190 protein-coding genes, 3 tRNA genes, 1 other RNA gene and 2 riboswitches (2 of these 196 cut by a window edge) are annotated in these 230,686 nt (G+C 62.0%); of the genes, 104 read left to right on the forward strand and 90 right to left on the reverse strand.

Annotated elements, in window-relative coordinates; genetic code table 11:
- Positions 1 to 565: the 5' portion of a DUF885 domain-containing protein gene (locus OIS53_RS05995; RefSeq protein ID WP_264681494.1), read on the reverse strand. The gene continues 1,214 nt to the left of window position 1, outside the view; 565 of the gene's 1,779 nt are visible here — the first part of the coding sequence; the start codon lies at positions 563 to 565; its stop codon lies beyond the left edge, outside the window.
- Between the two features lie 140 nt (positions 566 to 705).
- Here OIS53_RS05995 and OIS53_RS06000 point away from each other — a divergent pair, with 140 nt between their 5' ends.
- The 10 genes from OIS53_RS06000 (at position 706) to OIS53_RS06045 (ending at position 7,897) form a co-directional block, all read left to right on the forward strand.
- Complete coding sequence (locus OIS53_RS06000) at positions 706 to 1,851, forward strand: TNT domain-containing protein (RefSeq protein ID WP_264681495.1); 1,146 nt, start codon at positions 706 to 708, stop codon at positions 1,849 to 1,851.
- 5 nt (positions 1,852 to 1,856) lie between these two features.
- Positions 1,857 to 2,396 (forward strand): hypothetical protein, encoded by a 540-nt coding sequence (locus OIS53_RS06005; protein ID WP_264681496.1) that lies wholly within the window; start codon positions 1,857 to 1,859, stop codon positions 2,394 to 2,396.
- A gap of 92 nt (positions 2,397 to 2,488) precedes the next feature.
- Positions 2,489 to 3,301, forward strand: a complete 813-nt coding sequence (locus OIS53_RS06010) for a hypothetical protein (protein ID WP_264681497.1) — start codon at positions 2,489 to 2,491, stop codon at positions 3,299 to 3,301.
- A 736-nt stretch (positions 3,302 to 4,037) separates the two neighbouring features.
- The gene (locus OIS53_RS06015) at positions 4,038 to 4,601 is read left to right on the forward strand and encodes a type III secretion system effector protein (RefSeq protein ID WP_264681498.1); all 564 of its coding nucleotides are present in this window, start codon (positions 4,038 to 4,040) and stop codon (positions 4,599 to 4,601) included.
- Positions 4,602 to 4,619: 18 nt separating this feature from the next.
- Positions 4,620 to 5,234, forward strand: coding sequence for a hypothetical protein (locus tag OIS53_RS06020; protein WP_264681499.1), 615 nt, complete (start codon positions 4,620 to 4,622; stop codon positions 5,232 to 5,234).
- A 187-nt stretch (positions 5,235 to 5,421) separates the two neighbouring features.
- Entirely contained in the window at positions 5,422 to 6,027 is a 606-nt protein-coding gene (locus tag OIS53_RS06025) for a hypothetical protein (RefSeq protein WP_264681500.1), read from the forward strand.
- A 3-nt stretch (positions 6,028 to 6,030) separates the two neighbouring features.
- Complete coding sequence (locus OIS53_RS06030) at positions 6,031 to 6,354, forward strand: hypothetical protein (protein ID WP_264681501.1); 324 nt, start codon at positions 6,031 to 6,033, stop codon at positions 6,352 to 6,354.
- 277 nt (positions 6,355 to 6,631) lie between these two features.
- On the forward strand, positions 6,632 to 6,928 hold the full coding sequence (locus OIS53_RS06035; RefSeq protein ID WP_264681502.1) for a hypothetical protein: 297 nt from the start codon (positions 6,632 to 6,634) through the stop codon (positions 6,926 to 6,928).
- A 34-nt stretch (positions 6,929 to 6,962) separates the two neighbouring features.
- A complete protein-coding gene (locus OIS53_RS06040; protein WP_264681503.1) occupies positions 6,963 to 7,178 on the forward strand; it encodes a hypothetical protein in 216 nt (71 codons plus the stop codon).
- A gap of 173 nt (positions 7,179 to 7,351) precedes the next feature.
- Positions 7,352 to 7,897: a hypothetical protein gene (locus OIS53_RS06045; RefSeq protein ID WP_264681504.1), complete on the forward strand. Its 546-nt coding sequence runs from the start codon at positions 7,352 to 7,354 to the stop codon at positions 7,895 to 7,897.
- A gap of 347 nt (positions 7,898 to 8,244) precedes the next feature.
- Here OIS53_RS06045 and OIS53_RS06050 read toward each other — a convergent pair whose 3' ends face one another.
- Complete coding sequence (locus OIS53_RS06050; RefSeq protein WP_264681505.1) at positions 8,245 to 8,724, reverse strand: YciE/YciF ferroxidase family protein; 480 nt, start codon at positions 8,722 to 8,724, stop codon at positions 8,245 to 8,247.
- A gap of 596 nt (positions 8,725 to 9,320) precedes the next feature.
- Positions 9,321 to 9,791, reverse strand: coding sequence for a hypothetical protein (locus OIS53_RS06055; RefSeq protein WP_264681506.1), 471 nt, complete (start codon positions 9,789 to 9,791; stop codon positions 9,321 to 9,323).
- Between the two features lie 257 nt (positions 9,792 to 10,048).
- On the opposite strand from OIS53_RS06055, the gene OIS53_RS06060 reads away from it, so the two are divergent.
- Both OIS53_RS06060 and OIS53_RS06065 read left to right on the forward strand, forming a co-directional pair.
- Positions 10,049 to 11,491 carry a DNA/RNA non-specific endonuclease gene (locus tag OIS53_RS06060; RefSeq protein ID WP_264681507.1) on the forward strand — a complete coding sequence of 481 codons (1,443 nt, stop codon included), beginning with the start codon at positions 10,049 to 10,051 and terminating at the stop codon, positions 11,489 to 11,491.
- Between the two features lie 613 nt (positions 11,492 to 12,104).
- Positions 12,105 to 13,265 carry an MFS transporter gene (locus tag OIS53_RS06065; protein ID WP_264681508.1) on the forward strand — a complete coding sequence of 387 codons (1,161 nt, stop codon included), beginning with the start codon at positions 12,105 to 12,107 and terminating at the stop codon, positions 13,263 to 13,265.
- 112 nt (positions 13,266 to 13,377) lie between these two features.
- Here OIS53_RS06065 and OIS53_RS06070 read toward each other — a convergent pair whose 3' ends face one another.
- The 6 genes from OIS53_RS06070 to rsmA form a co-directional block, all read right to left on the reverse strand.
- Positions 13,378 to 15,027, reverse strand: a complete 1,650-nt coding sequence (locus OIS53_RS06070) for a M28 family peptidase (RefSeq protein ID WP_264681509.1) — start codon at positions 15,025 to 15,027, stop codon at positions 13,378 to 13,380.
- A gap of 145 nt (positions 15,028 to 15,172) precedes the next feature.
- Positions 15,173 to 15,706 carry an endonuclease V gene (locus OIS53_RS06075; RefSeq protein ID WP_264681510.1) on the reverse strand — a complete coding sequence of 178 codons (534 nt, stop codon included), beginning with the start codon at positions 15,704 to 15,706 and terminating at the stop codon, positions 15,173 to 15,175.
- A 48-nt stretch (positions 15,707 to 15,754) separates the two neighbouring features.
- Positions 15,755 to 16,576 (reverse strand): nuclease A inhibitor family protein, encoded by an 822-nt coding sequence (locus OIS53_RS20370; protein ID WP_319805480.1) that lies wholly within the window; start codon positions 16,574 to 16,576, stop codon positions 15,755 to 15,757.
- Positions 16,577 to 16,781: 205 nt separating this feature from the next.
- On the reverse strand, positions 16,782 to 17,255 hold the full coding sequence (greA, locus tag OIS53_RS06090; RefSeq protein WP_264681511.1) for a transcription elongation factor GreA: 474 nt from the start codon (positions 17,253 to 17,255) through the stop codon (positions 16,782 to 16,784).
- Between the two features lie 557 nt (positions 17,256 to 17,812).
- Positions 17,813 to 18,766 (reverse strand): NAD(P)-dependent oxidoreductase, encoded by a 954-nt coding sequence (locus OIS53_RS06095; RefSeq protein ID WP_264681512.1) that lies wholly within the window; start codon positions 18,764 to 18,766, stop codon positions 17,813 to 17,815.
- An 81-nt stretch (positions 18,767 to 18,847) separates the two neighbouring features.
- Entirely contained in the window at positions 18,848 to 19,636 is a 789-nt protein-coding gene (rsmA, locus tag OIS53_RS06100; protein ID WP_264681513.1) for a 16S rRNA (adenine(1518)-N(6)/adenine(1519)-N(6))-dimethyltransferase RsmA, read from the reverse strand.
- Positions 19,637 to 19,890: 254 nt separating this feature from the next.
- On the opposite strand from rsmA, the gene OIS53_RS06105 reads away from it, so the two are divergent.
- From OIS53_RS06105 to OIS53_RS06155, 11 genes are all read left to right on the forward strand, one after another.
- Complete coding sequence (locus OIS53_RS06105; RefSeq protein WP_264681514.1) at positions 19,891 to 21,342, forward strand: leucyl aminopeptidase family protein; 1,452 nt, start codon at positions 19,891 to 19,893, stop codon at positions 21,340 to 21,342.
- Between the two features lie 248 nt (positions 21,343 to 21,590).
- Complete coding sequence (gene pdxA, locus OIS53_RS06110) at positions 21,591 to 22,643, forward strand: 4-hydroxythreonine-4-phosphate dehydrogenase PdxA (protein WP_264681515.1); 1,053 nt, start codon at positions 21,591 to 21,593, stop codon at positions 22,641 to 22,643.
- A gap of 458 nt (positions 22,644 to 23,101) precedes the next feature.
- Positions 23,102 to 23,470, forward strand: a complete 369-nt coding sequence (locus OIS53_RS06115) for a helix-turn-helix domain-containing protein (RefSeq protein ID WP_264681516.1) — start codon at positions 23,102 to 23,104, stop codon at positions 23,468 to 23,470.
- A gap of 77 nt (positions 23,471 to 23,547) precedes the next feature.
- The gene (locus OIS53_RS06120) at positions 23,548 to 24,081 is read left to right on the forward strand and encodes a YceD family protein (RefSeq protein WP_264681517.1); all 534 of its coding nucleotides are present in this window, start codon (positions 23,548 to 23,550) and stop codon (positions 24,079 to 24,081) included.
- Between the two features lie 56 nt (positions 24,082 to 24,137).
- Positions 24,138 to 24,362, forward strand: a complete 225-nt coding sequence (rpmF, locus tag OIS53_RS06125; protein WP_264681518.1) for a 50S ribosomal protein L32 — start codon at positions 24,138 to 24,140, stop codon at positions 24,360 to 24,362.
- 140 nt (positions 24,363 to 24,502) lie between these two features.
- On the forward strand, positions 24,503 to 25,444 hold the full coding sequence (plsX, locus tag OIS53_RS06130; protein ID WP_264681519.1) for a phosphate acyltransferase PlsX: 942 nt from the start codon (positions 24,503 to 24,505) through the stop codon (positions 25,442 to 25,444).
- A gap of 63 nt (positions 25,445 to 25,507) precedes the next feature.
- Entirely contained in the window at positions 25,508 to 26,521 is a 1,014-nt protein-coding gene (locus OIS53_RS06135) for a beta-ketoacyl-ACP synthase III (RefSeq protein WP_264681520.1), read from the forward strand.
- 195 nt (positions 26,522 to 26,716) lie between these two features.
- Positions 26,717 to 27,280, forward strand: a complete 564-nt coding sequence (efp, locus tag OIS53_RS06140) for an elongation factor P (protein WP_264681521.1) — start codon at positions 26,717 to 26,719, stop codon at positions 27,278 to 27,280.
- A 28-nt stretch (positions 27,281 to 27,308) separates the two neighbouring features.
- Positions 27,309 to 27,815: an acetyl-CoA carboxylase biotin carboxyl carrier protein gene (gene accB, locus OIS53_RS06145; RefSeq protein ID WP_264681522.1), complete on the forward strand. Its 507-nt coding sequence runs from the start codon at positions 27,309 to 27,311 to the stop codon at positions 27,813 to 27,815.
- A gap of 119 nt (positions 27,816 to 27,934) precedes the next feature.
- Positions 27,935 to 29,281, forward strand: coding sequence for an acetyl-CoA carboxylase biotin carboxylase subunit (gene accC / locus OIS53_RS06150; RefSeq protein ID WP_264681523.1), 1,347 nt, complete (start codon positions 27,935 to 27,937; stop codon positions 29,279 to 29,281).
- A gap of 462 nt (positions 29,282 to 29,743) precedes the next feature.
- On the forward strand, positions 29,744 to 30,379 hold the full coding sequence (locus OIS53_RS06155; RefSeq protein WP_264681524.1) for a Uma2 family endonuclease: 636 nt from the start codon (positions 29,744 to 29,746) through the stop codon (positions 30,377 to 30,379).
- Here OIS53_RS06155 and OIS53_RS06160 read toward each other — a convergent pair.
- Positions 30,376 to 30,948, reverse strand: a complete 573-nt coding sequence (locus OIS53_RS06160) for a DUF3109 family protein (RefSeq protein ID WP_264681525.1) — start codon at positions 30,946 to 30,948, stop codon at positions 30,376 to 30,378. The two genes, OIS53_RS06155 and OIS53_RS06160, sit on opposite strands and share 4 nt — an antisense overlap.
- A 105-nt stretch (positions 30,949 to 31,053) precedes the next feature.
- Complete coding sequence (locus tag OIS53_RS06165; protein WP_264681526.1) at positions 31,054 to 32,229, reverse strand: glycosyltransferase family 4 protein; 1,176 nt, start codon at positions 32,227 to 32,229, stop codon at positions 31,054 to 31,056.
- Between the two features lie 122 nt (positions 32,230 to 32,351).
- On the opposite strand from OIS53_RS06165, the gene OIS53_RS06170 reads away from it, so the two are divergent.
- The 4 genes from OIS53_RS06170 (at position 32,352) to OIS53_RS06185 (ending at position 37,821) form a co-directional block, all read left to right on the forward strand.
- Positions 32,352 to 34,595, forward strand: a complete 2,244-nt coding sequence (locus tag OIS53_RS06170; RefSeq protein WP_264682309.1) for an ATP-dependent helicase — start codon at positions 32,352 to 32,354, stop codon at positions 34,593 to 34,595.
- Positions 34,596 to 34,709: 114 nt separating this feature from the next.
- A complete protein-coding gene (locus tag OIS53_RS06175) occupies positions 34,710 to 35,414 on the forward strand; it encodes a DUF4290 domain-containing protein (protein ID WP_264681527.1) in 705 nt (234 codons plus the stop codon).
- A 109-nt stretch (positions 35,415 to 35,523) separates the two neighbouring features.
- Positions 35,524 to 36,828 (forward strand): UDP-N-acetylglucosamine 1-carboxyvinyltransferase, encoded by a 1,305-nt coding sequence (gene murA, locus OIS53_RS06180; protein WP_264681528.1) that lies wholly within the window; start codon positions 35,524 to 35,526, stop codon positions 36,826 to 36,828.
- Positions 36,829 to 37,053: 225 nt separating this feature from the next.
- A complete protein-coding gene (locus OIS53_RS06185; protein ID WP_264681529.1) occupies positions 37,054 to 37,821 on the forward strand; it encodes a DUF4349 domain-containing protein in 768 nt (255 codons plus the stop codon).
- Positions 37,822 to 37,823: 2 nt separating this feature from the next.
- Here the strand turns inward: OIS53_RS06185 and OIS53_RS06190 are convergent, their stop codons facing one another.
- From OIS53_RS06190 to OIS53_RS06230, 9 genes are all read right to left on the reverse strand, one after another.
- Positions 37,824 to 38,357, reverse strand: coding sequence for a GAF domain-containing protein (locus tag OIS53_RS06190; protein ID WP_264681530.1), 534 nt, complete (start codon positions 38,355 to 38,357; stop codon positions 37,824 to 37,826).
- A 151-nt stretch (positions 38,358 to 38,508) separates the two neighbouring features.
- Positions 38,509 to 38,844 carry a phage holin family protein gene (locus OIS53_RS06195; protein WP_264681531.1) on the reverse strand — a complete coding sequence of 112 codons (336 nt, stop codon included), beginning with the start codon at positions 38,842 to 38,844 and terminating at the stop codon, positions 38,509 to 38,511.
- Between the two features lie 99 nt (positions 38,845 to 38,943).
- The gene (locus OIS53_RS06200) at positions 38,944 to 40,026 is read right to left on the reverse strand and encodes an agmatinase family protein (protein ID WP_264681532.1); all 1,083 of its coding nucleotides are present in this window, start codon (positions 40,024 to 40,026) and stop codon (positions 38,944 to 38,946) included.
- Between the two features lie 179 nt (positions 40,027 to 40,205).
- Positions 40,206 to 40,844, reverse strand: coding sequence for a chemotaxis protein CheC (locus OIS53_RS06205; RefSeq protein WP_264681533.1), 639 nt, complete (start codon positions 40,842 to 40,844; stop codon positions 40,206 to 40,208).
- A 61-nt stretch (positions 40,845 to 40,905) separates the two neighbouring features.
- Positions 40,906 to 42,540 (reverse strand): chemotaxis protein CheA, encoded by a 1,635-nt coding sequence (locus OIS53_RS06210; protein WP_264681534.1) that lies wholly within the window; start codon positions 42,538 to 42,540, stop codon positions 40,906 to 40,908.
- Positions 42,537 to 43,577, reverse strand: coding sequence for a CheB methylesterase domain-containing protein (locus OIS53_RS06215; protein ID WP_264681536.1), 1,041 nt, complete (start codon positions 43,575 to 43,577; stop codon positions 42,537 to 42,539). The genes OIS53_RS06210 and OIS53_RS06215 overlap by 4 nt, the downstream gene beginning before the upstream one ends.
- Positions 43,578 to 43,674: 97 nt before the next feature.
- Positions 43,675 to 44,064, reverse strand: a complete 390-nt coding sequence (locus tag OIS53_RS06220) for a response regulator (RefSeq protein WP_264681537.1) — start codon at positions 44,062 to 44,064, stop codon at positions 43,675 to 43,677.
- A 51-nt stretch (positions 44,065 to 44,115) separates the two neighbouring features.
- On the reverse strand, positions 44,116 to 44,658 hold the full coding sequence (locus tag OIS53_RS06225) for a chemotaxis protein CheW (protein ID WP_264681538.1): 543 nt from the start codon (positions 44,656 to 44,658) through the stop codon (positions 44,116 to 44,118).
- A 71-nt stretch (positions 44,659 to 44,729) separates the two neighbouring features.
- On the reverse strand, positions 44,730 to 49,091 hold the full coding sequence (locus OIS53_RS06230; protein ID WP_264681539.1) for a methyl-accepting chemotaxis protein: 4,362 nt from the start codon (positions 49,089 to 49,091) through the stop codon (positions 44,730 to 44,732).
- Positions 49,092 to 49,440: 349 nt separating this feature from the next.
- Here OIS53_RS06230 and topA point away from each other — a divergent pair, with 349 nt between their 5' ends.
- The 12 genes from topA (at position 49,441) to OIS53_RS06290 (ending at position 66,065) form a co-directional block, all read left to right on the forward strand.
- Positions 49,441 to 51,906 (forward strand): type I DNA topoisomerase, encoded by a 2,466-nt coding sequence (gene topA / locus OIS53_RS06235; RefSeq protein WP_264681540.1) that lies wholly within the window; start codon positions 49,441 to 49,443, stop codon positions 51,904 to 51,906.
- 340 nt (positions 51,907 to 52,246) lie between these two features.
- The gene (locus tag OIS53_RS06240) at positions 52,247 to 53,134 is read left to right on the forward strand and encodes a CPBP family intramembrane glutamic endopeptidase (RefSeq protein WP_264681541.1); all 888 of its coding nucleotides are present in this window, start codon (positions 52,247 to 52,249) and stop codon (positions 53,132 to 53,134) included.
- A gap of 265 nt (positions 53,135 to 53,399) precedes the next feature.
- Positions 53,400 to 54,302, forward strand: a complete 903-nt coding sequence (locus OIS53_RS06245) for a DUF4846 domain-containing protein (RefSeq protein ID WP_264681542.1) — start codon at positions 53,400 to 53,402, stop codon at positions 54,300 to 54,302.
- Between the two features lie 189 nt (positions 54,303 to 54,491).
- Positions 54,492 to 55,199, forward strand: a complete 708-nt coding sequence (locus tag OIS53_RS06250; RefSeq protein ID WP_264681543.1) for an SIR2 family NAD-dependent protein deacylase — start codon at positions 54,492 to 54,494, stop codon at positions 55,197 to 55,199.
- A gap of 102 nt (positions 55,200 to 55,301) precedes the next feature.
- On the forward strand, positions 55,302 to 55,856 hold the full coding sequence (locus tag OIS53_RS06255; RefSeq protein ID WP_264681544.1) for a metal-dependent hydrolase: 555 nt from the start codon (positions 55,302 to 55,304) through the stop codon (positions 55,854 to 55,856).
- A gap of 300 nt (positions 55,857 to 56,156) precedes the next feature.
- On the forward strand, positions 56,157 to 58,202 hold the full coding sequence (locus OIS53_RS06260) for a right-handed parallel beta-helix repeat-containing protein (RefSeq protein ID WP_264681545.1): 2,046 nt from the start codon (positions 56,157 to 56,159) through the stop codon (positions 58,200 to 58,202).
- A gap of 210 nt (positions 58,203 to 58,412) precedes the next feature.
- Positions 58,413 to 59,654 carry a serine hydrolase domain-containing protein gene (locus OIS53_RS06265; protein ID WP_264681546.1) on the forward strand — a complete coding sequence of 414 codons (1,242 nt, stop codon included), beginning with the start codon at positions 58,413 to 58,415 and terminating at the stop codon, positions 59,652 to 59,654.
- Between the two features lie 224 nt (positions 59,655 to 59,878).
- Positions 59,879 to 62,287, forward strand: a complete 2,409-nt coding sequence (locus OIS53_RS06270) for a TonB-dependent receptor (protein WP_264681547.1) — start codon at positions 59,879 to 59,881, stop codon at positions 62,285 to 62,287.
- Positions 62,288 to 62,501: 214 nt separating this feature from the next.
- A complete protein-coding gene (locus tag OIS53_RS06275) occupies positions 62,502 to 62,771 on the forward strand; it encodes an acyl carrier protein (protein ID WP_264681548.1) in 270 nt (89 codons plus the stop codon).
- A 125-nt stretch (positions 62,772 to 62,896) separates the two neighbouring features.
- Positions 62,897 to 63,904 carry a sensor histidine kinase gene (locus tag OIS53_RS06280; RefSeq protein ID WP_264681549.1) on the forward strand — a complete coding sequence of 336 codons (1,008 nt, stop codon included), beginning with the start codon at positions 62,897 to 62,899 and terminating at the stop codon, positions 63,902 to 63,904.
- A 267-nt stretch (positions 63,905 to 64,171) separates the two neighbouring features.
- On the forward strand, positions 64,172 to 64,975 hold the full coding sequence (locus tag OIS53_RS06285) for a LytR/AlgR family response regulator transcription factor (protein WP_264681550.1): 804 nt from the start codon (positions 64,172 to 64,174) through the stop codon (positions 64,973 to 64,975).
- A gap of 94 nt (positions 64,976 to 65,069) precedes the next feature.
- Positions 65,070 to 66,065: a Ppx/GppA phosphatase family protein gene (locus OIS53_RS06290; RefSeq protein WP_264681551.1), complete on the forward strand. Its 996-nt coding sequence runs from the start codon at positions 65,070 to 65,072 to the stop codon at positions 66,063 to 66,065.
- Between the two features lie 188 nt (positions 66,066 to 66,253).
- Here OIS53_RS06290 and ppk1 read toward each other — a convergent pair whose 3' ends face one another.
- A complete protein-coding gene (gene ppk1 / locus OIS53_RS06295) occupies positions 66,254 to 68,527 on the reverse strand; it encodes a polyphosphate kinase 1 (protein WP_264681552.1) in 2,274 nt (757 codons plus the stop codon).
- A gap of 56 nt (positions 68,528 to 68,583) precedes the next feature.
- On the reverse strand, positions 68,584 to 68,967 hold the full coding sequence (locus OIS53_RS06300; RefSeq protein WP_264681553.1) for a RidA family protein: 384 nt from the start codon (positions 68,965 to 68,967) through the stop codon (positions 68,584 to 68,586).
- Between the two features lie 16 nt (positions 68,968 to 68,983).
- Here OIS53_RS06300 and OIS53_RS06305 point away from each other — a divergent pair, with 16 nt between their 5' ends.
- The gene (locus tag OIS53_RS06305; RefSeq protein WP_264681554.1) at positions 68,984 to 69,496 is read left to right on the forward strand and encodes a helix-turn-helix transcriptional regulator; all 513 of its coding nucleotides are present in this window, start codon (positions 68,984 to 68,986) and stop codon (positions 69,494 to 69,496) included.
- 60 nt (positions 69,497 to 69,556) lie between these two features.
- On the opposite strand, the gene OIS53_RS06310 is transcribed toward OIS53_RS06305, so the two are convergent.
- The 8 genes from OIS53_RS06310 to OIS53_RS06345 form a co-directional block, all read right to left on the reverse strand.
- Positions 69,557 to 69,823, reverse strand: coding sequence for a hypothetical protein (locus OIS53_RS06310; protein ID WP_264681555.1), 267 nt, complete (start codon positions 69,821 to 69,823; stop codon positions 69,557 to 69,559).
- Positions 69,824 to 69,959: 136 nt separating this feature from the next.
- Positions 69,960 to 71,948: a DNA topoisomerase (ATP-hydrolyzing) subunit B gene (gyrB, locus tag OIS53_RS06315; RefSeq protein ID WP_264681556.1), complete on the reverse strand. Its 1,989-nt coding sequence runs from the start codon at positions 71,946 to 71,948 to the stop codon at positions 69,960 to 69,962.
- A gap of 444 nt (positions 71,949 to 72,392) precedes the next feature.
- Complete coding sequence (locus OIS53_RS06320) at positions 72,393 to 73,232, reverse strand: DNA/RNA non-specific endonuclease (protein WP_264681557.1); 840 nt, start codon at positions 73,230 to 73,232, stop codon at positions 72,393 to 72,395.
- Between the two features lie 118 nt (positions 73,233 to 73,350).
- The gene (locus OIS53_RS06325; RefSeq protein WP_264681558.1) at positions 73,351 to 75,588 is read right to left on the reverse strand and encodes a xanthine dehydrogenase family protein molybdopterin-binding subunit; all 2,238 of its coding nucleotides are present in this window, start codon (positions 75,586 to 75,588) and stop codon (positions 73,351 to 73,353) included.
- Positions 75,589 to 75,604: 16 nt separating this feature from the next.
- Positions 75,605 to 76,585, reverse strand: a complete 981-nt coding sequence (locus OIS53_RS06330; protein ID WP_264681559.1) for an FAD binding domain-containing protein — start codon at positions 76,583 to 76,585, stop codon at positions 75,605 to 75,607.
- On the reverse strand, positions 76,582 to 77,208 hold the full coding sequence (locus OIS53_RS06335; protein ID WP_264681560.1) for a (2Fe-2S)-binding protein: 627 nt from the start codon (positions 77,206 to 77,208) through the stop codon (positions 76,582 to 76,584). Before OIS53_RS06335 ends, OIS53_RS06330 begins: the two co-directional genes overlap by 4 nt.
- Positions 77,209 to 77,703: 495 nt before the next feature.
- Positions 77,704 to 78,102, reverse strand: coding sequence for a cyclophilin-like fold protein (locus OIS53_RS06340; RefSeq protein ID WP_264681561.1), 399 nt, complete (start codon positions 78,100 to 78,102; stop codon positions 77,704 to 77,706).
- A gap of 567 nt (positions 78,103 to 78,669) precedes the next feature.
- Positions 78,670 to 81,621 carry a PAS domain-containing sensor histidine kinase gene (locus tag OIS53_RS06345; RefSeq protein WP_264681562.1) on the reverse strand — a complete coding sequence of 984 codons (2,952 nt, stop codon included), beginning with the start codon at positions 81,619 to 81,621 and terminating at the stop codon, positions 78,670 to 78,672.
- A gap of 280 nt (positions 81,622 to 81,901) precedes the next feature.
- Between OIS53_RS06345 and OIS53_RS06350 the strand changes: the two genes are divergently transcribed.
- Positions 81,902 to 82,627 carry a GAF domain-containing protein gene (locus OIS53_RS06350; protein WP_264681563.1) on the forward strand — a complete coding sequence of 242 codons (726 nt, stop codon included), beginning with the start codon at positions 81,902 to 81,904 and terminating at the stop codon, positions 82,625 to 82,627.
- A gap of 360 nt (positions 82,628 to 82,987) precedes the next feature.
- Here OIS53_RS06350 and OIS53_RS06355 read toward each other — a convergent pair.
- The 3 genes from OIS53_RS06355 to OIS53_RS06365 form a co-directional block, all read right to left on the reverse strand.
- Positions 82,988 to 83,061 (reverse strand) — tRNA-Arg (locus tag OIS53_RS06355).
- Positions 83,062 to 83,111: 50 nt separating this feature from the next.
- Positions 83,112 to 83,188, reverse strand: a tRNA-Pro gene (locus OIS53_RS06360).
- Between the two features lie 92 nt (positions 83,189 to 83,280).
- Positions 83,281 to 83,368 (reverse strand) — tRNA-Ser (locus tag OIS53_RS06365).
- 192 nt (positions 83,369 to 83,560) lie between these two features.
- On the opposite strand from OIS53_RS06365, the gene OIS53_RS06370 reads away from it, so the two are divergent.
- From OIS53_RS06370 to OIS53_RS06395, 6 genes are all read left to right on the forward strand, one after another.
- On the forward strand, positions 83,561 to 84,529 hold the full coding sequence (locus OIS53_RS06370; protein ID WP_264681564.1) for a VWA domain-containing protein: 969 nt from the start codon (positions 83,561 to 83,563) through the stop codon (positions 84,527 to 84,529).
- Positions 84,526 to 85,491, forward strand: a complete 966-nt coding sequence (locus tag OIS53_RS06375) for a tetratricopeptide repeat protein (protein ID WP_264681565.1) — start codon at positions 84,526 to 84,528, stop codon at positions 85,489 to 85,491. Before OIS53_RS06370 ends, OIS53_RS06375 begins: the two co-directional genes overlap by 4 nt.
- Before the next feature lie 304 nt (positions 85,492 to 85,795).
- Entirely contained in the window at positions 85,796 to 86,521 is a 726-nt protein-coding gene (locus tag OIS53_RS06380; RefSeq protein WP_264681566.1) for a VOC family protein, read from the forward strand.
- A gap of 49 nt (positions 86,522 to 86,570) precedes the next feature.
- Positions 86,571 to 87,752, forward strand: coding sequence for an acetyl-CoA C-acyltransferase (locus OIS53_RS06385; RefSeq protein WP_264681567.1), 1,182 nt, complete (start codon positions 86,571 to 86,573; stop codon positions 87,750 to 87,752).
- A gap of 150 nt (positions 87,753 to 87,902) precedes the next feature.
- The gene (locus OIS53_RS06390; RefSeq protein ID WP_264681568.1) at positions 87,903 to 90,296 is read left to right on the forward strand and encodes a glycoside hydrolase family 3 C-terminal domain-containing protein; all 2,394 of its coding nucleotides are present in this window, start codon (positions 87,903 to 87,905) and stop codon (positions 90,294 to 90,296) included.
- A 145-nt stretch (positions 90,297 to 90,441) separates the two neighbouring features.
- Positions 90,442 to 91,884 (forward strand): toxin-antitoxin system YwqK family antitoxin, encoded by a 1,443-nt coding sequence (locus OIS53_RS06395; protein ID WP_264681569.1) that lies wholly within the window; start codon positions 90,442 to 90,444, stop codon positions 91,882 to 91,884.
- A gap of 242 nt (positions 91,885 to 92,126) precedes the next feature.
- Here the strand turns inward: OIS53_RS06395 and OIS53_RS06400 are convergent, their stop codons facing one another.
- The 15 genes from OIS53_RS06400 to OIS53_RS06470 all read right to left on the reverse strand — a co-directional run bounded on the left by OIS53_RS06400 (position 92,127) and on the right by OIS53_RS06470 (position 112,733).
- Positions 92,127 to 93,428, reverse strand: a complete 1,302-nt coding sequence (locus OIS53_RS06400) for a sensor histidine kinase (RefSeq protein WP_264681570.1) — start codon at positions 93,426 to 93,428, stop codon at positions 92,127 to 92,129.
- Positions 93,429 to 93,810: 382 nt separating this feature from the next.
- The gene (locus OIS53_RS06405; RefSeq protein ID WP_264681571.1) at positions 93,811 to 95,187 is read right to left on the reverse strand and encodes a sigma-54-dependent transcriptional regulator; all 1,377 of its coding nucleotides are present in this window, start codon (positions 95,185 to 95,187) and stop codon (positions 93,811 to 93,813) included.
- Positions 95,188 to 95,555: 368 nt separating this feature from the next.
- The gene (locus OIS53_RS06410) at positions 95,556 to 96,743 is read right to left on the reverse strand and encodes an FtsX-like permease family protein (protein ID WP_264681572.1); all 1,188 of its coding nucleotides are present in this window, start codon (positions 96,741 to 96,743) and stop codon (positions 95,556 to 95,558) included.
- Positions 96,740 to 97,999 carry an ABC transporter permease gene (locus OIS53_RS06415; protein ID WP_264681573.1) on the reverse strand — a complete coding sequence of 420 codons (1,260 nt, stop codon included), beginning with the start codon at positions 97,997 to 97,999 and terminating at the stop codon, positions 96,740 to 96,742. Before OIS53_RS06415 ends, OIS53_RS06410 begins: the two co-directional genes overlap by 4 nt.
- A 156-nt stretch (positions 98,000 to 98,155) precedes the next feature.
- Entirely contained in the window at positions 98,156 to 98,902 is a 747-nt protein-coding gene (locus OIS53_RS06420; protein ID WP_264681574.1) for an ABC transporter ATP-binding protein, read from the reverse strand.
- 211 nt (positions 98,903 to 99,113) lie between these two features.
- On the reverse strand, positions 99,114 to 100,550 hold the full coding sequence (locus tag OIS53_RS06425) for a TolC family protein (protein ID WP_264681575.1): 1,437 nt from the start codon (positions 100,548 to 100,550) through the stop codon (positions 99,114 to 99,116).
- A 128-nt stretch (positions 100,551 to 100,678) separates the two neighbouring features.
- Complete coding sequence (locus OIS53_RS06430) at positions 100,679 to 101,926, reverse strand: efflux RND transporter periplasmic adaptor subunit (RefSeq protein ID WP_264681576.1); 1,248 nt, start codon at positions 101,924 to 101,926, stop codon at positions 100,679 to 100,681.
- Between the two features lie 293 nt (positions 101,927 to 102,219).
- Positions 102,220 to 103,152: an NADP-dependent oxidoreductase gene (locus tag OIS53_RS06435; protein ID WP_264681577.1), complete on the reverse strand. Its 933-nt coding sequence runs from the start codon at positions 103,150 to 103,152 to the stop codon at positions 102,220 to 102,222.
- Positions 103,153 to 103,215: 63 nt separating this feature from the next.
- Positions 103,216 to 103,881 (reverse strand): peptidoglycan DD-metalloendopeptidase family protein, encoded by a 666-nt coding sequence (locus OIS53_RS06440; protein ID WP_264681578.1) that lies wholly within the window; start codon positions 103,879 to 103,881, stop codon positions 103,216 to 103,218.
- A gap of 143 nt (positions 103,882 to 104,024) precedes the next feature.
- A complete protein-coding gene (locus OIS53_RS06445) occupies positions 104,025 to 104,906 on the reverse strand; it encodes a nuclear transport factor 2 family protein (RefSeq protein ID WP_264681579.1) in 882 nt (293 codons plus the stop codon).
- Between the two features lie 46 nt (positions 104,907 to 104,952).
- Positions 104,953 to 105,837: an MBL fold metallo-hydrolase gene (locus tag OIS53_RS06450; RefSeq protein ID WP_264681580.1), complete on the reverse strand. Its 885-nt coding sequence runs from the start codon at positions 105,835 to 105,837 to the stop codon at positions 104,953 to 104,955.
- Positions 105,838 to 106,063: 226 nt separating this feature from the next.
- On the reverse strand, positions 106,064 to 107,068 hold the full coding sequence (locus tag OIS53_RS06455; protein WP_264681581.1) for a hypothetical protein: 1,005 nt from the start codon (positions 107,066 to 107,068) through the stop codon (positions 106,064 to 106,066).
- Between the two features lie 172 nt (positions 107,069 to 107,240).
- A complete protein-coding gene (locus tag OIS53_RS06460) occupies positions 107,241 to 109,277 on the reverse strand; it encodes an Ig-like domain-containing protein (RefSeq protein ID WP_264681582.1) in 2,037 nt (678 codons plus the stop codon).
- A 520-nt stretch (positions 109,278 to 109,797) separates the two neighbouring features.
- On the reverse strand, positions 109,798 to 110,706 hold the full coding sequence (locus OIS53_RS06465) for a helix-turn-helix domain-containing protein (protein ID WP_264681583.1): 909 nt from the start codon (positions 110,704 to 110,706) through the stop codon (positions 109,798 to 109,800).
- 410 nt (positions 110,707 to 111,116) lie between these two features.
- Entirely contained in the window at positions 111,117 to 112,733 is a 1,617-nt protein-coding gene (locus OIS53_RS06470; RefSeq protein WP_264681584.1) for a family 43 glycosylhydrolase, read from the reverse strand.
- A 1,174-nt stretch (positions 112,734 to 113,907) separates the two neighbouring features.
- Between OIS53_RS06470 and OIS53_RS06475 the strand changes: the two genes are divergently transcribed.
- From OIS53_RS06475 to OIS53_RS06515, 9 genes are all read left to right on the forward strand, one after another.
- Complete coding sequence (locus OIS53_RS06475; protein ID WP_264681585.1) at positions 113,908 to 116,403, forward strand: outer membrane beta-barrel protein; 2,496 nt, start codon at positions 113,908 to 113,910, stop codon at positions 116,401 to 116,403.
- Positions 116,404 to 117,082: 679 nt separating this feature from the next.
- Positions 117,083 to 119,434: an RICIN domain-containing protein gene (locus OIS53_RS06480; protein ID WP_264681586.1), complete on the forward strand. Its 2,352-nt coding sequence runs from the start codon at positions 117,083 to 117,085 to the stop codon at positions 119,432 to 119,434.
- Between the two features lie 179 nt (positions 119,435 to 119,613).
- On the forward strand, positions 119,614 to 120,264 hold the full coding sequence (locus tag OIS53_RS06485) for a TIGR02117 family protein (RefSeq protein ID WP_264681587.1): 651 nt from the start codon (positions 119,614 to 119,616) through the stop codon (positions 120,262 to 120,264).
- A 145-nt stretch (positions 120,265 to 120,409) separates the two neighbouring features.
- Positions 120,410 to 120,790: an STAS domain-containing protein gene (locus OIS53_RS06490; RefSeq protein ID WP_264681588.1), complete on the forward strand. Its 381-nt coding sequence runs from the start codon at positions 120,410 to 120,412 to the stop codon at positions 120,788 to 120,790.
- A 77-nt stretch (positions 120,791 to 120,867) separates the two neighbouring features.
- Entirely contained in the window at positions 120,868 to 122,265 is a 1,398-nt protein-coding gene (hisS, locus tag OIS53_RS06495; protein ID WP_264681589.1) for a histidine--tRNA ligase, read from the forward strand.
- Between the two features lie 403 nt (positions 122,266 to 122,668).
- The gene (gene hutH / locus OIS53_RS06500; RefSeq protein ID WP_264681590.1) at positions 122,669 to 124,174 is read left to right on the forward strand and encodes a histidine ammonia-lyase; all 1,506 of its coding nucleotides are present in this window, start codon (positions 122,669 to 122,671) and stop codon (positions 124,172 to 124,174) included.
- Positions 124,175 to 124,257: 83 nt separating this feature from the next.
- Positions 124,258 to 126,186, forward strand: coding sequence for a gliding motility-associated C-terminal domain-containing protein (locus OIS53_RS06505; RefSeq protein ID WP_264681591.1), 1,929 nt, complete (start codon positions 124,258 to 124,260; stop codon positions 126,184 to 126,186).
- 93 nt (positions 126,187 to 126,279) lie between these two features.
- Entirely contained in the window at positions 126,280 to 126,615 is a 336-nt protein-coding gene (locus OIS53_RS06510; protein WP_264681592.1) for a YbaB/EbfC family nucleoid-associated protein, read from the forward strand.
- The gene (locus OIS53_RS06515) at positions 126,605 to 127,687 is read left to right on the forward strand and encodes a glycosyltransferase family 2 protein (protein WP_264681593.1); all 1,083 of its coding nucleotides are present in this window, start codon (positions 126,605 to 126,607) and stop codon (positions 127,685 to 127,687) included. Before OIS53_RS06510 ends, OIS53_RS06515 begins: the two co-directional genes overlap by 11 nt.
- 142 nt (positions 127,688 to 127,829) lie before the next feature.
- On the opposite strand, the gene OIS53_RS06520 is transcribed toward OIS53_RS06515, so the two are convergent.
- On the reverse strand, positions 127,830 to 128,048 hold the full coding sequence (locus OIS53_RS06520; protein WP_264681594.1) for a PspC domain-containing protein: 219 nt from the start codon (positions 128,046 to 128,048) through the stop codon (positions 127,830 to 127,832).
- A gap of 168 nt (positions 128,049 to 128,216) precedes the next feature.
- On the opposite strand from OIS53_RS06520, the gene OIS53_RS06525 reads away from it, so the two are divergent.
- The 5 genes from OIS53_RS06525 to OIS53_RS06545 all read left to right on the forward strand — a co-directional run bounded on the left by OIS53_RS06525 (position 128,217) and on the right by OIS53_RS06545 (position 132,658).
- The gene (locus tag OIS53_RS06525) at positions 128,217 to 130,019 is read left to right on the forward strand and encodes a tetratricopeptide repeat protein (protein ID WP_264681595.1); all 1,803 of its coding nucleotides are present in this window, start codon (positions 128,217 to 128,219) and stop codon (positions 130,017 to 130,019) included.
- Entirely contained in the window at positions 130,019 to 130,396 is a 378-nt protein-coding gene (locus OIS53_RS06530) for a hypothetical protein (protein ID WP_264681596.1), read from the forward strand. The genes OIS53_RS06525 and OIS53_RS06530 overlap by 1 nt, the downstream gene beginning before the upstream one ends.
- Before the next feature lie 3 nt (positions 130,397 to 130,399).
- Positions 130,400 to 130,828: a hypothetical protein gene (locus OIS53_RS06535; protein WP_264681597.1), complete on the forward strand. Its 429-nt coding sequence runs from the start codon at positions 130,400 to 130,402 to the stop codon at positions 130,826 to 130,828.
- 91 nt (positions 130,829 to 130,919) lie between these two features.
- The gene (locus OIS53_RS06540) at positions 130,920 to 131,903 is read left to right on the forward strand and encodes a pyruvate dehydrogenase complex E1 component subunit beta (protein ID WP_264681598.1); all 984 of its coding nucleotides are present in this window, start codon (positions 130,920 to 130,922) and stop codon (positions 131,901 to 131,903) included.
- A 197-nt stretch (positions 131,904 to 132,100) separates the two neighbouring features.
- Positions 132,101 to 132,658, forward strand: a complete 558-nt coding sequence (locus OIS53_RS06545) for a DinB family protein (RefSeq protein WP_264681599.1) — start codon at positions 132,101 to 132,103, stop codon at positions 132,656 to 132,658.
- 133 nt (positions 132,659 to 132,791) lie between these two features.
- On the opposite strand, the gene OIS53_RS06550 is transcribed toward OIS53_RS06545, so the two are convergent.
- A complete protein-coding gene (locus OIS53_RS06550) occupies positions 132,792 to 133,232 on the reverse strand; it encodes an acyl-CoA thioesterase (RefSeq protein ID WP_264681600.1) in 441 nt (146 codons plus the stop codon).
- 90 nt (positions 133,233 to 133,322) lie between these two features.
- Complete coding sequence (locus tag OIS53_RS06555; RefSeq protein WP_264681601.1) at positions 133,323 to 134,057, reverse strand: class I SAM-dependent methyltransferase; 735 nt, start codon at positions 134,055 to 134,057, stop codon at positions 133,323 to 133,325.
- A gap of 129 nt (positions 134,058 to 134,186) precedes the next feature.
- On the opposite strand from OIS53_RS06555, the gene OIS53_RS06560 reads away from it, so the two are divergent.
- From OIS53_RS06560 to OIS53_RS06575, 4 genes are all read left to right on the forward strand, one after another.
- Positions 134,187 to 134,363 (forward strand): DUF2256 domain-containing protein, encoded by a 177-nt coding sequence (locus OIS53_RS06560; protein ID WP_264681602.1) that lies wholly within the window; start codon positions 134,187 to 134,189, stop codon positions 134,361 to 134,363.
- A gap of 66 nt (positions 134,364 to 134,429) precedes the next feature.
- The gene (locus tag OIS53_RS06565) at positions 134,430 to 134,834 is read left to right on the forward strand and encodes a hypothetical protein (RefSeq protein WP_264681603.1); all 405 of its coding nucleotides are present in this window, start codon (positions 134,430 to 134,432) and stop codon (positions 134,832 to 134,834) included.
- 635 nt (positions 134,835 to 135,469) lie between these two features.
- Positions 135,470 to 135,946: a nucleoside deaminase gene (locus tag OIS53_RS06570; RefSeq protein ID WP_264681604.1), complete on the forward strand. Its 477-nt coding sequence runs from the start codon at positions 135,470 to 135,472 to the stop codon at positions 135,944 to 135,946.
- A gap of 1,083 nt (positions 135,947 to 137,029) precedes the next feature.
- On the forward strand, positions 137,030 to 140,524 hold the full coding sequence (locus OIS53_RS06575) for a T9SS type A sorting domain-containing protein (RefSeq protein ID WP_264681605.1): 3,495 nt from the start codon (positions 137,030 to 137,032) through the stop codon (positions 140,522 to 140,524).
- Between the two features lie 205 nt (positions 140,525 to 140,729).
- On the opposite strand, the gene ffh is transcribed toward OIS53_RS06575, so the two are convergent.
- A complete protein-coding gene (gene ffh, locus OIS53_RS06580; protein WP_264681606.1) occupies positions 140,730 to 142,079 on the reverse strand; it encodes a signal recognition particle protein in 1,350 nt (449 codons plus the stop codon).
- 55 nt (positions 142,080 to 142,134) lie between these two features.
- A complete protein-coding gene (locus tag OIS53_RS06585) occupies positions 142,135 to 142,497 on the reverse strand; it encodes a hypothetical protein (RefSeq protein WP_264681607.1) in 363 nt (120 codons plus the stop codon).
- A 109-nt stretch (positions 142,498 to 142,606) separates the two neighbouring features.
- Between OIS53_RS06585 and OIS53_RS06590 the strand changes: the two genes are divergently transcribed.
- Positions 142,607 to 143,953 (forward strand): glycosyltransferase family 4 protein, encoded by a 1,347-nt coding sequence (locus OIS53_RS06590; RefSeq protein WP_264681608.1) that lies wholly within the window; start codon positions 142,607 to 142,609, stop codon positions 143,951 to 143,953.
- 211 nt (positions 143,954 to 144,164) lie between these two features.
- Here the strand turns inward: OIS53_RS06590 and OIS53_RS06595 are convergent, their stop codons facing one another.
- Entirely contained in the window at positions 144,165 to 145,985 is a 1,821-nt protein-coding gene (locus OIS53_RS06595; protein WP_264681609.1) for a hypothetical protein, read from the reverse strand.
- A 217-nt stretch (positions 145,986 to 146,202) separates the two neighbouring features.
- Here OIS53_RS06595 and pseB point away from each other — a divergent pair, with 217 nt between their 5' ends.
- Complete coding sequence (pseB, locus tag OIS53_RS06600) at positions 146,203 to 147,222, forward strand: UDP-N-acetylglucosamine 4,6-dehydratase (inverting) (RefSeq protein ID WP_264681610.1); 1,020 nt, start codon at positions 146,203 to 146,205, stop codon at positions 147,220 to 147,222.
- A gap of 113 nt (positions 147,223 to 147,335) precedes the next feature.
- Here the strand turns inward: pseB and OIS53_RS06605 are convergent, their stop codons facing one another.
- Positions 147,336 to 149,165, reverse strand: coding sequence for a T9SS type B sorting domain-containing protein (locus tag OIS53_RS06605; RefSeq protein ID WP_264681611.1), 1,830 nt, complete (start codon positions 149,163 to 149,165; stop codon positions 147,336 to 147,338).
- 500 nt (positions 149,166 to 149,665) lie between these two features.
- On the opposite strand from OIS53_RS06605, the gene pseC reads away from it, so the two are divergent.
- The 19 genes from pseC (at position 149,666) to OIS53_RS06705 (ending at position 176,026) form a co-directional block, all read left to right on the forward strand.
- Positions 149,666 to 150,823, forward strand: a complete 1,158-nt coding sequence (gene pseC, locus OIS53_RS06610) for a UDP-4-amino-4,6-dideoxy-N-acetyl-beta-L-altrosamine transaminase (RefSeq protein ID WP_264681612.1) — start codon at positions 149,666 to 149,668, stop codon at positions 150,821 to 150,823.
- Positions 150,824 to 150,875: 52 nt separating this feature from the next.
- Positions 150,876 to 151,601 (forward strand): glycosyltransferase family protein, encoded by a 726-nt coding sequence (locus OIS53_RS06615; protein ID WP_264681613.1) that lies wholly within the window; start codon positions 150,876 to 150,878, stop codon positions 151,599 to 151,601.
- Position 151,602: 1 nt separating this feature from the next.
- Complete coding sequence (gene pseG / locus OIS53_RS06620; RefSeq protein ID WP_264681614.1) at positions 151,603 to 153,072, forward strand: UDP-2,4-diacetamido-2,4,6-trideoxy-beta-L-altropyranose hydrolase; 1,470 nt, start codon at positions 151,603 to 151,605, stop codon at positions 153,070 to 153,072.
- 17 nt (positions 153,073 to 153,089) lie between these two features.
- Positions 153,090 to 154,139: a pseudaminic acid synthase gene (gene pseI, locus OIS53_RS06625; RefSeq protein WP_264681615.1), complete on the forward strand. Its 1,050-nt coding sequence runs from the start codon at positions 153,090 to 153,092 to the stop codon at positions 154,137 to 154,139.
- A gap of 38 nt (positions 154,140 to 154,177) precedes the next feature.
- Positions 154,178 to 155,125 carry an acyltransferase gene (locus OIS53_RS06630; RefSeq protein ID WP_264681616.1) on the forward strand — a complete coding sequence of 316 codons (948 nt, stop codon included), beginning with the start codon at positions 154,178 to 154,180 and terminating at the stop codon, positions 155,123 to 155,125.
- Complete coding sequence (locus OIS53_RS06635; RefSeq protein ID WP_264681617.1) at positions 155,112 to 155,816, forward strand: PIG-L deacetylase family protein; 705 nt, start codon at positions 155,112 to 155,114, stop codon at positions 155,814 to 155,816. The genes OIS53_RS06630 and OIS53_RS06635 overlap by 14 nt, the downstream gene beginning before the upstream one ends.
- A gap of 122 nt (positions 155,817 to 155,938) precedes the next feature.
- The gene (locus tag OIS53_RS06640) at positions 155,939 to 157,228 is read left to right on the forward strand and encodes a glycosyltransferase family protein (RefSeq protein WP_264681618.1); all 1,290 of its coding nucleotides are present in this window, start codon (positions 155,939 to 155,941) and stop codon (positions 157,226 to 157,228) included.
- Between the two features lie 114 nt (positions 157,229 to 157,342).
- The gene (locus OIS53_RS06645; protein WP_264681619.1) at positions 157,343 to 158,707 is read left to right on the forward strand and encodes a DUF7033 domain-containing protein; all 1,365 of its coding nucleotides are present in this window, start codon (positions 157,343 to 157,345) and stop codon (positions 158,705 to 158,707) included.
- A gap of 123 nt (positions 158,708 to 158,830) precedes the next feature.
- Positions 158,831 to 160,309 carry a lipopolysaccharide biosynthesis protein gene (locus tag OIS53_RS06650; protein ID WP_264681620.1) on the forward strand — a complete coding sequence of 493 codons (1,479 nt, stop codon included), beginning with the start codon at positions 158,831 to 158,833 and terminating at the stop codon, positions 160,307 to 160,309.
- Between the two features lie 209 nt (positions 160,310 to 160,518).
- Positions 160,519 to 160,610, forward strand: a riboswitch (SAM riboswitch).
- 324 nt (positions 160,611 to 160,934) lie between these two features.
- Positions 160,935 to 161,711 carry a phosphoadenylyl-sulfate reductase gene (locus tag OIS53_RS06655; protein ID WP_264681621.1) on the forward strand — a complete coding sequence of 259 codons (777 nt, stop codon included), beginning with the start codon at positions 160,935 to 160,937 and terminating at the stop codon, positions 161,709 to 161,711.
- A 215-nt stretch (positions 161,712 to 161,926) separates the two neighbouring features.
- Entirely contained in the window at positions 161,927 to 162,832 is a 906-nt protein-coding gene (cysD, locus tag OIS53_RS06660) for a sulfate adenylyltransferase subunit CysD (RefSeq protein WP_264681622.1), read from the forward strand.
- 133 nt (positions 162,833 to 162,965) lie between these two features.
- The gene (locus tag OIS53_RS06665) at positions 162,966 to 164,258 is read left to right on the forward strand and encodes a sulfate adenylyltransferase subunit 1 (protein WP_264681623.1); all 1,293 of its coding nucleotides are present in this window, start codon (positions 162,966 to 162,968) and stop codon (positions 164,256 to 164,258) included.
- A 206-nt stretch (positions 164,259 to 164,464) separates the two neighbouring features.
- A complete protein-coding gene (cobA, locus tag OIS53_RS06670; RefSeq protein WP_264681624.1) occupies positions 164,465 to 165,232 on the forward strand; it encodes a uroporphyrinogen-III C-methyltransferase in 768 nt (255 codons plus the stop codon).
- A 93-nt stretch (positions 165,233 to 165,325) separates the two neighbouring features.
- Entirely contained in the window at positions 165,326 to 167,143 is a 1,818-nt protein-coding gene (locus OIS53_RS06675) for an assimilatory sulfite reductase (NADPH) flavoprotein subunit (RefSeq protein ID WP_264681625.1), read from the forward strand.
- 304 nt (positions 167,144 to 167,447) lie between these two features.
- A complete protein-coding gene (locus OIS53_RS06680) occupies positions 167,448 to 170,348 on the forward strand; it encodes a TonB-dependent receptor (protein WP_264681626.1) in 2,901 nt (966 codons plus the stop codon).
- A gap of 146 nt (positions 170,349 to 170,494) precedes the next feature.
- Positions 170,495 to 171,262, forward strand: a complete 768-nt coding sequence (locus OIS53_RS06685; RefSeq protein WP_264681627.1) for a DUF2490 domain-containing protein — start codon at positions 170,495 to 170,497, stop codon at positions 171,260 to 171,262.
- Positions 171,263 to 171,266: 4 nt separating this feature from the next.
- On the forward strand, positions 171,267 to 172,982 hold the full coding sequence (locus OIS53_RS06690; RefSeq protein WP_264681628.1) for an NADPH-dependent assimilatory sulfite reductase hemoprotein subunit: 1,716 nt from the start codon (positions 171,267 to 171,269) through the stop codon (positions 172,980 to 172,982).
- 134 nt (positions 172,983 to 173,116) lie between these two features.
- On the forward strand, positions 173,117 to 174,625 hold the full coding sequence (locus OIS53_RS20375) for a TSUP family transporter (protein WP_319805481.1): 1,509 nt from the start codon (positions 173,117 to 173,119) through the stop codon (positions 174,623 to 174,625).
- A 387-nt stretch (positions 174,626 to 175,012) separates the two neighbouring features.
- Positions 175,013 to 176,026, forward strand: coding sequence for an LLM class flavin-dependent oxidoreductase (locus tag OIS53_RS06705; protein ID WP_264682312.1), 1,014 nt, complete (start codon positions 175,013 to 175,015; stop codon positions 176,024 to 176,026).
- Between the two features lie 155 nt (positions 176,027 to 176,181).
- Here the strand turns inward: OIS53_RS06705 and OIS53_RS06710 are convergent, their stop codons facing one another.
- The 3 genes from OIS53_RS06710 to OIS53_RS06720 all read right to left on the reverse strand — a co-directional run bounded on the left by OIS53_RS06710 (position 176,182) and on the right by OIS53_RS06720 (position 179,305).
- Positions 176,182 to 176,802, reverse strand: a complete 621-nt coding sequence (locus tag OIS53_RS06710; protein ID WP_264681629.1) for a hypothetical protein — start codon at positions 176,800 to 176,802, stop codon at positions 176,182 to 176,184.
- A gap of 53 nt (positions 176,803 to 176,855) precedes the next feature.
- Positions 176,856 to 177,698 carry a CPBP family intramembrane glutamic endopeptidase gene (locus tag OIS53_RS06715; RefSeq protein WP_264681630.1) on the reverse strand — a complete coding sequence of 281 codons (843 nt, stop codon included), beginning with the start codon at positions 177,696 to 177,698 and terminating at the stop codon, positions 176,856 to 176,858.
- A 152-nt stretch (positions 177,699 to 177,850) separates the two neighbouring features.
- The gene (locus OIS53_RS06720; protein ID WP_264681631.1) at positions 177,851 to 179,305 is read right to left on the reverse strand and encodes an amino acid permease; all 1,455 of its coding nucleotides are present in this window, start codon (positions 179,303 to 179,305) and stop codon (positions 177,851 to 177,853) included.
- 311 nt (positions 179,306 to 179,616) lie between these two features.
- Positions 179,617 to 179,730: riboswitch (SAM riboswitch) on the reverse strand.
- 280 nt (positions 179,731 to 180,010) lie between these two features.
- Here OIS53_RS06720 and OIS53_RS06725 point away from each other — a divergent pair.
- The gene (locus OIS53_RS06725) at positions 180,011 to 180,397 is read left to right on the forward strand and encodes a hypothetical protein (RefSeq protein WP_264681632.1); all 387 of its coding nucleotides are present in this window, start codon (positions 180,011 to 180,013) and stop codon (positions 180,395 to 180,397) included.
- A 62-nt stretch (positions 180,398 to 180,459) separates the two neighbouring features.
- Here OIS53_RS06725 and OIS53_RS06730 read toward each other — a convergent pair whose 3' ends face one another.
- Positions 180,460 to 181,215, reverse strand: coding sequence for an EcsC family protein (locus OIS53_RS06730; RefSeq protein ID WP_264681633.1), 756 nt, complete (start codon positions 181,213 to 181,215; stop codon positions 180,460 to 180,462).
- A 3-nt stretch (positions 181,216 to 181,218) separates the two neighbouring features.
- Complete coding sequence (locus OIS53_RS06735; RefSeq protein WP_264681634.1) at positions 181,219 to 181,407, reverse strand: HepT-like ribonuclease domain-containing protein; 189 nt, start codon at positions 181,405 to 181,407, stop codon at positions 181,219 to 181,221.
- A 569-nt stretch (positions 181,408 to 181,976) separates the two neighbouring features.
- Between OIS53_RS06735 and OIS53_RS06740 the strand changes: the two genes are divergently transcribed.
- Entirely contained in the window at positions 181,977 to 182,288 is a 312-nt protein-coding gene (locus OIS53_RS06740; protein ID WP_264678688.1) for an IS1/IS1595 family N-terminal zinc-binding domain-containing protein, read from the forward strand.
- Complete coding sequence (locus OIS53_RS06745) at positions 182,272 to 182,709, forward strand: IS1 family transposase (protein WP_264678687.1); 438 nt, start codon at positions 182,272 to 182,274, stop codon at positions 182,707 to 182,709. The genes OIS53_RS06740 and OIS53_RS06745 overlap by 17 nt, the downstream gene beginning before the upstream one ends.
- Before the next feature lie 21 nt (positions 182,710 to 182,730).
- Here the strand turns inward: OIS53_RS06745 and OIS53_RS06750 are convergent, their stop codons facing one another.
- Together OIS53_RS06750 and OIS53_RS06755 are read right to left on the reverse strand one after the other, a co-directional pair.
- Positions 182,731 to 183,753: a Gfo/Idh/MocA family protein gene (locus tag OIS53_RS06750; protein ID WP_264681635.1), complete on the reverse strand. Its 1,023-nt coding sequence runs from the start codon at positions 183,751 to 183,753 to the stop codon at positions 182,731 to 182,733.
- A gap of 186 nt (positions 183,754 to 183,939) precedes the next feature.
- Positions 183,940 to 185,094 (reverse strand): DegT/DnrJ/EryC1/StrS family aminotransferase, encoded by a 1,155-nt coding sequence (locus OIS53_RS06755; protein WP_264681636.1) that lies wholly within the window; start codon positions 185,092 to 185,094, stop codon positions 183,940 to 183,942.
- Positions 185,095 to 185,285: 191 nt separating this feature from the next.
- On the opposite strand from OIS53_RS06755, the gene OIS53_RS06760 reads away from it, so the two are divergent.
- Positions 185,286 to 186,221, forward strand: a complete 936-nt coding sequence (locus OIS53_RS06760; protein WP_264681637.1) for a hypothetical protein — start codon at positions 185,286 to 185,288, stop codon at positions 186,219 to 186,221.
- Positions 186,222 to 186,380: 159 nt separating this feature from the next.
- Here OIS53_RS06760 and OIS53_RS06765 read toward each other — a convergent pair whose 3' ends face one another.
- The 6 genes from OIS53_RS06765 to OIS53_RS06790 form a co-directional block, all read right to left on the reverse strand.
- Complete coding sequence (locus tag OIS53_RS06765; protein WP_264681638.1) at positions 186,381 to 187,283, reverse strand: glycosyltransferase family 2 protein; 903 nt, start codon at positions 187,281 to 187,283, stop codon at positions 186,381 to 186,383.
- 163 nt (positions 187,284 to 187,446) lie between these two features.
- A complete protein-coding gene (locus OIS53_RS06770; protein ID WP_264681639.1) occupies positions 187,447 to 188,145 on the reverse strand; it encodes a cell division ATP-binding protein FtsE in 699 nt (232 codons plus the stop codon).
- Positions 188,146 to 188,390: 245 nt separating this feature from the next.
- Positions 188,391 to 188,597 (reverse strand): fructose-6-phosphate aldolase, encoded by a 207-nt coding sequence (locus tag OIS53_RS06775; RefSeq protein ID WP_264681640.1) that lies wholly within the window; start codon positions 188,595 to 188,597, stop codon positions 188,391 to 188,393.
- A gap of 115 nt (positions 188,598 to 188,712) precedes the next feature.
- Positions 188,713 to 189,369, reverse strand: coding sequence for a fructose-6-phosphate aldolase (fsa, locus tag OIS53_RS06780; protein WP_264681641.1), 657 nt, complete (start codon positions 189,367 to 189,369; stop codon positions 188,713 to 188,715).
- Positions 189,370 to 189,583: 214 nt separating this feature from the next.
- An RNA gene (gene ffs, locus OIS53_RS06785) (signal recognition particle sRNA small type) lies at positions 189,584 to 189,681 on the reverse strand.
- 129 nt (positions 189,682 to 189,810) lie between these two features.
- Positions 189,811 to 190,257, reverse strand: a complete 447-nt coding sequence (locus tag OIS53_RS06790; RefSeq protein WP_264681642.1) for a carboxypeptidase-like regulatory domain-containing protein — start codon at positions 190,255 to 190,257, stop codon at positions 189,811 to 189,813.
- 272 nt (positions 190,258 to 190,529) lie between these two features.
- On the opposite strand from OIS53_RS06790, the gene guaA reads away from it, so the two are divergent.
- Complete coding sequence (gene guaA / locus OIS53_RS06795; protein ID WP_264681643.1) at positions 190,530 to 192,062, forward strand: glutamine-hydrolyzing GMP synthase; 1,533 nt, start codon at positions 190,530 to 190,532, stop codon at positions 192,060 to 192,062.
- A 179-nt stretch (positions 192,063 to 192,241) separates the two neighbouring features.
- Here the strand turns inward: guaA and OIS53_RS06800 are convergent, their stop codons facing one another.
- Both OIS53_RS06800 and OIS53_RS06805 read right to left on the reverse strand, forming a co-directional pair.
- Positions 192,242 to 194,185, reverse strand: a complete 1,944-nt coding sequence (locus OIS53_RS06800; RefSeq protein ID WP_264681644.1) for a DUF4153 domain-containing protein — start codon at positions 194,183 to 194,185, stop codon at positions 192,242 to 192,244.
- Positions 194,186 to 194,255: 70 nt separating this feature from the next.
- Positions 194,256 to 194,576 carry a DUF6686 family protein gene (locus OIS53_RS06805; RefSeq protein ID WP_264681645.1) on the reverse strand — a complete coding sequence of 107 codons (321 nt, stop codon included), beginning with the start codon at positions 194,574 to 194,576 and terminating at the stop codon, positions 194,256 to 194,258.
- Between the two features lie 425 nt (positions 194,577 to 195,001).
- Between OIS53_RS06805 and OIS53_RS06810 the strand changes: the two genes are divergently transcribed.
- Positions 195,002 to 198,190: an AsmA family protein gene (locus OIS53_RS06810; protein WP_264681646.1), complete on the forward strand. Its 3,189-nt coding sequence runs from the start codon at positions 195,002 to 195,004 to the stop codon at positions 198,188 to 198,190.
- A gap of 211 nt (positions 198,191 to 198,401) precedes the next feature.
- Here the strand turns inward: OIS53_RS06810 and dgt are convergent, their stop codons facing one another.
- Positions 198,402 to 199,823 (reverse strand): dGTP triphosphohydrolase, encoded by a 1,422-nt coding sequence (gene dgt, locus OIS53_RS06815; RefSeq protein ID WP_264681647.1) that lies wholly within the window; start codon positions 199,821 to 199,823, stop codon positions 198,402 to 198,404.
- Between the two features lie 148 nt (positions 199,824 to 199,971).
- Between dgt and OIS53_RS06820 the strand changes: the two genes are divergently transcribed.
- Both OIS53_RS06820 and OIS53_RS06825 read left to right on the forward strand, forming a co-directional pair.
- Entirely contained in the window at positions 199,972 to 200,619 is a 648-nt protein-coding gene (locus OIS53_RS06820; protein ID WP_264681648.1) for a class I SAM-dependent methyltransferase, read from the forward strand.
- Between the two features lie 48 nt (positions 200,620 to 200,667).
- Positions 200,668 to 200,973: a DUF3817 domain-containing protein gene (locus OIS53_RS06825; protein ID WP_264681649.1), complete on the forward strand. Its 306-nt coding sequence runs from the start codon at positions 200,668 to 200,670 to the stop codon at positions 200,971 to 200,973.
- Between the two features lie 43 nt (positions 200,974 to 201,016).
- Here OIS53_RS06825 and OIS53_RS06830 read toward each other — a convergent pair whose 3' ends face one another.
- The 9 genes from OIS53_RS06830 to OIS53_RS06870 all read right to left on the reverse strand — a co-directional run bounded on the left by OIS53_RS06830 (position 201,017) and on the right by OIS53_RS06870 (position 211,785).
- The gene (locus OIS53_RS06830) at positions 201,017 to 201,781 is read right to left on the reverse strand and encodes a fatty acid desaturase (RefSeq protein ID WP_264681650.1); all 765 of its coding nucleotides are present in this window, start codon (positions 201,779 to 201,781) and stop codon (positions 201,017 to 201,019) included.
- A 25-nt stretch (positions 201,782 to 201,806) separates the two neighbouring features.
- Complete coding sequence (locus OIS53_RS06835) at positions 201,807 to 202,487, reverse strand: DUF4166 domain-containing protein (RefSeq protein WP_264681651.1); 681 nt, start codon at positions 202,485 to 202,487, stop codon at positions 201,807 to 201,809.
- Positions 202,488 to 202,516: 29 nt separating this feature from the next.
- A complete protein-coding gene (locus OIS53_RS06840; protein ID WP_264681652.1) occupies positions 202,517 to 203,503 on the reverse strand; it encodes a DoxX-like family protein in 987 nt (328 codons plus the stop codon).
- Positions 203,504 to 203,620: 117 nt separating this feature from the next.
- On the reverse strand, positions 203,621 to 204,313 hold the full coding sequence (locus OIS53_RS06845; RefSeq protein WP_264681653.1) for a DUF1361 domain-containing protein: 693 nt from the start codon (positions 204,311 to 204,313) through the stop codon (positions 203,621 to 203,623).
- Positions 204,314 to 204,437: 124 nt separating this feature from the next.
- Entirely contained in the window at positions 204,438 to 206,012 is a 1,575-nt protein-coding gene (locus OIS53_RS06850) for a TolC family protein (RefSeq protein ID WP_264681654.1), read from the reverse strand.
- A complete protein-coding gene (locus OIS53_RS06855) occupies positions 206,009 to 207,415 on the reverse strand; it encodes an HlyD family secretion protein (protein ID WP_264681655.1) in 1,407 nt (468 codons plus the stop codon). Before OIS53_RS06855 ends, OIS53_RS06850 begins: the two co-directional genes overlap by 4 nt.
- Positions 207,416 to 207,549: 134 nt before the next feature.
- Positions 207,550 to 209,280, reverse strand: a complete 1,731-nt coding sequence (locus tag OIS53_RS06860) for a peptidase domain-containing ABC transporter (RefSeq protein ID WP_264681656.1) — start codon at positions 209,278 to 209,280, stop codon at positions 207,550 to 207,552.
- 115 nt (positions 209,281 to 209,395) lie between these two features.
- A complete protein-coding gene (locus OIS53_RS06865) occupies positions 209,396 to 210,070 on the reverse strand; it encodes a TetR/AcrR family transcriptional regulator (protein ID WP_264681657.1) in 675 nt (224 codons plus the stop codon).
- Between the two features lie 236 nt (positions 210,071 to 210,306).
- Complete coding sequence (locus tag OIS53_RS06870) at positions 210,307 to 211,785, reverse strand: NADP-dependent isocitrate dehydrogenase (RefSeq protein WP_264681658.1); 1,479 nt, start codon at positions 211,783 to 211,785, stop codon at positions 210,307 to 210,309.
- Positions 211,786 to 212,019: 234 nt separating this feature from the next.
- Between OIS53_RS06870 and OIS53_RS06875 the strand changes: the two genes are divergently transcribed.
- The 5 genes from OIS53_RS06875 to OIS53_RS06895 all read left to right on the forward strand — a co-directional run bounded on the left by OIS53_RS06875 (position 212,020) and on the right by OIS53_RS06895 (position 217,942).
- Positions 212,020 to 214,011 carry an ABC transporter substrate-binding protein gene (locus OIS53_RS06875; protein ID WP_264681659.1) on the forward strand — a complete coding sequence of 664 codons (1,992 nt, stop codon included), beginning with the start codon at positions 212,020 to 212,022 and terminating at the stop codon, positions 214,009 to 214,011.
- 157 nt (positions 214,012 to 214,168) lie between these two features.
- Positions 214,169 to 215,497: a glutamate-1-semialdehyde 2,1-aminomutase gene (hemL, locus tag OIS53_RS06880; RefSeq protein ID WP_264681660.1), complete on the forward strand. Its 1,329-nt coding sequence runs from the start codon at positions 214,169 to 214,171 to the stop codon at positions 215,495 to 215,497.
- A gap of 163 nt (positions 215,498 to 215,660) precedes the next feature.
- Positions 215,661 to 216,512 (forward strand): hypothetical protein, encoded by an 852-nt coding sequence (locus OIS53_RS06885; RefSeq protein WP_264681661.1) that lies wholly within the window; start codon positions 215,661 to 215,663, stop codon positions 216,510 to 216,512.
- 121 nt (positions 216,513 to 216,633) lie between these two features.
- Complete coding sequence (dcd, locus tag OIS53_RS06890) at positions 216,634 to 217,170, forward strand: dCTP deaminase (protein ID WP_264681662.1); 537 nt, start codon at positions 216,634 to 216,636, stop codon at positions 217,168 to 217,170.
- Positions 217,171 to 217,426: 256 nt separating this feature from the next.
- A complete protein-coding gene (locus OIS53_RS06895) occupies positions 217,427 to 217,942 on the forward strand; it encodes a hypothetical protein (protein ID WP_264681663.1) in 516 nt (171 codons plus the stop codon).
- 77 nt (positions 217,943 to 218,019) lie between these two features.
- Here OIS53_RS06895 and gldC read toward each other — a convergent pair whose 3' ends face one another.
- Positions 218,020 to 218,358 carry a gliding motility protein GldC gene (gldC, locus tag OIS53_RS06900; protein ID WP_264681664.1) on the reverse strand — a complete coding sequence of 113 codons (339 nt, stop codon included), beginning with the start codon at positions 218,356 to 218,358 and terminating at the stop codon, positions 218,020 to 218,022.
- 100 nt (positions 218,359 to 218,458) lie between these two features.
- Positions 218,459 to 219,583 (reverse strand): DNA polymerase III subunit beta, encoded by a 1,125-nt coding sequence (gene dnaN / locus OIS53_RS06905; RefSeq protein ID WP_264681665.1) that lies wholly within the window; start codon positions 219,581 to 219,583, stop codon positions 218,459 to 218,461.
- Positions 219,584 to 219,939: 356 nt separating this feature from the next.
- Here dnaN and OIS53_RS06910 point away from each other — a divergent pair, with 356 nt between their 5' ends.
- Together OIS53_RS06910 and OIS53_RS06915 are read left to right on the forward strand one after the other, a co-directional pair.
- Positions 219,940 to 220,119, forward strand: coding sequence for a hypothetical protein (locus OIS53_RS06910; RefSeq protein ID WP_264681666.1), 180 nt, complete (start codon positions 219,940 to 219,942; stop codon positions 220,117 to 220,119).
- A 50-nt stretch (positions 220,120 to 220,169) separates the two neighbouring features.
- Complete coding sequence (locus tag OIS53_RS06915; protein ID WP_264681667.1) at positions 220,170 to 220,400, forward strand: type II toxin-antitoxin system RelE/ParE family toxin; 231 nt, start codon at positions 220,170 to 220,172, stop codon at positions 220,398 to 220,400.
- Between the two features lie 14 nt (positions 220,401 to 220,414).
- Here OIS53_RS06915 and gldG read toward each other — a convergent pair whose 3' ends face one another.
- The 4 genes from gldG to OIS53_RS06935 form a co-directional block, all read right to left on the reverse strand.
- Positions 220,415 to 222,127, reverse strand: coding sequence for a gliding motility-associated ABC transporter substrate-binding protein GldG (gene gldG / locus OIS53_RS06920; RefSeq protein ID WP_264681668.1), 1,713 nt, complete (start codon positions 222,125 to 222,127; stop codon positions 220,415 to 220,417).
- 140 nt (positions 222,128 to 222,267) lie between these two features.
- The gene (gene gldF, locus OIS53_RS06925; RefSeq protein WP_264681669.1) at positions 222,268 to 222,993 is read right to left on the reverse strand and encodes a gliding motility-associated ABC transporter permease subunit GldF; all 726 of its coding nucleotides are present in this window, start codon (positions 222,991 to 222,993) and stop codon (positions 222,268 to 222,270) included.
- A gap of 114 nt (positions 222,994 to 223,107) precedes the next feature.
- Positions 223,108 to 224,016 carry a gliding motility-associated ABC transporter ATP-binding subunit GldA gene (gene gldA, locus OIS53_RS06930; protein WP_264681670.1) on the reverse strand — a complete coding sequence of 303 codons (909 nt, stop codon included), beginning with the start codon at positions 224,014 to 224,016 and terminating at the stop codon, positions 223,108 to 223,110.
- An 84-nt stretch (positions 224,017 to 224,100) separates the two neighbouring features.
- A complete protein-coding gene (locus tag OIS53_RS06935) occupies positions 224,101 to 224,796 on the reverse strand; it encodes an SDR family oxidoreductase (RefSeq protein ID WP_264681671.1) in 696 nt (231 codons plus the stop codon).
- A gap of 26 nt (positions 224,797 to 224,822) precedes the next feature.
- Between OIS53_RS06935 and OIS53_RS06940 the strand changes: the two genes are divergently transcribed.
- Positions 224,823 to 225,599 (forward strand): DUF2807 domain-containing protein, encoded by a 777-nt coding sequence (locus OIS53_RS06940; RefSeq protein ID WP_264681672.1) that lies wholly within the window; start codon positions 224,823 to 224,825, stop codon positions 225,597 to 225,599.
- Positions 225,600 to 225,829: 230 nt separating this feature from the next.
- Here OIS53_RS06940 and OIS53_RS06945 read toward each other — a convergent pair whose 3' ends face one another.
- Positions 225,830 to 226,543: an SDR family oxidoreductase gene (locus OIS53_RS06945; protein ID WP_264681673.1), complete on the reverse strand. Its 714-nt coding sequence runs from the start codon at positions 226,541 to 226,543 to the stop codon at positions 225,830 to 225,832.
- Between the two features lie 155 nt (positions 226,544 to 226,698).
- Between OIS53_RS06945 and OIS53_RS06950 the strand changes: the two genes are divergently transcribed.
- Positions 226,699 to 227,388 carry an MlaE family ABC transporter permease gene (locus tag OIS53_RS06950; protein ID WP_413775180.1) on the forward strand — a complete coding sequence of 230 codons (690 nt, stop codon included), beginning with the start codon at positions 226,699 to 226,701 and terminating at the stop codon, positions 227,386 to 227,388.
- 129 nt (positions 227,389 to 227,517) lie between these two features.
- On the forward strand, positions 227,518 to 228,327 hold the full coding sequence (locus tag OIS53_RS06955; protein WP_264681675.1) for an ABC transporter ATP-binding protein: 810 nt from the start codon (positions 227,518 to 227,520) through the stop codon (positions 228,325 to 228,327).
- Between the two features lie 235 nt (positions 228,328 to 228,562).
- On the opposite strand, the gene OIS53_RS06960 is transcribed toward OIS53_RS06955, so the two are convergent.
- The 3 genes from OIS53_RS06960 to OIS53_RS06970 form a co-directional block, all read right to left on the reverse strand.
- Positions 228,563 to 229,117, reverse strand: a complete 555-nt coding sequence (locus tag OIS53_RS06960) for a YfiT family bacillithiol transferase (protein WP_264681676.1) — start codon at positions 229,115 to 229,117, stop codon at positions 228,563 to 228,565.
- 104 nt (positions 229,118 to 229,221) lie between these two features.
- Entirely contained in the window at positions 229,222 to 229,842 is a 621-nt protein-coding gene (locus OIS53_RS06965) for a bifunctional nuclease family protein (RefSeq protein WP_264681677.1), read from the reverse strand.
- A 116-nt stretch (positions 229,843 to 229,958) separates the two neighbouring features.
- Positions 229,959 to 230,686: the 3' portion of an electron transfer flavoprotein subunit alpha/FixB family protein gene (locus OIS53_RS06970; protein WP_264681678.1), read on the reverse strand. The gene runs 250 nt beyond the window's last position; only the last 728 of its 978 coding nucleotides appear in the window; its start codon lies off the right edge, out of view — the gene reads right to left on this strand; it ends in the stop codon at positions 229,959 to 229,961.

Raw genomic sequence — 230,686 nt, forward strand, 5'->3', positions numbered from 1 at the left:
TGGCTAGGCTGGTATGCTCCCGCGTGGGCTGCTGGATGTTGCTTTCGGCAGCATCGTAGTATTCGGCGGCCCGACTGATTTTCAGGCTGATGGCCCGCAGGCGCCGGTCCAGCGGGTGGTAGCGGCCGTTGAGGAGTTCGGCCACTGAGGCGCCCAGGTTGTAGGCGGCCGGGTTCCACTGCCAGTCGCGCAGGGTGTCGGCGTAGAAGCGGGCCGTAGCCAGGTAGTTTTGCAGCAGGCGGTAGTCGGTCTGGTTGTTCACCGACAGCTCGGCGGGCTTGAACGCCGCCAGCTCCTGCCGGCGCCGGGCCAGGGCTGCCGCCTCGGTTTGCCGGCGCCCGGCGGTGGGTATCACCAGCAGCGAGTCGTAGCGGTGGTAGCCCTGGGAAGAGGCCCACTCCGGGTTATAGTACCAGAGCGAGTCAATGAAACGGGCCTTGTACTGGTCGAAGGCCGCATCGGCCGTGGTGGCGGGGCCGGCGCCGGGCTGGGTCGGGGAGGTACAGGCTGTAACAGCCGCGGCGCCCAGGGCCGCCGCCAGCACGAGCGTAGAAGATTTGGTCATAGAGGGGGCATTGGCGCCGTAAGGTAACGCCCAAGGACGCAGGTTGGGCCGCAGGGTTGCCGAGGCCGGGCCGGAGTAGCGTTCTGTACCGCATCTTCTTATCTTGCCCGCCTTATTGTCGCTCGGTATTTTCTCCTGTTATGCAAACATCCTCGATTGAAGCTATTTTATCCCTGGGCAGCATTGCCGGTATTCCGCTGGACGCCAGCCGCTGCGCCTGGCAGCAGCCGATTGACAGCCGGGGCCGCCCCCGCGGCAAGGTACGCTGGGGCCGCTGGCAGCTGGTCACCAGCCGCCTCACGCTGGCCCAGTACGAGGAACTGCAAGCCCTGGCCGCTTCTTCTACGGCCGTCGTCGATGCCCACGTCACCTTCCTGCGCGCGGACGGGCAAGGCACGCTGAGCACGCTATGGGGCCGCAACTGCTGCGTGCGCACCACCGTGGAACGCTTCGACAGCCGCGGCCAGGACGGGGAGCCCAGCTGGTGGGTCTACATCGAGCTGGCCCCCGAGGAAATGGGCAAACAAGCCGGTGGAGCGCCGGGGCCGTTCGTTATGCCGCCCCCGCGCAGCTATGCGTATACGCCGCCTATGGCCGTATTAGGACCGACAACGGCACCTAAGCCGGAGTATACTTCTGATGAATTCAAGGCAACTATTGGAGGCGCTGACCAAGTATCTCCAAAAATCATTGAGCAGCTCTTTTCGCATTTCAATGCCGCCAAGTCCGATCCTAATCCTGGGCCTCATTGGGCAGCGATGGAAGAATTGATCCGCACTACACAATATACAGATCCGAAATCAGGTTCCACTCAAACTTTAAATGGAGGATGGCCTCCAGCTAACGGAGGATTCAATCGGCGGACTGTGCGCCCTACTCCTCCAGATAAGTTTGACCGTTACCAAAAGTATGTTAAGCTCGGTGCTGATGGGTTGCCCGAACTCAGCGGCACATTTACGTCCCCTATTCCAAAGGGAGGCGCCTTTGATTATGAGGCTCGTGCGCTAGAGGGAGTTGAAACTGACTACGATTTAATGTACGAAATTGAAATTCTCAAGCCTCTACCTTTTACTGGTGAAGAAGCGGAGATAATTCCCTGGCATGGACATGAAGGCAATGGCGTTCAAACCAAAATGCTGTTTCCAGGTTGGGACCCCGTAATAAATGGTTATCCTTGGAGTTGGAAAAAACTTGAAGAGGAAGAATACATCCGTATTACATACAAAAGCTCCCCTAGTGGTAAATTTGAAATATTGCCTAATAATCAAGTGAGTCTTAAAAAATAACTCATATGCAGTCCATCCATAAAATCAGCGAAGTGGATCAACTTACGGTTACTGCCTCACCTAGCCGGAAGGATACTTTTTCTGCGCCCTTGGTACAAACAGAACCTCTTCCTCATACTTTTCTTGCGGGCGAAGAACCTGTGCTGAAGTATGATTGCCTCAACTGCGGTCAGCCAATTATTCATTCTGTGGGTTATGGTGCTTTTCTTCTAGCCAGAACTTGGTCGTTAAAAAAAGTTAACCACCAACGTGAGTTACTGAACGAAGTGGGACAACTACTGCTGCTACAGCTTCGGAGCGTAATTGAACAGGAACAAGAAGTGACACGTTACTACAATGCCGTGCTTGATATTGCAACAGTCGGTTACTTACGCTGCCCGCACTGCCAAGCGCAATACTTAATGGGGTTCTCTCAAAGACTTACCGACAACGAAGGTCGGGGCAAACCAGAACCTGATACTATCCATGTTCAATCTATTGCGTTTGTGAATCTTAATGAACATGAGTTTATATCTGCTCTTGAATCAACTATTAAATCATCATAATAGATAACTTATAGACTACCTGCAAAATTTGCTTTGGGCTGGCACCAGAGGAAATAGGTAAAGTAGCTGGTGGGGCGCCGGGGCCGTTCGTTATGCCGCCCCCGCGTAACTATGCGTATACGCCGCCGGCTGAGACCGGGCTAAGAGCATCAGCTGATGCTTGGCTAGATGACTTAGAGAAGCTCGCGGGCATTGAAGTGCGAGACAATATAAAGCTCTGGGTAGCAAAGGGGCTCGATGAAAACAAGCTCAAGTCCGCTATCCTCAGTTCAGAAAATAAACAGCTTGTATATGAGCGTTTAAAAGAAGCTGATCTACAAAAAGGCATTTATCAGCAACGTGTAGTTATTGATGACTACGCCAATATTCCTGGGGTCGAGAAAAAGGCTTATATAAATAACGGATTGCCTCAGGCTGCTATACCAGCTAGCAGTTTTGGCGTTGATGACCCAGCCTTTGACTTACCAGATCGAAATGCAATTACTTTTACGGGCAGTACTACGCTGGTAGAGATACCACCGGGTGAAAAACTCTACCGCGTCACCAGCGACCCTGACAACGACAAGTACGCCCGCACTGGTGGTTATTGGACGCGCACACCGCCCACTGCTCTATCAGACGTAATTGGAGGCACGGCAGTAATGCCGGAATGGAATAATTTCCAACGCGTCTATGAATTCACAGCTCCACCCTACGTCGACCCGGTTAGAAAGGAGCCCAAGTTTTACGTTTGGGAAGGACCTACTGCTGCCCAGCCAGTATCAGGCAAGTACGATGATAAAACTGACAACGGGTATCATCTTCCTGGAGGCGATTCGCAAATTTTCGTGCCTAACAAGCTTTCACGCGACCCTGATTTTGGCAACCACATTCAAGACGTTACTCACCTCCACAAGTCATGGTAAATTACACTGAAGCATACAGAACTCTTGTTCGAAGAGCGGCCAACGTATTTGAGACCCTAGTAGAATTATACTCGACTGATATACAAGCTCCTCGAGACTGGGCAGACATAAGTATGGTGGACGCCAGAAGCCAACGTAATGGATTACTGGAGCGCTTAGCTAGTTCACGAGAGTTAACCTCCGCTCGAACAGGCACGCTTGTTTCTTCTATTGGACACCATTTAGATAGCCATTGGGCCGATTATATTGAATTCCCTGTAAATAATCCGGAAAAACGGCGACGGATAGAGCAGTTGCACGCTGAACTAGAGAGCATCTTGAAAGAGGTAGCTCCAATTAATAATGCTTTGCAATAACATTGCTGGTGACACGACTATTGACAAGCTATACTCTCTGCATCATCTATAAGTGGTTGCCATCCCGTCTGATGCTAGCCAATGCAAATGAGGGCAACCAATAACAACTAGACTCGCAACTGCTGCGCCAGCACCACGGTGGAGCGCTTCGACAGCCGCGGCCAGGACGGGGAGCCCAGTTGGTGGGTCTACATCGAGCTGGCCCCCGAGGAAATGGGCAAACAGGCCGGTGGGGCGCCGGGCCGTTCGTTATGCCGCCCCCGCGCAGCTATGCGTATGTCGCTCAATCGTTGAACGAGGCAGAGACGCCTTCCTCTAAATCGGATAAATCGAACCTCTCAGCGACATTAGGATCTACTATGCATCCCGAGCTAGCTGCTATGCTGGGGCATTCTATTGTGCTAGAACGAGCGAGCGGTGAAGAAGGACTTGATTTGTTTGAAGAGGCAGTAAAAGCAGATTTGCAAAAAATTTACGCTACTCCAACCGGCCGTGCATTACTACAATCTTTACATGCATCTGGTAAACAAACCACTATTTCCTATGCTTTTGATGGATTAAATCGGGCAATCATTCCTAAAGCTCACGCCGAGCAATGTTACTATAAAGCGGACGGCATCACTCCAGAAAAAGGCTTGGGCTTAACAATAGCATACAATCCGGCTCGGGAGGTAATTGGCGAAGAAGCATGGGCGAAACGTCCTCCCGCTATTGGGCTGGCGCACGAGCTTATTCATGCTGAGCAAGCGGCCTACGGTAGAATGCGAGAAGGTATGGGTACTAACCCAGGCCGCATAAACCGTCTTGATCCAACCAAACCAGCCCAAGCCCCTGTTTTAGAACTCGAAACCGTAGGTGTGCCGCCACACGATGATTACCACGTCACTGAGAACAAAATACGCCAAGAGTGGACTCCCACGCAGCCTCTGAGAACCCAGTATTAATCTTTTACCTTACACTCAATGAATACCGCCACTCAAATAATGTCTACAGTCGAAACGCTGACAGTCGCAAATGTAGACTGTACACTTAATGTAACAGTTATGCAGTTGACGCCAGAAGTGCTGGAGTTACGTTACCAAATCAAGAACACGGCTGCCTACCCTATCTATCTATGCAACCGCTTATATAAAAACATCGAGTTTGACGCCAATACTCAGCGAAATATTTACATGGTTGAGCCCAATCTTGCCAACATTGTGCTAGATGGTACCAGCGTCACGGTGGGTAAAGCAGTAGTGGATGTACCCCGGTGGGTGCTGGTAGAGGCCCTACAAATTCCCTGTTTAAGCCGCATACTGCCTCAAGAAACTTACACCGAAGTCTTCCAAGTGCGTGAGCCACTCATGCCGTATACAGTATATGAACCTGGTCCGCACCGGGGAAACATTATTACTTGTACGCTTTATTTCAAATTAGGATATTTTCTTGCCGGACCTTCCATCGAAAGTTCAATAGATATAGTCAACACACCAGTAGGGCCTGTTCACCACACCGCCCCCTTCCCGGCAAGCGAACAAACTACAATTACAGTTGGTCCTTTTGCGAAGCAGGTACAAGTAGTCAGCGAGGAGTAATCCAATGTAGATTAGTAGTCCGTAGAAGAATCAGGTTCTGCCACACCTCTTAAAGCCTCTGCTTCAGTTAAAGCAGGGGCTTTTCCACATTCCTGAGCATCTATTACCCTTATAGTTCTCCTCGCAACTGTGGTACCCCGGCTAACAGCCTAGACGGTAGGTCTACATCGAGCTGGCCCCCGAGGAAATGGGCAAACAGGCCGGTGGGGCGCCGGGGCCGTTTGTTATGCCGCCCCCGCGCAGCTATGCGTATACGCCGCCTGTGGCCGAGCCGGGGCCGGTGGCACCGACACCAGTTATCACTTCTCCTCCTGAGGAAGTTGCTCCTAACTACAGTACTGTTTCAATGGACCCCGATTACGAAGGTGAAGAAACAGGCGCTGTATGGGGAACCAAGGTGCAATATCTATCCGAAGAACAACGGAAAGCATTTGAACTCAGCGTTGATTCGGATGGGAAACTACGCAATGCAAGTGGCGAATTGTTCGACACACAGGGTGCAGGAACCGTTACAGGAAAGGGTAAGGCCATTTTTGTTATGTCTCCTGATGGAAAGATATATGCCTCATTACATCAACAAGCTGGAATTTTTCATCATTCCAGCTTCTTATCTGGTGCACCAGTTGCTGCAGCAGGGGAAGTAGAAGTGCATAATGGTGTAGTTAAGATGGTTTCTAACCGTAGCGGACATTATATGCCTGATCAATCATTCACCTACCAGTTTATAGAGCAACTTTGGCGTAGAGGTGTTAAAGGGACTGAAAACATACATGTTGTAGACTTTGATCATTAATCCATGAAAGACTTAGGCCCACGCAACATTCTACGTGTTCCACTGCAACTGCTGTGGGAGCTTCCTGACATTCGTCAAAGAATTGAGGAAAATACTTCGGAGATGAAACAGGATCTTTCTAAGTGGTTTGCGCAATACGAACCCGAAGTACAACACAAACTCTATCAGCAGCTTTCTTTAGCTACTGCTGATGTGAGCTTCGATTATACTTCTGTATTAAAGAATGTAAAAACTAATAATTCAGATATTATTTTCTTTTTCAATTTTCTTCAAGATGTTATTGAATTGTATTTTCAAGATATTGTGACTAACAAAACAAATTCTTAAAGTTAATGTGAGCAACATTGTGAATATTGAAAAGCTGGCTTCAATAAATACTATGGAAATGATAGTGGAGGCCGGCTCAAAAGAGTTATTTCTCGGCACATTACTTTAGTCAGCTGAATTACACTCCATCTTTTACTATGGTAAGCGGCGTACATTGAGGCATATTTGCTTACAGTGTGGGCAACAAACAGAAACTGAATTCGCCTTTGGTAGAATCATTGGTTTAGGGCCTTTATCCCGACAGGGATTTAAAGAGAACAGAGCTCAACTTGATGTTGTGGGTCGTCTTTTCAATCAATATCTCCATCATAAAGTAGATGGTAGTGGCTTTGAGTCCTATCTGTATTTAAGTAATGATAACCCCGAAAAAGGTGCATTGCTAAACGTTTTCTATTACCGGTGCGCACATTGTCAAGCGCAGTATCTAGTATTGTATCAAACACAACTCAAGGATGACCGCCCTCTTTTTGAGCCCAACGAAATTTTAATCAAAAGCATCTATCAGGTCGCGTTTGATCATGATAAGCTAACAGAAATATTAGAACTCCCTTCCGCTACACAGGCGGCTAACTAATCGACTATATTACCGGGGCCGCCCCCGCGGCAAGGTGTGCTGGGGCCGCTGGCAGCTGGTCACCAGCCGCCTCACGCTGGCCCAGTACGAGGAACTGCAAGCCCTGGCCGCCTCCTCCACGGCCGTCGTCGACGCCCACGTCACCTTCCTGCGCTCGGACGGCCAAGGCACGCTGAGCACGCTATGGGGCCGCAACTGCTGCGTGAGTACCATGCTACAACGCTTCGACAGCCGCAGCTCAGTTGAATAAAAGTCCAGCTAGGCCGTGTGCTTCTCGCTGACCGCGGAGGAGATGAGTGAACAGGACAACACTGCACCGGGGCCATTTATCATACCTTACCGAGGATAACTGATTGATAAAAGAACTGTATATAAAATAAACCGCATTTTTTTAATTCAAACTATCCTAACTTCAAAAATATTATGTCCCAGCAAGAAGAGCTAAGCTTAGCAAGTATTTTAAATGAGTATGACAATATGTTAAATAACACATCAAAATCAGTAGGTATCGAATTACAGATCAAACAAGAATCATCATTAGTGAAACGTGTTTATGAGGAAATACAATGGCGCGGCCTACCCGACGAATCCAAGCAAGAGAAAAGAAGGGCTGCGTTATCTATTCTTGAAAAGTGGTCTTTTGAAGACGGCAAACAAGATTCGCTAGTGTATGAGAGAAGCATCGTAAGCTTATATGATTCTATAGAAAAAGTGCTGTCACAGCAACTACCAACAGCAACGCTCTTTCTTAGAATCAAAGCCATTTTGTTAATAGAGCGAATTTTCATCAATGAAAAGAGAGACTTAAACTCTATCAGGCATATGGATTATTATATCTGGGAAAATGTATTTAAGGAAGCTCAGTGTGAGCATAACAATATCTTTGAGGAAATAGGACTTGACGCTGTAAACAAGCACTTTACAGCCATGTATAGGGCTTGGCCAAAAAGACCCTATAAGGATTTATAAGCCAGCTTTTTTAGCATCGGCTCATATACTTTTCTCTTCCGCTCACACCCCTACCTCCACCCCAACGGCCAAAACCTACCCTTTAGGGCCGCAATGCCTGCGTCTGCCACCTCTTCAGCTACGACAACAAGCAGCGGCTACACTATACCAAAAGCGGGGAGCAATCCGGTGCGCTACCAGGTTGCTCCCCGCTTTCGTGTTCTGCTAAACCTGACGTAGAGCAGCAGTTGTCAAATCACCGTCCCACGTAGGTCGTCTGGCTCCCCTCTCTCCTATTCCACGCATCAAGCGGCGTAGAGGGCCGGCCCCGGAGGAGGCACGTGAGGCCCTGGCAACACGAATCCGGCTTAGGCCGACCCCATGATGTGCTCGGCAATCCGGGTGTGCTGCTCGTCGGCTTGCTTGGCTTCGTCGAGGCAGGCTTGCAGGTCCTGCTCGGTCTGGCCCAGGCCGGCCTGGGCGGCGTAGGTGCGTAGCGTGCCGAAGGAGGCAATCCAGTAGTGCAGGGCCAGCTGGCCGGCGGCAATGATACCCAGGTCGCGCGTCGTGTCGTCGGGGGCCTGCTGCCGGATTTTTTGGCTGACTTCGTAGTGGGCTTCCAGGATAGGGTTGCGCTGCTCTCCGCTTCCGCCGGCTTCCTGGTGGGCCCGCTCGATGCGGGCGGCCCACTGCTTGGCCGTTTCGTTGCCTTGTTCCAGTGCCTGCTTGAGCTGGGGGTTGCGCACGTCGTTCTGGATTTCGGCCGTAGCGCCGGCTGCCACCTGGCTGCCGGCTTTCAGGGCGGCCAGGCCCTGCTGAATGAGCGTTTTCAGTTGTTCGTTTGCCATAGCGTGGTGATGGTTGGAGTGGTGAATGTGCGTAGAGTGGTACGGACCAGAGAGCACCAAGGCCGCCGCAAAGCGGGATTTTTTACCCCCGGCAGGCTGCACCAATAGCCTCTGTCCGGCAAAGTACCACACCTGAAACTAGACACGCTGGAACCTGAAAACCACCCCACTACGCTACTGAAACGTTGGCTGTAGAGGCAAGTATGCGACACTACGTCGCTTCTGAGGCGCTGCACCAGCAAAGTAGCTCAACCAGACGGAATCTAATTTGAAACTTCTAGTCTCCAATCAAAGAAAGTAGGCTTGGATAGCTTGGGCTGGCCTAATATGCCCATCAAAGGCAGGTTATTCCCAGCACTTAAACAAAATTCCGGACTACCCAATACCTGCTCTACCAGCTTTAAGCGGTTGCTTTGAGGTATTTTATTTGAGATTTGAAATAAAATACCTCAAAGCAGCTGCTCATTACCATATGATGCCCTATTCGCGCGACATGCTTGGGCTGCACTCAGCAGACCGGCCTTGTTCGGTGCTGGCTGTCCACACGGCCTGGTGAAGCCTCAACCCACTGCGCTCGGTAGCTACTAAGAGCTAGGCTATTGAGCGGCTGAGGTGGCGTATTGTACCGGCCCGCCTAGCTCTCGGGCAATGGCTTCCAGCTCCCGCCAGTCCCAGCTGTTGCCACCGCCGCGGTTGGAGCGGCGGGTTGGATACCCAATATGCTCGACCTCTCCACCCAAATACAAGCGCAGCACTACCGTGCGGCCTATTACCATGCCTGTTACGCGGAAGGGATGACCAGGTAGCTCCAACACATGGGTGGAGACAGTGAGCAGGTCTTTGTCGCTGTGCGCAATGCTGTAGCCCCGCCCTACGAGCACCTGCGCTAGCCGCCGCCACCCCGCTTCAGGCGTGTCGGTCAGCTCTACCAGAATGGTATCGTCGGTGCGGGTAGGGGTGGCGTGGGCGCCTGGCACCAGGTTTATGGGCTGTACCCGGACCACCGTCTGAGCCTGGGCTAGCTGAAAGAATACGGCAGTTATGATGAGGCAGCATAGTTTTTTCATGCCGAAAGATATTCTCCTTTCCTGTCTCTCGGCTCTTACATAGACGCTGCCGATGACGCCTGCCCGGAGTATAGACGCAGTATCTTGCACCTCGGCATCCGCACGGTCAGAACAACCTGCACCGGCTCGATTGGCTGTAGAGACGCGACCCTTGGCTGCCCTTTCCCATCTGCTACACGCCGCTCCGTCGACGCGGATACCGCAGCATCTCGCGCCACCCATGCCCTATGGAGGGGGTGAACCGTGTATCTTGCCCCATGCTTCGCCCTGCCTCCCTCCTGCTGCTGGGTATTACCCTGGCCTGCTCCCAGCCCGACACTGCTTCCTCTGCCGCGGCCCCGCCCGCCGAAGCGCCGGCTAACCAGGCCGCCCCGCGCCTCACCGAAACCTTTGAAACCGGCAGCAAGAGTGCCTACACCCCCGCCGAGGAAGCCCTCGGCACTGGCCGCTGGCTGCTCGACGATGCCCTGCTGGGCTCCTCCGACCAAGACCACAAGCGGGGCCGGCAGGCCGCCCGCCTCCGCGGCCGGGGCCGCCTGCGCATGGCCTTCGACGCCCCGGCCGGCGTGCGGCTGATTCGCATCAGCTCGGCCGCCTACGGCCAGGACCCGGCCAGCACCTGGGAGCTGTGGGCCAGCCAGGACGGGGGCCGCAGCTACCGCCGCCTCGGCCAGCCCGTGCGCACCCAGGGCCCGCGCCTGGTGGTCAGCGCCTTCCTGGCGCCCACGCCGGCCCCCCTGCGCCTGGAAATCCGCAAAACCGACGGCAGCCCCGCCCGCCTCAACCTCGACGACATCGAGCTGGCCACCACCCCCGACCCGGCCGCCGGAGCCCCGGCGGCCCCGGCCGCGGCTTCGCCAACCGGCTCCGGCTCCCCGCCCTCCGCTGCCCCGTCATCCGGTCAGGCCACCAGGACCCTGAGCCCCCAGGACTTGAAATCCCTGTCCGACCACCTGTTGCTAGGCAACCCCAGCGGGGCCACGGCCAGCCTCAGCTCCCCCACCAACTACCTGCTCAGCAAGCCCCAGTACGCCGTGGGCTACAACGCCCAGCGCGGCACGCCCACCTGGGTAAGCTGGCACCTGAGCCCGGCCTGGATGGGCTCGGCTCCTCGCCAGGACGACTTCCGCCCCGACCCCGCCCTGCCCCGGCAGTTCTACGCCGTTACGCCCCGCTCTTACAGCGGCTCAGGCTTCGACAAGGGCCACAGCTGCCCCAGCGGCGACCGGACCTTCGACCTGGACGATAACTCCAACACCTTCCTGATGACCAACATGATACCGCAGGCCGGCAACAACAACCAGCGCACCTGGAGCGCCCTGGAGGAGTGGACCCGCCAGCAGGTGCGCCAGGGCCAGGAAGCCTACATCATCATGGGCTGCTACGGCAAGGGCGGCACCGGCGCCAACGGCTACGCCACCACCCTCGACCAGGGCCGCGTCACCGTGCCCGCCCGCATCTGGAAAGTGGTGGTGCTGCTGCCCGAAGGCCCCGACGACCTGCGCCGCATTGCCGCCGGCCAGGCCCGCATCCTCGCCGTTGACACCCCCAACGACCAGTCCGTCAGCCCCGACTGGAGCCGCTACCGCGTGTCGGTTGCTATTATCGAGCAAGCCACCGGCCTCGACCTGCTCAGCCAGCTGCCTCCAGAGGTGCAGACCCGCTTGCAGAAGAAGGTGGATACCGGGCCGGTACGGTAGAAGCCTCACGCCCCGGCTCTGCAGCTGCCTGATGCGCAGTATCCCGTGGAGAGGGGGAGCCTGACGACATTATTCTACGCCGCCCCTCCGGCTGGCGCCTCCAGCACGGCTATCAGTTAGCACTAGCCTAGTAGTTGGCTTACAAGCAGATTTAGTGAGAAGCCGCGTAGCGGCCGAAAGGTTTGTAGAATAAAAAGCATATTGGAACGAAGCGCCGCATAGCAGTACAAGATACATCCGGATGGTCCAGGCGTCTCTTGCACCGCTACGCGGCGCGGAAACTGATCTTGTGCATTGGGCTACAAACCTTGGGGCCGCTATGCGGCCGGCCGCCACCCATTGCGGCCTTTTGATTGCTGCTTGCCAAATTAGCCAGTAGCCGTTCCGCAGGGGCGGCGTCGAACGACTTGGCGTTTGGCTCCCCACTCCACGGGATACTGCGCATCAAGCGGCGCGGGCCCAACCATAACCTCACCCGCCAACTCCCGTATCAACTCCCGATATTCGCTCCGCGTCCCACCGCGCTATCCTTCTGACTTCCACCCATTCCGCCTTACCGTGGGCGCAATGGGTATTTTTTTGACTAGCCGGCTGCTGGGCAGCTTTCATACGAATGTCTATTCACACCCTTTCCGTGGCCTCTTCCCGCCGCACCACACACCGCGTGGCCGTGAGCGTGGCGTTCTTGTTTCAGGGCCTGTGCTTTTCGACCTGGGCCTCCCGCATTCCCAGCGTGCAGCAACGCCTGGGCCTCTCCGACGCCGAGCTGGGCGGGGTGCTGCTGGCCGTGCCCGTAGGCCTGCTGATTTCCCTGCCGATTTCGGGGTGGCTGGTGGCCCGCTATGGCAGCCGTACCCTGGCCGTACTGGGGGTGCTGCTCTATGCCGCCACTCTGCCTCTGCTGGGCCTGGCCCCCACCACGCCCTGGCTGGTGGCGGCCCTGGTGCTCAACGGCCTGGTCAGCAACCTGGCCAACATCAGCGTCAACACCCAGGCCGTAGGCGTGGAGGCCCTCTACGACAAGTCCATTATGGCTTCCTTCCACGGCATCTGGAGCCTGGCGGGCTTCGGCGGGGCGGCCCTAGGCTCTTTGATGATAAGCCAGCACGTGGCCCCATTGCCGCACTTTACGGGCATGGCGGCGCTGGTAGCGGCCGGGGTGCTGCTGCTCCGTCCCTACCTGCTCCCCACCGACGCCCCCCGCCCCCAGGGCCAGCCCATCTTCGTGCTGCCCGATCGGCCCATGCTGCTGCTAGGGCTGCTGGCGTTCTGCTCCCTGCTCTGCGAAGGCACCATGTTCGACTGGAGCGGGGTATATTTCCGCAAGGTGGTGCGCGTGGAGGAGGCTCTCACTGGCGTGGGCTTCACCGCCTTCATGAGCACCATGGCCGCCGGCCGCTTTATTGCCGACTGGTTTACGGACCGGTTTGGGCGGGCCCGCACCTTGCAGGTTAGCGGCCTGCTCACGGCGGGCGGGCTGCTGCTGGCCGTGGCTCTGCCCCAGCTGGTGCCCGCCACAGTGGGCTTCCTGCTGGTGGGGCTGGGCGTGTCGTCGGTGGTGCCGCTGGTGTACGGGGCGGCGGGCCGCAGCCGCACCATGGCGGCCGGCGTGGCCCTGGCCGCCGTGTCCACGGTGGGCTTCGCCGGGTTTCTGCTGGGCCCGCCGGTTATCGGCCTGGTAGCCGGCCTGAGCAGCCTGCGGGTGTCGTTTTCGATTATTGCCCTGATTGGCCTGAGCATCGCCCTGCTAGCCCGGCAGGTGGAGGAAGAGTAGCTATGTAGTGCTGCAGCGCGAACTGTGCAGTTCGCGTATCGGCCGGGTCGTTACAACGATTGTCGTTCTACCAGTCCGGCCGATACGCTAACTGCACAGTTCGCGCTACAGCTTACAGCCTGCTTTCCCCGAAGAAATTGCCCTCGTTCCACGTGGGGCGCTTCGCGTCGTTGGCTACCAGATAGCCCAGCAGAAAGTTGAGGCGGGTGTAGAGCTGGCCGGCTTGCCAGTCGAACTGGCCGTTGAGGTCGTCCTGGGGTTTGTGGTAGGTGCGGGCCCGCCACGCTTGTACCAGCTGGCTCAGGTTGTTTTGCCCGTCGGCGGTGCGGTTGCCGTACTTGATGTGCACGGCCGGCACGCCCTGAGCTACGAAGGAGTACTGGTCGGAGCGGATGAAGCGGTTTTGCGCGGGCTCGGGGTCGGCCTCCACGGTCAGGCCCAGCAGGCGGGCGGCTTCGGCCACGGGCGCGGCCAGGGAAGAGTTTTCGGCACCCAGCGGCACAACGGACAGCAACGGGGCAATGATGGTGGGCATGTCGGTGTTGATATTAGCCACCAGTTGGCGCGGAGGCGCGGGCGGGTGCTGAGCCAGGTAGGCCGAGCCCAGCAGGCCCAACTCCTCCCCCGTCACCAGGGCCAGCAGCACCGAGCGGCGCGGCGGGGTGCGCAGACGGCGGTAGGCCCCGGCAATTTCCAGCACGCTGGCCACGCCGGTGGCGTTGTCGTGGGCCCCGTTGTAGATGGAGTCGCCCTGCACGGCCGGGCCCACGCCCAGGTGGTCGAGGTGGGCGGTGTGCACCACGTACTCTTCGCGCAAAGCCGGGTCGGAGCCACTGATTTTACCTACTACGTTATAGCTCTCGAAATCCTGGTGGCGGCTGCGCTGGCTGGCCGCTACTTGCCCAACCAGCCCCACCGAAGCCGGCCGCCCGGCCCGCAGCGAAGCCAGGGCGCGGGCCGTGTCGGTGGCCGCGCCCATGAACAGCTGGTGCAAGGTGGCTGCACTCACCGAGCCCACCACCCGCAGCTGGGGCCCGGCGTAGGTCCGGGACACGGCCACGCGGCCATCAGTGCCCAGCACGCTCACCTGCCCGCGGGACGCTTCGGGCAGGCGGGCGGCGGGCTTCACGGAGGCCAGCAGCACGCCCACGGCTCCGTGGCGGACGGCGGTTTGCAGCACCGTGAGCAGGTCGGTGTTGTAGAGGCGCACGGCGTCCGGAAACTGCCGGGGCTCGATGCCGCGCGTCACCACCACCATTTTGCCCTGGGCGTCGAGGCCGGCGTAGTCGTCGTAGCCCAGCTCCGGCGCCGAAATGCCCAGGCCGGCAAACACCACCGGGGCTTCTACCTGGGTGCTTGTCTCGCCGGGGTTGGGGTAGCAGGTGAAGTCGGTGCCGTAGGTGAGCGGCAGGTTGAGTGTGGAGCCGGCGGCTTGCAGGCGCAGCGTAGCGCCTGGCTCCGTGAAGGCCCGCCGCAGCCGCACGGTTTGCAGGTAGGTGCCGTTGTCGCCAGCCGGCTCCACCCCGTATTTCCTGAGCTGGTCGGCGGCGTAGTTGGCCGCCTGGCGGTAGCCCGGCGTACCCGGCTGCCGCCCCTGCAGCCGGTCATCGGCCAGGTAGCGCACGTGGGCTTCAAATGCCTTGGCCTGGATGCCGGCCAGGGGTTTGCGGATGGGCTTGGGCATCTTGGGCGCAGCCGTTTGGCCCGCGGCCGGTAGGGAGCTAACCAGGCATAGCCCGGCAAGCCACAGGAGGTGTTGCATGGAAAAGTGAATCGCGGAGTACACGGATTTCTGAATTGTGCGGATTTCGGTGACGAAGCAGCCGGCTTACCATGACATAACTAAAAAACGACGTCACCACAATCCGCGCAATCCAGAAATCTGCAATTCAGATTGAAATGACAGCTTACGCAAGAGGCGGCAGCGGGGCGGGCCACTGGCGGGTGAGCTGGTCGAGCTGACGGAGCAGGGTGGGCACGCGGTGCGGACCGGCCATGTGGCGCACGTAGTCGGCTGCTACGTCAGCGGGCAGCCCGCAGCTGGTCACAAACAGCAGGTTGCCGCTGGTGCCGCGCAGCACCTCCCGTACCTGCCGGCTGAGGGGCGAAAATCGGGTTTTGGCCACGCCTACCACCGGCACTTGCCGCCCCAGCGCCTCATACACGTGGTAGCCCAGCCCCGGCCGGTCATCCTCGCCCAGCCACACGTAGCCGTCGACTATTAGGGCTTGCGCGCTGCTGAGCGGCACAGGCGGCATGTCCAGCAGCGCCAGTATGCAGGGCAGCTCCCGCCGGTAAAAGGCGCCGGGCTCATACTCGGCCAGATTCTCCAGTACCACCGACGTGCTGCTGTGCAGCAGCTCACTTTCCCAGTGTTCAAACGCCACGCACACGGCGTTGGCGCGGCCGGCCTGGTAGTGCACATCAATGGCGAGGAGCATGAAGGCGCAAAGATATACAACGGCCCGAAGGCCGACCGTACAGCTTATCTAGGTTTCGGTCAGCACGGTTTTGAACCCGGCCAGCTGCCCATCGGCGGTTTTGCCGAGCACGTACACCGGCACCTGGGGGCCCTGGCCGAAGCGGTACACCTGCACGCCCTCCAGCTCCTGCTTCAGGTACATTTGCAGAGCTTTGAAGCGGTTGGCTAGCTCGGGGTTGCCGAGCACGCCGTTGTCGGCGGTGTGGTTGCGGAGGAAATACGTCAGCTCCTGCTTTTCAACCGGCGTGCCGACGGGCTGCCCGGCCAGCTGGGCCACGGCCGCGTCGGTGAGCGGACCCGCCGGAGCCGGCAGACTTACCGCCTCCAGCGGCGCCTCCGACTCACTTACGTAGTACAGCCCCTGGGTTAGCTCAGCCAGCGGGCCGGCCCCGGCGGGGGCGTCAGCTGCATCCGCTGCGTGAGCTTCACCCACCTGGGCCACGGCCGCGCCGATGGCGGCGGCCAGCTCCTGCATGCGCTCCGCTGCCACCTTGATTTTGGGGTTGGCAAAGTTCATATCTGATACCTTGCTCATGGGTATCAGGTGAATGTGGGCGTGGGGTACTTCCAGCCCGATGACGGCCACCCCGATGCGGCGGCAGGGCACGGCCTGCTGCACGCCCAGGGCCACGCGCTGGGCAAATTGGTGCAAGGCCGCCAGCTCCTCAGCCGGCAAATCGAAGATGTAGTCTACCTCCCGCTTGGGAATAACCAGCGTGTGGCCTTCTACCAGGGGCGTAATGTCCAGAAAAGCCAAGTGGTGTTCGTCCTCGGCTACTTTGAAGGCGGGCAGCTCGCCCTGCACGATGCGGGTGAAGATGGAAGGCATTTTTTAGATGCGAGAAGTGAGAGGCGAGAAGTGAGAAATGGCAGAGACGCGAATTAGCTTCTTGTTGTACGCGCCGTCCACCGTGGTTGTCCACGACGAGACGCAAATATGCGTCTCTACGGTCAAGCGGACGAAGTTGCCCGCAAAAAGAAAGAGGCAAGACCCAACCAGTCTCACCTCTCACTTCTACCCTCTCACTTCTCTATCAACGGCTGATTTCCAGCACTTCAAACTGCAGCTTACCGGCCGGCACGGTAATTTCGGCCGTATCACCAACGGACTTGCCCAGCAGGCCCTTGCCGATGGGCGACTTCACGGAGATTTTGCCGGCGGCCAGGTTGGCTTCTTCTTCGGCCACCAGGGTGTAGTCGAGCACCATGTTGTTTTTCAGGTTGCGGAGCTTCACCTTGCTCATGATGAGCACTTTGCTGGCATCCAGGTTCGACTCGTCGAGCAAGCGGGCGTTGCCCACAATTTCTTCCAGCTTGGCAATTTTCAGCTCCAGCAGGCCCTGGGCTTCTTTGGCCGCGTCATACTCCGCGTTTTCACTCAGGTCGCCTTTGTCGCGGGCTTCGCGCAGCTGCTCGGCTGCTTCGGCCCGGCCGCGGATTTTCAGGTCTTGGAGTTCTTCCTTGAGTTTCTGAAGACCTTCGGGAGTATAATAGTTGATGGTAGCCATGATGGGGTGATGTAAGCTCAAAAAAACAAGGAGAACGGCCAGCTGCGCTGGCCGTTCTCCCCGAAACAGGTTTAGGCAAATATACGAAAGGTTGGGAAAAGTAGGTAGGGACTTGGGGTCTTAGGGGCTTAGATGATGTGCCGTACCTCATCCTGGTGGCGCTGGCGGCAGACTTGCCAGCAGAGGTGGTGCGTCCGCCCGCCGGGAGATGGGGCCAGTCTTCCAACTAGCGGCTAGCTCACCTCTGCGCCATGTGGGCTCTGGCGCAGCTAGAAGACTGTAACGCGAAGTTGTACTTCGCAACGTGTCAGAACGAAATCGTGCGGCAACGCTCTAACGCGTCGCGAAGTACAACTTCGCGTTACAGTCTTCTAGCGTAGGAGGTTGACCCACACGGCGCAGACGCGAGCTGGCCGCCTGCTGCGGCCGCCAGTCGAGAGACTGGCTCCATCCACCGGCGGGCAGACGCCTCGCCAAAGGCGAGAAGTCTGCCGCCAGCGCCACCAGGATAACTCTGTTTCGTTGAACGTCATCTAAGCTCCTAAGACCCCAAGACCCTAAGCCCCTAAAGTCAAAAACTCCCCGATTTTGCGGGCCAGCACCTGGTTGATACGCTCGTAGCTCTGGAAGCTCCAGCCGCCGATGTGGGGCGAGAGGATGACGTTGGGGGCGGTGCGCAGGTAGTCGAAGCGGGCTTGCTGCTCGGGGGTCAACGTGGCAAGCCGCTCGTTTTCGAGCACGTCGAGGGCGGCGCCGCGCAGCTGGCCGGTTTGCAGGCGCTGCACCACGGCGGCATGGTCCAGCACTTCGCCGCGGGCCGTGTTCAGCAGCCACAGCGGGTTGCGGAAGCCGGCCAGCAGGTCCTCATTTACGAAATGGTGGTTGGCCTCAGAGTAGGGAAAGTGCAGGCTGAGCACCTCGGCGCGGGCTTGTAGCTCCGGCAGGCTTACCAGCGTGGCATGGTGGTCGGGGATGCAGCGCGCATCATGGTCGTGGGCCAGCACCGTGCAGCCAAAGGCCGACAGGCGGCGGGCAAACGCCCGGCCCATGTGCCCGTAGCCGAGCAGCCCAATGGTCTTCCCTCCTATTTCCTCGCCCCGGTTGGCCTCGCGCCGCCACTGCCCGGTGCGCACCTCCTGGTCGGCACGTACGATGTTGCGCAGCAGGGCCAGCAGCAACCCCACAGCGTACTCACCCACAGCGTCCCGGTTGCCTTCAGGGGCGTTGAGCAGGGTCACGCCGGCCGCAGCCAGGGCCTCTTCATCAATATTGTCTACCCCAGCTCCGGCCCGCGCCACGAAGCGCAGCTGTGGCCCGTGGGCCAGCAGCTCCCGCGTCACGCGCACTTTAGAGCGCACGATGAGCCCCTCGTACGGGTGCGCCGCCAGGGCCGCCGACACTTCGGCTGCCGTGAGGTCGGGGCGGTAATGAAGCTGCACGCCGATGTCCTGCATGTAGTCGGGCAGGCTGGGGTGCATGTCGTCGACGACGAGGCAGAGGGTGGGTTTCAATTAAAATTTGAGAATTAGAATTGCTTTGTTATCACACTACCAACCTTTGCGCTTTACCTCTGCGAACCTCAGCGAGAAACCTCATCCGGCTTTGTGCAGGTCAATGTGCTTGGTCAGCTCCACAAACTCCGCCACGCCCAACTGCTCCGCCCGCTTGTCAAACACGGCATCCGTGGTAGCCTCGGCCGGCAAGCCAAACGGTTTCAGCGCGTTGCGCAGCGTCTTGCGGCGGGTCTGGAAGGCCTGCTTCACTACCTGGAAGAACAGCTTTTCGTCGCAGTCCAGCCGCTCGGTGGCGTTGCGGGTGAGGCGTATCACGGCCGACTGCACCTTGGGCGGGGGGCTGAACACGTGCGGAGGCACCGTAAACAAGTAGTCGATGTCGTAGAAGGCCTGGAGCAGCACGCTCAGGATGCCGTAGGTTTTCGAGCCGGGACCTTCGGCGAGGCGGTCGGCCACTTCCTTCTGAATCATGCCCACGCACTCGCGCACCTGGTGGCGGTGGGCCAGCACCTGAAAGTAAATCTGGGAGCTGATGTTGTAGGGAAAGTTGCCAATGATGCTCAGGGGCTGCCCGTCGTAGAGCTGGCCCAGGTCCATCTTCAGGAAATCCTGGGAGAAGATGCGCCCTTGGAGCGCCGGAAAGTGCTGCCCCAGGTAGGCCACCGATTCCCGGTCGATTTCCACCACCGAGGTGCGGTACTCCAGGTGCTGGAGCAGCGTCTGGGTGAGCACGCCCATGCCGGGCCCGATTTCCAGTACCTCCCGCACCCCGCCCGGCAGGCGCAGGGCCTCCACGATATTGCGGGCAATGTTGAGGTCGGTGAGAAAGTGCTGCCCGAGGTGCTTTTTGGCTTTAACCGAATCCAAGGATGAGGAAGTTAGAAAGTTGGGGAGGTAAAAAGCTAGAAAGTTGAACGGCTTGGAAGCTGCGAGCGAGAAACGAGGTAGAGATGCGTCGCGGCTTACCAATGAGGCGGCCACCAGCACCGCGCGGCAGTGCAGCACTTTCTAACTTCCCAACTTCTAAACTCCTAAACTTTCAAACTCCCTACCTTCACGGGCCCAAAGATACGCCGGCCGCTCCCGTTTCCTTGCGGCGGCTGGCTTTACCGAATTGCCTTATGCCCCTGCGTCTTTCTCACGCCCCCACCGCGCCGGCCGCGGCCGATACTGTTTTCATCTTGCCAGCCGGCACCACGGAGCTGCCCGCTAGCGCCGCCGCCGACCTGCCCGAAGCCGCCCGCCTGTATGTAACCCGCCAGCTGGCCGCTGATCAAAAGCTCATTTCCCTCAACCACTACTCCCACCAGCACTATTTTATGGTGGCCGAGGCCAAGAAAACGCCTGAGCTAGCCGCCGAAGCCCTGCGCCGGGCCGGCCACCAGCTGCACGGCCACCTCAAAACCGCCAAAGTACCGCACCTCTACGTGCACGACCTGACCGGCACCGGCGCCCTGCCCCTGGCCGAGGGCCTGGCCCTCACGGCCTACCAGTTCGAGGGCTACAAAACCGACGAGAAGTCGCGCCGGCCCGCCGACTTGCAGGAGCTGACCCTGATAGGCGACGCCGTGACGGCCGAGCAGGTGCGGGAGCTGGACGGCGTGCTGCGCGGGGTATTCCTGGCCCGCGACCTGGTGAACATGCCCTACAGCCACCTCAACGCCACCCAGCTGGCCCAGCAGTTCGGGCAAGCGGGTCAGGAGGTTGGCTTCCACGTGGAGGTGCTGGATTTGGTGCGCATCGAGGCCCTGCGCATGGGGGGGCTGCTGGCCGTGAACCAGGGTAGCCCCGAGCCGCCCACGTTCACCATCATGGAATACAAGCCCGAAGGCGCCACCAATGCCAGGCCCATTGTGCTGGTGGGCAAGGGTGTGGTGTTTGACACGGGCGGCCTCAGCCTCAAGCCCACGCCGGGCAGCATGGACCTGATGAAGTGCGACATGGCCGGCGCGGCCGTGGTGGTGGGCGTGCTGGCGGCCCTGGCCCGCAACCGGGTGCCCCTGCACGTCATTGGGTTGGTGCCAGCCACCGACAACCGCCCCGGCGGCCCCGCCGTGGCCCCCGGCGACGTCATCACCATGTTCAGCGGCCTCACGGTGGAAGTGATGAACACCGACGCCGAAGGCCGCCTCATCCTGGCTGATGCCCTGGCCTTTGCCAAAAAGTACGACCCCGAACTGGTGCTCGACTTTGCCACGCTCACCGGCTCGGCGGCCCGCGCCATTGGCATCGAAGGCATTGTGTGCATGGGCACGGCCGAGGAGGAAGTACTGACTAAGCTCAAGCAGGCCGGCCACCGCACCCACGAGCGGCTGGTGGAGTTTCCGCTCTGGGACGAGTACGCCGACCACATCAAGAGCAGCATTGCCGACATCAACAACATCGGCAAGGCCGAAGCCGGCGCCATTTCGGCCGGTAAGTTCCTGGAGCGTTTCACCGAGGGCTACCCCTGGGTGCACTTCGACATTGCCGGCCCCGCCTTCCTCACCGCCCCCGACTCCTACCGCGGCAAAGGCGGCACCGGCACCGCCGTACGCCTCACGGTTGAGTTTTTGAAAGGGCGAGCCAAGTAAGAACGTCATGCAGAGCACAGCGAAGCATCTCGCGTGCTGATGTTAGAAAGTATTGTCCTGCTCTATCTGGCGTCCGCTTGCCGAAGCATCTCTACCGCGGGTAACTCTCATCATGTGCAGACGAAGCGGAAGAGATGCTTCGACTGCGGCTGCGCACCCTGGCTTGATGCGCCACATGCTCAGCATGACCGTTTACCTGTCACCTGTTACTTGTCACCTGTCACCACATCACCACATTACCCCCACAAATGCTTCCACGCATTGGTATTTCCGTCGGCGACCTGGCCGGCATTGGTCCAGAAATCATCTATAAAACCTTCCAGGACCAGCGCCTGCTGAAGCTATGTACGCCGGTGGTCTACGGCACGGCCGCCGTGCTGTTCGACGACTTCCCAGCCAGCCCCGACCATGAGCCGCTGACCTTCCGGCAGGTGCGCGAGGCCGCCGATATTGCCCCCGGCAAGCACAACGCCGTAACCTGCTGGGACGAAGACTTCACGCTCACGCCCGGCCAGCCCAGCCAGGCCAGCGGCACGGCCGCCCGCCAAAGCCTGCTGGCCGCCGCCCGCGACCTGAAAGCCGGCCTGCTCGATGCCTTGGTCACGGCCCCTATCAGCAAGGAAAATACCCAGGCCGACGACTTCCGCTACCCCGGCCACACCGAGTTTCTGACCAGCTTCTTCGGAGCCAAGGAAAGCCTGATGCTGCTCGCGGCCGACGAGTTGCGCGTGGCCACGGTCACGGGCCACATTGCTTTGAAAGACGTACCCGGCCGCCTCACCCCGGAGCTGCTCACGGCCAAGCTGCGCATCCTGCTGCATTCTTTGAAGCAGGACTTCGGCATTGATAAGCCCCGCGTGGCGGTGCTGGGCCTGAACCCCCACGCCGGCGAAAACGGCCTGCTCGGCACCGAGGAAGCCGCCGTGGTGACGCCCGTGCTTCAGCAGTTTCAGCAGGACGGCCACCTCGTCTACGGCCCCATTCCCGCCGATGGCTACTTCGGCACTAGGCAGTTCCGGCAGTTCGACGCTACGCTGTCTTTGTACCACGACCAGGGCCTGATTCCGTTCAAAACCCTGGCCTTCGAGCGGGGCGTCAACTTCACGGCCGGCCTGCCCGTCATCCGCACCTCTCCCGACCACGGCACCGCCTACGGCCTGGCTGGCAAGTACCAAGCCGACGAAACCTCCTTTCGCGAAGCCCTCTACCTGGCTTGCAACCTCGTGCGCCAGCGGCAGCGCCTGGCCGAAATTAAGCCCCTAGTGCCCGGCCCCGCCCCCCGCGGCGGCCGCCACGAGTAGATTCGGTTGCAACTCATGCGACAAAGCCCGTTGTGGTGGCTCCAGCCAGTACAGCGGGCTTTGCAGTGATAATAGAGCGAGCAGAACGACCAGCCCCAGCGGGGCGACACCACCAAGCGTAGGTGTCGCTCCGCTGGGGCTTTGTCGTTCTGTTGCTTTCGTGTTTCTACCGACATGCCGCCCCATTGGGACTGGTCGTTCTTTATTACGTCAGGCTCCCCCTCTCCTTTTCGGAGAGGAGGCTGGGGGTGAGATGCCACGGCTGCAAACGCCAGCACGCCAGATGCTTCGACTGTGCCATTGCATGAAGTCCTACATTTCCCACCTCTGCATCTATCTTCTCACTTCTACACATCTTCTTTCCAAAATCGAAATTTTATTTGTCGTTTTAGAATTACGCCGTACTTTTGCGGCCACCTAATTCAACCCCACCGTGGGTTAACCACTTTCTCCTCCGTATGACGCTTCACACCCCCGCTGACTACCGGACCGCCCTGCGCCGCCTGGATGCGTTGGTAGCTGCCGGTGTGGAAGGCAACGCCGCTCTGGAAGCTGAGCTACGGGAGCTGATTGCGGCCCTGGATACGTACGAAGGCAAGCTCGGCCTGCTACCCATTCCCAATTTGCCGACCTCCCTGGCCGAAATGATTGAGCTGAAGCGCCAGCAAATGCGGCTCAAGCAAAAGGAGCTGGCTCAGCTGCTGGAAGTGCCCGCCGGGCGCCTCTCGCAGATATTGAGCGGCAAGCGCCGGGTGACGCTCGACCTGGCCAAGCGCCTGTACGAGCGGCTCGGCATTCCGCCCGAGTTTATTCTCAAAAACGCCTAGCCTGCTCCTGCTGCCCGTTCGTTGGTATTCGATACCAGGGAAATCTTTCTACTTTTGCCCCCTGCTACAAGCGCCCCGTGAAGAAGGACTCGCAATACGACATCAACATTGCCAAGCTGGCCGATAAAACGCACCACTTTGCGTTTGAGCTGGACCGCGCCTTTTTTGAGCAGTTTGAGCAGCAGCTCATCCCCGACGGCCGTGTGCACGCCGATGTCACGCTCACCAAAACCGACCGGCTCATCACCGTCGATTTTGACCTGCAAGGCACCGTGCGCCAGGTGTGCGACCGAAGCCTGGACGAGTACGACCAGGAGGTAGAAGCCCACGAGCAGCTGCTGGTGCGCTTCGGCGACCAGAACCTGGAGCTGGACGACAACGTGCTGCAAATTACGCCCGACACCCAGGCCCTGCCCCTGGCCCAGCACCTGTTCGACTACATCGGGCTGGCCCTGCCCATGAAGAAGCTGCACCCGCGCTTCCAAAACGAGCCCGACGACAACCCCGACGCCGATGCCAAGCTCATCTTCAGCACTCGCCCCGAAGGCGGCGAGGATGACGACAACGACGACATCGACCCGCGCTGGAACGCGCTGAAAAACCTGAATTAGCTGCCGCTGCGCCTAATTCCTACTTTTTAATTCCTAATTCTTAATTCCCTTCAAAAATGGCCCATCCTAAGCGCCGGACCTCCTCCGCTACCCGTGACAAGCGTCGTAGCCACTACAAGCTGACTCCCAAGCCTGTTACAACCTGCCCCACCACCGGCGAAACCCACCTGCGCCACAAGGCCTACGTCGTGGACGGTGACCTGTACCTGAACGGCAAAGTGGCCATCAAGAACTATGCCCCCGTGGCGAGTGCCGCTGCTACCGACACCGACGAAGAATAGCGTCGCGCCAGCCGCTCACTGCTTTCTTGCTGCCTGGCCCGCCCTAGCACCTGGCTCCCGTTGGCTTCTGCTGCCCAACGCGGAGCCGGGGGGCGCCGGCAGCCGCAGGTTTCTCTCCCGGACCCTTTGATACCTCGTTCATGAAGATAGCCCTGGACGCTATGGGGGGCGACTTTGCCCCGCAGGCTGCCGTCGATGGGGCAGTGCTGGCCGCTGCGAAGCTGGCCGGCAAAGCCCAGATAGTGTTGATTGGCCAGGAAGACGCCGTGCGTCCGCTGCTGGCCCAGCACGGCGACGCGGCCGCCACCCTTGTGCTGCAACCCGCCTCCCAGATCATCGACATGGGAGAGCACCCTGCCAAAGCTTACCAGCAAAAGCAGGATTCCAGCATTGCCGTGGGCTACCGCATGCTGCACGCCGGCGAAGTAGAGGCCTTCTGCTCGGCCGGTAACACCGGCGCCATGCTCGTGGGGGCCATGTTCAGCGTCAAGCCCGTGCCCGGCGTCATGCGCCCGGCCATTGCCAACTTCGTTCCGAAGCTGAGCGGCGGCCTGGGCATCATGCTCGACGTGGGGGCCAACGCCGAGTGCAAGCCCGAAATGCTGGAGCAGTTCGGCGAGCTGGGCTCCCTCTACGCCCAGTACGTGCTGGGCATCGAGCGGCCCAACGTGGGGCTGATGAACCTGGGCGAGGAAGAGGGCAAGGGCACGGCCATCACCCAGGCTGCGCACCAGCTACTCAAGGTGAACCCCCACGTGCACTTTATCGGCAACATCGAAGGGCGCGACCTGTTCAATGGCAAAGCCGACGTGATTGTGTGCGACGGCTACACCGGCAATGTGCTGCTGAAGATGGCCGAGTCCATCTACGACATCATGGCCGAACGCAACCTGCACGACCCGTTCTTCGACAAATTTAACTACGAAGCCGTGGGCGGGTCGCCCATCCTGGGCATCAACGACAACGCCATTATCGGGCACGGCGTGAGCACCCCGCTGGCCATCAGCAACATGCTGCTGCAAGGCTACCAAATGGCCAGCTCCGGCATCGCCGACCAGATAAAAAATACCTTCAAGTCCTAGTCTCAGCGACAAAGTCCGGCCGCGAGCCGGACTTTTCATTGCCGCGTTTTCCGCCTTCTTGTAATGAAGATTACCGCTGCCATCACCGGAGTGGGCGCCTACGTGCCCGATTACGTGCTTACCAACCAGGAGCTTGAAACTATGGTTGAGACGACGGATGAGTGGATTATGAGCCGAACCGGGATTCAGGAGCGGCACATTCTAAAAGGCGAAGACCAGGGCACGTCGGTGATGGGCATCAAGGCCGTGGAGCAGCTGCTGGCCAAAACCGGCACGGCGGCCGAAGACATCGACCTCGTCATCTGCGCCACCACTACCCCTGACCTGGTGTTTCCGGCCACGGCCAACATCATTTCGGCGGCTGTGGGTGCCACCAAGGCGTTCAGCTTCGATATGCAGGCGGCCTGCTCGGGCTTTATGTACGCCCTGGCCACCGGCGCCCAGTTTATTGCCACCGGCACCTACAAAAAAGTGGTAGTAGTGGGCGCCGACAAGATGTCGAGCATCATCGACTACACCGACCGCGCCACCTGCATCATCTTCGGCGACGGGGCCGGGGCCGTGCTGCTGGAACCCAACACCGAAGGCCTGGGCCTGCTCGACCAGGAGCTCCACTCCGACGGCACCGGTGAACAGTACCTGCACCAGAAAGCCGGTGGCTCGCGCCGCCCGCCCTCGGCCGAAACCGTAGCGAACCGGGAGCATTTCGTGTACCAGGAAGGCGCCGCCGTGTTCAAATTTGCGGTGAAAAACATGGCCGACGTAGCCGCGCAGGTGGCTGAGCGCAACGGCCTTTCGGCTGATACCATTAATTGGCTAGTGCCCCACCAGGCCAACAAGCGCATCATCGACGCCACGGCCCAGCGCGTGGGCATCGGGCCGGAAAAGGTGATGCTTAACATTCACCGCTACGGCAACACCACCAACGGCACCATCCCGCTGTGCCTGGCCGACTACGAGCAGCAGCTGCGCAAGGGCGACAACCTGATTGTGGCGGCCTTTGGTGGCGGCTTCACCTGGGGCTCATTGTACCTGAAATGGGCTTACGACCCCAAACCCGACCCTGCGGTGGCCTAACTTCAGGCGGCGCGCAACCGGAAAACCTCTATACTTGCACTCCCGACGTGCCGCCCCGCCACTCACCGGGACGGCACTTCTTTTTGAATTAGGAATTAATAACTAGGAATGAAGAATTGCCGCTAGCCGGCCGCCGTTTCTGGCTTCTTCATTCTCCATTACTAATTCCTACTTCCTAATTCTTAATTCCTCTTCATGGCAACCACTGCAGATTTTCGCAACGGCCTGGTGCTGAACTACAACGGCGAATTGCACGTCATCACCGAGTTTCAGCACGTGAAGCCCGGCAAAGGCCCGGCCTTCGTGCGCACCAAGCTCCGCAACATCAAAACCGGCCGCGTTATCGACAATACCTTCAACGCCGGCGTGAAGGTGGAAACGGCCCGCGTCGAGCAGCGCCCGCACCAGTACCTGTTCAAGGACGATTACGGCTTCACGTTCATGGACAATGCTACCTTTGAGCAAGTGGTGCTGCCCGAAGCCATGGTGCCCTTCGCCGACTTGATGAAGGAAGGCCAGGAAGTCAGCATCCTCTTCCACGCCGAAAGCGAGCAGCCGCTCACCGCCGAACTGCCCACCACCGTAGAGCTACTGGTAACCTACACCGAGCCCGGCCTGCGCGGCGACACGGCCACCAACACCCTGAAGCCGGCCATTGTAGAAACCGGCGCCCGGATTCAGGTGCCGCTGTTCATCGACCAAGACACGAAAATCCGCGTGGACACCCGCGACTACTCCTATGTCGAAAGAGTCAAATAAACAGCCGAAACAGCCCAGCGCCGCCGCCATGAAAGCCAGAGAACTACAGGAATTGCTTGACTTTATTGCCAAGTCAGGTCTGAATAAAGTCAACATTGAAACCGAGGAGTTCAAGATTTCGGTGCAGCGTGAGCCCAGCTACAAGCCCGTGGTGAGCATGAGCGCCCCGGCGCCCGCCAGCGTACCGGTAGCGCCCCCCGTTCAGGCTGCACCGGCGGCTGCGGCCCCTACCACTGCCCCAGCACCGGCCGCGGTGCCAGCGGCTGCCCCCGCCACAGAAGCTACTGGCGGCAACTATGTGCCGCTGAAGGCCCCGATGATTGGCACCTTCTACCGCAGCAACAGCCCCGATGCCCCGGCCTTCGTGCAGGTGGGCGACACGGTGGAGAAAGGCCAGGTTATCTGCATTATCGAGGCCATGAAGCTGTTCAACGAAATCGAAGCCGAGCAGTCCGGCCGCGTGGTGAAGGCCTTGGTCGAAAACGCCTCCCCCGTGGAGTACGACCAGCCCCTGTTCCTGATTGAGCCAATGTAATTTTTAAGACATGAGACCGTGAGAAGTGAGATATGAGACGATGTTCTGTTAGCCCTTGGTTGTAACAGAACATCGTCTCATATCTCACTTCTCACGGTCTCACCTCTAACACCAGAGCTGTGTTCAAGAAAATACTGATTGCCAACCGGGGCGAAATTGCGCTGCGCGTGATTCGGACCTGCAAGGAGATGGGCATCAAGACGGTGGCGGTGTACTCCACAGCCGACAAGGAGAGCCTGCACGTGCGCTTTGCCGATGAGGCCGTGTGCATCGGGCCGCCGCCGTCGTCGCAGAGCTACCTGAGCATCCCGACGCTGATTGCCGCCGCTGAAATCACCAACGCCGACGCCATCCATCCAGGCTACGGGTTCCTGTCAGAAAACGCGGAGTTTTCGCGCGTGTGCCAGGAAAACGGCATCAAGTTCATCGGCGCCTCGCCCGACATGATCAACCAGATGGGCGACAAAGCCTCGGCCAAGGACACCATGAAGCGGGCCGGCGTGCCCTGCATTCCCGGCTCCGATGGCCTGCTCGACTCCCTGGAAGAAGGCAAGCGCGTGGCCGCCGACATCAAGTACCCGGTCATTCTGAAGGCTACGGCCGGCGGCGGCGGGCGCGGCATGCGCATCATCAACGCCGAAGACGAGTTTGAGAAGGCCTGGAACGACGCCCGCACCGAGGCTAAAGCCGCCTTCGGCAACGACGGCGTGTACCTGGAAAAGTTTGTGGAGGAACCCCGCCACATCGAAATCCAGGTGTGCGGCGACCAGTACGGCCACGTGTGCCACCTCTCGGAGCGCGACTGTAGCATTCAGCGTCGCCACCAGAAGCTGGTGGAGGAAGCTCCCTCGCCCTTCATGACCGAGGAGCTACGCGAGCGGATGGGCCAGGCCGCCATTGCCGGTGCCGCCGCCATCGGCTACGAGGGCGTGGGCACGATTGAGTTTCTGGTCGACAAGAACCGCGACTTCTACTTCATGGAGATGAACACCCGCATTCAGGTGGAGCACCCCGTGACCGAGGAAGTCATCAACTACGACCTCATTAAGGAGCAAATCAAGGTGGCAGCGGGCGTGCCGATTTCGGGCAACAACTACGGCCCCAGCATGCACGCCATGGAGTGCCGCATCAACGCCGAGGACCCCGCTCAGGGCTTCCGACCCTCGCCTGGCCGCATCACGGTGCTGCACATCCCCGGCGGCCACGGTGTGCGCGTAGACACGCACGTGTACGCGGGCTACCAGATTCCGCCCAACTACGACTCCATGATTGCCAAACTCATCACCGTGGCCCAAACCCGCGAGGAGTGCATCGTGAAGATGAAGCGGGCCCTGTCGGAGTTTGTGGTGGAAGGCGTGAAAACCACCATCCCCTTCCACCTGGCCCTGATGGACAACGAGGAGTTCAAGGCTGGCAATTTCACCACTAAGTTTATCGAGACGTCGTTTGACTTCTCGGTGCTGTAGATTATAAACGGTAGTAAAATAAAACGTCTGGCTTTACAAAGTCAGACGTTTTTAATAGCACTAAATGTTTAGATATGGTACTAAAGACAATGAAGATGCTACTTGTCGTGTCAACAACCATCATTTTGGGGTTGGGGCTATACATGACACTAACTAATCAAGCATCGACTGAAACTGTACGGCCACGAGGAGGCAGCGAGAGACCTCTCGTTTACAGCGGTCCGGTTTACATTATTATTGGGTTACTCGTTTTGCTAGGAGGGTTACTTGGTATTCGTGAGAAACAGGCACAGCAGCGTCAGCAGGATGATCAGGAGGAGCAGCTGCAAAATTGAGCCGTCGTTTGGCTTCTCGGTGCTGTAAGGAGCCACTGTAGAAGACTTACCGAAAAAGCCAGCGTAAATACGCTGGCTTTTTTATTGAAGGTTGTCCGTACTTTACGCCTATTAATCTGCCGCTACCATGCCTGCCCAGCCCGACTACACCCGCCGCTACACCGTGGAGGAATACTTCGCCCTTGAAGAAGCTTCTGACATCCGGCATGAGTATTACCACGGCGAGATTTTCCCATTGGATGGGCCCGATGGCCCTGAGGCTAAAGCAGGTGGCACAAAGCGACATAACCGCCTGGTGCAAAACTGCGTGGTAGCGTTACGTCTGGCACTGCGCGGAAAGGGCTGTGATATTTTCTCGGAGAATGTTCGGCTGGCCATCAACGAAGCCGACCACTACAACTACCCTGATGTAGTGGTAACCTGCTCACCCGCTGACCGACAGGACCCGCGCATCGTCCGGTACCCCAGCGTCATTGTGGAAGTGCTGTCGGCTTCAACCGAAGCACACGACCGGGGTTGGAAATTTCAGCAATACCAAGCCTTGCCCAGCTTGCAACATTATGTATTGGTGTCGCAACGGCGCCGACTTATCGAGTGGTATTCACGTAGCGACAGTGGCACTTGGATTTTGGCTTCCGTGCGCGAACTGGACGAAGCCGTAACTCTCTCGGCATTAGACATCAGCCTTCCCGTAGCGGATCTATACGAGAACGTAGAAACCGGCCCCGAGGAGGGGCCCGTTTTGTTGCGTTTGCCCGACTAAATGTTATTTGACCCTTCAATCTCCGTCACCAGCTCCTCGTACCACTCCGCCCCGTACTTGCGAATCAGAGGCTCTTTTAAGAACTGGTACACCCGCACACCCAGGTTGCCCCCGAAGGAGCAGGCGGGGTTGCAGATGCTCCACCGGTCATAGTTCAGGGCCTCGAAGCCGTCGTATTTGGCGACGCGAATGGGGTACAGGTGGCAGCTGATGGGCTTTTTGAAGGTGGTGGCCCCGGCCCGGTAGGCTTCTTCGATGCCGCACTTCAGGATGCCCCGCTCGTCGTAGAGGGCGTAGGCACACTCCCGGTCGTTGATGGTGGTGGTGCTATAGTCACCTTCCCAATCCTTGATGTAAAGGCCCTGCTGCTCGATGGCTTGGCGGCCGGCTTCGGTCAGGAAGGGCTTGATAGCTTCGTAGTCTCGTTCCAGAATGGACAGCTCGTCCTCTTCCAGCGGGGCGCCCAGGTCGCCTTCCACGCAGCAGGCGCCTTTACAGGCCTCCAGATTGCAGACGAAAAAGTTGTCCCGAACGTCGTCGGAAATGACGGTATGTTGAATGATGATCATGACGTCGGTGCCCGCAGAGGGCGCAGAGGGTTTCGCGGAGGACGCTGAACGTTCTGCGAAACCCTCTGCGCCCTCTGCGGGAAATAATAGCCGCAAAGATACCGCTTACAACCCCAGTCCCCGCAGAATCTGTTCCGTCAGCTCACATTGGCGGTGGTGAGAGTATGCAACCAGGGCCTCCGCCTGGGCCTGCTGGCCTAGCCGCAAGGCCAGCTCTGGCGCCGTCAGCAGCCGCTCCACGCAGCGTCCAAACGCCGCTGCATTGTGGGGCGGAAACAGCAAGCCCGTACGGCCATCGTCCACCAGCTCCATAGTGCCCCCGGCCGCCGACGCCACTACGGGTAGGCGGCTGGCCATGGCCTCGATGGTTACCATGCCGTAGGTTTCATTAGTAGAGGCGGTGATGGACACGTCAAGGGCGCGGTAGGCCACTTCGGGGTGGGGCGTGAAGTCGCGCACGTGCACGGCGCCGGTGAGGCCCAGCTCCTGCACGCGGTGCAGCACGTTTTCGCGGTAGGCGCTGCCCACATTGCGGGTCGGCTCACCTACCAGCAGCAGGTGCAGCTGCGGGTGCCGTAGGCGCAGTTTGGCCAGGGATTCTACCACAAACAGCTGCCCTTTAGCTTCATCAAACCGACCGATCAGACCCAGCAAAACCGCCCCGTTGGGCAGCTTCAAGCCTAGCTGCTGCCGGGCTTCGGCCTGCGTGGGCGCGGAGCTGGCAAACTTCTCCAGCTCGATACCTAGCGGAACCACATGCAGTCGGTCGGCGGGCAGGCGGGTTTTTTGGAGCACTTCGCGGGCCAGGCCGGGCAAGGGGCTAAGCCAAGCGGCCAAGGCACGGTAGCGTAGCGTGTGCACGAAGCTGCGCTTGGCTAGGCCCAATTGCATGTGCTGCTGATACACCACGTGCAAGGCCGGCAGGCGCAGGGCGCGGCAGAGCACGGCCAGGGCCAGGTCAGCGTTGCGGGTGACGATGAGGACGCGGGTGCCGAAGGCCCGCAGCAGGGCGGCCAGGCGGGCGGCGGCTGGTACGTCCACGGCTTTGAGCGGGTTGGTCAGAAAAGCTACCGGCAGTTCTTGTTCTTCGGCCCGCACAGCCATGGGCGAGCCTTTTAGCGTGATGAGCTGCACGGGCCAGCCCCGCTCCCGCATCCAGCCGGCAAAGCGCACTGTGTTTAGCTCCAGCCCGCCCCAGCTGGCCGACAAGCACAGCAACGACAACGGAAACACGATTGGCGGCGCAGGGGGAGCTATTTGGGAAGCAGGGGCGTTGTTCATCACGCGGCAAAGATATAGGCGGCCCGCCGGCTGGTTTAGGCTTCGCTGCCCGCCCCGAAAGCCCTACCTTTGCTAACAAGCCAATACGCTTAGCTTCCGACGACGACCACACTGGAATGGGACTGGATTATCTTTCCTTATTGAATCCTTCGCAGGCCGCGGCCGTGCTGCACACCGAAGGGCCCTGCATGATTATCGCCGGCGCGGGTTCCGGCAAAACCCGGGTACTCACTTACCGCATTGCCCACCTGCTCGAAAAAGGTGTGGACCCATTCCACATCCTAGCCCTGACCTTCACCAACAAGGCCGCCAAGGAAATGCGGGCCCGCATTGAAAAGGTGGTGGGCCCGGAGGCTAAAAACCTCTGGATGGGTACTTTCCACAGCATCTTCGCCCGCATCCTGCGCTCCGAAGCCGACAAAATCGGCTTTCCCCGCTCCTTTACCATCTACGACACCCAGGACTCGAAAACGCTGATTGGGCAGATCTTGAAGGAGCTGGAGCTGGACGACAAGCTCTACAAGCCGGGCATGGTGCTGGGGCGGATTTCGGCGGCCAAGAACAAGCTGATTTCGGTGCAGCAGTACCTCAACGACCCCGTAATCCGGCAGGACGATGAGGCGGCCTTGCGCCCGAAAATCGGGGTGATTTACCAGCAGTATCAGAGCCGCTGCTTCAAGGCCGGGGCCATGGATTTCGACGACCTGCTCTACCAGACCAACGTCTTGTTCAAGGACCACCCCGACGTGCTGAACAAGTACCAGCACATTTTCAAGTACGTGATGGTGGACGAGTACCAGGACACCAACTACTCCCAGTACCTGATTACGCGCAAGCTGGCGGCCAAGGACCGCAACATCTGCGTGGTGGGCGACGACGCGCAGAGCATCTACGCCTTCCGGGGTGCTGATATTCAGAACATTCTGAACTTCGAGAAGGACTACCCGGAGTTGCAGGTGTTTAAGCTGGAGCAGAACTACCGCTCCACCAAAAACATTGTGCGGGCGGCCAACTCGGTTATCAAAAACAACCAGGCCCAGCTGCGCAAGGACGTGTACTCGGAAAACGAGGAGGGCCCGCTGATTGAGGTTATCAAAGCCGCCTCCGACAACGAGGAGGGCAAGCTGGTGGCCAACTCCATCTACGAGGACAAGATGAACCACCACTTGTCCTACGACGATTTTGCCATCCTCTACCGCACCAACGCCCAGAGCCGGGCCATGGAAGAGGCCCTGCGCAAGCTCAACATCAAGTACAAAATCGTTGGGGGCCTGAGCTTCTACCAGCGCAAGGAAATCAAGGACCTGGTGGCCTACCTGCGCCTGACGGTGAACCCCAACGATGAGCAGGCCCTGCGCCGCGTCATCAACTACCCCAAGCGCGGCATCGGCGACACCACCATTGCCAAGCTCATCAACGCCGCCGAAGAATCAAACCACACGATTTGGGAAGTGGTAGCCAACGCCGACCAGTTCCTGCCCACCCGCGCGGCCAACCCCATTGTGGACTTCGCCGAAAAAATCAAGGCCTACACCGTCGTGGCGGCCAAGGAAGATGCGTTTGAAGCGGCCAAGTTCATTGCCAAGAACTCGGGCATGATTGAGGAGCTGTACGCCGACAAGAGCATCGAGGGCTTGTCGCGCTACGAGAACATCCAGGAGCTGCTGAACGGTATCAAAGAGTACGTGGACGATCCGGAGCGGGAAGACAAGAGCCTGTCGGCTTTCCTGCAAGACATTGCCCTGGTGACGGACGCCGACACCAAGGACGCGCAGAGCGAGGGCGAGCAAGTGACCCTGATGACCATTCACTCGGCCAAGGGCCTGGAGTTCCGCAACGTCTACATTGTGGGCATGGAGGAGAACCTGTTCCCGAGCCAGATGATGATAACCTCGCGCGCCGACCTGGAGGAGGAGCGCCGCCTGTTCTACGTGGCCATTACGCGGGCCGAGAAGAAGCTGACCCTGAGCTACGCCACCTCCCGCTACCAGTGGGGCAACCTGCGCAGCTGCGAGAAAAGCCGCTTCCTCGACGAAATCGACCCGCAGTACGTGGACTTCAAGTTTGCCGGCCCCGGACCGGGCGCGGGCGAGTCGCCGTTTCAGCACGTGTTTGAGCGCCGCTCCAACCTTGTGCCCCCACCGCCGCGCAAAACCGTAGCCGCCAAGTACACGCCCCCGGCCGACTTCCAGCCCTCCGACACCAGCAACCTGCAAGCCGGTCAGCGCGTGGAGCACCCCAAGTTCGGCTTCGGCACCGTGAGCAAGCTCGAAACCGTGCAGGGCTCCACCAAAGCCATCATTCAGTTCGAGGAAGTAGGCGAAAAAACTCTGTTGCTGAGCTTCGCCAAGCTGCGGGTGCATTGAGTTGAGAGCTACAAGCTGTACGCCGCAAGCCACAAGCTTATGTTCTGAAAGCTTGCAGCTTGCGGCGTACAGCTTGTAGCTCTCCCGTATATTTGCCTTTTCGACAACGACACTATGCCTTTACCCTCTTTACATAAGCACGAACTCCTCCAGCGCGAGTACGGCCAGAGCACCTTTCAGCTGGTGCAGCAGCTGCGCGACATCGAGGACCGGGCCGAGCGGACCCGCCGCGCCCAGCAAATCGTGCAGATGATTTTCTGGTTGCAGCCCACGCTGCGCGACCAGCCCGACGCCCAGCAAAAGGTGTGGAACCACCTATTTGAAATGGCCGACGGGGAACTGGACGTGGACGCGCCGTTTCCGCTGGCGGCCCAAAGCAGCCTGGCGGCGCCCCAGCGGGTGGTGTACCCCAGCCGGGGACCCAAGCTGCGCGCCTACGGCCGGGCCGTGGAGCAGCTGATTGAGCAAGCCCTGACGCTGGCCGACCCGGCCGAGCGGGAACAGGCCACCATCATCATCGGCCGCACGATGAAGTTTCTGTACCGCTCCCACAACAAGGAAAACGCCAAGGACGTCACGATTCTGAAGCACCTGCGGGAGCTGTCGGGCGGGCAGCTTACGTTGGACCCGGCCCAGGTAGATGCCCAGAACTTGTTCGAGTTTACGCCCAACGGCCGGCCCGCGCCCTTCATCGTGCCCCAGCCCCGCCAGCAGGAGCGTGGCGAGGTGCGCCGCGGCGGCGGTGGCAACAACCGGCGCGATAAGCAGCGCCGCGGCGGCAAGAAAGGCCGCCAGGAGCCCCAGCAGCCCCCACAGTAATTTTTTGAGCTGCAAGCCGTAAGCTACAAGCTGCAAGCTTGCTTCTACTTTTACTCACCATTCCTATCAGCTTGCAGCTTGTAGCTTACGGCTTGCAGCTCAACAACTCATGGCCTCTTTTGAAGTAATCGGCGGTAAGCCGCTGAAAGGTGAAATCGTGCCGCAGGGCGCCAAAAACGAAGCTCTCCAGATTCTGTGCGCCGTGCTGCTCACCGATGAGCCGGTCACGATTTCTAACATCCCCGACATCCGCGACGTCAACAAGCTGATTGAGCTGCTACGCGACATGGGCGTGAAGGTGGACAAGCTAGCCCCCGACACCTACCGATTCCAGGCCGATGCCGTCAACCTCGACTACCTCGACACGCCGGAGTTTGTGGCCCAGGGTCGGGCCTTGCGCGGGTCGGTGATGATACTAGGGCCCATGCTGGCCCGCTTCGGGCAGTGCCAGCTGCCCAAGCCCGGCGGCGACAAAATCGGCCGGCGGCCCATGGACACGCACTTCCTGGGCTTGGAGAAGCTCGGCGGCAAGCTCACCCTGGACGGCCACGACTTCTACCGCATCAAAGCCGAAAACGGCCTGCGCGGAGCCCACATGCTGCTGGATGAGGCCTCGGTGACGGGTACGGCCAACATCCTGATGGGCGCGGTGCTGGCCGAGGGTACCACTACCATCTACAACGCCGCCTGCGAGCCGTATTTGCAGCAGCTGTGCCGGATGCTGGTGCGCATGGGCGCCCGAATCAACGGTATCGGCTCCAACCTGCTCACCATCGAGGGCGTGGAGCGCCTGGGCGGCACCGAGCACCGCATGCTGCCCGACATGATTGAAATCGGTTCCTTTATTGGCCTGGCCGCCATGACGGGCTCGGAAATCACCATCAAGGACTGCCAGATTCCGGAACTGGGCCTGATTCCGGACACCTTCCGCAAGCTGGGCATTCAGCTGGAGTTCCGCGGCGACGACATCCACATTCCGGCCCAGGACCACTACGAAATTGCCACCTACCTCGACGGCTCCATCCTGACCGTTTCGGACCACACCTGGCCGGGCTTCACCCCCGACCTGCTCAGCATTGTGCTGGTGGTAGCCACCCAGGCCAAGGGCACGGTGCTCATTCACCAGAAGATGTTCGAGTCGCGCCTATTCTTCGTGGACAAGCTCATCGACATGGGCGCCCAGGTAATTCTCTGCGACCCGCACCGCGCCACCGTCATCGGCCTGGACCAGCGCCAGAAGCTGCGCGGCATCACCATGACCTCGCCCGACATCCGCGCCGGTGTGGCTTTACTCATTGCCGCCCTTTCCGCCGAAGGCCGCAGCGTCATCGAAAACGTGGAGCAGATTGACCGCGGCTACCAGTACATCGACCAACGCCTCACCGCCCTCGGCGCCCAGATTCGCCGGCTGTGATACAGAAGTGAGCAGGAAGAAGTGAGAAGTAGACTCACCGCACCGCATTGCCGCCCGATCTTGCGTAAAGGTCGGGCGGTTTGTTTTGTGAGGTGTCAACGAACATGTTCTTACAGACCTGTGGTAATCGAAGTAAGCTGGTGAACGGGTTACGTTCCTGGACGGGGCAGTATAAACCGCCAGAAGCTGCGCAGCTTTTTTCATCTTCTTTTCCCTTCTATCCTGATGAAAAAGTACGTGCGTCTGCTCCCGCTGGCGGGGCTGATGTTGCTTGGCTGTGCCCAAGCAACGCAAAAAGAAATGGCCGCTGCCGAAGCTTCCCAACCCGCTCCCTCCACCGACTTAGCGGCTGAGATACCCTTGGCCCGCCTATGGCGCGTCGCCGGGCACCCGGTTATCTACCAAGGCTCGATGGAGCTGGAGGTGGCCGACTTTGCAGCCGCCTCGGCCCGGCTCGACACCTTGCTTGGCCGGCGCGGGGCCTACCTTACTGAAGCGCACGAAACCACGGGCCTCGACCGTCACCAGCAGGCGCTGACAATTCGGGTGCCATCCGCCAGCTTCCTGGCTCTCACTGCCGACTTAACTCGCCTGGGCATCGTGCACAGCAAGGACCTGACCTCGCGCGATATTGCCGCCGAGCTAGCCCAGGCTAAGGCAGCTGCTTCTCCTGCCAGTGCCGCCGATACTGCGGTGGCGGCTGCAGCCCGTGCCACTGCCCAGCTGCTCACCGAGCAAGCCACCCTGGCTACGCTGCACCTCACGTATTTTCAACCTCGACCGGCCGCAGAAGCTAACCCCGTGCCGGCCCTCGCCCCCGAACTACACGCGGGCCTACGATTTGGGTGGCGCCTGGTGACCTGGCTGCTCATTGGGGCAGCTTACCTGTGGCCATTGCTGCTGGGGCTTATTGCGTGGGGCATCTTGCGTAAGCTCGCCACCCGTTCTGCCACCACAGAGCCATCAACACCCGAAGGCTTCAGTCAGCTTTGAAATTAGCTGACATCCACTCCCCGCATGTACGCCTGCACCACCGGTAGCAGCAGTGGCAAAACCGCTTCTACCGCTTCTTTCTCCGCATCTGTCCAGTAGCGAGGTTGGCCGAACAGGCAGGGCTGCAGAATGCCCCAGAGTTGCTGCCGCTCGTCGGTGATGTGAGCGTGGATGAGGGCCCGGTGGCCGAAGGTGCGGTGCTCGAAGTCCCGGTTCAGCACCTCAGGGCCGGCAGTTTCTACGTCGTCTACAAACACGGAGGGCCGGGCTGCCAGCGCCGCCCGAAACAGCGGGTCCTCCTTTGGTAAGTCGCCGGTATCGTTCTGCCAGTCGTGGATGGGGTTGGGTACGGAGTCGTCTTTGCGCCAGCAGAGAGCAATGCGGCCCCGGCCCGCGGCGGGGTTGCGTACGTACAGGAAGCACCGGTCGGCGTGCAGGTACTCGCCGGTTAGGCGCAGGGCTTCGGTTAGCTTTTCTTCCGGAGCTTGCGAAGAAGCCAATGCAGTACGCATGGCTTCGGGTAAGGGCTGGGGCATGATTGCTAGATGAGTGCTTAACGTAGCTGCTACGCGGAACACGCAGCGTGCGTTTAGCAGCCTATAGAGACATTACGCGTCTCTACAGGCTGGTCAAAACAAAAGCGCCTGCTGATACAGCAGGCGCTTTTGTAGTTGGATGGCAATGACGTTAATCCACAATCAGGTCAATAATCGAAGTAACTAAGGACAGCACGACGCTGAAAATCAGCGCCGCCACAAAGCCATCCACCTCAAATCCATCCAGCATGTAGCTGGCCAGCATCACGATAAGCGCGTTGATAACTAGCAGGAACAAGCCCAGGGTGAGAATGGTAATCGGCAGGCCGATAATTTTGAGAATAGGCTTGACTACGGCGTTGAGAACGGCTAGCACGATAACCAAGATGATGGCGTCGCCGAAGCCGCCGATGTGGGCGCCGGGTAGGAACCGGGCCAGCACGTAGGTGATGATGGCCGAGAGCAGAAATTTAAGAATGAAGCCCATGAGCAGTGTAGGGTTGAAGTGAGGGAGAGAATGCGGCCCAAACTGGACCTGGGCAACGATACGCAAAACTGCCGGGCGCGTTGGCCTCTCTCCCACTCTCTACTCCGCGTCGCGAGCCGCCAAGCGGCCCTGCGACACGCCCATCCAGTTGGCCATGTGGTAGAGCAGGCGGGCGCCCACAATGGCATTCCACTCGGTGTCGCCGGGGGCCACTTCGTTCAGGTCGCAGCCGATGATAGTGCGGCCCGAGCGCACTACCAGGCGCAACAGGTACAGGGCCTGCTCAAACTCCAGGCCGCCGGGCACGGGCGTGCCGGTGCCGGGGCATAGCTTGGGGTCGAGCCCATCAATGTCAAAGCTCAGATACACCTTCTGGGGCAGCTGGGCAATGATTTTCTTGCACTCCTTTTTCCAGGACTTGCCACCCAGCATCTCGGCCTGCAGAAACCGGTCGGCAAACAAGGCCACGCGGCCGTTGCTCTGCTCAATCAGCTCGGCTTCCTGCTGGCAGTAGTCCCGGATGCCCACCTGCACCAGCTTCTTCACCTGGGGCAGCTTGAGGGCATTGTACATGATGGAGGCGTGCGAAAACTCGAAGCCCTCGTAGGCGGGGCGCAGGTCGCAATGGGCGTCAATCTGCAGGATGCCGAACTCCTCGTGGCGCTCGGCCAGGGCGTGCAGGTAGCCCAGCGGCGTGCTATGGTCGCCGCCCAGCACCACTACACCCTTGCCGGCATCGAGCAGGGCGCCGGTTTTGGCTTTCAGCCACTCCAGCAGGGCCTGGCCGCGCTGGTTGATACGGGTCGGCACCTGGGTGTGTGCGCCAGCGGCCTCGGCCGGGGAGCCATCCACCAGCCAGCCAATATACTGCTCGGCCTGGGGGCGCAGCTCGCGGCTTTCGGCGGCAATGGTTTCGTCGATATCCTCCATGGCCAGGCCCATGCGCCAGGCATCGGGCAAGTCGGCGTCGTAGAGGTCTACTTGCAGGGAAGCTTCCCGAATGATTTCGGGAGCTTCGGCCGTGCCCGAGCGGTAGGATACGGTAACTTCCCAGGGCACGGGCACCACCACCACCTGCGCTTCGGCGGGCGTGAAAGGCAGGCCGTACAGGCCGCCGGAAGTGTCGCCGAGGGCATTAGGGTCAAACTGAGCCAGCTTTTGGTCGAGGGAAAGCGAAGCCATTGGGTAGAAGTGAGAGGTTAGAAGTGAGAAGCTGACGCCAGCAAAAGGCGGGCGCAGGCTGAGCATGAAGGGGCAAAAGCCCGGAATGGCAGCGGCCCCCGCTGGCCGAAGCAAAGCGGCTGGCTTTGCGCCCGACAACGGAGGCCGCTTTCTGGCCCCGGCCCTTTCGGAGCTGCATGTTACACCCCGGCCTGCTGGCCACCCATTACGTCGTAGGTTCGGATAATATCCAGAATCTTTCCGAAGGTATCCCGGTCGAAAAACAGCATCAGGGGAAGCTCCACCGAATTGTCTTTGTCGGAAAACTGGGTAATGACGGAGAAGATAAGCGGCTGCACCATGGGCCGGTGCAGCATCAGATTTTGCAGGGCACCCGCCATGTCGCCGTGCGGGTGCGTGGGCGGGGCGCCGTAGATGCTGGCTTTGAGAATATTGGCTAGCTGCGTGACCAGTGCGCCGGTGATGATATTGCTGATTTCCAGCAGCAGCGACTCCTGCATGGAATCAATGTCGAGGGAGTCGGAGGTATTCATGCGCAGACACACGCGCGAGAGGCGCTGCACGTGCTGGCCGGAGAAGAACATGAGGGTGGTACCGTTGAACTCGCCTTTGATATCAGACTGGATGATGACGTGCTGGTCTTGCAGCTTGCGTACCCGCGCCAGAATATTGTCTCCCGATACCAGGTCCAGATTAGGCACTTCCAGCATTACCTTCTCCTGGGCGATAACCGCGAATGAGTCGGCTGCGCGCGCCAAGCCGATATTCAAAATTTCACGGATAATATCCCGCTCCAGTTCCGTCATGTGCAAATCCATAGGAGTCAGTTAAAAAAGGCAACGGGCCGGGGCCAGCCACCGGAAACTTGCATTACGTGAATTACGGTCGTTTGGCTAGAAACAGACGAGTTAGGGCCGGCACATCCAGCACCAGGCACACCTGGCCACTGCCCAGCAGCGTGACCCCACCAAATAAATCGATGACGTCCAGGGGCTTGCTCATGGGCTTGACCACAATGTCCTGCTGGCGCAGAAACCGGTCAACGATAAGACCCAGCTTACGGTTGTTGTAGTTGACGATGATAATATCCTGGCGGCCTACCAGGTCGGCTTTGGTAGCGGCGGGCAGGGAGCCGTCGTCGTTGTGCAGCAGCTGCCGCAACGACACCACCGGCACGTTTTCCTCCTGTACGCGGGTCATGAGCAGGCCTCCTACCACGTTGAACCGCTCCGGCTTCAGCGACACCACCGAGTCGGTGTGCATGAGGGGCAAGGCATAGTTGCGCTGGTCGAGCTGAAACAGCAGGGCGCCCTTGACGGCAATGGACGTGGGCAACACGAGCGTAAACGTGGTACCCTGGCCCAGCACCGACTCCACGCGCAGCTGCCCGCCCAGCGAGTCGATGGCCAGCTTCACTACGTCGAGCCCCACGCCGCGGCCCGAAATTTCGGTGACTTCCTGAGCCATCGAAAAGCCTGGCTCAAACAGGAAAGCCCGTACCGCATCGTCGTCGAGGCCGGTGGCTACCTGGGCTGGCACCAGGCCCCGCTCCACGGCTTTGCGCCGCACGCTCTCCACGTTGATGCCGCGCCCGTCGTCGCGCACCTGAATCAGCACGTCGTCGCGCTCGGCCTGGGCCGACAACGTGAGCTGGCCCTGGGCGGGCTTGCCGGCAGCCTGGCGCTCGGCGGGTGTTTCGAGGCCGTGCCCGATGGCGTTGCGCACCAAGTGCAGCAGCGAATCGGCAATAATTTGCAGGATGTTGCGGTCAATCTGGATGTCTTCCCCGACGATGGTCAGGTTGACTTCCTTTTTTTCGGCCGCCGCCACGTCGCGCACCACCCGCGGAAACTTATTGAACAAGGACCCCACGCCTACCAGGCGGGCATCCATCACGCTGTACTGCAGCTCGTCGGCGATGCGCGAGAGGTGGGACGCGGCAGCCTGCAAGGCCGGCACGCCCAGCTCCTGGCTGAGTGTGAGCACCCGGTCCCGGTCGATAATCAACTCCCCCACCAGATTAAGCAGGTGGTCGAGCTTCTTGATCTGGATGTACACCAGGTCCGACAGCTCCAGGCGGCGGCTGTTGTCTTCCTCGTCGTCCGCTTGCTCGTCTTCCAGTACCGGCTCCTCGCCACGCACCAGCCGGTCGAGGTTGTCCAGGAGCCCGGCCACGTCGGGCAGGTCGGCGGCTTCGCCCACGGCCCGGATCATCTCTCCAATCGTGTCGATGCCCTTAAACAGCACCGGTACAATGGAGCCCGTAAACGACCTTTCCTTACTGCGAATCAGCCCGAAAATGGTTTCCATGTGGTGGGCTACTTCGCCAATGGCGTTGTAGCCCATGGCCCGGGCGTTGGATTTCAGGTTGTGCATGAGCCGGAACAGCTCGTTCAGGGCCGCCTCGTCGGCGGGGTTGCGTTCCAGCTCACTGATGTGGCGGCTCATGGCGTCGTAGTACTCGAGCGCCTCGGCCATGAATATTTCGCGGTATTCCTGCTCCCGGGACTTCATCGTGTAGCAGCCGGTTGAAACGAGGAAGTACGCGCCGCGCGGCTTGGGGCCAACGACCGGGTGTGCTGCACGACGTAGCCGGCAATGGCCGGCAACGGCAGCACCACGCTGGCGTGTCCGGCCTGAATAACGGCCTTGGGCATGCCAAACACCTGGCTGGTAGCCTCATCCTGCGCTACCACGGTGCCGCCCTGCTGCCGGATGGCTTGCGCGCCCTGGGTGCCATCGGTACCCAGGCCAGTGAGCACCACGCCCAACACCTGCCGACCGGCCGCGCGAGCTGCTGAGGCCATTAGCATGTCCACCGACGGCACGTCCAGGCTGGTTTCGCCCAACACCTCCGTCTGCCAGCCCGGCCAGGGACTGTTGCGCGTGGGCTGCACTACCAGGTTACAGCCGCCGGGAGCTACGAGCACGCGGCCAGCTTGCAGGCGGGTGCCGCTGGCTGCTGCCTCTACCGTTAAGCTAGTGGCCCGGCGCAGGCGCTCCACTAGGGTGGCGGTGAATTGAGCCGGTAGGTGCACGGCTACCAAAATGGCCCAGGGAAAATCGAGGGGCAGCTGGCGCAGCACGACTTCTACGGCCGGGGCACCCCCGGTAGAGCCGCCAACTACTACCAGGCCCGGCGGCGACAGGGGCACGGCCGGGTGGCGTAAAGCGGCGGCATCTGGCCGACTGGCCGGGCGGGCGGCCTGCACTTTGCGCTTTACGTCCCGGTGCCACTCGGCCAGGGCTGCCGGGGCTGCGGGCCGCGGGGGCAGGTAATCGGACACGCCCAGGCCGAAAGCCTCCCACGGCACGCCAGCCGGAATCGGGCTGCTGCGGTACACCAGCACGGGCACCGGGCACCGGCGGCGCAGCTCGGGCAGCAGCAACAGCTGGCTTTCAGGCACAATCACCATTCCGGGCCGGAGCCGCTGCGCCAGCGCGGGCAGCTCGTCGGGCGTAGCGGCGGCGCCTACCACCCACAACGTGGGCTCCGAGTTGAGCAGGCGCGTCAGTTCCTGCCGCAGGGGGGCGGGAAAACTGCCAAGCAAGACCGGAAAGGGAACGGGAGGAAAAGACACGGAAAGTAAAAACGCGGAGAAAACCAGCCGCTTCGGAGTCGAAGACCAGTGAAGCCAGGGAGAAAGGTTAGGCCTGGGCGGCGTCGGAGGCGCCTTCTTGCAGGGCACTGCCCACTATTTCCAGTACTTTTTCTTCCGAGAAAGGCTTCACGATGTAAGCCGAGGCCCCGCTTTCCAAGGCTTCATTTACAATAACTTCTTGCCCTACTGCCGAGCACATTACCACTTTCACGTCGGGCTGCTCTTTGCGGATTTCCTTAAGCACGTCCAGGCCGGTGTTGTCGGGCAGAATTACATCCAGCGTAATCAGGTCGGGGGTAGTCTGAACTGCCATTTCCACGGCCTGCTGACCGTTAGCGGCTTCCCCCACTACCTCATACCCCGCATCGGTGAGCATGTTTTTGAGCATGGTGCGCATGTAAAAAGAGTCATCGACGATAAGAATGCGGTTTTTCATGGGAGCAGGATGAAACTACGGGAAAACTGAAAGCTCAGCAGTGGCGCTGAGCTACGCTTTTGTACGGCCAGGTGCAGCAGAAGATTCTGATTTGGACTGTAGCTGCATGATTTCGGACGGTGTGAGCAGCTTGAGCATGTCGAGCACCACGATGATGCGGCCGTCTACCTTGGCAATGCCTTCAATGTACTTATCGTGAATGTTGATGTCCTGAATAAACTCGGGCGCATTCTCGATGACGGACAGCGGAATAGACAAGGGCTGCGGTACTTCCCGCACCATAATGCCAATGGTGTAGTCCTTGGCTTCAATGGCCAGTGTGTAGGTGGTGGCCGGCAGCTCCTGGCCGGCGGGCCGCAAGCTAAACCGCTCCTCCAAATCAATAATGGCAATAATGTCGCCGCGCAGGTTGGCAATGCCCTTCACGAAACGCGGTGTTTTGGGCATGCGGGCAATTTCCGGGGTAATGGTTACCTCCTTGACCTGCTCAATCCGGATGCCGTATTCCTCTTCGCCCAGCCGAAACACAATCAGCTGAATGATGGGGTCTTGCTTGGTGGTTTTTTTGTCGGCGGTTGCTTCTGGTTCGGCCATGCCCAATGGGTGAGTTTACCCAGGCCGTTTGCTGGTGGCAAACAACCCAGGTACTCGTTCATACATTCTGGTTACTTCGTGGCTTTGCTTTTGCCCGCGGCGCGCCGGCTCTTGGCAGGCTTAGCTTCCGCCTGGCCGTCCGAGGCCACCGCTTCTGATTCGGGCGCGGAAGCCGTGGCCGCGGCGCGGCGGGGACGGGCCTTGCGGGGCTCGGATGCCGCAGCGGGCGGCGGAGTAGCTGCTACTGCCGCCGGGCGCCGCCGGGCGGGCCGCTCGGGAGTGGCCGGGGCCGCTGGGGCCAGCTCGGTGGCCCGGCTGGCGCGGGCGGCCACTCGGGCGGGCTCAGCGGCCGTGCCGTTGGAGCGGGTGCGGTGCGCCAGCTGCCGCAGTCCCCGGCGCACCGGCGGCTCGGGCTCGGGCTCCGGCTCCAGGTCTTCCATCAGCTGGAAGGCCGAGAGGCCCAGCTGGAGGTCGTCGGCAATGTCGGTCAGCTTCTGGCTGCTGGTGGTCAGCTCCTGCATACTCGTGGAGAGCTGCTTGGCCGTGCTGGCTACCTGCTGGGTGCCCGAGGCCGTCTGCTCGGCAATGGCTACCACTTCTTCCACGTACTTCACCACGTCGCCAATCGACGTTTTCTGCACTTCAGTGGCCGTGAGAATGTCGCGGGAGGTGCGCAGGGTTTCGCCCGAGGAAGTGGCAATGTTTTTAAAGGCCGAGCTGGCCTCGAAGGTGGCATTCTTTCCTTTCAATACGCGGCCTTCCATGGTGCTGATAGCCGTAGCGGCCGACGTGGTGTCCTTCCGCACGTCTTCTACCAGCGTGGCAATTTCGTTGGCCGACTTGCGGGAGCCCTCGGCCAGCTTGCGGATTTCCTCAGCTACCACCGCGAAGCCGCGGCCCGCTTCCCCGGCCCGGGCCGCCTCGATGGCGGCGTTCAGGGCCAGCAGGTTGGTTTGCGAGGCAATGTCGGTGATAACGCCCAGCGACTTGCTGATTTCGCCCGACCGGGTACTCAGTACTTCGATGGTTTTGGAGGTTTGGGCGGCGGCGCTGCTGATTTCCTCCATGTTTTTCACCACCTCGGCCACTGTCTTCAGGCCCAGCTGCGAGGTTTGCTCACCCAGGATGGCCGCCTTGTTCACCACGTCGGCCTTGCCGGCGGTTTCTTTGGTGGCCTGCATAATTTCCTCGATCAGCTTAAAGGCCTGGTCGGTTTTGAGAGCCTGGTTCTGCGCGCCTTCGGCCATTTGCTGCATGGCCAGGGCCACGTCTACCGTCACGCGGCTCATCTCCTGCCCTTTCGCCGCCATGTCTTCCGACGACTCCCCTACGATCTGCGACGACTCGTTGATTTCGCCGAGCAGCTCGTTGAGGTTGTCCACGGCCAAGTTCAAGGCGTTAGACATGGCCAGAATGTCGCCCGTGGTCTGAATTTCGACTTGCTGAGTCAGGTCGCCTTCGGAAATGGCGCGCACCACGCGCGACACTTCCAGCACCGGCGAGGCAATGGATTCAATCAGGTCGTTGAGCGTGTCTACCAGCTCTTTCCAAGAGCCCGACACGCCGCCCACGGTGGCTCGTTCGGTCAGCTTGCCTTCCACCCCGGCCACTTTGGCTACGCGGCTTACTTCCACGGCCAGGCGGTTCAGGTCGTCCACCATGCGGTTGATGGTTTCGGCCAGGTCGGCTACTTCGCCTTTGGCTTCCAGGGTCAGCTTCTGGGTCAGGTCGCCCTGCGACACGGCGGTTACTACCTTTACCAGGCCCCGCACCTGGGTGGTTAGATTGGCCGCCATCGTGTTTACGTTGTCGGTCAGGTCTTTCCACACGCCGCTCACGTTGGGCACGTTGGCCTGGCCGCCGAGGCGGCCTTCGGTACCTACTTCTTGCGCCACGCGGGTTACCTCGCCGGCGAAGATGTTCAAGGAGTCCACCATGCGGTTGATATTGTCCTTGAGGTCAAGCAGTTCGCCCCGCACATCCACCGATACTTTCTGGCTCAGGTCGCCGCGGGCTACGGCGGTGGTTACGTTGGCAATGTCACGCACCTGGCTGGTGAGCGAGGCGGCCATCGTGTTTACGTTGTCGGTGAGGTCCTTCCAGGTGCCGCGCACATTGGGCACTACGGCCTGACCGCCCAGTTTGCCTTCGGTGCCCACTTCGCGGGCCACGCGGGTTACCTCGTCGCCGAACGTGTTCAGCGAGTCCACCATCTGGTTGAGGTTTTCCTTGAGCTGGAGCAGCTCCCCGCGCACGTTCACGGTTACTTTTTGGCTCAAGTCGCCGCGGGCTACGGCGGTAGCCACGTTGGCAATGTCCCGCACCTGAGAGGTCAGGTTCGAGGCCATCGTGTTTACGTTGTCGGTGAGGTCTTTCCAGGTGCCGGATACGCTTGGCACGTTGGCCTGGCCGCCCAGAATCCCTTCCGTACCCACTTCGCGGGCCACGCGGGTTACCTCGCCGGCAAAGATGTTAAGCGAGTCCACCATCTGGTTGAGGATGTTTTTCAGGTCGAGAATCTCGCCTTTCACATCCACGGTCATCTTCTGGGTCAGGTCGCCTTTGGCTACGGCCGTGGCTACGTTGGCAATGTCGCGTACCTGCAAAGTCAGGTTCGAGGCCATCGTGTTTACGTTATCGGTCAGCTCCTTCCAGGTACCGCCCACGCGGGGCACGTTGGCCTGGCCGCCGAGCTTGCCCTCGGTGCCTACTTCGCGGGCCACGCGGGTTACTTCGTCGCCGAAGATGTTGAGCGAGTCCACCATCTGGTTGAGGATGTTCTTCAGCTCCAGGATTTCTCCTTTCACATCCACGGTCATCTTCTGGCTTAGGTCGCCGCGGGCTACGGCGGTAGCTACGTTGGCAATGTCGCGCACCTGACTGGTCAGGTTCGAGGCCATGTAGTTTACGTTGTCGGTGAGGTCTTTCCACACCCCCGCCACGTTCGGCACGGAGGCCTGACCACCCAGTTTTCCTTCAGTACCTACTTCCAGGGCCACGCGGGTTACCTCGCCGGCAAACAGGTTGAGCGAATCCACCATCTGGTTCAGGTTCTGCTTCAACTGCAGCAGCTCGCCTTTTACATCGACGGTGATTTTCTGCGACAAGTCCCCCTTGGCAACCGCCGTGGCTACGTTGGCAATGTCCCGTACCTGCGAAGTCAGGTTTGAGGCCATGTAGTTTACGTTGTCCGTCAGGTCTTTCCACACTCCCGCCACGTTCGGCACGGAGGCCTGACCGCCCAGCTTACCCTCGGTGCCTACCTCCTGCGCTACACGGGTTACCTCGCCAGCAAACAGGTTGAGCGAATCCACCATCTGGTTCAGGTTCTGCTTCAGCTGCAGCAGCTCGCCCTTCACGTCTACCGTAATCTTCTGGGTCAAGTCGCCTTTGGCTACGGCCGTGGCTACGTTGGCAATGTCGCGCACCTGCAAGGTCAGGTTCGAGGCCATCGTGTTTACGTTGTCGGTCAGCTGTTTCCACACGCCGCCCACATTCGGTACACTAGCCTGACCGCCCAGCTTACCCTCAGTGCCTACCTCCTGGGCCACGCGGGTTACCTCACCGGCGAAGGTGTTCAGCGAGTCCACCATCTGGTTCAGGTTCTGCTTGAGTTGCAGCAGCTCGCCTTTTACATCGACGGTGATTTTCTGCGTCAGGTCGCCGCGAGCTACGGCCGTGGCTACGTTGGCAATGTCCCGTACCTGCGAGGTCAGGTTCGAGGCCATGTAGTTCACGTTGTCGGTGAGGTCTTTCCAGATGCCGCCCACGTTGGGTACACTAGCTTGGCCGCCCAGCTTGCCTTCGGTGCCTACTTCCTGCGCCACGCGGGTTACCTCGCCGGCAAACAGGTTCAGGTTGTCGATGGTCTTGTTGATGGTTTCGGCCATCACCTTGAAGTCGCCCGACACCGGAATCTGGAAGGTCTCGTCCAGATTGCCCCGGCTGATGTTCTTGAGCACCTTGCCCACCTCCAACACCGGCACGGCAATGGAGTCTACCAGGCCGTTGATGTTGTTGATCATGTCGCGCCAGAAGCCGGCGGCATTGTCGGCCGAAGCGCGGGCTTTCAGGTTGCCTTCCACGCCCGCCACCTTGGAAATGCGCGACACCTCGCCGCCCACGCCCCCAATCATCTCCACCATGGAGTTGTAGGCCTCAGCTATTTCGGCGAAGATGTCGTCGTTCTGCTTGGTCAGGCGCACCGACACGTCGCCTTTCTTAAAAGCATCCAAGGCGTATAGCACCCGGTTCAGCTGCTCATTTACGTAGTCGGAGTCGGTGGTTGCATCCTGCTGCCGCAGGCTGCCACGCTTGCGCGTGGAATCGATATGCACGCCCGTTCCGTTGCTATTGTCAGCGGATGGCTCAAGCGTGTCGGTGGCCGTATCGGCAGCCGGGCGAGTGGTTTTGGGCGTCTTGGGTGAGGCCATACAACTAAAATGGTGGCGAAACCTGCCGAAGCAGGCGGTGCACAAACGGTACCCGGAGCGGGCGGGTTCCGGGACTTGCAAAGGTAGAAAACGCCCTGGGCAGCGGCAAGGGCCTCAGGAAAGATAACCGAAAAAGATAAGTCGCACGCTGTCAAATAATTGCAGCCTACCCAGTGGGTAGCTCAGCCGATTCGTTCGCACCAGCCGTATAGCGGGCCGGGCATTATTCTACTTCCCGCCGCGGCGGCGCCGGATTATTCCAGCATCTTTGCCGCCAAATTTAACTTTTAGCCTCGGCTGGTCGTTCTGCCCGAGTAAAAGTACCCGTACCTGCGCCTCCTCTTACCCTATGGTCAAAAATCTAGTCATCGTCGAGTCCCCTGCCAAGGCCAAAACCATTGAGGGGTATCTAGGAAAAGACTTTATTGTCAAATCCAGCTTTGGCCATGTGCGCGACCTGCCGAAAGACAACAACGCCATCGACATTGCCAATGGCTTTAAGCCTACTTATGTCGTGTCGGCTGATAAGCGGGAAGTAATCAGCCAGCTGAAGAAGCTGGCCAAGGAAGCCGAAACCGTGTGGCTGGCCAGCGACGATGACCGGGAGGGCGAGGCCATCAGCTGGCACCTGGCCGAAACCCTGAACCTGAACGACCAGAAAACGCGGCGCATTGTGTTCCGCGAGATTACCAAGAACGCCATTCTCAACGCCATTGCCTCGCCCCGCGAAATTGACCTGAATCTGGTGAATGCCCAGCAGGCCCGCCGCGTGCTCGACCGGCTGGTGGGCTTCGAGCTGAGCCCGGTGCTGTGGAAGAAAGTGAAGGCGGGCCTCTCGGCGGGGCGCGTGCAGAGCGTGGCCGTGCGCCTGGTGGTGGAGCGGGAGCGGGAAATCAATCAGTTCAAAACTACCTCGGCCTACCGCGTGGTAGCCCGCTTCGATGCGGGCCGCGGGGCCGTGCTGGAGGCCGAACTGCCCACTCGCTTCAAGACCCGCGAAGAGGCCGAGCAGTTTCTGGCCCGCTGCATCGGGGCCACGTACCGCATTGAGAACCTGGAGAAGAAGCCCGGCAAGCGCAGCCCCGCGCCGCCCTTCACCACGTCCACGCTCCAGCAGGAAGCCTCGCGCAAGCTGGGCTTCTCGGTGGCCCAAACCATGAGTGTGGCCCAAAAGCTGTACGAGGCCGGCAAAATCTCCTACATGCGTACTGACTCGGTGAACCTGTCGCAGGACGCGCTGGCGGCGGCCCGGGATGCCATCAGCCAAGCCTACGGGCCGGAGTACGCCCACACCCGCCAGTTCAAAACCAAGTCGGCCTCGGCGCAAGAGGCCCACGAAGCCATCCGGCCCACCGACTTTGCCCTGACTAAAGCTGGCGCCGATTCCCAGGAGCAGCGCCTGTATGACCTGATTCGCAAGCGGGCTTTGGCTTCGCAGATGGCCGACGCCGTAGTGGAGCGCACCGTGGCTACCATCAGCATCAGCACCCAGCCTGGCACCACGCTCACGGCTACCGGCGAGGTCATCACCTTCGAGGGCTTCCTGAAAGCCTACGCCGAAAGCAAGGACGAGGACGAGCAAGACGAAGCCGCCGAGTCGTCGTTTTCGCGGGGGCTGCCGCCGCTGACGGTGGGCCAGGCGCTGCCCTTGCAGCAGCTGCGCGCCACCGAACGGTATGCCCAGCCGCCGGCTCGCTATACCGAAGCGTCCTTGGTAAAGAAGCTGGAAGAAATGGGCATCGGCCGGCCTTCGACGTACGCGCCCACCATCAGCACCATTCAGAAACGGGGCTACGTGGAGAAAGATTCGCGGGAAGGCAAGGAGCGGAAGTTTCACGTGCTGACGCTGGACGGCAACCAGGTGAAAACCGAGGTAAAAACCGAAACCTTCGGGGCCGACAAAGCCAAGCTGTTTCCCACGGACACGGCCATGGTGGTCAACGACTTCCTGGTGGAGCACTTCCCGGTGATTGTGGACTATCAGTTCACAGCCAAGGTGGAAGATGAGTTTGACCGGATTGCTGATGGCCTGGAAGAGTGGACCGATATGCTGGCCGGCTTCTACGGCACCTTCCACGAAACCGTGGAGCGCGGCCAGGATATTGAGCGCAGCACCCTGGGCTCGACCCGCGTAATTGGGGAGCACCCCGAAACTGCCCAGAAGATTACCGCCCGCCTGGGCCGCTTCGGGCCGTACGTGCAGATTGAGCCGCGGGAGGGCTCCGACGAAAAGGCCGTGTACGCCAGCCTGCGCAAGGGGCAGTTTATCGAAAATATAACTCTCGACGAAGCCCTGGACCTGTTTAAGCTGCCGCGCATCGTGGGCCAGTATGAGGACCAGGACATGACGGCCGCCCTGGGCCGGTTCGGCCCCTACATCCGCCACGACGGCAAGTTCTACTCCCTAACCAAGGAGCAAGACCCGCACACCATCACCGCCCAGGAGGCTATTGACCTGATTGAAGCCAAGCGCAAAGCCGATGCCGAGCGCCTCATCAAGGAGTTCCCGGAGCGTCCCGACGTGCAAGTGCTTAACGGGCGGTTCGGGCCCTACATCGTGGTGGGCAAGAAGAACGTGAAGATTCCGAAGGGCGAGGAGCCGGCCGGCCTCACCCTGGAACGCTGCCTGGAGCTGGCCGAAGCCACGCCCGACAAGCCAGCCAAAGGGGGCCGCTTTGTTAAGAAAGCCGCTCCCGCAGCTGAGGAGAAGGCCGACACGCCCGCCAAGAAGCCTGCGGCGGCCAAAGCCAAAAAGCCCGCCGCGAAAAAAGCCGCCGGCACTACGGCCAAGAAAGCCAGTAGCAAAGCCAAGTAACCATTAACCGGCCCGCTGAATGATTCGGCGGGCCGGTTCGTTTATCTCGCTGTCATAGAAACGATTAAGACTTAATTATTGGTCGTTGTGAAGCACGTGTCGATTCACCGGACCGCCTGACCTTTATGGCCGCCAATCTGCTGGGCATCTCATTCTCCTGGCCGGTCGCTTCACTGCTCCTGTTTTCTGTTAACCAGAAGACGTACTTACCCAGCAATTAACTAGCTTTAGTTTTTAAGCTCACATTCAGCAACTTGCACGTAGCAGCACCCATGGCCAGGCTGCCCTGCCAGAACGCCCGGTTCAGGCGCAGTAGTTGCCAAGCTTGTAGCTGCCGGGCATGCGCAAGTCTGCACCCTGGGCGCTACTGAGCGTGGCGCGGTGCCCAGCCCGGCCGATTAAGGGGTTGTCTCGTCCCCTGTACTACGAGCGGAATAGCGTATTCACTTACCTGACCTCTTCCGCTATGCTTCCTTATCGGCCGCTGGGTTTTGCGCAATCTGTGCTGTATTTTGGGGTGTCGGCCTTGCTGTTTCGGTTGTCGGTTTACCTGCTCCTCCCCTTTTTGCTGGCGTCGGGTGTTGCCGCATTTACCTCGTTTCTGATCAGCTACAGCGTACCGCTTTCAGCGTTCATCCTCGCCACTGTGGGGCTGGTAGCCCAGGAAAAGAACCTCCCGCACTGGCGGGCCAGGCTCCGCTTCTCCCCGCTCACGGGCCGTCAGGTGCTGCTGTGTCTGGGTCTGTTTGTGCTTAGCTTCCTGCTGACCGGCCTGCTGCTGCCCACGGCCAGGTATCTGGCTGCCATTCCTCAGCTGGCGCCGCCCGATTTTCTGCCTGATCTGCTGAACCCCAATGCCGCCGCACCGGGCGGGGCCCCGACAACTTTTATGGGCGTGACGCTAAAGGGAGCGTACTGGGTAATTCCCGTTTACTTCATCTTCCTGACTTTCTTTAATATTCTGGGGGAAGAAATCTGGTTTCGCGGCTACCTGCTGCCGCGTCAGGAGCTGGTGTGGGGCGGGCGCACCTGGCTGTACCACGGCATTTTCTGGTGCCTGTTTCACACCCCTATCTATCCCTGGACCATTGTGTACCTGCTACCTACTACGCTGGCCGTCAGCTATGCCGCGCAACGTTTCAGGAACACCTGGGCCGGATTTCTGATTCATTACGCCGGTAACGGTGTTCTGGCGCTTATTCCGATTATTCTGGGTGTGCTGCGGTGATAAGTCAGCCGTCTACTGTCTTTAGCTTCTCTGTACACTTTACTTCATTCTAGCCGGCCTACCGGCCTTGATGTCAGCAGCCTCATGCTACAGCTTATAGAGCCTAGTTTCCTGAGTTACCGGCTGGGTTTGCCCGATGTCCTGCTGACCACTACTGCGCGGCACACCACCTGCCGCTGCACATGCTAAACGGCAAAGCACTTCTGCTATATTTCGGACTTACACCTATACGGGCCTGTGTAGCACGGGCTTTTCCAGGTCACGTATGCTAGTCCGTATTTTGGCTATAGCCATGCTAGGTAGCTGCCCGCTACTGGATAAGCCACGCAGGCCAACTGCCGCGTTCTTCCCTGCTCTGGCCGATTCGCTACAGACACCGGCAGCCGCGCCCACTCAATATGCGTGGCTGGCGCCTGGCCGCTACGCGGCCCGCAACAGTCTGGCCGCCCGGTTTCCGGCGCCGGCCGGCTACCAGCGGACCGCGGTGGCGCCGGGCTCCTTTGGGCACTGGCTACGCCACCTGCCGCTGCTGCCGCCAGGTACACCGGTGCGCCTCTACAATGGCCAGCTGAAAAGCCGCCAGGATGTGCACGCCGCCGTGCTCGACCTCGATGTAGGCCAGCAGGACTTGCAGCAGTGTGCCGATGCCGTGATTCGGCTGCGGGCCGAGTATCTGTTCAGCCAGGACCCCGCCCGCATCCACTTCCAGCTCACCAGCGGCCACGACATTGCCTTCCCGCAGTGGTGCGCCGGCACGGGTTTCCGGGTGGTGGGCGCCGATGATGTGCAACCAGCTTCCAAAGTCGCCGAAGCCCCCACGCACGCAGCGCTGCGCCGCTACCTGGTCCAGATTTTCAGCTACGCCGGCACCCGCTCCCTGGCCCGTGAGCTACAACCGGTGCCCCTGGCCCAGGTGCAGCCCGGCGACGTACTCATTCAGGCTGGTTCGCCGGGGCACGCCGTGCTGGTGCTCGACGTGGCCGTGCAGCCCACTACCGGCCAGCGCGTGGCCTTGCTGGCCCAGAGCTACATGCCGGCTCAGCAAGTGCACGTGCTCAAGGCTGGTCCCCAGCCAGGCGCCGGAGCGTGGTTTGCCCTGGACCCCGCCCGGCTCCAGGTACACACGCCGGAGTGGACGTTTGCGCGGGAAGAATTGGGCCGGTTTTGACAATGTGGCGTAAGCTTTAGCTTTGCTACGGTTGCGCCATCGGCCACTTCGCCGGAACTTTCCGGAGGCGCGCATCAGCAGCAAACAGGCAAGCTGCGGCTCTGGCTGTAGCAGCGGCACTTGATTCGCATCCTTCCTAATTCACAGCACAACTGAAAGAAAGCGCAGCTAAGCTGAAGCGTGTGCCACATGCCTATGAAAAAGAAACTGGTGGCCCTGACCGGGGCCGGTATTTCGGCGGAAAGCGGGCTGGCCACGTTCCGGGGCTCGGATGGGCTCTGGGAAGGGCACCGCATCGAGGACGTGGCCTCGCCCGAGGGCTGGGCCCGCAACCCGGCCCTGGTGCTCGACTTCTACAACCAGCGCCGGGCCGCCGCCCGCGCCGCCCTGCCCAACGCCGGCCACGTGGCGCTGGTAGAGTTGGAAAAGGACTTCGACGTGGTAGTGGTGACGCAAAACGTGGATGACTTGCACGAGCGGGCCGGCTCCTCACGCGTCATGCACGTGCACGGCAAGCTGCTGGAGGCCCGCAGCTCCTACTTCGACCAGCTGGTGTACCCCATGACCTCGGACCGAATTGAGCTGGGCGACTTGTGCGAGCGGGGTACCCAGCTGCGCCCCAACATCGTGTGGTTTGGCGAGGCCGTGCCCCTGATGGAGCGCGCCATCGAGGAAGCCGCCACCGCCGACGTGTTTTTGGTGGTGGGCACCTCGTTGCAGGTATATCCGGCGGCGGGCCTGGTCAACTACGTGCGCCGCGACGTGCCGATTTACATTATTGACCCCAGTCGCCCGCCGGTGGTGTCACGCCCCAACCTGCACTTCATCACCGAACCCGCCTCCACGGGTGTACCGCGGGTGGCGGCGGAGCTGCGCGGGCAGGTATCCCAGGGCTAAAACTCTGGGCCAGGTAGGACTCAACAACTCCCGCTGACACCTAAAAGCTGGGCCTGACTAGAAAGCTAATCCCTCGATTTCACCATTTCACCACCTCACCACGTGGCTTCCATCATCGGGCACTGCGCCTTGGGCGCTACGCTGGGCAAGCTGCTCTTGCCGGAGCGGCGGCACTGGCCTTATTGGCTGCTGGCCGCCGCCTGCGCCTTCCTGCCCGATGCCGACGTGGTGGGCTTCAAGCTGCACGTGGCCTACGGCAGTCTGTGGGGGCACCGCAGGCTGAGCCATTCGCTGCTAGCTGCGGCGGTAGTGGCCACGGCTCTGGTGGGGCTGTTGGCCTGGCGCCCACCGGCTGCCCCTCCCCCGCCGCCCCGATTGTGGCTGCTCCTGTTTCTGGCCACGGCCTCGCACGGCGTGCTCGACGCCATGACGACGGGCGGCCTGGGAGTGGCGTTTTTTAGCCCTTTTGCCCCTGAGCGGTACTTTTTCGGCTTTCGGCCCATTGCGGTGTCGCCGATTGGGGTGCGCAATTTTGTGGGCGAGTGGGCGACGCGGGTGCTCCGCAGTGAGCTGCAATGGGTGCTGCTGCCGTGTCTGCTGCTGCTGTTGAGTCAGGCGGGGTGGCGGCGGCTGGGTAGGCGGGCGGCGCGCGAGTAGCGCGGTTGAGGTGGTTGAGGAGGCGGTTCCGGGACGCGGAACTGCCCTACTTTGTTTGCCCTTTGTCAGGTGCTGATTACAGACCGCGGCATGTTTGCTCTCTGGCTTTTAGGCTCAAGAACAGCCAGGCTTCGGCAGGGACACAACAGGTCTTGAAGTAGCCGCGACGCAAGGATTTTGAGGATGTTCTGGCAGTATAGCGCGAAACCTCAACCCCAAATCTTGCACTTCACTTCAGCTTGCGCCCGGCTGCGTCGGAGGTATCTTTAGATAAGATCCTCAACCTCACACCCAAACGCTATGAAAACTTTTTACTTGCTGCTCGGCGCCTTGTGCGCCGGAGGGCTCGGCCTTGCCCTTCCCTGCGCCGCCCAGCAACCAGGGCCTCCGGTGCAAGCCGCTGCTCCGCTCCGGACGCGCCCCATCAGCCACGGCCCCAAGCAGCTGCCAGCCCCGGCAGCTCAGCGCCGCGCCGCCCACGCCGCGGCGGCCCACGCCGGCCCGGCTGGCACTACGTACTTCGTCAGCCCCGGCGGCAACGACGCCAGCGCCGGCACCTCACCCGCTCAGGCCTGGCGGAGTATCGGGAAAGTAAACGCCGTGGACTTCCGGCCCGGCGACCGAATCTTGCTGGAAGGCGGGCAAACATTTGCCGGCAATCTGTACTTCGATGCGGCCGACTCCAGCACCGCCGCCCGACCCATTGTGCTGGGCTCCTACGGCCGCGGCCGGGCCATCGTGGATGCGGGTACCGGCACGGGCGTGTTTGTGTACAACCGGGCCGGCTTTGAGGTGGCGAACCTGAACGTGCGCGGGTCGGGCGGCGCCACCAACCGGGGCGACGGCATCCTGTTCTACGCCGATTTGCCCGGCGGCGCGAAGCTCGACTACCTGCGCGTGCGCCTCGTGGACGTGAGCGGCTTCCGCTACGGAGGCATTGTGGTGGGCGCCTACCCCGCCGACGCCACCAAAACCGGCTACCGCGACGTGCGCATCACCTTGTCGAGCGCCCACGATAATTTCGACGCCGGCATTGTGTCGTACGGCTACTACAGCAACGGCACCATTCCCGGCTACGCCCACCAGAATTTCTACGTGGGCTATTGCCGGGCCTACAACAACACCGGCATTGCCGACAAAGGCAATAACTCCGGCAACGGCATCGTGCTCAGCGACATCGACGGCGGCGTGATTGAGCGGTGCGTGGCCCACGACAACGGCATCAACAACGGCAACCCCGGCGGCGGGCCCGTAGGCATCTGGTCCTGGGAAAGCAACCGCATGACCATCCAATACAACGAATCCTACCGCAACCGCACCAGCACCATCGACGGCGGAGGCTTCGACCTGGACGGGGGCGTGACCAACTCGGTGATGCAGTACAACTACTCCCACGACAACGACGGGGCCGGCTACCTGCTCTACCAGTTTACCGGCGCCCGGCCCTTCTACTCGAACACCGTGCGCTACAACATCAGCCAGAACGACGGCCGGCGCGGGGGCTACGGGGGCGTGTACACCGGCGGAGGCATCCGCAACGTGGACGTGTACCAGAATACCATCTTCGTGAGCCCCGCCGCCGGCGCCGACCCGCGGCCGGTACGCGTGGAAGAAGGCTCGGACAGCATCCGGTTTCGCAACAACATCTTCCAAACCACCGGCGGCGTGCCGCTGCTGCGCGTGGTGGCCAGCGCCACGGGCATCATCTTCCAGGGCAATGCCTACTGGAGCAGCGGCGAGGCCTTCCGCATTGAGTGGGCTGGCACTACTTACGCTAGCCTAGCGGCCTGGCGGGCCGCCACCGGCCAGGAACGCCTGAATGGCACCAATACCGGCCTCAGCGCCGACCCGCAGCTGCTGGCGCCGGGCGCGGGCCGCACCCTGGACAATGCGCTGCTGCTGCCCACCCTCACGGCCTACCTGCTCCGTCCCACTTCGCCCCTGATTGATGCCGGCGTCGACCTGCGGGCGGTGGGCCTCAACCCCGGCCCGCGCGACTTCTACGGCACGCCCGTACCTCGGGGCCGCACCTTCGACATTGGGGCCCACGAGGCCTACTTTGGCCGATTCACCTTGCCGAACCTGCTAACAGTGGTGAGCAGCCAGCCCAACCCGTTCACCGAATCCACCACCATCACCTACTCCCTGGCGGCTCCGGCCCGCGTGCAGCTGGAAGTGTTTGATGGCTACGGGCGCCGCGTAGCCGTGCTCGTGGATGCGCACCAGGCGGCTGGCCGCCAGCAGGCCCTGTTTGCCGCGCCGGCCTCCTTGCCTGGTGGTCTCTACCACTACCGCCTCACGGCGGGCGGCAGCACCCACACCGGGCACTTGCAGCTAGAGCGGTAGCCGCCCGCAGAATCAAGCAACCAAGTGCCACTTGCCCGCTGGTACCTATCAGCGGGCAAGTGGCGCTTGGTTGCTGGTGATTTTGGGTCTATTTAGACTATATTTTTCTCGTTTTGCACAAAATGCAGCACTACTTATTTCTCTCCCGCTTACTTTGGGTTAGCACCTTATCTCTTCCCTTTATAGAACTGCTCTGACACCTTACTTTCAATGCCGCGCCTACTGCTAGCCCTCGCCGGATTTGTGTTGCTGTTCGTGTTGTCTGCCTGCCACGTGGGCCGCTTTTTCATCTACAACTTTGCCGACATCCGCGACTGGCAGAAGTTTCCGGTTCGGCCGGTTGAACGGGGTGCCGGGCCTGTTTTCCGCTTCTTTGAACCGGCGCCAGGCAGCCCCTCGGCCATTCGCCTGCCCCAAAGCCTGACCTTGCACAAGGGGGAGCGCCGGGAGCGGACGGTAGCCTTCGATGACGTGTTGCGCGAAAGCGGCACCGTGGCGTTTCTCGTCATCCGCCACGACTCGTTGCTGGTGGAAAAGTACCTGGCCGGCTACGACGCGGCCTCGGTGGTTCCTTCGTTCTCAGTGGCTAAAAGCTACGTTTCGGCGCTGGTCGGTATCGCCATCGGCGAAGGGTACATTAAGAGTGTAGAGGAACCGATAACGAAGTACCTGCCGGAATTGCGGGGCGAGAAATTTCAGCGCATTACCATCGCCCACGTGCTTAACATGCGTTCGGGGGTTCTTTTTAATGAGAGCTACATCAACCCCTTCGGCGACGCGGCCAAGTACTATTATGGCACCAACCTGAAAAAATACGTGAGCCGCTTACAAGTCAGAGAAGCACCCGACCAGCACTTTGACTACATCAGCGGCAATACGCAGTTGCTGGGGCTCATTGTGGCGCGCGCCACCGGGCGGCCTCTGGCGCAGTACTTACAGGAGAAAATATGGCAGCCGCTGGGCTCGGAATACGATGCTTCGTGGAGCCTCGACAGCCGCCGCGGCAACACCGAAAAAGCTTTTTGCTGCCTCAACGCCCGCGCCCGTGACTTCGCCAAGCTCGGGCGCCTGTACTTGCGCCGGGGCGAGTGGCAAGGCCGGCAGCTTGTGCCGCGGGACTGGGTGGAACGGTCGGTGTACGATGTCAGCACCACCGCTGCCAACGACTACCTCTACGGCTACCAGTGGTGGCACACGCGCCGCTTTGAGCGCCAAACGGATACCACCCGGCGGGGAATGTTCCGGCCAGTAAACTTCGGGCAGCCAAAGAAGCCCGGTGCAGCACCCATGCAAGTAGTAGTACGGCCGGGACCCGACTTTTACGCGGAAGGCATTTTGGGGCAATTTATTTACGTCTTTCCCAAGAAAGACATCCTAGTAGTGCGCCTGGGCAAACGCACCGGCCCGGTAAACTGGGCCAACATTGCCCGCGACCTGGCCGGGGCGAATTAAGGAAGTGTGGGGTAGCCGGCACAGCGCCGGAAGAGTGATGCTACGAAGGTAGGTGCCACCCGCAAGAGCATCCTGCCGATGGCCGCTGCCGCCCCAACTCCACTCAACGACTCGGGCGAGGCTACCGACGATTCGGGGCGGCCGGACGACGGTTCACCCAGGTTTCGATTTCGCCGGCTTCGCGCAGCGGCCACCTTTGGCTTATCAACCAAGCGCCAAAGGCTATGCGACACCTGTTCTTCTTTCTACAAATAGTATTGGCCGCCGTGGCTCTGGTGCCGGCGGCCTGGGCTCAATCATCAGCTCTCACCCAACCGCAGGAAGGCGCAAGCCAAACCGTGCGCGGCACCGTGCTCGACGCGGCGGCCAAAGCTCCCGTTATTGGGGCTACCGTGGTGGTGCTGGGCGTGGACCCGCCGCTGGGTGGCACCACCGACGCCGACGGCCGCTTCCGGCTGCCGGGCGTGCCCGTGGGCCGCGTGAAGCTGCGTATTACGAGCATCGGCTACGAAGACCTGCAACTCAACGAAGTAACCGTGACGGCTGGCAAGGAAGTGGTGCTCAACCTGAGCCTGACCGAGCGCCTGACCAAGCTCGACGAGGTGCAGGTGGTGTACCGCCGCAGCGAGGACCGCACCGTGCCCAACAACGAAATGGCCACCGTCTCGGCCCGGCCCTTTTCGCCTCTGGAAGCCAACCGCTACGCCGGGGCCCTGGGCGACCCAGCCCGCATGGCCCAGAACTTTGCCGGCATCAGCAGCGCCAACGACACCCGCAACGACATTGTGGTGCGCGGCAACTCCCCGGCTTCCCTGCTCTGGCGCCTGGAAGGCGTCAATATTCCCAACCCCAACCACTTCGGCTCCCAGGGCACCACGGGCGGGCCAGTGAGCCTGCTCAACAACAACCTGCTGGCCAAGTCCGACTTCCTCACGGGGGCCTTCCCGGCCGAGTACGCCAACGCCCTAGGCTCGGTATTCGACCTGCGCCTGCGCAAAGGCAACGACGAGAAGCGCGAGTTTCTGGGGCAGCTTGGCTTCAATGGCATTGAGGTGGGCGCCGAAGGGCCGTACAGCAAGAACTCCAAGGCCTCCTACCTGGTCAACTACCGCTACTCCATCTTCTCCCTGCTCAAGGCGGTGGGCTACAGTATTGCTGGCACGCCGGAGTACCAGGACTTCACCTTCAAAACCGACGTGCCGGTAGGCCAGCGCGGCACTTTCAGCGCCTGGACCCTGGCCGGGCGCAGCAACATCACCTTCCTGGGTAAAGACGTGGACTCGACCCAGGCCGACGTGTACGGAGACGAGAGCCTGAACTCGCGGCCCACGTTTTCGACCGGCATTGCGGCGGCCTCCTACGAGCACCGCCTCACCGACCGCACCGTGGGCCGCTTCACCCTGTCGGCCTCGCGCACCAGCCAGCAGTTCGATTCGGACACGATTCTCTACCGCAGCGGCCGCACCGTGGAAGCCGAAATTCCGGCCGAGCGCAACAAGTTTGTGCAGGAGAAGCTGTCGGCTAACCTGATGGTGAGCCATAAGTTCAGTGCCCGCGACGCCGTGACGGCCGGCGCCATCGTGGACCTGCTCCGCTACGACTACCGCGGCGAGCAGCTCTACCCCGTGGCGGTGGTGGAGCGCAACGCCGACGGCACCACGGCCCTGGCGCAGCTGTACGCCCAGTGGAAGCACCGCTTCACCGACCGGCTCACGCTCAACGCGGGCCTCAGCACCTCCCGCTTCGAGCTGAACGGCAGCACCGTGGTGGAGCCGCGCGCGGGCCTGCAATACCAGCTCACGCCCAGCAGCACGCTGAGCGCGGCGTATGGCCTGCACAGCGCCCTGTCGCCCCTGCTCACCTACTTCTACCAGAGCCGCCAGCCCGACGGCTCCTACGCCCTTACCAACCGTGACTTGGGCTTTACGCGCAGCCACCACTTCGTGCTGGCCTACGACCGGCAGCTTACCGACAACCTGCGCCTGCGCGCCGAAGGCTACTACCAGCGCCTATTCGATGCCCCCGTGGAGCGCACGCCCAGCTACTTCTCCGGCCTGACCGAAGGCGCTGACTTTGCCCCCACCAACAAGGGCAACCTCGTGAACGACGGCACCGGCCGCAACTACGGCGTGGAACTAACCCTGGAGCGGGCCTTCGCCCAGGGCTACTATTTCCTGCTCACCACGTCGGTGTTCGACTCCAAGTACAAGGGCAGCGACGGAGTGGAGCGCAACACTCCCTTCAATACCAAGTTCGTGGCTAACGCCTTGGTGGGGCGCGAGTTCCGGGTGGGTCGCCGGGACAACACGTTCACTGTTAGCCTGCGGGCGGCCACCACGGGCGGGCGGTACGTCACACCCATCAACTACGAAGCCTCCAGCCAGGCCCGCACCGCCGTGTTCCGCTACAACCAAGCTTTCAGCCAGCAGCAGGACGCGTATTTCCGGGCCGATGTGAAGCTGGGCTACAAAATCAACCGCGCCCGCCTCACGCACGAAATAGCCGTGGACCTGCAAAACGTGTCGAACCGGGAGAATGTGTTCCAGCAGGCCTACAACCCGCGCACCAACCGCATCGGCACGGCTTACCAGCAAGGCTTCCTGCCAGTGCCCTTCTACCGGGTCACTTTTTGAAGAAAGAGGAACAGCCCGTTCGTGGTGAGCACATCTAGACGGTCATGCTGAGCTTGTCGAAGCATCTCTATTGCTTCGTTGCGAATGGTTACTTCACCTCCACGATTAAGATTAGCCAGCGGTAGAGATGCTTCGACTTCGCCTCCGGCTGCGCTCAGCATGACCGTTCTTCTTGTCACCCCATCACTTCTCACCACCTCACCATTTCACCACTATGACTACTGCTTCGCTCGTTGCGCCCCGGTCCATTCGGCAGCAGGTGCTGCGCGTAATCGGCCGGCGCAAGCGCCTCCAGCCCCACCGCCTACGCCTGCACTTCCACCTGAGCCGCGAACTGTGCTTTGATCTGCTTGATGTCGTGGACATCATTCTGGAGCTGGAAAGCCGCTTCCACATTACCATTCCCGACGAGGTGCCGCTTGTCACCGTCGGCGACGTGGTGGATTATGTGGCAGCGGCTACGCTGGGCTTCATTCGCCGCTGAAGCTGCCGGATGCCAACGGGCCGCCCAGCCGTTATGCCGGGCGCAGGATTTCTTTCTGATTCAGTAGCTTAGCTGCCCGCTTGCGGCACTGGCCAGTACACTTTCACCTGTCATCTTTCTTCGCCATGAACGACAAATGGTTACGCCTCCTGGGCATTCCGGTAGTTGCAGTCATTATGCACGTGGTGTTCGACGGGTGGCCGCGGCAGTACGATACGGCAGTGCTGACGCACTTTCTGTTCGGCGTCTTTATCACGGTGCTGCTGTGGGAAGGCAACCGCGCCCTGTTCCTGCTCATGCGCCGCCTGTTTCCGCACTACGACCAAACCACGCGCCGGCTGGTGGTGCAAACGCTGAGCAGCACGGCCTTCACGTTTGCGGCCACCTTGTTTCTGAACGAGTTTCACCGGCTGCTGTTTGGCGTGCCGCTCTGCGAAAAAGGCGAGCTGTTTAGCAGCTTCCTGCTGAAGATGGTGCCCACGCTCATGGTTACTTCCGTCTACGAAAGCATCTACTTTTTCGGGGAGTGGAAGAAGAACCTGCAACGCTCCGAAGCCCTGGCCCGAGCCGGTATCCAATCGGAGCTGGAAGCCCTGCGCAGCCAGCTCGACCCGCACTTTCTGTTTAACTCCCTCAACACCCTGGCCGCCCTCATCGAGGACGACAACGAGCCGGCCCACACCTACCTGGAGCAGCTGGCCGACGTGTACCGTTACGTGCTGGTGAGCCGCGACAAAACCACCGTGCCCCTGCGCGAGGAAATAGCCTTCGTAGAAGCCTACCTCTACCTCAACAAAACCCGCTTCCGCGACGACCTGCAAGTGGAGCAGCGCATTGCCCCGGCCGCCTACGCCACCAACGTAGCCCCGCTGAGCCTGCAAATGCTGGTTGAAAACGCCATCAAGCACAACGTTATTTCGCCGGAAAACCCGCTGCGCGTCACCCTGGCCACCGAACCCGACTCCGGCTACGTGCGCGTGCAAAACAACGTGCAGCCCAAAACCGGCCTCGAACAATCCACCAAAGTAGGCCTGCGCAACATCATTAACCGTTACCGCCTCCTCTCCGAGCACCCCGTGGAAGTGCTGCGCGAAAACGGCCTGTTCACCGTGCGCCTGCCCCTGCTTTCTTGAAAACGAGGGAATGAGTGAGTAAATGAGTGAAGGGGTGTCATTGCGAGGAGGCACGACGAAGCAATCCGTCCTTCTCAGGGTGATAATCTCTGACCTATTCAAAAGCCATTTTTCACCTGCACAGCTACCTATAAAGTTTCTCAAACTGAGTGTAAAAGTCAGGGCTTGTCATATCCGGACGCTTGCAGAGACAAAAGGACGGATTGCTTCGTCGTGCCTCCTCGCAATGACACCCCCTTCACTCACTCGCTCATTCCCTCATTCCCCATGAAGCTCCTGCTCATTGAAGACGAGTACCCGGCTGCCGAGCGGCTGCAACGGCTGCTGCGCCAGGCCGATCCGGCGGCTGAGGTGCTGGGCGTGGTGCGGAGCGTGGCCGCGGGCCGGCAGTGGTTTCAGGACAATCCGCCACCCGACCTCATTCTGAGCGACATTCAGCTGGCCGATGGGCTGAGCTTCGAGATTTTCGACCACGTGGGCCTGACCAGCCCCATCATCTTCACCACCAGCTACGACGAGTACGCCATCAAAGCTTTCCGGGTGCGTAGCGTGGATTACCTGCTCAAGCCCATCAAGCTCACGGAGTTGCGCGCCGCCCTGGCCAAGTACCACGACCTGCGCGCGGCCTTTTCGCCGGTGGCGGGCAGCCAGCGCCTGGAGCGCCTGCTCGACAGCCTGCCCCTGACCGGCCGGCCCTACAAAACCCGCTTTCTGGTAGCCAGCGGCGAGCAGCTACTGCCCATCGACGTGGAGCAGATTGCCTACTTCCAGACCCGCAACGAGCTGGTGTACCTGGTGACGCGCGACGGCCGCCGCTTCGTCATCGACTACCCCCTGGAGCAGCTGGAGCGCCTGCTCGACCCGCAGCAGTTTTTCCGGGCCAGCCGCCAGCTGCTCACCCACCTGAGCGCCGTGCACCGCCTCCACCCCTACTTCAACGGCAAGCTCAAGCTCGACTTGCACCCCGAGTCTGCGGAGGAGGCCCTCATCAGCCGTGACAAGGCCGGGGCGTTTAAAGCCTGGCTGGAAGGTGAGCTGCCCGTGGCAAAAGCGGTGCGCTCGGGGCTGTAGCCGGCATCGGCGGGCAAGAGTATGGGGAAAAGCGGTGGGCCTGCTTTCGGCCGAGCGGCTATCTTTGGCCCTCCACCACCAAACTCCGCGCTCTTTGGAATATCCGCTCTCCAAACTGGCTGCCATCGACATCGGCTCCAACGCCGTACGGTGCCAGATTTCAGCCGTGCTGCACTACGGCGACCGATACCGGCTCAAACGGGTTGAATACGTGCGCTACCCGCTGCGCCTGGGCGAAGATGTGTTTGCCAGCGGCACCATCTCCGAGAAAAAGCAAGAGAAGTTTATCAAGTTTCTGCACGCCCTGAAGCTGCTCATGGAGGTGCACGACGTGGCCCCGAACCACTATCTGGTGTGCGCCACCTCGGCTATGCGCACGGCTCAGAATGGGCAAGAAGTGGCGGCCCGCATTCAGCGGGAGCTGGGCATGACCGTGCAGATTATCGACGGGCAGGCCGAAGCCGCCTACATTAACCGCGTCATCGTCAACCTGCTCGAAGACAACAAGCACTACCTGCACATCGACGTGGGCGGGGGCAGCACCGAGTTCAACATCTACTACAACCGCCGCAAAGTGGCGTCGCAGTCGTTTGAGGTGGGCTCCATCCGGCGCATGCAGCAGGAAGAAAGCGGGCAGCAGGCCACCGAAGCCCAAAACGGGCTGTGGCAGCGCATGGAGGAGTGGGTCCGGGAAAATGCTCGCCGCTACCACGTGTCGCGGGCCATTGGCACGGGCGGCAACATCAACAAGCTCTACAGCCTAGCCCAGCCCCAGCTCGACAAGCCCGTAACGCGCCGCCGCATTGCCACCGTGCTGGACCACCTCACCAGCATGAGCATGGACGAGCGCGTAAACGTGGCCCTCCTGAACCCTGACCGCGCCGACGTCATCGTGCCCGCCGGCCACATCTACCTCTCCGCCATGGAGTGGGCCAACGTCCACCAAATGATAGTGCCGGACATTGGCCTGAAAGACGGAATGCTCCAAACCCTGTTCGAGGAGCACTTCGATGAGTTGCGCCTCCCCGCCGACACGTCGCGCACCGTGCCCGTGCCCGCCGTGCAAAGCCGGCCGACGGAGGTGGAATAAACCACGGATTCCGGCGGATTTTTCGGATGGGTCGGATTTCGTGAACGATTATTCTTGCTGCAATCTGCCAGGAATCCGGTCCGCTTTCCATCCGAAGGCAAAAGAGCCTCGCTGATGCGAGGCTCCTTCGGTAAAATGGGTCGTCCACGAAATCCGACCCATCCGAAAAATCCGCCCGAATCCGTGGTTTATTCCAACGCCGCCTGTTCCTCGGCTTCCTGGCTGAGGTCTACCAGCGACATTTGCTCTTCGTCGGTTTCCGGGGCGTTGGGGAAGTCGTCGGCGGGCACGGCTTCGGGCTGGTCCTCGGCGGCTACGGGCATGTCGGCGCGGGTCAGGTACTCGTCGTAGAGCGCCGTTTCGGGCATGCTGGCGTAGGTGCGGTGGTAGAACTCGCGGTGCACGTTAAACACGGGCTCGTCGGTGGCGGGCTGGCGGCGGATGTAGGCGCCGTCTTCGCGCATGAGGTAGGTGTTCTGGTTGTCCTTCAGGTTGAAGTACAGGATGTTGATGGCCTCGCGCTTGAGCTGGGGGTTCACAATCAGAAACAAGGCCTCAATACGCCGATCAAAGGAGCGCACCATGAGGTCGGCGGAGCCGGCGTATACTTTGGGCTGCCCGGCTTGGTGGAAGTAGAACAGCCGGGAGTGTTCCAGGAAGTCGCCCACGATGCTGCGCACCTCGATGTTCTCACTAAGCCCCGCCCGGCCCGGCCGCAGGCAGCAGATGCCGCGCACGATAAACCGGATGGGCACGCCCGCCTTGCTGGCCTTGTAAAACTCGTCTATCATCTCCTTGTCTTCCAAGGAGTTCATCTTCATCACGATGCCACTGGGCAGGCCTTTCTTGGCGTTGCGCACCTCTTCGCGCACCAGCGAAATCAGCTGCTGGCGCATGTCCTTGGGGGCCGTAATCAGGTACTCGTACTCGTCGGGCTGGGAATGGCCGGTGATGACGTTGAAGAATTCCGACACGTCGTGGCCGTACACGTCGTTGGTGGTCAGCAGGCTCACGTCGGTGTAGATGCGCGAGGTCTGCTCGTTGTAGTTGCCCGACCCGATGTGCACGTAGCGAGTCACCTTCTCCCCTTCCTTGCGGATAATCATCATCATCTTGGTGTGGGTCTTGTACTTGCTCACCCCGTAGATAACAAAGCAGCCGGCCTTTTCCAGCTTGGCACCTTCCCGGATGTTGCGCTCCTCGTCAAAGCGCGCCTTCACCTCAAACAGCACCGACACGTGCTTGCCGTTTTCGGCGGCCTTGAGCAGGGCGGCCGTCACGCGGGAGTCGTCGGCGAGGCGGTAGATGGTTTGCTTGATGCCCAGCACGTGCGGGTCTTCGGCGGCCTGCTCCAGCAGCCGCACCACCGGCTCGATGGAGTTGTAGGGGTGGTGGAGCAGCACGTCGTGGTGCTTGAGGTAGTCGAAGAGGTTTTCCTCGGTGCCTTCCGGCAGGCTCAGTGGGGGCACGGGCGCGGGCGTGCGGGAGCCGCGGCCCCGGAAGTTGGGGTGGCGCAGAATCTGCAAGAGCCCTTTCAGGTCGATGAGCGAGGAAATGACGAACACGTTGCCGTTGTCAATCTTCCACCGTTCCCGGAGCACGGCCATGAGCAGACTGGAGGCATTGGGCTCCACCTCCAGGCGCACCACGCGGCCTTTCTTGCGGGTTTTCAGGCCCAGCTGAATTTCCTTGATGAAGTCCACGTCGATGTCGTCGGACTCTTCCAGGGTGAAGTCGCCGTTGCGGGTGATGCGGAACAGGTTGGCTGACACAATTTCCACGTTGCGGAACAGCTTGGGCAGGTTGGCCCGCACGATTTCCTCAATCGGAACGAAGATTACCCGGTCCTTGCGCGTCAGTTCGAAGAAGCGCGACAGGTTCTGCGGAATCTGCACGAAGGTCAGCCGCTCCTGCCCTTTCTCGGTGTCGGCTTCGAGGCCGCCGGCCCGCGTCACCACCCCGAAGATGAGCATCTGGTTCATCATCAGCGGGAAGCCGTGGTAGGAGTCGTACACCATGGGCGTGAGCAGCGGGAAGATGGTGTTCTTGAAGTAGCCATCGGCCTTCTTCAGCTCCAGCTCCGTCAGCTCATCCATGCGCAGGATGTTGAAGCCGTTCTTCTCGAACTGCGGCTTTAGCTCGTTGAGGTAGGTCAGGCTCTGGTCGTTGACGAAGCGGTGGGCAAAGTCTAGCAGCTTCCTGCGAAACGGCAGCTCCCGCAGCCCCGAGTAGTCCACCCGCTCCTTGCCGTAGTCGATGTAGTTGTATAGGGAGCCCACCCGAATCATGAAAAACTCATCCAGGTTGGAGGAGGTAATGGCCATGAACCGCAGCCGGTCGAACAGGGTGCGGCCGGGGTCCTTGGCCTGGTCCAGCACCCGGTAGTTAAACCGCAGCCAGCTCAGGTCGCGGCTGATGTATTTGCTTTTGCGGATAAGGTCGGCGGACTTGAACAGTTTCATAAGCGGGAATGCGAAAGGCCGGACAAAATACGAGCAATCCGGCCTAGAATGTACGCTTAGCCCGGAATAATAGCCGTGGCTTCTATCTCCACCAGCAGCCGCGCATCCAGCAGGGCCGTAACCGCCAGCATAGTCGAGGCCGGCCGGATGCTGCCAAACACCTCTTCGTGGGCCCGCCCCACGGCTTGCCAGTCAGCTACATTGGTGAGGTAGATGCGGGTGCGCGTCACGTGTTCCAGCGCGGCGCCGGCTTCCTGTAACGCCGCTGCTATTTTCTCCAGTATCCGCCGGGCCTGGCTGTAGGCATCGGTGCCCGTGATGGCGTCGCCGTCCTGGGCCGTGGTGCCGGCCACTTCCACCACATTACCCACCCGCACGGCGCGGGAGTAGCCGACGATAGATTCCCAGGGAGCCCCGGAGGCAATGAGTTGTCGAGTCATAAGGCAGGCGGTTGAAGTGGGCAGCGGAAACAAAGCACGAGAAAAAACCAAGTCTTTTCTGAAAACGACACGGCGCACCATCGGGCCGCTGCTGCTGCGGGAGTTTCGGGGGCGGTGGTACGTGCTGGGCCAGATGCAGGGCAGCGGCCGGCTCGCCTGCTTCGGTCTCGACCGGATTCAAGCCCTGGCCCCTACTGGCCGCACCTTCACCCCGCCCACCGATTTCGACGCAGCTACATATTTCGCGCACTGCTTTGGTATTACCCGCCCCGCCGATGGCCACGAGCCCCAGCAGGTTCTGCTGCGCTTCGAGCCGGTGCAGGGCCGCTACGCGCTGAGCTATCCGCTGCACAGTTCCCAGCAGGTGGTGCTACACACCGAAGATGAACTCCGCCTCCGCCTGACCGTGTATGACACGCACGAGCTACGCATGGAGCTACTTAGCTACGGCCCGGAAGTGGAGGTGCTGGCTCCAGCGGAGCTGCGCGAATGGCTCCGGCAAAGTCACAGTTTGGCAATGTCCATCTGAATTGAAAAAGGCCCGCCGTAAGTATGGCGGGCCTTTTATGCTTTCATCAACTTCGCAGCTCTACGACGCCCGCCGTAGCTGCTGCTCAATGGCATCCACACGGTGCTCCAAGCCATTCAGCCGTTCTACTGCCTCCGCCAAGCGCATTACCGACAGCCGAAGCTCGCCGATGGCCAGGTTGGTTTGGGCTTGTTGCTGCTCCAGTCGATCCAGCCGCTGATTGGTTTGCTGTTGCTGAATTTTCAGCTCACGCACTTCCTCAATCAGCGTATCCTGCCTGCCAAGCTGCTCCGTTAGTAATTCAATTATCCGGTCCTCGCCTTTCATAAGTTTTTAAACGTGCTACGACTAACAAGGTAAGCACTCCCCCAACAAAAACCGCCACCCCAAACGGAGCAGCGGCTTTGTTACTACAGAGTTTACTTCATCCGCGAAATCTGCTTAATTCGCGTACGTCCGTGATTTAGACGTCCAGCTTGGCGTACTTGGCGTTCTTCTCGATGAAGTCGCGGCGGGGAGCCACTTCGTCGCCCATGAGCATGGAGAACAGGTGGTCGGCTTCGGCAGCCGAGTCTACGGTTACCTGCTTCAGGGAGCGGGTGTCGGGCTGCATGGTGGTTTCCCAGAGTTGCTCGGCGTTCATCTCGCCCAAGCCCTTGTAGCGCTGCACGTTTACCGTTTCGGGGCGGCCTTTGCCCATTTCTTCTTGGGCCTGTGCACGCTCCTCCTCGGTCCAGCAGTAGCGCTCCTCCTTGCCCCGCTTCACCAGGTACAGGGGCGGCAGCGCAATGTAGATATAGCCGCGGTCCACCAGCTCACGCATGTAGCGGAAGAAGAAGGTCAGAATCAGCGTCCGGATGTGCGAGCCGTCAATATCCGCATCGGTCATGATGATGACCTTATGGTAGCGCAGCTTGGCCGTGTTCAAGGCTTTGGCGTCGGCCTCAATGCCCTTTTCAGGGTCGGCGGGCACGCCGAAGGTCACGCCGAGGGCCGTAATCATGTTGCGGATTTCCTCGTTCTCGAGGATGCGGTGCTCCTGGGCCTTCTCCACGTTCAGAATCTTACCCCGCAGCGGCAGGATGGCTTGGAAGGCGCGGTTGCGGCCCTGCTTGGCCGTACCGCCGGCCGAGTCACCTTCTACGAGGTAGATTTCGCAGATTTCGGGGTCCGACTCGGAGCAGTCGGCCAGCTTGCCGGGCAGGGAGGTGGAGCCGAGCACGGTTTTGCGCTGCACCATCTCGCGGGCCTTGCGGGCGGCAATACGGGCCTTGGCGGCCAAAATCACCTTTTCCACGATGATGCCGGCTTCCTTGGGATTCTCCTCCAGGTACTGCGCCAGAATCTCGCCCACCACGGTGTTCACGGCTCCGCTTACCTCACTGTTGCCCAGCTTGGTTTTAGTCTGTCCCTCAAACTGCGGCTCCTGCACCTTCACCGAAATTACGGCCGTCAGGCCTTCGCGGAAGTCTTCACCGGAAATCTCCACCTTGGCTTTCTCCAGCTTGCCCGACTTGTCGGCGTAGGCCTTGAGCGTGCGGGTTAGGGCGGCCCGGAAGCCGGCCACGTGGGTGCCGCCTTCGTGGGTGTTGATGTTGTTGACGTAGGAGAAGATGTTCTCCTGGTAGGAGTCGTTGTACTGCAAGGCCACTTCCACCGGCACGTTGCCTTTCTCGCTCTCCACGTGAATGGGGGCGGGCATCAGGGCGTGGCGCTCCGAGCCGTCGAGGTACTGCACGAACTCGGCCAGGCCGCCTTCCGAGTAGAAGGTTTCGGTGAGGAACTCCTCGCCGTTTTCGCCCGGCTCGCGGCGGTCGGTGAGGGTGATGCGGATGCCTTTGTTGAGGTAGGACAGCTCCCGCAGGCGCGAGGCAATGGTGGCGTACTTATATACCGACTCGGTGAAGATGGTATCGTCAGGCAGGAAGTCGACCTGGGTGCCGTGCTCGTCGGTTTCGCCGATTTCCCGCACCGGGTACTGGGGCGCCCCGATTTTGTACTCCTGCTCGTAGATTTTGCCGTTGCGGCGCACGGTTACTTTCAGGTCCTGGCTCAGGGCATTCACGCAGCTCACGCCCACGCCGTGCAGGCCCCCGGATACTTTGTAGGTGTCCTTGTCGAACTTACCGCCGGCGTGCAGCACGGTCATTACCACTTCCAGGGCCGAGCGTCCTTCCTTCTGGTGAAAATCCACCGGGATGCCGCGGCCATTGTCGCGGACGGTAATCGAGTTGTTTTCGTTGATGGTGACGTGAATCGTGTCACAGTAGCCGGCTAGGGCTTCGTCAATTGAGTTATCTACCACTTCCCACACCAAGTGGTGCAGGCCTTTCACTCCAATATCACCGATGTACATGGCCGGGCGCTTACGCACGGCCTCCAGCCCTTCGAGTACCTGAATGCTATTGGCGGAATACTCGGCCGGGGCTTTTTTCTCTTTGGTTTCGCTCATCTTGCAGTAGGTTCAGCGCTAAGTGCGTAAGTAGGCAAAGCTACCGAAAATATTCGGTTTTTGCCGCGGTTTACGCGGTTTTGGACATTCATATTCTAACACCAAAATATGACTATGAGTGCCCCCGCCCATACTATTTTCGCCAGGCCGACAGCTCAGCCGTAGCGAAGCTAAGGCCTTGATACTGTTGGGTCCACTATCAGACCAGAAAGCCCGCCTGCACTGCGCTACAGCTGAGCAGCAGGTACGCAGGCTGTATAAGGCGCCGCCCGGCCCGGAGTAACCGTCCGTGGCCCTGGTAAGGATGTGATGAGGCGGCGTGTTGTGCTTCCTCAGCCGCCTCGCTGTGTGCCCCTGCCAGCTTCCCCGAGCCCTCACGCGCCGTTGAATAGCGGGGCCCGCTGAAAGCAGAAACAACCTGCATAAAGTAGGCAGCTAGCTCAATCAGTTTGTCGGGCCGTTGTCGACGCGTGCTTCAATGGTTTGCTGCACGTCGGCCGGCACGGCCGAGAGCAGGTCGAGCCCCGTAGTGGCTTCGATGGCGTCGACGCTGACGCGGTAGCTTCCCCAGTTCAGGCCGACGGTGTTGTCGTTGGGCAGGTTGACGGCAATAACGCGGGTGGAGCCGCCGACGCGGGCCGCGTCATCCTTGCCCACGGGCAACACCACCACCACTTTCCAGCAGCGGTCCGGCACCGTCACGCGGCCCTGGTCGAGGGTGGTGGCGGGGCCATTGGCGCCGGTGCCGCCGCGGCCGTAGCTGCCGCAGACGATGTACAGCTCCTGGCCCTGGCTGGCAAGGGTGCGGCAATATTCCTCCAGGCTGGCCCAGGTTTGCTGGTTGAGGCGGGAAGCCTGGGGCACCATATTGGTCATCAGGAAGGTGGCCGAGTTATCGGCGACGGTGCGGGTACGGTCGGCGGAGGGACACATGTGGCCCCGGTCGAAGCCCGAGCCGCTGTAGCTACCGCCGCCCACGTGGTACCAGCCGGCCGGCAGGTCTTCATCGGGCCGGAAATCGTCCTGGCGGGCCGCTGCGCCGCGCCAGCTGGCATCCAGGTGCCAGCTAACCCAGTTCGGAATGCCCCGGTCGCGGTGGTAGCTCAGCGCGTACTGGGGCCGGCTGAGCAAGTAGTTGGCGGGCTGCTTGGCGTCGGTGGTGGCGCCGCTGGGGTTGCCCAGCGTCAGGTGTTCCGGCAGGGCCGGGCTGGGGTCGTCGGAGCCAGAGCAAGCGCCGGCTATTAGAGCCAGGATGCCCCAGGCGGGCCAATGTAGTGTGCGCATGGAGTACACGGGATACGGTGGGTATATCCTCGCCACAAAGCTAGCTGCTGACGCCACTATCCAAAACCCTCGCGCCGCCCCACCGGAAGCGCGGCGGACCGAGCCCCTGGCCGGCTGCCTACACCAGCTTGTCGGGCGTAATCGGCAGCTCACGCACGCGCTTGCCCGTTGCGTTGAACACGGCATTGGCAATGGCTGGGGCCACCCCGATGATGGCAATTTCCCCAATGCCTTTGGTGCCCAGGGCATTCACGTGCGGGTCGGACTGATTGACGAACAGCACTTCCACGGCCGGGGCGTCGGCGTGCACGGGCACGTGGTAGTCGGCCAGGTCTTTGGTGACGTAGCGGCCGAACCGGTCGTCGATAACGGCCGCTTCCATGAGCGCCATACCAATGCCGCCCACGGCTCCGCCCTTCATCTGGTTGCCGGCGGTTTTTTTGTTGACGATGGTGCCCGCATCGGCGCAGGAAACCAGCTTGCTCACCCGCACCTCGCCCGTGAGCGGATGCACCCGCACCTCAGCAAAGTGCACGGAGAAGGAGTACATGGAATACTGCCGGTGGTTCTCGCCGTCGGGTTTCGACTCCACGGTAACTACTCCCCCATCGGCCTGCCGCAGCAGGTCGGCGTAGCTGGCGCGGGCGGCGGGGTTGCCATTCAAGGTCAGGTAGCCATCGGCCAGCACTACATCCTCTTTCCTTGCCGAAGCAAAAGCCGCGTTGCTGGCGGCCGCCAGGGTGCGCAGCTTCTCTTTCAAGGCCAGGCAGGCTTCCTGCACGGCGGGGCCTACTGTATTCACAATGGCCGACCCGCCTTGCGTGGGGGCGGGGGCAAACTGTGAATTCCCCCACTCAAACCTGATTCTATCGGGCGACAGGCCCAGCGTGTCGGCGGCAATCTGGGTCATGGCCGTGCCCGTGCCGGGGCCGATATCGGTGACGGCGCTTTGCAGCACCACCGTGCCGTTGGGCAGCAGCCGGGCGTTGGCCTTCGAGGAGCCGCGGTGCGCCCCGAAGGTGCCCACGCCCATGCCGTAGCCCACCAGCCACTCGCCGTCGCGCAAGCTGCCGGGCTTGAGTTGGCGCTTGCTCCAGCCGATACGCTCGGCGCCCATCTGGTAGCATTCCTTCAGAAACTTGCTCGACCAGGGCCGGCCGTTTTCAGGGTCCCGGTCGGTGTAGTTGCGCAAGCGGAACTCCAGCGGGTCCAGGTTCAGCAGGTGGGCCATTTCGTCCATGGCCGACTCCAGGGCAAAGGCTCCGGTGGCCTCCCCAGGGCCCCGCATCCAGATGGGCGTGCTCACGTCGAGGGCGGCAATGCGGTAGCGGGTATTCACGTTGGGCGACTGGTACATCATGCGCGTCTGCTGCACCGTCGACTCGGTGAACTCCTCGTAGCTCGACGTCTGCCCAATGGCTTCGTGGGTGATGGCCGTAATCCGGCCGTCGGGCGTGGCGCTCATCCCGATTTTCTGCCAGGCATAGGGGCGGTAGCCCACCATGGTGGTCATCTGCTCGCGGGTGAGCATGAGCTTCACCGGCCGGTTGACTTTGCGGGCCGCAATGACGGCAGCCGACTCGTGCGGCCAGCTGTGCAGGGCGTTGCCAAAGGCCCCGCCCACGAAGGTGGCAATGACCTTGACGTTTTCTTCGGGCAGATTCCACTCCTTGGCGAAGTCGCGCCGCGTGGCCAGGGTGCCTTGCGTCTTGTCGTAGAGGGTCAGGCGGTCGGGTGCTTCCCAGTGGGCGATGATGGACTGTAGCTCTATCGGGTGGTGCACTTCGGTCGGAATAACGTATTCCGCTTCGAGCTTCACCGCACCGGTCTGGTAGGCATCGGCTGTGCCGCGCACGTAGTCGGCTACTCCCGACTTAGGGTTTTTCTTGGCTTGGGTGGGCACAAAGGCCTGCTTCACGCCCACGGCCATGTCGGTTTCGTGTTTTTCCGGCTCGTACTGCGCCTGCACCAGCCGCGCCGCGAAGCGGGCCCGCTCCAGGGTATCGGCCACTACTACGGCAATGGGCTGGTCGTTGAAGCGCACCTTGTCGTCATGGAATACCTTCAGCCGGCCGCCCACGGTCTGGGGCTGCGAGGGGTCCTTGCCCGTGGGGGTGAAGCCCGGCACCTTGGGCGAGTTCAGGTGGGTGATGACGGCCAGCACGCCGGGTGCCCGCTCGGCGGCACGGGTGTCAATACTCTTGATGCGCCCCTTGGCTATGGTGCTGCCCACCAGCACGGCGTAGCTCATGTTGGGCAGCTCATATTCCGCCGAGTACGTGGCCGCGCCCGTCACTTTCAGGCGGGCGTCCACCCGGTTCATGCCGGCTCCGATGTGCTTCTCTACTGGCTTCATGATGCAGGTAAATGGATTAGGCGGCAGCCGCGGTGTTGAGGGCCTGCACCAGGGTATTGGGCGCCAGCCGGAGCTTGTATTCGTTGTGCTTGAAGGCGCGGGCGCCCTGCATGGCCACCGTGGCGGCCTGGCGGAAGGTTTCTTCGGTGGCGGGCTTGCCCACCAGCGCCTGCTCGGCAGCCAACAGGCGCCAGGGCTTGTGGGCCACGCCGCCCAGAGCCAGCCGCGCGGCCCGGATAGTAGTGCCATCGAGGTCCAGCGCCGCGGCAGCCGATACCAGGGCAAAGGCGTAGGAGGCCCGCTCCCGCACTTTGTAGTAGCTCACGTGCTTGGTAAAAGGCCCATCGGGCACGTGCACGGCCGTAATAAGCTCGCCGGGCTCCAGCGTCGTGTCCTTTTCGGGCGTGTCGCCGGGCAGGCGGTGCAGGTCGGCGAAGGGAATGCTGCGGTTGCCTTTCGGGCCGCTGACCTGCACCGTGGCATCTAGCGCCACCAGGGCCACGCTCATGTCGGAGGGGTGCACGGCAATGCACTTGTCGGAGAAGCCGAAAATGGCGTGCATCCGGTTGATGCCTTCCAGCGCCCCGCAGCCCGAGCCCGGCTCCCGCTTGTTGCAGGGCAGGGCCAGGTCGTAGAAATAGGGGCAGCGGGTGCGCTGCAGCAGGTTGCCACCGGTGGTGGCCATGTTGCGCAGCTGGGCCGAGGCCCCGGCGTTGATGGCCTGCACCAGCAGCGGCTGCCGCTCGCGCACCTGCCGGTCGTCGGCCACGGTGGCGTTTAGCGCCAGCGCCCCAATGCGCAGGCCGTTGTTGTCGTGCTCAATCTTGGTTAGCGGCAGGCGGTTGATGTCCACCAGCTTCTGCGGGGTCATCACGCCGCGCTTCATCAGGTCGACAAGGTTGGTGCCGCCGGCAATGAACGTGGCCGTGGGGTCGTTGGCCACGGCGTCGATGGCCGCCTGCGGCTTGGTGGGGCGGATGTACCGGAACGGGTTCATACTTTCTGTCCTCCGTTTTTCACTTCCTGAATAGCCGCCACAATGTTGGTGTAGGCTCCGCAGCGGCAGATGTTGCCGCTCATAAACTCCCGGATTTCCGCCTCCGAGCCCGCGTGACCTTCGCGCACGCAGGCCACGGCCGACATAATCTGGCCCGGCGTGCAGTAGCCGCACTGGAAGCCGTCGTGCTTGGCAAAGGCCTCCTGCATGGGGTGTAGCTTGTCGCCGTCGGCCAGGCCTTCGATGGTGGTAATTTCCCGCCCCTCGTGCATCACGGCAAAGCTCAGGCAACTGTTGACGCGCTGCCCGTCCACGTGCACGGTGCAGGCCCCGCACTGGCCGTAGTCGCAGCCTTTCTTGGTGCCAGTCAGGTGCAATTGTTCGCGCAGCAGGTCGAGCAGCGTCGTGCGGGGCTCCACCTTTAGCTTGTGTTTTACGCCGTTGACTTTCAAGCTCAGCGGAATTTTCTCGAAGGCCTCCGCCACCCGTTCGTCGAGCTGGGCAGCGGCGGCTTCCACGACGGGACCGGGCACGAGGGCCAGGGCCGTGAGCAGCGACGACTGTTTGAGAAAGGTGCGCCGGTTTTCGTCGTGGTTGGCCGGCAGTTCAGGCTCAGGATTCATAGCCATGAGGAAAAAAAGAAGTAAACAGAAGCTTGAACACGCCGGCCGCCAGGCCGTGGCCGCCAGCAAGACGGCCCCAATACGTAAGGCCGCTTTTCAGCCCGCGGTTGCAGTCAGGTTTGAGGCTTCCAACGAAGCCGGACCCTCCCCCACCGGAATGCTGGACCAGCGAGGGCGTGGTCGCCACCTTGTGTATAAGGTAGCCAGATCAATCACAACTCGGTGGCGCACATCTCCTTTGACCATGCGCTTATACGCAGGGCTACTATCTTGGATGTCAATCATCTCGATGTCCAAAACAATGGCACGCTCGGCGGCACGGGCCAGTGTTACGCTGTTGCGGCCCTGCCGCCGATGGTACAAGCGAAGTTCTTGCGGCGACGGGGCGAAAAACGACGCTATGCCTCGCGTCCGCACCTGGGCAGCGGCCTCCGGCAAGTAGACCGTGCTCCAACGCACGACGGCGCTGGTCAGCGGGTTCCGGCGTTTGCTTCGCTACTGTAGCTCAAAAGTCACCGTTACGTTCTTTGCTCCCAGGGCAGCCGCCAGTCCCGCCGGGTTATCAATTCGGCCCAGCCGGGTGTAGTGGTACCTTGTAGCAAAGGGCTGGTAGAACAGCACCAGCGTGGTTGAGCCGTAGAGCATCAAGTCGCCGGTCTGGATTGTGCCGGGGCTGGTGGCGTTGGTGGGCAGGCTTGCCGGGAGGTCGTAGTACTTCTCATTGCCGTTCAACTCGGTCATCGAAACGGTTAGCGGTAGCCGGGCCTTGAAGGCGGCTGCGGTAGGATTGTCGAGCAGAGTGGCGGTAAATGCTGTCGAACCAATCCGGATGCGGAGCCGATTACTTATCGTGCTGGCAGCGCCGGGTGCCGTGTTGGAGGTATTCTGAGCCATGGTATCATCCGTTTTACAAGTCCCATTATCGGCAAAAAGTAGCAGCAGGGCCAACAGAAGCAGCGGTGAGTGTTTCATACCCTTTGCCCGATAGTGTGAGAGTGTCAGGTGGAGTGGGCCCCGGCTCGAACTCGCCCCTCTACGCCGTTAACTAGCGGGTTGTCTTGCGGCGGCGAGTACACCTACACGGTGCCCGTGAGGCGCTGAGTTGGAGCTAGGTTTTCTTTCGGGAACATGACCTTTTGTACCGGGGCAGCGGTGGCCGATGCTTCTGGGCCAGGCTGCGCGTTTGGTGCGGCGGTTCGTTCGGGCCGGGCGGTGAGGTCCATATAGCGTCTCGGGGGCAGGTACTCAGCACACAGCATTCGGTGCATTCAGGGAGGTTTACGTACATTTTTCTGCGCGGGATGAGCCTGCTTCCGCCAGCCGAAGCGTAGCGGGGTGCGCCGGAACGAAGCCGCGCCGCTAGCCAGGCTCTGCCCCCTCGGCTATGCTCCCCTACCGCCACCTGAACCTGCCCGACGCATACAACTTCTCCGCTAGAATAGCCCCGGCCGCCCCCGGAGCCTACGGGACGGGGGAAGGCTGGCGGGGAAAGTACACGGCAAAGGTGGAGCCCTGGCCCAGCTGGCTCTGCACCGTGATGTGGCCCCCGGCGTTTTCAACCATGCGCTTAACCATGTAAAGGCCGATGCCAGTGCCCTCGACGTGAGTGTGCAGGCGCTGGAACAGCTGAAACAGTTGCTCCTGCCCGTGCGCCAGGTCCAGGCCCAGGCCGTTGTCCTGTACCTGCAGCACCTGGTAGCCCGCCTCGGCGCGGCAGCGGATGTGCACCCGCGGCACGCGGTCGGGGTGGCGGTACTTGAGGGCGTTGCTGAGCAGGTTGTACACGACCGAGCGCAGGTTCTTCTCCGAGAAGATCAGCCGGCAGTCGGCCGGCACGTCGACCTCGAGACGGGCCTGGGTGGCGAGCAGCAGGGGCGTCAGGTCGAGGCGGACTTCCTCGATGACGGCGGCCAGCGCCACCTGCGCCAGGGGCGGGTTGTACTCTTTCTGCAAACGCGAGACGTCAGTGAGGTGGGCAATGGTGCGCTTGAAGCGCTCCACCGCCTCCTGCATCAGCTGCAGCATCTGGGGCACGTCGCCCACGCGGCTGGCGGCGGGCAGCTCGTGCTGCAGGGCCAGCAGCAGGCCCTCGATGTTGGTGATGGGCGCCTTCAGATCGTGCGAGGCCGTGTAGATGAAGTTGTCCAGGTCCACGTTCGTGCGCTGCAGCTGGCGGTTCGCCTCCTGCAGCTCCTCATTGGTAGCGGTAAGCTCCTCGTTGATGGCCGCAAGCTCTTCGTTGAGGTCCTGCACCTGCCGGCGGGCGCGCACCTGCTCGGTTACCTCAAACACAAAGTTGACAATGGCGTTGACCTGGCCGTGCTCGTCGCGCCGGGCCTGGTAGACGAAGGTGAAGTAGCGGTCCTCCAGCTCGCCCTCGCCCTCGGCGCGGGCCACGGGAATGAGCAAGTCCTGCACCTGGTGGGTTTCCCCCGTCGCGTAGGCGTGGCGCAGCAGCGCTTCCACGTCCGTGCCGACCAGCTCGGGCAGGGCCTCGAACAGGGGCCGGCCCAGCAGCGCGCGGCCGGGCAGCAGACGCTGGTAGCTGGGGTTGATGAACTCATACACCAGGTTGGGGCCGGCGTGGATGCAAATGCCGGCCGGGGCCTGCTCGAACAGGGCGTAGAGCCTGCGCTGCTGGACCTCGCGCTCCTGCCGCGCCCGTACCTGCTCGGTCACGTCGTAGGCGAAGGTGGAGATGCCCACCGTCTGGCCGTTTTCCCGCAGGGCCTGGTAGGTGAAGCTAAAGTAGGTGGTGCGCTCGGGCGTGTCCGCCGCAGCCCCGAACACCAGCGGCACTTCCGTGCCGAAATACGTTACACCGGTTTCGTACACCTGGTCGAGTAAGGTTGCAAAGCCTTGCGCGGCCACTTCGGGCAGGGCCTCGGTCAGCGGGAGGCCCACCAGCGGGCGGTTGGCAAACAGCGTCCGGTAGGCGGCGTTGGCGTATTCGTAGCGGTGCGCGGGCCCGCGCTGAATGCAGATGGCGGCCGGAGTTTGCTCGAATACCTGGTAGAGCGTCTCGCGCTCCTGCACCCGGCGCTCGGCGGCGGCCGCCACTTCGGCTTGCAGGGCCTCAGCCTGCCGGCGGGCGTGCACCTGCTCGGTAACGTCGGCCACCACGGCAATTACGCCCGTCACCTGGCCTTGGGGATTGCGCCAGGGCTGGTACATAACGTTGGCATACACGGGTGCCCGCTGGCCGTGGCGCGTCAGGCGCGCCGATACTTCCTGAAGCCGCAGCGGCTCACCGGTCCGCAACACACGCGCCAGCAGTTCTTCAAAGCCACTGTCCCTGGTTTCGGGCACGGCCTCAAAAATGGGCTGGTTCAGTACCTGCGGGGCGGTTTTGTTCCAGAGGTCCAGCAGGCCTTGGTTGGCCAGCCGGACGACGTGGTCGGGGCCTTCTAGAATGGCAATGGCCACTGGTGCCTGCTCGAAGATGGTGCTCAACTCCGCCCATTGGCGCTCGGCGTCGCGCAGGGCCGCTTCGAGTTGCCGGGTGCGCTCCTGCACGCGGGCTTCCAGCTCCTGGTTAAGCTGCTCAAGCTGCTGGCGGGCCAGCACCTGCTCGGTTACGTCGTAGGCGAAGTTGAGCAGTCCGTCGATGCGGCCCTGGGCGTCGCGCAGGGCCTGGTAAAACACGTCGAAGTAGCGCACCTCCAGCTGCCCCGAGGAGGTGTAGTCCACCCGAGCCGGCATTTCACGGCCGTAAAACGGCTCTCCGGTTTGGTAAACGTGGTCGAACAGCTCAAAGAACTGCTGGCCCTCCAGCTCCGGCAGGGCTTCCCGCGCGGAGCGGCCGTGCAGCAGGCGCCCGGCAACCAGCTGCTCGAAACGGGGATTGATTAGCTCAAAAACGTGGTCGGGCCCGCGGTTGGTAGTAACCTGGGCGGGCAGCTGCATCAGCACCTGGTGCAGGCGCTGGCGCTCGGCTTCGGCCTCGGCGCGGGCTTGCTTTTCGCGGGCCTGGCTTTCGCGCAGGGCCTCTTCTACGGCCGTGCGGGGCTGGTCGCTGGTGTCGGTGAAGCTGACCAGCAGCAGCTCCCCGCTGCGCCGGGCCGCCAGGCGGAAGTAGTTGTCGAGGCCGTCGGCCTGGTAGTTCACCTCGTAGAGGCCAGTGGCGCCGCTCTGAAAGGTGCGGCGGTAGAAGTCGATTACGCCGCTGGCCGTCATTTCGGGGAAGCGGGTAAGGGCCGTGGTGCCGGGCTGCTCGGGCAGGCCGGCCATGCGCTGGGCGGCCGGGTTCAGGTAGTCGAGGTGAAAGTCCACAATCTCTCCGCCGTTGGCTCCGCCGTAGACGGGCCGCAACAGGTTAACCGCAGTAAGCGAAACCTCCAGCAGGTCGGGCAGCAGGCCGTCGGGGAAGGAATACGGGGGCGAAGCGGCGGGCGCGGGTGAAGCAGGAATCATGAGCAGGTAAGAAGAAACCGAGGCGCAGCAGGTATGGCCTGATGGCGCTTAGCTAAAGATGCAAGTAAAAGCGGACTTCGCTACCCCGTACTTGCCTGCTGGCGGGTGGTACTTTTCCGAGTGGCCACTTCAACCGGGCGGGTACTCCGGCCCGCCCCCCGGCTTGTATTTCGTTATGAGCGAACATCTACCCCGGCCAAGTGCCGCGGCCAGCCGAAAGTCGTAGACAGCAACCAGGCCGCATTGTGAATCGTTTGGATTGCTTTGTACTTTAGACTCCATGACGTTATCCGAGGCGCTGATTCCGCCCAATGACCCGCAACGCTTGCAAGCCCTGGCCCCCTATCTGGTGCTGGGGAGTGCCCCGGATGCTGTATTCGACGAAGTTGTGCGCCTGACGGCAAAGCTTTTCCAGGTGCCCATTGCCCTGGTGTCTTTGGTGGAGGAAGGCAGCGTGTGGTTTAAAGCCAATTTTGGCCTGGCCGGTGAGGAGCGGGTGCCCCGCAGCCAGAGCCTGTGTTCCGTGGCCATTCTGCGGGAGGAAACCACCGTGTTTGAGGACTTGCTGCGCGAACCTTGCCAGCTCACCGAGCCGGGCGCCGTCGAAGCGTTGCGCCTGCGCTTTTACGCGGCCCACCCATTGCGCACCGCGGCCGGGCAGGCCATTGGCTCGTTGTGCGTGATGGACCGCCAGCCGCGCACGCTCTCGGCAGCGGAGCAGGCCCGGTTGCAGGCCCTGGCCGCCGTGGTCATGAAGCTGCTCGACCTGCGCCTGTTGCTCCGCCACCAGGCCGTGCCCAGCAGCGCCCTCTGGCTGCAACTGTACCACCACCTGGACCAGTCGCTGACCCGCCTCGATACGCTGGCCGAACTCGCCCGGTGGGAAGACTCCCCCACGACGCCCGCGGCCCGGCAGTACCAACAGTCGCTGGACGAAGAGGCGGAACTCGTCACCCAGTCTCTGCACCGGCAAATCGACGCCGCCCTGACCACGTTGGCGCAGTAGCTTGCCGGCTTGGGCCCGGTAAGCGCCAGACGGGGCGCCTGCCTGTCAGCCCCGTTGTTTTCTGTTCTGCCTCTGATGATGCCCCACTTCACCGAGAAAGAGCACAAGCCGCCCATGGAGCAGCCGTAGCCGGTGATACCGCTACATACCAGCAGGACTAGCCAGCCGGGTAAGGCGCCCGGTTAGCTGGCCGCGCTGCTGTCAGCTGCGGGGGTGCGGTGGCGGGCTGCGCAGGCTCTGAAGCGGAATGCCGGGGCTCGGCATTGAGAGCTGAAAGCTAAACCAAAGGTATAGGTTGGAAGTCAGCCCCGCCAACAAAAAAGCCACTCAGCGAATAGGCTAAGTGGCTGATTTTCACCGTGGCCCCGATTGGATTCGAACCAATGACCGGCTGCTTAGAAGGCAGCTGCTCTATCCAGCTGAGCTACGGGGTCAGAAAAACAAAAGCCGCCCACCCAACGGCGGGCAAACGGCTTTTACAAGATGGTCGGGGTGGCAGGATTCGAACCTGCGGCCTCCTGCTCCCAAAGCAGGCGCGATACCGGGCTACGCTACACCCCGAAAATACTTGGGCGAGGTAAAAGTTGAGGAGTTAAAGAGCGGATAGCATCACTCTCTAACTCCTCAACTTTCAACCTTCAGAACGAAAAGTGCGGAGAGGGGGGGATTCGAACCCCCGGTAAACTTTAGGTCTACGGCAGTTTAGCAAACTACTGGTTTAAGCCACTCACCCACCTCTCCAAGTGGGATGCTCTTCCGGCTGAAGAGTGCGCAAATATACGACTAGAACGGAGAAACAAACTTTCTTAGAAAAAAATATCTGCCATCTTGCCGAACCGCCGTTCCCAGCCGGCCGGAGCGGAGGCCGTATCTTTGGCCCCCGCTCCGGCGTTGTCCTTTTGTTTTTGCCGTGAAAAATAAGCTGTTACCTGCGTGCTAAACTGGGCCTACTTGCCGGGCTGGCCCGAGGGGCTGGCGGCGGCGCTTTTTTTCCTGCTGTACCTGGGCTACGCCCTGCGCACGCGCCGACTGGCGGCGCCCCTGAGCCAGCGCGGCTGGCGCTTGGGCTGGAAACTCGGGTTGCGGCTCATCTACTTCAGCCTGCTGGTAGTGGCCCTGTTGGGCCCAGCCTATGGCCTTACCCAGCGCCCGGTGCGCACGGCCGGCAAAGACGTGTGGCTGCTCGTGGACCTTTCGCGCTCCATGAACGCGGCCGATGTGCTGCCCTCCCGCCTGCAAAAAGTAAAAGCCGAACTGGCCGGACTGGTCGAGCGGTTTCAGGCCGACCGGCTAGGGTTGATTGTGTTTGCGGGCGAGGCCTTCGTGCAGTGCCCCCTGACCTACGACCAAGCGGCGCTGCACCTGTTTCTGCGGACCCTGGCTACCTCGCTGGTGCCGCCGGGCTCTACGGACCTGGTGCCACCGCTGGAGTTGGTGCTGTCTCGCCTGAGCGCGGCGCCAGCCGCTTCGCGGGCTACGGCCGTAGTGCTGGTGACCGACGGCGAAGATTTCGGCGACAACCTGGAGCCCACGGTGCGCATTCTGGCCCGCTCCGGGGCGCGGGTGTTTACCATGGGCGTGGGCACGATGGAGGGGGCCCGGATTCCGCAAACCGGCGGGCGCGGCTACCTGCGCGACGCCCGGGGGCGGGAGGCCGTGAGCCGGCTGGTACCAGGGCCGCTGCGCCGATTGGCGGAACAAACCGGCGGCCAATATTTTGAACTCACCGACCAGCGCAACGAGTTTCCGCTGCTCGTAAACGCCCTGAACCGCTTGGAAGGCCAAGCCGAACAAGTGCGCACCGTGTCGGTGGCCGACAACCGCTACCGTTACCCGCTGGCGCTGGCGCTGGCCTTGCTGGCCTTGGATGTGTTGCTCACCATCAACGTTATCAGGCCGTGAAGAGTACGCTGCTAGCCGGAGTGCTGTTGCTGAGCCTGTGGGGCGGGCTGACCCGTATCCAGAGCCGCAACAGTGCCGTGCAGCGCGGCGCCGAGGCCTATGCGCGTCAGGACTTCGCGGCAGCAGCCCAGGCCTACCGCGAAGCGGCGGTGGACTTGCAGGACCCGGACGAGTCGGTGTGGCTGAACCTGGCCCACGCCACGCTGCGGGCGGGCCGCCCCGCCGAGGCGCGCACCTATTACGGCCGCCTGGTAAGCAGCCGCAACCGGCCGCTGCGCAGCGTAGCCCTGCAACAGCTCGGGCTGCTGGCCGCCGACAAAGGCGACTACGCCCAAGCCATCAGCCAGCTCCGGCAGGCGCTGCTGGCCAACCCGGCCAACGCCGACGCCCGCTACAACTACGAGGTGCTGCGTGAGTTTCTGGCGCGCCGGGCCGCCGACCCGCAGGTTCCGCCCCCCGGCACCGACGGCGGCCCCTCCCCTACCGACCCGTCGCAACGGCAGCCGCAGGAGCGGGCCGGCACCGACCGGTCGGGCCAGCTCGACGACCCCAGCCGCTCCCAGCGCCAAGAGGAGGCACAAGCTCAGGCCTCCCCCAACGGGCAGCGCAACCCCAACCAGCCCGGTGCTGGCACTGGCGACGGGCCCGGCGGGTTCCGGCCCGGCCAAGGGGCGCAGCGCAACGTGGCCCAGGGCAGCACGCCCGGCTCGGTGCGGGGCCTGAGCACCCAGGCCGAAGGCCCCGAGGCACCCAGCGGCACCAGCCGCCGCGGCGGCACCGACCTAGCCGCCCCCAACGAAGCCAATCTGCAAACCCAGCGGGCCCGCCTCCAGCAAATGAACCTCAGCCCCGGCCAGGCCCGCCAGATTCTGGAGTCGCTCAATGCCGCCGAGCAGCAATACCTGCAACAACTCCCCCGCCAAGGCTCCCGCAAGTCCGAGGCAGGTAAGCCCGGCTGGTGAGGCAGGCGTAGGCGTGTCATTCCGAGCAGAGCGAGGAATCTGACTGTTGTAGGCAGAAGTCACTCCTCTTGTTTCAGGTAGTGGGTGCCTGTCGAACCACTGGAAGGCCTAGCCAAGTGCTGAGGTTGCAACAGTAATGTCCTGCTCCATCTGGCGTCCGCTTGCCGAAGCATCTTTACCGCTTCATCAGGACTGTTCAACGAAGCGGTAGAGATGCTTCGGCTGCGCGGACGCCAGATGGAACAGGACGGGCAAACGCTATGTGTGACAAGAATATGTGTGACAAGAAGATACTACAGCGCCTTTGCTTTCACTTCGTCTTTTCACGCTCAAGCTGATGCGCATTCTGGAAGTTGACTTGCTTACGCCCGACTTAGCAGCCACGGCCCGGTTCTACAGTGAGGTGCTGGCCCTGCCAGTAGCGGCAAATGAGGGGTCGGTAGCGGTGATGGTGGGCTACTCCCGGCTGCGGTTTCGAGCGGCGGCTCCGGGAGCGGCTCCTTTCTACCACGTGGCTTTTGCGTTGGATTTCAACCACCTGCTGGCGGCGCACGAGTGGCTGGCGGCCCGGGTGCCGCTGCTGCCGGGGCCGGCGGGCGGTACGCTGGTTGATTTTCCGAACTGGAATGCCCAATCCTTCTACTTCCACGATGCCACCGGCAACATTCTGGAGTGCATTGCCCGCCGCGGCAGCTTGCCTTCTTCGGCCGGCTCTGGCTTGGCTGGTATGCTGCGGGGTGTGAGCGAGGTGGGCGCGGCCGTGCCCGACGTGCCGGCGGCGGCCGAGCTGCTGCACCGCACCGGCGGCGTGCCCTACTACCCGCCCGGTCCGCGCCTGCCCCACTTCACCCCGCTCGGCGACGACCACGGACTGTTCATTTTGTCGGCGGTAGGGCGGGGCTGGATGCCCACCGGGCGGCCCGCTGAACAACACGTCCTGCGCGCGGTAGTAGAGCAAAGCGGGCAGCAGTTGGCGGTGCAATTTTCGGGGCAGGGTAGCCTGCCTACGGTAACGGCCCTCCCTGCCTAATTTCTTACCTTTACTTCGCAAATCTCACTCAACCCACCCACTTGTTTTTATGCAAATCAAAGAAGTTGTCATTGTAGCGGCGGTGCGCACGCCCATCGGTTCGTTTGGCGGGGCGCTGGCGTCGTTGTCGGCTACGGAGCTGGGCGCCATTGCGCTAAAGGGTGCCCTGGATAAAGCCGGCGTGGCGGGCGAGGAAGTGGATCAGGTGATTATGGGCAACGTTATTTCGGCCAACCTGGGCCAGGCCCCGGCCCGCCAGGCCGCCAAGAAAGCCGGCCTGCCCGATACCGTGGAGTGCACCACCGTCAATAAAGTGTGTGCTTCGGGCACCAAGGCCATCATGTTCGGCGCCCAGGCCATCATGCTGGGGCAGTCGGAAGTGGTGCTGGCCGGGGGCATGGAGAGCATGAGCAACGTGCCCTACTACCTCGACAAAGCCCGCTTCGGCGCCAAATACGGCCACGGCCAGATGATAGATGGCCTGATGAAGGACGGCCTCTGGGACCCTTACCACGACTTCGCCATGGGCGTAGCCGCCGACCGCACCGCCACGCACTACGGCATCACCCGCGAGGAGCAGGACGCCTTTGCCCAGCAGAGCTACGAGCGGAGCGCCGCCGCCGCCAAAGCCGGCAAAAAGAAAGACGAAATCGTACCCGTAACCATTTCGGTGCGCGGCAAGGAAGTGGTAGTGGAGGACGATGAGGAGTACACCAAGGCCGACTTCGCCAAGTTTGCCAGCCTGAAGCCGGCCTTCAGCAAGGATGGGACCGTGACGGCTGCCAACGCCTCTACCCTCAACGACGGCGCCGCGGCCGTGCTGCTCATGAGCCGCGAGAAAGCCGAGGAGCTGGGCGTGCAGCCCCTGGCCCGCATCCGCGGCTTCGCTGATGCCGAGCAGGCGCCGGAGTGGTTTACCACCTCCCCCGCCCTGGCCATTCCGAAGGCCCTGAAGCACGCCGGCGTGCACGAGTCGGAAGTGGATTTCTACGAAATCAACGAAGCATTTTCGGTGGTGTCGTTGGCCAACAACAAGCTGCTGAACCTGGAAGGCACCAAGGTAAACCCCTACGGCGGGGCCGTGAGCCTGGGCCACCCGCTGGGCGCTTCTGGGGCGCGCATCATTACCACGCTGGTGAATGTGCTGCACAATGAAGGCGGCAAAATCGGGGTGGCTGGCATCTGCAACGGCGGGGGCGGCGCCAGCTCCATCGTGGTGGAGAAGCTGTAGGCCGCTGCTTGGCCTGAGCTGCCGCTACGTGAGCCGTAGGTTGTAGAACGTTCTGCTTTATTCAACGTTCTACAACCTACGGCTCACTTTCGTTTAGGGAGAAGCTGCTCGTACGCTGGTTGGTTTTGTGCTGTCTTATACGTGCTGCTCATGTCTACTCCGGTTTCAACTCCCCTGCCGCTGCGTTGCACGGCTATTTTGGTAACCCTGCTGAGCGGCAGCCTCCTGGCCCAGGCCCAAACCGCCACCGTCCCCCAACTGGGCAAAGCCAGCATCAAGGAGGTGCTGGCGGCCCTCACGCCCGAAGAGAAAGTGAAGCTGGTGGTGGGCATGGGCTTCTATCCTTCGGGCTTCCCGGCCGGTATGCTGCCCCCAGGTGACCCCGGCGACGATAAAGTGCCCGAAAAAGTACCGGGCGCGGCCGGGCGCACCCACGCCATTCCGCGGCTGGGCATTCCTTCCCTAACCCTAGCCGATGGCCCGGCCGGTGTGCGCATCGACCCCATTCGCAACGGCGACAGCACCAAAACCTACTATGCCACGGCTTTTCCGGTGGCCACGCTGCTGGCCTCCAGCTGGGATACGGCGCTGGTGCGCACCGTGGGGCAAGCGTTTGGCCGGGAGGTGCGCGCCTACGGCATTGACGTGCTGCTGGCTCCCGGCATGAACATTCACCGCAACCCGCTGGGGGGCCGCAACTTCGAGTATTACTCCGAAGACCCCGTAGTGACGGGCAACCTGGTGGCAGCCTTCGTCAACGGCGTCGAATCGAACGGCGTGGGGACTTCTATCAAGCACTTTGCGGTTAATAATCAGGAGTTTAACCGTATGAAGCTAAACTCGCAGGTAAGTGAGCGGGCCCTGCGGGAAATCTACCTGAAAGGCTTCGAGCTGGCCGTGAAGAAGGCCCAGCCCTGGACGGTGATGTCGTCCTATAACAAAGTCAACGGCACGTACACCTCCGAAAGCCCCGACTTGCTCACAACCCTGCTGCGGCAGGAATGGGGATTTGCGGGACTAGTGATGACCGATTGGTACGGCGGCCTGAACGCCGCTGCTCAACTGAAAGCCGGCAACGACCTGCTGATGCCGGGCACTGCCGCCCAAACCCAAGCCTTGCTGGCCGCCCTGCGCAACGGCCAGCTCACCACGGCTCAGCTCGACGCCAACGTGACGCGCGTGCTGGAGCTGGTGTTGAAGTCGCCGACCTTCAGAAACCTAACGGCCTCCAGCTCACCCCCGCTGCAAGCCAATGCAGCAGTGGCGCGGCGCGGCGCCGCGGAAAGCATGGTGCTGCTGCGCAACCAAGCCCAAACGCTGCCTCTGAAAGCGGGTCGTACGGTGGCCTTGTTCGGCAATACCTCTTATAATCTCATTGCCGGCGGCACGGGCAGCGGCGACGTAAACCGGGCCTACACCGTCTCGCCGGCCCAGGGCTTGGCGGCGGCTGGGTTCACGGTACACGCGCCGCTAAGCCAGGCGTACAGCCAGTATCTACGGGCCGAAAAAGCCAAGCTGCCCAAAACGAAAGGTCTGCTAGACCCGGCCCCGGTTATTGCTGAAATGCCCCTGGAAGCGGCCCAAGTGCCGCTCTACGCCCAGGCGGCCGATGTGGCCGTGGTGACGCTGGGCCGGAGCGCGGGTGAGGGCGGCGACCGGCAAGTGGCCAACGACTTCACACTCACGGCCGCCGAGCAGACTTTGCTGAAGCAGGTAGCCACGGCTTTTCACGCCCAGGGCAAGAAGGTGGTCGTGGTGCTCAACGTGGGCGGCGTGATGGAAGTGGCTAGCTGGCGCGACCAAGCCGATGCTATTCTGCTGGCCTGGCAGCCCGGCCAGGAGGGCGGCCATGCGTTGGCCGATGTGCTCAGCGGCCAGGTAAACCCCTCGGGCAAGCTGGCTACCACCTTTCCCGTAGCCTATACCGATGTGCCCTACAGCGCCGATTTTCCGGGGCGGGTAAAGTCAGGAGCGGCTCCACCGGCCAGCTCTTTCCAGGGCCAAGATGCCGAAAACACGTATCAGGAGGGGGTATACGTCGGCTACCGATATTTCACCACTTTTCAGGTGCGGCCCGCCTACGAGTTTGGACACGGCCTGAGCTACACTTCCTTTACCTATAGCCCTTTACAACTCAGCAAGCCTACTGCCAGTGGCCAGCTTACCGCCACGCTCACCGTAACCAACACGGGCCGGGTAGCAGGTCGGGAGGTAGTGCAGTTGTACGTCGGTGCACCAGCCGAGCGGCTGACCAAGCCCGTGCGTGAGTTGAAAGCATTTGCCAAAACGGGCGTGCTGGCTCCCGGCAAGTCCCAAACGCTGACGTTCCGGCTCACGGCCGCCGACTTGGCTTCGTATCATACGGGCCCGGCGGCTTGGGTAGCGGAGGCCGGCACCTATACGGTGCAGGCCGGGGCTTCTTCGCTCGACATCAAACAGCGGGCTTCCTTTCAGCTTCCTAAGGAAATAGTTAGCGAAAAAAGCCGGCCGCTTTTGGTGCCACAAAGTGCCATTGCTGAGCTGCCAGCGCCCCGCGCTAAGTAATATTTCTCGCCGTGTTTCGCAGAGGATACCGCAGAGGTTCGCAGTGTTCAATCGTCAGCACACTGCGAACCTCTGCGGTATCCTCTGCGAAACACGGCGAGAAACTACCTCTGCACTATCACGCCAGAAGTTGCGTTCTTGCGGCATGAAACGAGTGCTTTTTGTCCTATTTCTTTTGGCGTCGATGGCGGCTCAGGGCCAGCAGGTGCGGCGCTTCACCACCTATTACGATTCCACAAACACCCAGAAGCGGGAAATCTACTCGGCCGTAGTAGGAGCCGATACCGTGATGGAAGGCCCGTACAAGCGGTTTTACCGCTCGGGCAAGCTGGAAGCCCAGACCCGCTACGCCGCCGGCCAGCGCGACTCCAGCTACGTGGAGTTTCACCCCAGCGGACAGCGGCGGCTGGAAGTCACCTACCAGCAGGGCGAGCGGCAGGGACCGTTCAAGACCTACTACGAAACCGGCAAAGTAGCCCAGGAAGGCACCTTTGAAAACGACCAGCCCACGGGCCTGCTGCGCTACTACCACCCCAGCGGGGAAATTAAGCTCGAAACGACCCTGAACAATGGGCAGCCCGCCGGTGCCATCCGGGAGCTGTATCCGTCGGGCAAGACCAAGGCCGAAGTCACCTACCAGAACGGCCAGCCCAACGGCCCGGCCAAAACCTACTTCGAGAACGGCAAGCTCCAGAGCGAAGCCACCTACAGCCGCGGCCTGCTGGCCGGTCCCTACAAAACCTACTACGACAACGGCCAGGTGGAAACCGACGTGCAGGCCGACCGCACCGGCCGGGGCTCCTACCGCAGCTACTACCGCTCAGGCAAGCTGCGCACCGAAGGCACTTATGCGCCGGCCACGCTGGTGGGCCGGGCCATCAAGAACCCCCTGGCCGACGACCTGACCGCCCAGGCCAAAAACCTGGCCGGCGGCACTACCAGCCTCGACGGACCGGCCAAATCGTACTACGAAAGCGGAGCCGTGAAAACCTTGCAAACCTACCGCCAGGGCGTGCTGGTGGGCACGCAGCAGGATTTCTACGAGTCGGGCAAGGTGCAGCAGAAGATTGATTACAGCAACCAGGGCCGCGACCGGCGCATCACCACCTTCTTCGAGGACGGCTTTCCGCACCAGGAGCAGCAATACAAAAACAACCTGCCGGCCGGCACCTGGCGCACCTTCCATCCCGGCGGCAAGCAGGTGCAGCAGCAGGAAACCTACGTGAACGGCAAGCTGGCCGGCGAGCAAGTCAGCTACTACCCCACCGGCACCGTGCAAAGCAAGCTGCCCTACGAAAACGGCAAGCCCAACGGCCTGGGCCAGGAATTCTACGCCTCGGGCAAGCTGAAAGCCGAAACCACCTACGTGAAAGGCCTGAAGCTGGGCCCCTACCGCCAGCTGCGCGAAGACGGCACCGCGGAAGTAACTGGTGCCTTCCGCAACGGCAAGGAAACCGGCGTCTGGACCTATTTCGGCCCCGATGGCACCACAGTGCAGGAAAAAAAGACCTTCCGCAACGGGCAGGTGGTAACCGGCCCCGCCCCCACCGGCAAGCCGGCCCCAAAGGCCCCCGTGAAGCGCAAGTAGCGCGAATTCTAGCTACTGGAAGTTGCGCATTAGAGCTAGGAGCTAGTTCCCCTCCTTGGAAAGGCTAGGGGTGGTTAATCCGCTTGGACGGTTTCTAGAACTAGTTTGCCTCACCCCCACCCCTCTCCGGGGGAGAGGGGCTCTAGCTCTACTTTTTAGCTAACGTTCATGCCAAATCAACCACCCCTAGCCTTTCCAAGGAGGGGAACTAGCTCCTAGCTCTAGTGCGCAACTTGCGTTAACTACTGGAAGTGGATTGTAAACGCCGTGCGGCCAGTATCCTGCGTTTGCAGGCTGAAGGAAAAGCCGTGCTGGAGCAGGATGTCGCGGGTGAGGGTGAGGCCGATGCCTTGGCCGTCGCGCTTGGTGCTGAAGAAGGGTGTGAACAGCCGGCGCTGCACTTCGGGCGGAATACCGGGGCCATCGTTTTCGATGACGATGTGGGGCGGCTGCTGACGGCTGCTTATCCAGATGTTGCCGCCTTCGCCGATGGCTTCGAGGGCGTTTTTGCAGATGTTGAGCAGGGCCTGCTCCAGCTGCTGAGCATCAAGGTAAACCAGCAATGGACCGGAGGCTAGCTGCCAGTGCCACTGCACGCGCCGCCGCTCGGCCTGCACGTGCAAGAGGCGCTCCATGGTTCGCAGCAGCTCGTGCACGTCGGTGAGGGCAGGCTGTGGGGGCGGCAGGCGCACGAGGTTGGCAAAGCCGGCCGTGAAGTTGGCCAGGTGGGTATTGCGGTTGATGGCTATATCCAGGGCCTCGCGGAAGTCGGGCTGGTCGGTGGGCTGGAGTTGGGGCGCGTAGTAATGGAAGCTGTGCAGCAAGGAGTTAATGGCCCCAATGGAGTTGTTGATTTCGTGGGCCATCATCCGAATCAGCTTCTCGTAGGCTTGCTTTTCCTGCCGAATCAGGTCCTGGGTCAGCTCCTCCACCAAGATAAAGTACCGAGTGAAGCCCCGGTCCACGAAGTGCGAGCAGTGGGTGCGGTAGGTCTGCATACCCGATAGCTGCACCACCTGCGGCTGCCGCTCCGTTAGCTGGGCCAGCGCCGGGCCCCAGTCGCCGGGCAGGTGGGCGGGCGTCTGCCCCAGCAAGGCCGCCGAAGGCAAATTCAGCATTCGCTCCGCAGCGGGGTTTACGCCTTCGATGCGGCCATCGAACCCCAGTAGCAGCACCCCGGCCGGCGAGGCCTGAATCAGGCTTTCCAGCAAATAGCTTTTTTCGTGCTGGGTCACGCGCTCCTTGCGCAGCTCGTCAATCATGTGATTGTAGACCTCGATGAGCTGGTCCATTTCGCGCTGGCCCACCGGCACAAATTTCATGGAGAAGTCGCGGGCCCGGATGGCTTCCGTGCCGGCCGCAATCAGGTGAAACGGCCGCACAAAGCCCCGGTACAGCTGCACGGTGAGGAAGATGCTGAGCAGCAGCAGTAGCTCCAGCCCCACAAACAGCGGCGCATTCGTGCGCATCACCTGCCCAGCCAGCACGATAAGCACGGCGTGAATGAGACTGACGAACAGGATAAATTTGACGCGCAAGGACATATAGGACAGGCGTAAGCTAGCCGACTGGCGGCAGACTTAGGCGGCTTCGCCGCCGCGTCTGCCCGCCGGCAAATGGGGCAAGTCTCCCGACTTGCGGCCGCCGAAGGCGGCCATCCGGCACCGCGCCGTACGAATGTAGCGTGAAGCTTACGCTTCGCGCATCGTTCGCGCCGCTTGCATGGTGCTGGAGTTTTCCGCAGCTGAAGCCTCAGGAAGCCGGACGAAAGTGGTTTGGCGGTGCGCGAAGCGGAAGCTACACGCTGCATTCAGACGGCCCTGACGCGAGTTGGCCGCTGCGCGGCCGTCAGTCGGGAGACTGACCCCATTTGCCGGCGGGCAGACGCGCCAGCTTTGCTGGCAAGTCTGCCGCCAGTTTGCCTCCTTATTCTTCAAACGGAATTTCGTACTTCTCCAGGCGGCGGTACAGGGCGCCGCGGCTGAGGCCGAGGGCTTTGGCCACGCGGCTGATGTTGCCGCCGTAATGCTCCAGGGCCCGGCGAATCATCTGGGCTTCCAGCTCGTCGAGGGTAATGGTGCCGGGCTCAGGCAGGGCACCGGGCGCCGGGGGGCGGGCGGCGCTGGGGTGAGACTGGGCCTGGAAGTCGTCGGGGCCTAGCTCGTCCTTGCCACTGACCAGCACGGCCCGCTCCACCAGGTTTTTCAGCTCCCGGATGTTGCCGGGCAGGGGCTGTTCCTGCAACCAGTGCAGGGCGCGGGTGCTTACTTTTAGGGCCGGGCGGTGGTAAGTGGCCCGCAGGCCATCCACGAAGTGCTGCACCAGCAGCGGGATGTCGTGGGGCCGCTCACGCAAGGCGGGCAGGCGCACGGTAATCAGGTTGATGCGGTAGAAAAGGTCTTCGCGGAAGAGGCCCTGCTGCACCAGCTCGGCCAGGTTACGGTTGGTGGCGCAAATCACGCGAATGTCGAGGCGGCGGGGCTTACTGTCGCCGAGCACCTCGTAGGTGCGGTCCTGGAGCACGCGCAGCAGCTTCACCTGGGAGCCCAGGTCCAGCTCCCCGATTTCGTCGAGGAAGATGGTGCCGCCGTTGGCCAGCTCAAAGCGGCCTTGGCGGTCGGTTTTGGCATCGGTGAAGGCTCCGCGCCGGTGCCCAAACATCTCACTCTCAAACAGCGAGGCCGAAATACCGCCCAGGTTCACCTTCACAAACGGCTGCTGGCGGCGGTGGGAGTTGTCGTGCACGGCCTCGGCAATCAGCTCCTTGCCCGTGCCCGACTCACCCTCAATGAGCACCGAAGCATCGGTGGCGGCCACCTGGCCCACGCTGCGCAGCACCTGCACCAGGCGCGCATCCTGCCCCACGATGCGCTGGAAACGGTACTGCCGGTCGAGCTGGCGGCGGGTGGGGCCGGTACCGGCCGCCGCTTCAGGCGCGGGCAGGCTCAGGATGGTACGGATAGTTTGGAGCAGGGCCTCGTTGTTCCAGGGCTTGGTGACGAACTCGGCGGCCCCGGCCTTCATGCCTTCCACGGCCAGCGTGATGGAGCCCCAGCCGGTAATGAGAAGCACGGGGAGCTGCGGGGCCAGCTGCTTCACCTGGGCCAGCAGGCGCAGGCCGTCCTGCCCGCTGGTATCCAGGGAGAAATTCATGTCCATGAGCACCAGCTGCGGCCGATGTTGCTGCACCTCCCGCAAGGCTTCCCCAGGCCCGGCCACGGCCGTAGTGGCGTAGCCGGCCTGCTTAAGCAGCAAACTCAGGGAGGTGCGAATGGCCACATCATCATCAACTATCAGGACCATAAAAAGAAGGGTTGCGCTACGGGTGATACGGGTGAAATAAAGTAGAACTACAAGCACCCGCGCCGCGGCATCGGGGCAGTCGGGAGGGTCGCTTTCCGGCCGCAAGATGCAGTTTGCTTCGTGTAAAAAGCCATCCTGCCCGCGCAAACCATATCAGATGGATAGCTGATTTTCATGAGAAAAGATGCCATTTAACTTACATCAGGGGCCAGGGCTGCACGCGCAGACCTGCCTCACCATCGATGGTGAGGCCAGCCCGCGGGTGCGGCACGCCGCCTCCGGCGTCAGGGGCAGGGCTTGGAGCAGCCAGATGAATTGGCAGGAAAAACGGGGCGGCGGTCGTCCACTACCGCCAGCCTTTCGCCCGGCTACTCCTCGCGCAGGGCCACGGCGGGGTGAATGCCGGCCGCCAGCCGGCTCGGGTACAAGGCGCAGAGGGCCGTGAGCAGGTAAATCATTCCTACTGCCAGCAGCATGGCCGTGCCGTACACGCCGGCCTGCACGTTGAACACGCCCAGCAGCGGAAACTGCGCCGCCACCAGCAGCCCCAGCGCCAGCCCAAACGTAGCCACCACCAAAATTTCGCCCACAATCTGCCAGCTAATAGCCCCAGCCGTAGCACCCATGGCCCGGCGCACCCCTATTTCGGCTCGGCGCTGCTGAATAGTTTGCCAAAGCACGCCGAATAAGCCCAGCGCGACGTTGACAACCAGAAACAGGCAGACAATAACCAGTGCTACAATGGGTGTGAGGGTGCGTTTGAGCTGGGCGGCGCGCTGCTCGCTCAGGGTGGTGATGCCCACACTCCAGCCTTTGGCAATGTTCAGGATTTCGCGGTTCATCTGTCGTTCCAAGGCGGCGTCGGCCCTGGGCCGCACCCGCAGCAAAATGACCGGCGCTTCGCCCCAGACTGTATCCTGCGGACTCACCCGCATAAGAATGGCGGGCCGGGCCTCCTCTAGGTCGCCATCGGCCCGAAACCGCTCAATGAGGCCCACCACGCGCAATTCCTCACCATTGCGGCCTACGATTTTGCCCAGTGCCGACTGCCCCGGAAACAGGGCCTCGCCCAGGTCGCGCGAAATTACGGCTGGCCGCACCGTAGCGGCATCGTCGCGCTTATCAAACCAGCGGCCTGCCACCAGCGGCAGCTCCAGAACCTCGCGCAGGTCCTCTTCCACCAAATGGCCACTCACGCTTCCCATGATGTTATTGCCCTCCTTGCCTACGCCCACATCGGAGCCGTTGGTACTACCCGAAAAGGGCGTGTTACCGGAGGCGCGGCCCACAGCCACTACCTCCGGCATGGCCCGCAACCGCGCCATCACCTGCCGCAACGTGGGCACACGACTAGCCTCGGGCAGGGCGCCAGGGTCGAGGTTGATGCGCCATACCTGCGTGTAGCCGAACCCCAACGGGGTGCGGTAATTGTGCGCGTGATACACCAATAGGCTCCCCACCACAAACAAGACCACGAAGGCCAGAAAAATCTCGGTGATGAGCAGAATGTTGGCCCGGCGACGGTTCCAGATCAGCGTAAATAAGTGGCGTATCATAAGGCGTTCTGGTCGCCCTTCAGGGCTTTTACAGGATTGAGTCTCGACATTTTATACGCGGGGTACACGCCCGACAGCAGCCCGAAAAAAAGGATGGCCGTCAGCGCCACCCCAAACACGCGGCCGTTGATACCGAACTGAGTGTAGGCAATCAGCCCACTGAAATTCAGTAAGTGCAGGGCGCCTGCCGCCAGCGCCAGTCCTAGCAGGCCGCCGAGCAAAGTCAGAAACACATTCTCGACCAGAAACTGCCCAATAAGCGCCCCGCCCGTGGCCCCAAAGGCTTTGCGCACCCCAATCTCGGAGCTGCGGTCAAGAATGCGGCTGATATTGATGTTGACCAGGTTCAAGGCTGGCAGCAGCATAAAGAGCAGAGCCAACCCCGCCCCCAGCTGCTGGAACCGCGCCACGCCGTCGTTAGGGCCATATTCGTCCAGCTCTTCGCGCACCACGGTGGCCAGCAGAGTACCGGCGTAGAGGCGTACTTCCTTCACCCATTTATATACGTTGGTAGGCAAGGGCGCGCGGGCCACGGCCTGGGCGAATTCACGCTGAATGGCCGGCACATCCTCGGGGCGGCGGGCCAGCATAATGGCCATGCACGACCCCATGTACTCCGCGTTGTGAATGTCCTCGGTGCTTGTTGTGATAGGCATCCAAACCTCGGCGTAAGTGTAGGTGCGGGCGGCAGGTACGTCGCGCACCACGCCCACCACACGGTAGTGCATGTTGTCATCCGTGACGAAGGCGCGGCCTAGCACCCCGCGCGCCGTGCCGAAGCAATTGCGGGCCGTGCTCTCGTTGATGACAAGTACCCGGGCCGCCGCCGCCACCTCGGCTAGCGAATACGGCCGGCCTTCGATAAATTCAAAGTCCAGCACTTGCCAGAACTCCGCATCAGTGTATTTCTGATCGAGTTTAAGCTTAGTGTTGCCCACATAGGTCACCACAGAGCCTCGGCCGGTGCTGATAGATACTTTTTCGGGGGTGCGCAGCGGCCGGATATAGCGTTCCAGAAATGAGTAGCTAGGACTGGAAATGTTGCTTGTATTTGGCGACCAGATGGATATGGTGCTGGTAAACAGCAACCGGTCTACCCGCTTTTCGGGCGTGTGCGGCCCCACGGTATGGTCGTACATGGCATACACCACCAGCAATATCATCAGCGTGAAGGAGATGCCGAACAGGCTGATAAAGGTGAAGAACTTGCGCCGCAGCAAGACCTTCCAGGCTATTTTGAGGTAGGAAAGAAGCATAGATTCTAGGGGCTTAGGGACTTGGGGTCTTAGGGACTTAGATTTGAGAAACAAGGGCTAGAAGCTTGGGCTTGGACTTGGAGGCTCAGGCAAGGCTGCACTAATCGAAAAAGAGCGCCAGCGCGTCATCTAAGCCCCCAAGACCCTAAGTCCCTGTTACTGCACCTGGCTGCCGTCGAAGAAGCGCACGACGCGCTGGGTTTTCAGGGCCTGCTGCTCATCGTGGGTGACCATGACAATAGTGGTGCCTTCCTGGCGGTTGAGGCCCAGCAGCAGGTCCATGATTTCCTCGCCCATCACCGAGTCGAGGTTGCCGGTGGGCTCGTCGGCCAGGATGATTTCGGGCTGGCCGGCCAGGGCGCGGGCAATGGCCACGCGCTGGCGCTGGCCCCCGCTGAGCTGGCTGGGAAAGTGCGTGGTGCGGGCTCCGAGGCCTACTTTGTCGAGGGCGGTGAGAGCCCGTTGGCGGCGCTCTTTCCCGGAAGTGCCAGCCCGGTACAGCAGGGGCAGCTCCACATTGTCGAGCACGGAGAGGTCGTTGATGAGGTGGTAGCTCTGGAAGACGAAGCCGATTTTGTGGTTGCGCAACGCGGCCAGCTCCCGGTCGGAGTACGACTGCACCGGCCGGCCATCCAGCTCGATTACGCCGCTGGTGGGCTCGTCGAGCAGGCCCATCATGCTGAGCAGCGTGGACTTGCCGCACCCCGACGGCCCCATCACCGACACGAACTCGCCCCGGTGAATGGTCAGGTTGACGCGGTTCAGGGCCACCGTTTCGATGGTCTTGGTTTGGTACACTTTTTCGATGTCGCGCAGCTGAATAACAGGCTGGGCGCCGGCAGCGACTGGGGCCGCAGGCGAGGCGTGGGGCGAGGCGGCGGTTTGGGCAAACAAGTTTTCCATGAGAGGTGGCGTGAGAAGAGTTGTCCGGTTGTGGGCAGCGCAGCCCCGTATGCTGAGTAAGGTAGCCAAGCGCCGTGCCAGTTGTATAATTTTCTATAAGTCAGCTACTTACAGCAAGTAACCTAAAAACCACTTCACCAAATAGTGTCCGGTTTCGGACAGGGTGTTCGGAAATGGTTTGCTCGAAGGCTGTAGCGCGAACCGCTACCGCCTATTCCGTCAGGGGCTGCTGCCGCTCGAAGTCGTAGAGTGTGAGGGCGCGCAGGCGGTAGTGGCCCACCCAGGCGGCGCGCAAGGCCTGAATGTAGGCGCGGCGGGCCTGGTCTTTCTCGCCCAGGGCCAGGGTGAGGTCGGTGAGGCTGATGCGGCCAACTTTGTAGGTAGCCTGGGCAATGTCGTAGCGGCGGCGGGCCAGCGTGTCGGCGCGAGCGGCCAGGGCCAGCTGCCGGGCCAGGGTGCCGAGCTGGGCCGCCTGCACCTGCACGTCGGCTTCAAACGCGGCTTCTTCCTGGGCCACGTCGGCCTGCACCTGGCGGCGGGTTAGCTCGGCGGTTTTCAGGATGGACTTTTGCCGGCCCCAGTCCACCACCGGCAGCGCGAAGGTCAGGCGCACCTGCTGCTGATTTTGCAGGGCCGCGTAGGTTTCCCAGAGGTTGCTGGCCTGGTTTACGTAGCCCAGGTTGGCCGTCAGGGTAGCCTGAAAGCCGGTGGTGCCGCGGGCCAGGGCCACTTCGCGCTCCGCCTCCAGCAGGCGGCGCCGAAAGGCCAGCACGGCAGCGCGGTTCTGACGGGCTTGGTCGAGGGCGGTGGCGGGCAGCACCGGCGGGGCGGGCGCCGCCTCGGGCACGGCCAGCGGGGCATCGGCGGGGCGCAGACCGGTGTAGCGCTGCAGGCGCAGGGCCGCGTCCTGGGCATCGAGCTGGCTCTGGGCCACGGCCTGGCGGGCAGTCAGCAGATTCAGCTCCAGCCGCAGCAAGTCGCTCTGCGAGAGGCGGCCCAAGCGGTACCGCTCCTGCCCGATGCGCAGCAGCTCCTCGTTGGCCTGCACGTTCTGGCCGGCCACCTCGGCGTTTACCTGCTGCTGCACTACATCAAAATACAGCTCCGTAATGCGCTGCATGATGATTTCGCGTTCCTCCACGTACTGACGCTGGCTTTCCTGGTAGCGCAGCGGCTCCAGGCGGCGGTTCCAGCGCAGCTCGTTGAAGCGGCCAATCGGCTGGGTCAGGCCCAGGGCCAGAGGCTGATTGTTGTAGCGCCGCAGGCGGCCATTAAAGTCGTCGAAGCGTTGCACCTCCGAGGCCACCACCACCTGCCCGCCGGTCAGGCCCAAGTTCTGGCTCAGGGTCAGGGCCAGGTTGGAGTTGTTGATGCGCACGGCCCGGAAGTCGGTGGTGCCGTCGGGCTGCACCACGGGCGTAATGACGCGGCTGAAGCCGGGCAGCGTGCCTTGCACGCCCAGCTGAGGCCGGTAGGTAGCCTGATACGTACGCCACTGCCAGTAGCCTTGGTCGCGGGTGGTTTGGGCCTGCCGCGCTACCGCCGACTGGTCCAGGGCCAGCGCAATGACTTCGGGCAAGGTCAGCGCCGCGGGGTGCTGCTGGGCGGCGGCCGGGGCAGCCAGCAACGAGAACAGCAGCAGAGCCATCCAGCAGAGGAGCGTAGGCGCGTCTTTTCGCCGAACGGCTGACCCTCGGCGGTAGCGGGCGGGCGGCGCGGGTGAGAAGACGCGAATCTGCGCCTCTACCATTCTTTGTACAGTCCGTTTCATAGCCATTAGTCCTGCAGCGTGAGTTCGGGGGTGTCGAGGAAGTCCTTGGTGTCGGAGATGATGACCTCCTCGCCGGGCCGCAGGCCGCTGGTTATCTGCACGTAGTCGAGGTTGCTGCTCCCAAACTGCACGGTGCGGCGGGTGGCCTTGCCAGCCTGCACCACAAACACCGCCTGCTCCTGGCCGCCCTGGTAGAAAGGGCCGTTCTTCACCCGCGTCACGTTGTGCAGGGCCTTGGTCACCACAAACACGTCGGCGCGCAGGTTGGCGCGCAGGGCCGGGTGGTGGTCCTGGGTTAGCGTGGCGTAAAAGGTCACCACGCCTTTGTCCACGGCCGGACTAATGGTGCTGATGGTGCCGCGCAGGTCGGTGCCGTTGATGCGCACTACCACGGAGTCTTGCAGGTGCAGCGCGTCGGCGTAGGCATCAGAAATGGTGGCGCGCACCCGGAAGCGGCTCAGGTCGGCCACCCGGGCCAGAATGTCGCCGGCCTGCACGGTGGCGCCCAGGTCCTCGCTCACCCACGTCAGCACGCCGGGCTGCTGGCTGCTGATATTGGCCTGCGCCAGCTTGGCCGCCAGTTCCTGGATGCTGCGGTCCTGAATCTGCATCGTGAAGCCCAGCTCCCGCACGTCGGCGGCGTTGGCGGCGCGTTGGTTGCTGATTTGCTCCCGCAGGCGCTGCAGCTCCAGTTCAGCCACTTTCAGGGTTAGCTCGGCCTGCCGTACGCTTTCCGAAGTACCGCCCCCAATTTTCAGCAGGTATTGCTCGTCGCGCAGGGCCGACTGTAGGCTACGCACCTTCACCTGCTGCACCTGCTCCTGGGAGCGGAAATCGTTCAGGGCTTTTTCGAGGCTGAGCCGAAGCTGGTCGTTCTTGTTGCGGTTCTGCTGCTGCTCATCCTGGAGCTTAGCCAGCGCCGACGAAGTCAGCTCCCGGTCCAGCTCCACAATGGTCTGGCCCGGCTGCACCGGGCTGCCCACTGCCACGGCCACCCGCCGGATGGTGCTCAGAATAGGGCTGGTGATGACGGCCTCCCGAGCCGGAATAATAACCCCAGCCGCCGTCAGGGAAGCCTCCACGTCACCGGTTTCGACGGGGGCCGTCAGGATGCGGCTGCGCTCCAGGCTCGGCTGGAGTATGCCGCGGAAGGCCAGCAGGCCCGCTACCAGCAGCAGCAGCCCGCTGCCCGCCCCCAGCCAGCGGCGAAGCCGGCGGCGCTGCTGGGTGGCGGTAGAAATTACTCTGTCCATTTTCGTACAGAAAGTAGATGGGTTCCTGTACGTTCAGCCAACCGCCGTGCCGTTTTTATAAACTGCTAGTTTTCAGATTATTATTTAAAACATAACCACCAGCCGGCCGAAGGAAGGTGTCCACTATCGGACAAGGTGTTCGAAAATGAAAGGCTTGCTGTTTGCACAGGCTGGCACACGCAAAAGCCCCCCGGCCTTCAACAGGTCGGGGGGCTTTTTAGGATGTGAGCAACTGCCCGCAGCAGGCGGCGCTGCTTGCGCCGGATACGCCAAGCGGCCAGGCAGCAACCAGGTCAGGCTACCTGCAACACCACTTTGCCGCGGGCTGCTTTGCCGTGTTGCAGCTGCTCGTGGGCTTGTGCCGCCTCGTGCAGCGGAAACACTTGCCCGATGCGGGTGTGGAGCTGGCCTTTATCAAGCAAGGTGCTGAGCAAGCGAAGCCGTTCGCCACTTGGCTGCACGTGAATCATCAGGCCTTCGGCGCGGGCGGTGGCGGCGGCTTCGGCAGAAGGGGGCTGCACGGCCGAGAGCAGCGTGCCGCCTGGGCGTAGCACCTGCCAGGAACGTTCCTGCACCTGCCCTCCCACCGTATCAAGCACCACGTCTACGTCTCCGGCCAGCTTCTCGAACACCTGCGACTGATAATCAATGACCTGTTCTGCGCCCAGCTGCTGCACGTACTCCACATCTTTGGCCGCAGCGGTAGCCACCACCGCCGTCCCCTTGCGCTTGGCCAGCTGCACCGCCATGGACCCCAGTCCGCCAGCGGCGCCATGAATAAGAACGCGCTGGCCAGCCTGCAACGATACCATCTCGTAGAGGGCCTGCCAGGCCGTTTGGGCCACCAGCGGCACGGTAGCGGCCGTCTGATAGCTGAGCGAAGCCGGCAGCGGGGCCACCAGCGCAGCCGCTACTACCACGTACTCGGCGTAAGCTCCGTCGCGCCGGATGTCGGTCATGGCGTACACGGCGTCGCCCACCGCAACCTGCGTTACGCCGGGGCCCAGCGCCTCAACGTCGCCGGCTACGTCCCAGCCCAGGATGAGGGGCAGTCGGTGCGGGATTCGCTCATGCAGATACCCTTCCCGAATTTTCCAGTCGACGGGGTTGAGGCCCGTCGCCCGCACCCTAATGCGGACCTCTCCGGCAGCAGGTTCCGGGAGCGGGGCATCTTCGTAGCGCAGGGTTTCGGGGCCGCCAAAGGCGTGAATGCGGACTGCTTTCATAGTGTACAGTGGTATTGTAGTTACAGGAGAAAATGAGGGACAAAGGCTAAACCAGCCCGCTACTCAGCTCAGCTTACTGCTTCGCAGCAGCAGATTGGGGTCTGGGCATAGGGCAGCCCACTGGTCACGTTCAGGCAAGGCGGCCACCCCAGGAAAGTTGCCTTCCCGCCCCTGTAGGTCGGCAATAAGCTGGAAGTGCAGGTGGGAGGGCCAGTCACCGTTTTCGGGCGCCGCGCCCACTTTGGCGAAGACCTCGCCCTGACGAAGCAGCTGGCCCGGCGTCAGGGCCAGGGCCTCGCGGCGCGCCAGGTGGCCGCAGAGGCTGAAGAAGGGTATGCCCTCCAATTCGTACGCCAGAATCACCGTCGGGCCGAAGCCGGGGTTTTCGGCCCGGCTGTGCACGCGGGCCGGCAGCGGGGCCAGCACCGGCGTACCCGCCGGCACCCACACATCCACCCCCAAATGCAGTACGCGGGCTGGCCCGCCCGGCACGGGCCGGAAAGCGGCTCGTTCTTCCAGGTAGCCGCCCAGGCCAAAGCGGGCGTTTTGCTCCTGCAGTATGCCGGCCACCACGGCGGCGAAAACAGCTGTGTCGCGCAAGTCGGCCTGGGCGAGCCGGGAAGTAGGGGCGCTGAAATCAAGGCGCGTCACGTCGGGGCCGCTCAGGTCGATGGGTAGCACCGGGCTGGGCTGGCTGCGCGCCAGGGCAGCCAATAAGGCAGAAGTCATATGGCAGAAGCAGGGGCCTGGGCTGGATGGGACAGTGCGGAAGCGTGTGCGCCGTGTACAGCGGGTCAACATCGTGCTGCTCATTGCCTGCCCCGTCTGCTAGGCAGCACCCCGCGCTACCACCCTACCCGAACTGAAACTTGTTAAAACACCTTGCTTTTATCGGCGCCCCGAAGCTCCTCGATTACGTCCCAGTGCTCGGCGGCTTTGCCCGCTTCCGTCACCCGAGTCAGGTCGAAGGCCAGGACATCGGTGAAGCCGGGAAAGCCCGGCGTGGTCTGGTAGTTGTTCAGCGTCAGGATAAAATCCCCTTCCGCCAGCTGCTGATGGGTGGTGGCCGTGGTCCGGATGCCCTGGCTCTTGAGCAGGGTAAGCAGGAAAATCAGCCCGCCTGGCCCGTTGGGGGCGCCGGGGTTGTGCTGGATGTAGTCGGGCGTGCGGGTCTGGCGCACCAGCAGGGTGTCGTACTGGTTGAACACCCGCTGGTCGGCCGCCACCAGGGCGGCGCGGTGGCGCGGGCCGGCCGTGGACTGCGGGTTGACGGCGGCTCCGTCGAACATGGTGTTTGGGTTGGCCCGCCGCCGCGGCTGGCCCTGCATGGCCTCCCAATGGTCCACGATTTTGCCGCTGCCGTCGAAGCGCAGCAGCGCCATACGGGCCACGGAGCTGTCGGGGGCCACTTTTTCTTCGATGTGCAGCGCCACCAGGTTGTCCTGCACTAGGCTGCGGTGAACCACTAGGCGCGGGCTCGGGCCGGCCTGGGCCCGGCGGCGGGCGTAGGCTTGCAGCCCGGCCAGGGTGAAGTCGGCGCTGACCTGGTGCTCGGTGTAGCCGGCCGCCACGTAGCTGTCCACGGACGTGGCCGAGGAGCTGTACAGGGCTTGGTAAAACCCGATGGCGCTCTGCCGAAGGGCTTCTCTGTCAGCCGGCTCCGGCGTCGAATCTTTCGAGCACGAAGAGGCCAGCAGCAGGCTCAGGCACCAGCTGCCCAGCAGGGCGCGGTTTTTTCGCGGTGAAGACAACATATACTTCAGAAGGAATGAGTGAGAATGATAAGAAGCTGGGGCGCTGCTATTTCTGCGTCTCTTTGGCCAGAACGTCGGTGTTCATATCAATGAGCAGGTCGAGGCCGTAGCTGGGGTAGCGCTGCTGCACCTGGGTTTTCACGCGGGCTTTGGCCGCGGCGCTGAGCGGAGTGCCAGCGGCAGCAGCCCCGTGCACGGTGGTTTGCACAAACCGGATGTAGTCGGCCTGCTGGTCGAGAGCCGCCAGGGTGGTGGCGCCCCCGTGGCCGGCGTACACGGTTTCGGCGGCGGGGTACGCCTTTTTCACGGCCGCCAGCTGGCTTACCCACTCGGTGGTGTGCCCGTCCATCAGCCAGGCGTGCGTGTTGTGGTAGAGCAGGTCGCCGGCAAACAAGGCCTTCAGCTCGGGCACGTGCACCACGCTGTTGTCGCTGGCCTCGGCGGCACCCAGGCTGCGCACCACAAACGTGAGCCCGCCCAGCTTCAGGGCCTGCCCGCTCTTCACCACCCGGTTCGGGAAGGTAGTCTGGTCGGGGTAGTCGGCGCCGTAGATGGTTTTGAAATACTGACGCTTGCCGGCTTCGGTGGCGCGCATGCCTTCCACGGTGGCCGCGGTGGCGTACACCGGAATGCGGGCATCACCGCCGGTTAGCTCGGCCACCCCGTTGTAGTGGTCCACGTGCGGGTGGGTGATGATGACGGCCAGCAGCGGCTTGCGGGTCTGGTCCACCAGCGCCTTCACCTTGCGGGCTTCCGACCGGAGAAACTGCGCGTCGATGACGACCACGCCCTGGTCGGCTTCGATGATGTAGGAATTGACCAGGAAGCCGGCCGGCGAAGCCGTGTAGGTGTACACCCGCGGAGTGGCAGCTTGCCCCGAAGCCGCCGCCGTGAGCAAGGCGGCCGTGAGCAGCAACAAAACTTTTTTCATGGCAGTCAGGGAGTTGAAGTGTGAATGACTGCCACAAAGGTGCGGCGCCAGGGGTGGCGCCGAAATGGTAAAAACGCCCTTTTCAAGGTACTTTTCGCCGGTTGTGCGCCCCCGTGCCTGGGGTGGCGCAGGGTACTGCTCCCCAGCGCAGACGTTCCGGCATAAAAAAACCCCGGACCATACGGCCCGGGGTTTTACTGAGGAGTAGCGGCTGCGAAAGGCCGGCCTACTTCGTGCTCACGCTCTCAAACCTGACTTTATTGATGCTGAACTCGGCGCGGGGCGGCTGCCCGCTAAACAGGTCGCCGAGGTAGGCGTAGAGCACGTACGCATCGGGGCTGCGGCGGGTAAGCGTGGTGGGGAAGGTAGGGCCGGTGGCAAAAGTGCCCGTCACCCTGGCCGTGGCAAAGCCGTCGGTTGAGGCGAGGCGAAACACCGTGCTTTGCGCGCCCGACACTACCAGCAGCGTGCGGGGGTCTTGCAGCAACATGCCGTCGGCGCCCACCAGCGACTGCGCCGTGGCTACGGGCGTGGCCGTGGGCGCTTCGGGGCCGCCCAGCGGAATCTTGTACACCACGCCCCGCGCCGTGTGGTTGACCAGCAGGTAGCCGGCGGGGTGAAACACGATGCCGTTGAAGCCAAAGCCACCGGCCGGCGCATCGAGGCTGTTGTTTTCGTAAAACACCGACGCCTGCCCCTGCACGGTCACTTTGTAGATGATGGGCGAAAAGCTGTCGGTCACGTAGGCGTTGCCCTGCAAGTCCACGGCCACGTCGTTGGCGAAGTGGTCCTGGCCGGGGCGCAGCGCCCCCAGATCCAGGTAGCCGGTGCGCTGGCCGGTGCGGGCGTCGAAGCTGGCCAGCGCCGCCAGCTGCCCGGCCGTAGCCGGCGTGGTGCGCGCCCCCACGCCCAGGTCGGACACGGCGGCCAGCAGGCGGTTGCGAAGAATGTCGAGGTGCAGCCCGATGCTGGAAATCAGCCGCGGGTCGTCGGCAAACGGGGCGTAGGAGCCATCGTCGCGCACTTGCCCGATGACGCCGCGCGTCACCGAGCTGACGAAGTAGCGCCGGCGCAGGGCGTCATACTGCACGCCCTCGGGGTAAATGCCGGTCTGGCGGAAGGTAATGCTGGCGGGCCCGCCGCCCGGAAACGGGGTGCCGTCGTGCTGGCAGGCCGTGGCCAGCGCCAGCAGCCCGCCCGTGAGCAGGCCATGAAGAGAAGAGAACCGCATAGAAAGAAAAGTGAAAAGGTGGAAGATGGATGCTGAGAAAAACAGAACAACGGTGGGCCCGCTACCTGCAAACCGGCAGCGGGCCGTTTTGCAGGCAGCCGACCGGTCGAAAGGACCTTGGGCACAAGTACCCAAGGTCCTTTCAGTCAGCCGGAAGCGAAAAAATTGTCTTCTAGCGCTGAATAAGCACTTTTTCTTTCTGCACACCCCCGTTGCTGTCCTGAATAACCACAAAGTACACGCCGTCTGGTAAGTCGTCGATACGTACTTGCTTCATGCCACTGACCGTTTTCGCTAACCGACCCGAAAAACGATACAAGGTCACCGAGGTGATATTGGCTGGGGAAGCCGTTATCACGTCTAGCGTGTTATGTGTTGGGTCGACAGCCAGCAGGTGCTTTGCATCAGTAGCCGGCTTGCTGGCTTGGGACACCAGCCCCGCGTTGCCGGCCCCCGTTACGTGGATGGTCACGGGCGCCGAAACGGCGGAGTTACTGCCCACATAGGCTTTGGCCGTCAGCACATGCGTGCCAGCCGGTACGCCCGTCCACTTGTACGTGAACTGGCTGATAGTCGTCCACGTGAGGGCGCTCTTATCGTCGCCAAGCGTCCCGAGCAGCGTTGTGCCGTTGTAGAACTCTATTTTGTTGACGATTTGTCTAACCAGGCCGGCACGCACGACGATATTGATAGCAGCCGGGGCCGTAAAAGCGGCATTCTGGCCGGGGCTTAGAATGTCGATAACAGGGGTAAAGAAAGGAACCGAAGCGGGCACAATTCGCAGCGAGCGGACGGCATCGTTCCACGTTCTTTCACCCCAGGGCAAGCCGCTGTTGTTGGGGGCATTGCTAGGGTCAATCCCAACCAGGCAAGCTTGGTCTCCAGCCAGGCCTAGGTACTCACTACTAAAATTGCCATTCCCGTATAGCTCGACCTTATAGGCGCTGTTCACCTTGAAAGAAGAAATGTTGGTCCCGATTCCCAAGGCGGCGAGTTGAGCCTGATCATAGTTTCCCGGTGCCAGGGCCACACCCTTGCCGTCGTAATTGCAGTCTTCGTAGAAGGTCGCCACAAGTGGTCCGGCCGGGGCAGCGGCCTTGCTAGCTTGGGACACGAGGTCAGCATTGCCGGCTCCGGTTACGTGAACGGTCACGGGCGCCGAAACAGTGGTATTGCTTCCCGCATACACTTTTGCAGTCAGCACGTACGTGCCGGCCGGTACGTTTGTCCAGTTGTACGTGAACTGAGCCGCGGTACCAAACGTGAGGGCACTCCTGTCGTCGCCCAGCGTTGACAGCAGCGAGGTGCCGTTGTAGAACTCTATCTTATTGACGATCAGTCCGCCTAATCCAGCCAGCACGGTGAAATTGATAGTAGCTGGGGCCGTAAACGACGCATTATAGCCGGGACTGATGATGCTGGCAACAGGCGTGAACGAAGGAACCGAGGCCGGCACGATCCGCAGCGAGCGGACGGCATCGTTCCACGTAGGGCCCTGGCCGTTGTTGTTAGGAGCAGTGCCAGGCGAAACGCCAACCAGGCAAGCCTGGTCGCCGGCCAGTGCCAGGCCGGTACCGCCAAAGTTGTCCGCCCCATACAGCTCTACTTTATAGTCGCTAGTAGCTCTAAAAGACGAAATAGCAGCGTCGATGCCCAGGGCAGCAAGGGCAGCCCGGTCATAGTTTCCCGGTGCCAGGGCTACACCCTTGCCGCCGTACTCACAGTCTTCGTAGAAGGTCGCCACGGACGGGCCGGCCGGAGCAGAAGCATTTACCGTGACGGCCACCGGTGCCGTAACAACCACGGCGCCGTTGGAAGCCGTAAACCTGGCCGTGAGCTGATAGGTGCCAGCGGCAGTGCTTAGCCAACTGAAGGAAAACGTGTCGTTTATATTTCTGAAACGAGTCTGCTCGCCTACTTTGGTGCCGTTGCTAAAAAATTCCACCTTCTGAGCTTGCCTGCCGCGGGTGTTATCCTCCGTGTTTACGGAGATAATAATAAATGCTGGTGCCTTAAACGCGCTTACACCAGATGCCGAGGGTGCGGTACCAGAAACCTCGGCTATAACTGCGCTAACTGCTCGCGCAGCGGGCTGTCGTAGCGCAGATTGCTGCGTGGAGGAGGGCTCTGCTGACTGGGCGAGCGTTGCGGAGCTGTACGCCAAGCCCAGCGCTATCATCAAGTTACGGACTGTTTTTATTGCTTTCATGGCTGTTTGCTTTCTTTAAGCAGTTGGGAAAACGCGTTTTTCTCGGCGGCTGAGCGGCGCGAACCATCCTGCTGCGAGAGGGAAGTGAGGTGGCAAAAGCGCCCGGCACCTGGCCGTGGCAAAGCCGCCGGGCGAGTTCGGCCGGAACACGGTGCTTTGCGCACCCACTGCCACCAGCAGCGTGCGCGGGTCTTGCAGAGTTCTACCTGCCGCTACGCTGGCGTACCACCAAAGCCGGGCTAGCTCCCGGAGGCTTCTGCGGGCAAGAGCAGGCTGGTTTTGTGGGCAAGGCCCTTAGCAGGTTGCTCACGACCTGGCACGATGAGCCAGGCAGTGCACCAGGCTACTGCCCTACCACTGGAGAGGCTCTAGGAAAGGATGAAGGATGTATACCGGCGCGGGGTGGTTGCCCTACCAGCATCTTGCTGTTTTTCATAACGACAGTCGGCAAGTGGAAGTGAACTTGACCGTCGTAAAAGTCCGATGCACACAGGAGCCTCGAAATGGCGAGAACGTCCTTTTAAAGGTACTTTTCGCCCAATTCCCGCCGGAAGGCCTGGGCTGTATAGCCCGTTACTTTCTTGAAAAACTTGTGGAAGTAAGAGGGGTCCTCAAAGCCCAGGGCAAACGCTACTTCCTTGGCCGACAACGCACTGTGCGTCAGCAGGCGCTTGGCTTCCAGCGCCCGCCGCTCGTCGATGAGGACGCCGGCCGACTGGCCCACCACGGCCTGCGTGGCGGCGGTAAGCCGGCGGGGCGTGAGGGAAAGGCGCGCGGCGTAGTCGGCCACGCCGTGCAGGCGGCTGAACTCGGCGTCGAGCAGCTGGCGAAAGCGCAAAAAGGTAGCGTGGGCGGGGTCCATGGAGTTCAGTACCAGGCCAGGCTGCTGGCGCCGCAGCCGCTCGGCGCCGGCCAAAAACAACCGCAGGTAGCTGCGGAGCACTTCGGCCGTGGCAAAGTCGGGGGGCCGGGCAAACTCGGCGGCCAGCTGCCCCAGCAGGGCATCGAGGGCGGCGGCTTCGGATGGCGGCACGCGCAGCGGCTGGTAGTCGGACTGCACGGTATCAAACAACCGCAGGCAAGTCAGCGAGCTGATGCCGTCAGGGGCATTGGCCAGAAAGTCATCCGTGAACATAACCAGCACTCCTTCCGGCTCTACCTCTCCCCCGAAGTGGTGAACCTGGCCCGGCGCCAGGCAAAACAGGGTGCCCGGCGCCACCGGGTAGTCCCGGAAATCGACCGTGTGACGCCCGGCGCCCGCCCGAAACCATACCAGCTCGTAGAAGCGGTGCCGGTGCGGAAAAGTGGCTATGCCCTCGCCCTGCAACATCTCCGCTACTGACAGCACTTCGATAAGCGGCGCCGTGGGCGGGGCCGCGGGCTGAGCCTGCTGAAATGAATACAGCGGAATGGCGGAGTCCGGTTTCATACGGCCGTGAGCGTAAAGTCAGACAGTGGCAGCAGCGCAGGGCCTCGTGCGCGGGGCCACTTCAGCAGGAGTTCTGGCATCAGGGAGCGGGCAACAGTGCGCGCCCCGTAAGACTCAAACCTACTTCTTTCTGTTCAAACAGCAGCTACGCCCGCTGGTTCGGGCCCAAGCTACGCGGCGCTTTGCACTGCCTGGGCGGTTAGCTGATGGCAGTGCTTTTTGCAGCACCTGAACGGCGTGGAGCCGCACGAGCTGGCGCCTTACCGTCAAACACCTCGTCCGCCAAAAGCTTCCGACCAGCCAACCACCTCACCCAGCCTCCCGAGCACACATGAAAAAGCCCCTGACCCAACGAACGGGCCAGGAGCTTGCTATGGAGTTAAGAGGGCTTCCAGCAGGAAGCAAACGGCTTAGCGCTGGTTGCGAATGGCGAAGTTGTTGAAAGCCACCGTGCTGGCAGCGCCTTTGGCCAGCAGCCCCACCCGGATGCCCCGGTCCCAGGGTGGCAAGTAGGTGCCATCGAGGGCGAAGCTGTTGAGGATGACCGGTTGCCAGGCGCCACCGTCGGCATTGTAGGTGAAGCGGAAACGCTGGCCTCCCCAGGCTTCCAGGCGCAGGTTGAGGGTGCGGCAAGCAGACAAGTTTATTCGGGCCAAACACTGGTACTGGCCGGCTCGCACGTGCCATACTTGCAAGGAGCCATTGCCGGCCACCAGGGCCAGGGCGTTGGCTGGGTCGCCCACTACGGCCAAGCCGCCAAAGGTGTCCGGGGCCAGGGAGGGGTAGTGCAGGGCGGCGGTGGCCTTGTAGGTGGCCGTGAACGTGCGCTGGGCTACCAGGGCGCCCAGCACGCCGGTGGGGCTGGCCGTGAGCAGCAGCTGTCCGTCGCTCACGCCGGCCTCGGGCTGCTGGCCCACCGGCCACTGCCAGGTGCCGGCCAGGCCGGGCCCGCCGAACTGGTCGTCCACATTCAGTACGCTCACGTCGCGCAGGGGCGCGGCCTGGGGGCTGTTGCCTTCAAACTCGGGCCAGCCTTCCTCGTTCCAGGTAAACTCGCTCAGGATGCCCTGGCGGCCTACAAACTCGTGGCTGTCGGTGTAGTAGGCGTGGTGGAGCAGAAACCAGCGGCCCTGGTACTCGGCCACGGTGCCGTGGCCGGGGCATTTCCAGGTGGCGTTTTTCTTGAGAATGGGGTTTTGGGGGCACTTCTCCCAGGGGCCGAGCAGGCTCTGGGCGCGGGCCACGCCGGTGGCGTAGGTGCAGCACTTGCCGCAGCAGCCATTGCCGGCGTAAAACATATAAAAGTAGCCGCCATGGCGCACGATGGCCGACCCTTCCACCAGGCAGCCCTCCCACTTCTCCGTGTTGCGAAACAGCTCTACTTTCTTGCCCACCAGCTTCATCTTCTGCTCATCCAGGCGCTGGGCCCAGATGGGCGTGGGCTTCTTGTAGGCGTTGCCGTCTTCCTTCCACACCAGGTACAGCACCCCGTGCTCGTCGCGCATCGGGAAGCCGTCGATGGAGCCGTAGCGCTGGCCCACCAGCGGGCCGTGGTCGGTGTAGGGGCCTTCGGGCCGGTCGGCCGAGGCTACGCCCACGCACAGGGGGCCGTCTTTTTTGCGAGCCGTGTAGTACACGTAGGTTTTGCCGCCTTCTTCGTGGAAGATTTCCGGCGCCCAGAAGTTGGCCCCCGCCCAGCCCGGCAAGGAAGCATCGGTGGGAAAGACGTGGCTGACCAGCTCCCAATCCACCAGGTTGTCGGACTTAAACAAGGGAAACACCGCGCCCCATTCGGCCGAGGTGGCGCTGGCCCAGTACGTATCCCCGATTTTGGCAATGGTGGGGTCGGGGAAGTCGCCCGGCAGCACGATGTTGGCGTAGCTCGTCAGTGGTGCGGCAGCTACTTCCGGCGCCAGGTGAAAAGCTGAGTTGGTGGCCGTGGAGGCGGTAGAGGAGCAGTCGGTGGGGGCGGCTGCGTCGGCGGTCATCAGGGAGCGGGACCCTGCTTCTACTACTTCAAAAGACACAACAGGAGAAAGAAAAGTGAGGGAGAAAGAGTGAAAGGCGAAGCGAAAGGAAAAGGGCGCAAACGGAGTGGAGCCTGAAGCCAGATGCGTAGGAGGCCGATGGATGCACCCCCGCACCTACCCGAAGGCAAGCGGCATCAGCGAATTGAAATATTCCATGTCTTACCCAGCAGACCTCCACCCTATTCTTCTCACAGAGCACCAGCACCACCAGCTAAACCCGGAATTCAAAAATGCAATGAAAACCGTACAAACCAGCTTCCAAGCAGATAATTTCTTTGGTAGAAGCTGGTTACTCCACAAAAGCATAATTCGGGCCAAGGCAACTTTTGGGAAGATAAACTTTACCATATTTAATTATAATTTTTCGTATAGCACCTCTTAAACTTCCCCTCGAAGCTACCTGGGTGCACGAAGAACAAGTGAGCGGCTGAGCTACGCTTACCTGCCAAGTGCTCCACAAGTACTAGGCTTGAGCCTGGAAAAGGTGGTATGGAAGCGTACCCGAATTGGACGTTACTGCTGGCTGACACCTGGCCTGGGAACACCCTTACTTGTTTGGCCTGCTCCTGTCAGAAGAGGTTTGCAGTAACTGTTGCAGCGTCTAGCCATTGTAGCGCCCCTTGGCTACGCCGACCGACTGGTTGGCTAACTCTCAGGTTTACCTGCTCCGCAACGTGGGCCGGTAAGAAGCTGGTGCAGTCAAGCCCCGTCTCAAAAAATTTCTCCCGAAGCATCTTCTGTTGCGTTGGGCCCAGGCAACGGATAGCGGGTATCATCCATCTACCCGTTTCGAGCCGAATGCATAGCCCTTTCCGCGTCTTTGTCCTAAAGCTGAAAAGATTTATCATAAATTTTTCAAAGGTACCTTGCGTTACATAGTACCTTTTCCTACATTTGTCTCAGTGATTGGTTGAACTCCGGCTTCGGCCGCCGTCCTGCGCTGCTGCGGGACCCCGGCCGGAGCCCACCACCCTTCCCGCCGCCAGTTGGGCGCGGGGCAACCGGGCCCGGCGCAACTACCGTTGCGGGGCCACGGCGGCGCGGGGTGGGCGCGGCTGCCTCCGGCAGTCAGCTACCTGCCGATGATTTCCTGCCACGAGCAGCCGGTGGAACCGCGGCCACCGGTACCGGCTTCGTGCTGCCTGAATCTTCCACTTTCCCTCTTTCTCCGATGGCAACTTTCTTACTCGCCAGCCGGGCCCTGCGGGGCCTGGGGTTCCTCGCTATGCTCTTTCCGCTGGCGGCCGCGGCCCAGCAACAACCCCCTGCCCGCCTGAGCGGCACCCTGCTCGACCAGAGCACCAGTCAGCCCCTGCCCTTCGCCAACGTGGTGCTGCTGCGGGCCCAGGACTCCAGCTTTGTGGCCGGGGCCGAAACCGCCGAAAATGGCACGTTTGCCCTGGAAAAGCTGAGCCTGGGCACGTACGTGCTGAAGGCTACGGCGGTAGGCTACCAGGGCCTGCGCCGCTCCGTCACGCTGACCACCACGGCCCCCGACCTGGCCCTGGGCACCTTGAAAGCGGCGCCCACGGCCACCCAGCTGCGAGGCGTGACGGTGACCGGCGAGCGGGCCACTGTGCAGAACGAGCCGGGCAAGCGCATCATCAACGTGGAAAAGGACCTGGCCAGCGTGGGCGGCATGGCTACCGACGTGCTCCGCAACGTGCCCTCGGTGGCCGTAGACGCCAACGGCGCCGTGAGTTTGCGCGGCTCCTCCAACCTCACCATCCTGATTGACGGCAAGCCTTCGGGCGGCACCAACGGCAGCCCCGGCCTGCGCCTCGACCAGATTCCGGCCTCCCGCATTGCGCGGGTAGAAGTGATTACCAACCCTTCGGCCAAGTACGACGCCCAGGGCACGGGCGTCATTAATATTATCCTGAAAAAGCAGACCAAGGACGGCGTAAATGGCCAGGCCAGCCTGCTGGGCGGCACCGGCGACAAGTACAACGCCAGCCTGAGCCTGAACCGCCACCACGGCCCGGCCAACTGGAGCCTGAGCTACGACCGTCAGGACGAGGAATACCGCAACCGCGCCACCACCAGTCAGACGGCCCTGGGCCCGGCCGGCCCCGTAACGACGCGCCAGGAAGGCACGGGCGTGGAGCGCAACTTCTCCCATTCCCTGCGCCTGGGCCTGGAGTATGAACTCACGAAAGAGCAGAGCCTGAGCCTGAGCGTGGCCCCTACCCTGCAAGGCGAAACCGACCGCGCCACTCAGCTGCTCAGCACGCAGCGGCCCGGCGCAGCGCCCACCTCCCAGCGCGGCACCCAGCAGCTGGATGTGGACGTGCGGGTGCTGGAAAACTCGGCCAGCTACCGCCGCACCTGGGCCGCCCACCCCGGCCGGGAGCTGACGGCTACGGGCGTGGCCGTGCTGATTGGGGCCGATGTGCCCGTAACCCAAACCATGGGCGGCGGCCCCCTGCTGGGCTGGCGGCAGCGCATGGACGTGAATTTTAACCTGTACATGGGCCAGGTAGACTACACGCACCCACTGGCGGCCGGCAAGGGCAAGCTGGAAACCGGCCTGCGCGTGCAGCGCCAGGGCAGCCGCGGCGTAGCCGACCTGCTAACCCAGGTGCCCGATGCCCCCGGCGAGTACCGCCGCGACCCGGCCCGCTCCCTGGCGTACAATTTCCGGGAGCTGGTGCCGGCGGCCTACGCCACCGTGCAGCGCAGCTGGGAAGGCGGCTGGCAGGCCGAAGGCGGTCTGCGCACCGAGTACACCAGCACCCGCGGGGCCGTAAACGGGGGCCAGGGCCGGTTTGAGCTGGGCTACCTGGGCGTGTTTCCGACGGCCAGCCTGGCCCGCAGCTTCGGCCGGGCCGACTCGGCCCGCGGGGGAGAAAAGCCCCAGCGCCTCCAGCTGAGCTACGCCCGCCGCCTCAACCGCCCCAATTTTATGCAGCAGCTGGCCGTACCAATCTACCAGGACCCGCGCTTCTACCGCCTCGGCAACCCGGCCCTGCGCGCCGAGTTCAGCCACAACCTGGAGCTGGGCCACCAGCTGAGCTTGCCGGGCGGGGCCGAAATCACCACTACGCTGTTCGGGCGCTTCACCAACGGGGCCATCCAGCGCCTGCGCAACGTGGACTCGGTGGCCACGCGCCTGAACCCCGAGGCGGGCCTGGTACTGGTTGAAACCTACCGCAACTTTGGGAGCACCACCAACGCGGGCCTGGAGCTGACCTGGAGCCAGCCACTCACGAAATGGTGGCGCGTGCAGGCCAGCGGCTCGGTGTACCGCTCCCAGATTCAAACCAACGCCGGCCAGGACAACGCCCGCCGGGCCTGGGCCGCCGACGCCCGCCTCAGCCAGAACTTCACGCCCACGCCCCAGCTCGACGTGCAGCTGACGGGCACCGTGGAATCGGCGGTGCTCACGGCCCAGGGGCGGCGCCTGCCCACCGGCGGCCTCGACGTGGCCCTGCGCCAGCGCCTACTCCAGAACCGCGCCGCCCTCACCCTGCGCGTGTCCGACGTATTCAACACCCAGGTGCGCCAGTCGGAAGTAAATACCCCCGAGCTGACGGCCCGCTTCTACCGCAAACCTGAAACGCGGGTGGGCTGGCTGGGCTTCACGTGGTACGTGGGGGCCGCCAAAGCCAAGGCTGGCCGCATCGATGGTGGCCCCAAAGGCGGCGGAGGTGGGTTCGGCGGCTAAGAATAAGAAGCTGTTGGCGTTAGTTTTTGTAGCGTCCGGACCCTGTAGCGACGCCGACCTGTGGTTTGCATTGCTACAGCGGGTTGACCAACTGGTTAGCTAACGCCAACAGCTTCTTATTCTTTCGTCAGCTTTCTGCTTGTCAGACTGTTACACCGCTCTTGCAAATCTAAGTTGCTGCCACCCCCACCTCTCCTTTCTAAGGAGGCGTGGGGGTGGTTGGCTAGGAGGCATAACGGTAGGAAATACCTTCGGCATGAATTACCTGCCGACTATTGCGCAATGGACGCGCATTATGCTCCCACTACTATCGGGCAGCCAGGTATACCAGGTATAAGGCGTGGGCAGGGCGCGCCAACCGTCAGTTCGTTGGGGCGGTGCTGTAGCTGGCCCGCGCCGGGGCCACTGGCAGGACCTGCCTGCCGAGTAAGGCAATGGGCCTACCACCTGCACCCGTTTCCAGCCGTGGGCCCGCAAACAGTGTGGGCCAAAGTTTTTGCCGCTGTCTTGCAGAGGGAAAACGACAGAATTATATTACTTATCCAACTAAATTTAGTGCAATACCCCTTGTATACTTACATATCTGTAGCACTCAGCTTCGGCTTGCTGCCTGGGAATTGAGTTGGGTCTAGACTGTTCTTCTCTTTTCGTCACCCTTTTCCACCAAACCCCACCTTCTATGAAACATGCTTATTTCTCTCGTTCCCAAGGTCTGACCTGGTTGGCGGCCTGGCTACTGTGGCTGGGGCCACTGGTTGCACTGGCGCAAACCATCAACGTGGGTCCATCCCGTACGTACCCCACCTTGCGTTCGGCGGTGCTGGCCGGGGCCGTAGTTTCCGGTACCACAGTCAAGATTGACGACGGCACCTACACCGACGTGTGCCGCATCCAAAACCTTACGAACGTAACCATTACCAGCAATTCCGGCCGGGCTGGTGGCGTCATCTTCGACGGCGGCAGCCAGGATAACCTGGAAGACCGCAAAGCCATGATTCTGGTCATCAACAGCCCAGGAACTGCAATTATTGGCATTCGTTTCCGCAACGTGGGCCTGGGCGGAGAAGCCGGTTTAGCGGCCCGGGGCCGCGGGGCTGGCAACCAGGCTGGCATCCGCTTCGAGAAGTTCACCACGGGCACCGGGCGCGTGAGTTACTGCTCGTTTGACAACTGCGTAACGGGCGTATTCACGGAAACCAACGACTTCAACCTGGACCTGACCATCGACCACTGCGACTTCGGCCGGGAAGTGTCCAATGGCCAGGCTCGCGACGGTGGCTCCCACGACATCTACGTGAACCGGATTAAGTCGCTGACCGGCATCGACAACAACTTCTACGGCAACCCCTACGGCAACAACACCAAGTCAAGGGCGTGGAACACAACCATTAGCGGGGGCTACAACGCCAACTACGCCAGCCGGTGCTTAGACCTTCCCAACGGGGGGCGCTACAGCGTGAGCGGAGGAATTTACGCGCGCGGAGCCGGGGAAAACAATCAGCTTTTCGCTTACGCCGAGGAATATCCTAGCGCCGACGACCCTCAGAACAACGGCCTCTACAGCGGCACTATCAGCGGAATTACGCTGCGCGTCAACAACCGCGTGGGTGTCTGGAATGCCGGGGCTGGTACTACCATGGCGTTTACCAACGTCACCTACGAATGGTACGGCTCGGGTACTGCTACCACCAGCGTAATTGGTCCGGGCGCCGTCACGGGGCTGGTAGCCTCGGGCACCGCAACGGCAGCTACCTTGCCCGCTCCACCCCCAGCGGTGTCCAGCTCCGCCGCCCCGCCGCCACCGCCGACCAACCTACGCCCGGCCGATAGTCCGGCCAGCACGGTGGCAGGCCTCTCGTACCAGTACTACGAGTTGACGGGGATGACCAAGCTGCCCGACTTCGCCACCCTTACCCCCGCTGCCAGCGGCACGGTTTCGACCTTTGACCTGGCCCCGCGCAAGCGCAACGACGATTTCGCCTTCCGTTACACGGGCTACGTGCGCGTTCCGGCCGACGGCACCTATACCTTTTATACGTCGTCGGACGACGGGTCGCGCCTCTACATCGGCTCGCAGTTGGTCGTGGACAACGATGGTAGGCACGGGACGCAGGAACGTAGCGGCACAATTGGCCTCAAGGCCGGCTTGCACGCCATCACCGTCACGTTCTTCGAGGCCTACGGCGGGCAAGTGCTCAGCGTAAGCTATGCAGGCGGCGGCCTAAGCAAGCAAGTAATTCCGGGCAGCGCCCTGGTTTCGGCCCCGGTTTCGGCGGGCGGAATTGTCTCGGGCGGGGTGTATCGTTTGCTGGCGCGGCACTCGAACAAGGCCCTGGACGTGGCCTACAATTCGGCCGAGAGCCAAGCCACGGTGTGGCAGCACACGGTTAACGGCGACGGAGCCCAGCGCTGGGTGCTGCAGCTGCAGAGCGACGGGGCCTATACGCTCACCCACGAGGGCACGAGCATGTGCCTGGACGTGCAGGGTAACTCGGCCGACAACGGAGCCTTGGTGTGGCAGTACACAGCCAACGGCGGCGATGCCCAGCGCTGGTTCATCGAGCCCACCACTGATGGCTACGTCAAGCTTCGCCACAAGGGTACGGACAAGGTGCTGGACGTGCTCGGGGGCGAAGACAGGCTCGCCGACGGCGACCGGGTAGGACAGTGGGAGTACAAGGGCAGCCGCAACCAGCAGTGGAAGCTCGAGCTGCTGCAAAACCCCGCGGCCCGCACCAGCGCCACGGCCGCCAGAACGCCGGCCCTGGCCGCTGACGGGGAAGCGGCCAGCCTGTCGGTGTACCCCAACCCTAGCTTTGGCAAGGGCACGCTGGCAGTGACGGCCAAGACGCCGCAAACGGCGCAGGTATACGTGCACAACCTTCAGGGCGAGCTGGTAAGCTCACTGAGCGTGCCTGTGCACGCCGGCAAGACCGACTTTAAACTGCCTGGCACGCTGGCTCCGGGTACCTACCTGGTTAAGACCCGCCTCGACGGGCAGGACCTAAGCTTCACTCTTCAAGTTCAGTGAGATACACCCAGGAGAACTAGCTCTAAGCTGCAGTGTAGGTTTGCAACTCAGTAAGACTCCGTAAAAGCGCCCCGGTCACTTGGCCGGGGCGCTTTTCCCTATGCAGCAATTGCCAGGCCAGCCATCCGCGCTGAGCTCCAGGCCGTATCTTCGCGGCTCCGGTGCCAGGCCGGCCGAGTATGCAGGTAGTTGTTGCGCTTATTTTACTGCTGATGACCGGGGCGCTGGTGCCTACCCACCGGCAGTTTAGGTCGGTGCCCGGCGGCATTCCCATCTACCTCGTCTCCAACGGCTTTCATACCGATGTGGTGCTGCCCGTGCGCGAGGCCCGCACCGGCCACGACTGGCTGCGGGAGCTGGGCCAGCCTGCGCTGGCCGCCCGGTTTGCCGGCTACCGCTACGTGGCTTTCGGCTGGGGCAACGAGAAGTTTTACCTGGGTTCTATGAATGGGAAATTTCCCGGACCGGGCCCCATTTTGGGAGCGGCCTGGCCTTCCCGCACCCTCATGCACGTCGATTTTTACCGCGCCGCGCCCGACTCCGGTGAGCATGTCGTGCCCCTGCGCGTGGCCCCGGAGCAGTACCGCCGCCTCGTCGGGTTTGTGCGCCGGTCCTTTGCCGCCCCCGACAGCCTGGGGCGTTATGCGCTGCGTCAGCCAACCGGCTACAGCCCCGAAGACTTCTTTTTCCGGGCCCAGGGGCGCTACCACCTGCTGCGCACCTGCAACGACTGGACCGCCCAGGCCCTGCGCCGGGCCGGGGTGCGGGCCCCGCTGAAGTCGCCGCTGGCAGCGCCGGTGCTGCACCACGCCCGCCGCGCCGCCCGGTAGCTTGCAGTTGCCTCGCCCGCAGGTTTAGCACACTTTGTGCTACGGCGGCGCTTATCGAGAATGGCGTTACGTTTTCGATACGTACCCTTCTCTTTTGCCACGACCTGTTCCTGTCCCACCCTTAGCCGCTTCGCTTATGTTAGACGTGTACCGCGAAGTTCTGCCCAATGGCTTTCTGCTGATTCTGTCGTCCAACGGCCCCTCTGCGGAGGAGATAAAGCTGACGCGCGCCCTGCACCGGGCCAGCCGCAGCGACAAGCCGGCCATTCTGCTGGATTTCAGCTTGGTCAACAGCTTATCTGAGGAGGTAATTGAGCTGGTGCTGGCGTATGCCTTTGTGTTGCATGCCCAAGGGCGCCGGCTGATTTTGTGCCACGTGCCCGAGCCAGCCCAGCATCATTTTCTCTACCTCGACGCCACCAGCCAGCCCCTGCTGGTGCCCACGCTGTTCGACGCCATGCACGAAATCAAGCGGCAGTCGGGCAACCAGTATTTCGACCTGCCCTGCACTCCTGACTACGACTGAGCGCGCCCTGGCAGCAGGTTTGCCCGCGGTTTCCCTGTACCTTCGCGGCCACATTTCCTGCTTTCCTCTCCAGTTTGATGAGCGCCCAAAAGCCCAGCATTCCGCGCGGTACCCGCGACTTTGGCCCGGCCGTAGTAGCCCGCCGCACCTATATTTTCGGCGTCATTCGCCGCGTGTTCGAGAAGTTCGGGTACGCCCCGCTGGAGACGCCCACCCTGGAGAACCTGTCGGTGCTGACTGGCAAATACGGTGAGGAGGGCGACCAGCTCCTGTTTAAAGTGCTGAACTCCGGCGACTTCGCCCAGGACCTGACGGCCGAAGACCTGGCGGCCGGCTCCCGGAAGATGCTGCCCAAAATTGCCGAAAAAGGCCTGCGCTACGACCTTACCGTGCCCTTTGCCCGCTACGTGGTAATGAACCGCGGCACGCTCACCTTTCCCTTCAAGCGTTACCAGATTCAGCCCGTATGGCGCGCCGACCGGCCCCAGCGCGGCCGCTACCGGGAGTTTTACCAGTGCGACGCCGACGTGGTAGGCACCGATTCTCTGCTCTGCGAGGCCGAAATCGTGCTGATGATGTCGGAGGTGCTGAACACGCTGGGCCTCACCGAGCACACCATCAAAATCAACCACCGCCGAGTGCTGGGGTCCATCTATCAGGCCTTGGGCGGCGAAGGCACCGAAACCGACCTGTTCGTGGCCATCGACAAGCTCGACAAGATTGGCCGCGAAGGTGTTGAGAAAGAGCTACTGGAGCGCGGCTTCTCGGCAGCGGCCCTGGAGCGGCTGTTCGACCTGCTGGCCGTAGGCGGCGACTTCGCCGGGAAGCTGGAGCGCCTGGTGGCGGGCTTCGCCGAGGCCGGCGTCGAGCCCGACACCCCCGAGGGCTACCGCGGCCTGCAAGACCTGACCCGCGTGCTGGAGTACCTGCGCAGCTTCGGCTTCGAGCAATGGCAGAATCTGGAGTTTGACGTGACCCTGGCCCGCGGGCTGAGCTACTACACGGGCTGCATCTTTGAAATCAAGATCAACAACGTGAACATGGGCAGCGTGAGTGGCGGGGGCCGCTACGACAACCTCACCGGCGCCTTCGGGCTGCCGGGCGTGTCGGGCGTGGGCTTCTCCTTCGGCGTCGATAGGCTCTACGACTGCTTGGAAGAGCTGAACCTGTTTCCGGCAGCCGTGGCTACCACTACCCGCTGCCTCCTCGCCAACTTCGGCGCCGAAAGTGAGGCCGCCGTGCTGCCCGTGCTGCGCCAGCTACGTGAGGCCGGCATCCCAAGTGAGCTGTACCCGGAGGCCAAGAAGCTGGGCGTGCAGTTCAAATACGCCGACGCCAAAGGCATTCCGTACGTGCTGCTGCAAGGCCCGGAAGAGCGCGCGGCCGGGCAGTTCAAGCTCAAAACCCTGAGCACCGGCCAGGAACAGGTGCTATCCTTGGAGGAAGTGCTGGCGGAGTTGAAAAACTCAAAATAATTTTCCCAATGGCGCGGGGCTGCGTCCCGTACTGTCTATGTGGGAGCTTCCCCCGCCAGAACGAGCTAGAGAACAGTAGAGACGCGACCCTTGGCTACGCCTTCCTCCTCTCCTAATAGCACGTAGCAAAGTCGCGAGCTGGCGGCAGCCCATCTGCGCGCACCAAAGGCACTGCCGACTCTGTTTAGGACAGTCCCAACTTCATTCCAGACGTTGCCGACTTCGCCTCCGACACTGCCGACTTCGCCTCCGACACTGCCGACTTCGTTCAGAAAGTTGCCGACTTCGTTTCCGACGCTGCCGACTTCGTTCAGGAAGGCCCGGAGCAGAGAATAGTCGGCACCAGCGGCGGCTATTGCCGGTATTTCCGCATTTTTGGGCTCCCCGGCCCCTGCCCCATCCTATGCCTTCAGCTGACGACTACGCCCTCACGCCCTCCGTCTCGCTCACTCTTGACCTGCTGCAAGAGCTACTTGCCGCCAATGCCCGCGTGGTGCTGAGCGAGGAAGCCCGCCAGCGCATCACCACCTGCTACACCTACCTGCACCAGCGGCTGGAGCGCCTGCCCGATGTGCCGGTCTACGGCATCAACACCGGCTTCGGGGCCTTGTGCAACACCGCTATTCCGGCCGGGCAGCGCCAGCAGCTGCAAGTGAACCTGCTGATGTCGCACGCCTGCGGCACCGGCGAGGAGGTGCCGCCCGAACTGGTACGTCTCATGCTGCTGCTGAAAGCCCAAAGCCTGAGCCTGGGGCACAGCGGCGTGCAGCTGCGCACCGTGCAGCGTCTGCTCGACTTCTACAACCGCGAAATGCTGCCCGTGGTGTACCAGCAGGGCTCCCTGGGCGCCAGCGGCGACCTGGCCCCGCTGGCCCACCTGTGTTTGCCGCTGCTGGGCCTGGGCGAAGTAACTTATCAGGGCTACCGCCTGGCCGCCGCCGACGCCATGAGCCTGTTCAGCTGGGAGCCACTGACGCTGGAAGCCAAGGAAGGCCTGGCTTTGCTCAACGGCACGCAGTTTATGCTGGCCTACGCCGTGCACTGCCTGCTGCGGGCCCGCCGCCTGCTGGCCGCCGCCGACGTAATCGGCGCCCTGGCCCTGGACGCGTTTGGCGGGCGCCCCGAGCCGTTTGATGCCCGCCTGCACCGCCTGCGGCCCCATGCCGGCCAGGGCGCGGCGGCCCGGCGCGTGCGGGAGCTGCTGGCCGGCAGCGAGTTGCAAAACCAGCCCCGCCCGGCCGTGCAGGACCCCTACTCCTTCCGCTGCCTGCCCCAGGTGCACGGCGCCTCCCGCGACGCCCTGGCCTACGTGCAGCAGGTGGTCGAAACCGAGTGCAACAGCGTCACCGACAACCCCACCATTTTCCCTGACGACGATACTATTCTGAGTGGGGGCAACTTCCACGGCCAGCCCCTGGCCCTCGTGCTCGACCACCTGGCCCTGGCCGTAGCCGAGCTGGGCAGCCTATCGGAGCGGCGCACCTACCAGCTGCTCAGCGGGCAGCGCGGGCTGCCCCCGTTTTTGGTGGCCGAGCCGGGCCTGAACTCGGGGCTGATGATTCCGCAGTACACGGCGGCGGGCATCGTGAGCCAGAACAAGCAGCTGTGCACGCCCGCCTCCGCCGACTCCATCGTGAGCAGCAACGGGCAGGAAGACCACGTGAGCATGGGCGCCAACGCCGCCACTAAGGCCCGGCGCGTAGTCGAAAACGTGGAGCAGCTGCTGGGCATTGAGTTGCTCACCGCCGCGCAGGCCCTGGGGTTTCGGCGCCCGGCCCGCACCTCGCCGGCCCTGGAGCAGGTAGTAGCCGCCTTCCGCGCCACCGTACCCTTCCTCCAGCACGACCGGGTGTTATACCCCGACCTGCACGCGGCCGCCGCGTTTGTGCGCACGTACGCGTGGAGCTAAGATATGCCTGGCAAGCCGCGTAGCTGCAGCTGCTTATTTTCGGGCCGCAAACGCTAGAACGCTATTCCTTCGTTATGGGGCTGATGAGACAACTGCTACTATTTTTCCTGGTGCTGGCAACGGGCGTGGTACGTTCTTTTGAGGCCTGGGCGCAGGCTCCGTGCGTTGACACCCCGAACTCCGGGGCTTGTTTTAGGGCCTACGATGCCGCCACGGGCCAGGAGCTGCCCCGGCAGCTCTGCATCGGCCGCCCTTTCCGGCTGCGCGACTGTAGCGGCCGGGCCCTCAATCCCGCCCAGATTTACTACCAGATTGGCTCAGCCACGGTTTGCAGGGGCTTCCAGGACACCACTACTACCTTCACCCTTCGCGCGCCGGGGCAAGTATTCATCACCCAAAACACCCAGGGCAGCGGCACCCAGGGCGTTATCTACTCCAAAGAGTACACCGTGCGGGAAGCGCCAGCCCCCGTCTTCACGGTTACGGCCTGCAACCCGGAGCAGGTGCAGGTTACCATCACCGACCAGCGGTATGACCAGTACGAAGTGGAAGTGAACGGCGTCCGCCAGCTGGTTGCGCCCAATACCCCCACAACTTTCTTCAGGGGCAACGCTACTTCGGTGAAAGTAACGGGCCAGTATCGGGCGGCCGGCCTGTGCTCCAACTCCGCCACGCAGACGTTTACCCCATTGCCTGCCCCGCCTGCTCAGGTGCCGTTGCAGCGAATATCTGTGCAGGGCACGGGAGTGGAGTTGCAGTTTGGGGCGTTGCAGCCAGAGTATACGTATAGCGTGCAGGCCCAGGACGCGGCCAGTCCCGGCGGCTTCCGCACCCTGGCCACCGTGCCCACTTCGGCCACCAGCTTTGCGCTGCCCTACTCCGTGCTGCCAGGCTGCTTCCGTCTGTTGCTTACCGATGCCTGCCAGTCGTCGGGCTTTGCCATTGCTTCGCCGGTGGTGTGCTCGGTGTCGCTTACGGCTACGGCCAGCAACGGGCGCAATCAGCTCAGCTGGTCCACCGGTGCCACGGGCAGCCTGGCCTTGTTCCGGAACGGGCAGCTGCTGCAAAACCTGCCGGCCGGCTCTACGCAGTACGAAGACGCGGACGTGGTGTGCGGCACGGTGTACCGCTACCGGTTGGTGGTGAGCAATCCGCCGGTTGCTTCCGAGTCGAACGAGGCGGAGGTGACGACCACCTCCACCTTGCCCCCACCCCCGCCCCTGCTTACGGCCTCGTTCAACCTGCGCAACCAGGTGGAGCTGACGGCTCGGGCGGCGGGCAGCCCCACCAGCGGGCGGCTCATCTACCAGCGCAACGGGGCGCAGCTAACTTCCATTCCCGCGCCGGCCGGCCTGCTGCGCGACTCCCTGGTGGCGCCCGACCCGGCTGCGGCCCTGTGCTACACGGTGCGCTTCGAGGACGCCTGCGGCAACCGCTCGGCCGACAGCCCCCCGGCCTGCCCGGTGGTGCTGGCCGCCGCCCCGGCCAACGAAACCGGCTCCGAAATTCGGCTGACGTGGATGCCCCTGCGCGGGCCCGACCCGGCCGCGCCCGTGGCGTACCAGGTACTGCTGCTGTCGGCCACCAACGCCGTGCTGAGCCGCCGCCCCGTTACGGGCCTGACCTACCTCGACGCGCCGCCCCCCACCAGCCCGCAACGGGTGCGCTACCGCATTGAGGCCACTGGCGCGGGCCTGGCGGCGCCCAGCTACTCCAACGTGGTGGAAATAATCCGCACGGTCCGGCTGTTCGTGCCCACGGCTTTCACACCCAACGGCGACGGCCTGAACGATGTGCTGGAGCTGAAAGGCCGCTACCTCGACAACTTCCAGTTTGTGGTGATGGACCGCAACGGCAAGGAAGTGTTTCGCGCCACCGACCGCACCCGCACCTGGGACGGCCGCATCGGCAGCCAGGCCCCCGTGCCGGGCGCCTACGTGTGGCGCTTCGAGGCCACCGACCAGGACGGGCAGCGCACGGTGCAGCACGGCACCGTTACGGTGCTGCGCTAGGCCCGGCTGGGGGCCAGACCGCCGAACCGCGCTACCTTTGCGGCTCGGGCACCGCGCAGTGCCGCGTAGTTTTCACCCTAGCTTCCGCTTCCTATGTTTGATATGATGGGCATGATGGGCAAAATGAAAGAGCTGCAAGACAAGCTCAAGCAAGCCCAGGACCAACTGCAATACCTCACCGCCACGGCCGAGTCGGGCGGGGGGCTGGTGCGGGCCACGGCCAACGGCCAGCGCCGCCTGCTTAAGCTGGAAATCGACGAAAGCCTGCTCCAGCCCCAGGACCGCGACATGCTGGCCGACCTGGTAGTGGCGGCTGTGAACAAGGTGATGGACGAAGCCGCCGAGAAAGCCAAGGAGGAGCTGAAAAGCAAAACTGCCGGCCTCATTCCCAACATCCCCGGCCTCGACCTCGGCGGTTTTGGCCTTTAGTCCTGCTCCTGCCCCCGCCGGCCCCTGCGCCGACGTGGCCGTGGTGATTCTGAATTGGAACGGCCGCGGCTTCTTGCAGCAGTTTCTACCCTCGGTGCTGGCCCACGCCGACGGCGCCACCATTGTGGTGGTCGACAACGCTTCCTCCGACGACTCGGTGGCGCTGGTGCGGCGGGAATTTCCGGCGGTGCAGGTGCTGCAACACGCCGAGAACCTGGGGTTTTGCGAAGGATATAACCAGGCACTTGCTCAGCTTAGTCCGGTCTTCCGCTACTACGTGCTCTTAAATTCCGATGTGGAAGTGACGTCCGGCTGGCTGCGCCAGCAGCGGGAATTGCTGGAAAGCCGGCCCCAAGCCGCGGCCTGCCAGCCCAAGCTCCGGCAGTTTGGCGCCGCCGAAAGTCAGCGGGAACAGTTTGAGTACGCCGGGGCCGGGGGCGGCTACCTCGACCGATTGGGCTACCCCTTCTGCCGGGGCCGCCTCTTCGACACCCTGGAGGCCGACCAGGGCCAGTACGACGACCCGCGCCCGGTGGCCTGGGCCTCCGGGGCCTGCCTGCTGGTGCGCGCCGACGCCTGGCGCGCCCTGGGCGGACTGGAAAGCAGCTTCTTCGCCCACATGGAGGAAATCGACCTGTGCTGGCGGCTGTGGAACGCGGGCCACGAAGTGTGGTACGACGGCCGCAGCACCGTGTACCACGTGGGCGGCGGCACCCTGCACAAGTCGAACCCGCGCAAAACCTACCTCAACTTCCGCAACGGCCTGGCGCTGGTGTACCTGAACACCCACCCGGCCGAGCTGCCCGGCACGCTAGCGGCGCGCGTGCTGCTAGACTGGGTAGCAGCCCTGCGCCTGCTGCTGCAAGGCGCCACCGCCGACTTTCGGGCCGTGCTGCGGGCCCACTGGCACTTTGTGCAGCGCCTCGGCCGCTACCGGCAGCGGCGCCAGCAATTCCCGGCCCGTTTGCGCAGTCCGGAGCGGCCTGGCACTTACCAAGGCAGCTTGGTGTGGGCCTATTTCGCCCAAGGCAAGCGGAAATTTTCGGAGCTGGATGCGGATAAGCTGACGTAGGCCCACGCCCGACGCCACGCCGCTTGATGCACGAAATACTTCGGGAGAGGGCCGGGGGTGGGGTACGAAAAAGCCTGCCCTGATAACAGAGCAGGCGCTAAAAGCACAACCGCAGGTCAGCGTAGCTAAGCTGAAGCGTGTGCTACAGGTCCCAGATGGTACTGCGCTGCCGGCGCATGGCCTGGCGCACATTCATCCAGAAAGCCAGGGCAAAGTAGAGCACGATGGGCGAGCCAAACGTGAAAAATGAGGCATACACGAACGACAGCCGTACGCTGCTGGTCGAGAAGCCCAGGCGCTTGCCCAGGGCGTTGCACACCCCGAAGCTTTGCTTTTCAATGAAGTCGGTTAGTCGTCTCATACCTTCTGCTGATTCAGCCGCTATCAGTGGCTAACCCGAGTGTAACTTACAATAATTTGCGGCCTGCGTCAAGCACTTACGCAAGAAGCTTCCGGCAAGATACGTCGGCGGGGAGCAGTTTTGCGTTTGTTGTCTGAATTTACCGCTGCGTACGTTTCCGAGCTGCTTATGAATCATCTGGTGTTGCGCGTGTTGCCCGGAGTGGGGCTGGTGTTGCTGGCGGCCTGCTCGCCGCTGAAAAAGGTGCTGCGGCAGGCCCAGACCGGGCAGGAAGTAACCGTGCAGCCCGCCGTACTGGAAAGCAACGGCGAAAGCGTGGTATTTGAAGTAACGGCCAAAGTGCCCGCCGCCCACCTGCGCAAAGGCACCGCCTACTCCCTCGGCCTGCGCTACCGCTACAACAATGGCCTGGGCGAAGACACCGTGGGCCGCCTCACCTTCGTGTCGGGTGAGTACGTGTACGACGAGCAGCGCAAAGACAAGCTGCTCATTCGCAAGCAGTTCTCCTTCCCGTACACCACCCGCAAAAGCCCCGGCGAGCTGGTGGCCCTGCCCGATGTACACGAGCTGCGCCCCAAGGGCAAGCGCGTAAAAGGTGCCGAAATCAAGCTGGCTCGCGGCATCGTGACGACGAGCCGCCTGGTGGTGCGCCAGGACACGGCCCTCGTGCTGCTGCCCGAAGCCGCCGACAACAACATGAGCGGCACGCGGGTGTTGCCGTTTTTCTTCGACGCCGGCAAGGCCGAAATCCGCAACTACCTGGGCACCAACGTGGCCGCCCTGGAAGACTTTATCGAAGCCAACCAGCGCACCGAGAAGGTGATGATTGTGGCTGGCCACTCGCCCGACTCCCTGGACCGCCACGACCCGCGCCTGGCCGACAAGCGCGTACGAGTGCTGCTGAACTACTTTAAAAACCGCGTTGACCTGCACACCTATCTGAACAAGGTCAGCGACATTGACTTTGAAACCGAAGCCTACCACCGCCGCTGGGACCTGTTTCTGAACAAGGTGCAGGCCTCGGCCCTGAAGCCGGCCCAGATTGACTCGGTGCTGCTGCTCATCAACGACACGCCCGGCACCTACGCCCAGAAGGAAAAGAGCCTGCACCGCCTGTCGTTCTACGACTACCTCGACGAGTACATCTACCCGGTGCTGCGCTTCGGCACCGTAGCCGTGCGCTACACCGCCCCCAAGCGCTACGACTCCGAAATCTACCTGCTCTCGAAAAAGATTGTGGAGAAGCAGATGGAAGCCGACGCCCTCACGCCCGAGGAGCTGCGCTACTCGGCCACGCTCACGCCCCTGCTGGCCGAAAAGCAGCGCATCTATGAAACGGCCGTGGCTACCACGGGCCTGTGGCCGGCCTACTACAACCTGGCCGTGGTGCTGACCCAGCGCGCCGATAAGGAAGTAAACGAAAAGGTACGCCGGGCCTACCTGCGCCGGGCGGCCGTGAATTTCACTCTGGCTGCGCACCGCAACCCCACGGCCGAGCTGTTTTACCGCGTGGCCGCCGCCTACCACCGCGCCGGCGACAAGCTGGAGGCCCTCCAGAACTACGACTACGCCATCAAGCTCGGCGGCCCCCGGCCCGTGCTGAGCAAGATTTTCGCCGATAAAGCGGCCCTGGAAATTGAAATTGGCCAGCTCGACGACGCCCTGCGCAGCCTCGGCTTCAGCTCCCGCACCTACCAGAACCTCATGAACCGGGCCCTGATTCTGGTGCTGAAAGGCGACTACCCCGGCGCCGCCACCCTCTACCAGGAAGCCCTCGGCCTGCGCCCCCAGGACCCGCTGCTGCACTACTGCCTGGCCGTGGTGGCCGCCCGCCAGCAGAACGAGCCCGCCGTGGCCCTGCACCTGCGCCACGCCGTAGAGCTGGACCGCACCTACGCCACCCGCGCCGTCGAGGACCTGGAGTTCCGGGATTTTGCCAAGGGCAAGCCGTTTCTGGAGGCGCTGCGGTAATGGCCCGTGTAGTCATGGCATTGCCCTCAGAAAACCTAGTAGCCACGGTGGAAGCGTTTTGCCAAGCTGCTACAACACATGCCGAAGCCACCAACTCAGGTGAATACAAAACGGCTAATCGAGCATACGCGAATCTAGTTGCTGCGCTGAAGTGTTTAGAAGCGCATGAATCAACGCATCTTCTTCGACCATTACTTCATTCTGCCATGATTGGTCCGAAGCTATGGTCAGCCACATATTTCTTGTCGCGCGGAGAAACTAAAGCAGTTGACATCCTGAATCAACTTGCCACCCGAAAAGATATTCTTGGTTTCAGTGCTCAGATGACGTTGCGCGAGTGGCAAGCTGGACGGCTCACGTTTCATTTTCCTGCATGAATCATGAAGTTGCTCAACTTTACCCTTGACGACCAATACATAGGGCTACTATCTTCTAAGAACGAGTACCTGGATCTGCACAACAATTTTGAATTTGTACAGCTTCTTCACTCTCCAACAACAGCAACCCTCAATCTAGCCTGGCAAAAATCGTCTGGAAAGTGGGCGGCTCAGGAACAGTATCGAAAAATTCATCTTCTGTTCAAAGGCGTTGATTACTTACAGGTGCAGGCACGTAACCCACAGTATCCGGCTTCGGAAGATGTGACCATACAGCACATCTGCCGGACACCAGTGGAAGCGCGGGATGAATTTGAGAGCATATACTTTAATCACGATGCTCTTCCTAACTATGATTTGCTGCTGTATTTTCAGAGCGAATGGGCTATTAAAGTGAATGCTGCTACGGTGCGCTTGAAACTTGATTCCTGAACCAGTTTGCCCAACCGCGCGCGTCGTCGTAGCTTTACGGGCCGGTTCAGAGCCGGCTTTTTCTTTCTGATTTGACAAGCACCTGACAAGTATGCGGACCATTCAATTCCGGGAAGCCCTGCGCGAAGCCATGTCCGAGGAAATGCGCCGCGACCCGCGCGTGTTTCTGATGGGCGAAGAAGTAGCCGAGTACAACGGCGCCTACAAAGTAAGCCAGGGCATGCTCGACGAATTCGGGCCGGAGCGCGTGATTGACACGCCCATTGCCGAGCTGGGCTTTGCCGGCATCGGCGTGGGCGCCTCGATGAACGGCCTGCTACCCATCATCGAGTTCATGACCTTCAACTTCTCGCTGGTGGCCATCGACCAGGTGATTAACTCGGCCGCCAAGATGTACTCGATGTCGGGCGGGCAGTACTCCTGCCCCATCGTGTTCCGCGGGCCTACCGGCAATGCTGGCATGCTGTCGAGCCAGCACTCCCAGAACTTCGAGAACTGGTACGCCAACTGCCCCGGCCTAAAAGTGGTGGTGCCCTCCACGCCCTACGACGCCAAGGGCCTGCTCAAGTCGGCCATCCGCGACCCGGACCCCGTCATTTTCATGGAGTCGGAGCTGATGTACGGCGACAAAGGCGAGGTGCCGGAGGAAGAATACCTGCTGCCCATCGGCAAAGCCAACGTGGTGCGCCCCGGCGAAAACGTGACCATCGTGAGCTTCGGCAAGATGATGAAAGTGGCCCTGGCCGCTGCCGATGAGCTGGCCAAGGAAGGCATCAACGCCGAAGTAATCGACCTGCGCTCCGTGCGCCCCATTGATTATGACACGCTCATCGAGTCGGTGAAGAAAACCAACCGCATGGTGGTGGTGGAAGAAGCCTGGCCCCTGGCCAGCATCAGCTCGGAGCTGGCCTACATGGTACAGCGCCGCGCCTTCGACTACCTCGACGCCCCCGTGCTGCGCATCACCAGCGGCGACGTGCCCCTGCCCTACGCCCCCACCCTCATTGAAGCCTCCCTGCCCAACGTGACCCGCACGGTGAAAGCCGTGAAAGAAGTGCTGTACGTGAAAAGCTAGTCGCGGCGGCCACTTGGCCGATTTGAAAAGCCCGCCTTCCGCTGAGCGTGAGGCGGGCTTCTCGGGTTATAGCCCGGACGCCAACCGGAGCAGTAGGATGCCGCAGATTGGGCGTACTTATCAGGATAGCGGCCGGCAGTCAGCACGCAATTTGCTTACTTGCCCAACGCTACGTTCTCTTTCTTTTCCCGCCCTCTATGAACCACCGCTTGCACCTGCGCTTCGAGCAGCTGGAACACGCCACTACCCGCTTGCTGGCCCAGGCCACAGCCCTCGGCGACAAAGCCTACCAGGCCCCGGCCCCAGGCCAGTGGTCGGCGGCGCAGGTGGTGCAGCACCTGCTGCTGTCGGAGCAGGGAATTGGGAAGTATCTGGAAAAGAAACTGCTGCAAGCCGAGGAACTGCAAAAGGCCGGCTTCACCACCTTTCTGAAGTCGCGCCTGCTACGGGTGCTCTTGCGGCTGCCGGGGCTGCGCTTCAAAGCTCCCGCTTTTCTGGAGCAGCAGATGACAGCTGAGCTGCCGCCGCTGCCCGAGCTGCGGGCCGAGTGGGAGGCTGTGCGCCGCCGCCTGGAGCGTACGCTAAACGAGTTTCCGGGTCCGCTACTGGACCGCGCCATCTTTAAGCACCCGCGCTCCGGCATGCTCACCATTTACCAGACGCTGGACTTTATGCTCGACCACGTGCTGCACCACCAGAAGCAGGTGGAGCGCATTGCCCGTGCCGTGAGCCGACCAACCGGCGCTGCTGTTTAGGCAATGCACCAGCCGGCACGAGAGTCGGTTTCAGAAGCCAGAACTTCTGCTCATTTGGCTTCCTGCGGCGGCCAACACGCTGCGTGAGGGTATAGCCTCAGCGGCAGTGCCTGCTCTTCCAATGGTTACTAGGCTACCGCACCAGGTCGATGTAGCTGGCATGACGGGGTAATGCCTGCATCACAGCTAGAATTTCGGCGGGCGGCACCAGGAGCTTACGCGCCCGTAGGTCGAGCCAGGCCCCATCCACGGTCACGATGGCCGAAGCGCGGCCATCGGCCTTGTACAGGGTGTGCACGATGTTCCAGCGGGCGGCATCGGCACTCAACCCGCCCAGCTCTCCCACTACCCGAATCGACTCGCCGATGCCTATTTCCTTCAGAAAGCGGGTTTCTTCCCGAAACAGAATCGGCCCGATGCCCAGCTGCGCAAAGCGGGCCAGCGGAAAGCCATGGTCGGCCAAGTACTCCAGGCGCAGCTGCGCGGCGTAGTCGGCATAGGCCGAGTGGCGCATGTGGCCGTTGGGGTCCATATCGGCCCAGCGGGCCACGTAGGTTTTCTCGTAAGCAGTCATGGAGTGTTTGTAGTGGGTAGAATCACACGCCCGCGGCCGTTCGGGCCCTGAGTTGGCCGCCGCAGAGCTCCGGCGCGCAGCATGCTGTTGTTAGCGCGCAGTAAGGCGCACGAGGTACTGCTGCTGGTCGTCTTCCTCCAGAAATTCTACGTCGTAGCCGGCGGCTTCGGCGTAGTCTTGCAGCAGCGCGGGGTCGGCGAAAATCCACCGAAACGCGGAGCCGGTTTCTTCACCGTATTGTAGCGTATACTCTACCTCACCATAGTACGGGCCATTGAGGTCGAATACCAGGGCTCCTTCCTCATCTTCGTAGAGGTAGCTGATGTCGGAGGAAGTAGCCAGAATTTGGCCGCCGGGGGCCAGCAGGCCGCGGGCCTGGCGCAAGAAACGCTCCAAGCCCGCCAGCGTACCCGTCAGGCCGATGCCGTTCATGAGCATCAGCAGGGTGTCAAACTTTTCCCCCTGCGCCAGAGCGACATCAAACAGGTCGTGGCGCGCCACCTCCTGCACACCCCGCTCCTGCATCACCTGCACGGCACCAGCCGAAACATCGACGGCCTTGACCCGGAAACCGCGTTGCTGGAGTTCCAGGGCGTGGCAGCCCGCCCCGGCCCCCAGGTCCAGCACATGGCCCCGGCACTCCTCCAGGGCGGTGCGCTCCATTGCGGGCATCTCCCACAACGACCGGAAGAAGTACGCGGCGGGTAGCAGCTCTTCGTCGGTTACGCTGCTGTGCACGGTGAGCGTGGCGCTGTGGTGGCCGCGCTGGTAGGCCAGCAGGGCATGGCCCAGCGGATCGGGAGCAGAAAAAGCAGGCTGTGCCATAGGGCAAAGATAACCCGCCCGGCGCTGAACCGGCTTTCGGCAACCACCGGGCGGCAGTCAGCCAACTTCCCGCAGCTGAATTTGGTTACACCCACGCACTGCCGCCTAGTAGGCGGCGCTTTTCTGGCTATGGCTTCTTCTGGTTCGCTTCCAAACCGCCTTGTTAAGGGCAACCTTCCCACCAAAGTATGCGTCACCTGCGGCCGGCCGTTTGAGTACCGTAAGAAATGGCGGGCCTGCTGGGACGAGGTGAAGTACTGCGGCGAAAAGTGCCAGCGCAACCGGCCGGCCTCTGCCTTGTCCTAGGCGGTGCGTGCATCCTTCCCGGCCGTGGTTGCGTTGTGCAGGCAAACGCTTTTACCACTCGCACCCATGTCTAGCAACCTCGACTACCTTAACCCTGCCCTCCAGCCCTTGGCCGACACCGTACAAGCCTACCTCGATGCCGAGAAGGAGCTGCAACGAGCCGAAGTAGAAGCCGCGGATGTGCCGGCCCAGCAGGCACAGGCAGCAACCTCGGCTCAGCAGTTTGAGCAGCGCCCCGCCACGGGCAGCTTCGCCCAGCAGCAAGACGAGATACAGCAGAACCTACAGAACCTGCGCGACGACCTGGCCCGCCTGCGCCAGCAGGTGCTAGACCTGTTGCCCGTACGCGACGAGTGGGTGAAAATCAACTTAGGCTACGGCCCCAGCCGGGTGGGCGCTTTCCGTACGGGCACTGCCCCCGCCCCCGGCATCACTACGCCGGACGGGTATTTATTGCGGGTGGTGATATAAACCCTGGCTCAGAGCTAGCTCGGCTTCTGCGCGGAAACCGTTGGGAGGCCCGAAGCATGAGTTATGCCCTCTCGTACAGAAGACCCGGCTCCGGTTCTGCCAGGGAAGTAGTAGAGCTACTGCTACCGAACTGATATTCATGAATGCACAGGAATAAAAAAAGGGCGCTGAACCAGCGCCCCCTTTTCCACAACCAAAACACCTAAAAAACTATTCTTTCGTGTTGGCTTAAAACAAGTATCGGGCCAAAACCTGACCGGCCCGCTACCATTCCACCGACACGCGAATATTTTTTCAGTGTCTACACAAAGAAGGGTCTTTTCAACTTGCAAAAGGTTGCACCACTACGAGCAATTTATTTTCTGCATGGCAGAAATAGCTATAATCATCTGCTTGTCAGAGGTTAACGACAAGTTAGAATAACAATACTCTCCACCTACATGGCGGCAATGCCGGAGCCAGCAATACCATCCGATGAGTTTGCCTTTCTAATTTGCCGGCTGGTTTGCGAAGAAGCCCTTCGCGTTACGCTAGCAGAATGGTTGGCCAGTGTAGCAGCGCTGCCACAACTACCGCCGACTGCTTCTACGGGATGCCTGGGCTCCTTTGGCATTCGTTTCTGCTTATACACTTCTATGGAAGCTCCCAATCCTGAGTTCATGCGCGAAGCCATTCGTCTGTCGGTCGACAATGTACCATCGGGCCGGGGTGGTCCTTTTGGGGCGGTGGTGGTGAAAGATGGAGTCATCATTGCGCACGGCTTCAACCAGGTCACCAGTACCAACGACCCCACCTGCCACGCCGAAGTAGACGCTATTCGCAAGGCCTGCGCTGCCCTCGGCACCTTTCAGCTCAATGAGTGCGACTTGTACACTAGCTGTGAGCCGTGCCCGATGTGCCTGGGCGCTATCTATTGGGCACGTCCCCGCCGCGTTTTCTACGGAAACACCAAGCAGGATGCTGCTGCCGTTGGTTTCGATGACCAGTTCATCTACGAGGAGTTGGAAAAGCCCTTGGCAGACCGACAAATACCCATGTATGAGCTGCTACGGGAAGAAGCAGCGGCTGGCTTCAGGGCCTGGCAACAGCACGAAAACCGTACTACCTACTAATTATAGCTTCGCCGGCTTTAGGTAGAAGCCAATGTTAAGTTATTAGCACAACTAGTATTTAAGTTTAATAAATTTATAATAATCTAATAGAAATGTAAATATATTATCAGAATTTCAGTAACTATGAGGTGGAACATGAACTAGCTTCTAGCTAGTATGAGCCAGATAGTTCATCTTTGCGTCATTGTGCTATGCGTGCTCAAGCGTTGCTATGAAGCTCTATGTATAAGTCGGTATATGAACTTGGTACGCTGCGCCTGCTTCTCCTAACTGCTCAGGTTAGGATGAGCGGGCTTTTTTGCTTTTCACGACACCTTTCCTTTCCATAATAATTGCTTGCCCCCTTCCTAAAACGCCTTTCTAATTACTTCCTTTATGAGAACACCATTTACTTTTTCACCTCCTGCTGCTTCCCTGCTCAGGGGCCGGTTACGGCACCTACTGGGGGCTGCGCTTGCCCTGGGAGCAACTAGTGCATTTGCTCAGTCACAATTGCAGTTTCCGCGCGTGGAGCCATTCAAAAATGGGGTTACCGCCTCGCCTGGCTTCCGATTAGGTGGAGCGGTAGAAAACCCTAACACGCCGAATGGCGGTACGGCGGTACTTACCGCAAGCAATGGTACTGATGCAGAAAACTTTGGGTACCTGCGCCTTACTACGGCAGCGACAGACCAGGCCGGATACGCTATTGACCGCGCTTTTTTTCCTGCTCCTTCTGGATTCAGTATCTCATTTGAGTTCTTTTCCTATGGCGGCACTGGCGCAGATGGCTTCTCTGTATTCTTAGTTGATGCGGATAAAACCACTGCGGAAAACTTTGTCAGTGGTGCAACTGGCGGTTCGCTAGGATATGCTCAAAAGACAGTCAGTCCTGTAAGCAACGGGGTGCCGAATGGTTACATTGGCATAGGCATCGACGAATGGGGAAACTTTGCTAACCCCACCGAAGGCCGGGTAGGCGGCCGCGTACCCGGTGTACTTGCCGACGGACGTACTCCAGACGCAGTATCGATTCGGGGTGCCGGCAACGGAGGCAGCGTAGCTCCCAACACGGAGTATCCCTACATTGCTGGCAGCGGCCAGTTGCCCTTTAGCCTTGACGTACCTACTGCGCGGGCGCAGCTCGGCAGCCCCGACTTTCGCCGGGCCTATATCGACGTAGTGCCTCAATCCGACGGTACTTACCAGATTACGGTGCGTATCCAGCGCGGCAACACGGTAACCACAGCTATCAGCAAAGTTACCGTACCCAAACCGCCACCAAACCTGCGCATCGGCTTCTCTGGCTCGACAGGCGGTAGCACCAACGTGCACGAAATCCGCAATCTAGCTATTTTACAACGGCCGTTTGCTGACGATGATTTGGCTACTACGCTGTTTAACCAGCCGGTATCACTCAATGTCATCAGCAACGACGTCTTCCCCGGTAGTAACTTCAACCCCGGTACCGTAGACCTGGATCCATTTACCGCTGGCATCCAAAGCACCCTTACGCTTTCGGGTAGGGGCACTTTCTCGGCCAGTTCGGGAGGCGTAGTAACCTTCACGCCGAGCGGCACATTTGCTGGCGTTATCAGTATCCCCTACTCAGTTAAAAATACGCTCAACGACGACCCTGCACTATCGGCGGAAAATCAACAGAACGTATCGAACCCCGCTAACATCACCGTAATCGTGCGGGGTGCTGATTTGGCGACTTCCGTAACGGGTCCTAGCTCGGCTACTACCGGCTCCACGATTACCTACACGGTAAGCACCGCTAACCTGGGCACTGAGCCGGCCACCAATGTGGCGCCAACGATTCAACTGCCGACTGGTCTGACTAACGTAACCGTCTCAAGCGGCTCCTACAACTCGGGTACTGGCTTGGTTACTTTTGGCACGGTGAGCAGCCTGGCTCCTAGCGCTAGTCCGATTTCCAACACGGTTTCGTTTACGGCTCCATCGCCGCGCCTGCTCACGGCCCCAGCTTCGGCTACCACGCCCACTCCGGACCCGGTAGCAACCAACAACACGGCTACCATTTCCACTATCATTGGCCAGTTGCCCAACCCGGCGGAAGTGTGTGCTACCCCCGGTAAAGATGGCCCTGGCGCCCTTTCTACCACTGGTACTCAGCCGAACACCTACTTCCCTGGCGTTAGCGTGGCGAATGATAGACGGAGTATTGTGCTGAACGCCGGTACGGGTGCTACGGCTATTGCCGCTGGCGACCTACTGCTGGTAATGCAGATGCAAGGCGCCGATATCAATTCTACTAACAGCTCAGCTTACGGCTCGGGTGGCTCGGGGGGCAGCGGCAACCTTACTTCTAATTACACAGCTGGCACTTATGAGTATGCCGTTGCCGCCAATGCTGTAACAGTCGCTGGCACAAACAAAACCCTGCAACTGGCCAATCCTCTGACTAATACTTATGTCAACCAGGACTTTACGACGGGTAACGGACAGCGCCGCTTCCAGGTAATTCGGATTCCGCAATATTCGTCGCTGACAGTTTCGGGTGCCGTAACCGGCCTAGCCTGGAACGGCACTGTAGGTGGGGTATTAGCCGTTGACGTAGCCGGTCAGACTACCTTCAGCGCCTCATCCATTCTTGATATGAATGGCAAAGGCTTCCGTGGAGGCGGAGGTGTTGATTATGATGGCAACAATAGTTATGGAATTAACGACTTCCGCAATCTTGCCTCCAACAACAAGCAAGCTGCGCACGGCTCTAAAGGCGAAGGCATAGCTGGTACGCCCCGCTACATCAACATCGACGGTACTAGTACTGACACGAACGTAGAAGGCTATCCGGGCGGCAGTGTAGGCCAGGGCGCTCCTGGTAACGCTGGAGGTGGCGGTACCGACGCCTTCCCCACTGGTAGCAATGGTGGTAACACTGGCGGCGGTGGCGGCGGCAATGGTGGCAACGGCGGTAACGGTGGCGGTTACAATACTAGTGCTACGGGAGGCAAACCCGGTACTGCTGCTGCAAGTGCTGCGGCCGGCAGGATATTCCTCGGCGGTGGCGGTGGCGCGGGAAGTGCCAATAGCAATTCGGCGGAAGCCTCTTCGGGTGCTGATGGTGGCGGGATTATTATTCTGCGCACCGGGCTGGTTTCCGGCAGCGGAATCATCCGCGCCAACGGCGACGCTGCTCTCAACCTTACGGCCAATGACGAAGGAGCCGGTGGCGGTGGCGCAGGAGGTACGGTGCTGATTGCCGCGCAAAACCCTACGGGCCTGACTAACTTGGTTGTTGAAGCAAATGGCGGCAGAGGCGGCAACGCTCGCACCAACACTAACGACATTTATGGCGGCGGCGGCGGCGGCGGCGGCGGCCTCATCTACTCTAATGGCAATATCAGCACCAGCTCCGTAGCCGGGGCTGGGACTAACGGCACCAGCAGCAACGGAACAGCTAACGGCACTACTGCCGGTACTGCCGGCACGGTTAACCGTAACGCTAGCCTGCCAGCTGGCATTGCCGGCGCTGGTGACTGCTTGCCCACGTTGACCGTGGACCTGAAGACTACTACCCCCACCGTTCAGCGCACTGGTGCGGATGGCACGCCGGTAAATCCGGCTCTCTACACCATGACCCTGTTCAACACGGGTGGCCAAGCTTCTAATGTTAGTCCCTTAGTAAATCTCACCAGCAACATTTTCCAGTTTGATGGCACCTTCACACCCGAAGTTGTCTTGACGCTGGCTAATGGGACTACCACTACGGCTCCGGCGGGTTTTGCCAACCCTACTTCGGGAGTTAGCTTATTGAGCTTTGGCAGCTTCACCATGCCTGCCGGGGCTAGGCTAACCGTTACGTTCCGGGCTACGATTGCAGCATCAGCACAAAACAATCTTGCTTATCAGGCTAGTGCTGCTGTTACTTACCTCAATCCACTGCGTACAACAGCTTCTGGTACTATCCAGCCCGGCCAGAACTATGCTGGTGGCACTGACAACAGCCTCGGCGCCGCAGGTGGCAGCAACTACACTGCCTCTTCCAGCACGGCTGAAGACGTTACCATTGCCCGTCCGCTGCCCGTGACGCTGACTGCTTTTGCCGTGGCCGCTTCGGGGCAGGATGCCAAGCTCACCTGGAGCACGGCTCAGGAGCTGAACAACGACCGATTTGAAGTGGAGCGCAGCCTGGATGGCGCATCGTTTGAGCGCGTGGGTTCGGTACAAGGCAAGGGCACGACCAGTGTAGCTTCTACTTATACCTACGTTGATGCCAAAGCGGGCCGCCTCTCGCTAAAGCCCATCTACTACCGTCTGCGTCAAGTAGACCTGGACGGTACGTTCAGCTACTCACCGGTGCGCACGGTACGCTTCGAGCGTCCGGCCAAGATGAGCATTGCCCTCTACCCCAACCCGCACACCGGCCGCGCCACCCTGGACCTGACGGCCCTGCCGGCCGGTGAATACGTGGTAGACATTACCGACCTGGCCGGTCGCCACGTGCAGCAGTTGCGCGTGACGGGCGCCAGCGAGAATCCGCTGGCCCTGACCAAGCTGCCCCTGGGCACCTACTTCGTGCGGGTGCATAACAACCAGGTGAACCTGACCCTGCCGATGGTGCGGAACTAAGCTTCCGTACCCCAAAAGAAAAGGCCGCTGCGCAGTGCGCAGCGGCCTTTTCTTTTGGGATTTGTACAACTAGCCTTCTCACAAACAATGTAGAGCCGCAACCCTGCTCTATGAGCAGTGCGGTACTCAGGGGCAGCGATTCCCTTAAACAACCAGGCCCGGCAGCGGGCAGCTACCGGGCCTATTCGTCTACCTGCTCAGCCGCTTAGCGTAGCGGGCCTTTCATGCCCATCATGCGGGCCATCTGCTGCATGCCGCCTTTAGTCTGGCTCATCTTGTTCATGGTGCGCATCACCTTGCGCATGTCCTCGAACTGCTTCACCAGGTTGTTGACCTGCTGAATATCGGTGCCGGAGCCTTTGGCGAGGCGGCGGCGGCGGGAGCCGTTCAGGAGCTCGGGCTGGGCGCGCTCCTGCGGGGTCATGCTTTTGATGATGGCCTCAATGGGCTTGAAGGCGTCGTCGTCAATCTCCACGTCCTTTAGGGCCTTGCCCATACCCGGAATCATGCCCACCAAGTCCTTGAGGTTGCCCATTTTCTTGATTTGCTCCAGCTGGGAGAGGAAGTCGTCGAAGTTGAACTGGTTTTTGCGAATCTTCTGGTTGATGCGCTTGGCCTCTTCCTCATCAAACTGCTGCTGGGCCCGCTCTACCAGGCTGATTACGTCGCCCATGCCCAGGATGCGCTGGGCCATCCGGTCGGGGTAGAACAGGTCGAGGGCTTCCATCTTCTCGCCCGTCGAGATAAACTTGATGGGCTTCTCGACCACGGCCCGGATGCTCAGGGCCGCGCCGCCGCGGGAGTCGCCGTCGAGCTTGGTGAGCACCACGCCGTCGAAATTGAGCCGGTCGTTGAAGGTCTTGGCCGTGTTCACGGCGTCCTGGCCCGTCATGGAGTCCACCACAAACAGGGTTTCGCTGGGGTTGATGGCCCGCTTTACCTGCTCGATTTCGGCCATCATCTGCTCGTCCACGGCCAGGCGGCCGGCGGTGTCGATGATGACGACCTTCTTGTTGTTTTTGCGGGCAAACTCGATGGCGTTGCGCGAAATCTCCACCGGGTTCTTGTTTTCCGGCTCCGAGTACACTTCCACGCCGATTTGCTCGCCGAGCACCTTCAGCTGGTCGATGGCGGCGGGGCGATACACGTCGCAGGCCACCAGCAGCACGTTGCGGCCCTGCTTCTTGATGAAGTTGGCCAGCTTGCCGGCAAACGTGGTTTTGCCCGAGCCTTGCAAACCCGAAAGCAGCACCACGGCCGGGTCGCCCTTGATAACAATGTCCTGCTTTTCGCCGCCCATGAGCTGGGTCAGCTCATCGTAGACGATTTTGGTCATCAGCTGGCCCGGCGATACGCTGATGAGCACGTCGCGGCCCATGGCCTCGTCCTTGATTTTGTCGGTTACTTCCTTGGCAACCTTGTAGTTCACGTCGGCATCCACGAGGGCCCGGCGGATTTCCTTGACCGTGGAAGCAACGTTGATTTCGGTGATGGAGCCCTGGCCTTTGAGGGTCTTAAAGGCCCGGTCGAGCTTGGTGCTGAGATTATCGAACATGGACTAGTCGCAGATTTTGCAGATTTCTTCTTGATTTAGCTGATTGCTGCCGGCTCTAGGAAGCCTTACGCAGTACGATGCTTTCCAGCACTTCGAGGCGGCGCAGCATATCGGCTTGCGTGTTTTGGTTGGCTTCTACCCGTGCCAGGCGTTGGTCGATGTGCTGCACGTCGGTGCGTAGCTCGGAGACTTCCTGTTTCACACCGTCAATTTTCTTTTCCATCCGGATGAAGCCATCGGCTACGGCCGTGGCAAACCGGTCGAAGATGGCTTCGAAGCGAGCGTCGGATTGCTCCATTCGGCGCTCGAAACGAGCCCCAAGCTCTTCAATAGCCTTTTTGTTTTCCTCCGTCTGCCGGTCAACGGCGCGGAGAACGTCGCCCATCAGGGCCAGCAGGTCGGTGTAATCAGCAGCCATACAAAACGGTACGGGAGAAAGGCGGGTTCAGCCTTCAAAAGTAACCAGAAAACCCCGAAAGGCCGCGGCTGCGTACCTTTGCGGCTTCACCTACGCCCTGCCCTGGCCCGTGCCTGCCGCCCATCCGCTTCGCCTGCTCGTCATTACGTACTACTGGCCGCCGTCGGGCGGGGCCGGGGTGCAGCGCAGTCTGAAGTTTGTGAAGCACCTGCCAGCCCTGGGCGTGGAACCGACGGTGCTTACCGTGGACCCCGCGCGCGGGGCTTACCCGGTGCTGGATTACTCCCTGGAAGCCGACGTGCCGCCTGGCGTGCGGGTGCTGCGCACCGACACCTTCGAGCCGTTTGACAGCTACAGGAAGCTGACGGGCAAGGCGGTACCGTACGGGGGCTTTGCCAACGAAAGCAAAACGAGCTTGGCCCAGCGCTTGTTCAAATTTGTGCGCGGCAACGTGTTCATTCCCGACGCCCGGCGCGGCTGGAACCGCTACGTGCTGCGGGCCGTGGCCGAGCTGCTGGCCGCCGGGGAGCAGTTTGACGCGGTGCTGACGTCCTCGCCGCCCCACTCCACCCAGCTCATCGGGCGGGAGCTGAAGCGGCGCTACGGCCTACGCTGGCTGGCCGACCTGCGCGACCCGTGGACTGACATCTACTACTACCCGGAGCTGCAACACACCCCACCGGCCCGCTGGCTCGACGCGCGCTACGAGCGGCAGGTGCTGCTGGAGGCCGACGAGGTGCTGGTAACCAGCCCCAACACCAAGCGCCTCTTGCTGGGCAAGTCGCCGCAACTGCTGGCCGACAAGTTTCACGTGCTGCCTAACGGCTACGACGAGGACGACTTCCGCACTCCCAGCACGCCACCCACCGACGCCCTGCTCATCACCCACACCGGCACCATCACCGAAACCTACCACATCGAGCAGCTGCTGGCTGCCCTGGCCGAGTGCCAGCGCCGCCACCCCGACGTGCCCCTGCGTCTGCGCTTCGTGGGCAAGGTGTCGGCGGGCGTGCAGCAGCAGGTGGAGCAGGCCGGCCTGGCGGCCCAGACCGAGTTTGTGCCCTTCGTACCGCACGACGAGTCGGTGCGCTACCTGCTGCGCAGCACGGTGCTGCTGATGGCCATTCCCGACGTGGAAAACAACTTCGGCATCTTGCCGGGCAAGGTGTTCGAGTACCTGGCCGCCAATAAACCCGTGCTGTGCGTGGGCCCCGTAGGCTCCGACGCCGACACTCTGCTGGAAGAGTGCGGAGCGGGCCGCGCCCTGCCCTACGACGGTTACGCGGCCATGTTGGAGCAGCTCGAAACGCTGGTAGCCCAGTGGCGCATCAGCCCCAACCTCGACCTGCCCGCCCTCAGCCACGCCCGCTACTCCCGCCGCGCCCTGACCGAGCGGCTGGTGGAGCTGATAAGACCTCACCCCCTAGCCCCCTCTCCACAAGAGAGGGGGAACTAGTAACCCCACCCCCACCCCTCTCCGAAAAGGAGAGGGGCTCTAGCGCTAGTTTTTAGCTGATGCTCTATCAGCCTACTGCTCAACTACCATCAACCAGCCCTAGCCTCTCCAATAAGGGTCTCTAGCTCTAACAAACTAGAACTAGAGCCCCTCCCTTTTGGGGAGGGGTGGGGGTGGGGTTACTAGTTCCCCCTCTCTTGTGGAGAGGGGGCTAGGGGGTGAGGTTCCACAGCCCCCGCAGCTTGGCGGGCACCAGGCTGGCGGCGCGGGCTTTGAGGTCGGTCCAGGGGGAGTGGGCGAGGTGGCGGCCCTGCCACTGGCCGATGGCCTGGGCCAGGCGCTGGGCCAGGGTGCGGTAGTGCTGGCGCTGGTAATGGCGCAGGTTGTTGGTAACGTCGGTGGGGGTGCGCACAAAGTCCCGCACGTCCACCACAAAGCAGTTTTCGGCCTGGGCGGCAAAGTCGGCCAGGGCCTGGTTCATTGTCTGATGCCGCTCCCGGGCGCCGGTTTCGCCCGAGCCGGGCACGTCTATTTCGGCGCCGTTGAGCAGGAAGACGGGCACCGCGGCCGGCACCTGCTCCCGCAGCCAGTGCAGGTTCTGCCGGAACTGCTCGGGGCTGCTGGGGCCTTCGTAGGTGAACTCCTGTTGGAAGCGGCGCAGAAATGCTTCGTCGAGGCCCCGGAACCGGCGGCGGGCGTAGGCCGCGGCTTGGGCGGCAGGGTCGGCGGCGGTGAGGTTGTGGTAGCCGCCGAAGGGAATGGCGCGGCCGGTGGCTTTTTCGCGGTAGAGGTCCTGGGTGTAGTCCATCAACGGGCTGTACACCAACACATCGTATTCTCCCGCCCACAGCTGGGTTTGGAAAGCCTCGCGGCCCAGGAAAGGCAACGCGTTGGCCAGGCGTTGCTGCTCTTCGGCGGGCCACTCGCGGCCGGCGCGCAGCAGGGCCGTGTGCTCCACGTGCACCGGAATCTGGTGCTCATTGGTGTAGTTGAACTCCTCTTTCACTTCCAGGTCGAAAGCCTGCAAAAACGGCGTAAGCTGGCCCAGGTCGCAGCCGCCCTTCAGCAGTACCCGCAGGCGCGGGCTTGCGCTAGTGGCACGGGTCGGGGCGGCGGGTGGAGTGGCGCTGGCTTCCAGCGTAATCCAGTCGGGCAGGTCGGTGCGGTTTAGCTCGGTGGCTACGTCGCCCTGCACTTCCAGGGCCGGAAAGCCCAGGTGGGCGTAGATAAACTGCTCCACGCCCAGGTGCAGGATGCGGCAGGAGAATACAAACTGCTCCAGCTGGTTTTCGGGCTGTTGCAAGCAGTAAATGCCCACCAGGCCGTAGTCGCCGAACCGGTCGTGCACGCGCACGGTGCCCCAGCGGCGGGCGGGGTCTTCCAGGCTCGTCGTCAGCTCGTCCAGGGTTACGCGGCGCTTGGTGAAATTGAGCTGGTTGGAGCGGTTGATCAGCTCCTCCACGCGGGCCAGGTCGGGCAGCACGGCGGGGCCTTCGCGCAACTCCACGCGCACCTGGGCGTCGCGCAGAAAGGCCAGGTTGTCGTTGTACTGGGCGCGGGCCTGCTGCTGGCGCTCCAGCAGCCGGTACTGCTCCAGGCGCGACAACGTGGGGTCGGGCTGGCCGCTGGCCCGCAGCAGCGGGGCCAGCTGAGGCAGGTCCTGGGGGTCGGCTACTTGCAGGTCGGGGTTGTAGTACTGGGCCTCGGCGCGGTTTAGGGGGTTGTCGTCCAGAAACAGGGCGTTGGGGGCGCGCAGCTGCATCTGCTCTAGCAACTGCTTGATGATGGGGCCTTTGGGCTGCCAGCTGATCTGCGGAAACACGAACAGGTCCCGGATGCCCAGCTCCCGCAGCTTGGCCTCGGCCGGGGCGAAGTCATTTTTGGAGACGATGGTGTGCACGATGCCCCGCGCCGCCGTGTCGCGCACCAGTTGCAGGTTGTCTTCCAGGGCCTCCACGGCGCCTTCCGAGAGTGTACCCCGCCAAAAGGTGTCGTCTAAGTCCCAGATAATGACTTTGATGGGCTGAGGCATTTCGTTAGTGGTTATTGATTTTTTGTTTTTCGTTTTTGGGTCGAGCGAAGGCAGTGCCTGCGAAAACGGGTCTATCCAGGTGAAGAAGGGAGCCGGTAATCCTACCAAGGACAAAAAGCGAACAACCAACAACGAAAAACCGATTGACTTACAAAACTAGGGGAATGCCTACTTTTGCCGTCCTTACGCCGGCGCCTGCCGGCCCCTCTCCTACTGCATGGCTCTCGACCTCAATCACAAATCCATTCTGGTAACCGGCGGCACCGGTTCGTTCGGTAAGCAGTTTGTTCAGACTGTTTTTGAGAAATTTCCGCAGGTGAAGCGCCTGGTGGTGTACTCCCGCGACGAGCTGAAGCAGTACGAGATGTCGCAGACGTTTCCGCACGCCACCTACCCGGCTATTCGCTACTTCATCGGCGACGTGCGCGACGCTGAGCGCATGAAGCGGGCCTGCGAGGGTATCGACATCATTGTGCACGCCGCCGCCCTCAAGCAGGTGCCAGCCGCCGAGTACAACCCGATGGAGTGCATCAAAACCAACATCTTCGGGGCCGAAAATGTCATCAACGCCGCTCTCGACTGCGGGGTGAAAGAGGTGGTGGCCCTGAGCACCGACAAGGCCGCCGCCCCCATCAACCTCTACGGGGCCACCAAGCTGTGCTCCGACAAGCTGTTTGTGGCCGCCAATAACATGAAAGGCTCGCGCGACCTGCGCTTTTCGGTGGTGCGCTACGGCAACGTGATTGGCTCCCGTGGCTCGGTGGTGCCGTTTTTCTTGCAGCGCCGCCCCACCGGCGTGCTGCCCATCACCCACCCCGACATGACCCGCTTCAACATTTCCCTGGAGGAAGGCGTGGACTTGGTGCTTTACGCCCTGGAGCACAGCTGGGGTGGCGAAATCTTTGTGCCGAAGATTCCGAGCTACAAAATCACCGAGGTAGCCAAAGCCATCGGCCCCGAGTGCCGGCAGGAAATTGTGGGCATCCGGCCCGGCGAGAAGCTGCACGAGGAGATGATAACCGAAACCGATGCCCTGAGCACCGTGGAGCTGGACAAGTACTACGTCATTCTGCCGTTCACCCCGCGCTGGAGCGTCGACGACTTCATCGAGCACTTCCAGGGCCGCCGCGTCGAGCCCGGCTTCCACTACAACTCCGCCAACAACGACCACTGGCTTACCGCCGAACAGCTCCGCGAGGAAATCCGCCTCCACGTCGACCCCACGTTTGAAGCCTGAGTATAGAGCTTAGACATGAGACTATGAGACATGAGAAGTGAGACGATGTTCTGACGCCAGCGCCACTAAAACATCGTCTCACTTCTCATGTCTCATAGTCTCACTTCTAAAAATCACCGACTTACCTGCACCCAACCGCGGTACTGCTCGGCGGTGGCGGGGTTACGGAGCAGGTAGAAGTACACGCCGTCGGGCTGGCCGGTGGCGTTCCAGCTGTTGTCGTAGCTGCTTTTCTCATACACTCGCTGGCCCCAGCGGTTGAAGACGGTCAGCTCCCAGGCCTGCGGGGTGAGGCCTTTGAGCACGAAGGTTTCATTGCTCCGGTCGCCGTTGGGCGTGATAATGTTGGGAATAGTGAACGGGCACTGGGCGCTGCGCACCACGATGTCGTCCTGGGCCGAACAACTGCCGGGCGGCGTGACTGTGACGGAGTAGGTGCCGGGGTTCAGAACTTCGTAGGTGGAAGCGGTAGAGCCATCCTGCCACCGGTAGGTGGTGCCGGCCGGCTGGGCGCTGGGCCGCAGTAGCAGCGGGCTTTGCAGGCACAGCGTGGTGTCGCGGCCCAGGCTGACGGTAGCGGCTGGCAGCGCCGTCACGGCGACGGAGCCGGTGGCTGCGCAGCCTTGCGGCGAGGTAACAGTGAGCGTGTAGGTGCCGGCCGCCCGCGCCGTGAACGTGGGAGCCGTGGAGCCGTCCTGCCAGCGGTAGGTGGAGCCAGCAGGCTGCGCCCCGGCCTGCAATACCACTTCCTGCCCCACGCACAGCTGCCGCGGGGCCCCCAAACTTACCGTGGGCAACGCGTACACCGTCACAGCCTGCGTGACGACTAACGGAGCAGCCAGGCCAGGCACGGTCAGGGTAAGGGTAGCCGTAAACGTACCGGCCGCGCTGTACACGTGCGTGGCCGTCAGCCCGGTAGCCGTATTGGAAGTGCCCGAAGGCGGGTCGCCGAAGTTCCAGGCGGCGGTAGCGCCAGGAGCATTCTGCACCGTGGCCTGGAAGGTAGTAGCCGCGCCCAAGCACACGGCCGAGGCAGTAACGGTGGCCGTGGGGGCAGGCGCAATGGCATTGGGGAAGTTGGGGAGGCCGTTCTGGCTTAGGTTGCCGCCCAGGAAAACCGCGTTGCGCTGAAAGTCACAAGCAGCACTAAGCTCATTAGGGTTATTGATTCGGTGCAGGGCAGGGCTATTGTAGTCCGAGATGTAGATTTTTTTATCAGGGCCAAGCTGTATTCCACCAAATACAGTACCGCCGGAGGCCACGATAACTCTTGAACTAGCAATGGCCGAAGCAGAACCCGCCAGCAAGTTGAATTGAACAATAGCACCACCCGGCCCTGTGCTGCCGTAGAGCCGGGTGTTATCAGGCGAAAACTCAACCCCGTAGCAATAGCCTGAAGTTAGCGGTATATAGTTTGAAACCCGCCCAGTGACGTTATTGAAATCATATAGTTCAAACTGGTCGTCACGCTTTCCCAGAGCCAGCCGGCGGCCGTCTGGCGACACCTTCATGCAGCCCACAGCATTGGCGGCCCCAAAAAAACTGCCGCCACCTTCATGCACGGAGCCCACACTACTCACAACAGGCTGACTACCGATGCCTGCATCCGACACCAGGAAGCTGTAAAAGTCTCGGTTGCCCCAACCGTGTACCAGGACCCAAAAATCCTTTCCATTGCCGTGGCGGGCTACCGCCAGCTTCTCCGTGACTTTGCCCGTGAGCGTGGGCGTCGGCAGGCGGATGGATTTGGCTGTACTTACAATATCACCCAAGCCGTTTTGCAGGCTCATGTCAACGATGGAGTAGCGCAAGCCCCCGACCAAGTTATTGTCAATGGCATCTACTGTGAAGATATAATATAAGGTAGAGCTGCCAGGATGCGGGACGATGGCTGCTACCTGGGAGGCCGAGTTATGACCGCCCAGGCCGGTGCCATTAGACATTAGGGCGTGGTTTCGATTCCAGACTCTTTCGCCGTTGGTGTAGAACAGCAAGTTGCCAGCTGCATCTGAAATGCTGGCGCTGCCCTCGTAGGAGTACAGGCTGCTGCCACTAAGCGCTACGGGGGAGCCAGATTGGAAGCTTAAGGCGGCCCGGTCACCGAAATACCAGTTATAATTTTCTTTTTGCGCGTGAGCTGGTCGCCAATGTAAGAAGCTGGCTAGCAGCAATGTCCCGAGTAAAATTCTTTGCCAAGGAGTTGGGCCAGGATAGCCGTGTTTCATAGAATAAGGGCTGTAAATGAATGTTCAATTACCTGAACTATAGCGCAAAGATAGACAGCTGAGCCTGGGCAGGCTACAAGGGCGAAGCGCACTTTTCACTCACCTTGTACAGCCGCGGCTATTTTTAAGGCACCTTGGAGGTCTATCTTTGTTTTTTACCCTAAACCAAGCAGCTGCTCAGCTCACAGCTGTTCAACTTCCTGCTCCCCTGCTACTTCATGGTGTCTCTTCCTATTCCTTACGGCCGCCAGCACATTACTCCCGAAGACATTCAGGCCGTCAACGAAACCTTGCTCTCCGATTACCTGACGCAAGGACCAAAGGTGGCGGAGTTTGAACAGCAGTTTGCCGCTTACGTGGGCGCACAATACGCCGTAGTCGTCAGCAATGGCACGGCGGCGCTGCACTTATGCGCGCTGGCGCTGGGCGTGCAGCCGGGGCAGCGCGTCATCACCACGCCCATCACGTTTGCAGCTTCCGCCAACTGCGTGCGGTACTGCGGTGGCGAGGTGCATTTTGCCGACATCGACCCGGCTACGGCCCTTATCGACTTGCAAGCCGTGCGGCGCCTGCTGGAAAGCCATCCGCGAGGTTATTTCTACGGCCTGATACCCGTGGACTTTGCCGGGCTGCCCGTGAACTTGGAGGAAGCTCGCCAGCTATGTGACGAGTTTGGGCTGTGGATGATTGAGGACAGCTGCCACGCTCCCGGCGGCTACTTCACCGATTCGCGCGGCACCCAACAGCGTTGCGGTAACGGGCAGTTTGCCGACTTGGCCATCTTCAGCTTTCACCCCGTCAAGCACATTGCCACGGGTGAGGGCGGCATGATTACCACCAACCGCCCCGACCTGTACGAAAAACTGCTCAAGCTGCGCACCCACGGCATCACGAAAGACCCCGCCCAGATGAGCCGCAATGAGGGTGGCTGGTACATGGAAATGCAGGAGCTAGGCTACAACTACCGCCTGCCCGACATGCTGTGCGCTTTGGGTATCAGCCAGCTGCGCCGCGCCGACGAGGGCCTGGCCCGTCGCCGGGAGCTGGCCGTCCGTTACGATGCGGCTTTTGAGGAGCTACCCGCCGTGCAGCCCCTGACGGGGGCTCCAGGCCACGCCTACCATCTCTACGTAATTCAGGTGCCCCGCCGCAAAGAGCTGTACGATGCGTTGCGGGAACGGCAAATTTTGACGCAGGTCCACTACATTCCGGTCCACACGATGCCGTACTATCAGAGCCTGGGCTGGCAGCGCGGCGACTTCCCGCTCGCCGAAGAATACTACGCCCATTGCCTCAGCATCCCGTTGTATCCCAGTCTGACCGACGAGCAGCAGCAGTACGTGATTGGCTGCATCCGGGAGCTTGTGCAGGAATAATTTCGGTTCTGACCTCCTCGCTCGCCATCCTTCTTATTTTACGAAGCACACATTGAAAAACGTCGGCATCGTCTCGCAGGCCCGCATGACCAGCACCCGCCTGCCAGGTAAAGTGCTTTTGCCCATTGCCGGAAAACCCATGCTGCACTATCACGTGCAGCGGCTACGAGCCAGCGGCTTGCCGCTGTATGTGGCTACTACCACAAATACCACCGATGACCCATTGGCTGACTTTGCAGCAGCGTATAGATTGCCCTGCGTGCGGGGCGCCGAAGACAACGTGCTGAGCCGCTACTGGCAGTGCGCCCAAGCCTACGACCTCGACATTATCGTGCGCGTCACGTCGGATTGCCCACTGATAGACGGGGCGTTGATCGGGCGGGCAGTGCAGATGTACGTGGCAGCGAAGGATGAGCGACTGTACCTGTCGAACGTGCTGGAGCGCACCTTTCCGCGGGGCTTGGACTTTGAAATTTTCTCTCGGGAGCTGCTGGCCGAGGCAGCGCACCTGGCTACGCTGCCACCTGACCTGGAGCACGTAACACCCTACATTCATCAGAACCGCTCCGGCACTGTGCGCTTCCGGCACACCACGCGCCAACCCGGCCGTAGCAGCTACCGGCTAACCGTGGATACGGCCGAAGATTTTGCGCTAATTAAAACTCTAATTGAGCAGCACCACGCCGACCACCTCTCGGCCGACCAGTTGATTACCTTGCTTGATGCCCACCCCGAGTTGGTGGCCCTCAACGCCCACATCGAGCAGAAGAAAATCTAATATGCCTTCCTCGCGCGTCATTTTTCGGGCTGATGGCAACGCCCGCATCGGGCTGGGGCACCTGACTCGCTGCTTGGCCCTGGCCGATATGCTGGCGCCGGAGTTTGCCTGCGTTTTTGCCATGCGCGAGCCTTCGACTGAAGTCGAAACCCAGGTTCGCCAGGCGGGCTTTGACATTCTGTTCGTGCCTGCCGACTTGCTGCCGGCTGATGAATCGGCCTGGCTGCACGCGCACAGTACGCCACACGATATTATGGTGCTGGATGGCTATGACTTTACCCCCAAGTATCAGCGCCGGCTGAAGCAGCGGCGGCAGGCGGTGGTTCAACTGGATGATATGGTTGCCGGCTACCAGTGGGCCGATTTGGTGCTGAACCAGGCCGGTGGCGTCCGGGCTACTGACTACCAACACGAGCCTGGCACCACGTTCTGCCTGGGCCCCGCCTATGCCCTACTGCGCCGGCCGTTTCGGGAAGCTGCCCCTGCCGATACTTTAGATGTCAACCGAGTATTTCTGAACATGGGTGGCGCCGACCCTGACAACCAGACGCTGGCCGTGCTGCACCACCTGCGGCACTGGCTGCCGCAGCACCAACTAGACGTAGTAACGGGTAGTGCCTACCCGCACCAAGCGGCGCTGAGGGAAGCGGCTCAGCAGTGGGCCAACGTCCAGCTTCACCACAACCTCAGCGCCGAGCAAATGGCCATCCTGCTGAGCCGCTGCGGCCTGAAAGTATGCCCGCCAAGTGGCGTGGCCTATGAATGCTGTGCCGTGGGCGGGCTGGTGCTTCTTCACCCCATTGCCGACAATCAGCAGCGGCTATTTTCCTATCTGACTACCGAAAAGTTGGCGCTACCGCTCACCACCCTACCGGCGCTACTGCCGGCGCAGCTGCCGGAACTGGCCCAACAGCTACAGCAACGGCAGCGGGCAATGTTTGATGGGCAGGCCGGACTGCGCCTGCGCCGGGCGTTTCGGGAAGTGATGCTGGCGTATGAGCTTACCGCTCGGCGGGCCACCGCCGCCGACATGGAGCAGTACCTAGCCTGGGCCAACGATGCCGACGTGCGCCGTAACGCCATTCAGCAGGAGCCTATTCGGTGGGAGCAGCATCAGGTGTGGTTTACGCGCCGCCTGCATGACCCCGACACGCTGCTGTACTTCTTCGAGCTTCAGGATCAGCCTGTGGGGCAAGTGCGAATAGAATTTACCGGCTCAGAAGGCCTGATTGATTACTCAGTGGCGGCCGGGTTTCGGGGGCAAGGATTGGGCCTGGCCGTGCTGCGGCGGGCCGTATTGGAGCTGCGCCACAACCGGCCGGCGCCCTGGACGCTGGTAGCGCAGGTAAAAGCCGGTAACTTGCCATCGCGCCGGGTGTTTGAGCGGCTGGGCTTCGCCGCTCAGCCGTCTGTAGAGCTACACGGCACCACCTACGACGTGTTCCGGCTGGCCTTTGCGCCGCCGGCTTAGCTTTCTACCTTAGTTGCATGCAAGATATTATTTTGGGTGCCCACCGCATCGGTACCGGCCGCGCCCCATTTATCATCGCCGAAATGTCGGGCAACCACGGCCAGTCGCTGAGTAGGGCCCTGGAAATCGTGGACGCCGCGGCCGCCGCGGGTTGCCAGGGCCTGAAAATCCAGACCAGCACCCCCGATATGCTGACGCTGGACAGCCGGGAGCCCGATTTCGTGGTGCGCGGCGCCAATTCGGACTGGGAAGGCCAGTCGTTGTATGAGCTGTACACAACCAACCACACGCCATTTGACTGGCACGCACCCATTTTCGAGCGAGCCGCCGCGCACGGGATGGTAGGGTTCAGCTCCCCGTTTTCTGTGGAGGCCATCGACTTCTTGGAAACCCTGAACTGCCCGGCTTACAAGATTGCCTCTTTTGAAAACAACTGGCCCGACCTGATTCGCCGCGCGGCTCGCACGGGCAAGCCCGTCATCATCTCCACGGGCATGGCCGACCTCGCCGACCTGGAACGCATGGTGCGTATCGTGCGGCAGGAAGGTAACGAGCAAGTGGTGCTGCTGAAGTGTACCAGCACTTACCCAGCTCTACCCCACAACACCAACTTGCGCACTATTCCCCATCTGCGCGACATGTTCAACTGTCACGTGGGCTTGTCGGACCACACCTTGGGCACGGGCGTGGGCGTAGCAGCTACGGTGCTGGGTGCTACCGTTATCGAAAAGCACCTGACCATCCGCCGCTCCGACGGCGGCCCCGACTCGTCGTTTTCTATGGAACCGGACGAAATGCGCCGCCTGGTGGAGGAGTGCCGGCAGGCTCAGCAGGCGCTAGGCAGCGTATTCTACGGCCCCACGGCGGCCGAGCAGAAGTCTTTAGGTTTCCGCCGCTCTATTTATGTGGTGCAAGACATTGCCGCCGGCGAAGTGCTGACGGAGGAAAACGTTCGGGTGATTCGGCCGGGTCACGGGCTGGCTCCGCATCACCTGCCCGAAGTGCTGGGCCGCCCGGTTCGCCAAGCCCTGCGCCGCGGCACCGCCCTTACGTGGGACGTACTGTAGGTCTGGCATAACGGGAAACAAAGCTACCGACCAGCCATATGGAAATTCAGAAATTCGAGAATGGCAGCTACATCATTGCTGACCGCCTCAGCATCGGGCGCAACTTCCGCATTGGGCCTAACACCAGCATCCGCGCTGCCGAGTGCATCATCGGCGACGATGTGACGTTGGGCTCCCACAACACCTTTCTGATTGGGCAACGGCTGGAAATCGGCGACCTGACTGTCTTCGGCCACCACAACAGCCTGACGGCCCGCACGGTGCACGTGGGTGAGTATGTGTATTGGGACTCAAACGTAGTGGTGGGCCACGGGGGGAAGTTCAGCGAGGATGCCCACCTGCGAGTTGGCTCCTATTCTATGATTTGTGCCCGCATCACGCTCAACGTCAACCACGCTATCAGCATTGGTGAGTACGTGGGCATTGGCGAGGATGTAGCCGTGTGGACCCACGGCTCCTATCTGCCTATCCTGGAGGGATTTCCGGCTGATTTCGGCCCGGTGCATATCGGCAACAAAGTATGGCTGCCGGCCAAGTCGACGGTACTGCCCAACCGCCGCATCGGCAACAACGTGGTCATTGGCACCAATTCTCTGATCAATAAAGACTTACCTGATGGCTGCCTGGCCGGCGGCATTCCCGTACGCATCTTAAAAGAAAACCTCTACCCCAGCCACGATGCCGCCCGCAACGAGGAACTGGTGCGCCGCATTCTGGCCGACTATGAGAAGCTGGCCGCTTACAAAGAACTGGCCGTACGGGTGTCGTACGAGCCTTCCACCCAGCGCATTCAGTGCAATGCGGTGGTATTCGACCTCAGCACCATGCAAGCCAGCGGCACCTTTTCGGCTGTGGAAGAGGACTTTCGGGATTTTCTGCGCCGCCGGGGTATTAAGTTTTATACCGGGCAGCCGTTTACCTCGGTGCTTCCCCCGGAGTACCAGCGCCTGCTGGCCGTAAATCCTGACGCGGATGGAGCTGCATAACAAACGTATTCTGGTGGTAGTAGCCCACCCCGACGACGAGCTGCTGGGCTTGGGCGCCACCATTCACCGCCTGGTACATCGGCAGGGCTGCACGGCGCGGGCCGTTATTCTGGGTGAAGGCCTGACCTCCCGCGCCGCCGTGCGTGAGCCAGCGCAATGGGCCGCCGAGCTGGCCGTGCACCGCGCCAACATTGCCCGGGCCGCCGAGGCCATCGGCTATGCTTCCACCGGCATCTACGATTTCGCCGACAACCGCTTCGACTCCGTGGATTTGCTGGACCTGGTGAAAGTGGTGGAGCAGGAAAAGGAGGCCTTTCAGCCTGATGTCATCTTCACCCACCACGGCGGCGACACCAACATCGACCACCGCCGCACCTTCGAGGCTGTTATTACCGGCACCCGCCCCGTACCTGGGGAGCCCATGCGGACTATTATAGCTTGCGAAACACCTTCGAGCACCGAGTGGCAGGCGGCCAATTACCCCAATCCCTTCCTACCTAACTTTTTCCTGGCCGTGGATGAAGAGGATGTGGCGGCGAAAATTGCCGGCATGGAAGCCTATGAGTTTGAGAAGCGCCCCTACCCTCACCCCCGCTCTCCAGAAGCTTTGCGCATCCAAGCTCAGCGCTGGGGCGTGGTGATTGGGCAGCCCTTGGCGGAAGCGTTTATGCTGATTCGCCACATTGGCTAGAAGTCAATTAAAAATTGAGAATTGAAAGTGGGTACAAGCGTCGGCCTTTCCATTGTGGCAAAAACACCAGAGGCAGCTGCCCGTGGCCTAATTTTTAATTCTTAATTCTCAATTTTTAATTCTTGAAGCAAGCTGCCCGCCTCCGCGACATCCTGTACGTTCGTTTCACGGATCATTTTGCGTCGTTTCCGCCCCATACTTTGGAGCCTATTTCGCCGGCTAGCCCGTGGAAGCGGCTGCTGAAGGTGGCGGGCTACGCGGCCCTGCGGCTGGTAGGCAACGCATTCAGGCCCATCCGCAACCCGGAGAAGTTGCGCGGTAAGGTATGGCTGTACGTAGTGAGCCAGAACAACTACGATTCGCTGCGCTTCATCCGGGAGGCGCGGCCCGACAGCGTGCTGGTGGCGGGGCAGAGCAAGCAGATTGGGCGCTACAACCGGCAGGTGAACCGCTTGTCGCTGCGGCGGAAGCTGCTGTACTACGGGCAGCTGCCGCGGGTGTACCGGGAGCTGCGGCGCACGGAGGGCAGGCGGGCCTGGCGGTTTTTCGACCTCATTTTCAACGCCATTGGCTACTACGAGGTGTACTGCCGGGCCCTGCGCCACTACCAGCCGCGGGCCGTGGTGTATGCCAACGACCACAACGACGACGCCCGGGCCCTGCTGCTGGCCTGCCAGACCGTAGGCATCCCTACGGCTTACGTGCAGCACGCCAGCGTAAGCACCAACTTCCCACCCCTGAGCTTCGACTTGAGCCTGCTAGAAGGCCAGGATGCCCTCGACAAATACCGGCAGTGCGGCCCCATACGCGGGCGGGTAGAGCTGGTGGGTATGCCCCGCGCCGACGCCTTTCTTAGCCGGCGCAACACCGAGCCGCGCGTGCGCCGCGTGGCCCTGGCCTGCAACACCCTGGACGACACCGAGGCTATTACGGCCGCCGTGGACCACCTGCTGACCGAGCTGCCGGGCCTCACCTTTACCTTCCGCCCCCACCCCGGCGACCAGCGCGACTTTCGGTTTCTGGCTCGGCGCCACCCGGCGTTGCACTTCTCCGATGCGCGCCAGGAAAGTGTATTTGAGTTTGTACAGCGCCACGACGCCATGGTAGCAGCCGATACCAGCACCCACCTGGAAGCTACTCTGCTCAACCTGGCCAGCATCTACTACCGGTTCGGGTCGCACGGCGTGGCCGACGACTACTACGGCTACGTGGCGCATGGCCTGGTGGAGCGGGCGTCTTCGTTGCCGGAGCTGGCGGAGCTGCTGCGGGGCTACCAGCAGCACAAACCGGCGGACCTGTATCAGCGGGCAGCGTACTACAACGCCACGCTGGGCACGCCGGAGGAAGGGCGCAGCCAGGAGCGGGCAGTGCGGCTGCTGAATGAGTGGCTCGACCTGTGGCCTGCGGTTTAGCTTGGGCTGTTTTATTTCTCGCAGAGGTGCGCTGAGGGTTTCGCTGAGGTACGCAGAGGCTGTTCTTTCCCGGCCCAAGCTAAACCGCAGGCCACAGTTGATGTACCTTGCGCTATGCTGCCACTGTTTCCATCTATTGCCCCCATATCCGCCGAAACTCGCTTGGCGTACGTGCTGCGGCATTTTCGGCTGGCGTATGAAAGCGTACCGGACATCCATGTTGGGTATGCCGATATGCAGCCTCAGATAGAAGTTCAAGCTGCGGCCGGTAGCTTCTTCGCCGAAGCCAACCCCTATCCGGCCGAACCTACCTGGCGGGAGTGGGCCGGCCGCTCCGTGCCGTTTTTCTTTGGCCCTAGCCCGGAGCTGCCCCTGCTGGAGCTGCTACCCGGCGGGCGGGTCCGGATTCAAGCCGACATCATTTCCGCTGCATTTTATTTGCTCAGCGGGTGGCAGGAGTTTTTCAGTGCGGAGCGCGACCCGCACGGGCGCTTTCCCTACGCGGCCAGCGTGCAGCACCGCTACGGGTTTGTGGCGGTGCCCGTGGTGAACTACTACTTCGACGTGCTGCGCGCAGCCGTGGAGCACGCCACCGGCCGGCCGCTACAGCCGCGCCGCTGGGTCGGTGAGGCCGCCTGGGCCGCCTTCATCACCCACGACATCGACAACCTGTACAGCGCCTGGAAAGCCCCCGCCAAAGCCGCCCTGCACCGCCGCGACTGGCCGGGCCTGGCGAAGCAGCTGTGGCAGCGCCTCACCCAGCCCGATGCCTGGGACAACCTGACTCTGGTGCAACAAACGGTGGCTGAGTTCGGGGCCAAAAGCACGTTCTTCTTCCTGCCGGAGCACCGCAAAGCCCCCAACGGCACACCTAATGCCGACTATCGAATTCAGCAGCTGCAAACAGCTTTGCAAGCGGTAGCCGCGGCCGGTGCGGAAATCGGCCTCCACGCTAGCTACCAAGCTGGTACCAATCCTCAGCCGCAAGACCTGCACGCAGAAGCCGCGCGGGTAGCCGACGGCGCAGCAGGATTAGGCCTGCGGTTCCATTATCTGCGCTGGGAGCCGCGCACCACGCCGGGCGCCGTAGCCCAAGCCGGTTTCGCCTACGACACTACCTTGGGCTTTGCCGAGCACTACGGCTTCCGCAACTCGTACTGCCTGCCGTTTCATCCGTTTGATTTTCAGAATGGAGAGGCCTGCCGATTCCTTGAAATTCCGCTCAACGTGATGGACGCCACTCTGCACCATCCGCGCTACCTGCAACTAGCCCCGGATGAAATCATGCCCTCCCTGACGCCCATGCTCCAGGAAATCGAGCGGTTCGGAGGCGTGTGCACCGTACTCTGGCACAACGAGAACTTCGACCCGGCCAACACCCGCAACGGCCCCCGTGAGTTCCGCGCCCTCATGCACTACCTTCGCAGCCGCCACGCGGCCTTCGTCAACGGCTCGGATATTTGTGTGTGGATGTCCTAAAACTGTCATTCCGAGCGGAGCGAGGAATCTGGAATAATCACTAGAAGGTAAGCCTAGATTCCTCGCTCCGCTCGGAATGACAGACAAGGCATTCACTCATTCACTCATTCACTCATTCACCTTTTGGGTATCGTTCAGCGGCAGGGGCTGCGCAACACGGTTATTTCGTATGTGGGGCTGGGGCTGGGGTTTGTGAGCACGGCCCTGGTCTTGCCCCGCATTCTGACGCCGCAGCAGCTGGGTCTCACGGGCACGCTGTCGTCCATTGCCACGCTGTTTGCGCAGGTGGCGGCGTTTGGGTTTGCCAGCGTCGGCATTCGGTTCTTTCCCTACTTCCGCAGCCGGGAGGCTGGGCATCATGGCTTCCTGCCCTTCCTGCTGGCCGTGCCCCTGCTGGGCTTCGTGGTGGTAGCCGCCCTGTACTTTCTGGGTGAGCCCCTGGTTCTCAGCTTGTATGAAACCGATGCGGCGCTGCTGGGTTCGTTCTACACCTGGGGGGCCGTGCTGGCCTTGTTCACGCTGCTGTATTCCTTGCAGGATGCCTACCTGAAAGCCCTGTTTCACACGGCGTTTTCCTCGTTTGTGCAGGACATCCTGCTGCGGGTGCTCATCGTGAGCGGGGCCCTGCTGCTGGCGGGCGGCTACCTGTCGTTTCGGGGGTACGTGCTGTGGTTTGTGGGGGCCAACGGGCTGCTGCTGCTGCTGCTTACGGGCTATGTGGCGGCCATCGGGGAGCTGCACCTGCGGCCCACGCGGCAAGTGCTGGCCGTGCGGCCCGTGCGGGAGCTGCTGAGCGTGGGCGCTTTTACCCTGCTCAGCTCCCTGTCAGGCACCATCATCATGTACATCGACATGCTTATGGTGGGGGCGCAGGTAAATCTGGCGGCGGCCGGCATTTATCAGGTGGCATTTTATATCAGCACGGCGCTGGCTATTCCGGCCCGCTCCCTCAACAAGATTGCCTTTCCGCTGCTGGCCGACTACTGGAAGCAGCAGGACCTGCCCCGCATGGCCGACTTCTACCGCCGCACTACCCGCCTGAACACGCTGGTGGGCTGCCTGCTGGCCCTGGGCATCGGCCTCAATCTGGACTTTATCTACTCGCTCATGCGGGCCGACTACGCCCAGGGCACCACTGTGGTCCTGCTCCTGCTCGGCAGCCGCCTCTTCGACAGCATCACCGGCGTCAACGGCCTCATCGTCGTCACCTCGCCCCGCTACCGCTTCGACCTGATTTTCAATACCTGCCTGGCCGTGCTGACCGTGGTGCTCAACGCCGTGCTGATTCCGCGCCTGGGCCTGATGGGTGCGGCTGTGGCGGCCGTGGCAGCCCAGGTCAGCATCAACCTGGCCCGCACCTGGTTTGTGTGGCACAGCTACCGCATGCAGCCCTTCACTTGGCGCATTCCGCTCATCCTGCTGATTGCCGCCACCGCGGGCTTCCTGGCGTGGTTGGTACCGGCCCAGGCCTCGCCCCTGCTCACCATGCTGCTGCGCTCCACGGTGCTGACGGCCGTGTACGCCGGGCTGGTGCTAGCCACCAACGCCGCCCCCGAAGCCACAGCCCTGTTGCGGCAGCTATGGGCGCGCGTGTGCCGCTAAAGACGCAGCGGGCAGAGCAAAAATCCGCCACAAACAAAGTATGCGCGTTTTGGCTTTTAGGCGCCTAGTATCTAGCATTTCACTGATTTACAGCGGTGTATCATCTTTAACACAACTTACTGCCAGTAACTATTCATTTAAAAATTTGGAAGTATAAAATTCTGGCTGCTACCTTTAGGGCACCAATTCTTTACCCCACTGAAGGATTGTTTTTATACAGAGGCGTGGAGAGACAGGCTCGACGAAACGCCGGCAACCAGCGGAAGCTCTGCAACGGTGCCAAGTCCTGACCATATAAAAACAACAACGCCGTGAAACCCTTTCACACCACCGCTGCTCCCGCATTCGTCACCTCCCCCGCCGTACAGCATGGGTGTTGTGGTATGCTGTGCATGGCGTGTTGTTGTTAGGGCCCCCGCTTTCCTTCTTTTTTGCTGGTAGTGTGCTGATACTAAGCCTGCTGGTGCGCGTAGCTGCGTAGCCCGGCCGTTCACACTCCCGCGCCTTTCGCCCCTGCTGTTTCTGTTGTAGCCGCGCTGTGCGCGGCCCCAGCCGATTTCAGCTTTCGGGGGCCATGTCTGGCCGGAACTCGCCCCTGGTGGCGCCTTCCACTCCCCCTTTGTTTATGTCCGCAGTAGCAGAAGCTACGCCGGCCGTCCATGCCTTGCTGGACGAGCTGCGTCCCCGCCTCACGCAGGCGTCGGCTCTGGACCGCCTGCGCCTCGTGGCCGAGCGGTATCCGGGGCAGGCGGTGTTTTCCACTTCCTTCGGGCTGGAAGACCAGATACTCAGCCACCTGATTTTCGCCCACGACCTGCCCATCGAGGTATTCACCCTCGACACGGGCCGTAATTTTCAGGAAACCTACGCCACCTGGAATAAGACGCTGCTCAAGTACGGCAAGTCCATTCAGGTGTACTTCCCGCAGCAAGAGGCCGTGGAAAGCCTGCTGCTCAGCAAAGGCCCCAATTCCTTTTACAACAGCGTGGAAAACCGCAAGGAGTGCTGCCACATCCGCAAGGTGGAACCACTGAACCGAGCCCTGGCGGGCCGCCCGGCCTGGGTAACCGGCATTCGGGCCGAACAGTCGCAGAACCGGCAGACCATGGAGCCGGTGGAGTGGGACGCGGCGCATAACCTCATTAAGATTCATCCGCTGTTCGACTGGACCTGGGAGCAGGCCCTGGCTTTCGTGCAGGAGCATGGCGTGCCCGTCAATCCGCTGCACCAGCAGGGTTTTGTGAGCATAGGGTGTGCGCCCTGCACCCGTGCCATCCGGCCGGGCGAGGACTTCCGGGCCGGGCGCTGGTGGTGGGAAGACCTGTCGGCCAAGGAATGCGGCCTGCACGCCACGCACAACGGCCCCGACCCGGTGGTGGAGCCGGTGCCTGCTTCCGGTTGAAAGCCGCAGCATGCAGAACGTCATGCTGAGCGCAGCCGGAGGCGAAGTCGAAGCATCTCTCCCGCTTCGTTGAACAAGCGTCAGGAGTTAGCCAGAGGTAGAGATGCTTCGACAAGCTCAGCATGACGGTTACCACTAAACAGTATTTCTCCGGCCTGGCCGGGCTTTTTTCAGCCAGAAACTCCTGGCGCCGAACAAGCTAAAGCGTGTTCTACATGACTCAATTTGATTATCTCGACCGGCTTGAAGCCGAAGCCATTCACATTCTGCGCGAAGTAGCCGGGCAGTTTGAGCGGCCTGCCCTGCTGTTTTCGGGCGGCAAAGACTCTATTGTGCTCACCCGCCTGGCCGAAAAGGCCTTCCGGCCCGGCCGCTTTCCGTTTCCGCTGGTGCACGTGGATACCGGCCACAACTTCCCCGAGGTGCTGGCTTACCGCGACGAGCTGGCCGCCCGCCTGGGCGAGTGGCTGATTGTGCGCCGCGTCGAGGACACCATCCGGCGCCAGCGCCTGCGCGAGCCGGGCGGCAAGTACCCCAGTCGCAACCCCTTGCAGACCTACACCCTGCTCGAAACCATCGAGGAGTTTGAGTTTGACGCCTGCATCGGCGGGGCCCGCCGCGACGAGGAAAAGGCCCGCGCCAAGGAGCGCATCTTCTCCGTGCGCGACGAGTTTGGGCAGTGGGACCCCAAGCGCCAGCGCCCCGAGCTGTGGAACATCTACAACGGCCGCATTCAGAAGGGCGAAAACGTGCGCGTATTCCCCATCTCGAACTGGACCGAGCTGGACGTGTGGCGCTACATCCAGCGCGAAAACATTGCCTTGCCTGACATCTACTTCGGCCACGAGCGGCGCTGCGTGGTGCTGCCCTCGGGCCAGCTGCTGGGCCTCACCGAGCACCTGCGCCTCGACGAGGACGACGAAATTGTGACCCGGCAGGTGCGCTTCCGCACCGTGGGCGACTCTACCTGCACGGCCGCCGTGGAAAGCTCGGCCGCCACCGTCGAAGACATCATCCAGGACCTGCTGCTGGCCAAGGTAAGTGAGCGGGGCGCCACCCGCCTCGACGACACCATCTCCGAAGCCGGCATGGAAGACCGGAAGCGCAACGGGTATTTCTGATTTAGAAGTGAGATATGAGAGGTGAGAAGTGAGAGTTTTTGGCTTGCCCTTTCCTCATCAGTATTCCTAACTACACCCTCATATTCTTCACCGTCCATCTCACTTTTCACCTCTACCTTCTCACCTCTCCGAAATGGACTTACTTCGATTTATCACTTGCGGCAGCGTGGACGACGGCAAAAGCACGCTGATTGGGCGGCTGCTGTACGATTCTGAGTCGGTGTCGCTGGACGTGCTGGCGGCCCTGGAGAAGCGGCAGGCGTCGGGCGGCACCGTGGATCTGGCCTTGCTGACCGATGGGCTGCGGGCCGAGCGGGAGCAGGGCATTACTATCGACGTGGCTTACAAGTACTTCACCACGCCGCGCCGCAAGTTCATCATCACCGACGCGCCCGGCCACGTGCAGTACACCCGCAACATGGTGACGGGCGCCAGCAACGCCGACCTGGCCATTGTGCTGGTGGATGCCCGCCAGGGCGTAGTTGAGCAAACTCGCCGCCATACCCTGATTGCCGCTCTGCTGGGCATTCGGCACTTCGTGCTGGCCGTGAACAAGATGGACCTGGTAGGCTACGACGAGGCCGTTTTCGCCCGCATTGCCACCGACTACGCCGCCCTCACCACCCACTTCCACCTGCCCGCCGCCACGGCCATTCCGCTCAGCGCCTTGCTCGGCGACAACGTGGTGAAGAAGTCGGCCCAGCTGCCCTGGTACACCGGCCCCAGCCTGCTGGAGCACCTGGAACGCGTGCCCGGCGCCTCCGAAACGGCCGCCGCTTCCCGCTTTCAGGTGCAGTACGTCATCCGGCCCCAGACTGCCGAGCTGCCCGACTACCGCGGCTACGCCGGCCAGGTGCTGAGCGGGCAGTACCGCCGCGGCCAGCGCGTGCGGGTGCTGCCCTCGGGCCTGGAGTCGGAGATTGAAGCCTTGGAAGTAAACCAGCAGGAAGTAGAAACGGCCGTGGCCCCGCAGGCCGTGGTCATCCGGCTGCGCGACGATGTGGACGTGAGCCGCGGCGACTCGCTGGTGCCCGTCAGCAGCGAGGAGGAGCCGACCCTCACGCGGGAGCTGGAAGCTACGCTGTGCTGGATGAGTGAGCAGCCCCTGTGGCCCGGCCGGAAGCTGCTGCTCCAGCACCACGCCGCCCTGGTGAAGGCCGCCGTGCCGGCCATTCTCTACAAGGTGAACGTGCAGACCTTCAACCGCGCCGCCGCCGACTCGGCCCAGCTCAACGACATTGTGCGGGTGCGCCTGAAAACCGCCCAGCCCCTGGCCGTGGACCTCTACCAGCACAACCGCGCCACCGGCTCCTTTATCCTGGTAGACGAGCTGAGCGGCGACACCGTAGCCGCCGGCCTCGTCGAAGCCGCTAACTCGGAGTACTTCACTACTCCGGTTCAGCCGCCGGTGGTGTTTTCAATTTAGAATGTCGTGAAGAACGTCATGCTGAGCTTGCCGAAGCATCTCTCCCGCTTCGTTGCGGATACCTGCTTTGAAGCTAACGATTGAGTTAGCCCCCGGTGGAGATGCTTCGACTGCGCCTCCGGCTGCGCTCAGCATGACCCCTCTTTTTCACTCACCACCTCACTACTCACCACTTCACCATCTCACCACTTCACCATCTCACCACCATGACCACTCCCCGCCTTACCGTTCTTGGCGCTGGTCCCGGCGACCCGGAGCTGCTCACGCTCAAGGGGGCGCGGGTGCTGGCGGAGGCCGACGTGGTGCTCTACGACGCCCTGGCCAACCGCACCCTGCTCGACCACGCCCGCCCCACGGCCCTGCTGGTGCCGGTGGGTAAGCGGCGCGGCATGCGCAGCCACGGGCAGGACGAAATCAACGCCCTCATCGTGGACTATGCCCGCCGCTACGGCCATGTGGTGCGCCTGAAGGGCGGCGACCCGTTCGTGTTCGGGCGGGGCCGCGAGGAAATGCTCTACGCCGAAGCTCACGGCCTGCTGACCGACTACGTGCCGGGCATCAGCAGCGCGGTAGCCGCCGCGGGCAGCGCGGGTATTCCGGTTACGCACCGGGGCTTGAGCGAAGGCTTTCGGGTGATTACGGCCACCACGGCTAGCGGGGAGCTGTCGGGCAGCATCGGAGAGGCGGCCCGCGACACGCGCGGTACCACCGTCATCCTGATGGGCTTGGGGGAGCTGCCGCGCATTGTGGCCGAGTTCTGCCGCCACGGCCACGCCGCCACGCCCGCCGCCATCATCCAGAACGGCACCCTGCCCCAGGCCCGCCTGGTGACGGGCTCGGTAGCCGAGTTGCCAGCTCGTGCCGCCGCCGCGGGTATTGAAGCCCCGGCCATCATCATTATCGGCGAAGTGGTGCGGCTGGCTACCCCGGAGAAGCTGGCCGAACTGCCGGCCCTGTACGCGGAGGTGGCGTGAAGCCAGAACCGTCAGCCATCAACCAGCGCCAACCCTACGACTAGCCCTAGAACCAGTCCTGCCCCCTTTCCCACTGCCAGAAACCTCCATCCCATGTCTATTCTTTCACCTTCTCCCACTCTGCCTGTCGGGTTTGATGACGAGTCGTTGCAGCGGCTCACGTCGGGCCTGACGGACCAGCAGCTCATCTGGCTAAGCGGCTACTTGTACGGCCGGGCAGCGGCGCCGGGCCCGGCGCCGCTGCCCGGCGTCGCTGCCCCGGCTGCGGCGGCCGATTCAGCGGGCCGGCTGACCATCCTATTCGGCTCGCAGACCGGCAACAGCAAGAAGGCGGCGGGCCTGGTGGCCGAGGCGGCCCGCCAGCGCGGCCTTACGCCCACGGTGCGCGACATGAACGACTACCCGACCAAGGAGCTGCAACACGAGCGGCAGCTGCTCATCATAGTCAGCACCCAGGGGGAGGGCGACCCGCCGATGGCGGCCGAGGAGCTGCACCAGTTTCTGCTCAGCAAGCGCGCCCCCAAGCTGCCGGAGCTGCGCTACGCCGTGCTGGCCCTCGGCGACAAAAGCTACCTGCAATTCTGCCAGACCGGCTTCGAGTTCGACCAACGCCTGGCCGAGTTGGGTGCCCAGCGCCTGGCTGAGCGGGTAGATTGCGACGTGAGCTTTGAAAACGAAGCCCGGCAGTGGGCCGCTCAGGTGCTGGGCCAGCTCACGCCCGCCACTCCTGTCCGCCCCGACGTGGCCGTGCGGGCCGAGGCGCCGGCTGCCCCCGCGGCCGTAGCCGAGCCGGTGGAGTATTCTCATGAGCGGCCATTTGAAGCGGAGCTGCTGGAAAAGATTCAACTGAACGGCCGGGGCTCCGACAAGGAAACTTACCACCTGGAATTTTCGCTGGCCGGCTCCGGCATCCGCTACGAAGCCGGCGACGCCCTGCTGGTGCAGCCCATCAATCACCAGCCGCTGGTGCAGGAAGTGCTCCAAGCCGTCCGGCTGCCGGCTGATGCGCCTGTGCAGCTGGGCGGCGCCGAGCTGGACCTGGGCACGGCCCTGACGGAGCGGCTGGAGCTGTCGGTGCTGACGCGCGACGTGCTGGAGCGGTACGCCGCCGTGGCCCCGCAGCACCCGCAGCTGCGCGAGGTGCTGGACCTGAAAGCCCAGCTGCCCGCCTACCTCTACGGCCGCGACGTGGCCGACCTGCTCCGGGAGTTTCCGCTGGAGCTGTCGGGGCAGCAGTTGGCGGCGGTGCTGCGGCCCCTGCCGGCGCGGGCCTACTCCATTGCCTCTTCCCTGCTGGCCCACCCCGACGAGGTGCACCTCACGGTGGGCAAGGTGCGCTACCAGGCCCACGGCCGCCACAAGCAGGGCGCCTGCTCGGGCCACCTGGCCGACCAGCTGGCCCCCGGCGACTTGGCCAGGGTGTGGGTAGACCGCAACGAGTACTTCAAGCTGCCCCAGGACCCCGGCACCGGCATCATCATGGTGGGCGCGGGCACGGGGGTGGCACCGTTCCGGGCGTTTGTGGAGGAGCGGGTCGAGACGGGCGCCACGGGCCAGAACTGGCTGGTGTTCGGCAACCCCCACTTCACTACCGACTTCCTGTACCAGCTGGAGTGGCAGCAGCACCTCAAGCGCGGCGCCCTCTCGCGCCTCGATGTAGCCTTCTCCCGCGACCAGGCCGAGAAAATCTACATCCAGCACCGCCTGCTGGAGCAAAGCCGGCGCGTATTCGACCAGTTAGAAAACGGGGCCCACTTCTACGTGTGCGGCGACAAGAACCGCATGGCCGCCGACGTGCAGCAGGCTCTGCTGCGCATCATCGCCCAGGAAAGCGGCCAGGGTGACGACTACGCCGCGGAGTACCTGCGGCAGCTTCGGAAGTCGCGGCGGTACCTGGAGGATGTGTATTGATTTTTTAGAAGTGAGAGGTGAGACATGAGAAGTGATACTTTTCATAGCACCCTGAATGTCAGCCTCATCGAGCGTCCTCGCAGCCGAAGCGGGATACCCTACGACCCACACCCAGATTCCTCGCTTCGCTCGGAATGACAATCACCCCTTCACCAGCCATGACCACCGCCTTTTCACAACGATGTTGTAGCTGCCGCTGATAGCGGCGGCTGCGCCCGAAGCGCGGCGGTACGGGCCCTGCCTGCTCTGCCCGTGCCATCCTGCTACTACACCAACTACCTCCTAAAAAACAGCTTATTACATCATGAAGCAGCTATCCGCTTCCCTGCTAATACCGGCGCTGGTAGTGGCCAGTGCCTCATCCTTGCACGCCCAGGATGCTTTGCTTTCCATCAGTGGCACAGTCCGCGAGAAGGGTACCCAGCAGGTCCTGCCCGGCGTCAGCGTGTCGGTGAAGGGCAGCACGGCGGGCACGCTCAGCGACGAAAACGGGCAGTTTGCCTTGAAAGCCAAGCTACGGTTTCCGTTTACGCTCGTCTTCAACATCCTCGGCTACGAGGCGCGGGAGCTGGAAATTGCCAGCGGCAGCCAGCCCATTGCCGTGCAGCTGGAGTCGAAGGCCATTGCCGTGAACGAGGTGGTGGTGTCGGCCTCGCGGGTGGAGGAAAGCCGGCTGACCTCGCCGGTAGCCATTGAAAAGCTCGACATCCGGGCCATCAAGGAAACGCCGGCGCCCAGCTTCTACGACGCCCTCGAAAACGTGAAGGGCGTGCAGATGACCACCAGCTCGCTCACCTTCAAGGTGCCCAACAGCCGGGGCTTCAACATCCCGAACAACTTCCGCTTTATGCAGCTCGTGGATGGCGTGGACATGCAGGCGGCTACCCTGGGCGTGCCCCTGGGCAACGCCATCGGGCCTACGGAGCTGGACATTGCCAGCGTGGAAATCACGCCCGGCGCGGCCTCGGCCCTCTACGGCATGAACGCCATCAACGGCATGGCCAACCTTAGCACCAAAAGCCCCTTCACCTACCAGGGCCTGAGCGTGTACCAGAAGCTGGGCGTGAACCACGTGGACGGGCGCGACCGGGACCCCAGCCTGCTCACGGAGTCGGCGGTGCGCTGGGCCCAGGCCCTGGGCAAGGCCGGCCGGTGGGCCTACAAGGTGAACCTGAGCTACCTGCGCGGCACCGACTGGCTGGCCGACACCCAAACCGACCAGAACCCGCAAAACTTGCCCTCGGCCAACCCCCGCTTTCCGGAGCTGAGCGGGGCCAGCAACCCCGCCGCCGACCTCTGGAACCGCTACGGCGACGACAACGCCGGCAACGTGGCCATTACCATTCCCTACAACGGCCGCACCGAAACCTTTAACGTGCGCCGCACCGGCTACTACGAGCGGGACCTGGCCAACCCCACCGTGCGCAACATCAAAGCCGACGCCAGCCTGCACTACAAGCTCACCGACAAGCTAGAGCTGGCCTACGGCTACCGGTTTGGGCTGATGGACGGGGTGTTTCAGCGCGGCAACAAGATTCAGCTGGATGGCGTGACGGTGAGCAGCCACAAGCTGGAGCTGCGTGGCCAGGACTTCACGGCCCGCGCCTACCTGCTGCTGGAAAACACCGGCGACTCCTACAACCTCAACCCCCTGGCCCTCAACCTGGACCTGCAAAACGGCTCCAACGCCGCCTGGGGCTCCCGGTTCCGCACGGCTCTGCAAGGCCAGCTGGGCGCTGGGGCCAGCCTGCCCGACGCCATGCGCCAGGCCCGCACCGCCGCCGACCAGGGCCGGGCCGTGCCGGGCACGCCGGAGTTTGCGGCTCTCAAACAGCAGATTATCAAAACCAACAATTGGGACAGCGGCGTGAACGTGCCGGGCGCGCCCGTGCCCGGCGGGGCGGCCCTCATCCAGCGCAGCCGCACCTACCACACCGACTTTCTGTGGAACCTGGGCCCGCGGGTGCGCTTTGCCGACGTGGTGGTGGGCGCCGATGCTCGCCTGTACGAAGTCATTCCCGACGGCAACAACTTCGTGGACTTCAGCCGGCCCCTAAGCGAACGGACCACGCCCGGCGGCCGCAACCAGTACTACCAGAAAATCGGGGGCTTCGGGCAGCTCACCCGGCGCCTGCTCCAGGACCGCCTGAAGCTGACGGCCTCCCTGCGCCTGGACTACAACCCCGAGTTCAGCCCCAAGCTGAACCCGCGCGTGGCGGCCGTGTACACGGTGGCGGCCCACCATCACCTGCGCGCCTCTTACCAGAACGGCTGGCGCTTCCCCTCGTTGTTTGAGGCCTTGTCGTTTGTGAACAACGGCAACGTGCGCCGGGTGGGCGGCCTGGCCCGCGTAAACCGGGGCCTCAACTACCTCGACAACTCTTACACCCTGGCGTCGATTTCGACTTTTAACGCGGCCGTGAATGCCTACGTGGCCGCCAACGCTGGCACCACGGCCCAGCAGGCCGCGTTGCGCCCCGAAATCCGGGAGCGGCTGCAAGTGGCCAACCTGACTACCCAGGAGCCCGAGCAAATCAACGCCTACGAGGTGGGCTACCGCAGCGTGCTGCTCGACAACCGCCTGTCCATCGACGCCGACGCCTACTACAACATCTACTCCGGCTTTCTGGGGCAGGTGGAGGTGAGCGTGCCCAAAAACGCCGCCGGCCAGCAGGTAGGCGTGGGCTCCGACGAGGCCGTGCTGGCGGCCCTGGCCACCAACCGCGCCACCCGCCAGGACCGGTACCGCGTGTACACCAACGCCCGCAACCGGTACCGCAGCTACGGCTCCACGCTGGGCCTGACCTACAACTTCTACCAGAAATTCACGCTCGGCGGCAACGTCAACTTCAACGACATTTCCGACAACCAGCAGGCCGACATCTTCGTGACCGGCTTCAACACCCCGCGCTGGGTAACCAACCTGAGCTTCGGCAACCGCGAAGTAGTGCCCAACCTGGGCTTCAACGTGGTGTGGCGCTACCAGACCAGCTTCCAGTGGGAAAGCCCCCTGGCCAACGGCCGGGTGCCCGCCTTCCAGACCCTGGATGCCCAGGTGAACCTGCGCGTGCCAGCGCTGAAGTCGACCGTGAAAGTGGGTGGCACCAACCTGCTCAACAACCGCTACTACCAGTACGCGGCCGGCCCCACCATCGGGGGGCTGTACTACGTGGCCCTCACGTTTGACAACACCGTGCTCCGCTAGATGCCTCACCCCAACCCCTCTTCGAGAGAGGGGCTCTAACTCTAGTTTTTAAAGCTTACTAGGGTTTAGAACTAGCTAAAATTTAGAGCTAGAGCCCCTCTCCCCCGGAGAGGGGTTGGGGTGAGGCAACACAACTAAAGCTACCGATGAAACGCTTACTTCCCCTTGTCTCCCTCCTACTGCTGCTGGCCGGGCCTGCCCTGGCCCAGAAACAGTACGTGCGCCAGCAGCAAACCTGGGTGGGCGTGTTCAACCAAACGCGGTTTGCGCCGCGCTGGGGCACCTGGACCGACCTGCACCTGCGCCTGCACGAGCGGTTTGTGCAGGATGTGTTCCAAGGCATAGCGCGGGTGGGCCTCACCTACTACCTCACCGACGACGTGCGCCTGACTGCCGGCTACGCCTACGTGCACCACTTCCCGGAGGGCGCGCGCCGCGTCAGCCAGGCCGAGCACCGGCCCTGGCAGCAGGTGCAGTGGTTTACGAAGTTTCCGCAGGCCCGCCTCATGCAGTGGGTGCGGCTGGAGGAGCGGTTTCGGCGCACCATCCGGGAGCAGCAGCCCACCGACGAGTTTGACTTCAACTACCGCGTCCGCTACAACGCGGCCCTGTTCGTGCCCCTGACCAAGCGGGGCTTCGAACCGGGCGGCCTGCAATTTCTGCTCAACAATGAGGTGATGATGAATTTCGGCCGGGAGATTCGCCTGAACTACTTCGACCAGAACCGGCTGTTTGCGGGCGTGGTGTACCAACTCAACCGGCACGCCCAGCTGCACGGCGGCTACATGCACCTGTTTCAGCAGCTGCCCGCCGGCAGCACCTACCGCAACCAGCACACCATCCGGCTTTTTTACTTCCACAACCTTGACCTGCGGCCCACCCCGCCGCCCGTCCCTTCTCCTTCCGCCCCCTAGTCTCATGGCTGATAATCAGAAACTTTCCGAAGTCGAGCACGTCAAGGACGCCAGCCGCTACCTGCGCGGCACCCTGGCCGAAAGCCTTGAAAACCCCATCACCGGCGCCCTTTACCCCGACGATACCCACCTGATCAAGTTTCACGGCTCCTACCAGCAAACCGACCGGGACCTGGACTCGGAGCGGAAGCGCCAGAAGCTGGAGCCCCTGTACTCGTTTATGATTCGGGTGCGGGTGCCGGGCGGCGTGGCCACGCCCGCGCAGTGGCTGCGCATGGACGAGCTGGCCGACGAGTACGCCAACGGCACGCTCAAGCTCACCACCCGCCAGGCCTTCCAGCTCCACGGCGTGCTCAAGCGTGACCTGCAGCAGACCATCCAGGGCTTCAACGAGGCCCTGCTCGACAGCATTGCCGGCTGCGGCGACGTGAACCGCAACGTGATGCTTAACCCCAACCCCCACCAGAGCCGGGTGCACGCCGAGGCCTACGAGGTGGCCCGCCACATCAGCACCCACCTCACGCCCCGCACTTCGGCCTACTGGGAGCTGTGGCTGAACGGGGAACCCCAGTTCAGCAGCGCCCCCAACGAGGGCGAAGAGGACGCCGAGCCCATCTACGGCAAAACCTACCTGCCGCGCAAGTTTAAGATTGCCCTAGGCATTCCGCCCCACAACGACACCGACATCTTCGCCAACGACATCGGGCTGATTGCCGTGGAGGAAAACGGCCGGCTGGCGGGCTTCAACGTGGCCGTGGGCGGCGGCATGGGCATGACCTTCGGGATGTCCGACACCTACCCGCGCCTGGCCGACATTATCGGCTACGTGCCGGCCGGGCAAGTGGTGGACGTGTGCGAGAAAATCGTGACCATTCAGCGCGACTGGGGCAACCGCGAAAACCGCAAGTTCAGCCGCCTCAAGTACACCCTGGACCGGGTGGGGCTGGACGTGTTCCGCGGGGAGCTGCACCAGCGCCTGGGCTACGCCCTGGAGCCCGCCCGCCCCTACCAGTTTCGCTCCTCCGGCGACGCCTTCGGCTGGGCCATTCAGGCCGATGGCCGGGCCCACCTCACCTTGTTTGTGGAGGGCGGCCGGGTGGCCGACCGACCCGGCTCGGAGCTGAAAACCGCCCTGCGCGAAATTGCCCGCTTCCACCAGGGCGACTTCCGCCTCACCGGCAACCAGAACCTGATTCTGGCCAACATTGCGCCGGAGCACCGGCTGGCGGTGCAGGCCCTGTTGCAGGAACACGGCGTGCCCGTAGAAGCCAACGACGCCCTCACCGGCCTGCGCCGCGGGGCCCTGGCCTGCGTGGCCCTGAACACCTGCACCCTGGCTTTTGCCGAGGCCGAGCGGTATCTTCCGCAGCTTTTGGATAGATTAGATGGCGTGATGCGCCAGCTGGGCCTGAGCCAGGACGACATTCTGCTCCGAATGACGGGCTGCCCCAACGGCTGCGCCCGCCCCTACCTGGGCGAAATCGGGCTGGTAGGCCGGGCCGTGGGCCGCTACAACCTCTACCTCGGCGCCGCTTTCAACGGAGAGCGGCTGAACAAGCTCTACCAGGAAATGCTGGACGAAGACGGCATCGTGGCGGCCCTCACGCCCCTGCTCGCCGACTACGCCCAAGGCCGCCAGCCCCAGGAACGGTTCGGCGACTTTGTAATCCGCCGCGGCTACGTACACGCCACTACGCACGGGCTTGATTTTCACCAGTAACCGTACCGGAACCTCACCCCCTAGCCCCCTCTCCACAAGAGAGGGAAGACTAGCTCTAGAGAACTAGCAACTAGTTCCCCCTCTCTTGTGGAGAGGGGGCTAGGGGGTGAGGTCCACAGCCACAACCAACCCCTATGTCCTTTTCTTTCACCCCCATGCCGCAGCCGGAACCTCCCCCGCAATCTGGCAGTAACCGGCTGTTCCCGGTGTTTCTGAAGCTGGAGCAGCTGCACGTGCTCCTGGTGGGCGGGGGTGCCGTGGGGCACGAGAAGCTGGCGGCCATGCTGGGCAACAGCCCCGAGGCCCGCGTAACGGTGGTGGCTACCTGGTTTTCGCCCGAGCTACGCCTGCTGGCCCAGCACCACCCCCTGGTGCAGCTGCGCGAGCAGGCCTACCACCCCACCGACCTGGTGGGACACGATTTGGTTATCGTGGCCACCAACGATAAGGAGCTGAACCTACGCGTGAAGGCCGATGCCACCCGCCAGCGCCTGCTCTGCAACGTGGCCGACACCCCCGACGCCTGCGACTTTTACCTGGGCTCCATTGTGCAGAAGGGCGACCTGAAAATTGCCATCAGCACCAACGGCAAGTCGCCGACCATTGCCAAGCGCCTGCGCGAGGTGCTCACCCACACCCTGCCCCACGAGTTGCACGACGTGCTCCAGCACATGACCGTGATTCGGGAGAAAGTGGGCGGCGACTTCGCCAACAAGGTAAAAGCCCTGAACGCCGTGACGGCCGAGCTGGCCGGGGGGCCGGCCTACGAGTCGCCGGCGGCGGCGCGGTGGCGGCGCCTGGCTACGGCCTCGCTGCTGGCGTTTGCGGCCCTGCTGGTGTTCAACATCCTGTCGTACTACGTGACGTGGTGGCAGGTGTGGGACACGGCCACCCACGCCGATACCTTCTGGATTTTCGTGGCTATCGGCTTCGGGGCCCAGCTGATTGATGGGCTGCTGGGCATGGGCTACGGCGTGGTGACGGCCATCAGCCTGATGAGCCTGAACATCTCGCCGGCCGCCGTCAGCGCCAGCATCCACACCGCCGAAATGTTTGCCAGCGGGGCCTCAGGCTACCACCACTACCGCTTCGGCAACGTCAACCGCAAGCTGTTCAAGGTACTGCTCATTCCGGGCGTGCTGGGTGCCATTACGGGCGCCTATCTGCTTTCCCACTTCGGCGAGAAGTACAGCAGCTACGTGAAGCCCCTGCTGGCCGTGTACCTGCTGCTGCTGGGGGTGCGCATCATCTACAAGGCCTTTGCCCAGCTGGGCCCGCGCAAAAAGCACCGCAAGCTGGGGCTGCTGGCCGCCGCCGGGGGCTTCCTCGACTCGTTTGGCGGGGGTGGCTGGGGGCCGCTGGTTACCAGCACGCTCATTGCCGGGGGCCGCACCCCGCAGTACGTCATTGGCTCGGTGAGCGTCACCGAGTTTTTCGTCACGTTTGCCAGCGCCGTTACCTTCTTTGCCGCCATCGGCATTTCGCACTGGCAGATTATTCTGGGGCTCATTATTGGGGGCGTAGCCGCCGCGCCCCTGGCCGCCCGCCTGGCCGGCCGCCTGCCCGTGCGCTGGATGTTCGTGGGCGTGGGCCTGATGGTGATTGTCTGGAGCCTGTGGGCCCTGCGGAAGTTGTTTATGTAGCACACGCTTCAGCTTGTGCCGCAGACAAAACAGCCCTGCCGTGCAGCACGGCAGGGCTGTTTCGTTTATTGAAGCGGTTTAGATGTCAGAAGACCGTCATGCTGAGCTTGCCGAAGCATCTCTCCCGCTTCGTTGTGGAGCTATTGTCATGCTCAGCTTGTCGAAGCATCTCTACCTCTGGCTAACCTCAATTGTGCGGATAAAGCGGTAAAGATGCTTGCCTGCGGCGACCTTCGGTTCGACTCCGCTCCGCTCAGCATGACCGTTGTTTCGATATTTAAATCACCTCATCAATCCGTCCAGCGCACCCCTACCGCCTCGGGCCGGGAAAACATCTACTCAAACCTCTAGTTAGCTACAGCAACAGCCACTACAGAACCATACATGATTCAGCTCGGCATCGACAGTTTCGCGGCGGCCCCATCTACGGGCGACGCGGCGGCCAACAGTGCGGCCATCAACCAGCTGCTTGAACGCATCGAACGAGCCGACCAAGTGGGTCTCGACGTGTTCGGCATCGGGGAGCACCACCGGCGGGAGTTTCTGGACTCGGCGCCGGCCGTTATTCTGGCGGCGGCCGCGGCCCGCACCCAGCGTATTCGCCTTACCAGCGCCGTCACGGTACTTAGCGCCGCCGACCCGGTGCGCGTGTTCCAGCAGTTTGCCACCCTCGACCTGATTTCGGAGGGCCGTACGGAAATGGTGGTGGGCCGCGGCTCGTTTACGGAAGCATTTCCGCTGTTCGGCCTCAACCTGCGCGACTACGACGCCGTGTTCAACGAAAAGCTGGCCCTGCTGCTCCAGATTCGGGACCAGGAGCACGTGCACTGGACCGGCACGTTCCGGCCGGCGCTTACGGGGCAGGGCGTCTATCCCCGGCCCATGCAGCCGCGGCTGCCCATCTGGCTGGGTGTCGGCGGCACTCCCGAGTCATTCGCGCGGGCCGGGGCCCTGGGCCTGCCGCTGATGGTGGCCATCATCGGCGGCGAAACCCACCGCTTCCGCCCGCTGGTGGACCTGTACCGGGAGGCGGGCCGCCGCGCCGGGCACGCCCCGGAACGGCTGCAAGTGGGCCTGCACTCCCTGGGCTACGTGGCCGATACCACTTCGGAAGCCGTGGAAGATTACTACCCCGGCTACGCCCGCACCTTCACCCGCATCGGCCGGGAGCGGGGCTGGCCGCCCGTCACGCGCGAGCATTTCGACGCCGTGCGGGGCCCGCGTGGCGCCCTGCTGGTAGGCAGCCCCGACGAAGTGGCCGCTAAAATCCTGCGGCACAGCGAGGCGCTGGGCGGTATCTCCCGCGTCACATTTCAAATGGACCAGGCCGACTTACCCCCGGAAAAACTACTCCGCGCTATTGAGTTGCTGGGCCAGCAAGTGAAGCCGTTGCTGGGGTAGCTGCGCACCCCAAGCCTGACTACATATCGGGAGCCTGTGCGCTGTGCGGAAGCTGTGTATGTAGCACACGCTTCAGCTTGTGCCGTATTGAAACAGTCCCGCCGTGCTGCATGGCGGGGCTGTTTTTGTCGGCGGGCTACCTCAACTGGCCTATATCAGCGCGGACCCACGGGAGCTTCCGGCAGGGCTGGTTTGGTAGGAGCAGCCGGCGCCCGGCGTCGCCGGATGGGGGCTGGTGGCGCCGGCTGGGCGGCCAGCAGGGTGTGGCCCACCAGCTTGCGGCGGTTTACCTGCCAGGCATTGTCCAGCAGCTGCCAGATACTGACGCTGGCCCCAGAGTCAGCGGCAAACAGGAAGCGGCCGCGCAGCCGCCGGCCAAAATCAACGGCTTCATCGTCGCGGTCAAAGTGCCATCTGCTCTTGGTGACGTAGACGAACTCCACGAACAGCGTGTCCGGGTGCGGGCAGAGCAGCTCGGCCAGGTCGTAGCCCCGGCGCTTCATGGCCCACAGCGCCACGCGGCCCCGCTCCGACTCCTGTTCCAGGGCACGGGTGGTTTGGGGCCACTGCCCGGTGCGGCGCCGGTAGTCTTCCAGACTGGTGCGCAGCTCGGCCGGCAGTTCTATGCTGTTCAGGGTGCCAGCGCGCTCCGGCACGGGATAGGCTTCGCGGGTAGTCACGGGGCCCACGCCCGGCACTACATTGTGGGTGGTGCTGGTGCAGGCGGCCAGGGCCACGGCGGCTCCCAGCACAGCAGCAGGATAGAGGTAACGCATAACAAGCTGTTTCGGAGAAGAGGCTGAAGGCTCCATCCCCGTTGCACTATATTTTAGGCTTCTTCCGCTGCTACCGGCCCCGGCGGCGGCGCCGTAGCCCGCTGCACCTGCCACAGCAGCCCCGCCAGCACCAGGGCGCTTAGCGCCACAGCCCCGGCGTAGTGCCAGGGCGAGGCGAATAGATTGTGCGCACCATCCATGCGCTTGGTCACGGGATGCAGAATGACCCACAACGCCAGCAGATTGTTCAGTGCGTGCACCATAATGCAGAGCAGCAGCGAATGAGTGCGATAGTAGAGCCAGCCGAGTAAGAGTCCCATCAATCCAGCTGACACAATTTGCACCGGATTAAGGTGAAACAAGCCAAACAGCAGTGCCGACTGCGCTATGGCGACCCAGGGCCGATAGTTACGCAGCAGTCCCGTCAGCAATATTCCCCGAAATAACACCTCCTCTAGTATTGGGGCGCTTATTCCAACCATCAGAAAGGCCAGTACAGGCTGCGCTTCCAGATGCCGAAACGCTTCTTCCATCCAGTTTGGCAAGTGCAAGTACTGTATGGTAGAGCGCAGTAATACCTGAGCCAGTACAACCGCCGGCAAGGCCGCATACACGCTAGTGGGCACCGTGCCCAGTACCTGTAGCGGGGGTTGTCGTTGGCGGTAGCGCCAGAGCAAAAAACCAATGGTTGCCACCTGCCCTGCCACAGTCGCCACAGAACTGACTACCACTGACTTGCGGTGAATGACTTCATTGAAAATGATAAAAACCGGTAGGCTAACCACCAGCATGATAAGCAAGAACCACCCAAACGCGCCCCAGCTTTCCTTGATGGTTGGATATGCCGGCTCGGGGCGGGCAGCGGAGACAGGCATCTCCGAAGCAGTGATTTCCATGGATAAATCAGGTTACATACTGAGCCTGCAAGCTATTCGGTAGTGTGCACAAAACCCAATAGCCGGCACCTTACGGCTCCGGCTGTTGGGTTTTGCAGTTGCATGCATATGAAGAGGGTTGCAACAGCCCTTAGCCCTTCGGCGGCGCGGAGTTAGGCCGGCTGCCGAAGCTGCTCCTGCCGCAGCTTGCTATGCTTGCGGCCGTAGCCGTAGTAGATGGCCAGTCCCAGGGCCAGCCACACAGCCAGCCGAATCCACGTGTCCAGGGGCAGGGAGGCCATCATCAGCAGGCAGGTCAGGATGCCCAGAACGGGCACCACCGGCACCCAGGGCGTGCGGAATCCGCGCGGGGCGTCGGGCTCCTTTTTGCGCATGATGAGCACGCCCAGGCACACCATCACGAAAGCCAGCAGCGTGCCAATGCTGGTCATTTCGCCCACCACGGCAATGGGCACGAAGCCGGCAAACAGAGCAATGAACAAGCCTAGCAGCAGCCCCGATTGCAGGGGCGTGTGAAACCGCTCGTGCACCCGCGCAAACACCGGTGGCAGCAGGCCGTCCTTGGCCATGGCGAAAAACACCCGCGTCTGCCCCAGCAAATCCACCAGAATCACCGACGTGTACCCGATGATGATGGCCAGAATCACGGCCGAGGCCAGCCAGGCGTAGGGCGTCTTTTCGATGGCAATGGCTACGGGCGCGGCGCTGTCCTTGAACTCGGTGTAGTGGGCCAGGCCCGTAAGCACGTGCCCAAACAGCACGAATAGCACCGTGCAAATCAGCAGGGAGCCGATGATGCCGATGGGCATGTTGCGCTGCGGATTCTTGGTTTCCTGGGCCATCGTCGCCACAATGTCGAAGCCGATGAACACGAAAAACACCACCCCGGCCCCGCGCAAAATGCCGCTCCAGCCAAACTCCCCAAACACGCCCGTGTTCTGCGGGATGTAGGGCTGGTAGTTGGCGGGGTCGATGTACTGCCAGCCCAGGGCAATAAACACCAGCACCACCGACACCTTCAGGGTCACGACCAGGGCGTTGAACCAGGCCGAGCCCCGCGTGCCGCGCACTACAACCAAAGTAATGGCGGCCACGATGAGCATGGCCGGCACGTTCAGCAGTCCGCGCACCGTGCTGCCATCGGCCAGGGCGGCCGTTTCAAACGGCGACATCACCAGCTGCGGGGGCAGGTAGACGTCGTACTTGCTGAGAAACTTCACCAGGTACTGCGACCAGCTGATGGCCACCGCCGCCGCACCCACCGAGTACTCCAGAATCAGGTCCCAGCCGATAATCCAGGCGAACAGCTCGCCCATGGTGGCGTAGGCGTAGGTGTAGGCTGAGCCGGCCACCGGCACCATGGCGGCAAACTCGGCGTAGCACAAGGCCGAAAACGCGCACCCTACGGCCGCCACCATAAACGACAGCGTAACGGCCGGCCCGGCGTTGTTGGCGGCGGCCAGGCCCGTGAGGGAAAACAGCCCCGCCCCGATAATCACCCCAATGCCAATGGCAATCAGGTTAAAGCCGTTCAGGGTTCGTTGCAACGTGCCAGCGCCCGATTCGGCGGCTTCCTGCCGCAGCAGTTCCAATGATTTTTTCAGCATACATCAGTGTATAAGAGGGTGGCGCAAAGCGGACTTCGCGGATTGGTGGCGGCTGCCATGCTGCTGGTAAGCCGGTTGTTTCCTGGCACGTACCGCAGCCCATCTGCTTTCGGCAGCGGTGGCTGGCAGGATAAAAACTTACAAGGGAAAGAGGAGCGGCGTTCGTAGCACACCGCAGCGGGAGCTATCCGCCTGCATCAGCAACAACAGCCGGCGGGCCAACACCAGGTGCCGCTTACGCGCAGACGCAAGAAGGCAGTACACGGAACACTGGAGGCGAAAAAACGGGGCGGGATGTCCACGGCAACTTGTTTTTATATGATCAGCGAGTAGTTGCGCCGACCTTCGGTTGGGCACCGTTCCGCAGCTTGCGGAGGGTTGCCGGCGCTTCAGCGAGCCTGTCTCTCAGCGCCTCTGTATAAAAACAATCCTTCAATAAGGTAAAGAATTGGTGCGGCAAAGCTACGTCCGGCCGGCTCGACGTGCAACCTTCCGCCTCCCGCCCGGCCAGCCCCGACTATTTTTTGGAGGTAAGGTTTAATTCGGCAATTGAATTTTTTGATTTTATCTGCCGCGCCAGCACTAGAAGCGCTTGGCACTCAGACTACCTTTCGTGCCACTTAAAAGCCGTTTAGCTCGCTACGTAGGCAGTTCATTTCTTTTCTTATGAATTAAACCTTTCCCATATGCTGCCGTCTCAGAGCCATGAAAAAGATTGTTGTTTTGCTCGCCGCATTCTCGTTTGCCGCGACTGTCGCCTCGGCCCAAACGGCCCCGGCCCCCACCCAGCGCCCCGCCCAAGCTGCCCGCGCTCAGCAGGCCCCGAAAACCCCTGAACAGAAGGCCGACCGCGCTGCCCAGCACCTGACCAAAAAGCTCGGCCTCAGCGCCGCCCAAACCGAGCAGGTACGGCAGCTGCACCTGGCCCGTATTCAGCAGCAGCAAGCCCGCAAAGCCGCCAGGGCCCAGTACGACGCCCAGCTCAAGCAAATCCTGAGCGCCGAGCAGTATGCCAAGTACACCCAGCTGCAAGCCGAGCGCCTGCAGAAGCGCAAAGCCCGCCACCAAAGCCCACAGCAAGGCAAAAGCTAAGCTCCGGCTGCTTCCCTGAAAACGCCCCGACGTACGCCGTCGGGGCGTTTTTTATGGCTTTGTCATTCTGAGGTGGCAGCCGCTTGCGCACTGGCAAACCAGCGCATGCGGTAGCAGTTCATGGCGGTTTCGCCGAGTTGCTCCAGCAGCTTGTAGTTGGCTACGGCTCCCACGGCGGCCCCAATCACCGGCACGAGCTGGGCCAGCTTGGCCAGGTCGATGTAGTCGCGGTATTCCTGCTGAAACGTGCGCCAGTCGAACTCCTGCACGTCGGGGGGCAGGGTGTGGCGGTAGGCGTCCCAGTCGGCCAGGCGGCGGTAGGTGTCGTTGCGGGTGTGTTGCCCGCTGAAGGCCAATTGAAACACGTGCAGCAGGTAGACCCGCTCGGCGTAATCGTGCACGTCGTGCCCGTAAAGGGCGGCTATATCGAAGAGCAGCTTGAGCTTGAGGCCGAGCAGCAGCGGAAAGTCGGCCAGGCCCAGCAGCAGGCCCCCAGCTCCGGTTACGCCACCTTCCACGGCGGCCGTGTTGCGGTAATAGCGAATGCGGGTGCGCACGGCCGTTTCGCGCTCGGCCAGCGTGCCTTCGCGCAGCGGCTTAGCGGTAAGATGCTGCGAGCCAAACAGCACGCCCCGCACCATCTCCCGAATAGCTGTGGTAATGGCCTGATGCACCTTTTCCGGCAGCAAGGCATTCAGCCGGGCCTGTACCCGCCGCGTTAGGCGGTTCACCAGCGTCGGGGGCCGCTGCATCTGCCGCTGCCAGGCCGCCAGTTCAGCCCGGATGGTGTGGTCGTAGCTTTCGAAAGTTGATGGCATAAGCTATTCTGGTTCCTGCAACTGGCGCTGCACGTCAGCTTTCAGTACCGGCAAATGCCGTTTCAGGATGGCCCATACAATTACGTCGTCAATGTTGTCGTACGAATGGATCAGACGGTTGCGGAAGTCCACCATCTGTTGCTGCCAAGCGTGAGGCTCGACGCGGACTTGGTAGCTGTACGTGCTGGTCATCGTAGTAAAATCAATACAGCAACGTATACCTGAAATGACATCGTACCCGCGTAGAAAAGCCACTTCATATACCGTATGTCATCAACTGTAATATTGGTCGGTGAAATTGTTCTGACAACTCCATATTTCGACATTGTGCTCGGTACGAATTCTCGCGAGTATTTTCGCCAGAACAAGGCCCGGATTATGTGATACAGTCCGAAAGCTAATAGCGGTAAAATGGCAGCTGTAGGATTAAGTAAACTCAGAACGCCCGTTATCAGAAGCCACAGTGCCGAAACTGTTACGTTGCGCAGTCGATCTACTAAAACGGAGGAAACTAATAGCTGCGCTATGATATAGCTCACCGCATAATAATAAGCAGCATGTACCTGTATAAAAGCACCCGAACTACTATTTAACACATAGTTGAAATAGTTTAGCACGTATCCACCAAATACGAAGAGTAGATAACCACCTAATAATACCCAATCGTGCCGGGACACTCTACTCAGAACAAGCCCTGCGCAAAGAATTTTCACAAGCAACTTTTGGCGGTGGTCTAAAGCGTGGTTTTGCTACCTTAGGCGATGCTTCAAACAACGCTCACCTGCGCCAAATGTGGCAGCACAGCCTTGCGTAAGAACGGCCATAGCCACGGCAAGGCCAAGTATCGGTGCCTGAACTGCCGCCACCAAGCGGCCTTGCACCCGGCCGCTCCGCGCAAAGCGGCGCAGTACGCCCACGTGGAAAAACTGCTAGTCGAGCGCGTCTCGCAGCGGGCCATCGTGCGCCTGACGGGCGTGGCGCGCATGACGGTGGCCAAACTGGCAAAAAAAAGCGCGGGCGCCAACGCGCCCACGGCCCAAGCCGCGCCGGCCACGGGTGCTGGAACTGGATGAAATGTGGACGTTTGTCGGCCACAAAAAGCGCAAAACATGGCTCTGGCTGGCCGTGGAGCGCTCCAGCCGCCGCATCGTGGCCTGGGTGTTGGGCGGCCGGGGCCGCGCGACGGCTCGGCGCCTGTGGCGCGCTTTGCCGGCCGAGTACCGTACGGGCACCTGGTACTTCACCGACGAGTGGGAAGCCTACCAGGGCGTATTGCCAGCCGGCGCCCACCGGCCCAGTCCCAAAGGCAGCGGCCAGACCAGTATCGTGGAAGCTATCAATTGTTCACTACGCCAAAAGTGCGCCGTGCTCGTGCGTAAATCCTGTTCCTTTAGCCGCTGCCGGACCATGCACCGCATCCGTATTCAACTCGTCATTGACGAACACAACCGGCAATGCCACCTGAAGCAAACGACCAGCAAAACCACGCTTTAGACCACCGCCCAACTTTTTAATTCACCGCAACTTATACATCCGCTCAATTATCTCCACCACCTTCACTCCTTCCTCCACATTGGTGGCAGTGCCGCCCTGGCGCAGGGTTTCTATCACGTGGTCGATGACCTGCACGTGGTTGGCGGCGGAGCCTTGGTAGGGGCCGTACTGGTTGGCGGGGTTGGTGGGCGGCAGCGGAGGCAGCTCGTAGCCTCGCAGATGGCAGTAGTCTACCTTGTCCATGTATTGCCCGCCGAGGCGCAGGCTACCGTGCTCGGCCACCACGGTCAGGGAGCTTTCCAGGTTCTGGTCCCACACGGCGGTGCTGTACTGCAACGTGCCGCTGCCGCCCCGCACCAAGTCGAAGGTGACGAGGCCGCTGTCCTCGAACTCGGTTAGGTGCTGATGGGCAAAGTCGCGAAAGCGGGCCGTGAGGTTGGTAACGTCGCCGAACACCCAGTACAGCAGGTCGATGAAGTGGCTGAACTGGGTGAAGAGCGTGCCGCCATCCTGGGTCAGGGTACCGCGCCAGCCGCCGGGGCGGTAGTACCGCTCATCGCGGTTCCAGAAGCAGTTAATCTGCACCAGGTAGATGTCGCCGAGCCGGCCTTCTGCCACCACCTGCTTAAGCCAGGCCGCGGGCGGCGAGTAGCGGTTTTGCATCACCCCAAATACCAGGCGGCTTGCCTGCGTGGCCGTCGTCAGAATGGCTTCGGCATCCTGCGTGCGCAGGGCCAGCGGCTTTTCCACTACCACGTGCAACCCACGGCGCAGGCCAGCTATAGCTTGGGGCGCGTGCTGGTCATTTGGTGTAGCTATAGTCAGTACATCGGCCCCTAAACCAGCGGCAAAGTAATTCTCCAGCGACGAAAAGAAGGGCACAGCCGGAAACTCCAAAGCCAGTTCTTCTCGCAACTCCGGCCGGGTATCAATCAGGGCTACCAGCCGGGCGCCGGCGTGGCGGGCTATAAGCGCTGCGTGGCGCCGGCCAATGTGGCCCACTCCGCAAACAGCAAAACGAACAGCAGAAACAGATGCAGCCAAAGGAAGCAGGTAAGCAAAAGAAATAGTAAGGTGGCAAGCTGCGAAAAAACGCGGGTTTCTCCGCGCTTTGTCTTGTGTATCGAAGGGCACAATTGGCTCCGACCACCGTTCAGGGCTTCTCGTTATAACAGCTCAGCAAGAGCCCCCAGCCGTAAATACAAGAACCTGTGCAGGCTCGCCGCCAGATTACTGGTTCCAGCTTTCCAGCACTTTCCCCACGTAGGCGGCCTGTTCCAAGCTGAGGGTGGGGTGAATGGGCAAGGACAGCACGGTGCGGCACAGGCGCTCGGCCACCGGGAACTGGCCTGGCATGTAGCCCAGGTACTCGTAGGCGGGCTGCTGGTGCACGGGCAGCGGGTAGTACACGGCGCTGGGTACGCCGTGCGCGGCCAGGTGCCGTTGCAGGTCGTCGCGGCGGCCGGGCTCGTCGGCTACCTGCACCGTGTACTGGTGAAATACGTGGGTGCTGCGCGGGTCGCGGGCGGGCGGCAGCAAGCCCGGCCGGCCAGCCAAGGCGGCATCGTAGTGAGCCGCTGCGCGCTGGCGGGCGGCCGTCCAGTGGTCGAGGTAGCGCAGCTTCACGCGCAGCAAGGCGGCTTGCAGGGTGTCGAGGCGGGAGTTGAGGCCCACGTGCTCATGGTGGTACTTGCGGCGCTGGCCGTGGTTGGCCAGCTGGCGCAGCCGCTCGGCGCGGGTCGCGTCGCGGGTAAATAGGGCCCCGCCGTCGCCGAAGCCGCCGAGGTTTTTGCTGGGGAAGAAAGAAGTGGTGCCCACCTCCCCTACCGTACCGGCCGGCCAGGTGTGGCCCTGCGCCGTCGTAAACGTAGCCCCGATGGCCTGGGCGTTGTCTTCGATGAGGGCCACGCCGTGCTCGTCGGCTAGGCGGCGCAGGGCCTCTAGGTCGGCGCACTGCCCAAACAGGTGCACGGCCACGATGGCGCCAGTGCGGGGCGTAAGGGCGGCGGCCACGGCGGCGGGGTCGAGGCCGAAGGTATCCGGCAACACATCGGCGGGCACGGGCCGCAGCCCCAGCACGGCGGCGGCTTCCAGGGTAGCCACGTAGGTGAAGGCTGGCACAATGACCTCGGCGCCGGGCGGCAGGGCCAGGCTCATCAGGGCCAGTTGCAGGGCGTCGGTGCCGTTGGCGCACGTAATTACGTGCGGGCCGCCCAGGTACTCGCTCAACTCCTGGGCAAACAGCTGCACGGCCGGCCCCTGAATGAAGGCGGCCTCGTCGAGGACGTGGCGCAGGGCTGCCTCCAGCTCGGCCTGGATGGGGGCGTGCTGGGCGGGCAAATCGAGCAGGGAAATGGGCGCGGGAGAAGTAGGGCTGGCAGGCACGGCAGAAACGGTAAATACCCGTATCGGGTGGGCCAAAGATAGCCAGACCGTGCCGTGAGGCGCCTCTGGTGGGGCCCGCAGACTGCCCACTCGGGTGCAACCCCGGCCGCAACCCCGCCGTTAATCTGGCGAAGGGCCTGCCATTTTTGGCGCCACCGTTTCTTCTTTTCGTACCATCTTCTCTCCATACCATGTTCAAGAAAACCTTCACCGCCCAAGCTCTGGCAGTGGTGCTGCTGACGGGCAGCCTGGCGCTGGGCAGCAGCTGCTCCCGCTCTTCGGACAACACCACCGAAGTGTCGCAGGAAAGCGACCAGGCCTACAACGACTTCAAGACCTTTGTGTCGGATGCAGAAACGCGTGCCGACAACGCGGCCGCCACCGCTGAGGCCGATTATGAGCAGGAAACAGCCCAGCTGAAGTCGGATTTTGACGCCAAAGTAGCGGCCGTCGACAAGTACGCCGACCAGTATGACGATGCGCGCCGCCAGGAGATTGAGCAACTGCGCACGCGCTACACCACGGCCTACGACAAGCGCGAAATGGCCTGGAAAAACCGCCCGTCGGCGGCTGGGGCTACCGCCAGCAGCAGCAATGCTGGCGGCAGCGGGACAGGCACCCCAAAAACGGGCAAGTACTACAAGCCCACCAGTCCGGCCGCTCAGCTTACGGCCGCCAACGCCCGCCAGACCTACGAAGCCTTCGTTCGTAACATCAAGCAGAACGAAGACAAATACGACATCGACGACTGGCGCGCCATCAACGCCGAGTGGCGGGCTCTGGATGAGTCCTACGATAAGGTAAAGAAGGACATCAGCGCCGCTGACCTGGCTGAAATTCAGAAGGAAAAGCTGAAGTACGCAGCCTTCAAATCCTATGACAAAGCCGAGGCCCGCGTAGCTCAGGGCGCCGACGCCGTAGGCGAAGAGGCCCAGGAAGTGAAAGCCGAAACTGCTGACGAGCGCAGCAAAGTAGGGCGGGCGGTCAGCAACACGGCTTCGGACGTAAAAGAAGCCGACAAGGATGTAGGCCAGGGCGCGGCCAAGGTTGGTAAGAAAGTAGGCAGCGCCGTGAAAGGCGCCTACAAGGAAGTGAAGTCAGAAGTTAAAAACACCGACAACGACTAAATCACAGAGTAAACTGATTAGTCTGATTTCGCAGATTTAGATTGATCCATCTCCTTACACAAAAACGCCTGCTGATGAGCAGGCGTTTTTGTTGCTGTTTGTAGGTCAAACATAGCTGCAAATACCGAAGCCAAAGCGGCATTCGTGCAGTTCGGGCACTCAGCTCAGGCTATGATTCAGCTCGCTGAGCAGCCAGAACAATTTGAGGGCATCGAGTTGGCGCAGGCTGGGGCGCTCCGACAGCAGATTGCGCTGCACTTGGGCGTGCCGCAAGCCGAAGGCCGTGCGCACGGCCTCGCCTAGCCCCCAGCGCTGGAGTTGCAGGCCGGCTTTCAGCAGCTTGGTATCGGCGCCCAGCCCTTCGGCCCGGTACAGCTGCACGAGGTTGCGCACGGCATCGTGCGACTTTTGCAGAAACACGGCCGCCGGCTCCAGTCCGTCGTGCAACACGGGGTTGTCGAGGTGCAGCACGGGCACGCGGGACCGGCGCAACAGCCAGCCAAACTTGGTGTCCTCGTGTCCGTAGCGCGTCAGCGACTCATCCAGGCCCAACCGGCAAAACACGTCGGCGCGCACCAGCAGGTTGTTCAGGGTGAGTTGCCCGTAGGGGGCGCGCTGCCGCACGGCGGCTGGCCGGGCCTCGCGGCGGCGGCCGTAGAGCCAGCGCAGGCGCAGGTCGGTGGCAGGAGGCGGGGCCGGCTCGTAGGACGTGCCCCCTACCAGCACCGCCGCCCGGCCCTGCGCCACGGCGTAGCGAGCCAGAAAGTGGCCGTCGGGCAGTACGCTGTCGTTGTCGAGCAGCAGCAGCCACTCATGGCGGGCCTGCTGGGCCAGCTGGTTGCGGATGGCGGCCCGGCCCACATTGCACGCCAGCTCCTGGTACTGCACGCCGGGCAGGGCGGCCAGCTCCTGATTCAGAACGCGCACGGCCGGGGCCGAGCCATCATCGAGGCAGCAGATTTCGACGGGGCCGGGCCAGTGCGCCACCTGGGCCCGCAACGCGTGCACCAGCGGCCGTACGTCGCGGTTAAACACCGGAATCAGCACCGACAGGCCAGGCATGCGTTTTTTCAAGTAAAAATTGAGAATTAAAAAGTAAGAGCGACGGCTAGCTCAGCGGGGCAGACCTTGCAAATTTACAACCAGCAAACACTGACTGGCCCGCTTTGGCTTGAGCACTGCCAAAGCGTAACGGTTGCACACGGCCCCAAGCTATTGCTATTTTTTAACTCTCCAGCTTTAATTCAAACGGAGCCCGAGCGGAATCCAGCAGTTGCCCTTGCTCGCACTTCAGCACGCGCTTTGGATACTGTTTAATAATCTGGTAGTTGTGCGTAGCCATGAGCACGGCGGTACCGGCGTTATTAATCTCCACAAACAACCGCATAATGCTATCCGCCACGTCGGGGTCGAGGTTGCCGGTGGGCTCATCGGCCAGCAGCAGCAGGGGCTCGTTGAGCAGGGCCCGCGCAATAACCACGCGCTGCTGCTCGCCGCCCGAGAGCTGGTGGGGCATTTTGCCGGCGGCATTGGCGAGGCCCACGCGCATGAGCACTTCCGAAATGCGCTGCTGCTTACGGGCCTTGCCGCTCCAACCAGTGGCATTCAGTACAAACAGCAGGTTGTCGGCCACGCTCCGGTCGAAGAGCAGCTGGAAATCCTGAAAGATGATGCCCAGCTTGCGGCGCAGCTGGGGCACGTTGCCGCTGCTGGTAACGCCGGGCAGGCTGAAGCCCGCCACCGTACCCGAGCCCGCCGTCAGGGGCAGGTCGGCGTACAGGGTTTTCAGCAACGAGCTTTTGCCCGAGCCCGTGCGGCCCACCAGATACGCAAACTCGCCTTTTTCCAGCGTAAAAGACACCTTCTGCAGCACGGTGTTCACATCCTGCAGTATGTAGGCGTCGTGCAGCTCGATTACGGACATGCTATAAGGGTCTTAGGGGCTTGGATGACGGGCAGCTACACCGCTGCAATCCAGAGGGCAACGTGGTATATGAAGGAGCTTGTGAGGTTGAACGACTAGCGCAAGGCCCAGCTGTGCCGCCAGCAGCTTGCCGACGCGAGCCAGTTCTTGGTTTCGCCTTCCTGTGGTCCGTCTCTGCCTGATGCGCAGACGGCTCAGGATGCCAGCACAAAGCTAAGCTCCTAAGCCTCCAGGACCCTCAACACCTACTCCAACACCAACTGCTGCAGCTTCCCGAATTCCAGGCCTTCAATCAGAGCAGCCAGTTCTACCTCCTTGCCTTCCAGGCCGTAGCGGTGCAGGTCCTTCAGGGGCCGGTCGGCGCGGAAATAGGCAATTAGCACAAACTTTTCGTCGCGCAGCTGAATGTAGTCCGGAATCTTGGCCTTGCCTTTTACTTTGATGATATACATAGTAGGGACTTAGGGACTTAGGGGCTTGGTTGACGTTCTAGTGCAGAATATGTAAAAGACCAAGAACGTTAAAACAACTCTAAGTCCCTAAGCCCCCAAGACCCTGAGTCCCTAATCAGCCATTCACCCGCTTGTGGTCGGCGAGGAAGGCGGCGAGGCCTTTGTCGGTGAGGGGGTGGTTGAGCAGGCCGGTGATGACGTTGAGCGGGCAGGTCACCACGTCGGCGCCCAGCTCGGCGCACTGAATCAGGTGGGGCACGTGGCGCACCGAAGCGGCCAGCACTTGCGTGGGGTAGCCGTAATTGGAGAAGATATCGACAATCTGCTGAATCAGTTGCAAGCCGTCGTGCCCGATGTCGTCGAGGCGGCCCACGAAGGGCGACACGTAGGTGGCGCCGGCTTTGGCGGCCAGCAGAGCCTGCCCGGCCGAGAAAATCAGGGTGCAGTTGGTTTTGATGCCTTTGTCGGCGAAGTGGCGGATGGCTTTCACGCCCTCCCGAATCATGGGCACCTTCACCACAATGTTGGGGTGCAGCTCGGCCAGGGCCTCCCCTTCGCGGACGATTTCCTCGTAGCTGGTGCCAATCACCTCCGCCGACACGTCGCCGTCTACCAGCTCGCAAATCTGCTGGTAGTGGGCCATGATGTTGTCGAGGCCCCGAATGCCTTCTTTGGCCATCAGCGAAGGATTGGTCGTTACACCGTCGAGCACGCCCAGCTCCACGGCCTCCTGAATTTCCTTCAGGTTGGCGGTATCAAGGAAGAATTTCATCTGGAAAGGTTGAAAACAACAATGCCTGCAAAGCTAATCACGGATTTATGGGATTTGTCGGATTAACCGGATTTTGTAGGCCCTGGCTCACTGCGCGCGACGTTATACGAGGCGGTGAAAGCACGAAAAGCAGCCCGAGTGAGCTGCTTTTCGTGTTATATAGGCATCCACAAAATCCGACTAATCCGTCCAATCCGCAGAAATCCGTGGTCAAAAAAAAGCGAGCCAAAATCGCACCGCTACAACCGCCTACCCTTGCTACCTTCCGGTCCTGGGGGAGTTCAGCAGGAGCTGGTCGTTCTGACTCGCCGGGTCAAAGATACGGACGGATTTACCGAAAAGGTGCGCTACGCTCAACAAATTTTCTAGTCTGAGTGCTTGGCCGCAGAGAGTCAGCCGTTTTCACCAGCCGCGCCCGGTTGGTTTGGCACGGCCGGCCGGCTATTTGTCGCGCCGGCGGGCTTTGTCGGCGGGGAGCAGGGTGATGGTAATGGGCAGGAAGTTGCTGGCCTGCACCTGCTGCTCCGCGTAGCCGCCGTAGCCAAAGGCCAGGGTGTGCACGCCGGGCGGCACTTGCAGGGCGTAGGCGCCGCGGGCGTCGGTGCTGGCGGCCAGGCCCAGCTCTTTCACGTAAACGGTAGCTCCCACCAGCGGCTTGCCCTGGCTGTTCAGGACCTGCCCGGTAAGCTGCACGGGCACAGCGGCCGGCACTACCGGCTGGTTGCTGCTCGCGGCCGCAGCCGGGGCGGGCGGCGCCGGGGCAGTGGTAGTAGCCAGCATGAGTGGGGCCGTTTCGGCAACCGAGACAGTATCGGTAGATTCGGCCTGCTGGGCCAGCACCGACGCTGGCAGCAAAACGGCCATCAGGAAGGACAGTGAACTACGCATGGCGGAAGGAAGTAGAAATGAGCAACACTATCTGCTGCAAACTTCGCTACTGCTCAGCCAGTCGTAAAGGCAGTATCTCGCATGATTGTGACTATAATGGTTGATTCATGCTATAGAACATTTCCAATAAATTTGGCCGCTATTCTCTGCTTTTACTGTATAGACTGCCCTACTGCTGAGCAAAGCGGCGAGTTGCTGTGACGTGGGCTGGAGCCGGGCAGGCACGTGCTTCGGCGTTCGGATAACTGCCGCAAGTGTGCTTACCTTTGCCCATGCCTCAACAGATTCTGATTCTTGATTTTGGGTCGCAGTACACGCAGCTTATTGCCCGACGCATTCGGGAGCTGAATGTCTACTGCGAAATTCACCCGTTTACGCACGCCCCGGACCTCTCGGAGGACATCCGGGGCGTGGTGCTTTCCGGCTCCCCGTGCTCGGTGCGCGACGCGGCCTCGCCCAACCCCGACCTGAGCCAGTACCTGGGCCGCGTGCCGGTGCTGGGCGTGTGCTACGGGGCCCAGCTGCTGGCCCACCAGCAGGGCGGCGAGGTGCTGCCGGCCACCATCCGCGAGTACGGCCGCGCCCGCCTCAGCCACGTCCACCACGACTCGCCCCTGCTGCGCGGCATTCCTACTGGGTCGCAGGTGTGGATGTCGCACGGCGACACGATTAAGACGCTGCCGGAGGGCTTCGACAGTATTGCCAGCACGCCGGAGGTAGACGTAGCCGCCTTCCACATCGAGGGCCAGCCCACCTACGGCATTCAGTTTCACCCCGAAGTAACCCACTCCGCCGACGGCAAGCTGCTGCTGCACAACTTCGTGGTGGGCATTTGCGGGCTGGACCAGAGCTGGACCCCGGAGCACTTCGTGGACTCAATGGTGACGGCCTTGCAACGCACCATCGGCGAGCAGGACCAGGTGATTCTGGGCCTTTCGGGGGGCGTAGACTCCTCGGTGGCGGCGCTGCTGCTGCACCGCGCCATTGGGCCGCGCCTGCACGGCATCTTCGTGAACAACGGGCTGCTGCGCAAAGACGAGTACGAAGGCGTGCTCCACTCCTACCGCGACCTGGGTTTGAACGTGCGCGGCGTGGACGCCTCACAGGAATTTTACGCGGCCCTGGCCGGCCTCACCGACCCCGAGCAGAAGCGCAAAGCCATCGGGCGCACCTTTATCGAGGTGTTTGATAGGGAAGCGCAGCAGGTAGAAGGGGCGCGGTGGCTGGCCCAGGGCACGATTTACCCCGACGTAATTGAGTCGGTGTCGGTGAACGGGCCGGCCGTGACCATCAAGAGCCACCACAACGTGGGCGGCCTGCCCGACAAGATGAACCTGAAAGTGGTAGAGCCCCTGCGCAGCCTGTTCAAAGACGAGGTGCGCGAGGTGGGCCACACGCTGGGGCTACCGGTGGAAATCCTGCACCGCCACCCCTTTCCCGGCCCCGGCCTGGGCATCCGCATCCTCGGCGACATCACCCCCGAGAAAGTGGACCTCTTGCAACGCGCCGACGCCATCTTTATTAAGGGCCTGAAAGACTACGGCCTCTACGACCAAGTGTGGCAAGCCGGGGTGATGCTGCTGCCCATTCAGAGCGTGGGCGTGATGGGCGACGAGCGGACCTACGAGCGGGTAGTGGCTTTGCGCGCCGTGACCAGCGTGGACGGTATGACCGCCGACTGGGCCCACCTGCCCTACGACTTCCTGGCCGACGTCTCCAACCGCATCATCAACCAGGTGCGCGGCATCAACCGCGTCGTCTACGACATCAGCTCCAAGCCGCCCGCAACGATTGAGTGGGAGTGAGTTTTACGTGTGAAAGTTTAGGAGTTGAGAAGTTTGAAAGTTAAGGCCGCTGGCGGTGCGCTGGCGGCTTTTTTGCCTTTACGCAGTCCTTGAGTGGTCTTAGCTAGTATCTAACTCCTCACCTTGGCAAGGAGTGAATTAAGGATGGTTGGTAACCAGTAGAACGCCAATCAGCTTCCTTATTTCGCCGGTGGCTTCTGCGTGAGGTTTGACGGCGTGAACTCCAGCAGGGCGTTGCCCTCGAAGCCATAGCGCACCGTATCCTGATGTTGGCGGCGCGTCACGTCGCTCAGGAAGAGGTGCAACGTGAGGTCCTGGGCCGAAGCGCGCAGGGCGAAGCCACCGGCAGGCAGCACAACGCCCTGGCTGGGATTGGCGCCGTGGCGGCGGGCCAGGGAGTCGGCCAGGGAGCTGATGGAAGCCTGAAGGCGGAGCTGCCAGCCCGAACCGGCCCGCTGTTCCAGCCGCAGCAGGCCGCCGCGCCCCGCCGTATGCAGCCGAAACTGCCCTTGTGGCACCGTAAACGCCGCCAGCGTGTCACCGGGCCCAAAGCGGTAGGATTCCTGGCGCAGGTTGCCGAGCCAGTAGCGGCCCGGACCTACGGGCTGCGCTTGAGGTGGTTTGCTGTGAAACTCGGCCGTCAGCTCCTGCTTACCGTCGACTTCGGAGTAGCTGGTGCGGCTAATGCCGCTCACATCGAACAGCCGCTCCTGCGTCCACCGCCGCTGAGCCCATTCCAGCCTTGCTTCGCTGGGCCGGGACTTCTGGCGCCGGGCCGGGCGCCGTAGCGAATCGGGCAGGGCGAGCGAGGCGGCAAACAGGGGCTGGACGGCGGCCAGGTTGTCGCGGTCGGCAAAAAACTCGAAGCTGGAGGTAAGGCGCTGCCGCACTGGGGCGGGCAGGTTTGGCACCCGTTGGCTGGCGCCATCCAGCTTGCCAGCTTGGAGCAGCTTGTGCTGCGTAGCCAGCTCCCGTAACTGAGCCAGCTGGCTACGCTCGGCCACGGCGAAGGCGCCCCAGGGCCCTCCGGCCGCGAGAAACGCCACGGCCGCCAGCGAAGCCGGAATCCAGATGATGCCTCGCCCCTGCCGCACCAGGAAATACGTGGCTATAAGTGCCAGCCAAGCGGCCAACACCAGCACCAGGTACCGCTCCTCGGTGATGCCGTACTGATGGATGCGGGTGCCGATGGCCACGGCCAGCAAGCCCAGCAGCGGAAACAGGGCCCGGTAAAACCAGCGCGCAAACGTGCGAATCCAGGTGTTTTCGGCATTGTCGCGGATGGGATGGATGAGCAGCAGGGCGAAGATGCCGGCCACCGCCAGGGCTAATATCAATATCGACACCCAACCTTTGGGTAAGGTCCACTGCCCGATGATGCGGGCCAGGTAGGCGTAGAGAATAGCCAGGTAGAGCACCACCAGCGGCAGTAGCACAAACTGCGTGAACACCTTCAGCCCGCGCGGGTAAGGCGCCGCCGTTTCCAGAGCCGCAAAATCCTGGGGCACGCCGGCCAGGAAAAACCAGGTGTTGAACACCGTAGCCAGCACCGTGAACAGGTGCGGGTACCAACGCTCATCCAGGTGCACTTCAAACAGATTGTCGATGGCCAGCAGGGCCAGGGCGCACCCCACGAACAGCACGCCGGAGTAGAGGCCGCCCGTGAGAATGCGCAAAAACAAGGTTTCGTTGTAGCGCCAGAAGCCGGGGGTGTCGGCCTGGCGGCGCAGCTCGGGCAGGTAGGGTACCACGGCTACAAGCAAGTGCAGGCCCACCAGCAGCAAGAACAGGCGCAGGCCCCACACCAGGGTAGGTTCGGCGGGACACAGCCCGTACCAGAGCCCCAGCAGCCCCACGGCCCCAGCCTGTACCAGCACCCGCAGGCCCAGCGGCCAGCGGTACCGCTCGGCGGCCAGGTCCACGCTCAGCGTGAGCGTCAGCCCCAGCCCGGCAGCCGACAGCGCCGGAAACAGCCACTCCAGGTCTTGCTGCTGCCGGAAGTCGAGACGCTGGATGTAGATGCCGACCCCGCACAGCACCAGGGCGCACAGCAGCGTAAGCGGAAAGCGCCGCGCCACTCGGGCGGTTTCGGCGAGCAGGTGGTGAAGGGAAGGCAGTTTCATGAGCCTGAAAATAAGTGGCCCAAGAAACGGCTTTGCGCGCACACCGCCACGCCCTACCGCTGAGCTTTTCTCACGACGACGGGTGCAACAGCTCCTCCACCTCCAGCAGCAGGGCGGTATTTTCCAGAATGTCGCGTAGCTGAGCTAGCTCCACCAGCGAAAACACCAGGGCCAGGCGCGGGGCCGGCGTGCGCAGGGCAATGCAGCGGGCTTCGGGGTCGGCGGTGCGCAGGCAGTGGTGCTGCCAGGTTTCGGCCACCGTGCGGCGGAACTCGGCAAACTCGGCCGGCGTGGCGGCCAGGGCCACATTGCCGAAGCACACGTGCAGGTGGTAGGTGCGCGGGCAGCGGGCACAGTAGCCAAAATCGTTATGGTGGAGGAACGTAGCCATGACAGGAGCCTTTGGTAAAGCGAACAAGCAAGTATACTTATTTATACTAAATCTAAATAATTTTTTGAAGGGAATCTTCATGTCATTTTCACCAGCGGCTACTCACTATGGAGCTGCTCAGAGAGTTGAGAGGAAGGTCCTGCTGAGCGGCGTGCAACGCAGTCGAAGCAGCAGGCATCTGGCATGCTGATGATGCAACGCTAACTCAGACGTCAGCACACGAGAGGCTTGGCTCTGCCTTCCTTCAACTCGACAAGCAGATGCCAGATAGAGCCTAACGGGCCGGTAGGTATGGTTTGGGCGACTTTTCAACCAGCTTCTCTGGATGTTTTGCTGTCTACAGCTTTGCCACGGGCGCGTGCGACGCGCCCCTACAATTCTGCGTAGAAGCGGCTGAACTCAACTATTTGGCTTATCCTTCCGGCATGAAACTTCCGTCCTTCCGCCGCTTGCTGGGTATGGGTCTCCTGACCTTGCTGCTGGCCGGGCTGGGCGTGGGGGTGTTGCTGGGTTCCCGCTGGGGGCAGCGGCAGCTGATGCGCCAGGTGCAGGAGCAGCTGGCCCGCAACTCGGAACTGGTGCCGGGGCCGTTCCGGGTGCGCTTTTCGGTGCTGCGCGACTTTCCCCACCTTACCGCTTCCCTGCACCAGCTCACCCTTACCGACACCGCCTACCAGCGGGCCGTGCCGGTGCTGCGCGTGGGCCGCGCCGACCTGCGCCTCCACCTTGGCAGCCTGCTCCAAGGGCAAGTGCGCGTGAGCCGCCTGCGCCTGACCGACGTTGACTTGTACCAGTACACCGACGCGCAGGGCCGCAGCTGGGGCCTGCGGGGCAGGCGGCCAGCGCCGGGGCAGGCGGCCCAGCGGGCCAGCACCTTCGCCCTGGACTCGGTGCGGCTGCGCAACGTGCAGCTGCGCACGGTGAATGAGTTTAAACGCAGCTCCCTGGCTTTGCGCATTCGGCGGGCCAGCTTCACGGCCCAGGCCAGCCCACTGGAAGCCACCTTGCGCGGGACGCTAGTGGGGCAGCTGGACTACTTGCGCACCCGCCGGGGCTACCTGTTTCGGCAGGAGCAGGTGCGGGCCCAGGTGCAGTACCGCTACGACTTCCGGCACCGCCAGGGCCGTTTGCTCCGCACCTGGGCCACGCTCAACGCCGACACCGTGCGCATCAGCGGCACGCACACGGCCGCTCCCGACCAGCCCGCCGGCACCCGCCTGCACCTGCGGCTGGCGGGGCAGCAGCCCCTGCTGGAAGTGCTGCGCGCAACGCTGCCCGCGGCCCTGCTGCCCCACCTGGCCGGGGCCCGCAGCCCCAGCAAAGCCCACGTCGACTACACCATCCGGGGCCTGAGTAGCCCCACCGTGCGGCCGCGGGCGGTGCTGCGCTTCCGCTTGCGCGGGGCCCAAATGGCCTGGCCCGACTCGGGCCGCACCATCCGACGCTGGGACCTGGCCGCCACCTTCGACAACGGCCCAGCCCGCACGCCAGCCACCACCACGCTGCGCCTGCACCAGTGCCGGCTATACTCGGCCGTGGGGGAGCTAGACCTGGCCGTGCAGGTAGCGGACTTTGCCCGGCCCCGGCTGCACGGGCGGCTGCGCGGCCGCACCGAGCTGCGCCAGCTGGCGGCCCTGGTGGCGCCGGGCCGGTGGCAGGCCCAGCGCGGCACGGCCACTCTCAACCTGACCTTGCGGGGCCGGCTGCCCGAACGAAGTGCTTCGGCGGTGCCGAGCCCCGGCGCCGGGCGCTTATCGGGGCGGGGCACGGTGGTGCTGCACGATGCGGCCTTCCGGCTGCCGGGCCGCGCGGCCGAGGTGCGCCAGCTCAGCGTGACCCTGGGCTTGCGCGACAGTCTCTGGACCCTGACCAACCTCACCGGGCAAGTAGCTGGTATGCGGGTGCAGGCCAACGCTACCACCCTGCACCTGCTGGATTACCTCACCGACCAGCACCCGTCCACCACCATCCGGGGCAGCTTGGCCGTTGACGAGCTACGAGTGGCCGAACTGCGCCAGCTGCTGGCTTCGCGCAGCGGCCCCAGCCGCCCCAACCGGGCCGGCAAGAAGCCGAGAACCCGGCCGGCGAGCTTGTTTGCGCCGGGGCTGCGGCTGGATGTGCGCTTGCGCTGCAGGCAGCTGGTGCTGGCCACTGACACCTTGCAGCAGCTGGCCGCCCACCTCCGCCACGACGGCCGCCAGGTAGAGCTGCGCGCCTTTCGCACCCGGCTTTGGGGTGGGCAGGTGAGCGGCGAAGCCCGCTGGGCCACGGCGGGGCGCCTCACCAACAGCCCGTTGCGCCTGCACGTGGCCGGGCGCTGGGGCACGGTAGCCTACCGCCGCCTGCTGGCCGTGCTGGAGCGGCCGCCCCGGCCCGGCCCGGCCGCCCCTACCCTGCCCCTGCGCGACATGCTGCTAACGGCCACCGGCCAGGCCACCGTAGACGTGCAGGACCTGCGCACCGGCTCCCAGGAAGACATTCGCAACCTGCACCTGCGGGTACTGAAGTCGAACGGGCGGGTGCAGCTACCGGCGCTGCGGTTCACGACCAGCGCCGGCGGCCGGGGGCAGGCCAACGCCGCCGCCCACCTGAGCGGGGCGCGGCTCACCCGCCTTTCGGCCCAGGCTACACTGCACTACCCGCTGCTGGACGTGCAGCGCCTGCTCCTGCTGATGGCGGCCCTGGCTCCCACCGGCCGCCCCGCGGGCGAGCGGCGCACTGCCAAGCCCGACGGCCCCCGCATCACGGAGCTGCTCACGGCCCGGCTGCGCATCACCGCCGACCAGGCGCGCTACGGGGTGCTGCGCGGCACGGAGCTGCGGGTGGTGTCGAGTGTGCGGCCGGGCCGTGCCGTGCTGGAAGACTGCCACCTTCAGGCGTTGGGCGGCCACGTGGGCGTGCGGGGGCAGCTCCTGAACACCGCTGAGCCGGGCCGCTACCCGGTGCGGGCCCAGGTGGAGCTACGGCAGGTGCAGCTGCCCGCCGCGTTTGGGCTGGCCCACAGCTTGCAGCTGGCCGTACCCGGCCCGGCCAACGTGCGCGGCACCGTGCACGGCACCGCCGACCTGCGTACGGTGCTGGGCGCCGATTTTCTACCCCGCCTGCCGCAGAGCTACGCCCACTTGCAGGCGCGGGTGCAGGGCCTGGAGCTGCTGGAAGTGGAGGCCCTGATGCAGGCCCTGCGGTTTCTGCGCGAAAAGCGCACCCGCCACCTCGTGTTTGAACCCCTGCAAGCCCAGCTGCTCCTCGACCGGGACCGGGTGCTGATTCCGGACCTGCGCCTGCCCAGCAACCTCACCGACCTGGCCATCAGTGGGGAGTACGCCCTGGCCGGACCGGGCACCAACCTGTACGTGGGTTTACGGCCAACGCAGGCGCTATTCGGCAACAACAACCAGCGGGTGGCCCGCATTCAGCAGGGCGAAGCTGCCGGCCGCCAGCCGCGCCCCCTCACCTACGTGCATCTGCACCGCGGGGCTGCCCCCGGCTACCAGGTACGCCTGTTCAAAGGCCGCGAGCAGCGCCTGCAACAGCAGCAGTTGCTGCGCCGCACCCAGCACCTACTGCGCACCCAGCAGCTCGATACCACCTTGCAACTGCTGCCGGGGGAGTGATGGGGTTAATGGTGACAAGTGACAAGTGACAAGTGACAAGTAGACCGTCCTGCTGAGCGAAGGCGCAGCCGCAGTCGAAGCATCTCTACCTCTAGCTAACCTCTAACGGCCGCAACGAAGCGGGAGAGATGCTTCGCCTGCGCTCAGCATGACCGTTCTTCCTGTCACCTGTCACCTGTCACCTTCTCACTTCCTCACCTCATTATCTAACTCAAAACCCTTTGGGCAAATCAATGCCGTGGATGGTGCGAAAGAGGCTGAGGGCGTTCTGGTCGGTGAGGCCGCCGATGTAGTCGGTAAGCAGGATGATTTGCTCGTAGGCGGTAGCGCCTTGCTGGTGGCCGTCGGCGCGGAACTGGGCGGGCAGCAGCTGGAGCAGTTTGCGGGAGCGGGGGCTGCCGTGGGGGTCGAAGGTAGCGTGCAGAAAGGCGTCGAGCAGGCCGGCCAGCACCTCGAAGCCGGCCGCCTCGATTTCGAGCACCGGGCGGCTGCGGTAGAGGTGGTCCATGGTGAGCTGGTGCACCTGCTGAAGCTGGTCCCAGCAGTCGAGCTGGCGCACCAGGGGCTCGTCGGAGCGGCCGCGGAGCAGGTCATCGGCGCGGTCGGCGAAGAGGCGGGCGGTTTGCTGGACGAGGCGGTTGATGAGGCGGGCCCGGAGGTAGCCTAGTTCCTCGCGCCAGTCGCGCCACTCCACGGAGCGGGGGCGGCCGGGCGTGTCGGCCAGCATGTCGCGCAGGAGCTGCAAGCCCAGCTCGCACGGAATCAGGCCCAGCTTCAGCCCATCTTCAAAGTCGATGATGCGGTAGCAGATGTCGTCGGCGGCTTCTACCAGAAAGGCCAGCGGGTGGCGGTGGTAGAAGCCCCCGCCCTGGGCGCCGGGCGGCTTGGGCAGCAGCCCCAGCTCCTGAGCCACGTCCTGAAACCGGACGGCTTCGGTCTGGAAGTAGCCGTACTTTTTCTCGCTGGTGCCGCGGGTCAGGCCAGCTTCTTCCACCACCGAAGGCCGCGGATACTTGCTGAACGCGCCCAGTGTGGCATAGGTCAGGCCCAGGCCGGCCGAGCCGGAGCTGTGAGCAGCGTAGGTGTGGGTCAGCACCCGGAAGCCGGCGGCGTTGCCTTCAAACTGCTGCAAGTCGGCGCGCTGGGTGGCGTTGAGCACCCGCACAAAGGGCTCGGCGGCCGGGCTGCGGAAGTAGGTGGAAATGGCGTCTTCGCCAGAGTGGCCGAAGGGCGGGTTGCCGATGTCGTGGGCCAGGCAGGCGGCGGCCACGATGTCGCCGAAATCGGAGTCGAGGTGGGGATGCTGCTGGGCCAGGCCGGCCGTTTCTTCGAGCAGCAGCCGGCCCCCGAGGCGGCCCAGGGAGCGGCCCACGCAGGCCGTTTCCAACGAGTGCGTGAGGCGGGTGTGCACGAAGTCGGTTTCAGGCAGGGGCATAACCTGGGTTTTGCGCTGCAAGCGCCGAAAGGCCGAGCTGAACACCACCCGGTCGTAGTCCTGCACGAAGGCCCCGCGCACGGGCGGCGCATCCGTCACAACGTGCAGCTGGGGCTGCTCGGGGTAGCGGCGGCGGCTGAGCAGCCGCTCCCAGGTCATGGTCGGGGCGTTTTCGGGGTCGGGCGTGAGGTGAAGCATGGTCCCGGCAAGGTACGGCAAAGCCGGCAGGTGTGCAGCGCCGGGGGGCTATTCGGGCGGTGCAGCTTGGGGATACATTGCTGCTCCCGGCTGGAGTACCTTTGGCAGCCCAGCCAGTAACTTCCCGCCCCTTTTTCACTCCGAAGCCGTGCAAACGCCCCGCAACATCATCGACTGCTACGACAAAACGGCCCAGCGGTACGCCGCCGAGTTTCGGCACGAGCTTGACCACAAGCATTTCGACCGGCTGGTGCTGCGGGCGTTTGCGCAGGAAAACGCCACGCGCGGGCCCGTGCTGGACCTGGGCTGCGGACCCGGCCACACCACGGCGTTCCTGGCCGCCTGCGGACTTCCCGACGTGCTCGGCCTGGATATCTCTCCCGAAATGGTGAAGCAAGCCCGCCTGGAGCACCCGCAGTTGCGCTTTACCACCGGCGACATCCTGCACCTGGCCTTTGCCGACAGCTCGGTTGGCGCGGCCATTGCTTTTTACTCGCTGATTCACTTCGAGCCGGCCCAGCTGCACGTGGCGCTAAGCGAAATCCGGCGGGTCCTCCAGCCGGGCGGGCAGCTCCTGTTTTCGTTTCACATTGGCGCCGAAATCGTGCACCGCGACGAGTTTCTGGGTGAAGTCGTCAGCATCGACTTTCGCTTTATGCTGCCTGACGCTGTGGTGCCGCTGCTGCGCGAAACTGGTTTTGCCGTGCTGGACGTGCTGGAGCGCCATCCCTACCCCGACGTGGAATACCCCAGCCGCCGGGCCTACGTGTGGGTGGCGAAGCCGGCCGGCGACTAATTCTGAGCTGGCGCCGCCTGGCCCTTCCTGGCCCCTATCTTTGCTTTGATGAATTCTTCTCTGCTCACCACTGCGTTAGGCCGCCTGCGGGTTATTGGTTTCCTGGAAGGCTGGTCTTTTCTGATTTTGCTGCTGATTGCTATGCCCCTGAAATACCTGGCCGGGCAGCCCGCTGCCGTCCGCCACGTAGGCATGGCGCACGGGCTGCTGTTCGTGCTCTACGTGCTGCTGGTGCTGCAAAACGCCCTGGAGCACCGCTGGTCCCTGCGCAAAACGTTGCTGGCCCTGCTGGCCTCGTTCATCCCGCTGGGCACCTTTTGGGCCGACCGGCACTTGTTCCGCCCGGCGGAGTAGTGTGGCCGAAGTTGACGCAGCTAGCGGCCCTCGTTCTAGTTGCTCATGGGTGCTCGTGCGGAGGTGGGGGCGGCAGCTCAGCCGCGGCGCGCGGCAGCAAAGCCGTAGGCACCCGCGGATAATGATGGTGCACGTGGTGAAAGGCAAACGACGCCAGCACGGGTGTCCAGAACCGCGCCGTGGCGGCTGAGGCTCGCACCGCCGGGTTGTGCTCCGACAAATGATGTGGCAGGTAGGCCGCCCAAATGGGCAGCGTGGCGCTCATCACAAAGGCCACCGCCCAGTACACCAGTCCCACCAGACTACCCCACCACAGATAGACCGCCACAAAAACTGCCAGCAGAACCAGCGTGGCGGCTGTTTCCAGCCACTGGATGCGCCGGGTGTGCGGGGCCATGCGCAACGACTCCCGCCGCAGCATCAGGATGTGGTAGGGGCCCTGCCACAGCACCCGCCAGAAACGCCAGGTAGCGGGGGCGCCCTCGGGGTCGTCGGGTTGCAGGCAGTGGGCGTGATGGCGCAGGTGCGTTACCTGCAAGCCGTGGCCGCTTTTCAGCAGCAGCAGCCCGCTAAGCGTTAGCAGCCGCTTATTGGCGGCTTTGGATAAGCCAAGGGCTTGGTGCATGGCGTCGTGCATCTGCACAAACCCCGACAGGCACACGGCCACTGCTAGAGGCACGGCCAGCCACCACCAGCCCAGGCCGGCCATAAACACGTAGGCTCCCAGCAGCAGCCAAGGGCGTAACAGCTCCAGCCACCGCTGGGCCGGAGAAAGCTGTAAGTGAGCAGAAAGCGTGTTAGGCTGCATACGCTGGATAAAGTAAAAAACGCACCTATTCGCGCGCTTCGGTCCGAACGGGAAGGGCGTAGGCAGGAATGTCGGCGGAGGCTACGGGCTGCCACTCGGGCTGGAAATGGCCGCGGTAGCCGAAGAGCTTCCCAAAGGTACGGTTGCTGACTTCAACCTGAATACGGTAGCAACCCGCTGCATCGTCATACCACTCTTCTACATCGGCGCGGCCCGAGAGTAGCATGGGAAACCGGAAGCTGAGCGGCCCCTCGTAGAAGCGCTGCTCGCCCGACAGCAGGCGCAGTCCGCCCCGCTCCGTCACGGCCAGGTCAATATCCACGGCCAGGTGCTGATGAGTGCCCAGGTAGTCCACGATGCGGCTCCGCTGTTGGCTCCAAATCATGGTGGCATCGAAGCACCGGGTGCGTTGCGGAAACTCGAAGCGGCGAATCCACGTCACGGTTTCGCGGCCCAGGGCGTCGCGGTACGCATAGTTTTCGATGCGAAACGGAACCTGCCGACCGGTTTCCGGAAACATGATGTGCCGCAACAACCCAACGCGCAGGAAGGGCTGGGCAATGAATGGGCCATGCCAGACCTGCTCCATCGTGCCCCGCCCAATAAAGGCCTGCTCTTTGGTGCTATGCAGCCGGAGCCGCTCCTGAATGCGGGGATGCAGGCGGGCAAAATCGGCGCCCAAGGTTCGTTCGTAAATGGATTGCATAGGAGCTGGCCGGGTTTAAACAAAGCAAACTACTGGGCCGCAGCATATGCGGTCTGCTCCTGCCCCACTGCCGCTTCCCGTTCCGGAGCGTGCTGCTTAGGCGGCGGCCGACGCAGGCAGCGGGCTGCACTGGGCAATTCGGCCGGGTCGAGTAGCAGCCCGACGGCGGCCAGGGTCAGCATGGCCAGGTTCAGGGTGAGAGGATTGAACGGCGCTACAAATACGCCGGGCTGGCTGAACACCGCCCCCAGCCCCAGCACGACCAGCCCCAGGCAATTCAACCAGTAAGCTCCCCGCAGATACCGCACGGGCAGCAGCCACAGCAGCAGGCCAAAGCCAATTTCGGCCCATCCTACCCCTTGGGCAATGAGCCGGGCCGTAGCCGCCGAGAAGCCGGCGCCCTGCAAAATGGCCAGCTCACCGGTGTCGGGGTACAATAGCTTGGGCACCAAGCCCTGATACATCCAGATAAAGCCCAGCGTGAAGCGCACCAGGGCAAACAGCAAACTCGAGCGGATGGAAGCCGCCGGCCGAACGCCTCGCTCCAGCCACAGCCGGAGGCAATCGAAGCTCCAGGCTGTGGCCCAGCCCATCAGGGGGCGAAACACGATGGTGTCAACAACGCGCCCGAGCCAGCCAAACCGCGTTTGGTAGTCGTAGCTGGTAAAGAACCGGATGCCTGCTCCATTAACCTGCGGCACGTACTTCCAGTAGCCAGCGCCAGTCCGAATCAAGGAAATCGGCTTGTCGGACCAGAATTTCAGGACTGAAGTTCGTTCCCCGTTTTTCTCGCGGGTACCCACACTCTCGCCGCAGCCGGCTACGCCCAGCCCAAAGCCAATGCGGGTGGCGTACGTAAACTGCTGCGGATGCTCCTCAGAAGGCCGGGGCAGATAGTCGATAGAAGTAAAGCGCAAATCCCACTGCTGATGCAGGTCAGGTTGCTGCGTGTGCGTCCACAGCTCGTCCAGCGGGCAACGAATCAGGGCTTCAACGTAAATCGGCGAACTTTTCACTTAGCGAAATAACAACGGCTTATCTTCTGAAAGATAGCAATACCGTTGAGATTCCCAGGCCTTCCGGCCGCATTTTTCGCCACCATTTTCCTGCTTCAGACGCCAAGCCAGGTGCGCTTACTCGCCCGGCTCTTCCCCGGCCCGGCCCAGCAGGCGCACGGTGGCGTAGCCCAGGATGAGGAAGGCCCCGAACAGCAGCGTAACGCCCCAGGTGCGGGGGTGGGCCGTGGGGTTGATGAGGCGTTGCAGGATGTCGTAGAACAGGGTGAAGGGGTTGGTGAGGACGTCCCAGGAGTTGAAGCGCAGAAACCGACCCAGGTAAATACCGAAGGCGCTGAGCAGCAACGCGCCGGCCGCAAACCCCCAGCCGGCGCCCACGCCCAAGCGGCGGGCCACCAGGGCCTGCATATCTAGCAGCGAAGCGTAGGCCAGCATCAGTCCGTTCCAGGCGCAGCTCAGGATGAGGGCCAGGTCGTACCAGTAGGGTACGCCGGGCCGGGGCTCCAGGTGGAACAGGTCGGTGAGGATGTAGGGGGCATTGGGAAAAAACAGCAGCCACACCGCCCCCGCCGGCACCAGCACCCGCGCCCGGAGTTGCACGGCGGCCAGCCCCAGCATGGAACTCAGCCCAAACGGAATCAGGGCCAGAAACAGATTCCAGAGCAGAAACACAAACAGCAGCTGCTTGGTCAGCAGCACCCGAAACGTGATAAGCACCACGCTCAGCGTAAGCGAAGCCCCCAGCACCAGCAGCAGGCTCAGGCGCCGCCGCAGCCGCGGCCCCGACAAAGCAGCAACAAACAAGGGCATAGGCAGGTGAGCTTGAACTACAAAAGACTGGCGCGCTGCAAGGTACAGCAGCCGCTGGCAATACGGCGCTTGTGCGGGCTAGTTGGCGCGGGTTGTCATTCCGGACGGGGCGAGGAATAACGGGTTACGGCTCCTGCTCCGGCTCGGGGCCGCCGGCAGCCCAGCCCAGGGTGGCTTGGGTTTGGGCGTACTTGGCTTGCAGCTCAACCAGCTTCACGCGGGCCGAAATAAGGCTGGCCTCGCGGGAGTTGATAAGAAACACCGAGCTTTCCCCATTCTCGAAGCGGATTTGCTCGCCCTGGCGCAGACGCTCGGCGTTTTGCACCACCTGCTCCTGCAAGCGGAGCTGCTCCCGCAAGGCTTCCCAGTCGTTGGCCACGGCCCGCACGTTGGTCTGGATTTCACGGGTGTCCTGCTGAATGTCCAGCTCGGTTTCGACAAGCTTGATGCGGTTGAGCTGGAGCTTGGCCCGCTCCTGGCGCAGCAGCAGCGGGTAGGCAAAGCTCACGCCCAGCTTGTAGTTGTTTTGGAGGTAGGTGCCGCGCAGGCTGGCATTTTTCTCGGGGCTGAAGGGCTGGCCGGCTTGCAGCAGGTTGTAGTCGATGGAAAGCTTGGGCAGGAGCTTGTTGCTGAGCAGGCGCCGCTCGATGCCCAGCTGGTTAAGCTTGGCGCGGCTTTTTTGCAGGTCCGGATGAATCTGCTGGGCCAGCCGGGCCAGGGCGGCCACCGTGTCGGGGGGCAGGGCGCGCCAGTCGGCGGGGCCGGGCAGGCGCTGGGGTCGCACGGCGGCGGGCAGCTCCCGCGGCTGCTGCTGCTCGTCCCAGAGGTAGTTGCTCAGCAGCAGGGTGGCGTTGCGCCACTGCACCCGCGCCTGGCTCAGCGTAGCCAAGCGGTTTTGCAGCTCGGTCAGGGCCTCCACCGAGTCGATGGCGGCCAGGTCGCCGAGGCGCACCCGCTCCCGAATGGCCCGGAACCGGATGTCGGCCAGCTCCACGTTTTGGCGCAGCAGCTCCTGGCGCTGGTAGCTCAGGCTCCAGTCCCAGTAGTCTTTGGCGGCTTGCAGCACCAGCTTGTTGAGGGCGCTACGCCGCTCGGCTTCGGCCAGCCCTTGCAGGGCCTGAGCCTGGCGCACGGCCGCCCGGCGCTCATCAATCAGCAGCCCCTGGGCCAGCGGCACCGACAGCCCCAGGTAGCTCAGGCCGGTGGGGGCAGTGTAGTTCTCGGGGTTGACATACGGGCCCACGCCCCGCTCAAAGCCGGCTTTTACATCCAGCCCGTACCACACCGGCACGCGCAACTGGGTGTCCCAGTCGTGGAAGTACTCCTTGCCCCCGAAGGTTTTGCCGTAGTACTTGCTGGCCACGGTGGGGTCGAGCACGCCGCGGGCAAAGCGGATTTCCTGGCGGGCCCGCTCCGGCTGCAAGCCAGCCTGCCGGGCTATGGGGTGGCGCAGGGTTACGTAGGTGAGCAGGTCGGCCAGGCTGAACGTGCGGGCCGTGTCGGGCAACACCAGGGGCCGCGCCACCAGGGGCTGGGCGCCGTCGGTGGTGAGCTGGCGGGCCCGTTGCAGCACCTGGCGCTGGGCCTGCTCCCGCGTGAGCGGCGGCTGGGCCGGGGTGGTAGCCTGGGCCACCGCCTCCATCACGCCGCCGGCCAGCAGCAGCCAGGCACGTAGTACTATTGAGCGTATTCCGGTCATTTAGCGTCGTCCTCGTCAGCGTCGGCACTGGCCGACTTGTCTGCCTTGCCGGCACCTTTGCCGGACTTGGCCAGCGCCGCATTGGGGTTGGCCACGAAATTGGGCGGGAAGCCGTTGAGCTGGCGCCACAGCTCGTACCAGATGGGTACGTCATCAAGCAAGGCCCAGCCGTACACGCCGGAACCCACGCGCAGGGGCTTGGGCCAGGGCTCCTGCTCCGGGTCGGGCGTGACGAGCACGCGGTACTGGCCCTGAGAGTCGATGTTGTCGATAACGGCCACTACGCCCCCGAACGTGCCGAAGCTGGTGCCGGGCCAGCCGCTGAACACCAGGGCCGGCCAGCCATCAAACTGCAGCCGCACCTTGCGGCCCACGCTCAGCAGCGGAATGTCCATGGGCTTCACGTACAGCTCGGCGGCCAGCTGCGGGGCATTGGGCATAACCGTCACAATGGGCTCCCCTTCCTTCACAATCTCACCCAAGCCTTCCTTCAGCGCCCGCACCACGTAGCCGTCCTGCGGGGCCGTAATCTGGTAGAAGGCCGAGCGGATGCTCAGGTTAGCCAGCTCGTTGCGCATCTTGGCAATCTGCCCTTCGGTGTCGAACTGGTAGCCGGTCACGGAGCGGCGGTCCGACTCCGACTTGGCCAGCTTGTCCTGGTACTCGGCAGCCAGGGAGGTCAGCTCCAATTGGGCGTTGGTGAGCTGCTGGCGGCTGGAGGCCAGCTTGTTTTCGGCCGATTGCAGCTTGGCCGTGGCCTCCTGGAATTTTAGGCGGCGCTGTTCCAGCTCGGTCAAGGACTTCAGGCCCTGGCGGTACAGCTCTTCCTGGCGCTCCTGCTGGCGCTGAGCAATGATGAAGTCGTTGCGCACCGCGCGCAGGTCAGCCTCGTCGGAGTTCACCTTCAGGCGGCTCTGCTCCACGTAGTTACGGGCCTTGTCGAGGCTCACGCGCAGGGCGTTGCGCAGAGCTTCCTGCTGCAATTGCAGGGCTTTGTCTTTGGCGCGGTTTTCCTGTAGGGAGCCAACTTTGGCGTCCAGCTGCTCGCGGGTACGCTCTACCAGCTGGGGGTCGAAGTACTTTTCCTTGATTTCGGCAATGTCAACCAGGGTGTCGCCTTTTTTCACCAGCTGGCCCTCGCTCACCCGCCAGCGGGCAATGCGGCCGGCAATTACGCTGGGCACGGTCTGGGGGCGGTCCTGGGGGCGCAGGGTGGTGAGCACGCCCGTGGAACGGATGTTCTGGGTCCAGGGCAGGAAGCCGGCGGCCAGCACAATCAGGCCCAGCCCGGCGGCCCAGCGGGCCAGGGTGCGCCCCGCCCGCGGCGTCTGCGTATGCCGAAACGAGCGGAAGCGCGCAGTTAGCGGATTGGTTTCCGCAAGCGGATTTTCAGCGAATGGCATGAGAGTAGGGACTTAGGGTCTTGGGGGCTTAATTTTTTTGACTTAAGTTCCTGGGGCCTTGGTTGATGTTCCGCAACGCAGTCGTTGTGTATCGAAACAGCATCTAAGTCCCCAAGACTCTAAGCCCCTGAAATTCATACTAACAACTCATTAAACTCCGGGCGCTGCATCACCTGCTCCCGGGGGCCGTCGACCAGCAGGGCGCCGTCGGAGAGCAGGGCCACGCGCGGGCACATCTGCAACACCCGCACGGCGTTGGAGGCCACAATGACCGTCCAGGGGTTTTCGGGGGCCAGCAGGCGCTGCAAAATGCGTAGCCGCTCGGCCGGCTCCACGTTGGGCAAAAATAAGTCGAGCAGCAGCAGGCGGGGGCGGCGCACCAGGGCGCGGGCCAGCAGCAGCTTCTGGCGGGTGCTGTCGGCCAGAGGCGTGCCGATGCCCAGGGGCGTACCCAGCCCCTGGGGGCGGCCATACACCTCTTCGCGCAGGTCCACCAGTTCCAGGGCCCAGTTCACGTCCTCGGCCGTAATGCTGGGCTGGTTGAGCGTAATGTTCTCCAGCAAGGTGCCGTCGAAAATCTGCTGGTGCGAGATATTGTCGCCGACCTGCTGGCCCAAGGAGTCAGGAGCAATGTCTTGCAGGGCCAGATTGTCGTAGGCCACCACGCCGGTGTACCCCTCGTACTGACCCGCCATAATGCGCAGCAGGGTGGTTTTGCCCGAGCCGTCGAAGCCAGCCAGGGCCAGATGCTCGCCCGGCGCCAGCTTAAGCGACACGTCGCGGATGGACTGCTTGGTGCCGCCGGGGTACTGGTAGCTGAGGTGGTGCAGCTCCACGCGCATACCGGTTCGGGTGGCGGGCAGGGCCAGCTTGGCGCCGCCCTTGTCGGTTATTACCGGCACGTCGAGCACGTGCCCAATCTTGTCGAGCGAGGTTAGGGCGTCGTACACCACGTCCAGCTTCAGCAGCACCTTCTCCACGGCCGAAATGGTGAGGATGATAACAATTTCGGCGGCTACAAACTGCCCGATGTTGATCTGCTTGCTGATCAGCAGCCAGCAGCCAATGGTAAGCAGGGCGGCCGTGATGAGCACCTTGAATATCACGAAGCCGAAGTACTGCGTGAGCAGCACCTGGAAGTGGCCTTGCCGGGCTTTGAGGTAGCCTTCCACCAGCCCGTCGGTGCGGTCGAGGGCCATTTCCTGGCGGGGCGGGTGGCGGAAGGTGTACACCGTGCGGGCTACATCTTCCAGCCAGGCCACCACCCGGTACTTGTACTTCGACTCGGTGAGGCTGGTGCTCAGACCCCGCGGGCCGGTGAGGCGCAGCAGCAAGGCCAGCAGCAGCACCAGCAGCACCCCAAACGCAATAAAGATGGGGTGATAAAAGGACAGCAGAATCAGCCCGAACAGAATTTGCAGGGCCGCCGCCGAAAACTCCACCAGCATGGTAGCCAGGCCCTTCTGCAACGTGGGCGCGTCGAGGAGGCGGTTCATTAGCTCCGGCAGGTACTGGCCATTGAGGGCTTCGGTGCGCACCCGCGGCAGGCGCACGGCAAAGTCCAGGGCTACCCGCGCAAACAGGCGCTGCTGAATAAACTCCACCAGGTACACCTGCATGATTTGCAAGCCGCCCACCAGCAGCGTGCCCAGCACAATAAAGGAAATGAGCACAATCAGGGACGTACTCACGTCGCCGCTGCTCACAAACCCAATCACCGACTGCACGCCCAGGGGCAGCGACAGGTTGATGAGCCCGGCCAGGGCCGCGTACACGTAGAGGTAAGTAATGTCGCGTCGCTCCGAAGCCAGCAGCCGCAGCAGGCGCTGGCCCGGTGTAAGCGACGAGGAAAGCAAGTCGGCCATGTAAGGTTTTCGGTTTAGGGCTTTTGGCTGGTGGCTATTCGCTTTTGGCTGGTAATTGGGCGTGCGCAGCACAGCCCCCATCAACTACCAGCCACTAACTACAAACCACGTGTCCTTAGCACAGGGCCGAGAAAGCCAGGTTTTCCAGGAAGGTGTAGATGCTTGCCTCCAGGGCGGGCTCGGCCTGGGCGTCGGTCAGCGACGGCAGGTGCTGGGCAAAGAACAGCTGCTTGCGCGCCGACTCCAGCAAAGTGCTGACCAAAGCGTGCGGAAAGGGATAATTGGGGTTGATTTCGGTTACTACTGACACAATGTCGTTGGCCAGGCGCTTGTACTCACGAAACAAACCGGCCCGATTGTCCTGGTCTACCTCGCGGGTCAGATACGACTTCGAGGCCTCGTTGATGACGATGCGGTACAGGGCGGCCTCATCAAGCTCGATGGTGGCGGGGTCGTCGTGGTGGGCGCGGGTGATGATGCGCAGAATCAGGCGCAGGCGCTCCTGCGGGTCGGGTATGTTGTGAGTGTGGAAGCGAATCTGAAAGTTCAGCCAGGCCCAGTGCCACGACACCAGGTACACCAGCAGGCGGTGCTTGTTTTCAAAGTAGCGGTACAAGGACGCCTCCGTGGATTCGATGCGCTGAGCCAGCTTCTTAAAAGTAAATTGCTCGAACCCGATTTCGTCAATCAGCTTCACGCTTTCGGCTACCAGGCGGCGGCCCAGGTCGGTGTCCTGCGGGTCGCGCAGGTACAGTTTTTCGTTCAGGTCGATGCGCAGTAGGGTGCTCATGGAATGGGCTGAAGGTACGATAGAAGACGAGGCTAAGCCGCGGCTATGATAGGTTTACTTTCGCCGGCTACAGCAACAATACTAACTTCAAACAAAAGGTTTATTTCTCCGCAAAAAGCTCCCGCGTTCAGAGCAGCACAACCACCAGCCCCGCCCCACTGGAACAGCAGCCCGAGGTAGCAACACCCAACCAGCGTCCATTGCTCCCGGCTCCCGGTGAAATCCTGCTTGCCTTGCTACTCGCCCTGGCCCAGGGAAAAAGCCCGCTCCCCGTCCAGCAAGTACAGATTTTCGGTTTTGATGATGAACACGTTGTCGGCGGCGAGGCGCTGTTGCAGGGCCAGCACGTCGGCAAACCGGACGGGCGAGTAGCCGGGCTTCTCGCCACTGGTCGAGGCCGCAGCCGCCACGAAGCGGCAGCGCCAGTGGTCGGTGCAGAACGTTTCGGGGTGGCCGTCGGGGTACACCTTCACGCCGCGGTTGGTGATGAGCTTGAGCTTCAGCAGCGGCCCGGCCACGGCCTCCAGCTGCTGGCCCAGCTGCCCAGGCTCGTTGCCTTCCCAACGCACGAAAATGTCGGTGCCCACCAGCTGCTGCACCGCGGAAGCCCGCTGGTAGAGCGGCGCGGGGGCCGCCGGGGGCAGGGCCGCCGCGCCGGCCGGCATGGGCGTGAGCCGCTGGGGCTGGCGGCCCAGGCGTTCAATCACAGCATCGGCAAAGCCGACGGTGGTGACTTTGGCCGTGCTGGTTTCGGGGCGGTAGATGTCGGCCGTGTGCAGGCCGTCTTCCAGGGCGCACAGCCAGGCGTTGTGCACGCGGGCGGCTACCTCGTTCTGGCCCAGGTGGATAAGCATGAGCACAGCCGCCTGCAACAGCCCCGAGGGGTTGGCCACGTTCTGGCCCGCAATGTCCGGGGCCGAGCCGTGGATGGCTTCAAACAACGCCCCCTGGTCGCCGATGTTGGAGGAGCCGGCCAGGCCCACCGAGCCGGTCAGCTGGGCTACCACGTCGGAGAGGATGTCGCCGTACAGGTTCAGGGTCACCACCACGTCGTACCGCTCGGGCGTGTCGGCCAGGCGGGCCGTGCCGATGTCGATAATCTGGTGGTCCTGCACGATGTCGGGGTACTCCTGCCCTATTTCCATGAACACCCGGTGAAACAGCCCGTCGGTGAGCTTCATGATGTTGTCCTTGGTCATGCACGTGACGCGGCGGCGGCCGTGGCGGCGGGCATACTCGAAGGCGTAGCGCACGATTTTCTCGCAGCCCGGCCGGCTCACCAGCTTCAGGCACTGAATAACTTCGGGGGTCTGCTGGTGCTCGATGCCGGCGTACAAGTCCTCCTCATTTTCGCGGATGATTACCACGTCCAGGTTGGGGTGGCGGGTGGCCACGGCCGGAAACAGGGAGCGGCAGGGCCGCACGTTGGCGTACAAGCCCAGGGTTTTGCGCAAGGTCACGTTCAGGCTTTTGTAGCCTCCTCCCAGCGGGGTGGTGATGGGTGCCTTCAGCAACACCCGCGTCTGCCGCAGCGACTCCCAGGCTTCCGGCGCAATACCCGAGGCGTGGCCGGCCTGGTATACCTGCTCGCCTACCTCAATAAACTCGGGCTCGAGGGCTGCCCCCGCCGCTTCGAGAATACGCAGGGTCTGGGTCATGATTTCGGGGCCGATGCCGTCGCCGGCCGCCACGGTGATGCGCGCTTTGGGTTGCATACTGCGGAATGGGTGGTAAAAGTGAAGGGTAGTAAACGCTGTCTGGATGCGGAATCCGGCGCAAATGTAGGCAAACTATTCATTTTAATAGCAATACTATCAAACAAAATAGTTTGCTCTGAAACACCGCTACATCTTCCCGGTGCCATCTGCGTACCTTTGCCAGGCAGCTGGCTTTTTAAGCGGGCCTTCGGCTGCCTGAACTCACTGGCCTGCTGACCGGCTTCCTCTCCTATGAGGCACTTTTCCTATTTGCGGCTGTGGCTGGTAAGCGTGGGCCTGGCCAGCGGCCTTGCGGCGCTGGCCCAGCAGCCAGCTCCCCGCTCCACCACGCCCCCGCCGACTACCACGCGCAAGCCGGCCGTGCCGGCCCCGGCTCCCGGCTCGGTGGTGCGCCCTGCCACTTCCGCCAAGCCGCCGACTACCCCGGCGGCTAAACCCGTGCCGGCCACCGGCTCCAAACCGGCCACTACTACCAAGCCCGGTGCCACCGCGCCAGCTACCACCGCCAAACCGGCCGCTGCTCCCGGCGCTACTCCGGGCCCCAAACCTGCCCCCGTCCGGCCGGCTGGGCCGCCCCTGCCGCCCAACCTGGGCTCCCAGGACCCGAACACGCGCTACCGCAACGGCAAAACGCTGCTTGACCAGGCCCGCTACGACCTGGCCCTGACGGAGCTAGAGCCGCTGACGGCCCCGGCCCGGCGCTTTGCCAAAGCTCCCGAAGCCGCCTACCTCTACGCCGTGGCCGCCAGCCGGGCCCAGCGCTGGGCCGAGGCCGAGCAAATGCTCAACCTGCTGCGCACAGAGTACGCCCAGTGGCCTGGCCTGCCCGATGCCCTGTTTTTGCAGGGGCAGGTGTCGTTTGAGCAGGGCGACTTCGACAACGCCCTGCGGGTGCTGGCCCAGCTGCCGCCCGACCGGCTCGTGGCCGAGCGCGACAATATGAAGGCCGCCTACCTGCCGCGCGTCAAGGACAAAACTGCCTTCCAGAGCCTGCTGCGCACCTACCCGCAGGATGCGGTGCTGGCCCGCGCCTACGCCGACAAGCTAGCCAACGGCGGCTGGTACCAGGACGCCGACCGGGCTCAGCTCGACCAGCTGATTGCGCAGTTTCAGCTGGACCGCGCCCGGTACACGCCCCGGCCCCGCCCGGCGCGTAAAGCTTCCTATAACATTGGCGTGCTGCTGCCGTTCGAGTTCGACGACCCGAGCTGGGAAACCCGCCGCAAAAACCAGTTTGTAACCGACCTGTACGCTGGCTTGCGCCTGGCCCAGGACTCCTTGCAGCGCGAGGGCCGGCCGGTGCAGCTTTTTGCCTACGACACCGGCGCCGACACTACCCAGCTCAAGCAGCTGCTGGCCCTGCCCGAGCTGGCCGGCATGGACCTGATTATCGGGCCGGTGTACAAGTCGGGCAGCAAGCTGGTGGCCCGCTGGGCCCAGCAGCGGCAGATTGCCTGCGTCAATCCCCTGTCGCAGGACGGCACTCTGGTGCTCGATAACGCCTGGCACTACCTGTTCGAGCCCAGCACCACTACCCAGGCCCGGCAAGCCGCCGAGTTTGCCTTCCAGCGCCTGGGTGGTCCGCACACGGCCGTGGTGCTCTACGAAGACACCAGGGACGAAGCCGCTTTCGGCCAGGCCTACAAGCAGGCTTACGAGGCGCTAGGCGGCAAAGTGCTTCAGCTGCGCCGCCTCAACTCCGACGTGGACGAGTCCCTGGCTGCCGGCTTTGCGGGCCTCGATTTGAAGACCGTGGGTCACTTGGTGGTGGCTTCGGATGGCAAGAAGGCCGGGCCCTACACGCTGAGCGTGCTCAAAGCCCAGGATGCCCGCCTGCCCCTCGTCACGTACGCCTCCTGGCTCGACAACCCGCGCGTGAGCCTGGGCCAGCTCGACGCCCGCGAGGTGTACTTTGTGCACCCTAAGTACCTGGATAAGACCAACCCCGGCGTGCAGCGCTTCCGCCAGCTCTACCTCCAACGCCAGAACCTGCCGCCTTCGGTGTTTGCCTTCACGGGCTTCGAGCTGCTGTATTACTTCGGCAACGTGCTGCACCAGCACGGAGCGGCGTTTCAGCAGCCCCTGGCCAACAGCGGCCCGGTGTCGGGGGCCTTGTTTCAGGGCATCGGCTACCCCGGCGGCGCCCACGACAACCAGTACGTGCCTCTCACCAAGCTGGAGCGCCTAGAAGTGGAAGTGCTGAACCCGGTGGGCATCCGGTAGGTTATTCCTCCGCCCCCAGGGCTGAAGCCCTGGGCTACGCAGCGGGTCGTTCATTTCCGCTGACTAGCCCAGGGCTTCAGCCTTGGGTGCTCTGGTCCGCCTCACTCCAACTATTCACTCCTGCCCGAAACTACGGCTTCGGGCCCCACGCTTTTCTATGGAATCTACCACCTCCACCCCTGCCACCGACCTCTCTCTCGTCGCTTCCGACGCCCTGTTTACGCGGGCCAAGCAGCACATTCCGGGCGGCGTCAACTCGCCGGTGCGGGCCTTCCGCGCCGTGGGCGGCCACCCGGTGTTTATGCAGTCGGCCAAGGGCGCCTGGCTGACCGACGTGGACGGCAACCGTTACCTGGACTTCATCAACTCCTGGGGCCCGATGATTCTGGGCCACGCCCCCGACGTGGTGCTGGACGCCGTGCAGCAGGCCGTGCAGGGCTCGTTGTCGTTTGGCGCCCCCACGCGCCGCGAGGTGGAAATGGCCGAGCTGATCAAGCAGATGGTGCCCAGCATCGAAAAAGTGCGCCTGGTCAACTCGGGCACCGAGGCTACCATGTCGGCCATTCGGGTGGCGCGGGGCTACACCGGGCGCGACAAAATCATCAAGTTTGAGGGCTGCTACCACGGGCACGGCGACTCCTTCCTGATTGCGGCCGGCTCCGGCGCCCTCACCCTGGGTGCCCCCGACTCGCCGGGCGTAACCCAGGGCGTAGCCCAGGACACGCTCACGGTGCCTTATAACAATCTGGCCGCTGTGGAGCAGATTATCGACGCCAATCCTGGCCAGGTAGCGGCTCTGATTCTGGAACCGGTGGTGGGCAATATGGGGCTGGTGGCGCCGCAGCCGGGCTACTTGGCCGGCCTGCGCGAGCTGTGCACTCGCCACGGCATTGTGCTCATTTTTGATGAGGTGATGACCGGCTTCCGCCTGGCCCGCGGCGGGGCCCAGGAGCTGTACGGCATCACCCCCGACCTTACCACTTTGGGCAAAATCATTGGGGGCGGCATGCCGGTGGGCGCCTACGGAGGCCGTCAGGACATCATGAACCAGGTGGCCCCGGCTGGCAAGGTATATCAGGCCGGCACGCTTTCTGGCAACCCCATTGCCACGGCCGCCGGCCTGGCCCAGCTTACCTACCTCCAGGAGCACCCCGAGCTGTACCCGGAGCTGAACCGCATCACCACCCGCCTCGCCGACGGCACCCGCCAGATTGCCGCCGACCTGGGCCTGCACTACACCGTCAACCAGGTGGGCTCCATGTTCAGCGTGTTCTTCACCAGCCAGCCCGTCACCGACCTCGACTCGGCCAAAACCTCCGACACCGAAGCCTTCGGCCGCTACTTCCGGGCCATGCTGCACCGCGGTATCTACCTGGCCCCGGCTCAGTACGAGGCCCTGTTCGTCAGCACCGCCATAACCGACGACCTGGTGGACCTCTACCTCACGGCCTGCCGCGAGTCCATGCGCGAGGCGCACGGGTTGTAATGTGCAGAATGTAGTTGGAAGGTGCGAAATGTGGGCAATGAGGTCCTGCGCTACGCTCAGAGTGACACGACCTCATCGCCCGCATTTCTCACATTCCAACCACATTTCACCTATTTTTCACATTATAAATTCTGCGACCTTTGCGGCAAACCCGATTGCCGCTATGCCCCTTTCCCGCCCACTGCTTTCCTTGTGGCTTCTGCTATGGCTGATTGTGCCGGCCACCCGGCTAGCCCAGGCCGAAACGCCCGCCGCCGCCAACAAGCGCCTGTTCGACCGCACCGTGGAGGAGCTGAACTTCCGGACCATGGAAACCGTGTACGACAAGTCGTTTGCGCGGGGCAAGTTTCCGGCCTCGCTGCGCACGGCTAAGGCCCGCAAGGACTTCGACGCCTTCCCCGGCCGGCCCGACTTGCAGAAGCTATTTCAGAACTATAACGGCGTGTCGGAGCGGTTCAAGAACCGCTTCGGGCAGGGCCGCACCGACTTGGCGGAGTTCGAGAAGCAGCTGAACTCCATTTTGGTGGACCGCAACTTCGAGTTCTTTATCCGGGTGCTGCCCCGCGACGAGCGGGTGGCCTTGATTCGCAGCTTGCAGCGGGTGATTCAGCAGGGCGCGGCTCAGTTTAACGCTTCCGAAGACCCTGCCCCCGAGGACCTGGCCGCCGATGGCGCCGCCGTGCCGCCCGCCGATGGAGAGGCTACTACGAGCACCCCGGACGCTGCCGCATCGGCTCAGGAAGAGGCACAGCCCCAGCCCGAAGGCAACCTGGCCTCTACGCCCACCTACGCCCCGCCCCGCGCCCTCGACAACGCGCCCCGCCACGACTGGCTGGATTACCTCACGCTGCTGTGCGCCGGCGGCTCCCTGCTGCTCACCCTGTTTCTGCTCACCAGCGTGCTGCCCGACCTGCGCGCCCGCCTCGACGCCCTGGCCGAGGACCTGGAGCAACGCCAGACGACCCGCCCGCGCCGCCCCACCGGCCTGCCCGAAGACCGGTATGACGATGAATAAGATGAATAATTAGTAACTAAGAAGTAGTAATTCATAATCCGTTGTGCGGGCCTTGTTGGTAGGCAGCGACGTTTTAGCACTAATTCTTCATTACTAATTCTTAAGTACTAAGTAAAGGAATATGATTCTCACCGACCAGCAGATTCTCGCCGAAATAGAGCGGGGCAACATTGTCATTGAACCGTTTGAGCGAAGCTGCCTCGGCACCAACTCCTACGATGTGCACCTGGGCCGCTACCTGGCCACCTACCGCGACACGGTGCTGGACGCCCGCAGGCACAACCAAATCGACACGTTTGAAATCCCCGCCGAGGGTTTCGTGCTCCAGCCGAGCACGCTCTACCTGGGCGTCACCGAAGAATATACCGAAAGCCACGCCCACGTACCGTTTCTGGAGGGCAAGAGCAGCGTCGGCCGCCTGGGTATCGACATCCACGCCACCGCCGGCAAGGGCGACATTGGCTTCTGCAACACCTGGACCCTGGAAATCAGCGTGTCGATGCCGGTGCGGGTGTACCACCTCATGCCGGTGGGCCAACTCATCTACTTCGCCGTGCAAGGCAACGTGGAAACCTTCTACAACCGCAAAGCCAACGCCAAGTACAATGAGCGCACGGTGAAGCCCGTGGAGTCGATGATGTGGAAAAACAAGTTCTAAGCGCTGGTGGCCTCACCCCTAGCCCCTCTCCGGGGGAGAGGAGAACTTGCTCTAGCTCCTGGAAATAAAAAGCTATCCTCCATCTTTCCCGGAAAGGTATTAGGGATGAGGCCATTAACGCCAGAGCTTGCAGGAAGCTACTTTTAATCCTCTCCGTAAACTCCCTGGCACTGTTTTTCGTTATCTGGGCAGCACTGGTGCGGCTGGCTGGCTTGTTGGCCCACTGGTTTTGTCTGACTTTGACCTGATAACGATAATGAGAAAGCAACTTGCCACCGCCGCTCTGCTCCTGGCTGCCACGTGCAGCGCGCAGGCCCAGCAAAAGCCTTCCCCTGAGCCGCAGGATAACACCAAACCGTCGCCGCGGCTGAACCCGGTACAGGCCCATGCCCGCCGCCTCTCCGACCAAATGGCCCGCGACCTGCGCCTGAATGGCTATCAGAAAACCCGTCTGCAAGCCATCAACGAGGATAAGCAGGCTAAAATCGTGGCTATCAACCAGCGCAACGCCGGCAACACCAAGCTCATTGCGGAGCAGTGTAACGCGGTGTGCAAGGAGCGCGACCAGGAGTTGCAATCGGTGCTGAGTACCAACCAGTACAGCGCGTATTACGATTCGCGCAAGCAGTACAACACATTCAGCATGGACTTCCTGACCCAGCCAGCCAACGCCATCTTCGTCAAGTCGGTGCAGAACCCGCTGCCCGCCAGCAGCAACGGCGCAGTGCTTACGCCGGGCCGCACAACGGAGCCTACGCCCCGCACGCGTTAGCGGCAACTCAATTAGTAACCCAGCAAAAAGCCCCGCCGGATGCATCCGGCGGGGCTTTTTGCTGGGTTACTACAGGCTTAACGTTGCTTCCGCTCTTCCTCCTCGATATGCTCGGAGAGGGCCCGGCACAGGTCGCGCATCTTGGTGGCCATTACCTGGTCGTTGGTGGCCGTCAGAATGGTTTCGGCCATGGAGCCGATGGTGTCCACCACAAAATACTTCATGGCATCCACGGGCATATCCTTGGTCCAGAGGTCAATCTTCATGGTGCCATTCTGCGCCCGGTCCCAGATGGCCACGTTGATGGCCTTGGCAAAATGGATATCAGGACCCGCATCGGTAGCCGACCAGCTGATGGCCTCGGGTACTTTCTGGTCATCGAGGGCAATGCTGAAGCGGATTTCGGACTTCTTCATGGAAATGAGTGAATGAGCGAATGAGTGGGTGAGTGAATGGAGCAGATGAACCTTTTTCATTCACTCATCCACTCATTCGCTCATTCACTCATTTGAAAAATTACACGTAGTTGTTCAGCATCACCGGCATGACCAGCATGAGGATGCTTTCATTGTCGTCGGGGGTGGTGGGCATGAGCAGGCCGGCGCGGTTGGGGGTGCTCAGCTCCAGGGTAATTTCCTCGGAGTCGATGTTCGAGAGCATTTCGGTGAGGAACTTGGCGTTGAAGCCGATTTCCATGTCCTCCCCGTCGTACTGGCAGGCCAGCTTTTCGTTGGCTTCGTTCGAGAAGTCGAGGTCTTCAGCCGATACCGTCAGCTCGGAACCCGCCAGGCGCAGGCGCACCTGGTGGGTGGTTTTGTTGGAGTAGATGCTGATACGGCGCACCGAGTTCAGCAGCTCCTGGCGGCTGATGATGAGCTTGTTAGGATTCGATACCGGAATAACGTTCTCGTAGTCGGGGTACCGCTCGTCGATGAGGCGGCACACGAGGCGCATCTGGTTGAAGGCAAAGAAGGCGTTGGAGTTGTTGAACTCCATGCGCACGGGCGTAGCCTCGGAGGGCAGGGCGCCTTTGAGCAGATTAAAAGCCTTGCGCGGAATAATAATGTTGGCCGTTTGGCCGGCGCCCACGTCGGAGCGGCGGTAACGCAGCAGGCGGTGCCCGTCGGTAGCCACGAAGGTTACCTGCGCGTCGGCCAGCTGCACCAGGATGCCGGTCATGGCCGGGCGCAGCTCGTCGGTGCTGACGGCGAAGATGGTTTTATTAATGGCCCGCGACAAAGACGAGGACGGAATTTCCACCGGAGCCGAGCCTTTCACTACCGGCACGCGGGGGAAATCGGTGGCGTTTTCGCCGGCCAGCTTGTAGCGCCCGTTGGAGCTGGCAATTTCGATGGTGTAGGTTTCCTCGTCCAGGGTGAAGGTGACGGGCTGGTCGGGCAGGTTTTTCAGGGTATCGAGCAGGATGCGGGCCGGCGCGGCAATGCGGCCACTGTCGCGGGCTTCCACGGGCAGCTCGGTTATCATGCTGGTCTCCAGGTCGGAGGCCGTAATCGTCAGCTTGCCGTCCTCGATTTCAAAGAGGAAGTTCTCCAGAATCGGCACCACGGGGTTATTCGTAACCACGCCGTTGATGCTCTGGAGCTGCTTGAGCAGGGCGGAAGACGAGACGATGAACTTCATACGGAGGGGGTGTTTCGCGCTTGGTTGGGTAGAAGGCAAAGATAGGGAACGAAGACGGGGTTTTCTAGCGGCTCAAGTGGTGTCCAGAAGTCATCTGTGCAGCTAAATCACCACGGTGGCAGGTCGCTCTGCCTGATTCGGCACGTGGCAGCTCAAACAACACTCTCTGCTGTTTTCTGCAATCAGAAAACTAACTTGGACACAGAGTTCAGAACTCAGCAGAGTGAAGTAGCACACTTTCTCGGGGCGACAACAAGAAGTCACATGCACGCCTTTGACGGCAGCATCCGTTTTTCACAAGAACCATTTAGCTGGCAAAATTCTTACTTTGTCAACAACCTAGCCTTGTATAAAACATGAATAAGCAAACTGTATTGGCTGCGGTCAACGCCTTGCCAGAGGAAATTGAATTGGATGACTTAGTTGAGCGCTTATTGCTAATAGAAAAAATTGAAAAGGGCCGCGAGCAGAGCCGAAAAGGCGAAACCGTATCGCACGAAGAAGTAAAAAGCTTGGTGCAGACGTGGTTCAAATAAGGTGGACCAATGCAGCGCTGGAGGAGTTGAGCGCCGTCCGCGATTTTGCTATGCAGATTTCTCTGAGCTACGCCGAACAGCTCATTACTCGGATAATTGCGAAAACAGATATGCTGGCGCAGTTCCCGATGGCGGGACGCATGGTACCTGAATATCAGGATGAAACCATTAGAGAGGTAGTGGAGGGAAACTACCGCATCATGTACGAAGTGCTCAGCGCGACTCGCTTAGACATCACGCATGTGCATCATTCGGCTCGCCCACTACCACCTGTTTCCTAGCCTCTAGTTTTATTCTAAAACCGCGCGTACTTCCGCTTCCGCCGCCACGCGCGCACAGCCCCGAACAGGCCCAGCAGCGCCAGCGGAGCGGCCAGGTTCAGCAGTTGCCAGCGGCGGCGCTCCTCGGCTACGCGGGGCTTATCCAAGGGGCGCAGGGTGATTTGCTTGCCGCGCACGGCAATCAGGCCCGACTCGTCGAGCAGGTAGTCCACGGCGTTGAGAACCAGCTCGCGGTTGGCGAATTCGGTGTTGGCGAGGCGGTCGAAGCCCAGGCGGAAAGGGCGGCCGGTTTTGGGGTCCACCTCGTTACGCACGAAGTCGCCATCGGAGACGACGAGGATTTTGGCCGGCTTGGCGTTGGGGCTGGTTTCGGGGAGGAAGCGGGTGGTGCCGGGCTCGGCGCGGTTGGCGTAAAGGGAGCGGAACTGGCCTTCGAGCAGGTAGCCCACGGGCTCGAATTGGGCCTTGTACAGCTTAGGGTCGGGGGGCAGGCGGGCGTCGTTGAGGTTGATGGGCACCGGCGCGGGCAGCACGCGGGTGTAGCGCGAAGTAAACAGCAAGGGCGTTTTGCGGATACCCACGGCCTTCACCGTGTCAAGGCTGCTCACAAACTTGGTGTACACCGCGTCAAGGTTGCGGGTGATGGGGTGCGGGCTGAAGTTGTTGATCAGCGGATAAAACTGCCAGGGCATGGGCTCCACCTTGGGCTTGTCGCCGAGGGCACCCGTGACCAGCGGAATGACGCCGGAGTTGAGGTCCAGCAGTAGGTCGGGGTTGACGCGCACGCCGTAGCGGAAGAGCTGGTCCTCCAGATTGAGCTGAAGCGGAAACGACAACATGCCGCCGCGGTTAGCGCTGTCGAGGTTGACGCGCATGGCATCCACAAAGAACAGCGCGTTGCCGCCCTGGGTGATAAACTGGTCGAGCTTAAACTTCTCCGGCTCTGAATACGCCGTGGCCGGCTTGGCCACGATGAGGGCGCTGAGTGTTTTCAAATCCTGGGGCCTAGACTGGGCCAGGTTCACCCGAAATACGTCGTAGAACTGGCCCAACGAGCCGATCAAGTCGCCGGCTTCCTGGTTGGTTAGCTCGCCGTGGCCTTCTACCACCCCAATGCGCTTGCGCTGGCCGGGACTGAGCTTGCGGATAGCGCTAGCCAGCTCGTATTCAAGGCCTTCGATGCTTTGGTTGAGGCGCACGTCGGCGGGGGCGGCCTGGTTGCCGCGCAGCAGGAGCACGTTTTCTTCCTTGCCGCCCGCGGCCACGGTGGCCCAGGGGAAGATGATTTTTTCGACCCGCTTGCCGTTCTCGTTGGCGCCCAGGTTGGTCGGCCGCAGCCCCTTCTTAAGCAGCGAGGCGTAATACTCGTTGCGGGCCTGCTCAGTGCCAGCCGCCGAGGGGTCCACGAACACGTAGTGCAGGTTGGCGCCACCATACACCTGCATTTCGTTCAGCGTCTCGCGCACCGACTGCTGCAAGCGCCGAAAGCCCGGCGGGAAGTCGCCCTCCAGGTACACCGTCACTGTCACGGGCTGCCGCAGGTTCTGCAGCAGCGCCTTCGTGGCCCCCGACATGGTGTAGCGCTTCTCCTCCGTCAAATCAAGGCGGAAGAAATAGAGGCCGCCCAGGAAGTTGAGCAGCAACAGCAAGCCCACAACCAGCCCAAAGCGGGTCAGGTCGCGGCGTTTGCGGGTAGAAGCAGTGGATATATTTAGTTGTTCAGACATGTGGTTCCGTAGACCCCTCCCCAACCCCTCCCCAAAAGGGAGGGGCTTTTCGTTCTGCTGTTGGTAGCAGAGCATCTAACCGGGCAGGCAATCGTATGTGCTATGGCTATAACTAGAAGTCCATCCCTTTTGGGGAGGGGTCACCAGTTCCGGCTTTGCAGCACCAGGCGGGTAGCCAGGAGCAGGCCGGCAATCAGGCTGAAGAAGTAGAGCAGGTCGCGGGAGTCGATGAGGCCTTTGCTTAGGTCGCGGTAGTGGGCGGCAATGCCGAGCTGGCTGATGTAGTAGGCCGGGGCCCCGTCGAATACCGAAGCCAGCGAATCGAAGCCGGAGTACACCAGGAAGCAGCCTACCACGGCCACCAGAAAGGCAATGATTTGGTCGCGGGTGATGGCCGAGGCAAACACGCCGATGGCGGCAAACACGGCCGCCAGCAGAGCCAGACCCAGGTAGGAACCCACCGTGGCGGCCGAGTCGATGTTGCCGCGGGGGTTGCCGAGCTGGTACACCGAGTAGTAGTAGAGCAGCGTGGGCACCAGGGCCAGCAAGGCCAGCAGCAAGCAGGCCAGGTACTTGCCTCCGATTATTTGCCCATCGGTAAGCGGGCGGGTGAGCAGCAGCTCAATAGTACCGGCTTTCTTCTCCTCGGCAAAGGTGCGCATGGTCAGGGCCGGAATCAGAAACAGGAAAATCCAGGGCGCCATGTTGAACAAGGTCTGCAGGTCGGCAAACCCGTAGTCCAGCACCGAGCTGTCGGGGAACACCCACACAAACAGCCCCGTGGCCACCAAAAACACCCCCAGCACCACGTAGGCCACCGGGGAGTTGAGAAAGGAATTGAATTCTTTGCGAAGAATGGCGAGCATAGAATGTGGCGTAAGCTTCAGCTTGCGCCGTCGGCCGCCTGAGTTCGGCTGACGGTATTGGGTGGGTAAGAAGGTGATGCGGCCGGCGCGGACGGGCGCAAGCTAAAGCTTACGCTACATGGTCAGCTGCTGAAACACTTGCTCCAGGCTTTGTTCTTCCTGCCGCAGGCCCAGCAGCACCCAGCCCTGGGCGGCGGCCAAGCGCGAAATGGCCCCGCGCTGGTCGGCGCCGGCGCGGGTGCGGATGCGGTAGGTGGCACCGGTTTCGCGCTCGGCACTCAGGATGCCGGGCAGGGCCAGCAGCGGCGCCGGGTCGATGGGCTGCTCAAACTCGGCCCGAATGATGATTTCGCCGGCAGCGCGGGCGCCCAGCTCCGCCACGGGTGAGTCGGCGACGAGGCGGCCCCGGTTGATGATGACGGCTCGGCTGCACAGGGCGGCTACTTCGGGCAGGATGTGGGTGCTGAAGATGACGGTTTTATCTTGGCCCAGCTCCCGGATGAGGCTGCGGATTTCGCCGATTTGATTCGGGTCGAGGCCGGTGGTGGGCTCGTCGAGGATGAGCACGCCGGGGTCGTGCAGCAGCGCCTGCGCCAAGCCCACGCGCTGGCGGTACCCCTTCGACAGGGCCCCGATCTGCTTGTTCTGCTCCCGGCCCAGCCCTACCCTATCCACCAGCTGCTGCACCCGCTGGCGCAAGCCGCTGCCCCGCAGCCCGTGCACCGACCCGATGAATTCCAGGTACTCGTGCACGTACATGTCCAGGTACAAGGGGTTGTGCTCGGGCAAATAGCCCACGCGGCGGCGCACTTCCAGCGGGGCCGCCTGCACGTCGTAGCCCTCCACCACGATGGTGCCGGCCGTGGGCGGCAGGTAGCCCGTGGCCATCTTCATGGTGGTGGACTTGCCCGCCCCGTTCGGCCCCAGGAAACCCAGGATTTCTCCCTTCCCAACCGAGAAGCTGATGCTGTCCACAGCCGTTTGCGGGCCGAAGATTTTGGTGAGTTGCTGAACTTCTACCATGAATTGGTTTTGGTGGATGGTTTTTGGCGGGTGGTTTTCGGGTTCATACGAACAACCAAAAATCACTCACTAAAAACCAAAAACTCACTTCTTCGGCTGTAAGGGGCGCATTTCAATATCCACGAGGTGGAAGTTGAAGGGCGTTTCCAGGGCGTAGACGATGGTAGCGGCAATGTCCTCGGGCTGCATCATGGCGTCGTTGGCCTCGGTGCCGGGGATGTCATCGAAGAAGTTGGTTTGGGTGGAGCCAGGGTAAAAGCAGGTGACTTTGATGCCATCCTTGCGCACTTCCTTGAACACCGACTGCGAAAAGCCTCGCACCGCAAACTTAGTGGCGCAGTAGCCGGCCATCTTCTCGATGCCCGTGGTGCCGGCAATGGATGAGATGTTGATGATGTGGCCCAGCTGCTGGCGCTTCATCTGCGGCAGTACGGCCTTGGTGCAGTAAAACAAGCCGTGCACGTTGGTATCGAACATCAGCTTCCAATCGTCCGACGAAAAGCCGTCTACCTCGCCGGCCACGCCCAGGCCGACGTTGTTCACGAGCACGTGAATTTCCTGGCCCAGCTCCCGCTGCGTGTTCATCAGGGCCTCCTGCACGGCCACCTCGTCGCGCACGTCGCACCCGAAAAACTGGAACCGCTCGTGCGTGAGGCCCTCAGGAGCGGTGCGGCCCCAGCCGGCCACCACCATGCCTTGGGCCAGCAAGGCCTCGGCCGTGGCCCGCCCAATTCCTTTGCTGACGCCCGTGATAATGGCTACCTTGCCGCGTATGTCCATGGTTCTAGTTGATGACGTGGTTTGCAATGAGGACGCAAGGTAACGCCCCCCGGCGGCTTTTACGTGCGAAACGCACCACGGGGCTGCTCCCGCTGCTGGCCTTGCTGCTGGCCGCCTGTAGCAAAGAAAACGAAGCCGGCTGCTTCACCAGCACCGGCAGCATCGTGACGGAGCGCCGCAGTCTGCCCCCATTCAACCAGCTCACCACCTACGACAACGTGCAGGTGACCTTGGTGCAGGACACGGCAACCTACGCCGAAGTAAAGGCTGGCAAGAACCTGCAAGAAGACATTCGCCTGACGGTCGAGAACGGCCACCTGACCGTCCGCAACACCAGCCGCTGCAACTGGGTGCGCCGCTACGACACGCCCCGCGAAGTCACGCTGCACGTGCCGCGCCTGCACGGCCTTTGGCTGTGGGGGCAGGCTGACATCCGCACCCAGGGCACCTTCCGCGCCGATACCATCTTCTACCACCTCACCGGGTCCGGCAACTACGACCTCACCGTGGACAGCCGCTACCTCTGGCTCGACCAATACGAGCTGGGCGACATCCGGGTGCGGGGCCGCGCCGACGAGCTGCACCTGACCGTGGGCGGCAAGGGCAGCACCTACGCCCAGGGCCTCACGGCCCGCACCGCTGACTTCCGCACCAACCAGTTCAGCACCGGCAACGCCCACCTTACCGTCACCGAGCTGCTCAGCGGCATCCACGCCAGCCTGGGCACCATCTTCTACCGCCCGGCCCCCACCCTGCGCACCGAGGTGCAGGTAACCGGCAAGGGCAAGATGCAGGCGGAGTGACCAGGACCTCACCCCCTCCCCAAAAGGGAGGGGCTCTAGTTCTAGTTTGTTAGAGCTAGAGTCCCTTAATTGGAGAGGCTAGGGCTGGTTGATGGTAGTTGAGCAGTAGGCTAATAGAACATCAGCTAAAAACTAGCGCTAGAGCCCCTCTCCTTTTCGGAGAGGGGTGGGGGTGAGGCAACTAGAGCTAGTTCCCCCTCTCTTGTGGAGAGGGGGCTAGGGGGTGAGGTTTACAAGTCCCCCAGCTGCGGACGAATCAGTAGCTCCTCGACTACGGCTTGGGGCGAGAGGGAATAGGTGGCGAAAACGGCTTCGGCTACGTCCTCGGCGCGGATGAATCGCTCGGCGGGCAGGTCCACGCCTTCCCAGCTGGCGGTGAGCGTGGCGCCGGGCAGCACAGCCGTGACGCGGATGCCCTGGTCTTTCAGCTCCTCGCGCAGGTTCTTGGTGAAGCCTAGCAGGGCGTGCTTGGCAATGCCGTAGGAGCCGCCATTGGGATAGGGCGTGATGCTGGCCGTGGAGCAGATGGTAAAAATGTGGCCCGCGCCCTGGGCCAGCAGGCCCGGCAGCAGGGCCAGGGTTACATCGTAGGCGCTGAGCAGGTTCACAGCCAGCATCTGCCGCAGCTGGGAGCCATCCTGAGGCTCATCTTGCAGACGGCCGGGCAGAAAGGAGCCGGTATTATTGATGAGGACATCCACCGAGCCAAGGCTCTGCACAAAATCGGTGAAGCGCCGAGCCTCGGCTTGCTGGCTGAGGTCGGCGGGCAGGGTGTGGAGCACGGCATCCGGTAGTGCTGCGCGCATGGCTTGGTGCAGAGCCTCCAGGTCGGCTCCTGAGCGGGCACAGGTCACGACCGGGTAGCCCGCCTGCAGAAAGCGCCCCACCAGTGCCCGCCCGATTCCTTTACTTCCGCCCGTGACAACGACAATATTTTTTTGCATTCCTTTGATTGCTGAATCTGATTTTACGTATGCGAGGCGGGTTGTTGAGCCGGCCGGCTCCGGCCGCTGCCTTCACCGCAAGTTTCCGCTTTTCTTTTCTGTCTTTCACGCATATGGTCAAAACCTTCGGTGAATTCCTGCTCTTCATACAGAGCATGCTCACGCGGAAAGAGCGTTTTAAAGTGCTGTGGCAGCGCACCATCGACGAGTGCATCCTTATTGGTATCGATTCGGTTTTCATCGTGGCCATTGTGTCGGCCTTTATCGGGGCCGTGACCTGCGTGCAGATTGCCTACAACCTCACCAACCCGCTGATTCCCAAGAGCACCATCGGCTACATGGTGCGCGAAATGACGATTCTGGAGCTGGCGCCCACCATCACCAGCATTGTGCTGGCCGGCAAGGTGGGCTCCAGCATTGCGGGCGGCCTGGGCACCATGCGCATCACCGAGCAGGTGTCGGCCCTGGAGGTCATGGGCATCAACTCGGCCTCTTACCTGGTGCTGCCGCGCATTATTGCGTCCATGCTCATGTTTCCGCTGCTGGTTATCCTGGCCATGTCCTTGTCCATCATCGGGGGCTACTTGGCCGGCACGCTTACGGGCGCCATCGGGGCCCAGGAGTATGTGGAGGGCTTGCGCACTGATTTTATTCCTTATAACATCCTATTCGCGCTGATTAAATCGGTAGTGTTTGCTTTCCTCGTATCGGCTATATCGTCGTTTAAAGGCTACTACACCCAAGGTGGCGCCCTCGAAGTAGGGGCAGCCAGCACCACGGCCGTCAACAACTCCATCATCGCCATTCTCGTGGCCGACTTCGTGCTGGCCGCGGTGTTGCTATAAGGAGGGAAGTAGGGTCTTGGGAGCTTAGGGACTTAGATTTGTTCTGACCAACTTATGGTACATAGCTCGTCGCTGAGGTTAGCCCAAAAACCAAGTCCCTAATCCCCCAAGACCCTAAGTCCCTAAGAAATGATTGAAGTTCATAACGTCCAGAAGTCCTTCAATGGCAATCCGGTGCTGCGGGGCATCACCTGCACCTTCGAGACGGGCAAGTGCAACTTGCTGCTCGGCGGCTCGGGCACGGGCAAGTCGGTGCTGCTGCAGTGCATTGTGGGGCTGATGAAGCCCGACCTGGGCTCGATTACCTTCGACGGCACCATGTTCACCAACAACAAGGTGAATATCCGCCAGGAAATCCGAAAGAAAATCGGCATGCTGTTCCAGGGCTCGGCCCTGTTCGACTCCATGACGGTGTACGAAAACGTGGAGTTTCCGCTGAAGATGCTTACGCCCGACATGACCCGCGAGGAGCGCCGCGACCGGGTAGAGTTTTGCCTGAAGCGCGTGGGCCTCGAAAACGCCGGCCCCAAAATGCCCTCCGAACTATCCGGCGGCATGAAGAAACGCGTGGGTATTGCCCGCGCCATTGCCCCCCACTGCACCTACCTGTTTTGCGACGAGCCCAATTCCGGCCTCGACCCGCTCACCAGCATCAAAATCGACGAACTCATCCACGAAATCACCCACGAGTACAACATCACCACCGTTGTCGTCACCCACGACATGAACTCGGTGGTAGAAATCGGGGACCATATCATCTTTCTCTACAAAGGTCTGAAGCTCTGGGACGGCAACAAGGATGAAATTCTCAACGCACAAGTACCTGAGTTAAAGGAATTTATTTTCAGCAGCAGCCTGGTGCGCGCCGCCAAGAAGGTGGACGAAGAAAGCGAAGGCGGCCTGGAAGCCTTAGCCTCAGAGCCCTTATCGGAGCTGTAACCCCACGTCAGTGCGAGCGGAGCGAAGCAATCCGTCCCGTTCGGAGTGACAAACGCTGGCCTACTGAAAAGCCCCTGCATTCGAGTGATGGCAGGGGCTTTTTGTTAGGCTGTTTGGCTTCTCTTTTCGGAGAGAGAGCCGGGGAGCGAGGCCCAACGTCGGGGCAGTAGAGTAGGTCAAAACTTGTCACCTTGACCAGGACGGACTGCGTCGTGTTACAGCCTCGCAATGACTCTTACCATCCTTGCCGCTGGCGCAGCTCGGTGATGTGGGCCAGGTGATGGCGGCCGTGCCAGGCGTACATAACCAAGGCCTGGTCGAGGGTGAAGGTGCGCTGGGAGCCGGGGTGGTAGAACGTCCGCTGCCACTGCGCCTCGGTGAGGTTGCGGAGCAGGATGGTCCAGCGAATGTGCAGGGCTTCGAGCAGGGCCAACGACACCGCCGGAGGTGTGGCAGCCACGTCGGGCAGCTCTGCCCAGAGCTGTTCCTCGTAGGGCCGAATGGTAGGCACGTCTTCGGTGAGGGCCAGCCGCATTCGGGTGTAGGCATTCAGGTGAGAGTCGGGCAGGTGATGGATAACCTGGCGCACGGTCCAGCCGCCGGGGCGGTAGGGCGTGTTGAGCTGGGTGGGCGTGAGGCCGGTTACAGCAGCGCGCACCTGGTCCGCTAGCAGGACAATTTGGGCAATGTAGGCGGTGCGGGCGCCCCGGTCCAGGGGCTCGTCGGGCAGCACGGCAGAGCCGATGGGGTAGCGCAGGTCGGGAGCAGCAGCGGAGGAGATAGGGTTCATCGGGAGGAAGACGTGCAGAACAAAACCGAGGCAGCAAGGTAAAGCAAAACCCCAGCTCCTCCGCTCATGGGAAAAGCTGGGGTTGCGGCGGCAAGCAGCGGGATTTACCCGTTACGCTTGTTCAGCTCGTCGCGGATTTTGGCGGCTTTTTCGTAATCCTCTTTTTCCAGGGCCTGAGCCAGCATCTTGGTCAGCTCGTCCAGCGACACCTGCCCGCTGGGGTCCCGAGGTGCTGGTGCCGCGGGGCCGCTGCTGGTGTCGTCATCCTCGTCCTCGTCGTCCTCATCCGAATCATCGTCGGCGTTTTCGTCGAGGTCCGAAAGAATAATACCGGCTTCGCTGAGCACGCTTTCCACTGTGAAGATGGGCACCCCAAACCGCAGGCCAATGGCAATGGCATCGGAGGGGCGAGCATCCAGCTCAAACGTGCTGGCTCCGTCGGAGCACACGATTTTGGAGTAGAATACGCCTTCCTTCAGGTCGGAAATCACCACCTCCAGCACTGCCACGTGCAGCTGCTCAGCAAACGACTTGAACAGGTCATGGGTGAGCGGGCGGTTGGGGTTGATTTTCTCTATCTGAATGGCAATGCTCTGCGCCTCGAACATGCCAATGATAATCGGCAAGCGCCGGTTGCCGGTTTTCTCGCCCAGAATCAGGGCAAACGACCCCGACTGGGACTGGCTGGACGATAGGCCTAGAATTTCGAGCGGAATCTTCTTCACGAATGAGTGAATGAGTAAATGAGTGGATGAGGGAATGAAAGGTTTAACGTGAAAAAAGCGAATGAGTGACTGTCTTACCAGTAATTCACTCATTCGCTCATTCACTCATTCACTCATTAGCTGAGTTCCTTCACGGCCTGCGTGAGCTTGGGCAGCACGTCGAATACGTCGCCCACGATGCCGTAGTCAGCGGCTTTGAAGAACGGGGCTTCGGGGTCTTTGTTGATGACCACAATTACCTTGGACGAGTTAACGCCGGCCAAGTGCTGAATGGCCCCCGAGATGCCGCAGGCAATGTACAGGTTCGGCGACACGGTGATGCCGGTTTGGCCCACGTGCTCGTGGTGGGGGCGCCAGTCCACGTCCGACACGGGCTTGGAGCAGGCCGTTGCCGCGCCCAGGGCCTTAGCCAACTCCTCGATGAGGTGCCAGTTTTCGGGGCCTTTCATGCCGCGGCCACCCGATACCACTTTGTCGGCCTCGGGCAGGAGCACGCCGCCGGCCTGCTCCTGCATTACTACTTGCTTGGGCGCATCGGCAAAGTCGGCGTCGGTGAGCTGGGCCGAGAAGGACTGCACCTGAGCGGTTTTGCCGGCCTCGTGCTGGGCTTCAATGGAGTTCTTCTTTACGGCCAGAATTTTCCGCTCGCCGGTCAGTACCACGTTGGCCAGCGCCTTGCCCGAAAAGGCCCCGCGCTTCACCACAAACTGGTCGCCGCTGATCTGGGGCAGCTCCACCACGTTGGTAGCCAGGCTGGCACCCAGGCGTACCGACAGGCGGGAACCCACGGCGGCCCCGATGTTGGAGTTGGCCAGCACCAGCACTTTGGCATCTTCCTGCTGGG

The sequence above is a fragment of the Hymenobacter sp. YIM 151500-1 genome (assembly GCF_025979885.1).
In the GTDB taxonomy this organism is placed as follows: Bacteria; Bacteroidota; Bacteroidia; order Cytophagales; family Hymenobacteraceae; genus Hymenobacter.

What these genes read in the sequence shown, in the direction of transcription:
- OIS53_RS06735 (WP_264681634.1), bottom strand. Translation starts at nt 181,407, where the DNA reads ATGACCAGCACGTACAGCTACCAAGTCCGCGTCGAGCCTCACGCTTGG.
- OIS53_RS06690 (WP_264681628.1), top strand. Translation starts at nt 171,267, where the DNA reads ATGGCTGATAATCAGAAACTTTCCGAAGTCGAGCACGTCAAGGACGCC.
- OIS53_RS06240 (WP_264681541.1), top strand. Translation starts at nt 52,247, where the DNA reads ATGCGCAAGTCTGCACCCTGGGCGCTACTGAGCGTGGCGCGGTGCCCA.
- OIS53_RS06465 (WP_264681583.1), bottom strand. Translation starts at nt 110,706, where the DNA reads ATGAAACCGGACTCCGCCATTCCGCTGTATTCATTTCAGCAGGCTCAG.
- OIS53_RS06310 (WP_264681555.1), bottom strand. Translation starts at nt 69,823, where the DNA reads ATGAAAGGCGAGGACCGGATAATTGAATTACTAACGGAGCAGCTTGGC.
- OIS53_RS06760 (WP_264681637.1), top strand. Translation starts at nt 185,286, where the DNA reads ATGTTCAAGAAAACCTTCACCGCCCAAGCTCTGGCAGTGGTGCTGCTG.
- OIS53_RS06270 (WP_264681547.1), top strand. Translation starts at nt 59,879, where the DNA reads ATGCGACACCTGTTCTTCTTTCTACAAATAGTATTGGCCGCCGTGGCT.
- OIS53_RS06010 (WP_264681497.1), top strand. Translation starts at nt 2,489, where the DNA reads ATGCCGCCCCCGCGTAACTATGCGTATACGCCGCCGGCTGAGACCGGG.
- OIS53_RS06955 (WP_264681675.1), top strand. Translation starts at nt 227,518, where the DNA reads ATGATTGAAGTTCATAACGTCCAGAAGTCCTTCAATGGCAATCCGGTG.
- OIS53_RS20375 (WP_319805481.1), top strand. Translation starts at nt 173,117, where the DNA reads ATGTCCTTTTCTTTCACCCCCATGCCGCAGCCGGAACCTCCCCCGCAA.
- ffh (WP_264681606.1), bottom strand. Translation starts at nt 142,079, where the DNA reads ATGTTCGATAATCTCAGCACCAAGCTCGACCGGGCCTTTAAGACCCTC.
- OIS53_RS06385 (WP_264681567.1), top strand. Translation starts at nt 86,571, where the DNA reads ATGCAAATCAAAGAAGTTGTCATTGTAGCGGCGGTGCGCACGCCCATC.
- OIS53_RS06935 (WP_264681671.1), bottom strand. Translation starts at nt 224,796, where the DNA reads ATGGACATACGCGGCAAGGTAGCCATTATCACGGGCGTCAGCAAAGGA.
- OIS53_RS06565 (WP_264681603.1), top strand. Translation starts at nt 134,430, where the DNA reads ATGTCTAGCAACCTCGACTACCTTAACCCTGCCCTCCAGCCCTTGGCC.
- OIS53_RS06910 (WP_264681666.1), top strand. Translation starts at nt 219,940, where the DNA reads ATGAATAAGCAAACTGTATTGGCTGCGGTCAACGCCTTGCCAGAGGAA.
- OIS53_RS06585 (WP_264681607.1), bottom strand. Translation starts at nt 142,497, where the DNA reads ATGGCTGCTGATTACACCGACCTGCTGGCCCTGATGGGCGACGTTCTC.
- OIS53_RS06450 (WP_264681580.1), bottom strand. Translation starts at nt 105,837, where the DNA reads ATGAAAAAAGTTTTGTTGCTGCTCACGGCCGCCTTGCTCACGGCGGCG.
- OIS53_RS06710 (WP_264681629.1), bottom strand. Translation starts at nt 176,802, where the DNA reads ATGCGTTACCTCTATCCTGCTGCTGTGCTGGGAGCCGCCGTGGCCCTG.
- OIS53_RS06570 (WP_264681604.1), top strand. Translation starts at nt 135,470, where the DNA reads ATGGAAGCTCCCAATCCTGAGTTCATGCGCGAAGCCATTCGTCTGTCG.
- OIS53_RS06345 (WP_264681562.1), bottom strand. Translation starts at nt 81,621, where the DNA reads ATGATTCCTGCTTCACCCGCGCCCGCCGCTTCGCCCCCGTATTCCTTC.
- OIS53_RS06430 (WP_264681576.1), bottom strand. Translation starts at nt 101,926, where the DNA reads ATGGACAGAGTAATTTCTACCGCCACCCAGCAGCGCCGCCGGCTTCGC.
- OIS53_RS06655 (WP_264681621.1), top strand. Translation starts at nt 160,935, where the DNA reads ATGTCCGCAGTAGCAGAAGCTACGCCGGCCGTCCATGCCTTGCTGGAC.
- dcd (WP_264681662.1), top strand. Translation starts at nt 216,634, where the DNA reads ATGATTCTCACCGACCAGCAGATTCTCGCCGAAATAGAGCGGGGCAAC.
- fsa (WP_264681641.1), bottom strand. Translation starts at nt 189,369, where the DNA reads ATGAAATTCTTCCTTGATACCGCCAACCTGAAGGAAATTCAGGAGGCC.
- OIS53_RS06475 (WP_264681585.1), top strand. Translation starts at nt 113,908, where the DNA reads ATGGCAACTTTCTTACTCGCCAGCCGGGCCCTGCGGGGCCTGGGGTTC.
- gldG (WP_264681668.1), bottom strand. Translation starts at nt 222,127, where the DNA reads ATGTCTGAACAACTAAATATATCCACTGCTTCTACCCGCAAACGCCGC.
- dgt (WP_264681647.1), bottom strand. Translation starts at nt 199,823, where the DNA reads ATGCTTCACCTCACGCCCGACCCCGAAAACGCCCCGACCATGACCTGG.
- OIS53_RS06915 (WP_264681667.1), top strand. Translation starts at nt 220,170, where the DNA reads ATGCAGATTTCTCTGAGCTACGCCGAACAGCTCATTACTCGGATAATT.
- OIS53_RS06050 (WP_264681505.1), bottom strand. Translation starts at nt 8,724, where the DNA reads ATGGCAAACGAACAACTGAAAACGCTCATTCAGCAGGGCCTGGCCGCC.
- OIS53_RS06645 (WP_264681619.1), top strand. Translation starts at nt 157,343, where the DNA reads ATGCTGCCACTGTTTCCATCTATTGCCCCCATATCCGCCGAAACTCGC.
- pseG (WP_264681614.1), top strand. Translation starts at nt 151,603, where the DNA reads ATGCCTTCCTCGCGCGTCATTTTTCGGGCTGATGGCAACGCCCGCATC.
- OIS53_RS06005 (WP_264681496.1), top strand. Translation starts at nt 1,857, where the DNA reads ATGCAGTCCATCCATAAAATCAGCGAAGTGGATCAACTTACGGTTACT.
- OIS53_RS06000 (WP_264681495.1), top strand. Translation starts at nt 706, where the DNA reads ATGCAAACATCCTCGATTGAAGCTATTTTATCCCTGGGCAGCATTGCC.
- OIS53_RS06070 (WP_264681509.1), bottom strand. Translation starts at nt 15,027, where the DNA reads ATGCAACACCTCCTGTGGCTTGCCGGGCTATGCCTGGTTAGCTCCCTA.
- OIS53_RS20370 (WP_319805480.1), bottom strand. Translation starts at nt 16,576, where the DNA reads ATGCCTTCCATCTTCACCCGCATCGTGCAGGGCGAGCTGCCCGCCTTC.
- OIS53_RS06945 (WP_264681673.1), bottom strand. Translation starts at nt 226,543, where the DNA reads ATGCAAAAAAATATTGTCGTTGTCACGGGCGGAAGTAAAGGAATCGGG.
- pseI (WP_264681615.1), top strand. Translation starts at nt 153,090, where the DNA reads ATGCAAGATATTATTTTGGGTGCCCACCGCATCGGTACCGGCCGCGCC.
- OIS53_RS06020 (WP_264681499.1), top strand. Translation starts at nt 4,620, where the DNA reads ATGAATACCGCCACTCAAATAATGTCTACAGTCGAAACGCTGACAGTC.
- OIS53_RS06525 (WP_264681595.1), top strand. Translation starts at nt 128,217, where the DNA reads ATGAATCATCTGGTGTTGCGCGTGTTGCCCGGAGTGGGGCTGGTGTTG.
- OIS53_RS06285 (WP_264681550.1), top strand. Translation starts at nt 64,172, where the DNA reads ATGAAGCTCCTGCTCATTGAAGACGAGTACCCGGCTGCCGAGCGGCTG.
- OIS53_RS06605 (WP_264681611.1), bottom strand. Translation starts at nt 149,165, where the DNA reads ATGTCTAATGGCACCGGCCTGGGCGGTCATAACTCGGCCTCCCAGGTA.
- OIS53_RS06210 (WP_264681534.1), bottom strand. Translation starts at nt 42,540, where the DNA reads ATGAAGTCCCGGGAGCAGGAATACCGCGAAATATTCATGGCCGAGGCG.
- dnaN (WP_264681665.1), bottom strand. Translation starts at nt 219,583, where the DNA reads ATGAAGTTCATCGTCTCGTCTTCCGCCCTGCTCAAGCAGCTCCAGAGC.
- OIS53_RS06075 (WP_264681510.1), bottom strand. Translation starts at nt 15,706, where the DNA reads ATGCTCCTCGCCATTGATGTGCACTACCAGGCCGGCCGCGCCAACGCC.
- OIS53_RS06160 (WP_264681525.1), bottom strand. Translation starts at nt 30,948, where the DNA reads ATGATCATCATTCAACATACCGTCATTTCCGACGACGTTCGGGACAAC.
- OIS53_RS06250 (WP_264681543.1), top strand. Translation starts at nt 54,492, where the DNA reads ATGCCTATGAAAAAGAAACTGGTGGCCCTGACCGGGGCCGGTATTTCG.
- OIS53_RS06830 (WP_264681650.1), bottom strand. Translation starts at nt 201,781, where the DNA reads ATGCAGCCTAACACGCTTTCTGCTCACTTACAGCTTTCTCCGGCCCAG.
- OIS53_RS06725 (WP_264681632.1), top strand. Translation starts at nt 180,011, where the DNA reads ATGAAAAAGATTGTTGTTTTGCTCGCCGCATTCTCGTTTGCCGCGACT.
- OIS53_RS06770 (WP_264681639.1), bottom strand. Translation starts at nt 188,145, where the DNA reads ATGTCCGTAATCGAGCTGCACGACGCCTACATACTGCAGGATGTGAAC.
- OIS53_RS06940 (WP_264681672.1), top strand. Translation starts at nt 224,823, where the DNA reads ATGAGGACGCAAGGTAACGCCCCCCGGCGGCTTTTACGTGCGAAACGC.
- OIS53_RS06715 (WP_264681630.1), bottom strand. Translation starts at nt 177,698, where the DNA reads ATGGAAATCACTGCTTCGGAGATGCCTGTCTCCGCTGCCCGCCCCGAG.
- greA (WP_264681511.1), bottom strand. Translation starts at nt 17,255, where the DNA reads ATGGCTACCATCAACTATTATACTCCCGAAGGTCTTCAGAAACTCAAG.
- pseB (WP_264681610.1), top strand. Translation starts at nt 146,203, where the DNA reads ATGGCTCTCGACCTCAATCACAAATCCATTCTGGTAACCGGCGGCACC.
- gyrB (WP_264681556.1), bottom strand. Translation starts at nt 71,948, where the DNA reads ATGAGCGAAACCAAAGAGAAAAAAGCCCCGGCCGAGTATTCCGCCAAT.
- OIS53_RS06065 (WP_264681508.1), top strand. Translation starts at nt 12,105, where the DNA reads ATGTCTATTCACACCCTTTCCGTGGCCTCTTCCCGCCGCACCACACAC.
- OIS53_RS06520 (WP_264681594.1), bottom strand. Translation starts at nt 128,048, where the DNA reads ATGAGACGACTAACCGACTTCATTGAAAAGCAAAGCTTCGGGGTGTGC.
- OIS53_RS06195 (WP_264681531.1), bottom strand. Translation starts at nt 38,844, where the DNA reads ATGGGCTTCATTCTTAAATTTCTGCTCTCGGCCATCATCACCTACGTG.
- OIS53_RS06230 (WP_264681539.1), bottom strand. Translation starts at nt 49,091, where the DNA reads ATGGCCTCACCCAAGACGCCCAAAACCACTCGCCCGGCTGCCGATACG.
- OIS53_RS06280 (WP_264681549.1), top strand. Translation starts at nt 62,897, where the DNA reads ATGAACGACAAATGGTTACGCCTCCTGGGCATTCCGGTAGTTGCAGTC.
- OIS53_RS06535 (WP_264681597.1), top strand. Translation starts at nt 130,400, where the DNA reads ATGAAGTTGCTCAACTTTACCCTTGACGACCAATACATAGGGCTACTA.
- OIS53_RS06845 (WP_264681653.1), bottom strand. Translation starts at nt 204,313, where the DNA reads ATGCCCTTGTTTGTTGCTGCTTTGTCGGGGCCGCGGCTGCGGCGGCGC.
- OIS53_RS06675 (WP_264681625.1), top strand. Translation starts at nt 165,326, where the DNA reads ATGTCTATTCTTTCACCTTCTCCCACTCTGCCTGTCGGGTTTGATGAC.
- OIS53_RS06460 (WP_264681582.1), bottom strand. Translation starts at nt 109,277, where the DNA reads ATGAAAGCAATAAAAACAGTCCGTAACTTGATGATAGCGCTGGGCTTG.
- OIS53_RS06870 (WP_264681658.1), bottom strand. Translation starts at nt 211,785, where the DNA reads ATGCAACCCAAAGCGCGCATCACCGTGGCGGCCGGCGACGGCATCGGC.
- OIS53_RS06185 (WP_264681529.1), top strand. Translation starts at nt 37,054, where the DNA reads ATGAAAAAGTACGTGCGTCTGCTCCCGCTGGCGGGGCTGATGTTGCTT.
- OIS53_RS06395 (WP_264681569.1), top strand. Translation starts at nt 90,442, where the DNA reads ATGAAACGAGTGCTTTTTGTCCTATTTCTTTTGGCGTCGATGGCGGCT.
- OIS53_RS06685 (WP_264681627.1), top strand. Translation starts at nt 170,495, where the DNA reads ATGAAACGCTTACTTCCCCTTGTCTCCCTCCTACTGCTGCTGGCCGGG.
- OIS53_RS06200 (WP_264681532.1), bottom strand. Translation starts at nt 40,026, where the DNA reads ATGGCTTCGCTTTCCCTCGACCAAAAGCTGGCTCAGTTTGACCCTAAT.
- OIS53_RS06410 (WP_264681572.1), bottom strand. Translation starts at nt 96,743, where the DNA reads ATGATACGCCACTTATTTACGCTGATCTGGAACCGTCGCCGGGCCAAC.
- OIS53_RS06680 (WP_264681626.1), top strand. Translation starts at nt 167,448, where the DNA reads ATGAAGCAGCTATCCGCTTCCCTGCTAATACCGGCGCTGGTAGTGGCC.
- OIS53_RS06630 (WP_264681616.1), top strand. Translation starts at nt 154,178, where the DNA reads ATGGAAATTCAGAAATTCGAGAATGGCAGCTACATCATTGCTGACCGC.
- cysD (WP_264681622.1), top strand. Translation starts at nt 161,927, where the DNA reads ATGACTCAATTTGATTATCTCGACCGGCTTGAAGCCGAAGCCATTCAC.
- OIS53_RS06335 (WP_264681560.1), bottom strand. Translation starts at nt 77,208, where the DNA reads ATGAATCCTGAGCCTGAACTGCCGGCCAACCACGACGAAAACCGGCGC.
- OIS53_RS06540 (WP_264681598.1), top strand. Translation starts at nt 130,920, where the DNA reads ATGCGGACCATTCAATTCCGGGAAGCCCTGCGCGAAGCCATGTCCGAG.
- OIS53_RS06400 (WP_264681570.1), bottom strand. Translation starts at nt 93,428, where the DNA reads ATGTCCTTGCGCGTCAAATTTATCCTGTTCGTCAGTCTCATTCACGCC.
- OIS53_RS06560 (WP_264681602.1), top strand. Translation starts at nt 134,187, where the DNA reads ATGGCTTCTTCTGGTTCGCTTCCAAACCGCCTTGTTAAGGGCAACCTT.
- OIS53_RS06855 (WP_264681655.1), bottom strand. Translation starts at nt 207,415, where the DNA reads ATGCCATTCGCTGAAAATCCGCTTGCGGAAACCAATCCGCTAACTGCG.
- OIS53_RS06530 (WP_264681596.1), top strand. Translation starts at nt 130,019, where the DNA reads ATGGCCCGTGTAGTCATGGCATTGCCCTCAGAAAACCTAGTAGCCACG.
- OIS53_RS06825 (WP_264681649.1), top strand. Translation starts at nt 200,668, where the DNA reads ATGAATTCTTCTCTGCTCACCACTGCGTTAGGCCGCCTGCGGGTTATT.
- OIS53_RS06220 (WP_264681537.1), bottom strand. Translation starts at nt 44,064, where the DNA reads ATGAAAAACCGCATTCTTATCGTCGATGACTCTTTTTACATGCGCACC.
- OIS53_RS06720 (WP_264681631.1), bottom strand. Translation starts at nt 179,305, where the DNA reads ATGCTGAAAAAATCATTGGAACTGCTGCGGCAGGAAGCCGCCGAATCG.
- pseC (WP_264681612.1), top strand. Translation starts at nt 149,666, where the DNA reads ATGGTGTCTCTTCCTATTCCTTACGGCCGCCAGCACATTACTCCCGAA.
- OIS53_RS06045 (WP_264681504.1), top strand. Translation starts at nt 7,352, where the DNA reads ATGTCCCAGCAAGAAGAGCTAAGCTTAGCAAGTATTTTAAATGAGTAT.
- OIS53_RS06895 (WP_264681663.1), top strand. Translation starts at nt 217,427, where the DNA reads ATGAGAAAGCAACTTGCCACCGCCGCTCTGCTCCTGGCTGCCACGTGC.
- OIS53_RS06165 (WP_264681526.1), bottom strand. Translation starts at nt 32,229, where the DNA reads ATGAACAACGCCCCTGCTTCCCAAATAGCTCCCCCTGCGCCGCCAATC.
- OIS53_RS06340 (WP_264681561.1), bottom strand. Translation starts at nt 78,102, where the DNA reads ATGGCTCAGAATACCTCCAACACGGCACCCGGCGCTGCCAGCACGATA.
- OIS53_RS06775 (WP_264681640.1), bottom strand. Translation starts at nt 188,597, where the DNA reads ATGTATATCATCAAAGTAAAAGGCAAGGCCAAGATTCCGGACTACATT.
- OIS53_RS06105 (WP_264681514.1), top strand. Translation starts at nt 19,891, where the DNA reads ATGCCCCTGCGTCTTTCTCACGCCCCCACCGCGCCGGCCGCGGCCGAT.
- OIS53_RS06425 (WP_264681575.1), bottom strand. Translation starts at nt 100,550, where the DNA reads ATGGCTCTGCTGCTGTTCTCGTTGCTGGCTGCCCCGGCCGCCGCCCAG.
- accB (WP_264681522.1), top strand. Translation starts at nt 27,309, where the DNA reads ATGAAAGCCAGAGAACTACAGGAATTGCTTGACTTTATTGCCAAGTCA.
- OIS53_RS06740 (WP_264678688.1), top strand. Translation starts at nt 181,977, where the DNA reads ATGCTTCAAACAACGCTCACCTGCGCCAAATGTGGCAGCACAGCCTTG.
- OIS53_RS06190 (WP_264681530.1), bottom strand. Translation starts at nt 38,357, where the DNA reads ATGCCCCAGCCCTTACCCGAAGCCATGCGTACTGCATTGGCTTCTTCG.
- OIS53_RS06325 (WP_264681558.1), bottom strand. Translation starts at nt 75,588, where the DNA reads ATGAAGCCAGTAGAGAAGCACATCGGAGCCGGCATGAACCGGGTGGAC.
- OIS53_RS06350 (WP_264681563.1), top strand. Translation starts at nt 81,902, where the DNA reads ATGACGTTATCCGAGGCGCTGATTCCGCCCAATGACCCGCAACGCTTG.
- OIS53_RS06950 (WP_413775180.1), top strand. Translation starts at nt 226,699, where the DNA reads ATGCTCACGCGGAAAGAGCGTTTTAAAGTGCTGTGGCAGCGCACCATC.
- OIS53_RS06790 (WP_264681642.1), bottom strand. Translation starts at nt 190,257, where the DNA reads ATGCGTAGTTCACTGTCCTTCCTGATGGCCGTTTTGCTGCCAGCGTCG.
- hemL (WP_264681660.1), top strand. Translation starts at nt 214,169, where the DNA reads ATGGAATCTACCACCTCCACCCCTGCCACCGACCTCTCTCTCGTCGCT.
- OIS53_RS06485 (WP_264681587.1), top strand. Translation starts at nt 119,614, where the DNA reads ATGCAGGTAGTTGTTGCGCTTATTTTACTGCTGATGACCGGGGCGCTG.
- OIS53_RS06030 (WP_264681501.1), top strand. Translation starts at nt 6,031, where the DNA reads ATGAAAGACTTAGGCCCACGCAACATTCTACGTGTTCCACTGCAACTG.
- OIS53_RS06875 (WP_264681659.1), top strand. Translation starts at nt 212,020, where the DNA reads ATGAGGCACTTTTCCTATTTGCGGCTGTGGCTGGTAAGCGTGGGCCTG.
- OIS53_RS06510 (WP_264681592.1), top strand. Translation starts at nt 126,280, where the DNA reads ATGTTTGATATGATGGGCATGATGGGCAAAATGAAAGAGCTGCAAGAC.
- OIS53_RS06115 (WP_264681516.1), top strand. Translation starts at nt 23,102, where the DNA reads ATGACGCTTCACACCCCCGCTGACTACCGGACCGCCCTGCGCCGCCTG.
- OIS53_RS06550 (WP_264681600.1), bottom strand. Translation starts at nt 133,232, where the DNA reads ATGACTGCTTACGAGAAAACCTACGTGGCCCGCTGGGCCGATATGGAC.
- OIS53_RS06275 (WP_264681548.1), top strand. Translation starts at nt 62,502, where the DNA reads ATGACTACTGCTTCGCTCGTTGCGCCCCGGTCCATTCGGCAGCAGGTG.
- OIS53_RS06135 (WP_264681520.1), top strand. Translation starts at nt 25,508, where the DNA reads ATGAAGATTACCGCTGCCATCACCGGAGTGGGCGCCTACGTGCCCGAT.
- OIS53_RS06505 (WP_264681591.1), top strand. Translation starts at nt 124,258, where the DNA reads ATGAGACAACTGCTACTATTTTTCCTGGTGCTGGCAACGGGCGTGGTA.
- OIS53_RS06885 (WP_264681661.1), top strand. Translation starts at nt 215,661, where the DNA reads ATGCCCCTTTCCCGCCCACTGCTTTCCTTGTGGCTTCTGCTATGGCTG.
- gldF (WP_264681669.1), bottom strand. Translation starts at nt 222,993, where the DNA reads ATGCTCGCCATTCTTCGCAAAGAATTCAATTCCTTTCTCAACTCCCCG.
- OIS53_RS06480 (WP_264681586.1), top strand. Translation starts at nt 117,083, where the DNA reads ATGAAACATGCTTATTTCTCTCGTTCCCAAGGTCTGACCTGGTTGGCG.
- OIS53_RS06440 (WP_264681578.1), bottom strand. Translation starts at nt 103,881, where the DNA reads ATGACTTCTGCCTTATTGGCTGCCCTGGCGCGCAGCCAGCCCAGCCCG.
- OIS53_RS06390 (WP_264681568.1), top strand. Translation starts at nt 87,903, where the DNA reads ATGTCTACTCCGGTTTCAACTCCCCTGCCGCTGCGTTGCACGGCTATT.
- OIS53_RS06850 (WP_264681654.1), bottom strand. Translation starts at nt 206,012, where the DNA reads ATGACCGGAATACGCTCAATAGTACTACGTGCCTGGCTGCTGCTGGCC.
- OIS53_RS06420 (WP_264681574.1), bottom strand. Translation starts at nt 98,902, where the DNA reads ATGGAAAACTTGTTTGCCCAAACCGCCGCCTCGCCCCACGCCTCGCCT.
- OIS53_RS06320 (WP_264681557.1), bottom strand. Translation starts at nt 73,232, where the DNA reads ATGCGCACACTACATTGGCCCGCCTGGGGCATCCTGGCTCTAATAGCC.
- topA (WP_264681540.1), top strand. Translation starts at nt 49,441, where the DNA reads ATGGTCAAAAATCTAGTCATCGTCGAGTCCCCTGCCAAGGCCAAAACC.
- plsX (WP_264681519.1), top strand. Translation starts at nt 24,503, where the DNA reads ATGAAGATAGCCCTGGACGCTATGGGGGGCGACTTTGCCCCGCAGGCT.
- rpmF (WP_264681518.1), top strand. Translation starts at nt 24,138, where the DNA reads ATGGCCCATCCTAAGCGCCGGACCTCCTCCGCTACCCGTGACAAGCGT.
- OIS53_RS06205 (WP_264681533.1), bottom strand. Translation starts at nt 40,844, where the DNA reads ATGGATTTGCACATGACGGAACTGGAGCGGGATATTATCCGTGAAATT.
- ppk1 (WP_264681552.1), bottom strand. Translation starts at nt 68,527, where the DNA reads ATGAAACTGTTCAAGTCCGCCGACCTTATCCGCAAAAGCAAATACATC.
- OIS53_RS06155 (WP_264681524.1), top strand. Translation starts at nt 29,744, where the DNA reads ATGCCTGCCCAGCCCGACTACACCCGCCGCTACACCGTGGAGGAATAC.
- OIS53_RS06415 (WP_264681573.1), bottom strand. Translation starts at nt 97,999, where the DNA reads ATGCTTCTTTCCTACCTCAAAATAGCCTGGAAGGTCTTGCTGCGGCGC.
- OIS53_RS06055 (WP_264681506.1), bottom strand. Translation starts at nt 9,791, where the DNA reads ATGAAAAAACTATGCTGCCTCATCATAACTGCCGTATTCTTTCAGCTA.
- OIS53_RS06060 (WP_264681507.1), top strand. Translation starts at nt 10,049, where the DNA reads ATGCTTCGCCCTGCCTCCCTCCTGCTGCTGGGTATTACCCTGGCCTGC.
- OIS53_RS06025 (WP_264681500.1), top strand. Translation starts at nt 5,422, where the DNA reads ATGGGCAAACAGGCCGGTGGGGCGCCGGGGCCGTTTGTTATGCCGCCC.
- OIS53_RS06265 (WP_264681546.1), top strand. Translation starts at nt 58,413, where the DNA reads ATGCCGCGCCTACTGCTAGCCCTCGCCGGATTTGTGTTGCTGTTCGTG.
- OIS53_RS06435 (WP_264681577.1), bottom strand. Translation starts at nt 103,152, where the DNA reads ATGAAAGCAGTCCGCATTCACGCCTTTGGCGGCCCCGAAACCCTGCGC.
- cobA (WP_264681624.1), top strand. Translation starts at nt 164,465, where the DNA reads ATGACCACTCCCCGCCTTACCGTTCTTGGCGCTGGTCCCGGCGACCCG.
- OIS53_RS06245 (WP_264681542.1), top strand. Translation starts at nt 53,400, where the DNA reads ATGCTAGTCCGTATTTTGGCTATAGCCATGCTAGGTAGCTGCCCGCTA.
- OIS53_RS06865 (WP_264681657.1), bottom strand. Translation starts at nt 210,070, where the DNA reads ATGAGCACCCTACTGCGCATCGACCTGAACGAAAAACTGTACCTGCGC.
- OIS53_RS06860 (WP_264681656.1), bottom strand. Translation starts at nt 209,280, where the DNA reads ATGGCCGACTTGCTTTCCTCGTCGCTTACACCGGGCCAGCGCCTGCTG.
- OIS53_RS06960 (WP_264681676.1), bottom strand. Translation starts at nt 229,117, where the DNA reads ATGAACCCTATCTCCTCCGCTGCTGCTCCCGACCTGCGCTACCCCATC.
- hutH (WP_264681590.1), top strand. Translation starts at nt 122,669, where the DNA reads ATGCCTTCAGCTGACGACTACGCCCTCACGCCCTCCGTCTCGCTCACT.
- OIS53_RS06555 (WP_264681601.1), bottom strand. Translation starts at nt 134,057, where the DNA reads ATGGCACAGCCTGCTTTTTCTGCTCCCGATCCGCTGGGCCATGCCCTG.
- OIS53_RS06730 (WP_264681633.1), bottom strand. Translation starts at nt 181,215, where the DNA reads ATGCCATCAACTTTCGAAAGCTACGACCACACCATCCGGGCTGAACTG.
- gldA (WP_264681670.1), bottom strand. Translation starts at nt 224,016, where the DNA reads ATGGTAGAAGTTCAGCAACTCACCAAAATCTTCGGCCCGCAAACGGCT.
- OIS53_RS06595 (WP_264681609.1), bottom strand. Translation starts at nt 145,985, where the DNA reads ATGCCTCAGCCCATCAAAGTCATTATCTGGGACTTAGACGACACCTTT.
- murA (WP_264681528.1), top strand. Translation starts at nt 35,524, where the DNA reads ATGGCCTCTTTTGAAGTAATCGGCGGTAAGCCGCTGAAAGGTGAAATC.
- OIS53_RS06800 (WP_264681644.1), bottom strand. Translation starts at nt 194,185, where the DNA reads ATGAAACTGCCTTCCCTTCACCACCTGCTCGCCGAAACCGCCCGAGTG.
- OIS53_RS06260 (WP_264681545.1), top strand. Translation starts at nt 56,157, where the DNA reads ATGAAAACTTTTTACTTGCTGCTCGGCGCCTTGTGCGCCGGAGGGCTC.
- gldC (WP_264681664.1), bottom strand. Translation starts at nt 218,358, where the DNA reads ATGAAGAAGTCCGAAATCCGCTTCAGCATTGCCCTCGATGACCAGAAA.
- OIS53_RS06300 (WP_264681553.1), bottom strand. Translation starts at nt 68,967, where the DNA reads ATGACTCGACAACTCATTGCCTCCGGGGCTCCCTGGGAATCTATCGTC.
- OIS53_RS06805 (WP_264681645.1), bottom strand. Translation starts at nt 194,576, where the DNA reads ATGGCTACGTTCCTCCACCATAACGATTTTGGCTACTGTGCCCGCTGC.
- OIS53_RS06330 (WP_264681559.1), bottom strand. Translation starts at nt 76,585, where the DNA reads ATGAACCCGTTCCGGTACATCCGCCCCACCAAGCCGCAGGCGGCCATC.
- OIS53_RS06445 (WP_264681579.1), bottom strand. Translation starts at nt 104,906, where the DNA reads ATGTTGTCTTCACCGCGAAAAAACCGCGCCCTGCTGGGCAGCTGGTGC.
- OIS53_RS06835 (WP_264681651.1), bottom strand. Translation starts at nt 202,487, where the DNA reads ATGCAATCCATTTACGAACGAACCTTGGGCGCCGATTTTGCCCGCCTG.
- OIS53_RS06175 (WP_264681527.1), top strand. Translation starts at nt 34,710, where the DNA reads ATGCCTTTACCCTCTTTACATAAGCACGAACTCCTCCAGCGCGAGTAC.
- efp (WP_264681521.1), top strand. Translation starts at nt 26,717, where the DNA reads ATGGCAACCACTGCAGATTTTCGCAACGGCCTGGTGCTGAACTACAAC.
- OIS53_RS06455 (WP_264681581.1), bottom strand. Translation starts at nt 107,068, where the DNA reads ATGCGGTTCTCTTCTCTTCATGGCCTGCTCACGGGCGGGCTGCTGGCG.
- OIS53_RS06665 (WP_264681623.1), top strand. Translation starts at nt 162,966, where the DNA reads ATGGACTTACTTCGATTTATCACTTGCGGCAGCGTGGACGACGGCAAA.
- OIS53_RS06015 (WP_264681498.1), top strand. Translation starts at nt 4,038, where the DNA reads ATGCTGGGGCATTCTATTGTGCTAGAACGAGCGAGCGGTGAAGAAGGA.
- OIS53_RS06545 (WP_264681599.1), top strand. Translation starts at nt 132,101, where the DNA reads ATGAACCACCGCTTGCACCTGCGCTTCGAGCAGCTGGAACACGCCACT.
- guaA (WP_264681643.1), top strand. Translation starts at nt 190,530, where the DNA reads ATGCCTCAACAGATTCTGATTCTTGATTTTGGGTCGCAGTACACGCAG.
- OIS53_RS06635 (WP_264681617.1), top strand. Translation starts at nt 155,112, where the DNA reads ATGGAGCTGCATAACAAACGTATTCTGGTGGTAGTAGCCCACCCCGAC.
- OIS53_RS06225 (WP_264681538.1), bottom strand. Translation starts at nt 44,658, where the DNA reads ATGGCCGAACCAGAAGCAACCGCCGACAAAAAAACCACCAAGCAAGAC.
- OIS53_RS06810 (WP_264681646.1), top strand. Translation starts at nt 195,002, where the DNA reads ATGAAACTTCCGTCCTTCCGCCGCTTGCTGGGTATGGGTCTCCTGACC.
- pdxA (WP_264681515.1), top strand. Translation starts at nt 21,591, where the DNA reads ATGCTTCCACGCATTGGTATTTCCGTCGGCGACCTGGCCGGCATTGGT.
- OIS53_RS06765 (WP_264681638.1), bottom strand. Translation starts at nt 187,283, where the DNA reads ATGCCTGGCCTGTCGGTGCTGATTCCGGTGTTTAACCGCGACGTACGG.
- hisS (WP_264681589.1), top strand. Translation starts at nt 120,868, where the DNA reads ATGAGCGCCCAAAAGCCCAGCATTCCGCGCGGTACCCGCGACTTTGGC.
- OIS53_RS06405 (WP_264681571.1), bottom strand. Translation starts at nt 95,187, where the DNA reads ATGGTCCTGATAGTTGATGATGATGTGGCCATTCGCACCTCCCTGAGT.